Source organism: Actinomycetota bacterium (assembly GCA_016700055.1).
Lineage (GTDB): Bacteria > Actinomycetota > Acidimicrobiia > Acidimicrobiales > Ilumatobacteraceae > Kalu-18.
The window spans coordinates 57,672-287,139 of record CP064997.1 but is presented as its reverse complement, the minus strand read 5'-3'; the positions used below and the strand labels follow the sequence as shown (position 1 = coordinate 287,139).

The following is a 229,468-nucleotide window of genomic DNA, read 5'->3' as shown; positions in this document are numbered from 1 at the left end:
CGTCCACGCGATGCCCAAGCCCGCACAGCCCGGCGGCGTCCCCGTCTGGGTCTCGGGGCGGGCCACCCCCCGGGTCGTCGCGCGGGTGGCGCGCTTCGGCGCCGGCTGGATCCCCTGGGGTGACGACATCGTCGACCCGCGCAACGGTGTGAAAGCGATGCGGCAGGGCTTGGAGGATGCCTCGCGCGATCCGCGTTCGTTGCAAGTGCAAGGAACACTCCCGACAGTTCGCGGCACAGGTGGCGAGGTGGACGTCGACGCGACGATGGCGGGCGTGCCGAATCTGCTCGAGGCCGGGGTGACCGACTTCCGCTTCCATCACCGATGGGTCGATCCGCATCTCGACGGCGAGCTGCTTGCTGCTGTGGTCGGCGCGTTCCGCAAGACGGTGGGGCGGGCATGACCCCGCAAGAGGAGCTGTTCGCTCGCGCCGAGCTGCGTCGCCTGGTGGAGCGCTATGCGCGCTCCGTCGACGATCGCGACGCCGCCGCATTCGCGGACGTGTTCGCCGACGACGCGGTGCTGATCACGGGTCGTGGCGAGGTGCGTGGGCGCGAGCAACTGCTCGCCGTGCCCGAGCGCCTCGAGCGGTATCGAGTGACGATGCACCTCGTGGGGAACCACGACGTGCAGCTTGCCGCCGACGGCGCGGCGGCGAGTGGGTGGACCTACTGCATCGCGCGCCACGTGTACGCCGTGGGCGACGCCGAGCGGGTGAGCGTGATGCACATCCGCTACGACGACAGGTTCCGCCGGCAGCCCGACGGCTGGAGGATCACCGAGCGCCGCCTCGCGGTGCTGTGGGAGGAAGACCACCCTCTGCGCTCCTAGCCGAAGCCGGAGGGTGGTGCCATGGTATGAAGTTTCCCCATGGGCAGCGCCGCGTCAGAACCCCCGTGGGAGCGTCACGTCGCCGATCTCGCCCGTCTGGTGTTCTCGGCCGTAGTGGCCCTGGTGCTGATCGGCATCACCGCCCTCGCGCCGGACACGGTCACCGCGGTGTCGAGCGACATCGTCGCCCTGGTCGAGAACCTGCCCCTCGGGCTGCGTCAGTTCCTGGTCGGGGTGGTCCAGCTGCTCGCCGTCGTCGTCCCGCTCGTCGTGCTGGCGGGGCTCGCCTGGCGCCGGCGATGGCGCCTGCTCGGCCTGATCGTGCTCGCCGGTGGACTGGCCGCGCTGGTCACCGCCGGGCTCACCGCGTGGCGCTCAGACAACGTGCCGCGGGCGGCGCTCGTGTACCAGAGGATCGACTCCTGGTTCACGGGAGGGGCCTTCCCGTCGAGCGCTTACCTCGCTGCTGTCTCCGCGGTGCTCATCGCCGGCTCGCGCTGGATGCGCCGGCCGTGGCGGCGTGCCGGCTGGACCGCTCTCGGGCTGGTGGTGCTCGCTCGCATCCTCACCGCCACCGAAGTTCCGCTGCACCTCGGGTTGGTCCTCGCGGTCGGTTCTGCGGTGGGTTCGATCGCCCTGCTCATCCTCGGCGCCCCCTCGCGATCCACCGACGAGGCCACCGTGCACGACGCGCTCGCCAGGGGGGGAATCGAGGTCACCCACCTCGAACCACTGGCGGCACCACGAGGCGAGCTCGAGTTCGCGTCGACGATGTCCGACGGCGGGGACGTGCTCGTGCAGGTGATCGGTCGTGACGAGCGCGACGCCGACCTGATGCTGCGGACATGGCGCGCGGTCAGCGTCAAGGGCCTCGGCGACACCCGGCCCTCCACGTCGCCGAGGCGTGCCGCCGAGCACGAGGCGCTCACGCTCGCACTGGCGCGTTCGGCAGGTGTCGACGCACCGGCCCCGATCGGTGTGGCGTTCACCGAAGAGGGGGCTGCAGTGCTCGTCGAGGAGCGCGTCGACGGAGCGCGGCTCGTCGATCTCGACGCCGCCGACATCGACGACCAGGTCCTGGCGGAGGTCTGGCGCGAGGTCGATCTGCTGCAGCAGCGCCGGATCGCTCACAGAGACCTCGATGCGCGCCACCTCGTGCGGCACGCGAACGGGGTGAGCATCAACAGCTTCGGGCGCGCGGCGCTGGATGCGAGCGACGAGCTGCTCGCCGCGGACGTCGCCAACCTGTTCGTCTCGCTCGCCTTGGTGGTCGACGAACGACGCGCGGCCCGCGCGGCGGTGGAGGCCATCGGCGCCGAACGGTTCGCGGCCGCGCTGCCGATGGTGCAGCAGGCGGTGCTCACCGGCGCGGTGCGCGCCCAGCTGCGCAGCCGCAAGGGCTTCCTCGACCAGGCTCGTGCCGAGGCCGGCAGAGCGGTGGGCATCGAGACGGTGGAGGTCGCGAAGCTCAAGCGGATCACCCTGAAGGGGGTCGTCTCGCTCGTCGGCGGTCTCGTCCTCGGCAGCTATGCCCTCACAGTCGTCTCCAACTGGGGCGACATCTGGACGGCGCTGACCGATGCCCACCTCAGCTCGCTTCTCTGGCTCGCGCTGTTCAGCTTCCTCGCGTTCGTGGGCGGCGCGATCAGCCTGATGGGCGCGGTGACCGTGGACCTGTCGTTCCTGCGCACACTGCAGGTGAACTACGCCCAGTCGTTCCTCAACCGCTTCACCCCCGCGAACGCGGGCGGCATGGCGATGCGCACTCGGTACCTGCAGCTCGAAGGTTGCGACCTCACCACCGCCGCGGCGGCCGTGGGGATGACCTCGGTGGTCAGTGGGGTCGTGCAGGTGATGCTGATCGTGCTGTTCCTGGTGTGGGGTAACAGCACGTCCGAATTGCGCCACTTCACGTCGGGCGGCGACTTCGGGCTGCTCACCGTGGTGGTCGTCGTCGCGGCAATCGTCGGTGCTGTGCTGCTGTCGGGCTGGGGGCGCCGGGTGGTCGTTCCGGTGGTGCGGCGAACGCTCGGCAAGGCGGTCAGCTCCATCCGTGAGCTGTTCCGCAGCCCGCGGCTGCTCGGCAGGCTGTTCGGCGGGGCCCTGCTCGCCAAGGCCGCGATCGTGTTCGCGTTCGCGGCCAGTGTCGATGCGTTCGGGGTCGACCTGTCCTTCGCTCACGTCGGCGCGATGTACATGCTGGCGAACACGATCGGCTCGGCGGTGCCCACCCCGGGTGGCGTGGGCGGGATCGAGGCGGCGCTGACCGCGGTCCTGCTGAGCGCCGGCGTGGAAGGGGCGACGGCGGCGGCGATCGTGCTGCTGTTCCGCTTCATGACGTTCTGGCTGCCGACCTTGCCCGGCTACGTCATGCTCCGTCGCGTGCAGCGCACCGGGATCGTGTAACCCCGGTGGCCCGGCGAGAAGACTCCACTCCTCTCGCCGAGTACCGCGCGAAGCGCGATGTGCAGCGCACCCCCGAGCCCGGGGGCGATGTCTCGGTCCCGGCGCGCCACGACGGCAAGCTGCGCTTCGTCGTGCAGCGGCACCGGGCCCGCCGACTCCACTACGACCTGCGCCTCGAGCTCGCGGGTGTGTTCGTGAGCTGGGCCGTGCCGAAGGGCCCCAGCCTCGACCCGGCGGTGAGATCGCTCGCCGTCCGCGTCGAGGACCATCCCCTCGACTACGGGTGGTTCGAAGGCGTCATCCCCGAGGGGTACGGCAAGGGCGACGTCGTCGTCTGGGACGACGGGTGGTGGGAGCCCGATCCGACCGAGGAGCGCGCCGCCGATCCGGCCGTTGCGCTGCATGCGGGCGAACTGAAGTTCGCGCTGCACGGCACGAAGCTCGCTGGCCGCTTCGTGATCGTGCGCACCGGCGACGATCAGTGGCTGCTGATCAAGAAGCGTGACGAGGCCGCCGTGCCGGGCTGGCGCGCCGAGGACCACCCGACGTCGGTGTTGAGCGGGCGCACGAACGACGACGTCCGCGCAGGGCGACCAGGGCGCTGGCAGGCGCCGACGGCAGACGAGCTCACCGCGCTCGAAGCACTCGGCGCGAACGGCACATGGGAGGTGGCCGGCCGGTCGATCGCGCTGACGAACCTCGACAAGGTGCTCGTTCCCGCGCGCAGCGGCGGCGAACCGATCTGCAAGCGCGACATCGTTCGCTACTACGCGACCGTCGGGCCGTGGATGACGCCCTACCTCGCCGGTCGCCCGCTCAACCTGCACCGCTTCCCGGATGGCGTCCTCAAGGGCGGGTTCTGGCACAAGGCGGTGCCCGCCCACGCGCCGGCGTGGGTGCGGCGCTGGTCCAACCCGCTCGCCTCGGCCGGCACCACCCGGCACTACCTCGTCGCCGACGGTGTGCCGTCGCTCGTGTGGGCCGCGAACTTCGCCGGTGTGGAGCTGCACCCGTGGACCAGCACCGCCGCCGACCCGGAGCACCCTTCGTACGCGCTGGTCGACATCGATCCCGGTCCTTCGACGAAGTGGGACGAGACCCTCGTGCTCGCCAAGCTCTTCCGCACCGCCGTCGCCCACCTCGGCCTCGTCGCCCAACCGAAGGTGACCGGCCAGCGCGGCATCCAGGTGTGGATCCCGGTGCGCCGGGGCACGACCTTCACGGAGACCAGCGATTTCGTGGAAGCGCTGTCGCGCACGGTCGGGGCGACGGTGCCCGAGCTGGTGAGCTGGCGGTGGGCCAAGCAAGACCGCTCGGGGCGGGCCCGGCTGGACTACACGCAGAACGCGCTGTCGAAGACACTCGTCGCGCCCTACAGCATGCGCCCCGCTCCCGGCGGCCCGGTCTCGGTGCCGATCACGTGGGAAGAGCTCGACGATCCGCAGCTGCGCCCGGATCGCTGGACCATCGCCGACGTGCCGCGGCGGCTGGCCGAGATCGGCGACCCCTTTACGTCACTTGTCGGAATAGAGCAAGATCTACCTGCGCTCTAGAGCCCTCCTGTCGTTTTTCTGTCCTTCCGACGCCGTTTCGATCAAAGAGCGCGAGGGGTAAGCAACGCCATGGCCCGTCCAGCCTGGACCGGCTCGATCTCGTTCGGGATGGTCTCAATCCCGGTGAGACTCGTGCCAGCGGTCCGCCGCAAGAGCATCTCGTTCAATCAGCTCGAGAGAGACACCCTCGCGCGCATCCGCTACCGCAAGGTCAGCGAGGCCACGGGCGAGGAGGTTCCGCCGGAGCGCATCGTGAAGGGGTACGACGTCGGTGGCGACAACTACGTCGTGCTCACCGAGGACGACCTCGAACCGTTGGCCCCCGTGCGCTCCAAGCAGATCGCGCTGGAGACGTTCGTTCCCGCGGCCGACGTGGACCCGACGATGTTCGACTCGTCGTACTTCGTGGTGCCCGACAAGGTCGCGAAGCCGTACGCGCTGCTGGCTGCCGCGCTCGAGGGCTCCGAGCGCGTGGGCATCGGGCGGTTCGTGATGCGCCAGAAGGAGTACCTCGCCGCCGTGCGCTCCGACGGCGAGCACCTCACCTTGTCGACGCTCGTGTTCCCCGACGAGCTTGTCGACGTCGGCAGCGTCGACGAGTTCGACCAACTCGACGGCGTCGAGGTGTCCGCCAAGGAGCTGACCATGGCTCGCTCCCTCGTCGAGGCGCTCAGCGAGGACTTCCAGCCCGACCAGTACGTGGACGAGTACCGAGCAGCCGTGGAGCGCCTGATCGAGAGCAAGGCCTCGGGGCGCAAGGCCGAACCGCTCGTCGAGGCTCCTGCCCGGGCGACGGTGATCGATCTCGCCGCGGCGCTCGAGGCGAGCCTGCGTGAGGCGGAAGCGGCCAAGGGCCGTCACCCCGCCGCTCGTCCGGCCTCCAAGCGCGCAGCGAAGCCGAGTGGGGCCGCCAAGCCCGCCCGGGCGGCCAAGCCCCGGGCGACGAAGGCAGCCGAGAGGCCGAAGAAGGCGGCCAAGACCGCCAGCTCCGCTGCACCAGCTGCAAAGCGGGTGCGCAAGAGCGCGTAGCGCGCTCAGGGCTCTCGCACGACGTCCGCCGGCGAGCGGTCGTCGCGCAACCCGAGGTACACAGGGTGGCGGAGCATGCCGTCGAGCGTCCACTCGCCAAAGGCCACCTGAACGACGAGCTCCGGTCTCACCCAGCGCGCCCGGCCGCGGGCGAGGGCCGGCGGGGGGTCGAACGGACACTCGGGCACCGCGAGCGTGCGTAAGGCGGTCGAGAGCTCGCGCAGCGAGCGGTCGTCGAAGCCGGTGCCCACCGCGCCGGCGAAGCGCAACCGGCCCTCGTCGTCGTGGACGCCGAGCAGCAGCGAGCCGAACGTCGCTGCTCGCGTGCCCTCGCCCACCAACCAGCCACCGACCACCAGCTCCTGCACGCGCCGGTGCTTCACCTTGCGCCACGCGGTGGAGCGCAACCCCGGCTGGTAAGGCGACTGCGCTCGCTTGGCGACGATGCCCTCCATGCCGGCCTCGCGGGTTACGCGAACGATCGCTTCGGCATCGGTGGTGACCGGGGTCAGCGAGACGTGCGATGCCACCGCGGGGCGAACGATCGACTCCAGCAGACTGCGGCGATCGGACCACGGCACCGCGAACAAGTCGGCGCCGACGTGCGTGAGGACGTCGAACACGACGAAGGAGTGGGGGCGGTCACCGCGGCCGACGAGCTGGAAGCGGTGGGCCCCCGACTCGTCGTACGCGACGACCTCTCCGTCGAGCACCGTGTCTTCGGCGTCGATGGCGACGAGCTCGCCGAGCCAGGGCCACCGTTCCAGCGTGCGCGGCTTGCCGGTGGAGCTGATCGCGTCGATGCGATCACCGCGCACTCTGACGAGCAGACGGTGCCCGTCCCATTTCGGCTCGTAGACCCAGTCCTCCCCGAGAGGCAACTGCCCGCTGCGCGCCTTCATCGGCAGCACGGGCCACGTCGTCACCGGGGGGAAAGTAGTCCCGAGCCTTCGTTCAACTGAAGACGCTCACACCGCCGGGGCCGACGAGCAGTCCGACGACGATGAGCACGGCGCCCCACGCGAACTCCTTGCGCACGAGGGCCAAGATGCCCGCGATCACCAGCACCACTGCGATGAGCCAAAGTACGAGTTCCATCTTCCATCTCCTTCGAAAGGTCGAGTTGTGGGCCCTCCGTACCCCACGGTGGAATGCTCCAAACCGCGTCGGCTCGCGCTTCCGCTAGAACAACGCCCGTGCAGTCGGTGAGTTCGCCTCCGGGCCCCCGCGCGGGCCGGATAGACGTGCTCGGGCGGCGGGCCGTCGCCGGCATCGTCACGGCGATCCTGGTGCTCGGCCTCGTGATCTGCGCGATCCTGCTCCAGTACGAGCTCGATGCCGCCAGCAGGCGTGAGCAGACCCTCGCAGCACGGGCCGCCGAGGCGGTGGAGTCCATGGCGACGTCGGTCAACGCCGGTCTCTCCGGCGCTCAGGTGCTCGCCGATCCCAATTCGCCGCTGCAGGAGTCGGCGTTCCGCCGCTTCGCCGCGGGCGTGGTGGTCTCCACCCCCGTCGAACGGATCGCCTACGTCGTGCCCGTCCCCCACGCCGAACGGGCCGAGTTCGAGAGCGACATCGGCGGGCCGATCGTCGAAGTGACGGCGAACGACGAGCTCGTGGTGGCCGGGCGCCACGACGAATACATGGCCGTGCGGTGGGTGGAGCCGGACAACGAGTCGACCGCCAATCTGGTCGGCATGGACGTCAACTCCGATCCGCAGCGCATCGCCGCGGCAAGGGCGTCCGCAGCGGCCGGGGAGCCGCGCTTCTCGCCGCCCGTGGCCATCCAGCCGCTCGGGGAGCAGGGGTTCTTCGTGGCCAACCCGCTGTACGGGCTCGATCCGACGCCGGGCAGCGAGCCGGTCGCCTACTTGGTGACCGCGGTGAGCGCGCAGTTCATCGCCGAGGGCTTGACCAGTCAGCTCCCGCGCGACACTCGGTTCGAGGTGCTCGACGGGGGCTCGCTGCTCGCCGCGTCGACGCCGCCTCCAGATGGCGGTCACTCCGCGGACGTCACCGCCGGCGGTCGACGTTGGACCGTCACGGCGAGCCTCGGCTCGGCGCACTTGATCCCTGTAATGGTGGCTCTCGCGTCCACGATCGCCGTGGCGGCCGCGGTGGGGGTGTTCTTGCGGCGTCTCGGGCGCCGCACCAGGGAGCTGCGCGAGTCGGCGGAGAGCGTGCGGCTGCTCGGTGTGCTGAGCGAGCAGCTGGCCGGGGCCAGCACGCGTTCGGAACTCGCCGAGACCGCCTGCGCGCACGCTGGGCGGGGACTTCGCGCCGACCTGGTAGAGCTGGTGACGACCGACGCCGACACCGAAAGCGCCGAGCTGGCCGACCCGGAGCTCGTCGCCGCGGTGATCACCGCGGGCACGGAGGTCTACATCGCCGACACGACCCGTCGTGGCGATCCGCTGGCGCGGAGCTTGGCCGCACGTGGCTTCCGCACCGTCGCCGCGGCGCCGCTCGAGTCACCGCTCGCGAGCAGGCCAGCGGTCATCGCGTGGGGATGGCGCGCGTCGACTCAGCTCACCGAGTCGGTGCGCAACTCCGTCGCCGCGACTGCGGTGCTCTGCCGGCAGGGCCTCACCCGTGCCGACGTCCAAGAGGCGCGCAGGGCGAGCGCGGCGGCGCTGTCCAACCTCGGGCGAGACCTCTCCGTCGCGTCGACGACGGAGCAGATCACGGCGGCTGTGCTCCGCCACGCCCGGGAGGCGACCGCGGCCGAGGTCGCCGTGTTCGGCCTGCTCGATCCGACGGGCAACGAGCTGGTCGTCAGGCGCGAGAGCGGCGAGGGCGCCCCGACCGACCCCATCCACGTCACGGTCGACCCCGACGGCGCTTTCATGCGGGCGATGCGCGAGGGCAGTCCGATAGTCGTCGGGTCGCAGGCCTGGGTGGGCACCGACTCGGAGCTGAACATGCTGTTCGGCACGGAGACCCAACAGGTCGTCGCCCGCCCACTGCGCGACATCCGCTCCGAAGTGCTCGGGGTCATCGCGTTCGGGTTCGCCGAACGGCACCAGCGCGTCCTGCGCACCGAGCCGGGCCGCATCACCGCCGTGAGCGACCTCGTCGCCCAGACGCTCGACCGGGCCATCTTGTACGAACGCGACCACGAGCTGGTCGTCCACCTCCAGCGGCGCCTGCTTGCCGAGCCACCCGAGATCGCCGGCATAGACGTCGCCGCGCGCTACATCCCAGCCTCCACCACGGTTGGCATCGGAGGCGATTGGTACGACGTGCTCGAGCTGGCCGGCGGATCGACGGCGTTTGTCGTCGGTGATGTCGTCGGGCACGGAGTGGAGGCCGTCGCGGACATGACCGAGATCCGCACCGCCGTCTCCGCGGTGCTGCTCCAGCAGAGCGATCTCGCCGAGGCCGCACGCCGATCGACGAGGATCGTCACCCACAGCCACTCTCCATACCTGCGCATGGCGACCGCGGCGCTGGTCGTCGTCGACCCCGACCGGACAGCCGTGCACTACCTGCATGCCGGGCATCCGCCGACCCTCCTGCGCGCGCCCGGCGGCGGCGTGGCGCGTCTCGACGCGTCGACCGTGCCCCCGATCGGGGTGGACGGTGACGACCCGAGCGCTCGCTCGGCCAGCGCTGCACTCGTCGGAGGGTCGGTGATCGTGCTCTACACCGACGGACTCGTCGAGCGGCGCGGCGAGAGCATCGACGTCGGCATCGACCGGCTCGCCGCAGCGCTCGCCAGCGCGGACAGCGACGACGTCGAGGCGATCGCCGACCACCTGCTCGCGCAGTGCATCGGCGGCCACGCCACCGAGGACGACGTCGCGCTCGTGGTGGTGTCGGTTTGACGGCGAACGGGCCGGGGTAACCCGGGGTTCGACACCGATCGAAAGGAAGTGCCATGGGAGAGAAGTTCGACGATGCCAAGGGTCGCGCCAAAGAGGCCGCAGGTGTAGTGACCGGCGACGAGGATCTGGAGCGTGAAGGCAAGCTCGACCAGATGGGCGCGAAGATCAAAGAAGAGCTCGGCGACGCCCGCGAAAAGGTCGAAGACGCCGTCGACTGGGTGAAGGACAAGGTTTCCGACACCACTCGGCGGGACTGAGCGACCCCGCGTGGAGGCAATGGCGGGCACGTCCGGGGATAACCTCTCGGCCATGCCTGACTCGCCCACGCGTCTGGAGATCACCGTCATCGACGGTGGCCTCGCCCTGTCTGGGGAGGTCGACGCCCACACCGCACCACGCCTGTCCGAGGGGCTCTCCGAGCTGCTCACGGGCGAGTCCGATGTGGTCGTCGACCTCGCCGGGGTCGAGTTCATGGATTCGAGCGGGCTGCGCGTGATGGTCGACGCCGACCAGCGCACGAAGGCCGCCGGCACCCGGCTGTTGCTGCGCAACCCGGCCACCGCCGTGCGGCGGCTGTTCGAGATCAGCGGCCTGGCCAACCACTTGAACATCGACGGGTGAAATCATGCCTGCCACCGCCGCCGGAGCCACAGGATCTGCGACGCTCACCTTGGCGTCGCGAACCGACTCCATCGCTGCTGCGCGGCGGCTGGTCACGAGCTTCCTGCGCAGTCACGCCCCCCTCGGGCATCGACGTCGCGTCGGCCGAGCTCGTCGTCAGTGAGCTGGCCACGAATGCGGTCGAACACGGCCAGGGAGACGAAGTGGTCGTCGCCGTCGCGTACGACGGGGGTGAGCTGTCGATCGCGGTCACCGCAGAAGGCGACGGAGTGGCCGAGCCGGCAGAGTGGAACCTCGCCGGCCCCGATGCCCTGGTCGGGCGGGGGCTCGGCATCGTGAAGGCCCTCGCCAGCGCTGTCGAGGTGGCGCGCACGGGGACCCAGACGACCGTTACTGCATCGTTTACGGGTAGTTGAGATGCCGATCACGACCGGGTTCAACCACGTGGCGACACTCACCACCGATCTCGACCGCCACGCCGAGTTCTACCGCCGAGCGTTCGGCGCCGAGGTCACGTTTCGGATGGACGCCACGTCCGAGCACCCACGCATGTTCATCCTCGACCTCGGCGGTGGGGCGGCGCTGAACGTCTTCGAGGTCGCGAGCGAGGAAGAGATCCTCGGCGAGCGCCGCCGCCAGGGCGGGCGCGGCGCGATCGACCACTTCGCGCTCCAGGTGGGATCCTTCGCCGAGTTGGAGGCGGCCAGGGAGCGCCTCGTCGACGCCGGTGCCGAGGTCGGCGAGATTCAGCGCCTCGGCAACGAGTGGTCGCTGTTCTTCCGCGACGTCGATGGGATGGAGCTCGAGGTCTGCGCTCCGGGAACCAGCTGATCGGCAAGGGCCCGATCGGTCGGGTCAGCGTTCCAAGCCGCGGGCGATGATCTCTTTCATCACCTCGGTCGCCCCGCCGAAGATGCGCGTGACGCGAGCGTCTGCGTATGCCCGCGCGATCGGGTACTCCAGCATGTAGCCGTAGCCGCCGTGGAGCTGGACTCCGGCGTCGACGACCCGTCCCTGCAGCTCGGTGCACCACCACTTGGCCATCGCCGCGGTCTCGGGCTCGAGCTCGCCGGAGTTGAGCGCCTCTACGCAGCGATCGACGAAGGCCTGCGCGACCTCGACCTCGGTGGCCATCTCGGCCAGGGTGAACCGGGTGTTCTGCAGCGCGAGCAGTGGTTGGCCGAACGCGCGGCGCTCTTTCACGTGAGCGACGGTCCACCCCAGCGCGGCCCGCGCGGCGGCCACGCCGGTGACGGCGATCGACAGCCGCTCCTGGGCCAGGTTGCGCATCAGCATCTTGAACCCGTGCCCCTCCTCCCCGAGGCGGTTGGCCACGGGGACGCGCACGTCGGAGAAGTACAGCTCGGCGGTGTCCTGCGAGTGCAGGCCCACCTTCGACAGGTTGCGGCCACGCTCGAAGCCGGGCATGTCGCGCTCGACGACGAGCAGCGAGAGACCGCCATGGCGGTCGGTCGGGTCGGTCCGGACCGCGACCACCACCAGGTCGGCGTTGATCCCGTTGGTGATGAACGTCTTCGACCCGTTCACCACGTACTCGTCCCCGTCGCGGGTGGCGCTCGTGGTGATCGACGCGAGGTCGGATCCCGCTCCCGGTTCGGTCATCGCCACGGCCGTGATCAGCTCGCCGCGACAGATGGCGGGCAGCCAGCGCTGCTGCTGCTCCGAGCTCGTCAGGTGGGTGAAGTACGGCATGCAGATGTCGTTGTGCAGGGTGAGCCCGAGCGCGACGCCTGCTGCGCCGGCGTAGACCAGCTCCTCGCCGAAGACCATGTTGTAGCGGAAGTCGCGAACCCCGCCACCGCCGAGCTCCTCGGGGACGTCGACACCGAAGAAGCCGTGCTTCCCGGCGGTGGCGAAGAGCTGGCGGTCGACTATCCCCGCCTGCTCCCAGCGCTCGACGTTGGGCAGCACCTCTCGCTGGACGAAGGCCGACACGCTCTCCCGGAACAGCTCGTGAGTCTCCTCGAACAGGGTTCGCTTCATTGGGGTGGCGTTCAGTCCTCCAGGGCGGTCACCGCGGGAATCGACCCTAGCCTCACGGCGAGGAGAGAGGGGCGGAGATGGAGCAGGCCGATCGGGTCGAGCAGATCGAGCTGGCGGGCGCCGGGGGATTGCGGCTGGTCGCCGACGTCGCCGGCCCTCCCGAAGGCCCGCAGGTGGTGCTGCTCCACGGCGGCGGGCAGACCCGCCATGCGTGGAGGGGGTCTCTGCTCGCGCTGGCCGCAAGGGGCTGGCGCGCCTACTCGGTCGACCTGCGCGGTCACGGCGACAGCGACTGGGCGCCCGACGGCGACTACACGATCGACGCGTTCGCGAACGACGTCACCGCTGTCGCCCGTGCACTGCGGCGCCCTGCCCTCGTCGGAGCCTCGCTCGGTGGCATCTCCGCACTGATGGCCGCCGGCGAGCACGACCCCCCACCGGCGTCGGCGCTCGTGCTGGTGGACGTCGCTCCCAAGCTCGAACGCGCCGGGACCGACCGGGTGGGCGGGTTCATGCGGGCTCACGCGGAATCCGGCTTCGCGAGCCTCGACGAGGTGGCCGACGCCATCGCTGCTTACAACCCTCACCGCCCGCGGCCGACCGACCTGTCCGGGCTGCGCAAGAACGTCCGCCAGCGTGCCGACGGCCGCTGGGTGTGGCACTGGGACCCGGAGTTCTTGAACGGCCGGCTGGGCTCGATCGACGAATCGCGTACGTCCACGATGCGCGCCTCGCGCCTCGAAGCGGCGGCCAGGGGGCTCACCGTCCCGACGCTGCTGGTGCGGGGGAGGATGAGCGACATCTTGAGCGAGGAGGGAGTCCGCCAGATGCTGGAGCTCGCCCCGCACACCAAGTTCGTCGACGTCGCCGGTGCTGGGCACATGGTGGCCGGAGACCGCAACGACGCCTTCAACGACGTCGTGTTCTCGTTCCTCGAAGACGTCCGGGGCGGCGCGGCCGGCTAGCGGTCGGGGGGCACGAACGACCGGAGCAGGTCGGCCAGCTCCAGCGGCTGGTCGCTCTGCACCGCGTGACCGGCGCCTTCGACCACCTCCACACGCAGGCCCGGGATGCGCTCACGCATCCCCTCCACGTCCTCGTCGCGCACGTACCTGGACAGCCCGCCACGCACGAGCATCGCCGGGATGGTGATCCCTGCGACGTCGTCCCACAGCGCCGTGAAGTCCACCCACTGCCCGTCACCGTCGGTGCCGCCGGCGGCGGGCTCGGGGCGCGGGCCGAACAGGTCGTATCGCCAGGTCCACAGCCCGTCCGCGCGGCGGTACGCGTTGTGGCGGACGCCGCGGCGCACGCCCGACGCCGCGCGGTAGGGGCTCATCGCGATCGCCGCCTCGGCCATCTCCTCCAGCGAGGCGTACGTAGGTGGGCCGCCGATCAGCGCCACCGAGCCGCGTTCGAACGTCGTCATCTCCCGGGTGGGGTCGTTGATCTGCGGGGTGACGTCGATCATCACCACCCTCCTGCACAACTCCCCGCGCGTCGCGGCGAGGCGGATCGCGGTTGCCCCGCCGAGCGACATGCCGACGACCGCCGACAACTGCGGCGCGAGGCGCTCGAGCGCGTGGGCGACTGCCGTGGCGTTGCGCCACGGGCCGTAGTCACGGTCGCCGCGCCGATACGAGTGGCCGTGGCCGGGAAGGTCGAACGCGATCGCCGGGCGTCCGAGCGCCAGGCCGACCGTGTCCCACGTGTGCGCGTTCTGGCCGGCACCGTGCAGGAAGCCGATCTCGGGCTCTGCTGTGCCCCAGCGCAGGTAGGACATCCACTCGCCGGCACCCACCTCGACCACCCCGCGGCTCACGACCGGGGGCGGATCGTCGGGGAGACCCCATTCCTGCGCGTTCTCGTGGTAGAGGCCGAGCTCGTCGTACCCGTCCTCGGCCATCGTCTCGACCAGGCGGTGCTCGGCCATCAGTTGATCAGCGGGTCGCGGGGCAGGCCGAGGATGCGCTCGCCGATCTGGTTCCGCTTGATCTCCGAGGTCCCCCCGGCGATCGACATCGCCCGGTGCATCAGCACGAGGATGCCCGACATCGCGCCGGGACCGTCGAGGAAGGCGCCGTCGGGACCGGTCAGCTCGGCCAGGATCGCCGCTGCCTCGTGGCCCGCCTCGGACAGGACGAGCTTGGTCACGTTGCCCTCCGGGCCGGGCCCGCCGCCGGCCACCGCGCGGTGCGCGCTGCGCAGGTTCATCGCGGTCATCGCCTCGTTGACGGCGACGTACCGTCCCAGCCGGCCGGCACCGCCGGAGAGACGCTCCGGATGGGCGTCGAACGCGGCGACGAACGTCTCTCCGGGCAAGGCCAGGCCGCCCTGGCCGCCGCCGATGCTCACGCTCTCGTTGCCGAGCGTGGCGCGCGCGACCGTCCATCCGCCGTCGATCGGCCCGACGACGTCGTCGTCGGGCACGAACACGTCGGTGAAGAACACCTCGTTGAACTCCGAGTCGCCCGTCGGCATCTTCAACGGGCGTACCTCGACGCCTTCGGCCGACATGTCGATCACCATCGTGGTGATCCCCTCGTGCTTCGGTACGTCTGGGTTCGTGCGCACCGTGGCGAACCCGAAGCTGCTCAGGTGGGCGCCACTCGTCCACACCTTCTGCCCGTTCACCAGCCATCCGCCGTCCACCCGGGTGCCCTTGGTCTTCACCCCCGCGGCGTCCGACCCGGCGTCGGGCTCGCTGAACAGCTGGCACCAGATGACGTCCTGGCGCAGTGCGGGCCTCACCCAGCGGGCGACCTGGTCGTCGGTGGCGTGCTGGATGAGCGTCAGGATCACCCATCCGGTGATGCCGTACGCCGGGCGCTTGACGCCGGCGGCGGCGAACTCCTGCTCGATGACGAGCTGCTCGACGGCGCTCGCGTCGCGACCAAAGGGCTTCGGCCAGTGCGGCATCGCGTAACCGGCCTCGATCAGCGCGTCGCGCTGGGCGGTGCCTTCGAGGCCCGCCACCTGGTTCGCGAAGGCCCGCACCGTGTCGCGGATCGGCTCCGCCTCGGGCGGCAGGTCTACCGAGCGCTTGCGGCGCACGCCGGCGCGCAACAGGTCGGTGGTCTGGCGCGCGGACTCCTCGGCGTCGAGCACGGCGGCCAGCGCCGCCGCCCGGCGCAGGTACAGGTGCGCGTCGTGCTCCCACGTGAACCCGATCCCGCCGTGCACCTGGATGTTGAGCTGGGCGTTCTGGTCGGCGGCGGCGAGGGCGAGCGTGGCGGCGAGCGACGCGGTGTAGCTGAACTGGTCGCCGCCGGTGGCCGCGGCGCGGGCGGCATCCCATACGGCGGCGGTGGCCAGCTCGGTGGAGACGAGCATGTTCGCGCAGTGGTGCTTGACCGCCTGGTACATGGCGATCGGGCGGCCGAACTGCACGCGCACCTTCGCGTACTCGGCGGCTTGCTCGGTGCACTCCCGTGCGATGCCGGTCGCCTCGGCGGCGAGGATCGTGCGGGCCATGTCGATGTACACCTGTCGTGCCCCGGCGATCACGTCGACGGCCACCCCCGACAGCGTCACCCGCGACGAGCGCCGCGTCGGGTCGAGGTTCGCGGGCGTCTCCGCCTGGACGCCCTTGCCGTCGAGAGGAACCACGACCACGTCTTCACCGCTGACCGCGAGCAGCACGTCGGCGAGCCCGCCTCCGAGAGCAGGGGCGACCGAACCGTTCGCCAGTCCGTCGCTCACCACCAGTTCGCCGGCGAGCGCGATCGCCGCTGTCTTCGTCCCCTCGCAGAGGCTCGGCAGCAGTCGGGCGCGCAGCTCGTCCGTGCCTGCTGCAGCGATCGTCGCACTCGCGACGACCGTCGGCACGAACGGTCCGGGGGTCAACGCGCGGCCGAGCTGCTCGACGACGACGACCAGTTCGGGCAGGCCGTAGCCGGAGCCGCCGTACTCGTCGGGAAGATGGAGGCCCAGCCAGCCGAGCTGGCGCAGCTCGGGCCACAGCTCGGGGAGCGCCTCAGAGGGCGCCGTCAGCAGCGTCCTTGCTGCCTCGCGGCTACGGCGCTTGGCGAGGAACTCCGCCGCCGTCTCGGCCAGTGCGCGGTGATCTTCGGTGATCGCGATCGACATGGGGGTGAACGTAGTGGGCCGGGCAGCCGACCTTCGGGCCGGGTGGGCTCTCTGCTCAGCGGTAGACGGGCGGGTCGTTGCGGCGGGGCGCGGCGAACTGGTCGTACTCGTTGCCGATGAACGTGTACGCCATGGCGTTCTGCAGCGCCATCGTGCGGGTCATGTCGAGCGATTCCCAGATCGCCCTGACGGTTCCCTGGATCGGCTTGGGCGATCGAGCGGCGATGGATGCGGCGATGGCGTGGGCGCGGTCCCACAGCTCGGCCCGCGGGGTGACCTCGGTGACGATGCCGAGGCGCAGCGCGGTCTCGGCGGTGATGCGCTCCTCGGTGCCCATCAGCGCCCAGCGCAGCACGTCGCCGAGCGGAACGCCGCGCGCGAGCAGCCCGATCGGCTCCAGCGCGGACGTGATGCCTCCGTTCGCATGCGGATCGAAGAACGACGCGTCGTCGGAGCAGATGACGATGTCGGCCTCGTTGATGAAGTACTGGCCGCCGCCGGCGCAGATCCCGTGGACCGCGGCGACGACCGGCTTCCAGCACCGGTGGTAGAGCTTGGGCCCGAGCGTCGAGCCGGGGTCGTACGAGTTCCACACGTTGTCGCTCATGAACCAACCGGTGCCGGACTTCACGTCGATGCCGGTGGAGAAGGCGCGCTCGCCGGCAGCGCGCAGCACCACGGCATGGATGTCGTGGGTGTCGCGCACCGTCTCCCACGCCCAGCCCATCTCACGGCCCATCTCGTCGTTGAACGAGTTGAGCGCGTCCGGGCGGTTCAGAGTGATCGTGGCGACGTGGTCGTCGCCGACCTCGAACGAGATGGTGCTGGTCTCCAACTGGTCCTCCTGTCTCGGCAGGCGACGACGCTAGACCCAGCACCACTCGATCGAGGTGGTTCAGCCGATGCCCCGTCAACCCTCGGGCCCGGTGAACTCGACCAGCTCGGCGAAGCCGTCACCACCGGCGGTCTTCTCCTCCCGGATCAGCCCGACGCCGCGGGCGTACCACTTCTGCTCGATCGTGTCGGGTTCGAGGGGGTTCCAGTCACGGGTGACGACGACGTCGTCGAAGCTGCCACCGGGGACGACGAGCGAGGAGCTGACCTCGATGAGCTCCATCATGTCCTCGGCCTCCCCGGGGTAGAACTCCTGGCGGTAGGCGTCGCCGACCTTCGGTACGGCCGGCATCACGATGCCTGGCATCGCCCCGTCGACCCCTGCTGTCCACGAGCCGGCGGTGCTCACCAGCTCGCCGTCTTCGTAGTCCGAAACGGCCTCGCCCAGGTACCAGACGTTGCCGGCGGAGTCCTGGGCGAACCAGTCGTACGTGTCCTCGACCAGCTCACCGCCGATGGTGACGGTGTCACGTACGACGGTGGCCGAGATCCCAAGGATCGACTCCCGGTCACCGGTGACCGTCACCTCGACCACCTCGAGCTCGCCGTCCGATTCGCCTTCGTAGCGCCAGCTCGCTCCGACCGGCATCGGCATGAAGGGGTTGTCGATCACGTCGACGAAGTCGTCGGGGTCGAGCACCGGTGCGTAGTCGCCGCCGTCGCCGGGGTCGACGACCGGCGCGGCCGCGGAGTCGTCGCCTCCGCACGCCGCGAGCAGGGCGACGACGGAGCCGGCGAGCGCGGTCGCGACGCGGCGGCGACGGGGTCGGTCGTGGCGAACGTGGTGGCGGCGGTGGTCGGTCCTCATGCCGTGATCGTGCGCCATGTCGGCTGAACGGCTGCTGAACCTCGTGAGGTCGCGTTCAGCTCCGGGTCAGCCGGCTCGGGCACACTTGGCGGCGATGAAGCTGCTGCTCGTCGAGGACGACGTGAAGATCGCGGCCGCGGTCGAGCGCGGTCTCGAGGCAGAGGGGTTCAGCGTGGAAGTCGCGTCGACCGGCGACGAGGGGCTGTGGCGGGCGATGGAGGGCTCCTACGACCTGATCCTGCTCGACATCATGCTGCCGGGGCGCAACGGCTACCGGATCTGCGCGGACCTGCGCGCGGCCGGCGATTGGACCCCGATCCTGATGCTGACGGCGAAGGACGGCGACCTGGACGAGGCCGAGGGGCTCGACACCGGCGCCGACGACTACCTGGTCAAGCCGTTCTCGTTCGCCGTGCTGGTCGCGAGGGTGCGCGCGCTGCTGCGCCGCACGGGTGGCGGCGACCCGGTGCCCCTGACGGTCGGCCAGTTGCGCATCGACCCCCGGGCGCGCCGGGTGTGGATGCAGGACTGCGAGGTGCTCGTCACCACGCGGGAGTTCGAGCTGCTCGAGTTCTTCGTGCGACGGGAGGGCCAGGTGCTCTCCAAGGCGGAGATCTTGAAGGGGGTGTGGAGCGACGACTTCGACGGTGACCAAAACATCGTCGAGGTGTACGTCGGGCGCCTGCGACGCAAGCTCGAAGCGCCGGGCGGTGCTGAAGCGCTGATCACGACCGTGCGCGGTTCGGGCTACCGGTTGGGCGGCTGCTGAGATGTGGCGCGGGGTTCGCGCCCGGACGACCGCTGTGGCGGCGGTGGTCGTGGTCGTCGTGCTCGTCGCCACGGCGGCGGTCCTGCTCGGCGTCCAGCGTCGGATGCTGACCGACAACCTCGACCAGGCGTTGGTCGCGCAGGCCCGCCTTCTGGCGGATGCCGTCGCCGAGGCGAACCCGGCCCATCCGCTGGCGCCGCAGGGCGACGACGACGGGATCGCCCAGGTGACCACGCTCGACGGCGTCGTGCTCGCGTCGACGGCGAACTTCGCGGATCGCCCGGCGCTGACGTCGCCGGCCACCTCGACCGGTGGTGAAGAAGCGCGCTGGACGGCCGAGCTCCTGGAGGGCGAGCCGGACTACCGAGTGGTCTCGATGCGCGTCGAGGACCGCTTCGTGCACGTCGCCGCACCCGTGGACGACATCGACGAGAGCCTGTCCGCGCTGCGCCTCGGCTTCGCCGGGGCGATCCCGGTGGTTGCCGCCGTTCTGGCCGGGCTCACGTGGTGGCTCGTCGGCAGGACGCTGCGCCCAGTCGAGGCGATCCGGCGCGAGGTCACGGAGATGACGGGGGAGAACCTCCACCGGCGCGTGCCGGAGCCCGCCGGTCGTGACGAGATCCACCGCCTCGCGCTCACCATGAACGAGATGCTCGATCGCGTCGAACGCGCGGCCGGCTCTCAGCGCCAGTTCGTCGGCGATGCCTCACACGAGCTGCGCAGCCCGCTCGCCCGCATTCGCTCCGAGCTCGAGGTCGATCTCGCCCATCCCGAGACCGCCGACATGCGCTCCACCCACGAGAGCGTGCTCGAGGAGGCGAAGCAGCTCGAGCGCCTCGTCGACGACCTGTTGGTCCTTGCCCGCTTCGACGACGACCGGGCGAGGCAGGCGCCGGCGGTAAGCGTGGACCTCGACGACGTCGTGCTGCGCGAGGTGCGTCGTATGCGTGCCGGGCTTCGCGCAGGAGTCGTCGTCGACACGGCTGCGGTCTCCGGCGCCCAGGTGCACGGCGATGCAGCCGAACTCGCGCGGCTCGTGCGCAACCTGCTCGACAACGCCGCGCGCCACGCCGTCTCCGTCGTGGAGGTGTCCCTGTCCGAACGCGCCGGGATGGCGACGCTGGCTGTCGCCGACGACGGCCCCGGCATCGCCCCGGATCAGCGCGAGCTGGTCTTCGAGCGCTTCGGTCGCGTGGACGGTGCCCGCAGCCGCGACGCCGGCGGGTCCGGGCTCGGCCTTGCCATCTGTCGCGCGATCGTGGAGCGCCATCGGGGCACGATCGGAATCGACGCCGAGCATCGCCGCGGGGCACGGTTCGTCGTACAGATCCCCGCCGCGCCTTAGAGTCCGGCAGATGACCGATCTGTTCGACCTGAGTGGCAAGGTGGCGCTCGTCACCGGTGGCAGCCGGGGCCTCGGCTACGAGATGGTGAAGGCGTTCGCCGAGCACGGTGCCGACGTCGTCGTCGCCAGCCGCAAGCTCGACGCCTGCGAGCAGGTGGCCGCCGAGGTGCGCGCGCTCGGCCGCAAGGCGCTCGCCGTCGAATGCCATGTCGGCAAGTGGGACGAGGTCGACGCGCTGGTCGAGCGGGTGTATGCGGAGTTCGGCCGGATCGACGTGCTGGTGAACAACGCGGGCATGTCGCCCCTCGCCCCGTCGTCGCACGAGACCAGTGAGGAGCTGTTCGACAAGGTCGTCTCGGTCAACTGGAAAGGCCCGTTCCGGCTGGCGTCCACGGTCGCGGCCCGCATGCGCGACGCGGGCGGTGGGGTGATCATCAACGTCTCCAGTTCCGGTGCGCTCCGCCCGACACCGTCGGCGACGCCCTACTGCGGCGCCAAGGCGGCGCTGAACGTGATGACCGAGTGCTTCGCCCTCGAGTACGGGCCGACGGTGCGCGTCAACACGATCTCCGCCGGACCGTTCCTGACCGACATCTCCAAGGCCTGGCCGGCCGCGGCCCGCGAGCGTTGGTCCAATCCGCTCGGTCGCCCCGGGCGGCCGGAGGAGATCGTCACCACAGCGCTGTACCTGGCCAGCCCGATGTCGTCGTTCACCACAGGCGCCATGGTGCGCTGCGACGGCGGCCTGCCCTGACCCGGCGCGAGGTCACGGCGCTAGTGCGTAGTGTCGCGACAGGCGGCTAGCGGGAGGTGCGGGATTGAGACGCCGTGTCGGCGACGAGATGTACACGGAAGCGCCGCCTCTGGCCGCGTGGATGGCACTCGTCGGCGCCATCTCCGGTCATCCGTCCCTGAAGGTCGAGTCCCAGGTCGAGCAGGAGATGCGCCTCGAGTTCCAGTCCGGCTGGTCGGCCTTCACCACCGGGCAGCGGATGTCGGCGTCGGTGGTGCCCCAGGGTACGGGTTCGCTGATCCGGGTCGGCGGTGTCGGCAAGGTGTCGACGCAGATCGGGAGCGCGAGCAGGATCAAGAAGCTGATCGGTGAGATCTTCGCGTCCACGGCCAACCGGCTCGGCCCTGTCGCACCTCCGCCGCCGTTTTAGGCCCGCTCCGACGCTGAACGAGTCCGGGCCGCCTCGAATCAGTCGGAGCTGTACTTGTCCGAGTGGTGGGCGGTCGCGTCGGGGGCGTCGACGCCGTCGGGGAGAGGCGCGTGGAGGCTGACGATGCGACCGTCGGGATCGCGCACGAGAGCTTCGACCACGCCCCAGTGCTCGGGCGTGAAGGGCTTCGCGAAGTCGGCTGGGGGATCGGGCAAGAACGCGGTCGAGTCCGCCACCCGCAAGATCGGTTGGGTCGTGAGATCGGACTCGTGCTGCTCGCTGACGAACACGTACGGGCCGCCCGCTGGGTGCACCCACTGGCCCGAGCCGTGGTCGGACTCGAACACGCTCACGAAGCCCAGCGACGCCCAGAACGCAGCGGTGGCCGCGTAGTCGCGAGTCTCGACGTAGAAGCCCTCGAACCCCTCGGTCGCCATGGCGGGCGTCCTCCCTCTCTCGAGCGGGTGACGGTGTGTGGTTTCAGGACATAGGAAACGGGTGTCGCGAGACATAGGAAACGCGGGGTCCGCGGCCGGGGTGGGTCCGGCGGTGACCGTTGCCGGTGTCGATAGCCCGTCTGGTCATCACCGCTGTCGTTGTCCAGGGACGCTCCCAGGCTGAGGTCGCCCGCACCTACAAGGTGTCGAAGGGGTGGGTGTCGAAGCTCGTGGCCCGCTACCGCGCCGAAGGCGAGGCGGCGTTCGAGCCACGATCGCGTCGCCCGGCCCGCTCGCCGACCGCGACCCCTGAGACTGTCGTCGAGCTGGTCCTCGAGCACCGCAAGTCTCGTGTCGCCGGCGGGCTCGACGCCGGCCCGGCGACGTTGGTGTGGATCCTCGAACACCATCACCACATCCGGGTGTCAGCAGCGACCATCTGGCGGATCCTGCGCCGCGCCGGGGCCGTGGACCCCCAACCGCACAAGCGTCCCCGCTCGTCGTACATCCGCTTCCAAGCCGACCAACCCAACGAGTGCTGGCAAGCCGACTTCACCCACGTCCGCCTCGCCGACGGCACCGACGTCGAAGTCCTCACCTTCCTCGACGACCACTCCCGCTACCTCATCTCGGTCACCGCCCACCGTCGGGTCACCGGCCCCATCGTCGTGGCCGCCTTCCGCCAAGCGTGCGCCACCCACGGGATCCCCGCATCCACCCTCACCGACAACGGCATGGTGTTCACCACCCGCCTGTCAGGTGGCCGCGGTGGCCGCAACGGCTTCGAGACCGAACTACGCCACCTCGGCGTCACCCAGAAGAACTCCCGACCCAACCACCCCGGCACCTGCGGCAAGGTCGAACGCGTCCAACAAACCATGAAGCTCTGGCTCACCGCCCGACCACCCGCCACCACGATCGACGAGCTCCAACAGCTCTGCGACCGCTTCGTCGACGTCTACAACCACCAGCGCCCCCACCGCTCCCTACCCGGCCACAGCACCCCCGCCGTCGCCTACGCGACACGGCCCAAAGCCACACCCGGCACCCGCGACGACGACCGCCACCACCGCGTCCGACGCGACACCGTCGACCAAGCCGGACGCGTCACCCTGCGCCACCACGGACGCCTCCACCACATCGGCCTCAGCCGAACCCTCGCCCGAACCCGCGTCCTACTCCTCATCGACGACCTCGACATCCGCGTCATCGACGCCGCCACCGGCGAGCTCTACCGCCACCTCACCCTCGACCCCACCCGCGACTACCAACCCTTCAACGACCGAGACCCCCGACCCACCCGAAAAACAACACAGTCCGAACCCCAATGAAGGTTCGGACCGTTTCCTATGTCTCGCGACATCACACTCGAGCGGGTGACGGTGTGTGGTTTCAGGACATAGGAAACGGGTGTCGCGAGACATAGGAAACGCGGGGTCCGCGGCCGGGGTGGGTCCGGCGGTGACCGTTGCCGGTGTCGATAGCCCGTCTGGTCATCACCGCTGTCGTTGTCCAGGGACGCTCCCAGGCTGAGGTCGCCCGCACCTACAAGGTGTCGAAGGGGTGGGTGTCGAAGCTCGTGGCCCGCTACTGCGCCGAAGGCGAGGCGGCGTTCGAGCCACGATCGCGTCGCCCGGCCCGCTCGCCGACCGCGACCCCTGAGACTGTCGTCGAGCTGGTCCTCGAGCACCGCAAGTCTCGTGTCGCCGGCGGGCTCGACGCCGGCCCGGCGACGTTGGTGTGGATCCTCGAACACCATCACCACATCCGGGTGTCAGCAGCGACCATCTGGCGGATCCTGCGCCGCGCCGGGGCCGTGGACCCCCAACCGCACAAGCGTCCCCGCTCGTCGTACATCCGCTTCCAAGCCGACCAACCCAACGAGTGCTGGCAAGCCGACTTCACCCACGTCCGCCTCGCCGACGGCACCGACGTCGAAGTCCTCACCTTCCTCGACGACCACTCCCGCTACCTCATCTCGGTCACCGCCCACCGTCGGGTCACCGGCCCCATCGTCGTGGCCGCCTTCCGCCAAGCGTGCGCCACCCACGGGATCCCCGCATCCACCCTCACCGACAACGGCATGGTGTTCACCACCCGCCTGTCAGGTGGCCGCGGTGGCCGCAACGGCTTCGAGACCGAACTACGCCACCTCGGCGTCACCCAGAAGAACTCCCGACCCAACCACCCCGGCACCTGCGGCAAGGTCGAACGCGTCCAACAAACCATGAAGCTCTGGCTCACCGCCCGACCACCCGCCACCACGATCGACGAGCTCCAACAGCTCTGCGACCGCTTCGTCGACGTCTACAACCACCAGCGCCCCCACCGCTCCCTACCCGGCCACAGCACCCCCGCCGTCGCCTACGCGACACGGCCCAAAGCCACACCCGGCACCCGCGACGACGACCGCCACCACCGCGTCCGACGCGACACCGTCGACCAAGCCGGACGCGTCACCCTGCGCCACCACGGACGCCTCCACCACATCGGCCTCAGCCGAACCCTCGCCCGAACCCGCGTCCTACTCCTCATCGACGACCTCGACATCCGCGTCATCGACGCCGCCACCGGCGAGCTCTACCGCCACCTCACCCTCGACCCCACCCGCGACTACCAACCCTTCAACGACCGAGACCCCCGACCCACCCGAAAAACAACACAGTCCGAACCCCAATGAAGGTTCGGACCGTTTCCTATGTCTCGCGACATCACATCGAGCGGGTGACGGGAATCGAACCCGCATAGCCAGCTTGGAAGGCTGGAACTCTAGCCATTGAGCTACACCCGCGAACGGGCGTGCACTCTACCGGCGCGGGCGGCCATGATTGGGCCGACCTTCGAGGGGAGCACTTCATGGAACGCATCTGGCGCGGGGTGGGTCGATGGCTCGGCAACCGCACCACAGCCGCATTTGCGATCATCGTCGTCGTCACCGCGGTGACGCTCGTCGGGGCTGCCCAGCTCGACTTCGCGACGGGGCAGGACAGCTACCTGCAGCCCGATTCGCAGGAGGCGAAGGACAACCGCGCGTACCAAGAGCTCTTCGGCGGAGAGAACATGGTGGTGCTCTTCACGATGGAAGAGGACCACACGGTGGCCGACCTCTTCACCCCCGCCAACATCGAGCAGATGCGCGCCGTCGAGGACCAGCTGCGCGGCGACCCGTCGATCCAGAACGTCGTCTCGCCGCTGACGGCGCTGCAGTGGACGGGCGATCTCGTGACGAGCGGTACTGCCTCGCAGATCCTCAGCAGGGCGATGGAGCGGGAGACCGACGAGACGGCGATTGCAGCTCGTGAGCAGGACGAGCGCGTCACGTTGGCGCGCGTCGCGGCGGCCGGAGTGCCCGGGATGGAGAACCCGGAGTGGATCAAGTTTCTGCTGTTCGAGAACGTCGGCTTCGAGCTCGCCGACGACGGCACCCTGACGGCGCCACCCGACCCCGAGCTCGTCGTGCGCAAGGCCCTGCGCGCGTTCATCCCGGACACCACCCATGCCCTGCTCGCGGCGATCCTCGTCGGCAACGCCCCCCTTGACCAGCTTGCCGACGGTTCCGAGGCGGTCTTCGCCTCGCTGGAGGGACGCGGCTTCGAGAACTCCGCCGTGATCGTCACCGGCACGCCTACGTTCCTGACCGAGATCAACGAGTACCTACAAGGCGGGATGCTGTTGCTTGGCGGGATCGCGGTGCTGGTGATGATCGTCGTGCTGATCGTCGCGTTCAACGTCCGCTGGCGACTGCTGCCGCTGCTCGGGATGATCGTCGGGGTGATCTGGGGGTTCGGCATCTTCGGGTTCACCGGCTCTGACCTGTCACTCGTCACGATCGCGGGGCTGCCGATTCTCATCGGGATGGGCATCGAGTTCTCGATCCAGCTCCACAACCGCGTGGAGGAGGAGTGCGTCATCGACCACGAGGCGGGCCCGTTCGCCGAGACCGCTCGGGCTCTCGGGCCGCCGTTGCTGCTCGCCACGATCGCCGCCGCTCTTGCGTTCCTGGCGATGCTCATCTCCCGGGTGCCGATGGTTCAGGACTTCGGCGTGCTGCTCGCGATCGGCATCGTCGCCCTCCTCTTGTCGGGGATCGTGACGATGCTCAGCGTGCTCGGTCTGCGTGAGCGGCGGAAGCCGACCACCAGCACGGCCGGGAGGGGCTGGGTGGAAAAGACCGTCGACTGGCTCGGTTCGCTGCCGAGGGGGGCGGTCGTCCCGCTCATCTTGATCTCGATCGTCATCCCTCTCGTCGGCCTCGCGCTGGAAGACAGGGCCAAGATCGAGAGCGACCCGGTCAACTGGGCCAACCAGTCCAGCACCGCCATCCGCAACGTGCGCACCCTCACCGAGGAGACCGGCTTCGCGTCGACGCTCGGCATCTTCATCGAGGCCGACGAGGAGGGTGGCAACGGCATCTTCACCGACGAGATGGGTGCGTTCGTGCACGACCTCGTCTTCGCGTCGACCGACATGCACCCCGAGGTGCTGCCCGAGGCGTCGAGCCTGCCGACGACGGTCTCGTACCTGCTCGCGGTGCCGGGAGCGACGGCAATGCCGCCTACGGGCCTCGACATGTTGCAGGCGTACGAGGTGGCTCCGCCCGACATCCAGCGACTTCTGGTCGGGCCGGAGGGTAACTCGACGCAGGTGATGTACCAGGTGGGGGACTCCTCGCTCGAGACGCGCAGTGCCGTCGTGGACGACATCCACGCGCTCATCGCCGATCCCGGCGACGCGGCGCGGTTGCCCGCCAACGCGAGTGCCACCACTGGCGGGCTGGCGATCGTTGGGGTTGGCCTGCTCGACAACATCACGGCCAACAAGGCCCAGCTCACCCTGCTGGCCCTCGCCCTGGTGGCGGCCCTCGTCGTGCTGCGCCATCGCAGCGTGGCGAGGGCGCTGCTCACGATGATCCCCGTGCTGCTCGCGACCGGGGCGTCGGCGACGCTCGTCTCGCTGCTCGGCATCACGCTCAGCCCGCTCACCACGGTCGGTGGCCCGCTCGTCGTCGCCACCTGCGCGGAGTTCGCGATCCTGCTGGTGGACCGATACGCGGAGGAGCGCCAACGTGGGCTGACGCCCGCAGAGTCCCAGCGCGTCGCGGCCGACCGCACGGGTAGGGCGTTCCTGACCTCGGCGCTCACCACCATCGGCGGGTTTGCCGTGCTGATGTTCTCCTCGCTGCCGCTGCTGCGCGACTTCGGCGCGGCAGTCACCTTGAACATCGCCGTAGCCGTCATCAGCGCGCTCGTCGTCGTGCCGCCGCTGCTCGCCTGGGCCGACGACCGGGGTTACCTCCGCCTTCCCGGGACGCAGCGCGCGCCGGACACCGCTCCCGAGCGGCCCCGCCTCGTGCCCCAGCTCGTCGCTGCCGGCGTCGGTGCGTTGCTCGTCGCCGCCGCGGTGCTGACGGTGGTCACCGCCACCGACGAAGGTGATGCGCAGGCGGCCTCGGTGCAAACCGTGCCTGCCGGGGTGCCGGCGACGCTGCCGCCGCCGACCACCGCGCCGCCGCCGACGACCTCCCTCGCCCCCGACGCCACCTTGCCCCCAGGAGAGCCGGTCGAACCGGAGGGCCTCGTCGCCAGCACCTTCTACACGGCGCTCGTCGGCGCCGGGGTCGATCCCGGGGTGGCGCGTTGCGCAGCCGACAACCTGATCGCGAAGAAGAGCGAGGAAGAGCTGCTCGCGATGGGTGTAGCCACCAGTCCTCGCCCGCCCGAGGTCGACGCGATCCTCACCGAGGCCGCCACGCAATGTGGCGTCACCGAGGAGCAGCTCGCCGCGGCGGCCGGCTGATCAGGCTGATCAAGTTGGCAGGTTCGCCTCGATGTCGGCCACCAGGCCGGCGTCTTCGGGGGCGACCATCGGGCTGTAGCGCCTGACCACATCGCCGCTCGGCGACACCAGGAACTTCTCGAAGTTCCAGCGGATGTCGCCGGTGTGGCCCTCCGCGTCGGCCGTCTCCGTGAGCTCGGTGTAGATCGGGTGGCGGTCGTCGCCGTTGACGTCGATCTTCTCCATCATCGGGAACGTGACCCCGTAGGTGGTGCTGCAGAACGTCTCGATCTCTTCGGCCGAACCGGGCTCTTGGGCGCCGAACTGGTTGCACGGGAATCCGACGACGGTGAACCCCCTCGCGCCGTAGGTCTGCTGGAGCTGCTCGAGACCGGTGTACTGCGGGGTCAACCCGCAGCGGGAGGCGACGTTGACGATGAGCATCGCCTTGCCGTCGAGGTCGGCGAGCGAAGTGGGCTCGCCGCGCAGGGTGTTGATGGAGGCATCGAGGATCGACATCGCGAAAGCATGCCCGATCGGAGAGCCCGTTACGCCTGCGCACCCCCATGCGTCGACGCGTCCGCGGACGCGTCCGGGGGGTCTGTGGCGTACGGGTCGGCGCGTCCGCGGACGCGTCGGGGGGTCGGTGTCACACCGGCTTCGTAGGCTGGTCGTAGCGCAGCTCGACCAGCCCTGCGGTTCCGGTGTGCCGGGACAAGTGCCCCGACTGGGGTGCTGATCGGTGGTCCTTCATCCGGTGATTCGTGTTGCATGGAGGTCCCCCGATGGCTGCCCATGGTTGTTTGCTGCTCGATCGTTTGCGTGCGGTCGCCCACGCTTGGGCTCGTCACCAGAGCGAGCTGGTGATGTTGGCCGCCGAGCTCGCCGATGGCAGCGAGTGGATCGCGGACGGTTCGCCGACCGCGGCGCATTGGCTGGCCGCGGTCGCCGATGTCGAGACGTGCACCGCGCGCGAGTGGATCCGCATCGGACGCCAACTCGCCCGCTTGCCCGCGTCCGCGGACGCGTTCACCACCGGGCGGATCTCGTACTCCAAGGTCCGCACCCTGACCCGCATCGCCACCCCCGACAACGAGACCGACCTGGTCGCGATCGCCGAACACACCCCGGCGAGCGACCTCGCTCGGGAGCTCGCCCGGTGGATGCACCGCACCCACAGCGCAACTGAGATCGCCGGTCATCAACACCGCCAGCGGGGGCTGCGCTGGCGCCACGAACCCGACGGCACCGTCGCGTTCAGCGCCCGGTTGGAGCCCTTGGCCGCTGGCAGGCTGATCGCCGCCTTGCAGGCCAAGGTGATGATCCGCACCCGACCCACCAGCCGACCCGGTGTCTGTGATGGTGGCTGGCCGAGCGTCGCGCAGCAGTACGCCGACGCGCTCGATGCGCTGGTCACCAACGGCACCGGGGGCATCTTGACCGAGGTGATCGTGCACGTACGCGGTGACGGCGTCACCCTCGACGACGGCACCCCGATCGCGGGTTCGATCGTCGAGCGGATCGCACCGGGGGCGTTCCTGCGGGTCCTCACCCACGACGCGAACCGGCGCCCGATCAATGCCTCGGGGCGCCACCGCCACCCCAGCACCCGTCAGAAACGAGTGGTCAAAGAACGCGACCGGTGCTGCGTCGACTGCGGACGCAACGAGCTCCTCGAATACGACCACGTACCCGACTACGACACCACCCACCACACCCTCGTCGAAGAACTACAACTCCGCTGCGCACCCTGCCACCAGGCCCGCCATAAGCAGCCGACAGCACGGTCCTCGGAACGCACGGGCACGCCTGCGTAGCCTCTGCGGCGATGGACCGTCCGGGCGGGCTCGTGTGCCTCACCACCTGGAACATGCAGGGCTCGCAGGACTTCGACGTCGCCGAGGCGGCCGCCCGGCTGCGTGAGCTGGCCTCGCCCTACGAGATCGACGTCGCCGTCTTTCAAGAGGTCCAGCGCAAGCAGGCTGCCCGCCTCGGCACAGAGCTGGGGATGGCGTCGAGGCGGTGGGCCTTCAAGCACTGGCCCATCCGCTGTCCCTCCGAGGGCCTGGCGGTGGTCACCTCGCACCGCTTGGCCAGGACGCGTTCGGTGACCGTGCGCAGGGCTCGCTGGTGGAATTGGCGACGAAGGGTGGTGCTGCTCGCCGAGGTACGCCTGCCCTCGGACACGATCGTCGTCGCCGACGTGCACCTCTCCGCCGAACACGCGGCCGAGCAGCGCGACGTCGAAGTCGTTCGGCTACAGAATGCACTGAAGCGGTTCGATGCCGAGCGCGCGGCGGTCGTGGCGGGCGACTTCAACGACTGGCCCGGCTCGGCGGTGGTCACCGCGATGTCGGCGGCAGGTTGGCGCGACGCGTGGGCCGAGTGTCACGACGACGCACCCGGAGCCCAGGGAGCCACCAACTGGTCACCTGGAGACCGCACCGGGCGCTCACCCGACCAGCGCATCGACTTCGTGTTCGTGCCGTTGGGGTGGGAGGTGGTGGACATCCGTATCGGCGCACCAGGCGGCGCCGATGGCAGCTACCAGCAGTGGGCCGAGACCTCCGATCACCTTCCCTTGTGCTGCGTCTTGCGCCCTTCCTGAGGGCCGCCCTTCACAGAGAGGTGTCGAATGCCGGCTCCAGCACGGCCCGGCCCTCGTCGTCGGAGTGAGCGGCGGAGAGAGTGAGGTGAGCTCGCTTGCCGTCGATGTCGATCGTTGCCACCGCGTTCGCGAACAGCGGTCCCTCTTCGATCGACCAGCTCGCGTCGGGCACCCCGGCGCCGATGGAGCGGCGCAGGGCGCGCCCGAGCAGCCGCCCCGCGCGTGAGGTGGCGAAGCGCAGCACTCGCCGCTCGCGCCGGCGCAGCACGTTGCGCGTCGGCGAGCAGACGATCTGGTTCACCCTGGTGACCGGTATGCCGTCGGCTCGCGTCGGCGCGCCGCGCAGCGTCACGGGCGCGCGGTAGCTGAAGTGGACGTCACCGGACAGCACCGACACCGTGGCCGGAGCGTCACCGCGGCCGGCAAGCGCGGCGAACAGCCGGACGAGCTGGTTGAACGATGTGTCGAACGCCGGCCAGTGGTCCAAGTCGACGCCCCGGCGGAGCTTCTCGCCCAGTCGGCTCGCGCGGCGGCCCCAGCGCCCGTCGCACACCGCCTCGCTCCAGCGCTCGAAGTCGCTCAGGCCGCCGACCATGAAGACGGGGACGCTCGTCGCGATGAGCAGATGGTCGACGTCGGCCTCCACCTGCTGGCAGAGCCATGCCCACTCGCCGTCGTCGAGGATCCGCCGTGCCGAGGGGTCGAGCAGGCGGCCGTTGCGGCAGTCGACGACGATGAGGCGCGTACGTCCGAGATCACGGGAGAAGCTGAACTGGTAGCCGCCGAACACAGGAGTGTGGGCCTCGGACTCGCGTGCCCACTCCCACAGCTCGTTCGTCGCGTCACCGGCCTCGACGAAGCGCGCCAGCATGCCTTCGGCAGCGATCTCGCTGGGGGAGAGGTTGCCGAGGTGCTGGTACACCCAGTACGACACCAGCCCGCCGACGACGTGATCGTCCCACCACGGCAGCGACCGGATGTCGTCCACCCACCCGGCGGAGATGTTCCAGTCGTCGATCATGTCGTGGTCGTCGAACACCATCGCGCTCGGGATCACGGACAGCATCCAGCGCTCGACGTCGGGCTCCCACGACTCGTGGTACAGCCAGGTGTACTCCTCGAATCCGGCGACCATGCCCACCGGTGGCGCGTCGGGGCCCGAGTCGTCGCCCCGCGCGGCGCGGATCCGCTCCTGCGCGGCCGGGGAGGGGTCGTCGGCGTACACCTGGTCGCCGACGAACACCATCAGGTCGGGCCACTCGGTCGGCGCCTTGTCGAGCAGGTCGAGCCCGTAGGCACGCAGCGCGTCTACGCCGCGGCCGCGCTCGTCGGCGTCCAGTGACAGCGTGTACGGAGCGACGTGGGGTGCCGCCGACCGGCAGGAGCAGAACAGCACCTGCAGCGGGGCGTCCGCCGTGCGCGTCCGGATCACCGGGTGGGGGAGCCCCCAACCCGGCGGTGGCCAGGCGAGCGCGCCGTCGAGGCGCACGTCGTAGGGCGTGGCCGTCGCGGGGGCGAGGCCGGACACGACGACGAGCGCGTAGTGGTGTCCGGCGACGGCGAACGTGGGGGTGCAGTGGCCGAGCACCGCGACGGTGCAGGCCCTGTCGGTCTCGACCCAGATCGTGGCCGAACTGCCGTCGACGTAGCGCAGGATCGGGCCGAGAACGAGCCGCGGGCATCCGCTGGGGGCGCGCTCAGGCGGCATCGCCGAGGGGCACCGTCGAGCCGGGGAAGTCACGTCGGCGGGAGGTGGCCAGGATCACCCGCACCACACCGACGAGTGGGGTGAGCACGACCGCGCCGACGACGCCGGCCGCAGCACCTCCGGCGAGTGCCGCGAGCAGGGTCACCCATGCGGGCACGTCGATCGCTTCGCCGATCACCGTCGGTTGGATCAGGTGGTTCTCGACGAACTGGTAGGCGACGAACAGCGTGCCGGCGACCACCGCGGCGAGTGGGCCGGCCGCAAGAGCGAGCACCACCAGGGGGAATCCGCCCATGAACCCGCCGATCTGGGGAACGAAGTTCCACACGAACGCCCACACCGCGAGCACTGGGGCGAGCGCGATGCCAAGAGCGATGGCGATCGTGAACACCACTCCCGCGTTGAGCGCGGCGACGAGAGCAGCACCGGCGAGGTAGCCGCCGATCGAGCGCTGGGACACGTCGACGAGCCTCGTGAACTGCCGTCGCTTGGCTGCCGGGACGCGGCGTTGGACGGCAGCGAGCAGGCGGGGGCCGTCGAGCAGGAGCGCAAACGCGATGAGCACGGTCCAGAAGAGGTCGAGCACCCTCGCGCCGATGGTCGGCAACCACGACGACATGTCGCGGGCCTCCTGCAGCCGCTGGGGGAGATCGTTCATCTGATCCTCGACCCATGCCGCGGCTTCGCGGTCACGCAGCCATTCCCCGATCAACGGCAGGGACTCGAGCTCGGTGACCACCGTCGGCAGCTCCTCGCCGAGCTCGGTCGTGGTGTCGACACCTCCGGCGACGCCGGCGACGGTGGCTGCCCCGGCGACGGTTGCGATCAGCACGAACAACGCTGCCGCACCGGCGGCGCGGGGCAGATGCGCGCGGCGGCCGAGCCAACCGAGCGGGCGGCTGAGCGCCACCGCGACCAGTCCCCCGACGACAACCCAGACCATGGCCGCGCCGAGGTGCCCGGCGAGCATCCACGCGAGGACGCCCGCGACGACGGCTCCGGCCAGGGTGAGCAGGCCGCGCCGGCCGGGCGCGACCAGAACCGCGCCGGTGTCGACGCGCAGCAGGGCGCGGGATCCGGCGCGGTCGGGATCGGGAACGAGAGCGGGATCGACCGGCTCTCCGGGCGGTGCCGGGGTGGCGCCCGGCATGGTCAGCGGCGCGGCGGTGGTCAGCGCCGCAGCCGCGACAGAGGCGGCGACCAGGCACACGAAGAGGCCGCCGAACCCGGCCACCGTGACTCCCACGGCGAACGCGATGACGGAGAGCGCAGACCCGAGGCGCAGCCCGACGCGCGTGACCAGGCGTCTGCGGGCTAGGCCGGTGCCGAGCGCGATCACCAGTGCCGCGGCAAGCAGCAGAAGGCCCTCGGTGGGCCCGGCGGCGAAACCGGCGATGACCGCCGGCGCGATGCCGACGAGCCAACCGATCGTCGGCACCACGGCCCATGCGCCGGCCCAGCAGCCGAGCACGAACGCGCCCGAGATGTCGAGCGACCAGGCGGCGCCGGAAACGGCAGCCGTCACCGCGACTGCGAGCAACACCGTGCGGCGCACGTACGAGCCGCCGCGACGCTCGACGTCCGCGAGCATCGCCCGGACCTCTTCGCGCTGGTGCCGGGGCCAACGGCTGGCGAGCCAGTCCACCATGCGCGGAGCACCGCCCTGGAAGAACGCGGCGAGGATCACGACGAGCAGCAGGTCGATCGCCTGGCGACCGACCCCGGCGGCGTCGTCCTCTCCGGCGACGACGAGGGTGGGCAGCCGCTCGAGCACGTCACGCACCCCGTCGGCGGCGTCGAGCGACCCGGCCACCTCTGCCGGCACGCTTCCCGGCTGCCACGACTCGATCCGTTCGACGAGGTCGTCGGCAAGCCGCTCGGACTGACCGGCGAGGTCGTTCAACAGCAATGTGCCGAGGGCGACGGCGGCGACGAGCGTGGCCACCGCGGTCAAGGCCGCCGCCACGCCGGAGGGGACGGCGCGCGCGAGTCGGCGCCGGAACGGGTCGGTGACGAGCGCGAGCGAGCCGGCGAGCAGCACCAGACCGACGACGTCCGTCAACCGGAAGACCATCCGCGCCAGCACGACGGCACCCAGCGCGATCACGACGATGCGCGCCAGATCCCACCAGGGTCTGCTGGAGACGACCCCGGGAGCACCGGCTGGATGGCCGGGCTCGGCGAGGGGTTCGATCATGCGCACCGGCTCACGCTCGACGGCGCGCGAGAGCGCGCTCGTTCGTCGTGCGCATCGCGTACCAGACGACGAGCAGCGAGGCGGCTCCGAGGGCGATCCCGGCGAGAGCGTCGGTGGGGTAGTGCATGCCGCGGTACAGGCGCGAGACGGTGACGGCGAGGGGAGCGACGACGGCGAGGACGATGAACGGAATACGCACCGCGAGCGAGCGAGTGTGCCAGCAGACGACGATCGCCAGGCCTACGTAGAACGCCACCGAGGCCGCGATGTGCCCGCTCGGAAAGCTCGCCGTAGGAGCGGAGTCGATCTGTTCCACCGGCGGGCGCTCGCGACCGACGAGGGTGGCCGATGACACGAACGTCGTCACCTCGAGCAGCAGGGCGGCGACGATGAAGGCCCAGTCGTGCCACCGCCGGAAGAGCGCCAGGAAGATCGGTAGCAGTACCAGGCAGAGCACGACCTTCGTCATGGTGTCGGAGAGCATCGAGCCGTAGTCGCTCAGCGTGTCCCAGCGCTCGGTGCGGCGGTCGGCGAACCAACCGTTCACGTCGCCGTCGCTGCGCCCAAGGCGGGTGTCCTCCCACAGGTGAACGATCAGCAGTCCCACCCCGGTGAAAAGGGCGGTCATGACGACGTAGGCGCCGAGAACGACGCCGATCCCGCGCCGGTCGAAGGGAGAGACCTTCCACCACGGCCGGCCGTCGCGGACGTCGACCAGCGGATCGGGGTCGGCAGTGGGGGAATCGACGGGGGTGAGTTCTTCTTCGATGAGCACGGAGGGTCCTTTGCGGATCAGCAGGGAGGCCGGAGGCTGGCGATGATGGCGTCGGTGTCGAGGCCGGGGTCGGGGTACTGCTGGTCGAGGGCCGCCAACGTGTCGACGAGCATCGAGGCCACCGCCCAGTTGCGGTACCAGCGGTGGTCTGCCGGCAGCACGTGCCAGGGCGCTTCCTCGGTGGAAGTGCGTCCGATGACGGCGCCGCACGCGGCCTGGTACGCGGGCCACTGGGCGCGGGTCTCGATGTCGCTCGGCGAGAACTTCCACTGCTTGTCCGGCCGTTGCAGGCGGCGCAGGAACCGTTCGCGCTGCTCGTCGTAGGAGATGTGCAAGAACACCTTCAGCACGACCACATCGCGCTTGCGGAGCTGGCGCTCGAAGCGCAGGATCTCGCGCACCCGCTCGTCGACGGTCGGCGAGGCGCACCCCTCGGCCGCGGCGGGAACGATCGCGTCCTCGTAGTGGGAGCGGTCGAAGACGGTGACGTGGCCGCGCTCGGGCAGCTCACGGCGGATGCGTTCCAGGAACGGCTCACGCTGCTCCTTCGCTGTCGGCTCGACGAAGTTCGCCACACGCACGCCGACGGGGTTCAGCGCCGAGACCACGTGCTTGATCGTCCCGCTCTTGCCGCTTGCATCCAGCCCCTGCAACACCAGCAGCAGGGACTGATCGGCGTTGGCGATCAACCGCTCGTGCAGCTCGGCCAGCTCGGCGCGCAGCTCGACCAGTTCGCGCTCGGCCGCGCGCCGTGAGCCGATCCCGGGCGTGGCGCCCGTCGGGTGCCCGTCCAGGGTGACCCCGTCGCGCTGCAGCTCCACCCTCAACAGGTCGGTGACGCGCTCAGACATCTCGCACCGGCGCGTCGTCGACAGCGGTGTGCACCGACAGCGCACCCGGGCGAATGCCGAAGCTCAGCTCGTCGGCCGGCGGGCGGTCCTCGCCGTCGAGCTGGTAGGGGCGCGGCTTGGCCGTTCGCACCTCTACTGCCCGACCGGTTGCGCGATGGACGAGCTCGGGTCGCTGGGCGACGCCGCGGACCAGCCGCCACAGCACCGACGCCCACTCACGCGCGGTGCGGGCAGCGAGCACGGCGACGTCGAGTCGGCCGTCGTCGGGTTGCGCGTCCGGGAACACCTGAAGTCCGCCGGTCACCATTCCGCAGTTGCCGACCAGCACCATCGCCGTACGTCCGGTCCACACCTGCACTCCGTCGACGACCACGCTGGTCGTCACGAGTCGCGCAGGCAGGTGGCGGATGGCGGCGACCACGTAGGCGATGCTGCCGAAGCGCCGCTTCACCGATGGGTTCGCGTCGCGGATCATCAACGCGTCGAAGCCCGACCCGGCCATCACCGCGAACAGCTCGCCGTTCACTTCGCCGAGGTCGATCCGCCTGAGCGGGCCGCGCACGGCGTCCGGCACCGCGTCGAGTTCGTTGGCCAGCCCGAGGTTCGTGGCGAGCAGGTTCCCGGTGCCGAGCGGCACGATGCCAAGTGCCGTGTCGGTGCCCGACAGCGCTTCGAGGCATGCGCGCACGGTCCCGTCGCCGCCGCAGGCGATGACCGTCGTCGCCCCCGCCTCGACGGCGTCACGGCAGGCGCCTGCACCGGGGTCGTCCGCGGAGGTCTCGCTCCACTTGGCGCCGCCGACATGGTCCAGCGCCTCGCGCAGGTCGAGAGGTTCGATCGCGCTTCCGCTCGCCGGGTTGACGATCGCGACGACGAGGCCGGTTCCTGTGCTCATGACTCCTCCACCGCGGCGTGGCTCGGCTCCAACCGGTGCTCGGTGACGCGCTCGGCGGGCTCCCCGAGGCGTACCAGGCGGCCACCGAAGGCGAGCGAGGACACGAAGAACCAGGTCCAGCCGACGACGAGGCCGGCGATCACGTCGGTCAGCCAGTGGACGCCGAGCAGCACCCGACTCGCCGCCACGGCGACGGCGACGACACCGGCGACGACCGCGCCGGCGATGCGCTGACTGCGGCTGCCATGACGGGTGACGACCAGCGCGACGGCGGCCCAGCAGGCTGCCGCAGCGGCGGAGTGGCCGCTCGGGAACGAGGCGCCCCAGTGCTCGACGAACTGGCCCACGTCGGGACGTTCCCTGTCGACGAGCAGCTTCAGACCGTTGTTCAGCAGCACCACCCCGACGCCGACGGTGGCCAGGTAGCCGACGACCCCGAGATTCCGCCGGCGCCACCAGTCGGCGGCGGCCACGAGGCAGAGCATGACGGTGACGAACGCCGTGCCCCCCGCCTGGGTGATGGCGTCGAGGATGCGGATCGAGGTGTCGGTCGCATTCGTCGCACCCCACTCGGCGGCCCGCTCGTCGAACTGCGCGAAGCCACGCGCGCTGTCGATGGTCTCGAAGATCCAGCCGACGACGAGCGCCGCAACGAGCACGACCACGAACCCGACGGCAACGGTCGCCCCGCCCGCGACGCGCCGGTCGAGGTGTTCGAGAAGCGACCGCAGGCGCCGAGGAGCATGGCGCACCAGCCATCGCTCGGCCGCCTCGGGGTCGGTAGGGGCGCGGCCCGACCTGCGTGCGGCTGACCACCCGACGAGCAGCAGCGCGACGGCGAGGCCGACGAGCAAGACGGCGAGAACGGTCGGCATGTCAGCTCCGCAACCTCATGTGCCGGGCGACCACGAAGCAGTGCAGCCCGTACACGAGCAAACCGATACCGGCGAGGAGCACCACCCATCCCCCGACCCCGTTGGAGGCGACCTCGCGCAACGAGCGGTCGAATCCCCGGGCGTCGCTCGGGTCGGCCTTGACCGCGGCGACGACGAGGAACAGGCCGACGAGGAAGGTGACCGTCGCCCGGCCGAGCCAGCCGATGACACCAGAGGTCTCGATCAGGCGGTGCTCCACTTCGCCGCGCGGGAGGTCGAGGTCGTCGAGGAAGCTGCGCCGCAGGCCGGTGGAGGCGAAGTAGGCGGCGACGCCGACCACGACCAGACCGGCCAGGGCGACGAGCATTCGCCCGAAGGTGGACTCGAGCAGGGGTCGGGAGAGGTCCTCGACCATCGTCGAGCGGTCCAAGTCGTCGCCGGCGGCCGCCGCGCGGACCGCGGCCCACGCCAGCAGCAGGTAGAACGCGGCGCTGAATCCGTAGCCGATCCGTTCCAGCCAATCGTGCAGGCTGTTGCCTTGCTTGATGAGCACGGACAAGATCCTCCACGTGGAGTACAGCACGAGCCCCGCGGCCACGGCTAGTAGCAGCACCCGCCCAAACGGGCGTTCGAGCACGATCGACAGCGCGCCCTCGGGTGAAGCGTCCTCGTCGGTCGGCTCGTGGCGGGCGATCGTCACGGCGAGGAAGCCCATCAGCGTGTAGACGACGCCCTTCGCGAGCCAGCCCCAGCGTGTGAGACGCTCCACCCAGGGGTGTTCGCGGTGAAGCTCCGCTGCTTGATCGGCGACCGTGCTCGACATCGGCTGCGTCGTATCCAGCGCCGTCGCGCCACAAACATCGCGTGCGCGGTCGCTACCGACTACAACGTGACATGTGAAGCAGCACCGGACTCCAGATGTCGACGGCGAGGGACGTGACGGCGACGTATCCGCGACCCCGGAGAAGCCGAAAAAGGCGGGGCGCAAGTCCAAGGACAAGGACCGCGCGGAGGACGACTCGGACGCCGTCTTGCCCGAATCCATCCGTGACATGGAATCCGCCTCGGCGTACGCCCAAAGGATGAAGCGCGCCAGTTACGAAACCGAGCTGGAGCTGTTGCAGATCGAGATGCTGAAGATGCAGCGCTGGGTGAAGGAGACGAACCAGCGGGTGGTCATCTTGTTCGAGGGCCGAGACGCGGCGGGCAAGGGCGGTTCGATCCGGCGCTTCACCGAGAACCTGAACCCCCGCGGTGCCCGCACGGTGGCGCTCGCCAAGCCGAGCGAGATCGAGACGACGCAGTGGTACTTCCAGCGTTACGTCGCGAACCTGCCGTCGGGCGGGGAGATCGTGTTCTTCGACCGGTCCTGGTACAACCGCGCCGGGGTCGAGATCGTGATGGGGTTCTGCACCCCGCACGAGCACGCCGAGTTCTTCCGGCAGGCGCCGATGTTCGAAGAGAGCCTCGTGCAGTCGGGCATTCGGCTGTTCAAGCTGTGGTTCACCGTGTCCGAGGTGGAGCAGCGCAAGCGCTTCGAGGATCGCCTGACGGACCCGCTCCGCCAATGGAAGATCTCACCGATCGACGAGGCGTCGATGGGCAGGTACGGCGAGTACAGCCGCGCCCGTGACGAGATGCTCTTCTACACCGACCGCCCGGTGTCGCCGTGGGTGCTCGTCAACTCGAACGAGAAGCGCCGCTCGCGCCTCGAGTCGATGCGCCACGTGCTCCACTCGTTGCCCTACCTGTACAAGGACCCCGAGGTGGCCAGGGTGGCGGACCCGTACGTGGTCCAGCCGGCGAGCTCGATGGCCCTGGTGCCCGAGATCCACCGACCCTTCGAGAGCGGCTGACGGCGGCCGGCCGCATGGAATCCGACGACGCAGAGGTCGGCGGGCCGCCCTTGACGGCGCTCGGCAGCGCCATCGGGGGGCGAGCGCGAGGCGCAGGCGGCTGGGCACGCTCCTGGATCACGCGCGAGCCGACGGCGGAGCAGTTCGAGGCCGTCGAAGAGCTGTTCCCCGTGGGCGCGGCCGCCAGGGACTACCTCTTCCGCTTCGCCGCGCTGATCGTGCTGTCGGCCTCCATCGCCGCGTTCGGCCTGATCGCCGACTCGGCAGCGGTAGTGATCGGAGCGATGCTCGTGGCGCCGCTGATGACCCCGATCACGGCGGCGGCTGCCGCCACGGCGACGGCGCGCAACGATCGTCTGGTGCGCTCGATCCTCGTGATCGCACTCGGAGTCGTGCTCGCGGTCGCCGTCGGCTGGGCGGTGGGGAAGATCGCCGCCGGCGGCACGGTCGGACCCACCCAGATGCCGAGGGAGATCCGCTCGCGGACGTATCCCAACCTGCTCGACCTGGGCATCGCCATCTCCGCCGGGGCAGCGGCCGGCTACATCTTGCCGCGGCGATCGGCGACGTCCGCGTTGCCCGGCGTCGGCATCGCCGTCGCCCTCGTACCGCCGCTCGCGACGGTCGGGATCACCGCGGAAGCCGGCCTGCGGACCGAGGCCCGCAACGCGATGCTGCTGTTTCTCACGAACCTCGCCGCGATCGTGTTCGCGGCGACGGTGGCCCTGCTGCTGACCGGCTTTCGCCCCGGGCGCGACGCGGGCAAGCGCGCGCTGTCGCTGCGCATCGCGCTGACCGTTCTGGCGGTGATCGCGGTCACCGTCCCCCTGGCGGTCCACACCGCCTCGATCCTGCGCGAGAACAGCCTGCGCAGCGCGGTGACCGCCGCCGTCAGCAGTTGGGACCCGACGGTGAGGATCCTCGATCTCGACGTGTCCATCTCCGGTGACGTCGGCAACATCGACCTGCTCGTCGCCGGCCAGGACCCGACGCAACGGGCCTGGCGGCTGGCGGAGGAGATCCGCGACCGCTTCGGCCAACCGGTCGAGCTGCGCATGCAGTACCAGGAGGACCAGCTGTTCATCGTGAGCGTCCGATGAGGCGGGCCGTCGCTGTGGGCTGCGTGCTCGGGGCACTCGCCGCCGCGTCGTGTTCGGGCGACGACGGCGCGCAGCGTGAGCAGGTGGAGATCTTCGGGTCGTACAGGGGCCGCGATGCCGACCTGTTCGTGGAGTCGTTGCGTGCGGTCCCGACGTTGCGCGACGTCGAGATCCGGTACACGGGCAGCCGCGACTTCGTCGCCGATCTGCGGTCGAGGGTGCTCGACGACGCCGATCTGCCGGACATCGCGATGGTCGCCCAGCCCGGAGTGGTCCGCGAGCTCGTCGACGCCGGCACGGTGGAGCCGCTCGGAACGTCGACGATCGCGGCGCTCGACGAGCACTACACCGAGGAGGCCCGCGCCCTCGGCCAGGTGGAGGGTGAGCAGCTCGGCGTGCCTTACCGGCTGACGGCGAAGAGCCTGGTGTGGTACCGCCCGAGCGTGTTCGCCGCCCACGGTTGGACGGTCCCGACCACTTGGGCGGAGCTGGTCACGCTCGTCGAGGACATCGACGCCACCGAGGACATCGCCCCCTGGTGCTTCGCGATCCAGGCCGGCACCGCCACCGGCTGGGCGGCGACCGACTGGGTCGAAGACATCGTGCTCGTCCGGGAAGGCCCCGAGGTGTACGACCGGTGGGTGGACGGCGAGGTGCCCTTTGCCGATGCCGACATCGAAGATGCCTTCGACACGTTCCAAGCGCTGGTGCTGTCGAGCGGCCGGTCGGCGGGCGGGCGGGAGACGATCCTGCAGACCCCGGTCGACAAGGTCGCGAAGTGGCTCGTCGAAGATCCGCCCACCTGCGCGCTGTACAAGCAGGCCGACTTCGCCCTCGGCTGGTTCCCCGACGGCACCTCGATCGGCCCGGAAGCCGACGTGGCCTGGTTCGTCCTGCCCGGCGTCGAGCCCGACCACACGTCGGTCGTGGTCGGCGGAGACGTCGCGGTGGCCTTCGATGGTCGCGCCGCGGTCGAGGCGGTGATGACGGTGCTCGCCTCGCCCGAGGGTTCAGCCGCCTGGCGGCGCTCCAGCCCCTTCGTCAGCCCGCTCGAGTCGGTGTTGGCCGAGCAGACGCCGGGCCCGATTGCAGAGATCGCTGCCGCCGTGGCCGCGGCCGACGTGGTGCGGTTCGACGCGTCGGACTCGATGCCGGCCGCGGTCGGCACGACGCCCTACTGGGAGGCGATCACGCGCTGGATCGCGGGCTCGATCGACTTCCAGCGCCTCGCCGAAGACCTCGACACCCGCCGCTCGTCGATCCCCACCCTCGATTCTCGGTCGGATCCGTGACACATAGCGCGACGGATCCGACCGAGAATGAAGGGAATACGTCGGGGAGGGGGGATTTGAACCCCCGACCTCCTGCACCCAAAGCAGGTGCGCTTCCGCTGCGCCACTCCCCGTAGGCGTCGAGGCTAGCGCCGGGCCGCGGCGGGAGCCCTCGGTGGCCGCGTCGCCTTCGTCGCCCGGGTCGACTTGGTGGCCCTTGCCGGCGCCTTCTTCGCCGGCGCCTTCTTTGCCGCCGCCTTCTTCACCGCTGGCTTCGCCGGCTTGGCACGAGGTGGCGCGGTCGGCGCAGCCGAGCCTGCTGCTGCTGCTGCGGCGGCGGCGGCGAGCAGTTCGGCCATTCCGGCGGTGATGCCGTCGGCGAGCACGTCGACGTCGGGCATCGTGTCCCAGTCGCCGGTGATGCCGAAGGCCAGCTTGCGGTTGTAGGAGAGGATGGCCACCCCGACGCGGATGCTGGCCGCGATCGGTACGAAGGGGTAGTACTCGAGCATCTCGCGCCCGCACGCGTAGATCGGGTACTGCGGCCCGGGCACGTTGGTGGTGACGGTGTTGACGCTGCGCTGGGGTGCTCGATGCAGCACCACGGCTGCGGTGCGCAGGCCGAGGTTCAAGAGCACGGGGGGCGCGAACTCGGCGAGGTCGGTGAGCGCGGAGGCGGCGACGGCCTGGTGGGATTCCTTCAACCCCTGCATCTGCGAGCGGATCGAGGCCAGCGCCTCGACGGGATCGACGATCCCGACGGGAAGCTCGGCGATGAGCCCCGAGACCTGGTTGTTCAAGGAGCGGTCGCCACGCGCCCGTACGGACACCGGGACGAGGGTGCGCACGACCTGATCGTCGACGGGATCGCCGCGTTCGAGGAGGAGCTGACGAAAGCCGTGGGTGATCGCGGCCAGCACGACGTCGTTGACGGTGCCGCCGAACACCGACTTCACGGCGCGCACCTCGTCGAGCGTGGTGTTTGCCCAGGCCCACCGGCGATGCGGCCCGATCGGGCCGTCGATCGAGAGCGGCGTGTTCGGGCGCAGGCGCGAACCCATCGCCCGCGCACCCTGCAACAGCTCGGACAGCTCGCCGGCGATGCGCCGCGGGTGCCGTGTCGCCGAGCGGACCCATCGCCCCACCTCGGCCGGGCTGACCATGGTCTCGCGCATCGCGTCGCGCACGAGATCGCCGCCGGTGGGCATCGGGTCCGGCGACCAGCTCTGCGGCTCGAGCAGGGCCGCGTCGCGGTCGGCGTCGAGGATCAGCGCCATCAGGTCGGTGCCGGACACACCGTCGACCATGCAGTGGTGCACCTTGGAGATGAGCGCCCACGTGCCGTCGGCGAGGCCCTCCACCATCCACGCCTCCCAGAGAGGGCGGTTGCGGTCGAGCTGCTGGGACATCAGGCGGCCCATCAGGTTGCGCAGCGCCTCGGCGTCACCGGGCGGGGGGAGCGCGCTGTGGCGGACGTGGTAGTCGATCCGGAAGTGAGGATCGTCCACCCACACGGGCCGCCCGAGGCTGCCCGGCACGGTGCGCACCACCTGGCGGTAGCGGGGGACGAGATGCAGCTTGCCCTCGAACAGCTCGACGAGGTCCTCGTACGGCGGCGGCGGGCCCTCCATGATCGCGCAGGACGCGATGTGCATGTGGACCACGCCGTCCTCCAGGTGGAGGAAGGTGGCGTCGAGCGGGCTCATCCGTTCCATTGCAGACCCCCTGAGTCGCCGACCATCCTCGCACCCCCGAGGGGGTGACCGTTAAGGCGTGACGACGAGTGCTGTGGCCATGCCGAAGATGCCGTCTGGCCCTTCGGCGTGGCTGAGGATGTGACAGTGCCAGGCCCATACACCCTGGTCGACCGCCTTGTAGAGCACGGTGTAGCGCTCGCCCGGGCCGACCCAGATGGTGTCGGCCGGCATCGGGTCGATCAGCGGCTCGCCGTCCTTCGCGATGATCCAACCCATCGGCTGGTGCAGGTGCATCGGGTGACCCTGCAGGCCCTCGTTCTGATAGTGGACCATCATCACCTCGCCGAGGCGCATCGTGTACGGCTGGGTGGCGGGGAAGCTCTTGCCGTTCAGCGAGAGGCCGATGGCGCCGGAGTCGTTCAGCACCATCTGAATTTCCTTCGTCACGTTGTCGTAGCCGTCGGCCTTCAGCACGTCCTGGATGGGCATCTCACCGACCATGAACGCCCCGAACAGGCCGTCGGGGATCTGGATCTGCGCGTCGTGGTGCGGGTGGTAGATGCCGACGGCCGGCTCGAGCAGCTCGAACTCGTAGACGTGAGTCTCGCCGGGCCTCGTCGGATCCTCGGTGTACGGGTCGACGCCGTCCATGTTGTTCGGCACGCGGATGCCGTGGAAGTGGATGTTCGTCGATTCGTTCAGGTTGTTGACGAGCTCGATCTTCACCTTGTCGCCGACGTCGACGCGGATCTCCGGGCCGGGGATCATGCCGTTGTAAGCCTTGGCGGTGACGATCTTGCCCGGCTCGACCTCCCACTCGACCTCTTCGGCGACGAGGCGGAACACCTTGGTGCCGTCAGCTTCGATCTCGGGCTCCATCGGCTGGTTGCCCGGTCCGCCGATCGTCTCCGCGGGGAAGGCCTTGCCGCGGGCCTCCATCGCGTAGTCCATCTCCTGCCAGTTGTCGTAGCCGTCGTGCAGCGCGCCCTCTTCGTCGTCTTCACCCGCGCTTGCGCCCTCGGAGACCGACAAGGTGCCGGTCATGCCCGCGCCGGCATGGCCCGCGATCTCACAGAGCATCGACCATTCGCCGACGGCGACGGTGCCGAGGTCGAGGGTCTCGACGTCGCCCGGCTGCATGTCGGCGGTGATCTTGCCGAGGTCGGGGAACGACACGTTGTGCACCGCAGTGCCGACGTTCGAGATCCGCAACTGGATCGGCCCGGGTGGAGCCACGAGTGTGGAGGGGCTGATCGCGAACTCGGACAGCTCGACGTCGATGACCGTCGGGACGCCGCCGCCGCCCTCGGGTGCCGCCGCTTCGGAGTCGTCGCTTTGGATCAGGCCGAAGATGGCAACGAGCAGTGCGGCGATCGCGACGCCGAACGCGCCCCAGCCCAAGACAGATCGGTCCTCACGGTTCATGGCAGGGACGCTGCCCGGTAAGCGGTGCCGCCCGTAGGGTCGCTTCGACACTCAGACACGGGACTTTGGTCCTGTCGCGCGGCCGGCTCGGCAGCGGTCAGCGGGAGATCAACGGGAGAGAGGCACGTGCCAGTGCATCTCCGTGCCGCCACCCGTCGCCCGCCCGATGCGGCACGTGCCGTCCAGCAGCTCGGCGCGCGCCGCCAGGTTGCGCAGGCCGTTGCCGGCGCTCATCTGGAAGCTCTCCGGTAGGCCGACGCCGTTGTCGCGCACGGACAGCTCGAGCAGTTCGTCGGTGGCCAGGAGCTCGACGAGGGTCTCGGAGGCGTGGGCATGGCGGGCGACGTTGCCGAGCGCCTCGCGCAGGCTGGCCACCAGCTCGATGCGGATCTCGGGCGAGGCCATGGACTCGACCGGGCCGTTGATCACGAGGCGCGGGGTGAACCCGAGCACTCGCGCGGCCTGGGCGATGACCGCCCCGATCTCGTGGCCGAGGGACCCCTCGCGCTGGGCGGAGCCGAGCGTGAACACCGTGGTGCGGATCTCGCGGATGATGCGGTCGATCTCGTCGACGGCGCCCTCCAGGCGGTGGCCGACCTCGGGCGAGGCGCGCATGCCGAGCGCCTGCAACTCGAGGCCGAGGCCGAACAGGCGCTGGAGCACGGTGTCGTGCAGGTCACGGGCGATGCGCTCGCGCTCGCCGGCCATGGCCAGCATCTCGCCGGCGCTGCGCAGCCGGTCGGCAGCTTCGAGGCGCTCGGTGATGTCACGCACGGAGGCGAGCGTGAGCGTGCCTTCCGGGCTCGCCACCGGGGACAGGCTGATCTCCACGGCCACGCTGGTGCCGTCCTTGCGCCGCGCCGACAGCCGGATGCCGCGACCCATCGGGCGCGTCCTCGGCGACCTGGCGAACTGCTCGCGGTGGCTCACGTGGTCGATCTGGTGGCCGTCGGGCACGAGGACCTCGACGAACTGGCCGACCAGCTCACGGTCGGAATAGCCGGTGATCTCGCACAGCGCGCTGTTGACGTAGAGGATGTGGCCGGCGTCGTCGGAGATCAGCAATCCGTCCGGAGTGCCCTGCACGACCTCGCGCAGGACGCGGTCGTCGATGCTCGGAGTCGACGACGGCGATGCCACGCGGCCAGTGTACGGACGAAGGTCCCGTGACAGCGGACGCGGCGCAGGGCACACTGTTCGCCATGTCCGACGCGCCCACCGACGCCAACGAGGCCCGCGCCGACGGTCCGATCACTGTTTTCCTCGTAGACGACCACGAGGTCGTCCGCCAGGGGGTGCGCGCGCTGCTCGAGTCGACGGGGCAGATCCAGGTGGTGGGCGAAGCAGGATCGGCCGAGGAGGCGGTGGGCAGGATCCGGGCGGTACGCCCCCACGTCGCCGTGCTCGACGTCCGCCTGCCCGACGGCAACGGGGTGGAGGTCTGCCGCGAGGTGCGCAGCTCGATGCCCGAGGTCGCCTGCTTGATGCTCACGTCGTACAGCGACGACGAGGCGCTGTTCGAGGCGATCATGGCCGGCGCCGCGGGATACGTGTTGAAGCAGATCCGGGGCAACGAGCTGGTCCGGGCGGTGCAGCGCGTCGCGTCGGGTGAATCGCTGCTCGACCCGGCCGTCACCGGACGGGTGCTGAAGCGCCTGCGCGAGCCCTCGGCCGAGGACGAGCGCCTCGCCCGCCTGACCGAGCAGGAACGACGGATCCTCGACCTCATCGCCGAGGGCTGCACCAACCGCCAGATCGGCCAGCAGCTCCACCTCGCGGAGAAGACGGTCAAGAACTACGTCAGCAACATGCTGACCAAGCTCGGCATGGAGCGCCGCACCGAAGCGGCGGTCTTCGCGACCAAGCTCGAAGCGGCGAAGGCGGCCAAGCGCGCGGAGTGATCTCCGCGGCCGCTACCGGCTGGAGCGCCGAGCTGCCTTGCGGAGGCGCTTGGCGGCGCGCCCGGTCGGGCGGAGCTGGCGTCCGTCGAGGTCGCCGATCTCGGCGCCGTTCGCGAACAGCACCCGGTAACGCTGCCAGTTGAAGCCGTTGGCCAAGATGACCTTGCCCTCGGTGCCCTCCGGCACGCCGTCGAGCTCCACCGTGGTAGCCACCTTGTCGCCGAGGCGCAGGTCGAGCTGGTCGGGGTGCGGCCGGGCCAGCGAGTGCGGCTTCCACATCGGCATGGTCGCCATTGTGGCCGATCCGGCGCGCCGCGAGCACGTCCGCGTGGCCCGCGCGGGCGCGCCGATACACTCCCCGGCCTGTGAAGAGCACGATCGAGCCCCTCGAGGGGAACAAGGTGAAGCTGTCCGTCGAGGTGGACGAGTCGGAGTTCGATCGCGACATCGACGCCGCGTTCCGGGCCATCGCGCGTGAGGTCCGCCTGCCCGGCTTCCGGGCCGGGAAGGCGCCGCGCAAGGTGCTCGAGGCCCGCATCGGCCTCGGAGCGGCCCGCGAGCAAGCGTTGCGAGAGGCGATCCCGCAGTACCTGGCGAAGGCAGTACGTGAGCACGATGTCGACCTCGTCGCCCGTCCCGACGTCGAGATCACCGAAGGGGAGGCAGAGGGTGCCGTCGCCTTCGACGCCACTTGTGAGGTGCGCCCCGAGGTCACCGTGGCCGGCTACGGAGGCCTGCGGGTCGAGCTGACCTCGCCGGTGCCGACCGACGAAGAGGTGCAAGAGGCCGTCGACGCCGAGCGTCGCCGCCACGGCAAGCTCACCGACGTCGAGCGCCCCGCGGCGAGCGGGGACTTCCTCACCCTCGACCTGTCCGGCACTCGCGACGGTGAGCCGGTGGTCGGGCTGGAGACGCAGGACTGGCTGTACGAGATCGGCCGCGGTTGGGTGGCCGCTGGTTTCGACGACGAGCTGACCGGCGCCGGCGCCGGTGACGAGCTGTCGTTCACGCTGACGCCGAACGGCACCGACGACCCGGCCGACTTCGAGGTGACGGTGCAGTCGGTGCAAGAGCTCGTGCTGGCCGACGTCGACGACGCCTGGGTGGGCGAGAACATCGGCGAGTTCGAAACCGTCGAGCAGTGGACGGCGGCGCTGCGTGAGCGCATCGCCCAGATGAAGCTCGGCAGGACGCGCAACGAACTGCTCGAGCGCACCACCGACGAGTTGAGCAAGCTCGTCGACATCGAACCCCCGGAGTCGATGGTGCAGTCCGATCTGCAGGACCGGGTGCAGAACACCGTGCAGCGCCTGCAGGCGCAGGGGATCGCGATCGACGACTGGCTGGGCGCGATGGGCCAGGACTCGGCCGGGTTCGTCGAGAGCCTGAAGGCCGACAGCGTGAAGGCGGTGAAGGTCGATCTCGCCCTGCGGGCGGTGGCCACCGCAGAGAACCTCGACGCGAACGACGACGACCTCGACGCCGAGTTCGCCCGGATCGCGGTGCGGGTGCGCCAGAAGCCGGCGCAGGTGCGCAAGGCTTACGAACGCAACGACGCGGTCAACGACCTCGTCGCCCAGCTGCGCAAGTCCAAGGCGCTCGACTGGCTGCTGCACAACGTCGAGCTGGTCGACGCCGACGGCAACGAGCTCGACCGAGACCTGGTGCTCGGCCACGACCACGACGATCACGACCATCACGACCACGACCACGATCACGACCACGATCACCACCACGATCACGACCACGACCACCACGACTCGGAGCCCGGAGCATGAGCAACCTCGACGCCGTCAACTACCTGGTCCCGAACGTGGTCGAGCAGACCAGCAGGGGAGAGCGCGCCTACGACCTGTACAGCCGGCTGCTCAAGGAGAACATCATCTTCTTGCAGACCCCGATCGACGACCAGATCGCGAGCCTCATCTGCGCCCAGCTCATCCACCTGGAGAGCGAGAACCCGGACAAGGACATCAACATCTACATCAACAGCCCCGGTGGTGACATCACCGCGCTGTTCGCGATCTACGACACGATGCAGTTCATCCGCAACGACATCGCCACCATCTGCCTCGGCCAGGCGGCCTCGGCGGCAGCGGTGCTGCTCGCCGCGGGCACCAAGGGCAAGCGTCTCGCCCTGCCTCACAGCCGGGTGCTGCTGCACCAGCCGTACGGCCAGGTGGGCTACGGGCAGGTGACCGATCTCGAGCTCGCCGCCAAGGAGATCCTGCGGATGCGCGACATCCTGGAAGAGATCATGGCCTTCCACACGGGTCAGCCGATCGAGCGGATCCACGCCGACACCGACCGCGACTTCGTGATGGAAGCAGGAGAGGCCCTCGCGTATGGCATCATCGACGATGTGATCGAATCCCGGACAGCGGTAGACCGCACCGGGCCGATTCGCTGAGACGATCCAGGGGGTCGGAGTGGCCAAGTTCGGGGAAACCGGCGAGCTGTTGAAGTGCTCCTTCTGCGGCAAGTCGCAAAAGCAGGTCAAGAAGCTGATCGCGGGTCCCGGTGTGTACATCTGCGACGAGTGCATCGACCTCTGCAACGAGATCATCGAAGAGGAGCTCGCCGAGAGCTCGGAGCTGCGCTTCGAGGAGCTGCCCAACCCGCGTGAGATCTGCGAGTTCCTCGACGACTACGTGGTCGGCCAGGAGCAGGCGAAGAAGGTGCTCGCGGTGGCGGTGTACAACCACTACCGGCGCATCCAGTACCAGCAGCAGACCGGCCTCACCCGGCGCGACGAGGTCGAGCTGCAGAAGAGCAACATCTTGTTGCTCGGGCCGACCGGCTGCGGCAAGACGCACCTCGCCCAGACGCTCGCCCGCATGCTGAACGTGCCCTTCGCCATCGCCGACGCGACGGCGCTCACCGAGGCCGGATACGTCGGCGAAGACGTCGAGAACATCCTGCTGAAGCTCATCCAGGCCGCCGACTTCGACGTGAAGAAGGCCGAGACCGGGATCATCTACATCGACGAGATCGACAAGATCGCCCGCAAGAGCGAGAACCCCTCGATCACCCGCGACGTGTCCGGTGAGGGTGTGCAGCAGGCGCTGCTCAAGATCTTGGAGGGCACGGTGGCGTCGGTGCCGCCCCAGGGCGGGCGCAAGCACCCCCACCAGGAGTTCATCCAGATCGACACCACGAACGTGCTGTTCATCTGCGGTGGCGCGTTCGCCGGGCTGGAGCAGATCATCGAGAGCCGCATCGGCCACAAGGGCGTCGGCTTCCACGCGACGGTCCTCTCCCGACTCGAGAAGGACGCGGGCGAGCTCTTCGCCCAGGTGCTGCCCGAGGACCTGCTCTCGTTCGGCCTGATCCCCGAGTTCGTCGGGCGCCTGCCGATGGTCGGCGCGGTGCACAGCCTCGACGCCGAGGCTCTCGTGCAGATCCTCACCGAGCCGAAGAACGCGCTCGTCAAGCAGTACCGCAAGTTCTTCGAGTTCGAAGACGTCGAGCTCGAGTTCACCACCGACGCCCTCGACTCGATCGCCCAGCAGGCGCTGCGCCGGGGCACCGGCGCCCGCGGGCTGCGCGCGATCCTCGAAGAGGTGCTGCTGAACACGATGTACGACCTGCCCGGCCGCGGCGACGTGTCCAGGGTGGTCATCGACGCCGACACGGTGCAGCAGAAGGTGAACCCGACGCTCGTCCCGCGGGAGGCGGCGCGCACCACCCGGCCCCGGCGCGCGGCCAGCTGAGCCAGCGCGTCTCGGATGCGGTACGACGAGGCGCTCGCCTACCTCGACGAGCACGCCACGTACGACAAGACGGGCCGGATCGACTCTCCGTCGCTCGAGCGCATCGAGCGCATCTGCTCGGTGCTCGGGGACCCCCAGCGCACCGCCCCGGTGATCCACATCACCGGTACCAACGGCAAGGGCTCCACCGCCCAGATGGTCACCCGGCTGCTGATGGCGAAGGGACTGCGGGTGGGCACGTACACCAGTCCCCACCTCGAACGCGTCAACGAGCGCTTCATGGTCGACAGCGAGCCGATCTCCGACGACGAGCTGGCCGAGCAGGTGGCCGCGATCGCCGACATGTCGGTGGTCGCGGGGGTGCAGCCGAGCTACTTCGAGATCTGCACCGCCGCCGCCTTCCGCTGGTTCGCCGACGTGGCCGTCGACGCGATGGTGATCGAGGTCGGCCTGCTCGGTCGTTGGGATGCGACGAACGTGGTCGAGGCCCAGGTGGCGGTGATCACGAACATCGGCGTCGACCACACCGAGTTCGCCGGGCCGACGAAGGCCCACATCGCCCGCGAGAAGGCGGGGATCATCGATCCCGCCAGCATCGTCGTCGTCGGTGAGACCGAGCCCGAGCTGGTCGAGATCTTCCGCGCCGAAGGCGGCGCGAGCCACCTCGTGCGCGGCCTCGACTTCGACGTCGACGGGAATCAGCTCGCCCTCGGCGGCCGGATGGTCGACCTGCGCACCCCGACCACGATCTACCAGGACGTGTTCGTCCCGCTCCACGGCCGCCACCAGGCAGACAACGCGATCGTCGCGCTCACCGCCGTCGAAGCGCTGTTCGCCGGCCCGCTGAGCGCCGAGGTGGTGGCGGAGGGCTTCGCCTCGGTCGTCATGCCCGGCCGGTTCGAGGTGCTCGACTACCAGCCGCTCGTGATCGTCGACGGGGCGCACAACCCTGCCGGCGCCGACGTGTGCGCGGCGGTGTTCTTCGAGGACTTCGATCCCGCGGGCCGCCGGCTGCTCGTGATCGGCTGCCTGCGCGGGCGCGATCCGCTCGAGATGTTGGCCGCGGTCCGTGCCGACGAGTTCCACGCCGTCGTCTGCGTCACCCCTCCCTCGCCGCGGGGCATGCCTGCCGCCGACATGGCCGCCGCGGCGCGCACCCTCGGTTGTGACGACGTGCGTACGGCGTCGACGGTGCCCGCCGGAATCGACGTCGCGCTACGCGACGCCGGCAGCGACGACGCCGTACTCGTCACGGGTTCGTTGTACGTCGCGGGAGCCGCGCGTGCGCACCTGCGCGAGGTCCTCACGTAGCGAGGTGCTCCTTCCGACCCGGTCGAGCGGTAGCCTCGCCGGCCATGCCCGGATCGCCTGATCGCACCCTCGTCCTGTTGAAGCCAGATGCCGTCGAGCGAGGGCTCGTCGGCCAGATCGTCGCCAGGTTCGAGGCGAAGGGCCTGTCCGTCGCGGCGATGGAGCTGCGCACGCTCGACGCCGACACGTTGGCCCGGCACTACGAAGAGCACGTCGGCAAGGGCTTCTACGCCGAGCTGGTCGCGTTCATGAGCCGCGGCCCGGTGGTGGCGATGGTGCTCGAGGGCCCTGAAGACACATGGGAGGTCGTGCGCGCCATGATGGGGGCGACGAACCCACGCACGGCAGCTCCCGGCACGATCCGCGGCGACCTCGGCATCTTGTTCACCGAGAACCTCGTCCACGGCAGCGACTCGCTGGCCTCGGCCGAGCGTGAGATCGGCATCTTCTTCCCGAATCTGTAACATTTCGCCGAAACCGCCCGGGCCGCATTCCGGGCGGAGACTTGGATCTCGCAGGAGGCCCCCGGCCATGGCCCGCAACAACCCGCTGGCCCTAGGGCGTGACATCGCCATCGATCTCGGCACAGCCAACACCCTCATCTACGTGCGGGGTCAAGGTGTCGTCCTGAACGAGCCCTCCGTGGTGGCCCTCGACGTGAACGACGGCCGCCCGGTGGCGGTCGGGCTCGAGGCGAAGCGGATGATGGGGCGTACCCCCGGTCACATCCGCGCCGTGCGCCCGTTGAAAGACGGGGTCATCGCCGACTTCGAAGTGTGCGAGAAGATGCTGCGCTTCTTCATCCAGAAGGTGCACAGCAGCCGCTGGTCGAAGCCCCGGATGGTGATCTGTGTCCCCTCGGGGATCACCGGCGTCGAGCAGCGCGCCGTACAAGACGCCGCCGAGTACGCCGGTGCACGCAAGCCCGTGCACATCATCGAAGAGCCGATGGCGGCCGCGATCGGAGCCGACCTGCCGGTGCACGAGCCGAGCGGCAACATGATCGTCGACATCGGCGGCGGCACCACCGAGGTGGCCGTGATCTCGCTCGGGGGGATCGTCACCGCGCAGTCGGTGCGGGTCGCCGGCGACGAGCTCGACGAAGCCGTCATGCAGTACGTGAAGAAGGAGTTCTCGCTCGCCATCGGCGAGCGCACCTCCGAAGAGATCAAGATCCAGATGGGCTCCGCCTGGCCGCTGGAAGAGGAGCTCACCGCCGACATCCGCGGCCGCGACCTCATCTCCGGGCTGCCGCGCACCGTCGCCATCACCACCGAGCAGATCCGTGAGGCCATCGCCGAGCCCGTGGCGGCGATCGTCGACACCGTGCGCACGACGCTCGACCGCACCCCGCCCGAGCTCGCCGCCGACATCATGCACCAGGGCATCACGATCACCGGCGGGGGGTCGCTGCTCGCCGGCCTCGACCGGCGCCTTGCTCACGAGACGGGCATGCCGATCAACCTCGCCGCCGAACCGCTGTACTCGGTGGTGATCGGCTCTGGCCGCGCGCTCGAGAACATCGAGGCCATGCGGGGCCTGCTGTCGCAGTCCGGCGACGACTGAGCACCCGGCAGGCCGCTCTCGGATGGCACGTCTCTCCCTAGGTCGGCGGCGCGCGGTCGCGCTGCTCGCGCTCACGTCGGTGCTGCTGATCACGCTCGACCTGCAGGGCAGCCCGGTGATCGACGGTGCCAGACGGACCTTCGGTGCGGTGTTCGCCCCCCTCGAGGATGCGGCCCGCGTGGTGACGCGCCCGATCGGGAACGCTTGGCGAGGGATCTCCGACTACGACGACGTGCGCCGCGAGAACGAGGCGCTGCGCGAGCAGCTCGACCAGCAGCAGGGCGCGTTCATCGCCGCCCTGGCGAGCGTGCGCGACGCCCAGGAACTGCTCGCCCTGAACGGCATCGCGAACCTGGCGAACATCGAGTCCTGCACCGCCCAGGTGATCGGCCAGTCGCCGACGAACTTCTCCCAGACGGTGGAGCTGAACCGCGGCGAGGACTGCGGTCTGAAGATCGGCATGCCGGTGGTGAACGCGGCCGGCCTGGTCGGCAAGGTGACGAGGGTCTTCCCGAACCGCTCGGTGGTGATGCTCGCCACCGACCCCGAATACGCCGTGACGGTGAAGATCGTCAACCCCCCTGCCGTGAGCCCGACCACGACGACCACGACTCTGCCATCCACCGACCCGGGTTCGACGCCGCTCACCTCCAACCCGGGGACCACCACGACCACGCCGACCACCACCACCCCGCCCGGGCCGCCGGTGCTGCAGCCCGACCCCACCCCGGCGCCGCTGCCGGCGCTGCCCGGTGACCCACTCGCCCCGGCGCAGTTGCAGACGACGACCACGATCGACCTCGACCAACTCCCTGCTCGTGAGACCGGCGCGTTCCGTGGCCGGGGGCCCGGCGTGCCTCCCGTGGTCGAGTTCATCGACCCGAGCGCGCGCTTCGGGCCGATCGACGTCGGCGCTCTGGTGCTCACCGCGGGCGGGTCGACGAGCCTCTCCCCGGCCGACATCGTCGTCGGCACCGTCGTGCGCAAGGTGGAGCGCGCGGGTTCCGCCGGGCCCTTGCTCGAGGTTCGCCTCTCCGCGTCGCTGTCCAATCTCAACTTCGTGCGCGTGCTGCGCTTCCAGCCGACGTCGGAGCTGGGCGGATGATCGAGATCATCAACCGACCCTTCATCAGGCTGCTGATGGTCGGCCTGCCCGTCCTCGCGCTGCAGACGACGTTCTTCGCCGAGGTGAAGGTGGCCGGCGTCGTCGCGCAGGTGTTGCTCCTGCTCGCCGTCGCCGCGGGAGTGGCCGCCGGCTCCGAGCAGGGGGCGCTCGCCGGGTTCGTGCTCGGCTTCTTGTTCGACCTGGTGCTCACCAGCCCGCTCGGGCTGACCGCGCTCGTCTACGGCCTGGCCGGGTTTCTCGCCGGCTACATCAACTCGCTCACCGTCGACCACCCTCGCTGGCTCGTCGCGATCGTCGTCGGGGCCGCGAGCGCCCTTGCCACGCTCGCGCACCCGGTGCTCGCGCATCTCGTCGGCGTCGAGGGCTGGTTGAGCGTGCATCTGTTGCGCGTGACGATCGTCGTCGCGTTGGTGAACGCCCTGCTCGGGCCGCTCGCGGTCCCGGTCATGCGCTGGGCTCTGCGGGTGCCGAAGGGCGAGGGTGTGCGCATCCGCCCGGAGCCCGCGTGAGCCGACCCCCGCGCCCCGCAAAGGCGTGCTGTCGGCGAGACTGGCGCCATGGCGAGTGACCGACGTTCTGCGCGCCTGTCGGTGCTGGCCCTCGTCGCCGTGCTGCTCTTCGGCGCCCTCGGCACACGGATGTGGTTCCTGCAGGTGGTCGACGCACCGGCACTCGAGCAGCGCGTGGTGGCGAACAAGACCCGCACCGTGAAGCTGCTGCCCGAACGCGGCCGCATCTTCGACCGCGACGGGCGCATCGTCGCCGACAACGAACGGATCCTGACCGTCACCATCGACTGGGACGTCATCGGGAAAGAGGATGCCCGCGAGGTGCTCTTTTCCAGGCTGTCCGGCATCGTCGGCATGCCCGTCGACGCGATGGAGGATCGGTTCGACAGCGGCCGCTACAGCCCGTTCCTCCCGCTACCCCTTGCCGAGGACGTGAGCGAGCAGACGGCGCTGTACCTGACCGAGCGGATCGAGGACTTCCCCGGCGTCGACGTCACCCCGCAGTGGCGGCGCGAGTACCCGTTCGCCCCGCTTGCCGCCCACGTCGTCGGTTACATGGGGGCGATCACCGAGGACGACCAAGACCAGTACCGCGAGCGCGGATACGAGCTGAGCGAGCGGGTGGGTCGCTTCGGGGTGGAGCGCAGCTACGAGAGCGCGCTGCGCGGTGTTCCCGGCTTCGTCGTGTACGAGGTGGACGCAGCCGGCAGGGTGCTGCGCGAGGTCGAGCGGGTGGAGCCCGTGGCCGGCAACGACTTGCTGCTCGCGATCGACCTCGACCTGCAGCAGTACGCCGAACAGACCCTCGAGACCCAGCTCCGCGCGCGGCGGTCGGCCGTGGCGTGCCAGAACAAGGACCTGGAGGGCAAGCTCGTCAAGCCCCAGTTCCCCGAGTGCCAGTCGTTCAAGGCGCCCGCCGGGTCGATCGTGGTGTTGGACCACAGCAACGGCCAGGTGCTCGCGCTGGCCAGCTACCCGACCTTCGACAACCGCTGGTTCAACGCCGGCATCTCCGGAGCCAAGTTCACGGAGATCTTCCCGACGACGAACCCCGACGGCACGCCGATCGACCCCGACCAGTCGATCCTCGTCAACCGCGCGATCCAGGGCCAGTACAACATGGGCTCGACGTTCAAGCCGTTCGTCGCCTATTCCGCGCTCAACACCGGGATGCTGCCCGGCGGGGTCAACTACTACTACGAGGACCAGGGCAGCTACATCCTCACCAGCATCGCGCCAGAGGTCTGCGCCACCGGCGTGAAGTGCGAGTTCCGCAACGCCACCTGCAAGAGCACGGGCCGACCGTGCCAGTACGGCAACGTCAACGTCGAGGACGCGCTGGCGGTATCCAGCGACGCGTTCTTCTACAAGATCGGCGAGGAGAGCTTCGTCCTGAGCGGTGGGGCGCCGATCCTGCAGGAGCAGGTGCGCCTGTTCTCGTTCGGGGAGAAGACCGGGATCGACCTGCCGTACGAGTTCTCCGGCCGGGTGCCGGACAAGGACCTGAAGCGTGAACTGTTCGATAAGGGCGTGCTGCACCCGTCGGAGAGCGCGAACTACCTGGTCGGCGACAACGTCCAGCTCGCCATCGGTCAGGGCCTGCTCGCGGCCACGCCTCTGCAGCTCGCGGTGGGCTACTCGATGTTCGCGAACGGTGGCTTCCGGGTGGTGCCCGGGGTGGCGCTGGCGCTCTTGGCGCCGGGCACCCCCGACGGCGTTCAGGCCGGCTTCGCCGACCTCTCCAAGTCCGAGATCGTCGAGGGCTTCAACGGCATCGAGGGCGCCGAACAGATCAACATGCCCCCCGAGATCCAGTGGCCGATCGTGCGTGGCCTGTCACGCGTCGTCGCCGGGCCGGGCGTGTCGTCGGACTTCTACCACTCCACCACCGGTGAGAAGCTGTTCCGCGACTATCCCCTCGCCGAGCTGCCGATCGCCGGCAAGACGGGCACCGCGCAGGGGGCGGCGAGCCTGCCGTGGAACGACTCGTCGGCCTTCGCCGCGTTCAGCCTGGACCCGGACCGTCCCTACACCGTCGTCACCTACCTGGAAAAGAGCGGCTACGGCTCGCAGGCCGCAGCACCGGTGACGAAGTGCATGTTCCTCGCGCTCGACGGCAGGGCCCTGCTGGAACCGGTGTTGCTGTCGGACCCGCTCGACCTGCAGAGCACCGTCGCCGCGCCTTCCCGCTCGATGCCCGACTCGACCTGCCTCGGCACGACCACGGCCGAGGTGCGCGACTAGTGGGGCTGCCGCTCCTCACCCGCCGTCCGGACTCCGGTCTCGGCAACATCCGTTCGAGCCCTGGCGACCCGAGCCGCAACATCGACTGGGTGTTGATGCTGACCGTTGCCGTGCTGTGCACGATCGGCGTTGTGGCGATCTACAGCGCCACCTATTGGCGGGTGGAGGGCGATCCCTACTGGTACACGCTGCGTCAGGTGGTCTTCTTGATCGTCGCCGCGGTGGCGATGGTGGCGACGATGGCCTTCGACTACGAGGCGCTGAAGGAGCGCGCCTACTTCTTGTACGGCTCCGTGGTGGTGGCGCTGGTGCTAGTGCTCGCCGTCGGCGCGCTGCGCGGCGGCGCCAGGCTCTCGTTCGACCTCGGACAGATCTCGATGCAGCCCGCGGAGTTCGCGAAGGTCGGAGTCGTGCTCGCGTTGGCCGCCTATCTGTCCACCGAGCGAGCCGATGCCGTCTCCTACGCCCGCTTCGTCGGCGGGCTGCTGATCGTCGGCGTCCCGGTCGGGCTGATCGTCCTGCAGCCCGACCTCGGGTCGGCCTCCGTGCTCGTCGTCGGCGCGATGGGGATCCTCCTCGTCGCCGGCGCCAAGGTGCGCTACATCGTGTTGGTGACCGGCCTGTCCGTGGCCACCGTTGCCGCGGCCGTGATCAGCGGGGTCGTCGATCGCTACCAGCTCCGGAGGATCGAGGCGCTGCTCAACCAGAACAGCACCGACGAAGACCTGCAGAACCTGGTGCTCCAGGTGCGCTACGCGAAGCGCGCCGTCGCCACTGGCGGCTGGTTCGGAGAGGGCTACCTCGAGGCACCGCTCACCACGGGGCGGTTCATCCCCGTTCAGCACAGCGACTTCATCTTCTCCGCCGTGGCCGAGCAGTTCGGCATGTTCGGCGGGGGTGTGCTGCTCGCCCTGTTCGGGCTGATGCTGTTCCGGATCTGGCGCATCGCGCACCTGTCGAAGGACATGCTCGGCACCTACGTCTGCGCCGGGATCTTCGCGATGTTGCTCTGGCACATCTTCCAGAACGTCGGGATGACGATGGGGATCATGCCGGTGACGGGCATCCCGCTGCCCTTCATCAGCTACGGCGGGTCGTCGCTCGTCGCTTTCGCGATCATGATCGGGCTCGTCCAGAGCGTGCACATGCGCCGCATGCGCTGATCGGCGCCGGCCGGTAGAATCCGCCCACCATGACATCTCTCTGGTCGCGGCTCGATCCGCTCCTGGCCAGGGTGCAGAAGCCGGCGCGGTACATCGGCTGCGAGGACGGTGCAATCGTCCCCCAGCACGCTCCCGGGAAGGTGAGCTGGCTGTTCGCCTATCCCGACACCTACGAGATCGGCCTGCCCAACCAGGGACTGCAGATCCTGTTCGAGGTCGTGAACGAGCGCGACGACGCCGTCGCGGAGCGCACCTATGCGCCCTGGGTCGACCTCGAGCGCCTGATGCGTGAGCGTGGGGTGCCGCTGTTCTCCGTCGACACCCACCGCGCGGCCGGCGAGTTCGACCTGCTCGCGTTCAACCTCTCCGCCGAGCTCGTCTACACGAATCTGCTGAACATGGTCGACCTCGCCGGGGTGCCGGTGCGCAGCGAGCACCGCCGTCCCGAACATCCCCTGGTGCTCGTCGGCGGTCACGCCGCCTTCAACCCGGAGCCCTTCGCCGACTTCATCGACGCGGCGGTGCTCGGTGAAGGCGAGGAGGTGGTCGGCGAGATCACCGAAGTGGTGCGCGAATGGAAGGCGAGCGGGCGCACCGAGGGTTCGCGCGAGGCGGTGCTGCGTGCTCTCGCCCGGATCCCCGGGGTGTACGTGCCGTCGCTCTACGACGTCGAGTACGACGGGCAGCGCATCGCGGCGATCACGCCGCGCTTCTCCGACGTGCCGGATCGGGTCGACAAGCGCACCGTCGCCGACCTCGGGGCGTGGCCCTACCCGCGGCGTCCCCTCGCGCCGCTCACCGAGGTCGTGCACGACCGGTTGACCGTCGAGGTGTTCCGTGGCTGCACCCGCGGCTGCCGGTTCTGTCAGGCGGGGATGATCACCAGGCCGGTGCGGGAACGCCCTGCCGAGCAGGTGCGCACCTTGATCGCCGACGGCCTGCGCCGCACCGGCCACGACCAGGTGAGCCTCAGCTCGCTGTCGACGGCCGACTACAGCGGCATCGAGCCGCTGATCGCCGAGACGGTGCTCGACCCCACCGTCTGCGGGACGACGTCGGTCAGCCTGCCGAGCCTGCGCGTCGACGCGTTCACGGTCGGTCTCGCCGCGCAGGTGGCCGGAGGGCGTCGCAGCGGGCTCACCTTCGCTCCCGAGGCCGGAACGTGGAGGATGCGCAGCGTGATCAACAAGTTGATCACCGACGACGATCTCTACGGCGCGGTCGAGTCCGCCTTCGCGAACGGCTGGACGAGGATGAAGCTCTACTTCCTCACCGGCCTGCCGACGGAGACCGACGACGACACGCTCGGCATCGCCGAGCTCGCTCGCCGCTGCGTGCAGATCGGCAAGGGATACACGAACCGGGCCAGCGTCACCGCGAGCATCGGCGGCTTCGTGCCGAAGGCGCACACCCCGTTCCAGTGGTTCGGCCAGTTCACCGAGGCCGAGCTCGGCCGCAGAATCCGCATGCTGCGTGACGCCACCCATCGCGCCGGCGGGGTGAAGCTCAAGTGGCACGACCCGGCGGCGACCCTGGCAGAAGGCATCGTCAGCCGCGGCGACCGCCGCATCGGCGCCGTGATCGAGCGGGTGTGGCGCGCAGGGGGGACGTTCCAGGAGTGGACCGAGTTCTTCGACGTGCGCCGCTGGACCGACGCGATGGCGGCCGAGGGTCTCTCACTCGACTGGTACGTGTTCCGCCACCGCGCCGAGGACGAGATCTTCGCCTGGCATCACCTGTCTGCGGGGCTGCACCCCGACTTCTTGTGGCAGGACTGGCAGGCGGCACTCGCCGGCTCCGGTGTGGAGGACTGCCGCTGGACGCCGTGCTACGACTGCGGGGTCTGCACCGGCTACGGGCTCGAGCACGTGGTCGCCTCCACCGTTGCGCCCGCCGGCGGCAGCCAGGGCACCGGCCAGGATCTCGCCCTCGCCGGCGCGGTGCCGGTGACGGTAGGAGTGGCGCGGTGAAGGTGCGCGTGCGTTACACCAAGCTCGGCAAGGTGCGCTTCACCAGCCACCGAGACACGGCGCGCATCTGGGAGCGGGCACTGCGCAAGGCGGGACAACCGGTCGCGCTGTCGGGCGGGTTCTCGCCCCGGGCGCGGATCTCGTTCGGGCTGGCGCTGCCGACCGGGGCGGAGTCGCTCGGTGAATACCTCGACGTGGAGCTCACCGACGAGGCGGGGGAGTTGCTCGATCCCGACCTGGCTCTCCGCCTCAGCGATGCGCTGCCCACCGGTTTCGAGGTGACGGCCGTGGCGCTGCGGCCCGTCGGTGCGTCGCTACAGGAGGACGTCGTCTCCTGCACGTGGTCGATCACCCTGCGCGGCGTGTCGCCGTCCACGGTGGCCGCGGCGGTCTCCGACGCCCTCGGCGCCGACCAGCTCCACCTCGAGCGTGAACGCAAGGGCGAGCTGCGCACGGACGACGTGCGTCCGGCGATCGTCGACCTGGCCGTAGCCTCGACGGATTCGGACGAGGTCAACCTCACCGCGGAGTTGACGAGCGACGGTCGCGCCCTGCGACCCTACGAGCTGGTCAAGGTGCTGTTCCCCGGCGTCGATCCCTACGACGTCGTGTACCGGGTGCTACGCACCCACCAATGGATCGAACGTGACGGCGGGCGCCACGAGCTGATGCCCGTCGATCACGAGGCGCACCCCCGCGGGGCGGGCGCCGGAAAGGACGAGATAGATGACCGAGCAACACTCAGCGTCGCCCGACGCTGAACCGGTCGGCCACACGGCCGACGACACGATGAACGACACCGTGGACGACACGATGAACCACGCGATGGACGACGCGGCGGACGACACGATGAACGACGCGGCGGACGGCGATATCGGCGATCCGAGCGTGCGCAAGAAGCGCCGTCGCGGGTCGCGTGGGGGTCGTAACCGCAAGCCGGCGCGCTCGGGCGGTGGCCAGCCGGCACTCGCCGACGATGACCAGGCGGCGGCGCCCGAGTCGGCCGATGTGGCCGGCGAGTTGGCCGAGGACCAGCCCGAGCTGCCCGACCGACCGATCGAGGGCAAGGTGCTCTCCCCGCAGGTCGCGGCCGAGGCGCTCGTGCCGCGCCGACCCCAGATCGGCGACACCCGGCCCGCACCCCCCGTCGCCCGGCCCGCGCCCGCCGGCGGCGGGCGTGGCGACGACGGTTCCAAGGGCGGTGGAGCCCGGAACAAGTCGCGGGGTTCGGCGAAAGGCGCGAGCAGCGCCGCGCTCACGAAGGGCGCGCCGGGCGATCCCTCACGCAAGCGGCGTACCCGGGGAGGGCGCGGTAAGGAGCGCGCCGGCGAGGCCGAGTTGCTCGCTCCGGAGGAGGCGATCGAGCGGCGTCGCGGCCGGGAGCGCAACGGGCGCCCGATCGGGCGCTACTTGATGTGCGTCCAGGTGCGGGAGAACCTCACCCAGGTGGCGGTGCTCGAGGGGCGCAGCCTGATCGAGCACTACGTCAGCCGGCCTTCAGACGACATCTCCCAGATCCACGGCAGCATCTACCTCGGCCGGGTGCAGAACGTGCTGCCGGGCATGGAGGCTGCGTTCGTCGACATCGCCACCCCCAAGAACGCCGTGCTCTACCGCGGCGACGTGCAGTACGACGCCGAAGACATCGTCGAGGGCACCGGCGAACCGCGCATCGAGCAGATCCTGCGTGCCCGGCAGATGATCGTCTGCCAGGTCACGAAGAACCCGATCGGCGCGAAGGGCGCGCGCCTCACCCAGGAGATCTCCCTGCCGGGGCGCTTCGTGGTGCTGATCCCCAACTCGCGGACGTACGGCATCTCCAAGCGCCTTCCCGACGACGAGCGCAAGCGCCTCCGCGCCATCCTCGACCGGGTCAAGCCGGCCGAGCACGGGCTGATCGTGCGCACGGCCGCCGAGGACGCCTCCGAGCACGAGCTGCGCGCCGACATCACGCGCCTGCTCGACGAGTGGACCCAGATCGAGAAGTCGGCCACCTCGGCCAGGGTGCCGACGCTGCTCTACCGCGAGCCCGAGCTCGCGGTGCGGGTGATCCGCGAGGAGTTCAACGCCGACTACCGCGGCATCGTCATCGACGACCCCCGCCTGCACCAAGAGGTCGAGAGCTACGTCCGCGACTTCAATCCCGAGCTCGCGGACCGAGTCGAGCTCTACGACGCCGACGCCGAGGGGCTGCCGCTCTTCGAGCGGTTCCACATCCACGAGCAGATCCACAAGGCGCTCGACCGCAAGGTGTGGCTGCCCTCGGGAGGGTCGTTGATCATCGAGCACACAGAGGCGCTCACGGTGATCGACGTGAACACGGGCAAGAACGTCGGCACCTCGAACCTCGAGGCCACCGTGTTCCACAACAACTTGGAGGCCGCCGAAGAGGTCGCCCGCCAGCTGCGCCTGCGTGACATCGGCGGGATCATCGTGATCGACTTCATCGACATGGAGGTGAAGGAGAACCGGCGCAGGGTGGTCGACGCCTTCCGTGACGCGCTGGCCAGGGACAAGACCCGCACGCAGGTGTTCGACATCTCCGACCTCGGCCTCGTCGAGATGACCCGCAAGCGCATCGGCGAGGGGTTGTTGACCAACTTCTCCGAGGTCTGCCCGGAGTGCGAGGGCAGAGGCGTCACTGTGGACCACCGCCTGCTCGAGTGAGACCCGGGGAGTGGAAGGCGCCGGCCCGACGGGTAGGATCGATCCGCTATGTACGCAGTGATCGCAACCGGTGGTAAGCAGGTGCGCGTGGCCGAAGGCCAGCAGGTGCACGTCGAGCTGCTCGGCGCCGACGAGGGCTCAGACGTCTCGTTCTCGCCCGTGCTCGTGGTCGATGGGTCGAGTGTCCTCGCCACCCCCTCCGAGCTCGCCGGAGCGTCGGTGAAGGGTCGTATCGTCGGTGCCGCCAAGGGCCCGAAGATCAACGGCTTCACCTACAAGCGGCGCACCAACCAGCGCCGTCGCTACGGTCACCGCCAGCACTACCACGTCGTCGAGATCACCTCGATCGCGAAAGGCTGAGCACCGGACATGTCGAAGACCAAAGGTGGCGGTTCCACCCGCAACGGCCGTGACTCCAACGCCCAGCGCCTCGGCGTGAAGGCGTTCGACGGCACGAAGATCACCGCCGGCACCATCTTGGTGCGCCAGCGGGGCACCAAGTTCCACCCCGGCCGCAACGTCGGCATCGGTGGCGACGACACGCTGTTCTCGCTCGTCGACGGCAGCGTCAAGTTCGGTGAGCGGCGTGGACGCCGCGTCATCGACGTGCTCCCGCTCGACTGATCTCTTCCCTTCCATTCTCGGTCGGATTTGTGACGTATAGCGCGCCTGATCCGACCGAGAACGCTTAGACGTCGATGCCGGCGGGTAGGCGGTCGTGGGTCCAGCCGAGCAGGGCGATGCCCTCCCGGCAGGCGAAGCGGTCGGTCATCCCCGCCACCCATGCCACGGCTGAGCGCAGCGCCTCGGGGCTGCCGGCGTCGAGCCCACCGTCGGGGCCGTGGCGGTGCGCGACGGGGATCAGGTTCGGCCGGTCCGCGTAGTGCTCGACGAGCGCCTGCAGCAGGTCGATCACCTGCGACGCCTGCTGGCGTGAGGCCGGGCGCAGGTACACGTGGTCGTAGTTGAACCGGCGGAACTCGGCGAGTGCCTCGGCAAACGGCGCGAGCATGCCGATGCGACCCGTCTCCGCGGTGGCCGCCAGCATCGCCCCGATGAACGTGCCGAGTTGACGCGAGCGCGCGGTGCCACAGCGTTCGCTGACCAGCTCGGGCAACATCTCGGCGGTGACGATGCCGGCGGCGACGGCATCTTCGAAGTCGTGGCAGACGTACGCCACCCGGTCTGCCCAGCTGACCACCTCGCCCTCGGGGGTGGACGGCGCCGGCCGGCTCCAGGAGTGGTTGCGGATGCCGTCGAGCGTCTCGACGCACAAGTTGAGCGGCACCAGGGTCTCGTCGGCACCCCACACGGCGTGGTCGTAGCCGCCGGCCACGTAGGGGCTCAGCGCGTCTTCGCTGGCGTGGCCGCCGGGGCCGTGCCCGCAGTCGTGGCCGAGCGCGATCGCCTCGGTGAGGGCCACGTTCAACCCCAGACCACGGGCGACCGACGTGGCCACCTGGGCCACCTCGAGCGCATGGGTGAGCCGGGTGCGCTGGTGGTCCTCGGGGAAGATGAACACCTGTGTCTTGCCGGCCAGCCGGCGGAAGGCCGCGGCGTGCAGGATGCGGTCGCGGTCGCGTTCGAAGCATGTGCGGAAGGGATCCGGTTCTTCTTCGACCGCGCGCTCGCCCGGGCCGAACGCGCGGGTGGCGAGGGGGGCGAGGCCGGCGTGCTCGGCGTCTTCGCGCGCCGTGCGCGGCACCGTCGCCGAGGAGCCGGGACCCGCCCACGAGTCGGCGTGCGCCAGCCGCAGGCCATCGGTGCCCGTCGACGCGGCGCCGTGACCTTCCATGGTGGCCGCCCAGCGTGCGGACCGCTGCTGCGCGTCTTCGCTCACGGTGGTCGAGGATAGGCAACGGGTAGCCTCGACCGTCACGCTATGAGTGGGTTCGTCGACGAGTGCCAGCTGAACGTACGTGGGGGAGACGGCGGAGCCGGCTGCGTGTCGTTCCGGCGTGAGGGCCCCGTGGTGCTCGGCGGGCCGAACGGCGGCGACGGTGGCAAGGGTGGCGACGTCTGGCTGGTGGCCAGCCACAACGTCGCCTCGCTGCTCGCGTTCCGCGACCATCCCCATCGGCGGGCGACCAACGGGGTGCACGGCAAGGGCAAGGACCTCCACGGCAAGCGTGGGGCCAGCCTCGAGATCCACGTGCCGGAAGGGACCACCGCCCGCGATCTGTACACCGGCGAGGTGCTCGCCGATCTCGTCCACCACGGCGACCGCTGGCTGGCCGCTCACGGGGGCCGCGGCGGGCGGGGCAATGCGCGGTTCTTGTCCAACCGGCGGCGGGCGCCGAGCTTCGCCGAGCAGGGCGAGCACGGCGAGGATCGCTGGCTGAAGCTCGACCTGCGCCTGATGGCAGACGTCGCCCTCGTCGGCTTCCCGAACGCCGGCAAGAGCACGCTGATCAGCGTCGTCTCCGCCGCGAAGCCGAAGATCGCCGACTACCCGTTCACCACCTTGGAGCCGAACCTCGGCGTGGTGCGTCTCGACGACGAGACCGAGTTCGTGGTTGCCGACATCCCCGGGCTGATCGAAGGTGCCGCGCAGGGCCGCGGGCTCGGGCACCAGTTCCTGAGACACGTCGAGCGGGCGCGGGTGTTGTGCGTGATGATCGACCTCGCCTCTGTCGACGGGGCCTCGCCCGAGCACCAGCTCGAGGTGCTGCTCGCCGAGCTCGGCGACTACGAGCCCGAGTTGCTCGAGCGTCCGCGGGTGGTCGTCGGCACCAGGGCCGACGTCGCCACCGACGAGGTGCTGACCGCGTGGGATGGACTCGCGATCTCGGCCGTCACGCGACGCGGGCTGCGTGAGCTCGTCGGGCAGCTCGCCGCGCTGGTGCACGAAGCCCGCCAGGAGGGTCCCCGCCACGAGGGGGTGGTGGTGCTGCGCCCCGAGGCCGACGGCGCGTGGGTGGAACGCCTCGACGAGCACCAGTTCCGGGTGCACGGTCGCCGGGCCGAGCGCACGGTGGCGCTGAACGACGTCACCACGGCCGAAGCGCTCTCCTACATCGACGAGCGGTTGAAGCGCCAAGGAGTCGCCAAGCTGCTCGCCCGCGCCGGGGCGCGCGAGGGTGACGTGGTGTGGATCGGCGGGTTCAGCTTCGACTACGTGCCGGAGCCCTGATGCGCGTCGTCGTCAAGATCGGCACCTCCTCGCTCACCGACGCGCTCGGTGTGATCGACAGATCGGTGATCACGCGCCTGAGCGGCGAGGTCGCCGAGCTGCGCGCCCGCGGTCACGAGGTGCTCGTGGTCACGAGCGGAGCGGTCTCGGCAGGCGTTTCCGCCCTGGGCCTGCCCGAACGCCCGAACGACGTGCCCACGCTACAGGCGCTGTCGGCGGCCGGCCAGGCGAGGCTGATGCAGGTCTACAACTCGACGCTCGGTGACCACGGCCTGGTCGCCGCGCAGGTGCTGCTCGTGCCCCACGACTTCGTCGACCGCCAGCAGTACCTGCACGCTCGCCGAACCCTCACCAGGCTGCTCGAGCTCGGCTGCATCCCGGTGATCAACGAGAACGACGCGATCGCGTCCGACGAGATCCGCTACGGCGACAACGACCGGCTGGCCGCGCTCGTGGCGCACCTGGTGAACGCCGACCTGCTGGTGCTGCTCACCGACACTCCCGGGCTGTTCACCGCCGACCCGCGCCAGGATCCCACCGCGCAGCTGGTCGCCGAGGTGGCCGCCGACGACCCGTTGCTGGCCGTCACCGCTGGCACCACCGGCTCGAACCGCGGCAGCGGGGGCATGGCCTCCAAGCTCGGCGCGGCGCGCATCGCGTCGTGGTCGGGGGTGCGCGCCGTCATCGCCGACTCCGGCGCCGCCGGTGTGCTCGCGGGCGCGGTCGCCGGCGAGCGGGGGCTCGGCACCACGTTCCAGCCGCACGCGCGGAGGCTCGCCGCGCGCAAGCTGTGGATCGCGTTCGCGTCGCAGGTGAACGGTGCCCTGCTGGTCGACCGCGGCGCTCGCGAAGCGATGGTCGAGCGCCACACGTCGCTGCTACCGGCGGGAGTGGTGGAGGTGGAGGGTGACTTCGCGGAGGGAGACACCGTCGAGGTGCGCGGCCCCGACGGTGTGCCGTTCGCCAGGGGGATGGTGTTCGTCGACGCGACCGAGCTGCGCCGCGTCACCGGTCGCCACACGCGTGACCTGCCAGACGGCATGGTGCACGAGGTGATCCACCGCGACGACCTCGTGCTGCTGCCCTGATCCGGGGCGGCGGGTCGCTCAGCCGTCGGTGGGCTTTGGCTGCTCCACCGCCGCAGGCGCGGCCGCGCTGTCGAGGCCGAGTTCGGCGCGCAACTGGCTGAGGCGGTCCTGCGCCTCGACGTTCGCGGTGGCCTGCTCGATCTCGAGGACGCGGGTCTCCACGGAGGTCTCCTGCAGCTCGGTCGTCGCCTTCGCCTTCGCGTAGCGGGCCTCGATCTTCTCGCGCACCTCGTTGAGCGTGGGCACGTCGTCGCCGACGGTCTCTTGGAGCTGCGACATCGCCTTGCCCATCTGCTCTTGCATCTTGGCCTGCTCGAGCTGGGACAGCAGCTTCTGCTTCTCGGCGAGCTTCTCTTGCAGCATGCGGCTGTTCTGCTGCACCGCCGCCTTGGCCTGATCGGCGGCGCTCGTGGCGTCGAGGACCGTCTGCTTCAGGCCGTCGACGTCGCGTTCGACCTGGATCAGCTGGGTGGCGATGGTCTCGGCGGCGGTGGTGTACTGCTGCGCCTTCGCGGCGTCACCGCCCTTTTCGGCGTCGGAGGCCATGATCAGTGCCTGGCGGGCGTTCGCGTTTAGCTTCTCCAGCTCGGCGAGCTTGCCGTTCAGGCGCATCTCGGACTGCTTCTGGCTGGCGATGACGTTCGCCGCCTGCTCCTTCAGCCGCCGGTGCTGGTCCTGCGCCTCGGTGAGCGCCTGCTCTAGCTGCACCTTCGGGTCGGCGGACTCGTCGAACTTGCCGGTCAGCTTTGCCGTCAGGTACTTCCACCACTTGCGCGCGAGCTTGAACATGGGCGCGAGCTTAATCGTGGGTCGCGGACCGTGGCCGCAGCCGGGCGCGCAGCTCGGCCAGCTCCGGGGCGCGGATCGCGACGAGCAACCCCAGGTAGACGAGTGCGCCGACCACGGTCCCGACGCCCACCCGCAGCCACGACCCGGCGCCGCTGTCGCCACCGATCGGGCGGGTGGCCAGCCACACGACGCCGCCCATCACCGCCGAGGCGGCGAGCATGCGGGCGAAACCACCGTAGAGCGACTGCACCGGGAACCCGGGCACCTTGTAGCTGAGGACGAGGATCGCCCACGCCGCCGAGACGACGTACGACACGGCGAGAGCTGCGCCGAGGCCGAGCACGTCGAAGCGACCGACGAGCACGAACGCGAGCGCGATGTTGAGGCCGTTCTGGAACAGGTTCACCACGAAGGGCGTGCGGGTGTCCTGGTGCGCGTAGAAGCCGCGCAGGACGAACAGGTACACCGAGTAGCCGGCGAGGCCGAGCGCCACCCCGGCGAGCGCTCGTGTCGTCGTCGTCGCCGCCACCTCGTCGAACTGCCCGTGTTGCAGGAGCGCCCCGATTATCGGGCGGGACAGCACGAGCAGCCCGAACGCCGCCGGGAAGGTCGCGAGCGCCACGATCCGCACGCCGAGCGAGGTGCGCTCGATGAACGCTGCCTTGTCGCGGCGGGTGACGGCCCGTGCCATCTCGGGCACGAACGTGGTCGCGATGCTCATCGCGAGGAGCCCGTGCGGGAAGTAGAAGAGGGTGAGTGCCTTGGTGTAGGCGTCCTGGCCCCCGGAACCGGGCTCGGCCAGGTTCTTCACCACGATCACGGCCACCTGGTTCGCCAGCACGTAGCCGAACGTCCAGCCCGACAGCACGAGCAGGCGCCTCACCGCGGGGTGGCGGGGACGGAACCGGAAGCGCAGGTCGAGCCCGGCGCGTTTCATCGCCGGCAGCAGGATGAGGGCTTGCAGGGCGATGCCACCGGTGGCGCCGAGGCCGAGCAGCCAGCGCAGCGCCGGGTGGTCGACGACGTCGCCGATCACCGGCGCCTCGTGTCCGAGCAGGGTCGGCACGTACAGCAGGGTGACGATCACCGAAAGGTTCGCGAGCACCGGAGCCCAGGCGACGGCGAAGAACCGGCGGCGGGAGTTGAGCACCGCGCCGAACAGCGCGGACAGCCCGTAGAAGAAGATCTGGATCAGGAAGATCCGGGCGAGGGCGGTGCCGACGCTGCGGTACTGGCCGACGTCGACGCCGTCGGCGGGGTTCAACGAGAACAGCCGGAAGATCCACGGCGCCGCGAGCACGGCCACGCCGGTGAGCGCGGCCAGTACGACGATGCCGACGCTGACGACCACCTCGGTGGACTCCTCGTCGTCCTCGGCGAGCCACCGGGTGAAGAGCGGGACGAGGGTGGCCGACAACACCCCGCCGAGCAGCAGCTCGTAGACGGCGTTCGGCGAGTTGTTGGCTCCGTCGTAGGCATCGGCCAGCGCCGTTTGGCCGATGACGATGCCGAACACGATCACCTTCAGCATCCCCGTCAGGCGTGACGTGGCGGTGCCGAGGGCGACGACGACGTTCGATCGGAGCAGTGCGGGTGGCGCGTCGTCGAGAACGTTGATGCTCCCCGACGCGGGCGAGGGCTCGGCCACGGCTCAGCCGGTTGCCGGCCGCGCGGGGCCGGTCTCCTCCACGGCGAGGCGCAGGGCTTCCAGCTCGGTTACCACCTCGGCCACACCCGTGTCGAGCTCGGCCGGGTCGAGGGTGGCCGCGGCGACCTCGGCGGCGGTGGTGACCAGCTGGTCGAGGCGGGTCTGGGTGAGGCGCAGCTGTGAAGCGGTATTGGTGGAGATCTGCCGCAGTCGCTCGGCGGCGTCGACCTGTGCTTGCAGCGACTCGATGGTGGCGGCGAGCTCGGCGTCTTCTCCGGCTGCCTGCCCGGGCGCGGCGCGGGCACGCAAGGTGGCGAGGCGGGCACGGGTCTCGGTGACCTTCAGCCGGGCGAGAGACTCGTCGATCTCGTCTCCACGCCGGGCGATCCGCCAGCACTCGTCCAGGCCGTGGTCGAGCTGTCCGGCCAGCTCGACCAGCCGTTCGCGCAGGGGTCCCTCCCGTGCCGCCCGTACCGTCGCGTCGAAGCGCCGTGTCGCCGACTGGGCCGCCGACACGTACCGGCGCCACGGCTCCGAGAGCGTGAAGGGGTCGATGCGGGCCTGCGGTGCCGGTGCAGTGGCGCGCGCGCCGGCGATGGCGACGAGGCCGCCGTATACGCCGGCACCGACGACGACAGCGAGGAGCGCACCTCCTCCGGCGACGGCGACGGCGACCGCGGCGGCCACGCCGAGCGCGATGCGCCAAGGGGACATCAGCGCGCGGGCCACCTTGCGGGTGGTGAGGCGATCCCGGAGCGAGCCCATCTCCGCAGGGTAATTCCGCTAGGTCGGCCGGGTCGGTTCATCGACGTCGGCGACGGTGAGGGTGACGAGCTGTCGCGCGTCGGGGTGGGCGACGCTACCGAGGCGCAGCGCGTGGCGCCCGACGGCCTCCTCGAACAGGTTGCGCACGAACCGGGCGTTGCCGAAGCCCCGCCCGCGCGGCTCGGCGTGGATCCGTCGCCGGACCGCGGCGGCGACCGCGGCGTCGGCACCGCCGTCGAGCTCGTAGCGGTGCTTGGCGGCGATCTGGGCGAAGATCGCCATCAGCTCGTCGTCGGTGTAGTCGGGGAAGTCGAGGGTGCGGGTGAAGCGGCTGGCCAGGCCGGGGTTCGCGGACACGAGCTCGCCCATCTCGTCGGGGTAGCCGGCCGCGATCAGCGCCAGGTCGTCGCGGTGGTCCTCCATGAACTTGACGATCGTGTCGATCGCCTCGCGCCCGAAGTCGGCCTCGCCGCCGCGGGCGAGCGCGTAAGCCTCGTCGATCAGCACCGTGCCGCCGAGCCCCGATTCGAGCAGCTCCCTCGTGCGGATCGCGGTCTGGCCGACGAATCCGGCGACCAGGTGGCTGCGGTCGGTCTCCACCAGGTGTCCCTTCGACACCACGCCGACCGCGCGCAGGATCTGGCTGTACAGGCGAGCGACGGTGGTCTTGCCGGTGCCCGGGTTGCCGGTGAACACGAGGTGCGCGCTCACCTCGACCACCGGCAGGTCCAGCTCCGCCCGCAGGCGCTGCACCCGCAGCAGGCTGGTCAGCGTGCGGACCTCTGTCTTGACCGCGCCGAGGCCGACGAGCGCGTCGAGCTCGGCGAGCAGCTCTTCGAGCGTGCGCTCCGGGGGAGCGGGCTCTTCGAGGGCGGCCGGGCCGGGGTCGGCGCCGGCCGAGGCTGGCGTCGCGGCGCGGGGCTGACCGGGCCGGGCCACGTCGGCGCCGTCGAGGGCGTGCAGCAGCAGGCTGCGGTAGGCGTCGATCGCGGCGATCTCGGCGGGGGAGGGCACGAGGTCGGCGGCGGCGACGGCGTGGGCGAGGCGCAGCGCCCGGTCGTAGTAGTCGTGGCTGCGGCGGCTGCCGTCACGCGCGTCGGCGCGTACGAGCAGGTCGTAGAGGGTGGAGACCGTGTCGATCCATGCCCTCCGGCCGTCGATCAACCCACTGGCCTGCAACTCGGCGGCCGTCGCGACGAGCGGCGGGTCGAGCCACGGACCGATGTCGTCGAGGTACGCGTCGAGCTCGTCGCTCGTGTGGCGCGCGTCGGCGTCGATCAGCGCGGCGACGAGGTTCGCCGCCTCCCTCCGCACGTCGCCGTCGTGGGCGTCGGGCGCCTTGCCGGACAGCTCGGCGAGGTGCCGACAGACCGTGGTGACGAACTCGTCGACGTATGGTGCGAGGCGTCCCACGGCGCTGAATCGTACGCAGATCTCGATTGACCCCCTGGTCAAGGCGGCCGGTAGGGTGCCCGCCATGGGGCAGCGCTTCGAGTCCGTACAGCAGGTCCGTGAGGGGCTGCGCAGCGTCAACTACCTGGCCGACGAAGGTATTGCCGGTGTCGCCTTCCTCGCCGATCGGCTGGACAAGCCCGTGCTCGTCGAGGGTCCCGCCGGTACCGGCAAGACCCAGCTCGCGAAGAGCGTCGCCGAGATGAACGGTGCCCGGCTGATCCGCCTGCAGTGCTACGAGGGCCTCGACGAGTCCAAGGCCCTCTACGAGTGGAACTACAAGAAGCAGCTGCTGCGCATCCAGGCCGACCGGGCGTCGGACTCGTGGGGCGAGCTGCACGACGACATCTTCTCCGAGGAGTTCTTGCTGACCCGGCCGCTCCTCGAAGCGATCAGCGCCGAACAGCCGGTGGTGCTGCTGATCGACGAGGTCGACCGGGTAGAGGTCGAGACCGAGGCGCTGCTGCTCGAGATCCTCTCCGACTACCAGGTGTCGATCCCCGAGTTCGGCACGATCACGGCGAGGCAGATCCCGCTCGTGTTCCTCACCTCGAACAACACCCGAGAGCTGTCCGAGGCGTTGAAGCGCCGCTGTCTCTACCTGCACGTCGACTACCCCGACCTAGAGCGCGAGAAAGAGATCGTGCTGGCCAAGGTCGAAGGCATCACCGAACACCTGGCCGACCAGGTGGCGCGCATCGTGCGCAGCATCCGCCAGCTCGACCTGAAGAAGGCGCCGAGCGTCTCGGAGACGCTCGACTGGGCGCGCACGCTGCTGCTGCTCAACATCGAGTCGATCGACGCGGCGACGGCGAAGGAGACGCTGAACATCCTGCTCAAGTACCAGACCGACATCGTGAAGGCCGCGAAGGAGCTGTCGGTCGAGAAGTGACCGGCTGACCTCGCCGTGCTCGACCTCCTCTCCGGCTTCGTCCAAGAGCTCCGCAACGCGGGGTTGCCGGTCTCGCTGACCGAGAACCTCGACGCGATGGAGGCGGTGCAGCACATCCCGATCGAGGACCGCGACGCGTTCAAGTACGCGCTCGGGGCGACGCTCGTCAAGAACAACGCCCACTGGCGGGCCTTCGAGACGGTGTTCGAGGTGTACTTCAGCCTGCGCGGCCCGGAGTACCGCATCGCCGAAGGTGACGAGACCGACGTCGAGCAGATGTGGCGGGAGATGCAGGAGCAGTTGCGTCAGGGTGAAGGGCGCGGTGGCGCCGGCGGCAGCATGGACAACCTCACGCCGGAGGAGATCGCGCAGCTCCTGATGCAGGCTCTGCTGCACGGCGACCAGGCGATGATGCGTGCCCTCGCCCGCCAGTCGGTGCAGCGCTTCGCCGGGATGGAGCCGGGGCGCCCGGTCGGGGGCACGTACTACCTGTACCGCACGCTGCGCAACCTCGACCTCGAGGCGATGCTCGACAAGCTGATGCAGGCCTCGCGCGAAGAGGTCGGCGGGGAGCTGACCGCGCTCGAGGAGCGGCTCGAGCAAGACGAGTACGAGCACCGGATCGAGCAGTTCAAGCAAGAGATCGAGGCCGAGATCCGGCGTCGGCTGGTGGCCGACCGCGGTGCGGAGGCGATGGCGAAGACCCTGCGCAAGCCGCTGCCCGAAGACGTCGAGTTCATGCACGCGTCACGCGACGAGATGCAGAGCCTGCGCAAGGCGCTGTACCCGCTCACCCGCAAGCTCGCCGCCCGCCTCGCGCGAAAGCGCAGGCACGGGCGCAAGGGGCCGCTCGACTTCCGCAACACGGTGCGCCACTCGCTGAGCTACGGCGGCGTGCCGGCCGAGCCGAAGTTCAAGTACCCGCGCCCGTCCAAGCCCGAGCTGATGGTGGTCGCCGACATCTCCGGCAGCGTCGCCGCCTTCGCCAGGTTCACCCTGATGCTCGTCTACGCGATCCAGAACCAGTTCTCCAAGGTGCGCTCGTTCGTGTTCATCGACGGCATCGACGAGGTCACCGAGTACTTCCGCGCTACCGAGGACATCACCGAAGCGATCCACCGGGTGAACACCGAGGCCGACGTGGTGTGGGTGGACGGCCACAGCGACTACGGGCACGCGTTCGAGGTCTTCTGGGAGCGGTACGGCAAAGACGTCGGTCCGAAGACGACGGTGCTGCTGCTCGGCGACGCCCGGAACAACTACCACGCCAGCCAGTCCTGGGTGGTGAAGGAGATCCGCCACAAGGCGCGTCACGTGTACTGGCTCAACCCCGAGCCACGCTCGTACTGGAACACCGGCGACTCGATCGTCGGCGAGTACGGCACGCACACCGACGGCGTGTACGAGTGCCGCAACCTGCGCCAGCTGGAGGGCTTCGTCGAGAAGCTCGCGTGAGCGGCGCTGCCGGCTGTGCCCGGCGGCGTCAGCTGCGCTGGTAGTTCGGGGCTTCCTTGGTGATCGTCACGTCGTGGGGGTGGCTCTCCTCACGCCCGGCGGCGGTCACCTTCATGAATCGTGCGGAGCACCGCAGCGCCTCGAGCGTCGGCGCACCCGCGTACCCCATGCCGCTGCGCAGCCCGCCGACCAGCTGGTAGACGACGTCACCGAGGGTGCCGGCGTAGGCGACGCGGCCCTCGATGCCCTCGGGGACGAGCTTGCGGCTCTGCCCGGCGACCTCGCTCTGGGCGCTCGCGTAGCGGTCGGCGCCGAGGCCCTGCATCGCCCCGAGCGAGCCCATCCCGCGGTAGCTCTTGTAGCGGCGGCCCTCGAACAGCTCTAGCTCGCCGGGGCTCTCGTCGGTGCCGGCCAGCAACGAGCCGAGCATCACCGCCTCGGCGCCGGCGGCGATCGCCTTCACGATGTCGCCGGAGTAGGTGATCCCACCGTCGGCGATCACCGGGATGCCCCGTCGGCGTGCCCGCCGGGTGGTGTGCCAGATGGCCGAGAGCTGGGGCATGCCGGCACCGCTGATCACCCTGGTGGTGCAGATCGACCCGGCACCGACGCCCACCTTCACCGCGTCGGCGCCCGCGTCGGCGAGCGCGTCGATCGCCTCTTCGGTGACGACGTTGCCGGCGACGACGGGCAGATCGGCCCAGTTCGCCTTGATCCGCTCGACCGCCTTCAGTACCCCCGCGGAGTGGCCGTGGGCGGTGTCGATCGCGATCGCGTCGACGCCCATCGTGTACAGCGCGTCGACGCGCTCTTCGAGGTCGGGACCCACACCGACCGCGGCGGCGCAGCGCAGGCGACCGAAGGAGTCGCGGGTGGCGTTGGGGAAGTCCTGGCGCTTCTGGATGTCCTTCACCGTGATCAGCCCGGCCAAGCGGCCCTCGTGGTCGACCAGGGGGAGCTTCTCGATGCGGTACTGCTGCAGCACGGCCTTGGCCTCGTCGAGCGTGGTGCCGACGCGCGCGGTGATCAGCCGCTCGGAGGTCATGAAGTCGCTGATCGGGCGCTCGAAGTCGGCTCCCTGGCAGAAGCGGATGTCGCGGTTGGTGAGGATGCCGACGAGGCGCCCGGTGTCGTCGGTGATCGGTACTCCGGAGAACTTGAAGCGGTGCATCAGCGCCTCGGCGTCGTTCAAGGAGGCCGTGGGCGGCAGGGTGACCGGATCGGTGATCATCCCGCTCTGGCTGCGCTTCACCTTCTGCACCTCGGCCGCCTGCTCGGCGACGGTCATGTTGCGGTGGATCACCCCGATCCCACCCTCCCGCGCCATCGCGACGGCCATCTTGCCCTCGGTCACCTTGTCCATCGCGGCGGACACGAGCGGCACGGCGAGCACGATGTCGGCAGCGAACGTGGCCGTCGTGTCGGCGGTGTCGGGCAGCACCTCGCTGTACCCGGGGACGACGACGACGTCGTTGAAGGTGAGGGCCTCGAAGCGGTCGAAGAGCTGCTCACGTGGGTCGTGGGTCATGCGTTGGCCTCCGTCTTGGTGCACAGGGTACGCAGCGTCTCGACCAGCAGCACGTGCTCGGCGGCGTGGATCCGCCCGGCCAGCGAGTCGAGATCGTCGTCGGCGTGGATGGCGACGTCGACCACACCGAGCACCGGGCCGTCGTCGACGCCTTCGTCGGGGACGAGGTGCACCATCACCCCCGTCGACGTGCGCAGGCCGCGCCGGGCCTCGTCGAGCGCGCGGTCGATGGCGTGGGTGCCGGGCAGCTCGCCGGGCCGCGCCGGGTGCAGGTTGACCACACGGTTCGGGAACCAGCCGACAAAGCTCATCGTGAGGATGCGCATCCACCCGGCGAGCACCACCCAGTCCGGCCCGAAGCCGGCCACCACATCGGCCAGCCGGGCGTCGTAGTCGGCCCGGGCCTCGCCGGAGACTGCCGGAACGTGCACCGCCGGCACTCCTGCGCGTGCGGCGCGCTGCATGGCCCCGGCATCGGCGCGGTTGGACACCACCGCCACGACCTCGGCCCGCAGGGTTCCGCTCGCGCAGGCGTCGAGGACGGCCTGCAGGTTGGTCCCGTCGCCGGACACGAGCACCACGATGCGCGGCTTCACGTTGGGTCGGCTCCCCGTGATCGATGCAATTGCACAGATCGGCTTCCGGGCACGAGCCGGCCGATCTGCCAAGAGCTTTCGGGGATCGCCGCCTGGACGGCCGCCGCGTCGGCGGCCGCGCACACCACGACCATGCCGACGCCCATGTTGAGCGTGCGGTGCAGCTCATGGTCGTCGAGCGCGGTGGCGAGCTCGCGCACCAGGCGGAAGAGCGGTGGCTCCGGCCACGAGCCCAGCTCGACCAAGGCGTCGACGCCGTCGGGCAGCACGCGGGGGATGTTCTCTACCAGGCCGCCGCCGGTGATGTGGGCGAGCGCCTTCACCAGGCCGGTCGCGAGCACCGGGCGAAGCACGTCGAGGTACGAGCGGTGGGGTTCGAGCAGCGCCTCGCCGAGCGGTCGGTCCATGCCGGCGGGGGTGACCTCCATCGGCATCCACTGGAAGAGCCGGCGCAGCAGGCTGTAGCCGTTGGTGTGCGGGCCGCTGGAGGCGATCCCGACGAGCACGTCACCGACGCCGAGGTCGTCGCGGGGTAGCAACGCAGACCGCTCGACCACCCCGACGATGGTGCCGGCGATGTCGAACGCGCCGGGGGCGTAGACGCCGGGCATCTCGGCGGTCTCGCCGCCGAGCAGCGCGCAGCCTGCGTCGGCACAGGCCTGCGCGATGCCGCCGACGATCTCGACCACCATGTCGGCGTCGAGCGTGCTCGCGGCGATGTAGTCGAGGAAGAACAGCGGCGTCGCGGCCTGCACCAGCACGTCGTCGATGCAGTGGTTGACGATGTCGGCTCCGACGCCGCGGACCCGCCCGAGCCGAGCGGCGAGCTCGACCTTCGTGCCGACGCCGTCGGTGGAGGCGACGAGCACCGGTTCGACCATGCCGGCCAGCGCTGCTGCGCTGAACGCGCCGCCGAAGCTGCCGACGCCGCGCAGCACGGCCGGCCCGTGGGTGGCCTCGACCGCGGCCTTCATCTGCTCGACCGCCCGCGCGCCCTCGGCGATGTCGACGCCGGCCGCCGAGTAGGAGCCGAGCACCGCCCCCGGCGCACGCCAGGCGATGTCGCGGCGCACCTGCATGCCGTCGAAGTGGACACCCGCGAGGGCCGCGTAAGCGCGCTCGCGCGCCGTCGCCAGATCGGCGCCGAGGCCGGTGACCGAGAGCACCCTGCCCCCGGTGACGCGGGCGGGCTCACCGCCGGGGCCGGGGGCACTCATGCCCGCCGGGAACAGCACCGCGTCGCCGTCGTCGAGGCCGGTCGGGACGGTGATCGGCGATCCGAGGGCGCCCCGGGGATCTTCCGGATAGCCGGGCGCGGCGGCGACGACGGTGACCGCGGCGCCTTCGCGGAAGTGCAGTTCCAGACCGGCCAGCTCGCCGCGGGTGCAGGCGAGCGCCACCTGCGCGAGGTCGCTCTCCAGCAGCGCCAGCACCGCCTGGGCCTCTGGGTCGCCGAAGCGGCAGTTGAACTCGATCAGGCGCGGTCCGCCGGCGGTGAGCATCAGCCCGGCGAAGAGCACACCGACGTAGGGGGTGCCGGCGGCGGCGAGGTGGTCGAGGACGGGTTGGACGAACGTGGCCACCAGGTCGGCGGGCGACACGCCGACGGGCGCGGGGGCGTACGCGCCCATCCCACCGGTGTTCAAACCGGTGTCTCCCTCGCCGATGCGCTTGTGGTCTTGCGCGAGGGGCAGCGCCCGCGCCGTGCGGCCGTCGCACAGGGCGAGCAGCGAGCACTCCGGGCCGTGGAGCCGCTCTTCGAGCACGATCGGGCCGTCGGCGACGAGCGCTCGGATCGCGGCCTCGGTCTCGGGCGCGCCCTCGGGCACCACGACGCCCTTGCCGGCGGCCAGGCCGTCGAGCTTGACGACCACGTCAAGCCCGGAGCCCTGCCACCATTCGAGCGCCTTGTCGGCGTCGTCGAAGGTGGCGAACGCGGGTGAGGGGATGCCGAGTTGCGCCGTGAGCGCACGGGTGAACCCCTTCGACGATTCGAGCCGGGCCAGCTCGGCCGTCGGGCCGAAGCACGCCAGGCCCCGCCGGGCGCACTCGTTGGCGACGCCTGCGGCGAGCGCGGCCTCCGGGCCGGGGATGACGAGATCGAACACCGCCGGGCCGGCGTCGCCGGGCAGATCGGGAGCCATCGTCACGCTGTGGCCGTGGCGCCGGCACGCCCAGGCGATGGCGTGCTCACGTCCCCCCGTGCCGACGACGAGCACGCGCATCAGGCGAGCACCCCCTCGAAGCCGAGCTTGGCGCCGGCGTCACCGACGTCGATCGGGTATCGCCCGGTGAAGCAGGCGTTGCAGTAGCCGCCGTCTGGACCGGCGTCGCTGCCGACGGCGCGCATCATGCCTTCGAGCGACAAGAACCCGAGGCTGTCGGCGCCGATGTGCTGGCGCATCTCGTCGACGGTCAGGCGCGCGGCCATGAGGTCTCCGTCGTGGCCCATGTCGACGCCGAAGTGGCAGGCATGGGTGATCGGAGGGCACGTGATCAGCAGGTGAACCTCGGTGGCGCCGGCCTCACGCACGAGGCGCACCAGCGGGCCGGCCGTGGTGCCACGCACCAGCGAGTCGTCGATCATCACCACGCGCTTGCCGGCCAGGTTCTCGCCGAGGGCGTTGAACTTCATCGCCACGCCCCGCTCACGCATGTCCTGGGTGGGTTCGATGAAGGTGCGCCCGATGTAGCGGTTCTTGATCAGCCCGTCGTTGTGCGGGATCCCGCTCGCCCGGCTGTAACCGATCGCGGCCGGGATCGAGGAGTCGGGCACGGGGATGACGACGTCGGCGTCGACGGGCCATTCACCGGCCAGCTCCTCGCCGAGGCGCTGGCGGACGTGGTGCACGTTGCGCCCGTCCCACACGCTGTCGGGGCGGGAGAAGTAGACGAACTCGAACGTGCAGCGCGCCCGGTTGGCCCCCGGGGTGAGGCTGTGGCGCCGGTGCAGTTCGGCCCCCTGGAGCGTGACGATCTGACCCGGTTCGATCTCGGTGATGTCGACGCACCCGAGCGTGGTCAACGCGCACGTCTCACTGGCCACTGCATGGCCGCCGTGGGGGAGACGGCCGACGGACAGAGGCCGGAAGCCCCACGGGTCACGGGCGGCGATCACCCGGTCGCCGGCGAGCATCACCAAGCTGTAAGCGCCCTTCCAGGCGGGCACGGTGCGCTCCAGGCGTTCCTCCCACGTGCGTCCGCCCGCGGCGGCGAGCATCAGCGTGAGCACCTCGGTGTCGCTCGTCGCGGTGAGCCCGAACCCACGGGAGAGAAGCTCGTCGCGCAACGCGACGGCGTTCACGATGTTGCCGTTGTGGGCGAGCGCGAGCGGGCCGTGCATCGTCTCGACGAGGAACGGCTGCACGTTGCGGGCGGCGCTCGACCCGGTGGTGCTGTAGCGGGTGTGGCCGATCGCGTGGTAGCCGGACAGCGGTGCCAGCGCCTCGGGGGTGAAGACGTTCGCGACGAGGCCGGCGTCTTTGTGGATGCGCACCCTCTGGCCGTCGCTCACCGCCAGCCCGGCGGCCTCTTGGCCGCGGTGCTGCAGCGCGAACAGACCGAAGAACGCGAGCTGGGCGACGCCCTCGCCGTGCGGGGTGGAGATGCCGACGACGCCGCACTCCTCGTGCGGGTGATCGGCGATCGGGGAGTGGTCGGCGGTCAAAGCAGATCGTGCTCCTGCAGGTTGGCGACGAGGCGGGGCAGCACCGGGTAAGCCCCGGGGACGAACGGCGTGGCGGTGAGGCGCTCGTACGCCTCGACGTAGCGGCGCGATGTGGCGGTCCACACCTCGTCGTCGAGGGGCGGCGGGGCGCCGTCGCCCGTGTAGCCGGCATCGGCGAGCGCGCGGCGCACCGGCTCCTTGTCGAGGCTCTCGGGCTCACGGCCGGCGGAGAGGCGCTCTGCGTAGTCGGCGGCGATCCAGTAGCGGCTGGAATCCGGCGTGTGCATCTCGTCGATCAGCAGCACCTGGCCGTCGGCACCGATGCCGAACTCGTACTTGGTGTCGGCCAGGATCAACCCCGCCTGCGCGGCCACGGTGCGGCCACGGTCGAACAGGGCGAGCGCCGCGGCCTGCACCTCGTCCCACACGTGAGCGGCGACGAGGTTGCGCTCGGCGACCTCGGCGCAGGTGATCGGGGTGTCGTGTCCTGTCCCGGCTTCGGCCTTGGTGGTGGGGGTGACGAGCGGACGGGGGAGCGGCTCGTTCTTGCGCATCCCGTCGGGCAGGGTGTGGCCGTAGAGCACCCTGGCTCCGTCGGCGTACAGGCGCCAGAGCGAGGTGGAGGTGACCCCGGTGATGTGGCCGCGCACGACCACCTCGACCGGCAGCGTCTGCGCCGCGAGGGCGACCGTCGCGTTCGGGTCGGGGGTTTCGACGAAGTGGTTGGCGACGATGTCGGCGGTGTTGCAGAACCACCACGCCGCGAGCTGGTTGAGCGCCTGGCCCTTGTACGGCACCCCGGCGAGCACGCGGTCGAAAGCCGACAGCCGATCGGTGGTGACGAACAGCCGCCGGCCGCCGGCGAGCGCGTACGACACGCGCACCTTGCCCTCGCGGCGGTCGGGCAGCGCGAGCTCGCACTCGGTGAACGCTTCGTGCGGCCAAGCTGCGGTGGGTGTCTCCGCCATCGCCCTCAGAGCTCCTTCGCATGGGAGACGCCGTTGTGGAAGAGCGCCAGCCCCGAGCCCCGACCCTGGCCGCGCTGCGCGAGCGGGTGCTGGCGGGGCAGGACGTGGTTCTCGGGGTGCGGCATCAGCCCGAGCACCAACCCCGTCGGGTCGCAGATGCCGGCGATGTCGGCGAGCGAGCCGTTCGGGTTCGCGCTGGCGTACGTGAGCGCGACTTGGTCGTTGGCGCGCAGCGCGTCGAGCGTCGTGGCGTCACACGCGAACCGCCCCTCGCCGTGGGCGATCGGGCAGTGGATCTCGGCGTCGGCGCCGGCACCGCCGCCTGGGCCGTCGAGCAGCGGGGCGGTCCAGATGCAGCGCCGCGACGCTGGTGCCAAGCGCACCCAGCGACAGTCGAAGTGTCCACCGGAGTTCGGCCCGAGCGCGGCGTGCAGCCCGTGGCCCGGCAGCAGGCCGGTGCGCACGAGCACCTGGAAGCCGTTGCAGATGCCGATCACCGGGCGACCGTCGGCGACGAACCCGTGCAGCAGCTCGCCGAGGCCGAGCGAAAGGCGCAGCCCGAACATCCGCCCCGCGCCGAGCGAGTCGGCGTGGGAGAAGCCACCGGGCAGCACCAGCATGCGGGCGGCACGGAGCAGCTTCGGGTCAGCGAGCAGCTCGGCGAGCAGCACCACCCGCGGCTCGGCGCCGGCCAGGTCGAGCGCGAGCGACACATCTGCGTCGCGGTTCGTCCCCGGGGCCGCCACGACGAGCGCCAGCGGCCGGCTCACGGGATCACCTCCGGCTCGGTGGCGCCGAACGCGCCGGCGATCACGTCGATAGCGAGCGGGCGAACCCCGGGCAGAGCCACGACTTGCTCGGCGGTGACCGAGCCGAGGACGAGCACCGGCTCGCCGACGGTGGCGGTGAACCGGGCGAGGTGCTCCGGCGCGACCTCGCACACGAGCCGGCCGCTGCTCTCCGCGAACCAGGCGACGAGCGGATCGGGGTGCGGTGTCGCGGTCACGTCCAGGCCGAGGCGCCCGCCGAGCGCCATCTCGGCCAGGGCCACCGCCAACCCACCCTCGCTGACGTCGTGGCAGGCGGCCACGAGACCGTCGCGCATCGCGCGGTGCAGTGCCCTGTACCGCTCCGGTGCACCAGGGTCCGGAGCCGGCACCACGCAAGCCGCCGGTTCCAGGCTGTCGTGGATGCCGAGCACACGGTCGAGGTGGCTGCCGCCGAGCTCGGCTCGGGTGCTGCCGAGAAGCACGACCAGGTTGCCCGGTGCGACGAGCGCCGTGGAGACGGTGCCGGCGGCGTCGGGCAGGTGAGCGACCGCGGTGACGACGAGCGTCGGAGGCACCGCATGGCGCTCGCCGTCGGTGCCGACGTACTCGTTGTTCAGCGAGTCCTTGCCGCTCACGAACGGCGCCCGGTAGGTGAGGGCAGCCGCGCAGCAGCCTTCGACGGCGGCGACGAGCTGGCCGAACGTGGCCGGCCGGCGGGGGTCGCCCCAGGAGAAGTTGTCGAGCAGCGCCACCCGGTCGGGATCGGCGCCGACGGCGACGACGTTGCGGATAGCCTCGTCGACCACCGCCCACGCCATGTGCTGCGCGTCGAGCTCGCCGAACCACGGGTTCACGCCGACGCCGACGGCGAGGCCGTGGCCGAGCTCGGGGTCGGCGAGCACCACCGCGTCCGACGGCCCGTCGAAGCCCGGACCGCACCACGGGCGGACCACCGTGCGCCCCAGGATCTCGTGGTCGTAGCGATGCACGATCGCGCCCTTCGACGCGATGTTCGGGTGGGCGAGCAGGGCGACCAGCACGTCGGCGGCGCCGTCGGCGTCGGGAACGGCGTGCCGGCGGCGATCGCCAGCGCCCTCGGGCTCGACCCGGTGCGGGCGGGGCATCTCGGCGGTGAGCGAGCGCTGCGGACGCCCGTCGTGCAAGAACTTGGTGTCGAGATCGAGCACCACCTCGCCCTGGTGACGCACGACGAGGCGCCCGTCGCCGGTGAACCGGCCGAGCTCGGTCAGCTCCACGCCGTGGGCCGCGCAGCGCTCGTTCAGCATGGCGAGGCGCTCCGGGGGCACGGCGAGCACCATCCGCTCCTGGGCCTCGGACAGCCAGATCTCCCACGGCGCGAGGCCGGGGTACTTGAGCGGCACGACGTCGAGGTGCACTTCGGCACCGACGCCCTCGGCCATCTCACCGACCGCCGACGACAAGCCGCCGGCGCCACAGTCGGTGATCGCCGAGTACAGGTGGCGAGCACCGGCGAGCACGTCGATCAGCAGCTTCTCGGTGATCGGGTCGCCGATCTGCACGCTCGCCCCCGCGACCTCGCCGGTGGTCGCGTCCATCGTCGCGCTGGAGAACGTCGCGCCGCGGATGCCGTCGCGCCCGGTGCGCCCGCCGAGCACCACCACGTGGTCTCCCGGATGCGGGCCGGTGAGCGCCGGCTCGTCGTCGCCCGCTTCGCCGATGCAGCCGCAGAAGACGAGCGGGTTGGCGGTGTAGGCGGGGTCGTACCACACCGCCCCGGCCACGGTCGGCAGCCCGATCTTGTTGCCGTAGTCGGCGACACCGTCGACCACACCCTCGCGGATGCGCAGCGGGTGCAGCACGCCTTCGGGCAGCGAGTCGGGAGGTGTGTCGGCAGGCCCGAAGCAGAGGATGTCGGTGCACGCGATCGGGCGGTGCGCGGCGCCGAGCACGTCGCGGATCACGCCGCCGACCCCGGTGTTCGCGCCGCCGAAGGGCTCGACCGCCGACGGGTGGTTGTGCGTCTCGCACTTCAGGGCGATGGTGCGCCCGGGCTCGAACTGCACGATGCCGGCGTTGCCGTCGAAGGCGCTGACCACGAACGGTGCGGCGAGCAGCTCGGTCGTCTCCCGCAGCCGGCGCAGCAGCGGCTCGTGCTCGGCGCCGTCGGTGGTGGTGATCGCCGCCCGGAAGCTCTTGTGGGCGCAGTGCTCGCTCCAGGTCTGGGCCAGCGCCTCCAACTCGACGTCGGTGGCCGGGCGCCCCTCTCGGGCGAAGTGCTCGCCGATCGCCTCGAGCTCGGCCTGGTCGAGGTACATCGAGCGCTCGACGTTGGCCGCCGCCAAGGCGGAAGCATCGGTGGCATAGCGCTCCACCGCCGGTGTGGGGGCGAGCTCGGGCGCATGGTGGGGCTCGATCGGGGAATCGACGGTCCAGCGCTCGATCACCGGGTTCGCGAGCAATCGCCGCACGAGGCGCTCGAGCCCCGCGTCGTCGACGGAGCCCTCGATTTCGTAGCTGCGTCCCGTGGCTACGTGGCGTACAGGCACTCCGAGCAGCGTCGCCGCCTCGCCGACCGCCGCCGCGTCGGCATCGGTGACGCCGGGGTGCAGCGCCACCTCTACCAGGCGGCCCACAGGTGCGGGAACCGCCCAGCTCCCCGACTCGAGCTCGGGGTCGACGAGCACGGAGTGGAGGCGGTCGAGGCCGCCAGGCCCGAGCGAGCCGTCGACGAACACGACGTCGGCGACGTGGACGGCGTCGATGCCGTCGATGCCGAGCTGGCGGGCGGTCTCTGCCAGGCGGGCGGAGCGACGGTCGGGCGGCGCCGGGCGGATGGTGAGGCGGTGCTGCTCGCCCATGGCTGCGACCATAGGGACCCCCGGCCCGGGGCGGTTCGTCGCTGTACGAAAAGTCAGTCGGCGCGGCCGTAATGTCGCCCCGGTGGGAGGTCACGGCCGAGCAGACGTGGTCGTCGTCGGCGCGGGTTCGGCCGGCTGCGTGCTGGCCGCCCGCCTCTCCGAGGACACCGAGCGCACAGTGCTGCTGCTCGAGGCCGGCTCGGCCGACCCACCGACCTACCGCGGGCCGTCGTTCTTCGACGCGATCGAGGAGCCTGGGCGCACCTGGCCGGGGCTCCTCGCCCGGCGCGTGGTCGGACAAGAGCCGCGCCCCTACGTGCGCGGCCGTGGCCTCGGCGGGTCCTCCGCCGTCAACGCGATGATCGGCTTGTGGGGGCTGCCCGCCGACTACGACCGGTGGCAGTCCGAACACGGCTGCCACGGCTGGGGGTGGGCCGACATCGGTCCCGTGCTACAAGCGCTGCCGGTGCCGATGCGCCGCACGGACCGCGCGGCGTGGGGCCCGGTGGACACCGCCCTCGTCGACGCTGCGGCCGAGATCGGCTGGCCGAGCTGCGCCGACCACCACCGGCCTGGCGCCTGGGGAGCCGGGCCGGCGTGGTTGACGATCGGCGCCGACGGCCGGCGGGCTTCGGCGGCCGACGTGTACCTGGGGGCAGCGCAGGGCCGGCGCAACCTCGCGGTGAGGGGCGAGGCGCTGGTCGGCGAGTTGTTGCTCGACGGGCGGATCTGCCGCGGTGTGCGCCTGGCAGGCGGCGAAGAGGTGGAGGCAGGTGAGGTCGTGCTCGCCGCCGGTGCCATCCACTCACCAGCCGTGCTGGCCCGCAGCGGCGTCGACCGCCCCGGCATCGGGCGCGGCCTGGAAGACCACCCGTCGGCGGCCGTCGCCCTCGTCCTTCGCGATCGGGTCGATCCCCACGGCCTGGCACTCGCCACGCTCGGGCGCTTCTCGTCGGGCGTCGCCGACGCCGACCTGCAGCTGCTGCCGATGAACCACCTCGGGCCGGCGGCGCCGTCGCTCGGCCTGCTCGCCCTGGCGCTGATGCGCGCCCACTCCCGCGGGCGCGTCGTGGTCGCCGACCCCGACCCCCGCGTCGAGCCCGTGGTGGAGCTGGACATGCTGTCCGACGAGCGCGATGTCGAGGCGCTCACCGCCGGCGTCGCCGTCGTGCGCCGCCTGCTCGACACGGCACCGTTCCGGGCGGCGGTGAGCGAGGCGTACCTCGACGACGTCGGGACGCCGCTGGACAGCCTGGGCAGCTCCGCCGACGACGTCGCCGCCTGGCTGCGCGCCCGCACCGGCGACTACGTGCACGGGTCGGGCACGTGCAGGATGGGTGGCCGTGACGACGACGCGGCGGTCGTCGACACCGGCTGCCGGGTGATCGGCTACGAAGGCCTGCGCGTGTGCGACGCGTCGGTGCTGCCCGAGCTGCCCCGCGCCAACACCCACCTCACCGTCGTCGCCGTGGCCGAGCTGGCTTCCCGGCGCTGGCGCGCGGGGTGACCGCGGCGAGCATCTCCTGCATCGCCTCTTGCAGCAGGACGGTCATCAGCCACAGGTCGGGCACCAGCTCCCGGCACGAGACGAACCCGAAGTCGAGGCTGCCGTTGTAGCTCTGCACGGTCATGTTCAGGCCCTGGCCGTCGGCGACGGCGGACACGGGGTAGAAGTGCTTCAGCTCGGCCCCGGCGGAGTAGAGCGGGTACCCGGGGCCGGGGACGTTCGAGATGATCAGGTTGAACGGCGGGTTCATCCGGTCGGCGATGCGCAGCTGGCTCGCCATGCGCATCGCGCGGGCGGCGATGGCCGGGGGAGCGAACTGGGAGAAGTCCTGCAGCGCCTCCGCGGGAATCGTCGCGAAGCCTGCCTTGGCGGCGTCCATCGACTCCTGCACCCGCCGCAGCCGGCGTGCCGGGTCGGCTTCGTTCGTGGCGAGGTCGGCGAGCAGGCCGCTGACCCGGTTCTGGTAGGTGTCGCCCTCGTCGCCGCTGCGCACGCTGACCGGGACCATCGCGATCAGCGATTCCTCCGGCAGGCAGTCGTGGTGCAGCAGGTACTTGCGCAGCGTGGTGCTGCACAGCGCCATCACCACGTCGTTGAACGTGCAGCCGACGGCGCGACGCACCTGCTTCGCGTCTTCCAACGGGATCGACGTGTACGCGAAGCGCCGGTGAGCGCTGATCGCGTGGTTCCACGGCGTGCGCGGCGCTTGCGTGGGTGGGAGTGCGGGCGGGTGGTCGGTCTCGGTGCCCCGGTCGGCGCGCAGGCGGCGGCGCATGGCACTGCCGACCGGTCCCGGGATCGGCTGGGCGGCGAGGTCGGCCAGCGCCCGCAGCCCACCGTTCTGCGTGGACGCGGCCAGCTCGCGCAGGGTCCGCACCGACAGCCTGACGACCTTTTCCGGACGGCGCAGGTACTCGCGGGCGGTGATCCGGAGCATCTCGGAGTCGGAGGGCACCGGCTCTGGCACCCACGGCGCCGTCTCACCCGACGGCCGGTACGCCGCGTCGGGAGCCAGCATCGCGGCGAGCATCATCGCCCCCGATGCACCGTCGATCGTCGCGTGGTGCACCTTCGTGAGCTGGGCGATCAGGCGTCCTTCGTCGACGCCCTCGATGACGTAGAGCTCCCACAACGGTCGGCCGCGGTCGAGGGGGCGGGCGACGATGCGGCTGACCACCTCGGAGAGCTGCTGGGGCGTGCCCGGCGGAGGTACGGCGTGGTGGCGGACGTGGAAGTCGATGTCGAACGCCGGATCCTCGATCCAGTACGGCAGGTCGAGCCCGAGCGGCACCCCGACCAGGCGACGGCGGAACGGCGCGAGCTCGTCGATGCGCTCCAAGATGAGTGCCTTGGTGGCCTCGAGCCCGGCGCCCCCGGGGACGCCGCTCGGGTCGTACAGGTTCAGCGACGAGACGTGGCCGTAGGTGGTCGGCGTCTCCATGTTGAGGAAGCTGACGTCCATCCCGTTGAGCTGGCGCATGGGATCCCCCCGATCGTGCGTGCGGCGCAGCGTATGGCATGCCCGAGCGGTGTGCGGAGGGGGTGGCGGCCACGCCGATGCCACACAGGAAATTCAGCTCTTCGGGGTTGACGGGGCGAACATATGTTCGTATACTAGGTCTATGGAACCCTCAGTCGGGGTTGTAGGGGTCGAGGACGAGGCGCTGGCGGCTTTGAACGCCGGGGTCGATGCCCTGTCTCGGCTCGACCTCGACGGTCTGTCTGACGACAGGCTGCACGCGTTGACGATCGCCGTGCAGCGCTGCACCGCCCGGTTGGGGGTGGCCCGCGCCGCTGTCGTTCGCCGCTGGGATACGCGTGGGGTGTGGGCCGCAGACGGGTCGCGCAGCCCCGCTCACCGCCTGGCCCGGGAGACGAACACCTCCACGCACTCCGCCAGGGTGGAGCTCGCCCGGGCGCGGGACCTTGCCGTGATGACGAAGACCGCAGCGGCGATCACCGCCGGTCAGCTGTCGTTGGATCACGTCTACCTGTTCGCCAAGGCGCGCAAGGAGCCCTGCCGAGCGGCGTTCGCCGACAGCGAGCAATGGCTCGTCGATCAATGCGCCCGGTTGCCGTTCCCCGACGCCGAACGGCTGGTCAAGTACTGGCGCCAACGCGCCGACGCCGCCGCGGCGGAGGACGAAGCCGAACGCAACGAGAGCGCCAACTCGTTGCACGCGTCGGCGACCTTGGATGGCACGGTGGTGATCAACGGTCAGCTCGACGCGGTGTCGGGGGCGGTGTTCACCAACGAACTCAACCGCCTGGAACGCCAACTGCTGCTCGCCGACAAGGCACAACTGGTGGTGAGAACCGCGACGCAGCGGCGGGCGGCGGCGTTGGTGGAGATGGCCAAACGCTCAGCCGCGTCCAAGACCGGCCGCCAGCGGCCACTTGTCACCGTGCTCGTCGGCGACGAGACGCTGCGGCACATGTGTGAGTTGTCCAACGGCACCGTGATCACCCCCGGCCAAGCAGCCGGACTGGTCAACGACGCACTAGTGGAATCGGTGATCTTCGACAACAAGACCACCGTCATCGCCGTCACCCACAAACGCCGCTTCACCGGCGCCCTACGCCGGGCGATCGAAGTCCGTGATCGCCGCTGCCAACACAGCTCGGGTTGCTATGAGACCGTGGAGCGTTGCGACGTCGACCACATCACCGCCTGGCGTGACGGCGGGCAGACCAGCCAGTTCAACGGGAGGCTGCTGTGCGCCTTCCACAACCGCCACCCCGACGTCAGCGACCACCACCAGGTCAAACCCCAACCCGTGAGACCGATCGGCGACCTCGACCGCCTCCGCGCCCTCATCCGCTGGCGCAACCAACAAGCACAGGCCGCCGAAGACAAAGCAGCCGCCGAAGAAGCGATCGACAACGACGACGACAGCAACGAGGGCGATGAGGAAGGGCGGGCCCGGTGAATACGCTTCGTAGCCGTGAGGCCGGCTGAGCGCACCCTGGTGAGGCCGGTCGACGATGGGTATCTGAGCGAGCTGGTCGAGCTCGGCCGTGAGCATGGCCTCGATCACGTCGGGGTGACCACCGCCGACGTGCTCGACCGGGCGCTGACCGCGTTGCACGATCGTGGTGCGGCCGGGCTGGCCGACACGATGCAGTTCACCTACCGCAATCCGCAGCGCTCGACCGACCCGCGCCGGGCGGTGCCCGGGGCGCGCTCGGTGCTGGTCGGCGCCCGCAGCTACCGGCTGGCCGACGAGCCTGCGGCCGAGTCCTCCGCCGAGCAGCAAGCGGTGGCGGGGAGCGGGCGCGTCGCCCGCTACGCCTGGGTCGACCACTACCAGCCGTTGCGCGTGGCGCTGCGGGCGGTCGCCGATCGGCTGCGGGCCGACGGTCATCGCGCGGTCGCGTACGCGGACGACAATTCGATCGTCGACCGTGAGGTCGCGTGGCGTGCCGGCCTCGGCTGGTTCGGGAAGAACGCGAACCTGCTCATCCCCGGTGCAGGGAGCTGGTTCGTCCTCGGCTGCGTGGTGACCACGGCCGAGCTGGCACCGTCGGAGGGTCCCGTGGACGACGCCTGCGGCACCTGCGTGCGTTGCCTCGACGCCTGCCCGACGCAGGCCATCGTCGCGCCGGGAGTGGTCGACGCCCGGCGCTGCCTGGCCTGGCTGGTGCAGAAGCCGGGCGTGTTCCCCAGCGACCATCGCGTCGCCCTCGGCGACAGGTTCTACGGCTGCGACGACTGCCAAGAGGTGTGCCCGCCGACGGTGCGCCTCGGCGCCCGCCACACCCACACCACCCCGGCGGCCGCCGGTGAGGTGCAGAACCGGGTCGACACGGCGTGGGTGCTGCGCGCCACCGACGACGAGCTGGTCGAACGCTACGGCCGGTGGTACCTGGCCGGGCGTGATCCGCGCTGGTGGCGGCGCAACGCGCTGGTCGTGCTCGCCAACACCGCGAACGGCTCCGACGACGTCGTCGCCGAGCTGTTGTGCCGCTACCTTGGCCACGCCGACCCGCTGCTGCGTGCCCATGCAGTGTGGGCCGCGGCCCGGCTCGGCCGTCGCGACCTGCTCCCGTCGGCCGGCGCCGACACCGACCCGCTCGTCGCCGACGAGCTCGCCAACCTGCCCGAGACCAGACCGACTTGAAGCACCTGCTCGTCACGAACGACTTCCCGCCGAAGATCGGTGGCATCCAGTCATTGCTCTGGGAGTGGTGGCGCAGGCTGCCTCCCGACTCGTTCGCGGTGCTGACCAGCCCCTACAGGGGCGCGGCGGAGTTTGACGCGCAGCAGCCGTTCCGCGTGGAACGCACCCGCGAGGCCGTGCTGCTGCCGCATCCGTGGATGGCGCGCCGGATCAACGAGCTGGCCGCCGAGATCGGGGCCGACTTCGTCGTGCTCGACCCAGGGGTGCCCCTCGGCATGGTCGGCCCGGCCCTCGATCTGCCGTTCTACGTGGTGCTCCACGGGGCAGAGGTCACCGTTCCCGGCCGCCTGCCCGGTTCGAAGCAGCTCCTGGCGCGCGTGCTGCGCCGCGCCGAGCACGTGATCGCCGCCGGCGGCTACCCGGCGGCCGAGGCAGAGCGCGCCGCAGGTGGCGTGCTACCGCTCACGATCGTGCCGCCCGGGGTCGACGTAGAGCGCTTCCGCCCGTTCGACGACGCCGAACGGTTGGCTGCGCGCCGGCACCTCGGGTTGCCTGTCGACGCGGAGCTGATCGTGGCGGTCAGCCGGCTGGTGCCGCGCAAGGGCTTCGACACCGCGATCCGCGCCGTCGCCGAGCTGGCCCCGAAGCGTCCCGATCTGCTCCTCGCGATCGCCGGCGCGGGCCGCGACCGTTCACGCCTGGAGCAGCTCGCGCAGAGCCTGGGGGCGCCGGTGCGGTTCCTCGGTCGGGTGCCCCACGACGACCTTCCCCCGCTGTACGCCTGCGCCGACCTGTGCACGATGCTGTGCCGCAACCGGTGGGGAGGGCTCGAGCAGGAGGGCTTCGGCATCGTCTTCGTCGAGGCTGCGGCCAGCGGCGTGGCCCAGGTCGCGGGCGACAGCGGGGGAGCGGCCGAGGCCGTGACCGACGGCGTCACCGGAGTGGTCGTGCGCCAACCGAACGACGTTGCGCTCGTCGCCGACACCATCGCCGAGCTGCTCGACGACGACGACCGTCGCCGGGCGATGGGTGTCGCCGCGCGCGAGCGGGCGGTCAGCGAGTTCTCCTACGACGTGCTCGCCGCCCGCCTCGGCACGGCCCTGGGTGTGGAGCGATGAGCGCGCCGGAGACATCGTTCCCGGGAGGCCGCGGTGCGGGCCTCGTGTGGTTCGACCTCGCCGGCACCGCCGTCTTCACCGTGTCGGCGGTGTGGGCGGCCGCGGCGACCGGCGGCTTCGCCCGGACCCAAGGCGTGGCAGTGGCCCTCGGTCTTTTCGCGTTCGGCGTGGTCGCCTTCCTGGCCGGCTACTGGACAGCGGTGCAGCGCAGCCGCCATGACGAGCTGAGCGTGGCCGAGCTGTACTTCCACACCGGCGCGGCAATTCCCCGCAGCGTCAAGCGCCCGATGCTGACCGCGCTCGCGCTGCAGTGCGCCGTCGGGCTCGGCACGGCACTCTCCCGGCCGACCACCGACGGCCGGCCCGGGTCGTCGCTCGCCTTCGGGGTGCTGGTGCCGATGTTCGGGCTGGGGCTGAACGGGCTCTGGGCCGCGCGTCACGGCGCGTTCGGGCCGCGCCGGGCGGCATCGATCGACTAGAAACAATCCCTATGGCCGACACCGCGTCACTCACGATCTCGATCGACGCGCCGCTCGACAGGTGCTACGCGATCGCGATCGACTTCGAGCGCTACCCCGACTGGGCTCGTGACGTGAAGGAGGCCATCGTGCGGGCGCGCGACGACGACGGCCGGGTGACGCAGGTCGAGTTCCGCACGTCCGCCCTCGGGCGCAGCACGCACTACGTGCTGGCCTACGACTACGCCAGTGCCCCCGAGCGGTTGGCATGGACGATCGTGCGCGGCGACATCATGCGGGCGATCGACGGATCGTTCAGCTTCCACCCGACCGACGTCGGGGGCACCGAGCTCACCTACGACCTGGCCATCGAGCTCGTCGTGCCCCTGCCCGGTTTCGTGAAACGCCGTGCGGAGCAGCGCATCTTGAACACCGTGCGCGAGCTCAAGGTTCGCGCCGAGGCGAGCTCTCCGTGGCAGAAGCCAGTCACGCCGGCATAGACGTCGGCGGCACGAAGTGCCTCGGCGTGGCGCTCGACAGCCGGGGAGAGGTCGTCGACGAGCACCGCGTGGCCACACCAAGCGTTGCCGACCGGCTGCTCGACGTCCTCACCGAGCTGGCGGAGCGGTTCGCGCCGATCGCGTCGCTCGGCGTCGGTGTGCCCGGCCTCGTCGACAGGGCGGGGGTGCTGCACGCGGCGCCGAACCTCGGTGCGGCGGCAGGCCTTGCCGTAGGGCCGATGCTCGGCGAACGGCTGGGCATGGCGGTGCGGGTCGACAACGACGCCACCTGCGCCGCGGTGGCCGAATGGCGTGCCGGTGCCGGCCGCGGCCACGACGACGTGGTGATGGTGACGCTCGGCACCGGCATCGGCGGCGGGGTGATCGCCGGGGGCGAGCTGCAGCGGGGCACCAACGGCTTCGCCGGTGAGATCGGGCACATGGTGGTCGATCCCGCCGGGCCGCCTTGCCCCTGCGGGAGGCGGGGGTGTTGGGAGCGCTACGCCTCCGGCAGCGGCCTCGGGTGGCTCGCCGGGGCGAGGCGCGGCGAAGAGGTGGTCGACGAGGCCCGCATGGGCAGCGCGGAGGCGTTGGAGGTGATCGAGCGCTACGCCTGGTGGATCGCTCTCGGCCTCGCCAACCTGACCAACATGCTCGACCCGGCGGTGATCGTCATCGGCGGCGGCCTCGTCTCCGCGGCCGACGTGCTCGACGAGCCCCTCCGGCGGGCGTTCGCCGAGCTGCTGTACGCGCCCTCGCGCCGTCCGCACCCCGAGCTGCACTTTGCCGAGCTCGGCGAGCACGCCGGGGCGATCGGCGCCGCCTACCTCGGCTGGGGTTGACCCGCGCTCAGCCGGTGGCGGGTGCGTGGCCGGCGCTGTGGTTCGCGCGTGCGGCCTCGATCTCGCGCCACGCCGCCTTGCGACCCTCGAATCCGGCGGTGGCGGAGTACTTGCCGGGCTCCAACGCCTTATACACGTCGAAGAAGTGCTTGATCTCCTCGAGCAGCTCGTCGGGCAGGTCCTTCAGGTCTTCCACACCCTTCCAGCGGGGCTCACCAGGAGGTACGCAGATGAGCTTGGCGTCGGGACCGGCCTCGTCCTGCATCCACATCAACCCGACCGGTCTCGCCTCCACCCACACGCCGGGAAACGTCGGGTCTTCCAGCAGGACGAGCGCGTCGAGCGGGTCGCCGTCGCCGGCGAGGGTGTCGGGGACGAACCCGTAGTCGGCCGGGTACGTGGTGGCGGTGAACAGCCGCCTGTCGAGGAAGATCCGACCCGTGTCGTGGTCGATCTCGTACTTGTTGCGGCTGCCCCGCGGGATCTCGATGACGACGTGGATGCATCCTTCGCGGGGCGTCACAGACATGGGCGCATCGTGACACACCGAACCGCCTGCTCGGCTGCCGCAAGGAGCCACTAGCGTCGAGGCCCTATGGATTTCCGGCGAATCACGAACCTGCCGCCCTACGTGTTCACGATCATCAACAACCTGAAGATCGAGGCGCGCCGGGCAGGCGTCGACGTGATCGACCTCGGCTTTGGCAACCCGGACATACCCTCACCGGCGATCGCCGTCGACAAGCTGGGCGAGGCCGCGCGCATCTCCCGCAACCACCGCTATTCGCTCAGCCGCGGTCTGCCCAAGCTGCGTGAGGCCGTCGCCGACCTGTACCTGCGCAACTGGGGCGTCCAGCTCGACCCCGAGCTCGAGATCACGAACACGATCGGCTCGAAGGAGGGCTTCAGCCACCTGATGTGGGTGCTGCTCGACCGCGGCGACGCGGCGATCGTGCCGAGCCCCAGCTACCCGATCCACATCTACGGGCCGCTGTTCGCGGGCGCCGACCTGCGCCAGGTGCCGATGCGCGGCCTCGCCGACCCCCGCGTGCAGTCCGACTTCGCCGGCGACTTCCTCGACAGCCTCACCACCGCCTACGACATCGGCTGGCCCAAGCCGAGGGTGCTCGTCATCTCGTTCCCGCACAACCCGACGGGCTCGGTCGTCGACCTCGCGTTCATGCAGCGCGTCGTCGACTTCTGTCGCGAGCGGGAGATGGTCGTCGTCCACGACTTCGCCTACGCCGACATGGGCTTCGACGGCTACAAGCCGCCTTCCATCCTGCAGGCCGAGGGCGCGAAGGAATGCGCGGTCGAGCTTTACTCGCTGACGAAGAGCTTCTCCATGGCCGGCTGGCGCTGCGCGTTCATGGTCGGCAACGCCGAGGTCGTGCAGGCGCTCGTGAAGCTGAAGAGCTACCTCGACTACGGCGCCTTCCAGCCGATCCAGATCGCGGCGACGGTCACGATGAACGAAGCCCCCGAGTACCCCGCCGAGGTGTGCGCCATCTACGAGGCCCGTCGTGACGCGCTCATCGACGGGCTGACCCGGATCGGGTGGGAGATCCCGAAGCCCCAGGGGTCGATGTTCGTGTGGGCCTCCATCCCCGAGCCCTACGCCGAGATGGATTCGGTCGAGTTCTGCTCGACGGTGGTCCGCGAGTGCGAGGTCGCCCTCTCTCCGGGCGTGGGCTTCGGCCCCGGCGGCGAGGGCTTCGTGCGGTTCGCGCTGATCGAGAACGAGCAGCGCATCGCCCAGGGCGTGCGCAACCTGAAGCGCGGCCTGCCCAAGCTCGCCTGAGGCGCCCGCAGCGCACTTCACACGGACTTCACGCGCAGGTGACCCCTGCGGCAACGAGGCGGCGGTAGGTTCGCCGCCGTGCCGGTCTACGTCGTGCGAGTGTGGTTGCCGGACCGTCCGGGCGCGCTCGGGCAGGTGGCCAGCCGCATCGGGGGGGTGCGCGGCGACGTGGTGGGTATCGAGATCCTCGAGCGCGGTGCCGGCCGGGCAGTCGATGACCTCGTCGTCGCGCTGCCGTCGGAAGACCTGCTCGACCTGCTCGTGGCCGAGATCGGCCAGGTCGACGACGTGGCCGTGGAGAACGTCCGCCTGGTGACGGCAGAACCCGCCGAGCACGGGGTGATGGCGCTCGGCATCGCCGCTCAGCTCGTCGGCGAGCACCCCGATCGCCGCCTCGAGCTGCTGTGCCGCGAGATCGTCGAGCTGCTCGAGGCCGAGTGGGCGATTGCGGTCGGGTTCGATCCGTGCACGGTGGTGTCCCACTTCGGCGAAGCACCCGACCTCGGGTGGTTGCTCGCCTTCCTCGACGGCATCGCCCACCTGTCGCCCGGCGACGTCGGTGCCCACACCCCGCCCGACGTCGTGTGGACGCACATGCCGCGCCGTGGTGCCGCCGTGGCCGCCGGACGGCCCCAGCGCGCGTTCCGGGGCAAGGAGCGCCAGCAGGTGGAGCTGCTCGGTCGGATCACCGACGGCCTGGCCGGCTGAGTCGCGCCGGGGTTCAGCCGGCGTCGGGCGGGACCCAGGCGCGCGAGCGCCCCACCGCCCGCAACCACTCGGCGTGGAGGGAGTCGGCGGCACTGCGGTCGTCGGCTGGGAAGCACTCGACGTCGAGCTGCCACCGAGCGCCGACCGCGTCGAGCGACGGCCAGACACCTTCGGCGAGTCCGGCCAGGAACGCCGCGCCGAGCGCGGTGGTCTCGTGGTCGGCGGGGCGGCGAACGACGACGCCGAGCTGGTCGGCCTGGAGCTGGAGCAGCAGGTCCATCGCCGAGGCGCCACCGTCGACGCGCAGCTCGTTCAGCCGGGTGCCCGATGCCGCCACCATCGCGTCGACGGCGTCTCGGGTCTGATACGCCATCGCCTCGATGACGGCTCGCGCGAGGTGGGCGCGTGTGGTGCCGCGGGTGATGCCGACGATGGTGCCGCGCGCGTACGGGTCCCACCAGGGGCTGCCGAGGCCGGTGAACGCCGGCACGAGGTACACCCCGCCGGTGTCGGGGACCGTCGCCGCCAGGGGGCCGATCTCGTTCGCGGTCGCGATCAGCCCGAGGCCGTCACGCAGCCACTGCACCGCGGCACCCGTGACGAAGATCGCGCCTTCGAGCGCGTACGCGGTGGTTCCGTCGGCGAGGGTCCACGCGACCGTGGTGAGCATCCCCTCACTCGGGCGCGGGCATGTCGCACCGACGTTCATCAGCACGAAGCTGCCCGTGCCGTACGTGTTCTTCGCCGTCCCCGGCTGGAAGCACGCCTGGCCGAAGAGCGCCGCCTGCTGGTCGCCGGCGATGCCCGACACCGGGATGCCGGCGGGCGCCCCGCAGCGATCGGAGGTGATGCCGAAGCGCCCGCTCGACGGGCGCACCTCGGGCAGGGCGTCGAGGGGGACATCGAGCAGGTCGGCCAGCTCCGCGCTCCAATCGAGCGCGCCGATGTCGTAGAGCATCGTCCGGCTGGCGTTGCTCGGGTCGGTGGCGAAGACCTCGCCGCCGGTCAGGTTCCAGAGCACCCACGAGTCGATCGTCCCGAGCGCGAGTTGGGGCCCGGCCGGGACACCTTCGGACAGCAGCCAGGCCATCTTCGTGCCCGAGAAGTACGGGTCGAGCACCAGCCCCGTCCGCTCGCGCACGAGCTCGAGATGCCCCCCGGCGCGAAGCGCGTCGCACATGCCCGCCGTGCGACGGTCCTGCCAGACGATCGCCCTGCCGTACGGCCGACCGGTGGCGCGGTCCCACGCGACGACGGTCTCGCGCTGGTTGGTGATGCCGATCGCGCTCGGCGTGCCCACCTGGGCGACCACCTCGTCGAGCGTGGCGCGCACCGCCTGCCAGATCTCGTCGGCGTCGTGCTCCACCCGCCCGGGCTCGGGGAAGTACTGGGGAAACTCGCGGTACGAGGCCACCGGCGGACGGTCGTCGGTGAACACCGCCCGGCTGCGCACTCCCGTGGTGCCGGCATCGATGGCGACGACGAACGGTTCCGAACCCACGCGACCCTCCGGTCAGTAGAGGAACATCGGCTTGCCGAGCGCTTGGTGCACCCGGGGACGGTACTCGTCGGCGTCGTACAGCTCGTCGACGTCTACGCGCTTGACGCCGGACACGCACGTCTCGATCGGCACGGTGGTGTACGTGCCCTTCTGCAGCGCGACCATCACGCCCGTCTGCTGGCGCTTCAACTGCTGGATGGCCAGGCTGCCGTAGGAGGTGGCGACCATCCGGTCGAGCGAGTCGGGTGCTCCGGAGCGCATCAGGTAGGCGAGCTGCTGGTTGACGATGTCGATGCCGGTGAGGTCTTTCAATGCCTGGCCGACGGTCTGACCGATGCCGCCGAGCTTGCGATGCCCGAACGCGTCCTCCTGGCCGTACTCGTGGATCTGGCCGCCGATCATCGATGCTCCCTCGGAGACCGCGACGACCGCGTAGTTGCTCGGATTGGCGCGACGGTCCTCGACGACCATCTTCGCCAAGCGCTCGATGTCGAAGGGCACCTCGCTGATCAGCGCGCGGTCCGCGTCGGCGAGGTACGCGGCGATCAGCGCCGTCTCGCCGCTGTTGCGGCCGAACAGCTCGACGACGGCGATGCGCTCGTGGCTTCCGGCCGGGGTGCGCAGCGCGTTGATGTAGTCGACGCTGCGGGTGACCGCGGTGCTAAAGCCGATGCAGTAGTCGGTGCCGTGCACGTCGTTGTCCATCGTCTTCGGCACGCCGACGACGGGGACGCCTTCTTCGTGGAGGCGCACCGCGAACGACAACGTGTCGTCGCCGCCGATCGGGATCACCGCGTCGACGCCGAGGTCGGTGAGCACTTCGAGCACGTGCGCGGTGCAGTCGACCTTCGGCTCGTCGCCGGCCGGGAAGCGGTCGACCAAGAACGCCGGGATGTCGCCGACGCGCACCTTCTGGGGGTTCGTGCGCGAGGTGTGCAGGTGGGTGCCGCCGTAGCGGTCGATGGTGCGCACGCTCGCCGGCGTCAGCGGCTCGACCCACTCCTTGCGCGACGCCTCGTCCTGCGCCTTGTCGTAGTGCAGCAGCCCGGCCCACCCCTTGCGGATGCCGAGCACGTCCCAGCCCTGGTCGGCGGCGTGCTCGACGACGGCCTTGATGCAGGGGTTCAGCCCGGGGACGTCGCCTCCTCCGGTGAGGATGCCGATGCGCATCATTGCTCCTTTGTCCGACCCGTGTTCGGGTTCGTGGTCGTGTTGGTCGTAATCGTCGTGGTCGTGTTGGTCGTGGTCGTGGACGTGACGTCGCCGAGGTCGCGGCGCGCCATCGTCAAGGCGACGGGGCGCAGGTCCATCCACCATTGCTCCGTCGGGCGCTGGAAGCGCTCGTCGGTGACCCGATCGATGTCGGCGAGGGCGCTGAACGTGAGCTGCCCACCGGCCAGGCCGATGCATGCCGCGTCCGGAGACCCGCCCTCGACGACGTGGTCGATGGCGTGCATCGCGAGGCGGGTGGCGAGCATGCGGTCGAACGGCGAGGGGTCACCGCCTTGTTGCTGGTGACCGAGCACCGCCTGGCGGACGTCGAAGAGGTGTCCGCCCTCCTCCTCGAACAACGAGCTGATGAACGCAGTCGTGTAGATCGGGTTCGCGGCCTCGCTGCGGATCACCAGGTTCAGACGCTTGCCGGCACCGAACTCGGCGATCATGTGGTCCAGCTCGTCGCGCAGGGTGTCGAGGGTGATCCCCTCCTCGTGCATGTACACCCGCTCGGCGCCGGTGGCGAGCCCGCTCATCAACGCCAGGTAGCCGCAGTAGCGGCCCATCACCTCGACCACGAAGCACCTGCCCGCGGCGACCGCTGACTGTTTGATCTTGTCGACGGCGCCGACGATCGAGTTCAGCGCGGTGTCCGAGCCGACGCTGATCTCGGTGCCGGGCAGGTTGTTGTCGATGGAGGCCGGAATGGCGACGATCGGCATCTCGAACGCCGGGAAGTTGGCGCGTTCGCCGACGATGCGGTGCAGCGCCTGGTATCCCGACCAGCCCCCGATCATCACCAGCGCGTCGATGCGCTCGCGCTCAATCGTGCGCGCGATCGCGTACAGGTCCTTGCCGCTCAGCTCACGCCGGCTGACGCCGAGGTTCGCCCCACCTTGGGTGGCCCACGAGCTGACGCTGCGCCACTCCATCTCGCGGACCTCGCCGTCGACGAGACCGTTGAAGCCGTCGTGGATGCCGAGCATCGTGTGCCCGCGGTCGAGGCCGAAGCGCACCGCCACCCGGGTGGCGGTGTTCATCCCCGGGGCCAGCCCGCCGGCATGGAGCACGGCGATGCGCAGCTGGCGGCTCGGCAAGACGCGTTCGGCCGGGGGCACCTTGACGAGCGTGTCGAGGGCGTCGAGGGATTCGCGAAAGCTCGCTCCGCGCCCGGACAGGGCGGTGGCGTAGTCACCGCGCTTCAGGGCGTCGTTGACGGCGACGGTGGCCTCGACCGCCGCCGTGAGCGGGGTGCGCGTGATCCGGTTGCTGCGCAGGCCGATGACGAGCGGCTCGCTGTCGTCGTGAGCGGTGAGCAGTTCGTCTACCGCGGCGTGACCGAGCACGGTGCTCATGTACCTGTCGAAGGCCGATGGTGCACCGCCGCGCTGGACGTGGCCGAGCACGGTGACGCGGGTGTCCTCGCCGAGGCGTTCGGTGAGCAGATCGCGCACGTAGTCGCTGGTGATCGGCGCTCCCGCGCGATCGATGGCGCCCTCGGCGATGACGACGATGCTGTCGCGCCGGCCCGCGTCGCGGCCTTCCCGGAGAGACGCGCAGAGGCGATCCTCCCATCCCGGCTCGGGCGGGTCCTCGGGGATGAACAGCCAGTCGGCGCCACCGGCGATGGCCCCGCGCAGGGCAAGGTACCCGCAGCGGCGCCCCATGACCTCGACGACGAACGTTCGCTGGTGGCTGGCGGCCGTGCTGGAGATGGCGTCGATCGCCTCGACGATGCGGTGCAGGGCGGTGTCGGCGCCGATGGTCATGTCGACACCGACCATGTCGTTGTCGATCGAACCGACGAGCCCGACGACGTGGAGGCGGGGGTGCCGCTTGCCGGCGTCGGAGTCGAGCTCGCCGCCGGCGATCAGCTCGTCGATCAGGCCGGACCACTCCTGGTGCAGCAGGTTCGCCCCGGTAAGGCTGCCGTCACCGCCGATGACCACGAGCCGGTCGATGCCGTGGTCGATCAGGTTGCGCACCGCGGCCAGGCGACCCTTCCGGGTGCGGAACTCGTCGGAGCGGGCGGTTCCGATCATCGTGCCGCCGGCGTGAAGGATGCCGCCGACGTCGGCCCAGTCCATTCGACGGATCTCGTCGCCTCCGTCGACCATGCCCTGGAAGCCTTCGAAGATGGCGAAGACCTCGGCCCTGCGGTTGACGGCGGTGCGCACGACGGCGCGGAGCGCGGCGTTCATCCCAGGGGCATCGCCACCGCTCGTCAGCACCCCGATGCGCTCGCCCATGGACCCCCCGAGGCTAGCGAGGTCAGTCCGAATTGCCCGGGAGAACCGCGGGGAAGTCGGGTTGGGTCGACGCCGCCCGGCCGGGGAAGTCGAACACCGTCAGCGGCTCGCCGACGAGGGTGCCGTCGCCGCGTGGCCACTCGTTGCGCTTGCCCTCGACCAGCAGCTCCACCCGTTCGACGTCTTCGAGCTCACTCGCGGTGAACACCACCTGGGCGACGGCGTCGACCAACACGTCGCCCGTCGCCTCGAAGATGCGCTCGGAGAGGTCGACGACGAGGGTGGGGCGGGGGGAGAACCTGGCCGAGTGGAGCACGGTGCCCTCGGGGATCGCCGTGCTCAGCCGCTGTTCCTGCTCGCCGTCGCTCGGCCCGTCGAGCAACGCCAGCAGCGCTTCCGTCGGCGTCGGCCTCACGTCGCGGCCGACGGCGCGCAGCACCGCCGCTTGCCCGGGAGCGCCGGCGTCGATCAGGTAGACGCGCGTGCCCGAACCCTCTTGCGCGTCGCCGTCGGCTCCGCCGAGGTCGCCCGAGCCGTCCTGCTCGTCGGGGGTGAGGTCGCGGGGGGCGGAGTCGGGCTCGATGCCGCAACCGGCGAGGAGTAACGCGAGCGCCACGACCGCGGCAACGCCGCGCCGCCCGGGCACTAGAGCTCCTCCGTGGGCAGCTCGATCACGAATCGCGCTCCGGGCTCTCCGTCGGCTCGGTCCTCGACCCACGCCCTGCCACCGTGCAGGCGGACGTGCTCGGCGACGAGGGCGAGCCCGAGCCCGACTCCCTCGGATCCCGCCCTGCGCCCGGCCACCCCACCTCTGGCGAAGCGCTCGAACACCAGCGAGCGATCCTCGGGGGCGACGCCTTGGCCGTGGTCTTCGACGACGATCTGCACCTGGCCGATCGGCTCGTCGTCGGCTTCGATCGAAGGGGCGACGGTGACCTCGAGCTCGCCGCCGCCGTGGATCCGGCCGTTGTCGATCAGGTTCGCCACCACCCGGGCGAGGCGCCGCCGGTCGCCCCTGATCATCAGCGAGCTGGCCCGCTCGTCGATCGACACCGGTGTGTTCGGCAGGCTGCTGACGGCGACCGCCTGGCGCACGAACTCGCCGACCAGCAACTCGTCGAGGTTGAGGCGCACCGCGCCGGCGTCGAAGCGGGAGATCTCGAGCAGGTCCTCGACGAGACCCTGAAAGCGCGAGACGTCGCCGACGAGCAGGTCGAGGGCCGCCTGCGCGCGCTCGGGCATCTCCTCGCGCCGTGCCTGCATCACCTCGACCGAGGCGGAGAGCGTCATGAGCGGTGAGCGCAGCTCGTGGCTGACGTCGGAGGCGAAGCGGGCGTCGCGCTCGACCCGCTCCTGCAGCGCGGCGGCCATCTCGTTGAACGAGTCGGTCAGCACTCGCAGGTCGGGATCGTCGCTCGGTTCGAGGCGCGTGTCGAGGCGACCGCCGGCCATCGCCTTGGCGGCCTGGGAGGCGACGCTGAGGGGGCGCACCGCGCGGCTGGCAGACACGGCTCCGAGGACGACCCCGAGCAGGGTGCTGATCGCAGACGCGATCAGCAGCGCGATCCACACGCTGCCGAGCGTGTCGCGCACGTCGGCGTAGGACGCGAACTCGAAGTAGGCGGCGTCCACCTCGGGCAGGGGGATGCCGACGACGAGCATCGGTTCGCCCTCGATCGTCACGAGCTGCTTGGCCGAGACGCGGTCGAGGACCACACGGTCGTGCAGCGCTTGGGGCAGCTCGGTTCGCCCGAAGCGTGCGTCACCGGCGGTCCACGTGTCGCGGTAGTTCACCAGCGGGCGTTCGGCTGCCAGGCGATCGAGCAGCGTCTGCACGCTCGCCGGATCCGACCGCAGGTCGGCGAGCATGCGCCGCGCGTTGCTCGTCGCCTGCTCGACGCTCGCCGACTCGCGCTGGTCGAGCAGGCTCGACTTGGTGAAGTTGTAGGTGGCCACCGTCAAGAACGCGGAGAGCGCGAGCGCCCCGAGCCCGAAGGCGGAAAGGATGCGAGTCCGCAGCGACCACGGGCCGGGGCGCAGCTTCGCCAGGCCAGCCTGGATGCGCCCCCGCCACCCGGTGGCCGCCAGCGGCTCCGGCGGGGCAGTGGCGGCGGTCACGCCTGGAGCCGGTACCCGAGCCCTCGGACCGTCACCACGTGACGCGGGTTGGCCGGATCGGCCTCGACCTTGGTGCGCAGTCGCCGCACGTGCACGTCGACCAGGCGGCCGTCGCCGAAGTAGCCGTAGCCCCACACCTTGTCGAGCAGCATCTCCCGGCTGAACACCCGCCCGGGCTGCTGAGCCAGCTCGACGAGCAGGCGGAACTCGGTCTTCGTGAGGTGCACCTCGGTGCCACCGAGCATCACCTTGCCCTCGTCGGGCACGATCTCGAGGTCGCCGAACACGAGACGCGGGTGCAGCGGGTGCGAGGGGCGCACGCGGCGCAGCAGCGCCCTGATGCGGGCCGACAGCTCCTTCGGGGCGAACGGTTTGGTGAGGTAGTCGTCGGCGCCCGCTTCGAGGCCGGCGACGACGTCGTGGGTGTCGGCGCGCGCGGTGACCATCACGACGGGGACGTCGCTCGTGCGCCGCAGCGACCGGCAGAGCTCGAAACCGTCGATGCCGGGCAGCATGATGTCGATCAGCACGACGTCGGCCGGATGCATGTTGAAGGTGGCGATCGCCTCTTCGCCACTCGCCGCTTCGTCGACCGTCCATCCCTCGTCTTCGAGGGCGAGCTTCACGGCTGTGCGAATGCGCTCGTCGTCCTCGACGGTCAAGATGCGGGTACCCACGGACGCAATGATGCCCCAACCGGGGGTGACCTGTCGTGCAGAGCCCCACGGAGGGCGCGCGGGGTCAGCCAGAGGGTGCGGTCTCGGCCAGTAGGGCAACCATCGGTTCGAAGAGCTGAGGCGCCGTCACGAGCACTTCTTCGGGCCGGGCGACACCACCGGCGAAGTTGCCCGTACGGCAGCCGGCCTCACGGGCGATCAGCTCGCCGGCTGCCATGTCCCACGGGTTCAGGTACTCCTCGAAGTAGACGTCGAGGCGCCCCGCGGCGACGTAGCAGAGGTCGGCGGCGGCGGCGCCGAAGCGGCGCACGTCGCGCACCCGGCCGATGAGGTCGGCCAGGCGGCGGGCCTGGCGGACGCGACGTTCGGGGACGTAGCTGAAGCCGGTGCCGACGAGTGCGCCGGCAAGGGTCGGTGTCGGCGAGGGGTGCAGCGTGTTTCCGTCGAGACGGGCGCCGTGGCCGCGCCGGGCCGTGAACAGCTCGTCGGTCGCGGGTAGGTGGACTGCCCCGACGAGCGCTCCCAGCTCGTCGACGGCGGCGATCGACACCGCGTACCCGGCGAGTCCGTACCAGTAGTTCGTCGTCCCGTCGATCGGGTCGACGAGCCAGCGGATGCCGCTCGTGCCGTGGCGGTCGGTGCCCTCTTCGCCGATCACACCGTCGGCCGGGCGCCGGGCGAGGATGCCGGTGACGATGAGCCGCTCGGCACGGACGTCGAACTCGGTGACCATGTCGGTCACGCTCGACTTCGTCTGGGGCTCCACCAGACCGTGCGCCCGTCCCTCGCGCACGAGGGTGCCGGCCTCGCGGGCCAGGCGCGCGGCCAGCTGGAGCAACTCGGAGGCCTCGTCGCCACGCTCGTCCGCCCCGCTCGAGGGGCTCTCCGTCGTCGTCATCTGGGGTCCTGGATCTCACGCCACTCGCCGAGGGCCCGCAGCACGAGCACGGCGACGACGGCTGTCCCGCCGGCCGCGGCGACCGCCCCGGCGAGGGTGCCGAGCCCGAGTGCGACGGCGCAGTCGCCGCTGCATTGCAGGTCGACCAAGGCGTACCCGATCACGCCCCCGGCCAGACCGGCGACGCAGATGGCCACGAAGGCGAGTGCCCGCGCGGCAGGGGAGGGCAGCGCCGACAGCGGTCGCTCGGAAGCGGATGCGGAGCTGGTCTGGGGCATCGGGCGAGATCGTAGGCTCCCGGCGGTGCGCACGACTGTGGTGATCCCCACCTTCGACGAGGCGGCGAACGTCGAGTCCGTGCTGCGCGGGGTGCGGGAGCGGCTCCCCGAAGCCGACGTGCTGGTGGTCGACGACGACAGCCCCGACGGCACCGGGGACATCGCCCGCAAGACGGCCGAGGCGCTCGGTCGGATCGAGGTCCTCACCCGGCGGGGTAAGCGCGGGCTCGGCGCGGCCTACCGCGACGGCTTCGCCCACGCGCTCCGCAACGGCGCCGAGATCTGCGTGCAGATGGACGCGGACCTGTCCCACGACCCGGGCATGCTCCACGCGCTGGTGGCCGCCGTCGAACACGGCGCCGACGCCGCCCTCGGCAGCCGATATGTGCCCGGCGGCGAGATCGTCGACTGGCCGCCGCTGCGGCGCTGGCTGTCGCGCTGGGGTAACCGGTACGCGGCCGCGATGCTCGGACTCGCGGTCAACGACGCCACATCGGGGTTCAGGGCCTACTCCGCCGATGCACTCGCCCGCCTCGGGTACGGCACCGTCACCGCGGAGGGCTACGGCTTCCAGGTGGAGATGACCCATCGGCTGGTGAGAGCGGGAGGCAGGATCGTCGAGATCCCGATCACGTTCCGCGACCGCACGCTCGGGCAATCGAAGCTGACGCATCACATCATCAGCGAGGCGTTCATGCTCGTCGTCGCGCTGTGGTGGCGCGACCGGGCCTTTCACCGGTTGCGCGCCAAGTCGCGGGGCGTGTCGTGACGGACGCCGTCGTGTCGGGCGCGCGCACCATCTGCCACGTCGACATGGACGCCTTCTACGTGTCGGTCGAGCTGCGCCGGCGCCCCGAGTTGGTCGGGCGTCCGGTGGTGGTCGGCGGCACCGGGCGCAGGGGCGTGGTGGCCGCCTCCAGCTACGAGGCCCGCCGGTACGGGGTGCACTCGGCTATGCCGTCGGTGCAGGCGCGCCGTCTCTGCCCGGAGGCGGTGTTCCTGCCCGGCGACCACCGCCTGTACGCCGAGGTCAGCGGGCAGGTCCACCGCATCTTCCACGAGGTGACCCCGCTCGTCGAGCCGATCGCGCTGGACGAGGCGTTCCTGGACGTCACCGGTGCGGTGCGCCTCTTCGGCGACGGCGTCGAGATCGGGCACCGGCTGCGGACGCGGATCCACGACGAGCTCGAGCTCACCTGCTCGGTCGGCGTCGCCGCCACGAAGTTCGTCGCCAAGCTCGCCTCCGAGGCGGCCAAGCCGAAGGCAGATCCGTCGGGGGTGCGCGTTGGGCGCGGTGTGGTGGAGGTGCGCCCGGGCGAGGAGCTCGCGTTCTTGCACCCTCATCCCGTGCAGGCGTTGTGGGGCGTCGGGCCGGCGACGCTCGTGAAGCTGGAGCGGCTCGGGGTGCGCACGGTGGGCGACGTCGCGGCGCTGGGGGAGAGACCACTCGTGCTCGCGCTCGGTGCCGCTCACGGACGGCACCTGTTCGCCCTGGCGAACGGCGTCGACCCGCGCCGCGTCGAGCCCGACCGTGCGGTCAAGTCGATCGGACACGAGGAGACGTTCTCCGCGGATCTGTGCACCGCAGCCGAGGTCCACGCCGAGATGGTGCGCCTCGCCGACGCCGTCGCCGCCCGGTTGCGCCACCACGGGGTGGGGTGCCGCACGGCGACGCTGAAGGTGCGCTTCGCGGGCTTTCGCACGATCACCCGCTCGGTGACGATGCCGGTGCCGCTGACCACGGGACCGGGCCTGGTGAGGGCGCTCGAGCCGCTGCTCGCGCAGGTCGACCCGACGCCGGGGGTGCGCCTGCTCGGTGTCTCCGGCTCGCATCTCGTCGCCCCGACCGAACAGCTCACCTTCGATGCCGTCGTCGGCGACGCTCCCGGCAGCGCCCCCGACGTCGATCTCGCCTGGAGCCCGGCGAGCGATGCCTTGGACGGCATCCGGGAGCGCTTCGGCTCGGGTGCGATCGGCCCGACGAGCGCCCTCGCCGCCCGCCGCCCGCAGGATCGTCCCGGGTCCGCGCCGTGGGGCCCGGCCTGAGGGTCTCCCGCGTTGTCGTTCGCGTTGTCGTTCGCGTTGTCGTTCGCGTTGTAGGGGGCCGGCATCCGTGAGAGGATGGACCCTGCAACACCCACCCCGGCAGCACACGGAGGCGCTCGGCATGCCGCTCTCGGAAGACGAACAGCGCATCCTCCGCCAGATCGAAGAACAGCTGCAGAGCGACCCCAAGTTCGCGAGCGCGGTGTCCTCGTCGGGTCTCTACTCGCACGGGGCGAAGACCCTGCGGTGGGCCGTCGTCGGGCTGGTGGTGTCGCTCGCGCTGTTGCTGGTGCTGCTCCAGGTGCACTTCCTCGCCGCGTTCGCGGCGTTCGTCGCCATGCTGTCCTGCCTCGTGGTGATCGAGCGCACCGCGCGGGCGATGGGCAAGGCCGGCCTGCAAGACGTCACCGGTGCGTTGCGCAACGCCAGGTTCGCCGCCCGCCGCCGCGGCGACTGAGCGCCGCCGCAGGCGTCACGTGCCGGCGAGGCGCCAGGCCAGCCGTGGGTCGAGCCGGGTCATCAGCCGGCGGCGGAAGGGGAGCATCGCGCGGGCGCTGGCCAGCAGATGTCGTCCGACGAGGCGGAGGCGCCGCAGCGTCTTGTCGTCGAACTGGTGCTCGCTGTAGAGCGAAACCGTCGCCGCGCTGGCGAGCTCACGCAGCTCGTTGCGATCGAGCCCCGACGATCGGGCGATGCGGCCGGCATGCTCCACGAGGGTGTCGCCGCGGCGGGGGTGGATGCCGCAGAGGTCGAGGGTGTTGGCCGTCGCCCGCCACAGGGCGAGCACCTCGTCGTTCGCCGTGCGCCGTGCGGCGAGGTGGGCGAGTACCAGTGGCATCGAGATCATCCAGGCGAGCACGAGCGCGAGCGCGACCAGCACCCACGTGACCCATGCCGGAAGTCCGCCGCGAGTGTTGCCTGCATCGTCGGCCGACCCCCCGGAGGGGTCCGCCTCGTCGGGGACGTTGAGCGGCACCGTCGTCGGCCCGCTCGCGTTCGGGTTCGTCGAGGTGGTCGACGTGGGCGGCGGTTCCGGGGCGGGCGGTTCGGCCTGGGCCGGAGGCACACCGGTGTAGCCCTCTGCCCCGGGCGCCCCGCGTGACGGGGTCGGCTCGAACAGCACCCAGCCGATGCCGTCGAACCACACCTCCGGCCACGCGTGCGCGTTGAGGCTGCGCACCCGATACCGGCCGTCGCCGCCGCGCTCGCCCTGCGTGAAGCCGACCGCGACCCGCGACGGCAGCCCGAGCGAGCGGGCGAACGCAGCGAACGTGCCCGCGAACTGCTCGCAGTAGCCGGACCGCCGTTCGAGGAAGTCCTTGATCGCCGAGGTGCTGTGGCCGGCGGGGACCTCGAGGTCGTACTCGAACCCGCGGAAGTACTCCTGCAGGGCGAGGGCCTGCTCGTAGGGGGTGACCGCGCCGGCGGCCACCTGCTGCGCGACGGCGGCGAGGTCGGGGGTGAACGACTCGGGCAGTTCGAGGTAGATCTCGTCCGGCGGAGCGATCGCCGTGCCGGCGAGCAGGATCTCGGCAGAGGGCTGGGGCAGCGCCGACACGATCTCGTACGAGTCGCCGCGCTCCAGCCCGTCGCCGGTCACCACGAGCGTGGCGGTGTCGAGCACGAAGTAGAGGTCGCGGCTCGTCCGGCGCAGTTCGGTAGGCGCATACGCGACGGGCGCCAGCTTGCCGCCGAGCGCCTCGATCTCGAAGCGCTGGAGCACCGCGGCGGAGAACGGGGGCGGGGTGGCGAGCAGGCCCGCCGCCTCGTCGAGGGTGCTGTCGGGCAACCCCCACCGCGTGCCGTCGAAGCTCGGCAGCCCGGTGACCCGCCAGTAAGCGGGCTGATCCGTGATGACCGTGAACAGCACCGTCGTGCCCTGGTCGGTCAGCCGGCCGCGGATGTCGACGAGAGGGCTCAACACCTCGGTCCTGCCGCCGCCGGAGGGGTCGGGGTCGAACCAGGCCTCTTTGCCGGCTCCCGGCACGTGCGGACCGACGGTGGCCGCGACCAACCCGGCCAGCGCGGCGAGGGTGATCCCGCCCGCGCTCCGGCGGAACCAGGCCGCCCCGGCGCGCGGGCCGATCCACACCGCACTCTCGGCGGCACGCACGGCGCGGAGCACGGCGACCACGGCGAGCGCGGCGACGAGCCAGAGCACGGTGGACGAGACGCGGTTGCGATCGATTCCGACGGCCGACACGGCGATGAACACGACACCCGAGGGGACCACGGCCTCGACCCGCCCGTCGGCCCGGAAGGCGAGTGCGTCGGACAGCACGGCGCTCGTCCCGAGCGCGAGGCCGGCGATGACCCCGAACCCGCCGAGGTGGGGCACCGGTGGGATCGCCTCGCCGAGCTGGCGCCAAGCGTCGGCGAGCTCGGTGCTCGCCAGCCTCCAGGTGTCGGCAGTGGGCAGGATCGCCCACATCGTGTCGCGGTACTGCACCCACGAGACCGCGGCCACCACCGCGGCGAGCGCGAGCGGCACGGCGAGCCAGGCCGGCACCCGCCACCAGCGAAGCAGCGTCGGCACGCCGTGGCCGACGGCGACGACCAGAATCGCGGCGCTGAAGAAGGCCCATCCGTCGAAGATCCGCGAGAAGGAGACGGCGGTGGCGAGCGTCAGCGCGGCCAGGGTGAGCGTGGCGGCGAGCCGCGCTGCGCGGCGCCCCTGCAGCGACCGGTCGTCGGCGACGGCGCTCACACCACCACCTCCCCGGGCACCTCCGTCGCGAGAACGGCTGTCGACGTGGCTGGCGGAGCACCGGCGCGCCGTCCGACGAGGCCGGCCCACGACCGGGCGAAGTCGTCGGCGACGACGGCGTCCACCCGGAACCAGCCCTGGGGGATCTCACCCCCGACGTCGCAGCAGACGGCCACGCCGGCGTCGGGAATCCCTGCCGCCCGGGAGAGCGCGCTGAGCCGTGTCGGGTCGGCGACCCCGCACGCGACGATCACGACGTGCAGCCCCTCCGCGTCGTGGCGGACCCGCGGCGGCACCCTTCCGGAGGAGACCTGGACCAGTGCCAGGTGCTCCATCACCGGACCGAGGTGGTGGTCGTCGATCAGGTGCTCGTCGCTGTCGGTGGTGAGCAGCCGCAGCCGGCGCCGCCCGTGGGCGGCGCTCGCGACCAGGCTGGCCACCGCCGACACCGCTCGCTCGAAACCACCGGCGGTGTACTTCGACGCGTGGAGGTCGAGGACGACGGTCAGCGCGAGGTGCGCCGAAGGATCGGTCTGGCGCACGACGAGGTCGTCGCGCCGGGCGGACTGGCGCCAATGGACGCGGCGCAGATCGTCGCCCACGGCGTAGTCGCGCAGGGCGTGGAACTCGTCGGCGTCGACGTGGGCGAGCGAGCGCCTGCGCAGCGCGCGGCTGAGCGGGCCCGATCCGCCCCCCAGGACGGGCAGGTCGACGAGCTCCCAGCGCGGGTAGACGAGCACTTCGCCGGCGGGGGCCACGAAGCGGGTCAGGCGAGCGAGGCCGAACGCGTCGCGCAGCTCGATCGACGTCGGGCCGAGACTCACCAACCCACGCCGGTCGGTCGGCAGGCGATAGACGGCGCTGGCGCGCTCACCCGAGCGCAGCGCCGAGACGTTCAGCGACGCGCCGCCGAGATCACCCACGGGTTCCCACAGCTCCAGCGACGGCGTCGCGGACCCGGCGCGCAGCGAGAGCTCCACGCGGGCGTGCTCTCCGACGCTCGGGTTCGGCGGATGGACGAGACGGGTCACCTCGAGGCGCGGGCGGCGTGAAGCGGTGCGCAAGACGGCGACGACGACGAGCCCGACGCAGCCGGCGGCCAGCAGGAACAGCTCATACACCCCGAACACGCGCCCGGCGAGGCCCGTCGCAGCAGCGGCGGCAACGAGCAGCCACGCCTGCCTCGTCGGCATCGGAGTTAGCGACCGCTCGGGACGGAGACCGAGGCGAGGATCTCCTCGATCGCACCTTCGGGGGTGAGGCCCCGCACCGTCGCGTCGTGGCGGAGAGAGATGCGGTGCGCGAGCACGGGCACGGCAAGTGCCTTCACGTCGTCGGGAATGCCGTAGTCGCGACCACGGGCGGCGGCCAGCGCCCGTGTGGCGCGGGCGAGCTGCACGGTCGCGCGAGGCGACAGCCCGAGCGAGAGCCCGGGATGGCGGCGGCTGGCGTGGGCGAGGTCGACCAGATAGCCGCGCAGCACCGGGGCGAGGTGCACGCGTGTCGCCGCCGCCGCCATCGCCAAGACGTCGTCGTGGGAGACCACCGCCTCGAGCGCGTCGGCGGCCTCCGAGCCGGCGCCGGGTTCGATGATCGCGAGCTCGCTCTCTCGGTCGGGGTAGCCGAGCGACAGCCGCACGAGGAACCGGTCGAGCTGGCTCTCCGGCAGGCGATAGGTGCCCTCCTGCTCCACCGGGTTCTGGGTGGCGATGACGAGGAACGGCCGCGGCAGTGCGTACGTACGGCCGTCGACGGAGACCTGGCGCTCCTCCATCGACTCGAGCAGGGCCGATTGGGTCTTCGGCGAGGCGCGGTTGATCTCGTCGGCGAGCACGATGTTCGCGAACACCGGTCCCGGCTGGAACTCGAACGTCTCGGTGCCCTTGCGCCACACGGTGACGCCGACGAGGTCGGTCGGCAGCAGGTCGGGAGTGAACTGCACCCTGCGCCAGGTGCAGTCGATCGACGCCGACAGCGCCTTCGCGAGGCTGGTCTTGCCCACCCCGGGGACGTCTTCGATGAGCAGGTGACCGTCTGCGAGCAGGCAGATGAGCGCCAGTTCGATCGCTTCGTCCTTGCCCTTGATCACCTTGCCGACGTTGCGAACGACAGCGTCGACGAGGTGCACGAACGAGGCGTGCGGAGGGAGGGGCTCTGCCGTCACAGAGGCACAAGCTAGACCTGCTCGCGGCACCACCGGACAGCGGCTCGTGCACTACCGTCGGTTCGCCATGGAGCGCGAGCACGCCTATCTCGCCTTCGACGTCGGCGGCACCAAGCTCGCTGCGGGAGTGGTCACCGTCGAAGGCCGGGTGCTCGTGCGCGATCGCGTGCCCACGCCGTCGCGAGAACCCTGGCGGGCGTCCGCCGCGCTGCTGCGCCGCGTGCTTGCGGCAGTGCACGGCGTCGACGTCGTCGCGTGTGGTGTGGCCTGCGGCGGGCCGATGTCGCCCGGGGGCGAGCAGGTCTCGCCGCTGCACATCCCGGCGTGGCGCGGCTTCGAGCTCAAGCGGAACATCATCGAGCTCACCGGTCTGCCGACCTTCGTCGACAACGACGCGAAGGCGCTGGTGCTCGCCGAGCGGTGGCTCGGAGCCGCGCGGGGAGCAGAGAACTGCATGGCGGTGGTCGTCGGCACCGGCGTCGGTGGCGGGATCGTGCTCGACGGGCGGCTCCTCGGGGGCCGCCTCGGCAACGCCGGCCACATCGGCCACGTCGTGGTCGAGCCCGACGGGCTGCCCTGCGCGTGCGGTGGGCGCGGCTGCCTGGAGGCCTACATCTGCGGGCCGGCGGTCAGGGCGGAGACGGGCCGGCCCCCGTCACGGGCTCCGCTCGCCATCATGGAGCGCAACGGCCGCCTGCTCGGCCGCGCGGTGGCGAGCGTCGTCGCGTTGTTGGACCTGCCACTCACGGTGGTCGGCGGATCCGTTGCCCTCGGCTTCGGCGCGCCGTTCTTCGACGCCGCCCAGCAGGAGCTGTCCGAGCGCGCCCGGCTGGCCTTCGCCGCGGGCTCGCTCATCCGCCCGGTCGGGCTGGGCGCCGACGGCTCGCTCGTCGGTGCCGCCGCGCTCGTCCACGAGGCGGTGGGCTGAAGGTGCACTGGCTGGCCGTGCTCGCCGCCGTCGCCCGGCATCCGGGCCTGTGGCCGACGGCGCTGCGTCAGGCGGCCCGCACCGCGCCCCGCGGCTGGTGGCGCCGGCGCCCGTTCCTGCCGGTGCCTGCCGGCGACTACCTGCGGTTCAGGTTGACCACCCAGTACGGCGACGCGATGCATCGACCCGAGCCGGACGATGTGCTGAACTACCTGAGGTGGGTCCGGCAATGGGATGCCCAACGCCGGTGAGGCGGTAAGGCGATGCGGAGCGCGCTCGTCCTGAACGCCACCTACGAGCCGCTCAGCGTCGTGCCGAGCAGGCGGGCCGCCTGCCTCGTGCTCGCCGACAAGGCCGATCTCGTCGAGCACGACGGGCACGTGATGCGCTCGGCGTCGCTCAGCGTCCCGAGCCCGCTCGTCATCCGCCTGCGGTATCTGGTGAAGGTGCCGTACCACCGCCGAACGGCGCTGTCGCGCCGGGCGGTGTTCGCCCGCGACGAGCACCGCTGCCAGTACTGCGGCGCGCATGCGGACTCGATCGACCACGTCACGCCGCGCTCGCGCGGAGGAGAGCACGTGTGGGACAACGTCGCCGCCGCGTGCAGGCCCTGCAACCTGCGCAAGCGCGACCGCACGCCCGACGAGGCCGGCATGCGGCTCGCGCGGGTGCCGCGGGCGCCGCGGGAGCTCACCTGGGTGGCGGTGGCCGTCGCGCGCGTGCCCGAGGCCTGGGTGCCCTACCTCGCCGGGGCTCGCTGACGGGTGTGGCCGACCGGGGAGGTCCGACGCGGCGCGGCGGGGGACTTCCACGCACGGTCGCTGCCGGCCACGCTCGAGCGCGCGCTCTGGTGGTTCGAGGTCGCGGAGTGCCCGGCACTCGTGCTCGGGTCGTCACAGCGGGAAGCGGCCGCCGACCTCGACGCGTGCTCGCGCGCGGGCGTCGACATCGTGCGCCGGCGCAGCGGCGGGGGAGCGGTGCTGCTGTGGCCCGGCGAATCCGTATGGCTCGACGTGCTGTTGCCCCACGGCGACCCGCTCTGGCTCGACGACGTCGGCCGCGCGGTTTGGTGGCTGGGCGAGGTGTGGGCGGCAACGCTCGGCGCCCTCGGCGCCGACGCGGTGTCGGTGCACCGGGGCCCGATGCTGCCTTCGCCGTGGACGCCCGAGGTCTGCTTCGCCGGGACCGGTCCGGGCGAGGTGCTCGATCGAGCCGGGCGCAAGCTCGTCGGGATCAGCCAGCGCCGCACACGCGCCGGAGCCCGGTTCCAGTGCCTGCTGCACCTGTCTTGGCAACCCGAGCGCTACGAGCGCCTGCTGTCGTCCCGTCCGCCGGCCGCACACCTCGCCGACGTGGCTGCGTGCGCGCCGGCGGGTGTCTCGGCACCCGCGGTGCGGGAGGCGTTCCTCGCCGTGCTCAGGGCTGAGGCAGCGCCTCGGTGACGTCACACGCGTCGACGGCCTTCACGTACCGATAGGGGTTCACAGGCCCGCCGCCGCCGGGGTGCACCTCGAGATGCAGGTGGGGGATGGGCGCGTTGCCGGTCTCGCCGTTCGTACCGAGGATCTGGCCGGCCTGCACCTTCGACCCGACCTTGATCCCGTCGGCGAACCCGGAGAGGTGGGCGTAGTAGAAGTAGGTGTTCGATCCGTCGTCCATCGTGAGCCGCAGGTTGTTGCCGCCGCGTGATCCGGGGACGTCGTAGACGAGCTTGGTGATCGTGCCGTCGGTGACGGCGTAGATCAGCTTGCCCGCGTCGGCGATGATGTCGACTCCCTCGTGGGTGCGCCCACCAGAGCGCGGCGCGCCGAAGGTGTCGCCGAAGGCGCAGAGCCCCTGCATCGGGAACTCCTCCAAGGTGAGCGAGGGCGCCGGTGTGCTCGGGCCCGGGTCGGGGGTGCTGCCGTCGAGGAGGCCGAGCGCGAGCGCGGTGCGGACGTCGACCACTCCGGTGGCGGGGAGCCCCTTCGCGCGCTGGAAGGCCTCGACGGCGGCGGCGGTGCCGCTGCCGAAGACGCCGTCGACTCCGCCGCGCACTTCGATGCCGGCGTCGACGAGGGCCTGTTGCAGGGCGCGCACGGCGTCGCCGCGTTGGCCGCGGGCGGGCAGGTCGGGGGAGGCGGTGAGCCCGAGGAGTTGAGCGGTGACGGTGTCGACGACGCCGGTGGAGGGCAGGCCGTTGCGCTGCTGGTAGTCGGCGACTGCTTCCGCGGTCTTCGGCCCGAACACCCCGTCGGCTCCGCCGTAGACGGCGATGCCGTTGCGGATCAGCGCCGATTGCAGGGCGCGCACCGCATCGCTGCGCTGACCGAGGCGGGGCAGGTCGGTGCCGGGGGCGAGGGTGGCCGGCGGGGCTTCCGTATCGGGTGTGCTCGCGCCGGGGTCGGGGGTGCTGCCGTCGAGGAGGCCGAGCGCGAGCGCGGTGCGGATGTCGACCACTCCGGTGGCGGGGAGCCCCTTCGCGCGCTGGAAGGCCTCGACGGCGGCGGCGGTGCCGCTGCCGAAGACGCCGTCGACTCCGCCGCGCACTTCGATGCCGGCGTCGACGAGGGCCTGTTGCAGGGCGCGCACGGCGTCGCCGCGTTGGCCGCGGGCGGGCAGGTCGGGGGAGGCGGTGAGCCCGAGGAGTTGAGCGGTGACGGTGTCGACGACGCCGGTGGAGGGCAGGCCGTTGCGCTGCTGGTAGTCGGCGACTGCTTCGGCGGTCTTCGGCCCGTACACCCCGTCGGCTCCGCCGTAGACGGCGATGCCGTTGCGGATCAGCGCCGATTGCAGGGCGCGCACCGCGTCGCTGCGGTCGCCCTGCTGGAGCACGACACCGGACGGGGAAGCACCCGGGTGACTGCTGGCCGCCGAGGCGGGCATCGCGGCGAGCGACGACACCGCGATCACGGTGACGAGGGCGGCTGCGGCGACCGCTCGCACGGTGATCGACGGCGGGCGATGGTTGCGACGGTTCACGCTCGTTGTCCTCCTGCGCACAGAAGTGGCATCGGCGCCCGCTCCGACGGACCTTAGGCGAATTCGCGGAATCATCAAGAAAGACCACGCTGCGTGGTCGGGGCGAGCGGAAATGCTGGGGCAGCGCACGGCCCGCGCGGGGGCTCACAGGTGGCCTCGGGGGGCGTTGTGGGGTGAATAAGTTGACATGTGGGGGGTAGTGGGGCAAAGTGGCGCCACCCAGGCAGGGCTTAGAGGCGGTTTGGAACCCGGCTCTTCACGGAAGGCAGGCAGCTCCCGATGCAGATGTTCACCGGCTCGGACGAGCGACAGCTCGACCCCAAGGGTCGGGTGGCGCTGCCGGTCAGCTACCGGGAACGCCTGAAGCCGCGCTGCTTCGTCACCTTCGGCCAGGACATGTGCCTCGAAGTGCTGACCGAGCAGGCGTCGAAAGACGTGCTGGAAGAGATGGCGGAGGCGGTCAAGCGCGGTGAGCGCCACAAAGCCGAGCTCCGCGTCGTCTCCGCCAACATGGCCGAGACCGTGCTCGACGCGCAGGGTCGGATCACCCTCAACGAAACCCTGCGCTCCTACGCGGGGCTCACCCCCGGCCAGCAGCTGATCGTCGCCGGCGCCTACGACCGGATCGAGCTCTGGGACCCGGAGCGATTCGCGCGGATGAGTGCGATCGGCACCGGCCAGATCGCGGGAGAAGGCAACCGATGACGCCCGATCGACGACCGGATCCACGACCCGATCCACGACCGAATCCACGACAGACCATCCACAGAAGGGGGGTGTGAGGCACGTCGCGATGGAAACGCATCGGTTCGAGCACGAGCCGGTGATGGCAGCCGAGATCGTCGCGGTGTTCGCCGCCGTCCCCCCGGGGCTGGTGGTGGACGCCACCGTCGGCGGGGGAGGCCATGCCAGCGCCCTGCTCGCGGCACACCCCCACCTCGAGGTGCTCGGCCTCGACCGGGACCCGGCAGCACTGTCGGCCGCCCGGGAGACCCTGGCTCCCTTCGGTGGGCGCGCCCGGCTCGTCCATGCCCGATTCGACCGCCTCACCAGCATCATGACCGACTTCGGCCTTCGCTCCATCTCCGGCGCCCTCTTCGACCTCGGCGTCTCCTCCCATCAGCTCGACTCGGCCGGGCGCGGCTTCGCGTACCGCCACGACGCGCCGCTCGACATGCGCATGGACCCGACCGAGCCGTGGTCTGCCGGCGACGTGGTCAACGGCTACACCGAGGCCGAACTGGCTCACGTGTTGCGAGAGCACGCCGACGAGCGCTGGGCCACCCGCATCGCCAAGGCGATCGTGGCCGCGCGCCCGATCCAGAGCACGTCGGAGCTGGCGCGCGTCGTCGTGGAGGCGATCCCCGCACCGGCGCGTCGCCGGGGTGGGCATCCTGCCAAGCGCACCTTCCAGGCGATCCGGATCGAGGTCAACCGTGAGCTCGAACTGCTCCCCGGCGCGCTCGACGCCGCGGTGTCGGCCACACACGCCGGGGGGCGGGTGGCCGTGCTCTCCTACCACTCCGGCGAGGACCGGATCGTGAAGGACCGCTTCCGCTTCCACGAGACCGGTGGCTGCCACTGCCCGAACGATCTTCCCTGCGTGTGCGGCGCGGTGCGCACCGTGCGCCTGGTACGGGCGCCGCGGCGCCCGAGCGCGGCCGAGGTCGAGCACAACCCCCGGTCCTCGTCGGCTCGTCTACGGGTGGTGGAGCGTCTTCCCGACGGCGGAGCCGCCGAGAGCGAGCGTTGATGGCCCTCCCCGCCAGCGCCCCCGCTACGCGCCGACGTCCGGTGCGTACCGTCGACGCGCCGCGCCCCGCCCCGACCCGCCTTTCGGTGGTGCCGCGGCGTCGGCCCGCGGTCGGCTGGTTCGTCGTGCTCGGCGGGCTCGTCTTCGCGCTGCTGCTCGGGGTGACCGTGTTCCAGACACGCCTCGCCCAGAATCAGCTCGAGCTCGACCGGGTCGAGCGCGCGGTCGACGCGGAGCGTGAGCGGTTCGACGAGTTGCGCCTTCAGCGCGCGGAGCTGCGCTCTCCCGCGTACCTCGCCGCCGCCGCCGCGTCGATCGGGATGATCCCCGGCTCCGACACGGCGTTCGTCGCGGTCGGCCCCGGCGTGGTCGAAGCGATCCTCGTGTCCACCGGTGGCGCCGATCCGTCGGTGGGGATCTCCGCGGACGATCCCTTCTCGGCGTACGGCGAGGTCAAGGCGCTCGTGAGCTCCAGCCCGTGACGACGCGCCGCCCGACGAATGGGCGGCCGGCGCCCGCAGAGCGCCACGGCCAACCCCCGGCCCGCGGCTCGCGCAGCCACGGCTCCGCGCCGCGCCCCAAGCTCGCTTCCTCTCCCGGCTCTCCCGGGTCGATCACGTCCGCGGCGGGCAGGCGCACCCCGCCGCACGGCAGGCGCCGACCGGCACCGGCGGCCAAGCCCCGCCCCCCTCGCACCGCGCCCCCGCGTGAGCTCGTCAGCGCTCCTCGCGTCCCCAAGCCCCTTCGCGCCCCCAAGACTCCTCGCGTCCCCAAACCCCCCCGCTTCCGGGCCGGGAACACGCGTCGGCGACTGGTGTCGGTGTTCGTATGCGCGGCGGTGGTGTTCGGGCTGCTCATCGGGCGCGTCGTGATCCTCCAGACGGTGAAGGCTGCCGACTACCGCGAGGCCGGACTGGCCCAGCGCGAGACGAGCGTCACCCTGAGCGCCGATCGGGGGACGATCTTCGACCGCGACGGCACCGAGCTCGCCATCTCGGTGCCGTCGACGTCGATCTACGCCAACCCGATGGCGGTGGGTGATCCGCTGGCCACCGCCCACGTGCTCGCGACCGTCCTGCGTCTCACGCCGGAGCGGGAGTCGCGCCTCGCCGCGGAGCTGGCCGCCAGGGACAAGTCGTTCGTGTACGTGGCCCGCCAGCTCGACCAGGAGGTCGCGAGCTCGGTGCTCGCCCTCGACCTCGCCGGCGTCGACGCGGTGGAGGAGCCCAAGCGCGTCCGCGCGGCAGGAGATCTCGGGCTGGGGGTGATCGGGCGCACCGACCCGTTCGGGGCGGGCGCGACCGGGCTCGAGTTGCAGTACGAGTCGATCCTGCACGGTGTCGACGGCCAGATGGTGAAGGAGCGGGATTCGAACGGGCGCTCGATGCCGGGAGGATCGAGGGTGCTCGAGGCCGCGCGGCCGGGCACCGACTTGGTGCTGACGCTGGACCGCAGCGTGCAGTACCAGGTGGAGAACGCCCTGGTCGCGCGCGTGGAGCAACTGCTCGCCCGAGGCGGCCATGCGGTCGTGATGGACGTCGACTCCGGCGAGCTGTACGCGGTGGCGAGCGTGCAGCGCGGTGAAGACGGCGTCGTGCGGGCCACGTCGGGCAACCTCGCGGCGGTCGAGGCCCACGAACCGGGGTCGGTGGCCAAGGTGTTCAGCATCGCCGCCGCGATCGACCAGGGGGCGGTCACCCCCGAGACCCAGCTGTCCGTCCCGGGGTCGATGATCTTCGGCGAGGACACCGAGTACGAGTTCACGATCGCCGACGCGTACTCGCACGTGGAGATGCCGATGACGGTGCGCGAGATCGTGGTCGACTCCTCCAACATCGGCACGTTGATGACGGCGGCACGCGTCGGCAGCGAGACGCTCGGCACCTACCTGGAGGGCTTCGGCTTCGGCCAGCCGACCGGGCTCGCGTTCCCGAACGAGTCCGACGGGATCCTCGCTCCGGCCGCGCAGTGGCAGGGGACCGAGCGCGAGACGATGTCCTACGGCTACGGGTTCGCGGCCACCCCGCTGCAGCTCGCGGCGGCGGTCAACACCGTCGCCAACGACGGCGTCTACGTCGCCCCCCAGCTCGTCACCGGGACCATCGACGCCGAGGGCGAGGTGGTGCCGACCGCCGAGCCGACGACGCGGCGGGTGCTGCAGACGCAGACCGCCGAGCAGATGCGCGACATCATGACCGACGTCGTCTGCCGGGGCACGGCCGAGCTGGCCCAGCTGCCGGGCATCTCCATCGCCGGCAAGACCGGAACCGGGTACAAGGTGCAGGACAACGGCACCTACGAAGGAGACGAAGGCCAGCGCGCCTACTTCGCGACCTTCGTCGGCTTCTTCCCCGCCGACGACCCCCAGGTGACGATCCTCGTGTCGATCGACGAGCCGGACCCGACCACGCAGGACCGCTTCGGCGGAACCGCCGCGGCCCCGCTCTTCGCCGATCTGGCCCAGGTCGCGATCCACGAACTGCAGGTCGAGCCGAGTCCCGGCGACGCCGGCTGCCCCGCGGAGTAGGGCGATGACCCGTCACACCGCCTCGCTCGGCGCGCTGCTCCCGACCGTGCGCGGCGGCTTCGGCCCTCGCCGAGTCTTCGGGGACACCGACGTCGCCATCTCGGGCATCACCCACGACAGCCGCCGGGTGGGACCCGGCTCGATCTTCTGCTGCGTCCCGGGTACCACGACCGACGGCCACGACCACGCCGGCGCGGCGGTCCAGGCGGGAGCAGTGGCGCTGCTCTGCGAGAGACCGCTCGGGCTGGCGGTGGCGGAGGTGATCGTCGACGACGTCCGCCAGGCGATGGGGCCGTTCTCGGCCGCGGTGTACGGCCACCCCACCGATCGGCTGACCGTGGTCGGCGTCACGGGGACGAACGGCAAGACCACCACCGCCCACGTGCTGGGAGACCTGCTCGCGCAGTCCGGTCGGCGCACCGCCGTGCTCGGGACGCTCACCGGCGTGTTCACCACCCCGGAGGCGACCGACCTGCAGGCCCGCTTCGCGGAGCTCGTCGACGAGGAGACCGACTCGGTCGTGATGGAGGTGTCGTCGCACGCCCTCGCGCTGCATCGGGTGCTCGGCACACGCTTTCGGGTGGCCGTGTTCACGAACCTCGGGCGTGACCACCTGGACTTCCATGGCACGGAGGAGAGGTACTTCGCGGCGAAGGCACTGCTGTTCGCGTCGGGCTTGAGCGAGACCGGCGTGGTCAACGTCGACGACGTGCACGGGCGGCTGCTGGCCGACTCCTCCGACATCGAGATCGTCGGGTTCGGCCTCGACGACGTCACGGACGTGGAGATCGGACCCCGCCATCACGCATACACCTGGCGTGGCCTGCGGGTCCGCGTCGGGCTCGGTGGGCGGTTCAACGTGACGAACTCGCTCGCCGCGGCCACCGCCGCCTCCGTGCTCGGCCTGTCCGACGACGACATCGTCGAGGCCCTCGCTCACGTGCCACCCGTACCGGGTCGCTTCGAGGCCGTCGACGCCGGCCAGCCGTTCGCCGTGATCGTGGACTACGCCCACACCCCCGACGGGCTGCGTGAGGCGCTCGGCGCCGCGGCGGCGTCGGCGCCGGGCGGCCGGGTGATCCTCGTGTTCGGCTGCGGTGGCGACCGGGACCGGGACAAGCGCCCGGAGATGGGCGCGGTCGGGGCATCGCTTGCCGACGAGGTCGTGATCACCTCCGACAACCCGCGCTCGGAGGATCCCGACGAGATCATCGCCGCCGTGCTCTCGGGAGTGTCGGCCGAACTGCGGCGCAAGGTCGCCGTGAACCCCGACCGGCGGGCGGCCATCGCGTCGGCCCTCGATGCCGCTCGGCCCGGCGACGTGGTGCTGCTCGCCGGCAAGGGCCACGAGACCACTCAGACCACGGGCAGCCGGGTGGTTCCCTTCGACGACCGGGCCGTCGCCCGAGAGCTGCTCGGAGGTGCCGCGTGATCGCGATCATGATCGCGGCGACGATCGGACTCTTCGTCTCGTTGTTCGGGACCCGCTTCCTGATCTCGTTCTTCCGCGCCCGGGGCATGGGCCAGCCGATCCTCGGCAAGGAGGACCGCGGCCCGGATCACCATCAGCAGAAGTCGGGCACGCCGACCATGGGCGGCCTGGCGATCATCGGGGCGGCGTTCGTCGGATGGCTCGCCGCGCACGCCCGCGAGGGCCTCGCGTTCTCCAACCAGGCGATGATCGTGTGGATCGGCATCGCCGCGATGGCCTTCATGGGCCTGCTCGACGACTGGATCAAGGTGCGCCGCTCCCACAACCGGGGCATCTTCTGGAAGCAGAAGGGATGGCTGACGTTCGCCCTCGCCTGTGGCATCACCGCCTGGCTGGTGGCCGCCACCGACGTCAGCGAGACCATCTCGCTGACCCGCTTCGACTATCCGGGGTGGGAGGTGCCGTGGTGGGTCTGGGTGGCCTGGACCGGGCTGATGACGTGGGCGACGACGAACGCGGTCAACGTCACCGACGGTCTCGACGGTCTCGCCGCGGGCTCCGGGCTGTTCGGGTTCCTCGCGTTCACGGTCATCGGCTACTGGTCGTTCCGCAACCCCGACATCTACGGCGTGCTGCAAGGGGGCACGGTCAACCCGCTCGACCTCGCCGTGCTCGCCTCCGGATTCACGGGTGCTTGCGCAGGCTTCCTGTGGTGGAACGCGGCACCGGCGCGGATCATCATGGGTGACGTGGGCGCGCTCGGCATGGGCGCCGCGCTCGGCTTGCTCGCCGTCACCACCAACACCCACCTGCTGCTACCGCTGATCTGTGGCATCAACGTGATGGAGGCAGGTTCGGTGGCGTTGCAGATGGGTGTGTTCAAGGCCTCCGGGCGCACCCGGCGGCTGTTCCGGATGTCTCCGGTGCACCACCACTTCGAGCTGGTCGGGTGGCCGGAGACGACGGTCATCATCCGCTTCTGGATCATCGGTGGCGTCTGTGTTGCCGGCGCGCTGGGTCTCTTCATCGCGGACTTCACCCGCATGTCGGACATGGCGGGAGGGCTTCCTTGAGCGGGCCGGTCCTGGTGTACGGGCTGGCCGTCGCGGGGCTGGCGGCGGCGCGGGCCTTGCGCGCCCGGGGTTACGACGTGGTGGCTGTCGACGACGCTGTGGACGACGCGTTGCGCGAGCAGGCCGCCACGGTCGGACTCGATCTGATCGGCGGACCGCTCGACGACGTCGAGCTCGACCGTCTGGTGCGGCGCTCGGCGAGCGTCGTGCCGGCACCAGGCGTGCCGGAGGTGCACCGCGTGATCGGCTTCGCCCGCGCCGCCGGGGTGGCGGTGCGTTCCGAGATCGACCTCGCCTACGGCTGGGAGCAGGAGCGCTCCGGCGGCCCGCGGCCGATGCTCGCTGTGACCGGTACCGACGGCAAGACCACCACCACCTTGCTCACCGTGGCGATGCTCGAGGCGGCGGGCGTGGCTGCGGTGGACGCCGGCAACACCGACGTCCCGCTCGTGAGCGCGCTCGACCTCGGCGTAGACGCGTTCGTCGTGGAGTGCACGAGCTTCCGTCTGGCGTGGACGCCGGCCTTCCGGGCCGAGGCCGCTACCTGGCTGAACCTGGCGGAGGACCACCTCGACTGGCACGTGTCGATGGCCTCTTACGAAGCCGCGAAGGCGCGCATCTGGGCGAACGCGCGCAACTCCGACGTGGCGATCGGGTTCGCCGGTGACGCGGTCGTGATGCGCAAGCTGCGCTCGGCGCCGTGCCGGCAGGTGACGTTCGGGGGAGCGGACTCGCCGTACCGCCTCGACAAGGACGTGCTCACCACCCCCCACGGGCCGCTGTGCACGGTCTCCGAGCTGCGCCGTGGCCTCCCCCATGACGTGACGAACGGCCTCGCGGCCGCCGCGCTCGTGCTCGAGGCGGGGCTCGCCGATGTCGCTGCTGCAGGCGCCGCGCTGCGCAACTTCGCCGGGCCGCCCCACCGCATCGAGCTGGTCGCCGAGGCGCACGGTGTGCGCTGGTACGACGACTCGAAGGCCACGACGCCCCATGCGGTGGCGACCGCGATCCGCGCATTCGACTCGGTCGTGCTCGTCGCCGGCGGTCGCAACAAGGGCCTCGACCTGACACCGATGGCTGCTGGCGCCGACCGGGTGCGCGCCGTCGTCGCGATCGGCGAGCACGCCGACGTGGTCGCCGCGGTCTTCGACGGCGTCGCCCCGGTGGTGCGCGCCGCCACGATGGCCGCGGCCGTGCAATCCGCCGGCGAGCTGGCCGTCCCCGGCGACGTGGTGCTGCTGTCGCCGGGGTGCGCGAGCTTCGACTGGTACGGGGGTTACGCCGAGCGCGGCGACGACTTCGCCCGGCTCGCTCGGGAACTGGTGGCCGGCGACGGTGGAGCAGAGGGGGAAGAGGGATGAGCGCGACGACGACAGTGATCGGGGATCGCCGCCGGCAGGCCTACGAACGGGCAGCGGCGCGCCGGCACCACCCCGCGAGGAGGGCGAAGAGGCAGGCCGCCTTCGGCCCGCCGCCCGCGGCGTTCTACTGGATCGCCGGGGTGGTGTTCGCGCTGGTGATGATCGGCCTCGTGATGGTGCTCTCCGCGTCGTCGATCACCTCGTTCCACGTCGGCGCCTCACCGTGGCGCTTCTTCACCAAGCAGCTCTGCTGGGCGGGGCTCGGCCTCGTCGCCCTCGGCGTCGCCTTCCGCACGCCGATCCACTGGTGGCGCCACCTCGCCACGCCCCTGCTCGTCGCCTCCCTCGGGCTGATGGCGCTGCCGTTCGTGCCCGGTGTCGGGGTCGAGGTGAACAGCACCAAGGCGTGGGTGGCCTTCGGCCCGGTCGGCTTCCAGCCGTCGGAGGTGCTGAAGCTCTCCCTGCTCCTTTGGTGCGCCGACCGTCTCGTGCGGCGATCGACCCAGCTCGAAGACCTGCGCGCCGCCTACTGGCCGTGCACGTGGGTGCTCGTGCTCGGCGCCGGCATGGCCGCGCTGCAGGGGGACCTCGGTTCGGCGGTGGTCATCGCCGCGATCGTGATCACGGTGATGTTCATCGGCGGAGTTCCTCTCGCCCCGCTCGCGTTCGGCTCGGCGGGTCTCGCGACGGCCGCCCTCGGGTTCATCGTCAGCTCTCCGCGGCGGCTGTCCCGATGGACGGCGTTCATGGACCTGGAGGGGACGCGTGACTACGAGGGCTACCAGGTGTACCAGGCGATCGTCAGCATCGCGAACGGCGGCCCGACCGGCGTCGGCGTGGGCGCGGGCACTGGCAAATGGGGCTACGTGCCCCTCGCCCACAGCGACTTCATCTTCGCGATCATCGCCGAGGAGCTGGGCATGGTCGGGGTGGTGGCGGTGCTCGGTGGGTTCGCCCTGCTCACGTTCTACGGTGTGCAGGTGGCACTCGCCGCGAAGGACCAGTTCGGGACATTGCTCGCCGGCGGCATCGTCGCCTGGCTGTTCGTGCAGACCGTGATCAACGTCGGCGGGGTCACCGGCAGCCTGCCGGTGACCGGGCTGACGCTGCCGTTCATCTCCTTCGGCGGCACGTCACTGCTCGTCAGCATGGCGGCTGCCGGGCTGCTGCTGAACGTCGCTCGGTACCAGCGCTGAGCCCGCCTTCGGAGATGGCCCGCTGCTTCGCAGTCGTCACCGGCGGAGGTACGGCAGGTCATGTGCTGCCCGCCCTCGCCGTGGCCGAGGCGCTGGTCGCGCGGGGGCGCTCGCCCGACGAGTTGTACTACGTGGGCGCGGTGCGCGGCATCGAGACCCGGCTGCTGCCCACAACCCCCTTCCCGCACACGTTCTACGACGTGGTCGGGGTGCAGCGCCGCCTGGATCGCGCCAACTTGCAGTTCGTCCCGAAGCTGGTCCGGGGGCGGACGGCGGCGATCGAGCTGCTGAAGCGCCTCGCCCCCCGCGTCGTGGTCTCGGTCGGCGGTTACGCCAGCCTCCCCGTGGTGCTGGCGGCGCGCCGGCTCGGCATCCCGATCGTCGTCGTCAGCTACGACCGCCGTCCCGGGCAGGCGAGCAGGCTGGCCGCGAGGTGGGCCACGGCCTGCGCGGTCGCCTTTGCCGATTCACCTCTGCCGCACGCCACGCTGACCGGTGCTCCCGTGCGCCAGGTCGTGCTCGACGTCGACCGGGCGAGGGATCGGTCCCTCGCGAGGGAGGCGCTCGGCCTGCCCGAGGAGCGCTTCGTGGTCGTCGTCGCCGGTGGTTCGCAGGGGTCGGGGGCGTTGAACGCGGCCGTGAGGGAGCTGGTGGAGGCGTCTGCGGGCGATCGCGGGTTGGCCGTGCGCCACGTCGCCGGAGAGCGCAACCTGTCCGAGGTGATGCCCTCTCGGAGTGGAGAAGAAGGCATCCTTTACGACGTGGTCGGCTACGACGAGAAGCTGCCGCTCGCCTATGCGGGCGCGGACCTGTTCGTCGGCCGCGGCGGCGCAGGGACGGTCGCCGAGGTGGCCGTCACGGGTACACCGGCAGTGCTCGTGCCCTGGGCGGCGGCCGCGGACGACCACCAGAGCGCGAACGTCCGCTGGTTGAGCGAGCACGGCGCGGCGGTGTTCGTCGCCGAGGCCGAGCTCGCGAACGGCCAGCTGCAGAGCGAGATCGCGCGCCTGCGAGCGGCGCCCGAAGAGCTCGCCGCGCTCGGCGAGAACGCGCACCGTCTGGGCGAGGTGCACCGCAGCGGCAGGTTGGCCGCCCTCGTCGAAGAGGTCGGGTCCAGGTGACCGACACGACCGCGGCCTCCGCCGCCGCGCCTCCGGTACCGCCGATCGACCTCACCGATCCCGGCCGGTACCACGTGGTCGGGGTAGGGGGACCGGGCATGAGCGCGGTCGCCATCGCGCTCGCCGAGATGGGGCACCAGGTGTCGGGGAGCGACCTGCGTGACCTGCCGGTGCTCGATCGCGTGCGCGCCGCGGGCATCGAGGTGCACGTCGGACACGCCGCGAGCCACGTCGTCGGCGTGGACGCGGTGACGGCATCGACGGCGGTGCCGGAGACGAACCTCGAGCTACAGGCAGCGCGTGAGCGAGGTGTCACCGTGCTGCGCCGTGCCGGGATGCTCGCCGCCATCTGCGCGCAGGCCCGATCGATCGGCGTGGCCGGCACGCACGGCAAGACGACGACGTCGTCGATGCTGATGCTGATGCTCGCCGAAGCCGGTCTGAAGCCCGGTTTCGTGATCGGCGGCGACGTCGCCGACGTCGGGGCCGGCGCGCAGTGGACGGGGTCGGAGTGGTTCGTCGTCGAGGCCGACGAGAGCGACGGCACCCACCTCGAGCTGCCGCTCCACGCCACCGTGCTCACGAACGTAGAAGCCGATCACCTCGACCACTACGGCAGCTTCGACGCCATCGTCGCCGGGTTCGAGCGCTATCTGCGCCAGATCCCCGGACCGAAGGCGCTCTGCTTCGACGACCCCGTCTGCGTGGAGCTGGCCGACCGTCTGGGCAGCGACGCCGGGATCGTCGGCTACGGGACGTCGGCGCGCGCCGACGTGCGAGCTGTCGAGCTGCGCGCTGAGCGAGGGTCGTTCCGCTTCGGCGTCGAACGCCATGGCGAGAGCATCGGCGAGGTGCGCCTGCCGCTGCGCGGCGTGCACAACGTCTTGAACGCTTGCGGCGCCCTTGCCCTGGCGCTCGATCTCGGCGTGCCGGCGCAAGCGGCGATCGCCGCCCTGGAGCGCTTCGGTGGGGTGGCCCGGCGATTCGACCTGCGCGGTGAGCACGGTGGGGCGACCTTCATCGACGACTACGCGCACCTGCCGAGCGAGATCGGTGCCGTCCTCACCGCGGCGCGCGACTCCGGCGACGGCTGGCGCCGCCTCGTCGCCGTCTTCCAGCCGAACCGCTTCAACCGCATGGCGGTGTTGTGGCCCGAGTACGCGGACGCGTTCGAGGCCGCCGACCTCGTGGTGCTCACCGACATCTACTCGTCGGGCACCCAGGTGCTGCCGGGCGTGACCGGCAAGCTCGTCGTGAACGCGGTGCTCGACAAGCATCCCGAGACACACGTCGTCTGGCTGCCCCACCGCGCCGACCTGGTCGAGTACCTCGCCCGAAGCGTGGGTGCCGGCGACGCGTGCATATCGATGGGCTGCGGCGACGTCGCCAGCCTGCCCGACGAGGTCATCGCCCGCCGCCTCGAGCTGGAGGCCCGCGGGTGAGCACGGCCGCCCCCGATCGCGCCGTCCAGGCTGCGCTCGCCGAGCTCGCGGTGCTCGGCGATCGTGTTCGCGAGAACGTGGCGCTCGCTCCGCTGACCACGTACCGCGTCGGGGGGCCGGCACGGATCTTCGTGCGCGTCGTCTCCGCCGACGACCTCGGCGCCCTCGCCCGCGCCGTGCGGGCCAGCGGTCTGCCCGTTCTGGTCGTCGGCCGCGGGTCGAACCTGCTCGTCGCCGACTCGGGCTTTCCGGGCATCGCCGTTCAGCTCGGCGAGCTCGGTGAACCTGGTGAACCTGGTGAGGGCGGGCTCATCGGCGGCATCAGCGTGGACGGGACCGTCGTCGCCGCGGGTGGCGGTGTGCCGTTGCCGGTGCTCGCCCGACGCACCGCGGCCGGCGGGCTGTCCGGCTTCGAGTGGGCGGTCGGCGTGCCCGGCACCCTCGGCGGCGCGGTGCGCATGAACGCCGGCGGCCACGGGTCCGACATCGCGGCCTCGTTGATCGACGCGCACGTGTATGACCTGCGTCTCGGCAGAGGCCGGGCCGTAGCCGCCGCGGAGCTCGGGCTCGGGTTCCGGTCGTCGGCCCTCGCCGCTCACCAACTGGTGCTGTCGGCGCGACTGCAGCTGCGCCGCGGTGACCGCGCCGCGTCCGAGCGGGAGATCGCCGAGATCGTGCGGTGGCGCCGCGAGCACCAACCCGGAGGCCAGAACGCAGGCTCGGTCTTCGTCAATCCGGTACCCGGGCGCGTCGCCGCGGCCCAGCTCATCGACGGACTCGGTCTCCGCGGGATGCGCATCGGCTCGGCAGAGGTGAGCCTGAAGCACGCCAACTTCGTCCAGGCCGACGAGGGGGGCCGGGCCGACGACGTGCTCGCGCTGATCGAGGCGGTCCGCGCGAAGGTGGCCGAGGCGCACGGGATCGCGTTGCGCAGCGAGGTGCGCCTCGTCGGTTTCCCCGGCGCCAAGGACGTCGACGAGGCGGGGGTGGTGCTGTGATCAGGCGCAACCGCCGCGACGCCACCACCGAGCCTGCCGACGCGGACGCGCCCGGCTTCGAGCCCGCCCACGACGTGCCCGACAAGGTGCGCCACGAGCTGCTGCACGCCTTCTCCGACGATCCCGAGGCCGCGGCGGCCGCTCGCGCAGCGGCCGCCGCGGCACCGCCGGAGCGCAAGACGGTGGTGATCGAGTCCGACGACCTGCCCGATGCGGTCTCCCTCGGCGAAGGCGAAGTGTCACCGCCGACCGATCCCAGCCCGCCGCGAATCGTCATCGACGGCGGCGACGACGTCGTGTTCTTCGACGGCTCCGCCGACGGGTCCGGCGACGTCGCCACGCCGGACGGCACGTCGCCCGACCCGCGGCTGCGTGCCCGGCGGATCGCGGTGCGGCGCGCCGAGAGCCGCCGCAAGCTCAAGTGGCTGGCGGCGATCCTTGCCCTCGTGCTGCTCGGCGTCGGAGTGCTCGTCCTGCTCGCGTCGCCGCTGTTCGCGATCGACACCGTCGACGTCGAGGGTGCGGTCTACGCCGACCCGGACATGGTCGACGCGGTCGTCTCCGACCTGAAAGGTGAACCGATCCTCGTCGCCGACCTCGCCGGCGCGGAGCGGCGCCTGGAGGAGATCCCCTGGGTGCGCGACGCCCGGGTGTCGATGCACTTCCCGAACAGGGTGTCGATCCAGATCGCCGAGCGCGTCCCGGTCGCCTACTTCGTCGGTGCCGACGCCCTGCACCGGGTGATCGACGTCGACGGCCGCGTGCTCGACGTGATCGAGGGCCAGCCGGTCGACTACATGCCGATCGACGGAGCGGGGCCGAACGTCGCCGCGGGCGACTACGCCGGCACCACCTGGCGCGCCGCGGCACAGCTCGCGAACGCCCTGCCCCCGCTGCTCACACCGCTCGTGCAACGGCTCGGGGTCACCGCGGCGGGGGAGCTGACGATGGTGCTCAGCGACCCTCCCAGCCAGAGCACGATCGAGGTGCTGTTCGGGTTCCCCGACGACTTCCAGAGCAAGCTCGTCGCCCTCGTAAACGTGCTGCCCGGTCACGAGCCGGGTACGATCTCGACGATCGACGTGTCGAGCGGGGAGCCCGCGATCCGCTGATCGGCCCATATCCCGGTCTGACGACGTTCGACGTGCGAGGATGGGGCGCTACGCCACGCACCGCGGAAGGAATGCCGAACATGGCAGGTGGACCACAGAACTATCTCGCCGTCATCAAGGTGCTCGGCGTCGGTGGTGGCGGGGTGAACGCCGTCAACCGGATGATCGACGCCGGGCTCCGAGGTGTCGAGTTCATCGCCATCAACACCGACGCGCAGGCGCTGCTCATGAGCGACGCCGACGTCAAGCTCGACATCGGTCGTGATCTCACCCGGGGCCTCGGCGCGGGCAGCGATCCCGAGGTCGGCCGGGCAGCCTCTGAGGGGCACCGCGACGAGATCGAAGAGATCATGAAGGGCGCCGACATGGTGTTCATCACCGCGGGCGAAGGTGGCGGTACCGGCACCGGCGGGGCGCCGGTGATCGCCGAGATCGCGAAGAGCATGGGCGCGCTCACCATCGGCGTGGTGACCAGGCCGTTCTCGTTCGAGGGCCGCCGGCGGGCGGTGCAGGCCGACACCGGTGTGCAGCGGCTGAAGGAGAAGGTCGACACGCTGATCGTCATCCCCAACGACCGCCTGCTCTCGGTGGCGAACGAAAAGACGAGCGTGCTCAACGCGTTCAAGATGGCCGACGAGGTGTTGCTGCAGGGTGTGTCGGGGATCACGAACCTGATCACCACCCCCGGCCTGATCAACACCGACTTCGCCGACGTGAAGATGATCCTGTCGAACGCCGGCTCGGCGCTGATGGGCATCGGCCAGGCGAGCGGCGACAACCGGGCGGTGACCGCCGCCCAGGCCGCCATCGCGAGCCCGTTGCTCGAAGCCGCCATCGACGGCGCGCGCGGGATCCTGCTGAACATCACCGGGCCGTCGGGGATGGGGCTGTTCGAGATGAACTCGGCTGCCGAGATCATCCACGGCGTCGCGCACCAGGACGCGAACATCATCTTCGGCACGGTGATCGACGACGAGATGGGCGACGAGGTGAAGGTCACCGTCATCGCCGCCGGGTTCGAGCGCTGGGACGGCTCGCCGGCCTCGGGGCGCGCTGAGCTGCGACCGGTCGAGTCCAAGTCGGCCGGCAACCTGAAGGACATCTTCGGCGACGAGTCCGGCGGTGACCCGCTCACCGACGACGGCGACGACGACTTCGACGTGCCCTCGTTCTTGAAGTGAGCGCCGCGGCGCGATGGCCGGGCTCGACCCGGGACTCGTAGCCGTTCGCCTCGCCGAGGTGCGCGCCCGCATCGCGGCGGCAGGGGGCGTCGACGTGGCCGTGGTGGCGGTGACGAAGACCTTCGGCCCCGACGCGATCGCCGCCGCGATGGACGCCGGGTGCCGAGACATCGGCGAGAACTACGCGCAGGAGCTCGTCTCCAAGCTGTCCGCGCTCGCCACGACCGCACCCCTCTGCCAACCCGAGGTGCACTTCATCGGCCATCTCCAGTCGAACAAGGTGCGCGCCCTCGTGCCCTACGTGCACCTGTGGCAGACGGTCGACCGGCCCTCCCTCGTCGACGAGCTCGCGAAGCGCGTTCCCGGGGCACGCGTGCTGCTCCAGGTGAACACCACCGGGGAGGCGGCGAAGAGCGGCTGTCACCCTGATGCGCTGGCCGCGCTGCTCGATCGGGCGCGGGCGTCGGGACTCGCCGTGGAGGGCCTGATGACGATCGGGCCGCTGGAGGGCGGCGAGCGCGCCACGCGGTCGGCCTTCAGGCGTCTGCGGGCCCTCGCCGACGGAGCCGGGTTGACGACGGTGTCGATGGGCATGACCCACGACTTGGAGATCGCCGTCGAGGAGGGAGCCACCATGGTCCGCGTCGGCACGGCGCTCTTCGGCCCGCGTCCACCTATCGCCTGACCAGGTCGACTAGCCTGACCAGGCGATGTCGATCTTCAAGCGTGCCATGGACTACCTCGGCCTCGGCGCCGACGAGGCGTACGACGACTACGACGCGCCCGAGGAGACCGATCGCCCGATGCGAGGACAGCGGCGCGACGAGGGGCCGCGGCGCACGGTCGACCCGCACGCCGACTACTACGAAGACCTCGGTGCGCGCCCGCCGCGCCAGACGCTGCCGTCGCGTGACATCGAGCCGGTGCCCGTGCGGCGCTCGCCAGGCAACGACGACTCCAGCGTGCAGCCTCGGCCCTCCAATCCGCGGCAGGGCTCCAACGTGCGGGCGATCCCGCCCGCGGTCTCGGCCACCGAGCCCCACACCGTGCGCCCGCGCCGCTTCGACCAGGCCCAAGAGGTGGCCGATCGCTTCAAGGACGGCATGGCGGTGATCATGAACCTCGAGTCGACCGAGCGCGACGTGTCGCGCCGCCTGATCGACTTCGCGAGCGGTCTCTGCTACGCCTTGAACGGTTCGATGGAGAAGGTCGCCACCGGCGTCTACCTGCTGAAGCCACCGTCGCGCGCCAGCTACGACAACGGTGGCGAGCGCGGCGACTACGGCGTCTAGCAGCGCTCCGCTCCCGGTGACATCGCCCAGATGATCGAGGTCCTCTGCTTCGCGGTGCTGCTCTACACCATCGCGATCGTGGTGCGGATGGTGCTGTCCTGGTTCCCGCCCTCCGACGGGGTCGTCGAGCAGGTCGGGCTGTTTCTGAGGCGGATCACCGAACCGGTCCTCGCCCCCGCGCGCAGGCTGATCCCGCCGCTCGGAGCGATCGACATCTCGCCGCTCGTCGTGCTCTTGGTGCTGCAGGTCGTGGTGCGCGGGCTGATCCTCGGATGCGGCTCGGGCTGACCACACGGCGTTCACTGCGGGAGCGACGGACCGTTTAGCATTCGGCTTCATGGAGCTCAGTCCTCAGGCCGTCGCTGCGGCCACCTTCCGGACCGCGAAGCGGGGCTACGACCCCGAAGAGGTACGGGCCTTCCTCGCCGAGGTGTCGAAGACGCTCGAGTCGTCTCAGCAGCATGCGACCTCGATGGAGGCACGCGCGAGGGCGGCGGTTTCGCGGCTGCAGGAGATCGCCCAGGCACCGAAGGAGCCAGAGGGCGCGACTGTGCCGAGCGGCGACGCCGAGACGATCAGCCGCACGCTCCTCCTGGCGCAGCGGACCGCCGACGCGACGGTCGCCGACGCCAAGTCCGAGGCCGATGGGATCGTCTCGGGGGCCCGGGTAGAGGCTGCGGCGGTGCTCGGCGAAGCGCGCCGTACGGCATCGGCAGAGATCGACGATGCACGCAACGAAGCGCGCCGCACGATGGAGTCCGAGCGGCTGAAGGCCGAGAACGAGGTCCAGTCGCTCGTCGCCCGGCGTGAGTTCTTGCTCTCCGACGTCGAGCACCTCGAGGACTTCGCCGCGTCGCAGCGCCGGCGCCTCGAGGACACCGCAGCCCTCTTGCGGGAGGTCGCCGAACGGGTGCCCGATGGCCTCGGCGAGCTGCGCCGGCCGCTCCTGTCGGCGGCCGCCGAGCCGCACAGCCCCGATCCGGCTCTCGCGATCTCGCCGGAGCCGTCGCCGATGCCCGAAACGGGAACGCTCGGCGAGCCCGCGTTGCCCGACGTGGCCGACGTGGCCGAAGCACCGCTCGATTCGGTTGCCGAGCCCGCTACCGAAGAGCTCGACCAGACCGAGGTCTTGGAGCGCCCGCAGAACGCGCCGCCGAGCATCTGGTCGCCGAATGCCTCCACCGGCACGCCGGAGGTGTTCGCCGACTCCAGCCCGACACCGCCCGAGTCCGCGCTCTTGGATTTCGGCAGCGTCGCGAAGACCAGCTCCGACGAGATCGGCGGCGAGGACGGGTTGCGCTTCCGCGACGACATTTGACCGGCGTTTGGCGAGAGGCCTTCCGGTAGCCTCGGCTGGCCCGAGGAGCCTTACCCCCATGTCCAACCGCCGGTACCCGACCGTCGACGCCCAGCCGTCGTTCCCCCAGCTAGAAGCAGACGTCTTGGCGTTCTGGGAGGCCGATCGAACGTTCGCAGCATCGGTAGCTGCACGTCCGGCGGGCATCGACGGCGCCAACGAGTACGTCTTCTACGACGGCCCGCCGTTCGCCAACGGCCTACCGCACTACGGCCACCTGCTCACCGGGTTCGTGAAGGACGCCGTCCCGCGCTACCAGACGATGCGCGGCCACCGGGTGGAGCGCCGCTTCGGCTGGGACTGCCACGGCCTGCCCGCCGAGGTGCAGACCGAGAAGGAGCTCGGCATCTCCGGGCACCGTGAGATCGCGGCCTTCGGCATCGACCGGTTCAACGACGCGTGCCGCACGAGCGTGCTGCGCTACACCGCCGAGTGGCAGCGCTACGTCACCCGCCAGGCGCGCTGGGTGGACTTCGACGACGACTACAAGACGCTCGACCTGTCCTACATGGAGAGCGTGATGTGGGCGTTCAAGACGTTGTGGGACAAGGGCCTCGTGTACGAGGGGTTCCGCGTCCTCGCCTACTGCTGGCGGTGTGAGACGCCGCTGTCCAACACCGAGACGCGCATGGACGACACGTACCGCGACCGGCAGGACCCCGCGCTCACCGTCTGGTTCCAGCTCGACACCGGCGAGCGGATCCTCGCCTGGACGACCACTCCCTGGACGCTGCCGTCGAACCTGGCGCTCGCGGTGGCCCCGGGAGTCGACTACGCGGTGATGGAGGAACCCGGCGCTGACGGCGTGCCGCAGCGCTACGTGCTCGCCGAGGCGAGCCTTCCCTCCTACGAGCGCGAGCTCGCCGCGGCGACGCGCGTCGGCACGATCCGCGGCGCGGACCTCGTCGGACGCACTTACCGGCCGATGTTCCCGTTCTTCGCCGAGACGCCGGGTGCGTTCCGCGTGCTCGGCGCCGACTTCGTCACCACCGACGACGGCAGCGGAGTCGTCCACCTGGCGCCGGGCTTCGGCGAGGACGACCAGCTCGTCTGCAATGCGGCAGGCATCCCCACCATCTGCCCGATGGACGAGCACGGCCGGTTCACCGCCGAGGTCGACACCTGGGCCGGCGAGCACGTCTTCGATGCCAATCCCGCTGTCATCCGTCACCTGAAGGACCGCGGTGTGGTGGTGCGCCACGACACGTACGAGCACCCGTACCCGCACTGCTGGCGGTGTGCGCAACCGCTCGTCTACCGGGCCGTCTCGTCGTGGTTCGTCCAGGTCACCGCGTTCCGTGACCGCATGGTCGAGCTCAACCAGCAGATCCGCTGGGTACCCGAACACGTGAAGGACGGCAGCTTCGGCAAGTGGCTCGCCAACGCCCGTGACTGGTCGATCAGCCGCAACCGCTTCTGGGGCTCGCCGATCCCGGTGTGGAGGAGCGACGACCCCGCCCACCCGCGCCTCGACGTGTACGGCAGCATCGCCGAACTGGAGGCCGACTTCGGTACGGCCGTCGTCGACCTCCACCGCCCCGCGGTCGACCTGCTCGTACGCCCGAACCCCGACGACCCGACCGGGCGCTCCACGATGCGGCGCGTGCCCGAGGTGCTCGACTGCTGGTTCGAGTCGGGCTCGATGCCGTTCGCCCAGGTGCACTTCCCGTTCGAGAACGCCGAGTGGTTCGAGCATCACCACCCCGGCGACTTCATCGTCGAGTACCTCGCCCAGACGAGGGGCTGGTTCTACACGTTGCACGTGCTCGCGACGGCCCTCTTCGACCGCCCCGCGTTCTCCACCTGTGTCAGCCACGGCATCGTGCTCGGCGACGACGGGCTGAAGATGTCGAAGAGCCTGCGCAACTACCCCGACCCGATGTTCGTGTTCGACACCTACGGCTCCGACGCGATGCGCTGGCACCTGCTCAGCTCGACGATCCTTCGCGGAGCCGACTTCTCGGTCACCGAGCAGGGCATCCGCGACACCGTGCGCCACGTGCTGCTGCCGCTGTGGAACGCCTGGTACTTCTTGACCCTCTACGCGAACTCGGCCAACACAGGTGGCGAGGTGCGCACCGACTCGTCCAACGAGCTCGACCGCTACGTGCTCGCGAAGGCCCACGAGCTGGTGGCGCAGGTGACGGCCGAGATGGACGACTACGACCTGTTCGGCGCCTGCGCTCACGTACGGGCGTTCCTCGACGTGTTGACCAACTGGTACATCCGCCGCAGCCGGGAGCGCTTCTGGGCCGGTGAGCAAGACGCGATCGACACGCTGCACACGGTGCTCACCATGGTGTGCCGGCTGAGCGCGCCGCTGCTACCGCTCACCGCCGAGGTGGTCTACCGCGGTCTCACCGGTGAGCGCTCGGTACACCTCACCGACTGGCCGGCACTCGACGAGCTGCCCGCCGACGACGAGCTGGTCACGGCGATGGACCGGGTGCGCGACGTGTGCTCGGCCACCCTCAGCGTGCGCAAGGCGAACAACCGCCGCGTCCGGCTGCCGCTGGCCGAGCTGACAGTTGCTGCGCCGGGGGTCGACACGTTGGCCCGCTTCCGCGAGATCATCGCCGACGAGGTGAACGTGAAGCAGGTGAACTTCACCGACGACGTGGCGAGCGTCGCCGAGGAGGTGCTGCAGGTGGTGCCGGCGGCCATCGGACCGCGCCTCGGTGCGCAGACGCAGCAGGTGATCGCCGCGGTCCGCTCCGGCGACTGGCACCGCGACGGCGACTCGATCGTGGCCGGCGGAATCCGGCTGGAGCCGGGGGAGTTCTCGTTGCGCCTGCAGGCCACCTCCGACGCCGCCGCGGCGAGCCTTGCCGACGGCGTCGTGGTGCTCGACACCACCGTCACCCCCGAGCTCGAGGCCGAAGGCACCGCGCGTGACCTCATCCGCCTCGTCCAGCAGGCCCGCCGCGAGGCGGGGCTCGACGTCAGCGACCGGATCGTGCTCCAGCTCGGCCTGCCCGACGAGCTGCGGGAGCGCCTCGTCGGCCAAGGCGGGCTGGTCGAGATGGTCGCCCGGGAGACCCTGGCCACCGACGTTCGGTTCGCGCCGGGCGAACCGACTGCCGAGCTGGACGGGCAGTCCGTCCACATCGGCGTCGCCACCGCGTAGGCAGCCGGGTCCGGTATCGCGTCGTGGACGTCCGCCCCGTCGACGGCGGCGTCGAGCTCGCGGTGTACGTCCAGCCGGGTGCACGCCGCGCCGGGGTGGCCATCCACGGCGACGCGTTGAAGGTGTCCGTGACCGCACGCGCCGTCGAGGGTCGCGCCAACGCGGCAGTCGTCGCCGCGGTCGCGGAGCTGTTCGGCGTGCGGGCCTCCGCGGTGCAGCTCACGCGCGGGCCGCGCAGTCGCGCGAAGGTGCTGCGCGTCGCGGGGATCGACCTCGACGAGGTGTCGGCCGTGCTCCAGCAGGTGAACGACCGCTGCTGATCGGCGGGTCGCGCGACAGGCTCACCTCGCGCTGTCCCCCGAAGAGCGTCCTTGCCCGGTACGATCCGGCGTTCCATCCGGGAGAGACGTGAAAGAGCGGAGGTCCCGAGCCGATGGCGAGCTCGACCAAGCCCAGCAAGCAGGCAACTTCCAAGGCGAAGCCGGCGAAGACGCCGACGAACAAGGCTGCACCGGCGCGCAAGGCCGCCCCCGTGAAGAAGGCTGCACCGGCGAAGAAGGCTGCACCGGCGAAGAAGGCCGCCCCGGCGAAGAAGGCCGCCCCCGCGAAGAAGGCCGCTCCGGCGAAGAAGGCCGCTCCGGCGAAGAAGGCCGCCCCCGCGAAGAAGGCCGCCCCCGTGAAGCAGGCTGCTCCGGCGAAGAAGGCTGCACCGGCGAAGAAGGTCGCTCCGGCCAAGAAGGTTGCGCCGGCGAAGAAGGCTGCTCCGGCGACCAAAGCTGCTCCGGCGCGCAAGGCTGCTCCGGCGCCGGCCAGCAAAGCGCCCGCACCGGCGAAGCCGGCGCCTGCCGCGGCGAAGCAGGCTGCGCCGGTCGCTCCGGCTGCCAAGCGGGCGCCGTCCAAGGACGGCATCGTCACGACGAAGGACTTCGACCTCACGTTCCTGCGGGCGCAGCGCCAGGCCCTCCAGACCGAGCGCGCTCGACTCGTCGGGCAGGCGGAGAACCTGGAGAGCGAGGCCGCGGCCCTCATCGAGGAGGCCGAGATGGGCGACGTGCAGTTCGACGACGAGTCCGGCGAGGGTGACACGATGGTCGTCGAACGCGAGCGCGACCTGACGCTCAGCGCCCAGGCACGCCAGATCGTCGAAGAGATCGATGCCGCGCTCGCCAGGTTCGCCGAGGGTACGTACGGCTATTCGGTCGTCTCCGGGCGCCCGATCTCCCGTGAGCGCTTGGACGCGATCCCCTGGGCGACCGAGCTCGTCGACGAGAAGGTCGGCTGGATCGGACGGCGATGAACGAGGCGGGTGTCGAGGTGGAGCGCAGTACGCCGCCGAGACACCTGCTCGGCCTCTCCGCTGCGGTCGCCGCGGTGGTGTTGACCCTCGACCAGCTGACCAAGCACTGGGCGGTCAACGCCCTCGCCGACGACCACGTCGTCCACGTCTTCTGGACGCTGCAGTTCAACCTCGCGTTCAACAGCGGGATGGCGTTCAGCCAGGCCGAGGGGATCGGCCCGATCATCGGCGTGCTCGCCCTCGTCATCGTGGTGGTGCTGCTCGTGTCCTTGCGCAAGCACGACAGCCGTCTCTCGGCCGTCGCGGTCGGGATGATCATCGGCGGCGCGCTGGGCAACATCGCCGACCGTCTGCTGCGCGGCGACGGCTGGCTGCGGGGGAGCGTCGTCGACTTCATCGACGTCCAGTGGTGGCCGATCTTCAACGTCGCCGACATCGGTGTGACCCTCGGCGGGGTGATGCTCTTGATCGGCGCCCTGCGAGCCCCCGCCCGTTGACGGCGATGCCCGATCGCGCGATCACCGAGGAGGTCCCGGCGGCGCTCGACGGCGTGCGCGTAGACCGCCTCGTCGCGCTCGTGGCCTCTGTCGCCCGGGCCGACGCGGCCGCGGTGGTCGCCGCGGGTGGTGTCCGCCTCGACGGCGCAGTGGTGGTGTCGGGCAAGCAGCGCGTCCGCGCAGGGCAGGTGGTCGAGGTCGACGCGGCCCAACTGCCGAAGCGCTCGCTACCCGCGGCCGACCCCGACGTCTCGTTCCGCGTCGTCTACGCGGACGACGACGTGATCGTGGTCGACAAACCGGCCGGCCTCGTCGTGCACCCGGGGGCGGGGAACCCCGAGGGGACGCTCGTCAACGGGCTGCTAGCGCAGTTCCCGGAGTTGGCCACCGTCGGCGACGTCGCCCGTCCCGGGATCGTCCACCGGCTCGACGCCGGGACCTCCGGGCTGCTCGTCGTCGCTCGCACCGCGGCCGCCTACCACGCGCTCGTCGCCGCGATGTCCGCCCGCAGGGTGCAGCGCAGCTACGACGTCTTGGTGTGGGGCCGGCCCGAGGCGGCGACGGGCATCATCGAGGCTCCGATCGGTCGCGACCAGCGTGACCCGATGCGGATGGCCGTCGTCGTCGGTGGTCGCCCGGCGCGGACGCGCTACCAGGTGGTCCGCCACTTCGCCGATCCCGGGGTGACGCTGTTGCGCTGCGAGCTGGAGACCGGGCGCACGCACCAGATCCGGGTCCACCTCACGGCCACGGGGCATCCGGTGGTCGGCGATGCGACGTACGGGGGCAACCGTCGCGGGGTCACCTCCGATCGCCCCTTCCTCCACGCCGCTCATCTCGCGTTCGACCACCCCCGCACAGGCGAGGAGCTGCACTTCGATGCCGCCCTGCCTGCCGACCTGGCCGAGATCCTCTCCGGTCTGGCCGATCGCGGGGGCGCCGACGGCACCGGCGAGGCGTGATGGTCTGCGTCGGCCGGCCGCTAAAGGCCGTCGCGCTCACCTGGCCACGGCGCCTCGCCGCGGGCGGCCTCGGCGATGCCGGCCAGCGTGAACCCCTCCAGGTGGCGGCGCATGTGGTCGCCGGCCTGCTTCCAGATCGCGAGCAGCACGCACTGGCCTTCGTGGTCGCAGGACCCGTCGGCGTGCGGCTCGCCGAAGTCGCCGAGCGCGATCGGGCCGTCCACCGCGGAGATGATCTCCGACAGGCGGATCTCCTCGGCGCGGCGGGCGAGGACGTAGCCGCCGCCGACGCCGCGCTTGGACCGCACGAGCCCGGCGCCCTTCAGCGCGAGCAGGATCTGCTCGAGGTAGGGCTGGGGCAGGCCCGTTCGCTCGGCGATGTCGCGCACCGACGTCGGGCCCCCCTCGTCGGAGTGGAGTGCGAGCGACAACAGGGCACGACAGGCATAGTCACCCCTCGTCGACACGCGCACGGGGGCCATCGTAGGAGGTGTCGGCGCCTTACTCGCGGCCGGCGGCGGCCGCGGCTGGCGACCGGGAGCCCGTGGGTGATGGACTGGCGGACGCCGTGAACGAACCAGTGCTTCCCGACTATGCAGGCGCCAACGTGCGCGCGATCGTGCCCGCCCTGCTCGGCCCCACCCGGGAGCTGCCCCGATGGATGCCCGAGGCGCTGGCCGACGCGCGCCAGGTGGTGCTGCTCGTCCTCGACGGCCTCGGGTGGCACCAGCTCCAAGAGCACCGTGACATCGCCCCGACGCTCGCCGCGATGTCCGGGCGCGCGATCACCACGGTGTGCCCGACGACGACCGCGACCGCGCTGACCTCGATCACCACCGGGCTCACCCCCGGCGAGCACGGGGTGATCGGCTACCGGATCGAGCTCGCCGGCGACATCGTCAACACGCTGCGCTGGAGCTCGGAGCGAGGCGACATGCGGCGCAAGCATCCGCCGTCGGAGGTGCAGCCGTTCACCCCGTTCCTCGGCCACCGCGTGCCTGTGGTCAGCCGGACGGAGCTGGAGAGCTCGGGGTTCAGCGAGGCCCACCTGCGCGGCTGCAAGCCGGTCGGCTGGCGCTCGACGTCGAGCATCGCGGTCGAGATCCACCAACAGCTCGTCGCCGGCGAGCCGTTCGTCTACGCGTACTACGACGGCGTCGACAAGATCGCCCACGAGCGCGGCTTCGGTGCCTACTACGAGGCCGAGCTGCGCACCGCCGACCGTCTCGTCGGCGACGTGATCACGGCGCTCCCCACCGGAAGCGCGCTCGTTGTGGTGGCCGATCACGGCCAGGTGCAGGTGGGGGGCCAGACGATGCCTCCCGCGGCCGAGGTGCTCGCCCTGACCGATCACCAGTCGGGAGAGGGCCGCTTCCGCTGGCTCCACGCGAAACCGGGTGCGGCCGGTGAGCTCCTCGCCGCGGCGAGCGCGGCGCACGGGTCGGTGGCCTGGGTCGTCAACCGGGAACAGGTGCTGGAGGAGGGATGGCTCGGCCAGGTCGTATCCCCGCCGGTGGCGAGGCGCCTCGGCGACGTGGCCCTCGTCGCCCATGCCCCGATCAGCTTCCACGACCCACTCGACACCGGGCCGTTCCAGCTCGTCTGCCGTCACGGGTCGTTGACCCCTGCCGAGATCGACGTTCCGTTCCTCGTCGCCACGGCGGGCTGATGTCCGATTCAGTTGTCTGGTAAGGATGAGAGATCATGGAGATTGACGACACGAGCGACGGCCTGCGGATCGAGCGGGGAGAGGTGATCCCGCCCGGTCCGGCCGGCCCGGCCGGCGAGGACGGGACCGAACCCGCGGGGGAGAGCGCGCGCGGAGAGACCGTGAGCGAGCCCGCGAAGGTGATGCGCATCGGCTCGATGGTGCGCCAGTTGCTCGACGAGGTGCGCGGCTCAGCCGGTCTCGACGTGCCGAGCCGCGAGCGCCTCGCCGAGATCTACGAGCGTTCGATCGTCGAGCTGGCCTCGGCGCTGTCGGAGGACCTCCAAGAGGAGCTGCGCTCGTTGGCGCTTCCGTTCCGCGACGGCGAGGTCCCTTCCGAAGGCGAGCTGCGCGTCGCCCAGGCCCAGCTCGTCGGCTGGCTGGAGGGCCTCTTCCACGGGATCCAGGCCACCCTCTTCGCCCAACAGCTCGCCGCTCGCCAGCAGTTCGACCAGCTCCGCCAGCTGCCTCCCGGTGCCGTGCCCGGGAGAGGACCCGAGACCGGTGAGCGCCCCGGCACGTACCTCTGACGCCCGGGCGTCCTGCTACTGTCCCCTAATCACACCGGTGTCGTTTGGTCGCCGGTCGGCATCGAAATCGCATCTGCGCCAGCTCCTTCCCTGACAGGAGGCCCCGCCCGATGGGCGACTCGTTCACCCACCTCCACGTCCACACCGAGTTCTCGATGCTGGACGGGGCGGCGCGGCTGGACCAGCTCGTCGCGACGGCGCTCGCCGACGGCCAGCCGGCGATCGGTATGACCGACCACGGCAACATGTACGGCGTCCTCGACTTCTACAAGGAGTGCAACCGGCACGGGATCAAGCCGGTGATCGGGACCGAGGCCTACATGGCCTACGAGTCGCGCACGGAGCGCCCGGCCAGGCGAGGCCGGATCGACGACTCGGGCGGCGACACCGAGGGCGGCAAGAAGCTCTACTACCACCTCACGCTGCTCGCGGAGTCCGACCAGGGGTACCGCAACCTGCTCCAGCTCGCCAGCCTCGCGTTCTTGGAGGGCTACTACTACAAGCCGCGCATGGACTGGGAGCTGCTCGAGCGGTACCACGAGGGCCTGATCGCGACCACCGGCTGCCTCGGGGGCCACGTGCTGCAGGCGCTCCTCCAGGGCGACGAGCGCGGCGCGCTGGCGAAGGCCGGGCGGCTGCAGGAGATCTTCGGCAAGGACAACCTGTTCGTCGAGCTGCAGGACCACGGTCTGGCCGCTCAGCGCGAGACGAACCCGAAGCTGGTCGAGATCGCGAAGCGCATCGGTGCCCCGCTGCTCGCGACGAACGACTCGCACTACGTGAACCGCGAAGACCACGAGGCCCACGACGCGCTCCTCTGCGTGCAGACCGGGGCGATGCTGTCCGATCCGAAGCGGTTCAAGTTCGAAGGGCACGAGCACTACCTGAAGTCGGCCACCGAGATGCGCCACCTGTTCCGCGAGCTGCCCGAGGCCTGTGACAACACGTTGTGGATCGCGGAGCGCGCCGACGTCACCATCGACTTCCACCGGGCCGTGCTGCCCACCTTCCCGTTGCCCGACGAGTTCGCCTCCGACGGCGACTACCTGCGCCACATCACGTTCGAGGGCGCCAAGCAGCGCTGGGGCGACCAGCTCTCGCCGGCGGTGCTGGAGCGCATCTCCTTTGAGCTACGGGTCATCGCCGACATGGGCTTCAGCTCTTACTTCTTGATCGTCTGGGATCTCATCCGCCACGCCCGCGAGCAGGGCATCCGGGTCGGGCCGGGACGCGGCTCGGCCGCCGGCTGCGCGGTCGCGTACTGCCTGCGAATCACCGATCTCGACCCGATCAAGTACGACCTGCTGTTCGAGCGCTTCTTGAACCCGAGCCGCTCCTCGATGCCCGACATCGACATGGACTTCGACTCGCGCTACCGCGACGAGATGATCCGCTACGCGGCCGAGCGCTACGGGCGCGACCACGTCGCCCAGATCATCACCTTCGGCACGATCAAGGCGCGCAACGCGGTGCGCGACGCCGCGCGTGTGCTCGGTTACCCGTACGGCACGGGAGACCGGATCGCGAAGGCGATGCCACCTCTCGTGATGGGGCGCGACACCTCGCTCGGCCACTGCTTCGAGGAGCACCCGAGGTACGCCGACGGGTACAAGGCTGCCGCGGAGCTACGCGCGATGTACGCCACCGACGACGACGTGAAGCGCGTCGTCGACGTGGCGCGGGGCCTGGAGGGGTTGAAGCGTTCCGACGGCATCCACGCCGCGGCGGTGGTGATCACGAAGGAGCCGCTCACCACCTACATGCCCATCCAGCGCAAGCCCGAGGCCGGACAGGACCCCGACTCGGCGCCGGTCGTCACCCAGTTCGAAATGCACGGCGTCGAGGCACTCGGGCTGCTGAAGATGGACTTCCTCGGGCTGCGCAACCTCGACGTCATCTCCGACACGGTGGCGATGATCCGCGCCACGCACGACGCCGAGTTCGACATCGACGCGGTCACCCTCGACGACCCGGCCACGTTCGACCTGCTCTCGCGCGGCGACACGATCGGGGTGTTCCAGCTCGAGTCGCCACCGATGAGGGCCCTCCTGCGCTCGCTCGCGCCGAACTGCTTCGAAGACGTGTCGGCCGTCATCGCGCTGTACCGGCCGGGGCCGATGGGCGTCAACATGCACTACGACTTCGCCGACCGCAAGAACGGCCGGCAGGAGGTGTCCTACTTCCACGAGGACGCCCGCGAGGTGCTCGGCGACACGTTCGGGCTGATGATCTACCAAGAGAGCATGATGCGGGTGGCCCAGAAGTTCGCCGGCTACACGCTCGCCCAGGCCGACAACTTGCGCAAGGCGTGCGGCAAGAAGGTGCGTGAGCTGATGGCCGCCGAGCGCGAGAGCTTCGAGACCGGCTGCGAGCAGACCGGTTACAGCCGCGATCTCGGCCGCCAGCTCTTCGACGTGATCGAGAAGTTCGCCGACTACGCGTTCAACAAGAGCCACGCGTTCGGCTACGGCCTGATCACCTATCAGACCGCTTACCTGAAGGCTCACTACCCGGTCGAGTACCTGGCCTGCCTGCTGACGAGCGTGAAGGGCAACCTCGACAAGGCTGCGGTGTACCTGGCCGACGCTCGCTCGATGGGCATCCAAGTGCGCAACCCCGACGTGAACCGATCCCACGTCGACTTCGCACCGGTGCAGGACGAGCGCGCGGTCACGTTCGGGCTGTCGGCGGTGCGCAACGTCGGCGAGGGCCTCGTCGAGCAACTCGTGCGTGAGCGTGCGGCGAACGGCCCGTACACGAGCTTCTACGACTTCGCCGAACGGGTGCCCGAGCAGGTGCTCAACAAGCGCACCGTCGAATCGCTGGTCAAGGCAGGCGCGTTCGACCAGCTCGGCTGCCCGCGGCGCGGCCTGCTGATCGCGTTCGAGCAGATCATCGACAGCACGCTCGCCCGCCGTCGCGAGCGCGACCAGGGCGTGATGAGCCTCTTCGGCGACCTCGGTGCGAGCGACGACACGGCCTTCAGCGAGAAGGTCGAGATCCCCGACGTCGAGTTCGACAAGACCGAGCGGCTGCGTTTCGAGAAGGAGATGCTCGGGCTCTACGTCAGCGATCATCCCTTGCTCGGCGTCGAAGGTGCTCTGCGCCGCAAGGTGGACTGCTCGATCGCCGAGGCGCTGGAGCGCGACGACGGCAGCCAGCTCGTGCTCGGAGGGGTGATCACCAACCTCGCCCGCAAGTTCACGAAGAAGGGCGACCAGATGGCGGTGTGCGTGCTCGAAGACCTGCAGTCCACCATCGAGGTCACCGTGTTTCCGAGGCTGCTCGTCGACCAGGGCCACAAGCTGGCCGACGACGTCATCGTCACCCTGCGCGGGCGCCTCGACCGGCGCGACGAACGGGTGGGCTTCATGTGCCAGGACATCCAGGTGCTCGATGGCCTGCGCGCGGCGATGCCGCTGAACCTGCGGCTGACCACCGCGTCGCTCGACGCCGGGGCGATCGACCGCCTGAAGCGGATCCTGTCCGACCATCCCGGGGATTCGTCGGTGTACCTGCACCTCGGGACCGGCAAGGTGCTGCGTCTGTCCGACTCCTACTCGGTCGACTTGGACCGCGCCGTGGCCGAGTTGCGGATGGCCTTCGGCCACGACGCCCTCATGCTCTGAGGCGACGAGGGGCGGTGTTTCCCGCTTTCCGCCAAGCGATGGCAGAATAGACGCTCCCGAGACGTCCGCCCGCGGGGGCGGGGCCCTATCCGGAGAAGCGAACATCCATGTCGATCCAGATCGAGACCAGGGATTCAACGGCGCTCACCGATGCCGATCTCGATGAAATGGCGTCGATGGGCGGCGCCTTCGACATCGGGCTGATGTCGAAGGCGAAAGAGGACTGGGTGCTCTGCACCACGGCGCGAGACGGCGAGCGCCTGCACGGTTTCACGTTCTCCACGCTCGAGCGCATCGGCGGCACCCCGTGCGTGCTGCTCGGCCTGATGAGCGTCAAGCGGACGTCCAAGCGCGACCAGGTCTTGAAGGGCCTGATGGGCGAGGCCTACCACCGGGCGTTGATGGCGTTCCCCGACGAGGACGTCGTCATCGGGTCACGGTTCGCGCGTGCCGACGGGCTGGAGGCGTTCAAGCTGCTCGACGACATCATCCCCCGCCCCGGCCACCGCGCGGTGGGCGAGGAGCGGGCCTGGGGCCGCCGGCTCGCGAAGCGCTTCGGCGTCGAGGCGAGCTACGACGAGAAGACGTTCGTCGTCGCGAAGAACGGTCAGGGCTTCCTCGACCACGAGTCGCTGCGCCCGGAGAAGATCGACGCTGCCGTCGCCACCCAGTTCGATCCCGTGCGCTCGGGTGCCGGTGGGGCGATCGTCATCTACGGCTGGTCGATGGCGGAGGACCTGGAGAAGCTCGGTTCGCGGTGAGCCCGCGCGGCTCGTCGATCGACTCGCTCATCCGCCGCCGGAGGATGACGCGCCGGTTCGCGCACGACGCGCTGGACGACGGCGTCCTCGCCGAGATGCTCGAGCTCGCGCGGCGTGCGCCTTCGGCCGGGTTCAGCCAGGGGCTCACCCTGCTCGTGCTGAAGGGGCCTTCCCGGACGAGGTTCTTCGAGATCACCGGCGCCGCCGAGTGGTTCGCGAAGACGAGCCCGGGGGTGCTCGCCGCCCCGGTCGTGGTGCTCGTGCTCGCCGACCCGAACGCCTACACCGCCCGCTACGCGGAGGGGGACAAGGCGGGGCACGGCCTGGAGGACGCCGCCATGTGGCCGGTGCCGTTCTGGTTGACCGATGCCGCGATGGCGGCACAGAACCTGCTGCTCCTCGCGGAGGACCGCGGGCTCGGTGCGCTGCTGTTCGGGATCTTCCAGAACGCGCGTGAGGCGCTGGCCGAGCTCGGCGTCCCGGAGGGGATCGTCGGCGTCGCCGCCGTCGCGATCGGTCACCGGGCCCCCGACGACGCCCCGTCCGGATCGGCGCTGACGCGTCCGCGGCGCTCGCCCGGCGACGTCGTGCGCTACGACCACTGGTAGGGCCGGTTCTTCGCTCGGCCGCGAGCGCGGTTACCTTGGGAGCGCCCGTCGATCACCAACCCTGGGGGGAGCCGCATGGCCGATCGCATCCCGCTCGTCGACTACCTGGTGCTCGGCGACCAGCCACATCTGGTCGCCAACGAGTGCACGGCCTGCGGCGCTCGCTTCTTCGACCGCCGTAACGCCTGTGCTGGCTGCTTTGGCACCGAGTTCGTGAAGGTCGACATCCCGACCGAGGGCGAGGTGAAGGCGTTCACGATCGTCACCTTCGCCGCACCCGGCGTGCCGGTGCCCTTCGTCGCCGGCGTCGTCGACTGCGGCGGCACGAGCGTGCGCGGCAACATCATCAACACCGAGGCCGATCCCGAGCACGTCTCGCTCGGGATGAAGGTGCGCTTGGCCACCTACGTGCTCGGCACAGACGACAACGGCACCGAGGCCATCGGCTTCGGCTTCGAACCTTTGAGCTGAACGGAGTTCCGATCACCATGGCGAACACGGCGTCCGACGACATCTGGATCCTCGGGATCACGATGACCAAGTTCGGCAAGTACCCAGACCGAGACACCGTCGATCTCGCGGCCGAGGCCGTGATGAACGCGCTCGCCGACGGTGGGGTGACGATGAAGGAGATGGGCGTGATGGCCGCCGGGTGCCTGATGGGCGGCGGCGGGATTGCGCAGCAGATCCAGAAGCAGGTGGGCCAGACGGGCATCCCCGCGTACAACGTGTCCAACGCGTGTGCGACGGGAGCCACCGCCCTGCGCACGGCGATCATGGCCGTGAAGGCCGGCGAGTGCGACATGGGCCTCGCGGTCGGTGTCGAAAAGCTCGCCGGGGCGGGTCTGCTCGGCGGCGGGGGACGGGCGAAGAGCGACTCCAACACCTGGTCGCCGAGCGGGCGCTACGGAGCCGTGGCGCCGACCGACGGGCGCATCGGCACCGACACCATGCCGGGCACGTTCGCGCAGATCGGCATGGAATACGGCCACAAGTACGGTGGCGTCGATTTCGAGCTGTTCGCGCGCATCTCCGAGAAGAACCACGCCCATTCGACGCTGAACCCGCTCGCCGCGTACCAGAAGCGGTTCACGCTCGAAGAGATCATGAACGACATGATGATCGCCTACCCCAACACGCGCCCGATGTGCTCGGCCAACTGCGACGGCGCTGCTGCCGCGGTGGTGGTCTCCGGCTCGAAGCTGAAGACCCTCTCCCTGGAGCAGCAGCGCCGGGCGGTGAAGGTGTCGGCCTCGGTGCTCACCTCCGACCCGTGGGAGGAGGGCTGCCAGGTGCTGCCGAACGTGAACACGCTCACCCGCAACGCCGCGCGCACGGCCTACGACCAGGCCGGGGTCGGTCCCGAGGATCTCGACCTGGTCGAGCTGCACGACTGCTTTGCTACGGCCGAGCTGGTGCACTACGACAACTTGGTGTTGTGCGCCGAAGGTGGCGCCGGCGACTTCTTCCGCTCCGGGGCGACCTGGCGCGACGGCTCGACGCCGGTCAACGTCTCCGGCGGGCTGCAGTCGAAGGGCCATCCGATCGCGGCCACCGGCATCGCCAACATCTGGGAGGTCTGCCACCACCTGCGCGGCGAGGCCGGCGACCGTCAGATCGAGGGCGCGAAGGTCGGCCTCGCCCACGTCATCGGCCTCGGCTCGGCCTGTGGGGTGCACATCTTGGAGAAGTCGGCCGCCTGAGGGCTCACTCGCCCGTCGGGCACTGCTCCTGGAACCAGGTGTTCAGCCGCGTCGACGCCTCGGCGATGCTGCCGTCCGCGTCGGCGAACGCCTCGCTGATCGCTGCCTGTGCCTCGGGGTCGGTGAACGCCTGCGTGAAGTCGTAGTCGAACTCGGCGAGGACGTCGTCGATCTTCGAGTAGGCCTCCGAGAGCACGTCGACATCGGGCTTCAGGTCGTCGGGCACGACCTCGCGCAGCCGGTCGTAGGCGTCGGACAGGCCGGCGAACATGTCGCTGTCGGTGCCCGTGCCGATGCCGGAGAACGCGCCCTCGACGGCCTCGGCCAACTCGCTGCACTCCTCGCTGAGCGGCAGCGGGATGTCCTCGTCGAGGAACGACTCCGGGGGCGGGCCGCCGGTGTCGTCGCTCGCGGTGTCACCCGTGCTGTCAGCGCCGGTGGTATCGGGAGCGTCGGTGATGACGCTCGCATCGGAGCCGCCGTCGTTCGATCCCGTGAGTCCGTCGTCGCCGCCGCAGCCCGCAAGTGCCAACGCCGCCACAGTGGTCGCGGCGAGCCATCGATGTCGCATCAGTTCCCCGAATCTCTCTCTGCGTCACCACACGGCGACGTAGCGGGAAGTTAATCGCCCCCGGACCGTTGCACAACGGACCCCGGGCTCAGTTGGTGAGCTGGCGCTCGAGCTCGGCGGCGTCGTCGGTAGGGGCGAGGCAGGCGAAGTCACGGCAGACGTAGGCGAAGCCGTCTCGACGCTCGTGCCAGAGCGGGCTGTCGAAGCGCTCCCCCCAGGCCAGCACCACGCCCGGGCGCCAGCGGGCGCGCACGACGTCGACCAGATCGGGGCGGTGTCCGGCGACGACGACTTCGGTGACGCCGCTGCCGCGCAGTTCGGCGGCCGACAGGGCGTTGGCGAACGCGCTGGGGGCCTGCCCGACGAGGGGGGCGAGCAGGCGCAGGATCTGGTCGGCGTGGTGCGCGTAGCGAGCCTCACCCGTGAGCGCGGCGAGCCGGGTCAGCGCCGCAGCAGCGCTCGAGTTGGCCGACGGTGTCGCCGAGTCCGTCACGTCCTTCTGGCGCACGACCAGTCGTTCACCGTCGTCGGGGGTGGTGAAGAGGCCGCCGTTGACGGGATCCCAGAAGTGGTCGAGCAGCACGTCGGCGCACTCCACGGCGGCAGCGGTCCAGCGCGCCTCGCCGGAGGCTTCGCCCAACCGGGTGAAGGCGTCTACGAGACAGGCGTGGTCGGCGGCGAGCGCGGCGTGTCTCGCCCGGGGCACGCCGTCGGCCTGCCAGGAGCGGTGCCAACGACCGTCGGGCCGGCGCAGCTCACGCAGCAGGAACTCGCCGCAGTCGATCGCAGCCTGCAACCAGTCGGCACGGCCGAACGCGCCGGCGGCTTCGGCGAGCGCCGACAGCATGAGGGCGTTCCACTCGGTGAGCACCTTGTCGTCTAGGCCGGGCCGGGGCCGGCGTTCCCGGGCCGCGAGGAGGCGTGCTCGGGCCTGCTCCACAGGTGCCGTCCGGGCCAGCTCTCCCCGGTGGTGCATGCGGTTCAAGATGTTGCGGCCCTCGAAGTTGCCCTGCTCCGTGACGCCGAACCAGTCGCCGGTGACGGCGGCCGCCTCGGGGCCGAGCACATCGACCAGCTCGGCCGGGGTCCACGTGTAGAAGAGCCCCTCGTGGGAGTGTCCGTGCTCGTCCAAGCTGTCGGCGTCCTCCGCCGACGAGAACCCGCCAGCGCTCTGGCCGAGGTCGCCGAGCACGTAGCCGACGGTCTCCTCCACCACCTGACGCCAGCGATCGTGGCCGAACACCTGCCATCCGTGGACGTAGGCGCGAACGAGCAGGGCCTGGTCGTAGAGCATCTTCTCGAAGTGGGGGACCAGCCACGCGGCGTCGACCGAGTAGCGGGCAAACCCCCCGCGGAGATGGTCGTAGATCCCGCCGGAGGCCATCGCGTCGAGAGACGTGGTGACGACGGCCTCCGCGCCGGGAACCTCACCGCCGCGGCGCAGGTGAGCGCCGAGGACGAGGTCGAGGCTCATCGTCGAAGGGAACTTCGGCGCCGAGCCGAAGCCGCCCCAGTCCGGGTCGAAGCTCGCCCCGAGACTGGCGACGGCCCGCTCGAGGTGGCCGAGCCCAGGCCCCTCGTTCGCCGGTCGCAGTGTTGCCGTACGCCCGATCACCTCGACCAGCGCGGCCACGTTCTGGCGCACGTCGTCGCCGCGGTTGCGCCACACGTCGTCGATCGCGGACATGAGCTGCAGGAACGAGGGCTTGGGGAAGTACGTGCCGCCGTAGAACGGCTCGCCGGCGGGCGTGAGGAACACCGTCATCGGCCAACCGCCGCGCCCGGTCATCGCCTGGACGGCATCCATGTACACGGCGTCGACGTCGGGGCGCTCCTCCCGATCCACCTTCACGTTCACGAACAGCTCGTTCATCGTGGCCGCGACATCGACGTCCTCGAAGCACTCGTGGGCCATCACGTGGCACCAGTGGCACGCCGAGTAGCCGACGGAGAGCAGCACCGGGACCCCACGCGCCTTCGCCGCGTCGAACGCGTCGTTCCCCCAGGGATACCAGTCGACCGGGTTGTCGCGGTGCTGGCGCAGGTAGGGGGAGGTCTCGCCGGCGAGCCGGTTCACCCGGGCGACCCTACCGGGACGTGTCGGGGTCAGGCCCCGACGGCGTGGTACCCGCCGTCGACGTGCACCATCGACCCGGTCGTGGCCGGGAACCAGTCCGACAGCAGGGCCACGCAAGCCTTGGCCACGGGGGTGGAGTCGGTCACGTCCCAGCCGAGCGGCGCCCGCTCGTCCCAGACGTCTTCGAACTTCGCGAACCCGGGGATCGACTTCGCGGCCATCGTCTTCACCGGGCCGGCGGCGACGAGGTTGCAGCGGATGCCGCGGGGGCCGAGCTCTTTCGCCAGGTACCGGTTGACGCTTTCCAAGGCGGACTTGGCCACGCCCATCCAGTTGTACGCCGGCCAGGCAACGGTGTTGTCGAAGTCGAGCCCGACGATCGATCCGCCGGCCGTCATCAGCGGCACGAAGGCATCGGCCAGTGCCTTCAACGAGTAGGCACTGACGTGCATGGCGACGGCGACGTCGTCCCATCCGGCCGCCATGAAGTCGTCGCCGAGGCAGGCTTCCGGGGCGAACCCGATCGAGTGCAGCACTCCGTCCACTCGACCCCATCGCGCGTCGAGCGCCTCGCGCACGGCAACCCCGTGCTCGGGTCTCGTCACGTCGAGCTCGAACACCTCGACCGGGCCGGAGAGCTTGCGGGCCGTGCGCTCGGTCAGCGACAGTGCTCGCCCGGCGCCGGTGAGCACGATCTCGGCGCCCTCCTCCAGCGCGAGACGGGCCACGCCGTAGGCGAGGGAGGCGTCGGTGAGGACGCCGGTGACCACGATGCGCTTGCCCTCGAGCAGACCACTCATCGGCGCAACCTAGGGAGCATGTAGGCCGGTGTGCAAGGCTGCACCGATGCGCATCGGCATCCTCGGCGGCACCGGACCGGCTGGCAGCGCGTTGGCCGCGCGACTCGCATCGATCGGTTACAAGGTGGTCATCGGGTCCCGGTCCAAGTACCGGGCGATGGAGGCGCGGGACAGCCTGGTCGAGCAGTGGCCCGAGCTCTCCGACAAGCTCGCCTACGGAGACAACGCGGGTGCCTCCGACTGCGACATCGTGGTCCTCGCCACTCCGTGGGACTCGGCGGCGACCACGGCGCAGGAGCACAGCGACGCCCTCGCCGGCAAGGTGGTGATCAGCATGGCGAACGCGCTGGTGCGGGTGGGCCACGAGTTCCAGCCGCTCGTGCCGCCCCGCGGCAGCGTCGCCGGGCATGTCCACGCCGCTGTGCCGCGCTGTCGCGTCGTCGCCGCGTTCCATCACCTGCCCGCGAAGGAGCTCGGCCATCTCGGCGAGCCGATCGACTCCGACGTGCTCATCTGCTCCGACGACCAGGACGCGATCGCCGTGGTCAGCGAGATCGTGTCGAAGATCCCCGGTTGTCGACCCCTCGATGCCGGCGAGCTGTCGAACGCGACCGCGATCGAGGCCTTCACGGCGGTGCTGCTGCAGCTGAACGTCCGCTATCGGACACGGGTGGCGCCCAAGCTCACGGGGATCAAGGGCGACCCGCGCGCGACGCGCAAGGCGGCTGCCCCCCAGCCCGCGCCCGCCACCCCAGCCGAGCCCGCCGCAACGGCGTGACCATGCGGCTCTACGACACGGCTCGCCGTGCCGTGGTCACCTTCGAGCCCGGCCCGCGGGTGCTCATGTACACCTGCGGGATCACGCCCTACGACGCCACCCACCTCGGGCATGCATCCACGTTCGTCTGCTACGACGTGTTGCAGCGCCGCCTCGTCGATCTCGGCCACGAGGTGCGCTGCGTGCGCAACGTCACCGACGTCGACGATCCGCTCTTCGCGCGGGCCCGCCTGCTCGGCGTCCACTACCTCGACCTCGCCGCCGGCGAGGAGGCGCGCTTCGAGCGCGACCTCGCCGCGCTCAACCTGCTTCCCGTGTACAGCACTCCGCGGGCCTCCTCCGCGATCCCCGACATCCGCGGCTTCATCGGCATGGTGCTCGAACGGGGCTACGCGTACGAAGCCGGTGGTTCGGTGTACTTCGACGTGTCGCGGTTCCCGGCGTTCGGGTCGATCGGCAACTACACCGAGGAGGAGATGCTGGCGATGGCCGCCGAACGCGGCGGCCGGGTGGACGACCCCCACAAGCGGCATCCGCTGGACTTCGTCCTCTGGCACCCCTCCGCCTCTGACGAGCCGTCGTGGGACACGATGTGGGGGCGTGGCCGCCCCGGTTGGCACATCGAGTGCAGCGCGCTGGCTCTGCGTGAGCTCGGTACCACCATCGACCTGCACGGCGGCGGGTCCGACCTGATCTTCCCGCACCACGAGTGCGAGCGTGCTCAGTCCGAGGCGGCCACGGGCGAGCCGTTCGTGCGCCACTGGATGCACGTGGCGATGGTGTTCAAAGACGGCCAGAAGATGTCGAAGAGCCTCGGCAACCTGGTGTTCGTGGACGCGCTGCGTGAGGTGTGGGACGCGCGGGCGATCCGTCTCGCGATCATCGCGAACCACTACCGCCGCGAGTGGGAGTGGTCCGACGACCTGATGCCGCTCGCCGCGGCACGCCTGGCGAAGTGGGTGGATGCAGCCTCGACCGGGCGAGGCGACGGCGCAGCGGTGCTCGCCGAGGTTCGCGCCGCGCTCGACGACGACCTCGACACACCAAGCGCGCTCGGCGCCATCGACCACGCTGCAGCTCGCGGCGACGACGTCGGCGAGGCCGCCGCGCTGCTCGGCGTCGCCCTCTGAGCCGGTTGCAGGCGCCGTTAACCGAGTGGTCACACGATGTTCTCGGCGAATCCGGGGACATCGAGCCGATGCTCGCGTAGTCTCCTGGCGTGCATGAAGGTCGGAGGGTGCGATGAAGGCGAGCGGAGCGGGCAAGGCTCAGACGCGCCTTCGTTCCGTCGCCGGGCCGTTGTCGCGCAAGCTGTGGAAGCTCGATCTCGTCGGGTTCGAGCGCCTGCCGAGCGAGGGCCCGGCGATCTTGTGCCCGAACCACATCAGCTTCTTGGACTCGGCGCTCTTGATGCTGAGCGTGCCCCGCAACATCAGCTTCGTCGGCAAGGCGGAGTACATGGACTCGTGGAAGACCAAGCACCTCTTCCCCCTGCTCGGCATGATCCCGATCGATCGCTCCGGCGGGGAGCGGTCCCAGGGCGCGCTCGACGCCGCCGAAGCGGTGCTGCGCCGCGGCGAGCTGTTCGGGATGTTCCCCGAGGGCACGCGCAGCCGTGACGGCTTCCTGTACAAGGGCCGCACCGGCGCCGCCCGGTTGGCGATGAAGGTCGGCTGCCCGATCTTCCCCGTCGGCATCGTCGGCACCGATCTCATCCAGCCTCCCGACGCGAAGGCCCCCAAGCTCGGGAAAGAGGCGAAGATCACCATCGGTCGCCCCGTGCGCCCGGAGCGCTACCAAGGGCGCGGCGACGAGCACCTCGGGTGGAGAGCGATGACCGACGAGGTGATGTTCGAGATCCGTGAGCTCACCGGCCAGGAGTACCGCAACGTGTACGCCGGCAAGCAGGCCGAGTCCGAGCCCGCGGTGCCGGCCAAGATCGGCAAGGTCACCGATCCGGAGCCACGCGTCGACTACTCCCGTGAGCTGGCCACCGCATCCTCCTGATCCACGGTCACCCGCCTAAACGGCGGGCCGGCTGCGCAGGCCGCCTCGTAGACTCGGGTCTGTCATGGCCGAGATCACGATCATCCTCCCCGACGGCAGTTCGCGCTCTTATCCGGCGGGGACCACCGCGGCCGATGTCGCCGCCGGGATAGGCCCGCGGCTGGCCAAGGCCGCTGTTGCCGCCGTCGTCGACGGCGAGGAACGTGACCTCGGGTCGCCGCTCGGCGACGGCGACCACGTGGCGATCGTCACCGCCGACACCGATGCCGGCAGGCACGTGCTGCGTCATTCGACGGCGCACGTGCTCGCCCAGGCGGTCACCCAGCTGATCCCCGGGGCCAAGTTCACGATCGGACCGGCGATCGAGAACGGCTTCTACTACGACTTCGACCTGCCGGGGGGCCAGACGTTCTCCGACGACGACCTCGCCGCGATCGAGGCGCGGATGCACGAGCTGGTCGCGGCCGACCAGCCGTTCGTGCGTTCGGAGGTGTCCGCCGACGAGGCCCTCGAGCTGTTCGCCGACCAGCCCTACAAGCGAGAGATCATCCAGCGTGTGCGCGCCGGCGGCGCCGACGGCGACGACGCCGGTGAGGTCGTCGGCGGCGACACGATCAGCGTCTACCGCAACTCGGCCGAGTTCGTAGACCTGTGCCGCGGACCCCACGTGCCCTCGACGGGCCGTCTCGGCCACTTCGCCCTGCAGAAGGTGGCCGGCGCCTACTGGCGAGGCAGCGAGCAGGGCCCGATGCTGCAGCGCATCTACGGCACGGCATGGGAGTCCAAGGCCGCGCTCGCCGAACACCTGCACCAGCTCGAAGAGGCGGCAAAGCGCGATCACCGCCGGCTCGCGGTGGAGCTCGACCTGCTCAGCTTCCCGAGCGAGCTCGGCGGGGGCCTCGCCGTATGGCACCCGAAGGGCGCCATCGTGCGCACGCTGATGGAGGACTACAGCCGCCTGCGCCACCAGACGGGCGGCTACCAATCTGTCTTCACCCCGCACCTGTCGAACGCCGAGTTGTTCGAGACGTCGGGCCACCTCGACTTCTACGCCGATGGCATGTACCCGCCGATGGAGATGGACAACGGCACGTACTACCCCAAGCCGATGAACTGCCCGATGCACTGCCTCGTGTACCGCGCGCGCCAGCGCAGCTACCGCGAGCTGCCGTTGCGGCTGTTCGAGCTGGGCACCGTGTACCGCTATGAGCGCGCCGGCACCCTGCACGGGCTGATGCGCATCCGCGGCTTCACCCAGGACGACAGCCACATCTTCTGTGCCGAGGACCAGCTGCGCGACGAGATCGTCTCGCTGCTCGACTTCGTGATGAGCGTGCTGCGCGCGTTCGGGTTCGAGGAGTTCACTTTCCACCTGTCGACGAAGGATCCTGCGAAGTACGTAGGCAGCGACGAGATCTGGGAAGCCGCAACGGCGGCCCTCGCCTCCGCGCTCGAGGCCCATGAGGTGCCGTACAGCGTGAAGGAGGGTGACGCCGCCTTCTACGGGCCGAAGATCGACATCCACGTGCGCGACGCCATCGGGCGAACATGGCAGCTCTCGACGATCCAGTGCGACTTCAACACCCCGGAGCGCTTCCAGCTGGAGTACGTCGCGTCGGACAACACCCGCCGGCGCCCGATCATGTTGCACAGGGCCCTCTTCGGTTCGGTCGAACGGTTCTTCGGCGTGCTCGTCGAGCACTACGCCGGCGCGTTCCCGACGTGGCTCGCGCCTTTGCAGGCGCGCGTGCTGCCGGTGGCGTCCGCGCACGAGAAGTACGCCGGCGCGGTGGCCGAGCGCCTGCGCGACGGGGGCTATCGGGTAGACGTCGTCGACGCCGACGACCAGCTCGGCAAGCGGATCCGCGCGGCCAAGCTCGACAAGATCCCCTACGTGCTCGTCGTCGGTGACGACGACGTGGCGCACGGCACCCTCGGGGTCAACCCGCGTGGCGGGCAGGTGCAGCGTGGGGTGCCGCTCGAGGACTTCGCGCGGCTGCTGGCCGACGAAGTGGCCCCACCGGCCGTCGACGGTACCGACCGGTGATGCTCGAGCGCCTGTGGAACGGCTGGCGAGCGGAGTACGTGCAGTCGGGTGGGGCCGCGGGCGGTGTCGGCTCCGACGACGGGCGCAGCGTGTTCTCACGCATCCTCGGCTCCGGTCTGCCCGACGAAGAGACCCATGTCTTGCACAGGGGCCAGCACACGTTCGTCATCTTGAACGCCTTCCCGTACTCGGTCGGGCACCTGCTGGTGCTTCCGTACCGCGAGGTCTCGAGCCTCGAGGACCTCGCTCCCGAAGAGGCCGCCGAGCTCTGGGCGAGCGTCACCGACGCGGTCGTGGCGATCAGGGCCGCGTATCACCCGGACGGGCTGAACGTAGGCGTCAACCTCGGCCGGCCGGCAGGGGGCAGCGTCGCCGGCCACCTCCACGTGCACGTCGTCCCTCGCTGGACCGGTGACGCGAACTTCATGACCGCCACGGCCAACACCCGCACGCTGCCGGAGGCCTTGCCGGTGACGGCCGCCAGGCTCCGTGCGGCGTGGCCGCGCCCGGCGTCGACCCCGTAGCCTCGTCGACGATGAGTGACGAGCTGCGCGACGAGCTACCCGCCGACCTGAACGCGGCAGAGCACGTCGGGCCGTACCGCTTCCCCGACAACAGCAGGAGACGCATCCCGGGGGTGCTGTACGCGGTCGTCGGACTCGCATGCATCGTGGTCTTCGCGGTCGCCGGCGACGACGCCGTGCTGGTGAACGCCGGCATCCTCGGTGCGGGCATCCTCCTTGTGGCGATCGGCGTCGTGTCGATCACGTCGGGCTGGCGGATGCGTGTAGACGAGACCGAGGCCCTGCAAGCCGCCGGCGAGGCGGTCGCGTTCCCGATCGGTCACGCCTCGGCGCAGCAGGTGTGGCGAGGGCTGCGCAGCCGACCCACCTGGCGGGTGCTCTGCTACTCGGCCGAGGATCCGCCGCGAACGCGCGGCCTCGTGCTGGTCGACGCGGTGGACGGACGGGTCGTCGAGCACATGGTGCAGGACAACCCCGAGGGCCTCGACTAGCCCGGCCTGCGCGCTAGTGGTTCTCCTCGCCGAGGTGCTCGAGGTCACGTAGCCCGCGCCCGAGCTGGAGCGCCTCTCCACGCAACGCGTCGAGGACCTCGTCGGACCACTGGTCGGCCGGTATCGCTTCGATCGCCTCGGCCACGGCGAGCGGGTCTGCCGAACTGCCGACGAGTGATGCCGCCGCAGCGACGAGTGAGTCGATGCGCTCGACGATCCCCGCGGCGCCTTCGCTGCCCTCGGCCGCGGCTGCCGCCTCGCGCTGGCGTCGGGGAAGGCCGCGGAACATGACCGCCAGGTCGAGTGGGCTCGAACCGGTCACGATTCGCCCTCGGCGAGCTTGGCCTTCGCCCGGTCGACGAGGTGCGCGGGCAAGACGTCGTAGTGGTCGTGCTGCACCGAGAACCGTCCCCGCCCGCCGGTCATCGACCGCAGGTCGATCGCGTAGCGCTGCAGCTCGCTCGTCGGTACGAGGGCGGTGATCTGCTGCTCGCCGTGGCCCACCGAGTCGGTCCCTTGCACTCGTCCGCGCCGCGAGTTGACGTCGCCCATCACGTCGCCCTGGCTCGAAGCGGGCACCGTCACCATCAAGAGCGAAACCGGCTCCAGCACCACCACGCCGGCGGCGGCCATCGCGTCCTTGAAGCCCTGCGCGGCCGCGGTCTTGAACGCCATCTCGCTCGAGTCGACGGCGTGGTACTTGCCGTCGTAGCACTCGACGCGCACGTCGACGACCGGGAAGCCGTGCACGCCGCCGAGCGACATCGTCTCCTCGATGCCCTTCTGCACGGCGGGGATGTAGTTGCGCGGGATCGCTCCGCCGACGACGGCGTCCTTGAACTCGAACCCGGCGCCGCGCTCCAGGGGGGCGACGCGCAGGTTGGCCACCGCGTACTGGCCGTGGCCCCCGGTCTGCTTCTTCACCTTGCCCTCCGCCTCGGCGGTACCCGAGATCGTCTCGCGGTAGGGCACCTTCACCTCGGTGGTGCGCACGCTCACGCCGAACTTGCGCTGCAGGCGTTCCAGCGTCACCGCGACGTGGGTGTCGCCGAGCCCGCGCAGCACGGTCTGGTGCGTCTCGTCGACGCGGTCGACGAGGATCACCGGGTCTTCGGCCTGCAGTCGGGCGAGCGCCCCACCCAACTTGTCGTCGTCGCTCTGGGTCACCGGGGCGATCGCGACGGCGTAGAGCGCGGTCGGCGCCGGTGGGGCGACGACGCGCACCGGCGAGCCCTTCGGCGCCAGCGTGTCACCGGTGCGGGTGTGAGCCAGCTTGGCCACGGCAGCGATGTCACCGGCGACGAGGCGGCTCGCCGGCACCTGCTCCTTGCCGCGCAGCGTGAACAACCCGTGCAGTCGCTCGTCGGCGCCGTTCGAGGAGTTCACCAGGTGATCGTCGGCCGTGATCGTGCCCGAGAGCACCTTGAACACCGAGAGCTGGCCGACGAAGGGGTCGGCGATGGTCTTGAACACGTGGATGAGCGGTTGGCCGGCAGCGTCGGGGGAGACCTCGACCACTTCGGTCCCGGCCGACACCTGGGCTGGGCGAGGTGCGGGGCCGAGCTCGCAGATGAAGTCGGCGAGTCTGTCGACGCCGATCCCGGTGGTCGCCGAGCCGAGCAGCACGGGGAACTCGACCAGCTCCAGCACCTCGTGGGCGAGGGTGCGCTCGAGGTCGGCGACGGAGGGCACGTCACCGGACAGGTAGCGCTCGAGCTGGTCGTCGTCGCCGGAGACGATCTCCTCGACGAGCGCGTCGTGCAGCTTGTGCTCCTCTTCGGCCACCTCGTTCGGCATCGGCTCGCTGTGGTGGGTGCCGTCCGGCGCGTACTCGTACGCCTCTTCGCTCAACACGTCGGCGATGCCGTGCAGTGTGGTCGCCTCGCCGAGGGGCAGCTCGAGCGGCGTGACGCCGGAGCCGAACAGCGACTTCATCTGCGCGAGCACGGCGTGGAAGTCGGCGCGCTCCTTGTCCTCCTTTGTTCACGAAGACCATGCGGGGCAGACCGAGCTCGTCGGCTCGGCGCCACAGAGCCTCGGTCTGCACCTCGACCCCCTCGACCGCGCTGACCACGAAGACGGCCAGGTCGGCAACCGAGAACGCCGCTTCGACCTCGCCGACGAAGTCGGCGTAACCGGGGGTGTCGATCAGGTTCACCCGGTACGTCTCGCCGTCGGTCGCCTTCCAATCGAACGGCGCGAGCGCGAGCGAGAGGGAGATGCGCCGCTTCTGGGACTCGGGCTCGGTATCGAGAAGGCTGGACCCGTCGTCGACGCGCCCACCACGGGCGACGGCTCCGCTGCGGGCGAGGAGGGCCTCGGCGAGGGTCGTCTTGCCCGACCCGCCGTGTCCGACCAGCACCACGTTGCGAATCCTGTCGGTCTGCACGCTCACTGCTCTACCCCTCTCGCCGACGCACGCGCCGGGTGTTCTCGTACGTGCCGGTTAACGCGCCGACCGTATCGCGGAGCTGCGCGTCGGGTCACAGGCGGTGTGGCGTTCGCCGAGTTAGCCTGTCGTCCCATGTTCGACGGTCACCTTCGGGCCCCGGTGGAGAAGGCGGTGAAGCCCATCGGCGACTCGTTGCGCAAGACCGGGCTCACGCCCGACCATCTCACCGTGGCCGGCCTGCTCATCGCGGTCGGCGCGGCAATCGCGATCGGCGCCGGCGCGCTCAACCTCGGGTTGCTGCTCGTCATCCTGGCCGCACTGCCCGATCTGCTCGACGGGGCGCTGGCCAAGGCCTCCGACGCCTCCAGCCAGCGCGGGGCCTTCTTCGACTCGGTGATCGACCGCATCACCGACTCCTTGCTGTTCGGCGGTGTCGCCTGGTACTTGGCCTCGGAGCACTCGGCGCACATGGCGATGTTGCCGTTCGCGGTGATGGCGGTCTCGTCGGTGATCTCCTACCAGCGGGCCAAGGCCGAATCGCTCGGCCTGTACGCGAAGGGCGGGCTGATGGAGCGCGCCGAGCGCGTGATCCTGCTCTGCATCGGGTTGCTGTTCGACGTTTTGCTGGTGCCGATCCTGTGGTTGATGCTGGCGCTGACCGTGATCACCGCTGTACAGCGGTTCGTGAAGGTGTGGAAGCAGGCGGCCGTCGCTCCCGTCACCGCGGCACGCATCGAGATGCGCCGCTCGCGCCGCCAGAGCAGGCGGACGGCCAGGGCCAGCCGGCGCGTGCGCATCCAGCGGCACCGGCGGGGCACCCCCTGACCGACCCGTCCACACCGAAGACGCCGCGCGAAGAGCTCGGCGACACGCTCGCCGTCACCGGGTACAAGCTCGGCTCGCTCGCGGCGCGGGTCACCCCGGGGCCGCTGGCATCGGCGGCGGCCACCGCGATCGGGGCCACGCTCGCCACGAGCATGCGCTCACGACGGGCGATCATCGAACGTCACCTGCGGCGCGTGAACCCCAGCCTCCACGGGTTCGCCCTGCGACGGGCGGTGCAAGAGTCGTTCGACAGCTACTCCCGCTACTACGTCGAGAGCTTCCGGCTGCCTTCGCTTTCGGCACGCGCCGTCGCTGCCGGGTTCAGCACCGTCGGCTACCGCGAGCACATCCTGCCCGCGCTGGCGAACGGCACCGGGGTGATCCTCGCCCTGCCCCATCTCGGCGGATGGGAGTGGGCCGGGCGCTGGATGACCGATCGCGGCCACCGGCTGACGGTGGTCGTCGAGCCGCTCGATCCGCCGGAGCTGTTCGAGTGGTTCGCGGAGCTGCGCCGCGATCTCGGCATGTCCGTCGTCCCGCTCGGGCCGGGCGCGGCCGCCGCGGTGCTGCGCGCCTTGAAGGACAACGAGGTGGTGTGCCTGCTCTGCGACCGCGACCTGCAGGGTGGGGGAGTAGACGTGGAGTTCTTCGGCGAGCGGACCACGCTGCCGGCAGGCCCGGCGACCCTGTCACTGCGCACCGGGGCACCGATATTGCCGACCGCGGTCTACTTCACGCGCAAGTACAACGGCCACCACGCGATCGTGCGCCCACCGGTGCCGGCGCAGCGTCGAGGCGGGCTGCGCGACGACGTGGCTCGCGTCACCCAGTACCTCGCGCGCGAACTCGAGGTGTTGATCGGGCGGGCGCCCGAGCAATGGCACATGTTCCAACCGAACTGGCCGAGTGACCCCGGCTACGCGGAGTCGAGGTGACTCGGCCGGTCGGCGGCCGCGAGCGTGGTCAGGCGATGCGGACCAGCTGGCTGACGTTGGCGGAGCCGTGGATGAACAGCTCGCCCGTGCCCTTCATGCGCTCGAGGTAGTCGGCGTTCCCAGCTAGCTTCGCCCCAGCGCTCTCCGCGGCGGCGATGTCGGGCTGGATGCCGATCCAGGTGATCCGGCCCATCGTGCCGAACAGGTCGCGCAGCACGACGACCGGAGATCCGAGAACTTCGCTCGCGAACTGGGCGACCTCCACCCCCCAGCCGAGTGCATCGGCGAAGCGGTCGACGAATGCCGTTGCCGTCGTGATCTGGGCGACGGCGCCGATCGGTGGTGCCTCGCCCGTGCCACCCTCACCTCCGGCGATGAGCTCGCGCAGGTGGTCCTCTCCACCCGTGGAGATCATGTCGGCCGCCGAATCGATCATGTCTAGATACCCGCTGTCGCCGAGGAGCTTCGCCGATGCGTCGGCGAGCGTCGCCTGGCTGTCGACGATCGCCGACCAAGCCAGTGTGCCGAGCGGGTAGCCGAAGCCGGCGTTCCAGCAGGTGACGTCGAGCGTGCTGTGGCCCCGGACGTAGCCGGTGATGTCGTTGGCGTAGGCCATGGTCCGTCGCGGACTGCCTGTGAGCGTGATGACACGTGAAAAGAGCAACATTTCCTGAACCCCCCGGTTCCCCCTTGGTGTCCGCTCACATTCACCCCAAGGCCCTGGCAGGACTGTCGCACGCGCGCCAGTTGACATGTGACCTTTGACACTCCATGGTTCTGCGTGTGGGCGCCGCTCTGCTCGAAGTGCTCGACCAGCTCGGCGAACCCGAGCGCGGGGCTGTGGTGGCGCGACTGCGGCCGCGCCACTACCGACGGAGCCAGGTGGTGTTCAACGAGGGCGACGCGGCGGACCGCCTCTACCTGTTGCAGTCCGGGCGCATGCAGGTAAGCGCGACGACGCTGCAGGGCAGCACGATCATCCTGCGGGTGGTGCAGCCGGGCGAGATGTTCGGCGCGCTCGCCCTGGTGCAACCCGACCATCGCCGCACGGCCCGCGTCTGCGCGCTCGAGGACTGCGCGGCGCTCACGCTGGAGCGGCGCGACTTCGACGAGCTGCGCCTGCTGCATCCGGGGGTCGACCGCCTTCTCGTGACCGTGCTCACCGAGCAGCTCGTGCGCTCGAACGCCCTTGCCGCCGAGCTGCTGCTGCCACCTGAGATCAGGGTCTGGCGAAGGCTCCACGTGTTGGCGCAGGCATACGGCGACGATCCGATCCGCATGTCCCAGGACGACCTCGCCCATGCGGCGGGCACCGTGCGTCAGACGGCGAATCGGGTGCTGCAGATCGGGGTCCGTGAGCGATCGCTCGCCGTCGAGCGCGGCGTGGTGCGCATCCTCGACAGCGTGGCGATCGAGGCGCACTCGAGCGCCGACTGAGCGGTCAGGTCCGCGGCCAGTCGCCGGCGAACCCGCGCGGCGGCGGTCGGATCCCGGCGTCGTCGAGCGCGGCCTTGACCCCCTCACGCAGCGCTCTCTGCAAGGCCCACTGCTCGCCCGGCTCGGTCTTCACCGTCAGGCGGATGGTGACACCGTCGGGCCCCACCGACTCGACGCCGAGGATCGTCGGAGCCTCCAGCACCTGGTCCTTGTACTCGTCGGCCTCGCAGACCGTGCGCGCGGCGTCGAGGATCACCTGCTGCGCGCGGTCGACGTCGTTGTCGTAGGCGATCGCGAGGTCGAGCAACGCCATCGACCAGAGTTGGCTGCGGTTCCCCACCCGCACGATGGCGCCGTTCGGCACGTGCCAAACGGTTCCGTCCGGGGCGCGCAGCGTCGTCAGGCGAAGGGTCACCTTCTCGACGGTGCCGCTCGCCTCGCCGAGGTCGACCACGTCGCTCACTCCGTACTGGTCTTCGATCAACATGAAGACCCCGGTGATGCAGTCACGCACCAGGCTCTGCGCGCCGAAGCCGAGCGCGATGCCGGCGATGCCGGCGCTCGCCAGCAGCGGAGCGAGGCTGAGGCCGAACTCGCCGATCACGAGCAGCCCCGCCACCGTCCAGATGATCGCCGTCGCCAGGCCCATCAGCACGGCGCTCAACGTCCGCGCCCGCTCCGTCGAACGCGCACTCGTCGAGTCGAGCACCTCCGGGGCCTTCATCCCGAGGCGTTCGATGCCGGCTGCGGCGAGCTGCTGAGGCGCCGTCAGCCGCCCGACCATGCCGGCGACGACGCGCCGCACGAACCTGTTGAGCAGGAATGCCACGATCACGATCAGCAGCACCCGCAGAGGAGTGGCCACGAACCAGTCCGCGGCCCGGCTCGCGGCCTCGGACCCGGTCAACTCCCACATCTGCTCGCAGATCCAGCCGGGGGTTTCGGTGCACGCGTCGATCAGGCCTTGATCCGCGGGGTCGACCGGTGGCACCGCGGTGAGCATCGTCACTCGTACGCGGCGAAGAGCTCGCGGACGGCCTTCAGCTGGCCGCCGTCCACCGATGACATGACCGCGACCGGCTGCACCCCGATGTCCGCCCAGGCGGCGAGCCCGGCACGGACCTCGTCGACGGTGCCGGCGAGCGTGCAGTCACGCAACCAGGCGTCGCTCATCAACGACGGCAAGCGATCGCGTTCCCCGGCGCCGATCGCAGCTTCGATCGCGTCCATCTCCTCGACGTAGCCGCAGGCCCGCCAGTAGTTGCGGTAGTTCGGCAACCCGACGTAGACCGTCATCGTCTTGCGGTGCACGGCGGCTGCCGCGCGAGCGTCGTCGGAGATCACCGTCGGGATCATGTTGGCCAGGTGGAACGAGCCGCGCCGCGCGGCCGGCACGCGGGCCACCTGGGTGGTCGTGTGCAGCAGGCTGGCGTTGGCCCAGATCGCGCCTTCGGCGATCTCGACCGCGAGATCGAGCATTCGGTCGCGCAGCGCGGCGAGGTACACCGGTGGCAGCTCGCCTCCGAAGCGCTCGTTGGCCCGCAGGCCGGAGACGAAGGCGCGCATGTCGGCGAGCGGCTTGCCCATCGCGACGCCGAGGCGTCTCACCATCGGTTCGTGGCTGACGCCGAGCCCTAGGGCGAACCGGCCGCCGGACAGCTCGTGGACGTGGGAGGCGAGCCCGCCGACCTCGGCGGGCACGCTGCCGTAGATCCCCTGGATCGAGGTGAAGAAGCCGATCTCGTGGGTGACGTGGGCGAGGCTCGCGCAGAGCCCGAGCGCGCCGCCGAGGCTGGGGCAGGCGATCGCCGGGAACCCCCTGCGCTCCGCCTCGACCGCGGCCTCGACGACCGCCGCGCGCTTGCCGGGGGAGGCGACGAGGGAGAGGGCAGGCTTGTCGCTCATCGGGGTGAACGTAGTGGAACGGCCTCGCGCGGCTCTACCGTGGCCGGCCGTGCCGGGACCGCCATTGCGCATCGGGCTCGTCAGCCCGTACAGCCTGACCATTCCCGGAGGGGTGCAGGGCCAGGTGATGGGCCTCGCTCGCGAGCTGCGCGCGCGCGGGATCGAGGCCCGGGTGCTCGGGCCGTGCGACGGTGCCCCTCCAGCCACGTTCGTCACCCCCCTCGGCGACAGCTTGCCCACCGCCGCCAACGGTTCGATCGCCCCGATCGCGCCGGACGCATCGGCTGCGTTGCGCACCATCCGGGCGCTGCGCGACGAGCAGTTCGACGTGCTCCACATCCACGAGCCGCTCACGCCGGGTCCGAGCCTGACCGCGCTCGTCATGAACACCGCACCGGCGCTCGGCACGTTCCACGCGGCGGGCGACAGCGCCAGCTACCGATACCTGAACGCTCCCTTGCGTTGGCTGGTGGACGAGCTCGACCACCGCGTCGCGGTGTCGAAGGACGCGCGAGAGCTTGCCGAGCGCTACTTCGGCGGCGACTACGAGGTGCTCTACAACGGGGTGGAGCTGGAGCGCTACCGGCGCGTCGCTCCTCACCCCGGGGGAGAGCAGGCGATCTTCTTCTGCGGGCGCCACGAGCCGCGCAAGGGATTGGACGTGCTGCTGCGCGCCCACGCGTCGCTCGGCCCGGAAGTGCGGCTGTGGATCGCGAGCGACGGGCCCGACACCGAGCGGCTGCATCAGCAGTACGCCGGTGACAACCGGATCGAATGGATCGGCCGCATCTCCGACGAGGACAAGGTGGCCCGCCTGCGCGGCGCGGCCATCTTCTGCGCCCCGTCGTTGCACGGGGAGAGCTTCGGGGTGGTGCTGATCGAGGCCATGGCTGCTGGTACCGCCGTGGTGGCGAGCTCACTCGACGGGTACCGCAACGTCGCCACCGATGGTGTCGACGCCGTGCTCGTCCCGCCCGGCGACGAGCACGCGCTCCTGGCTGCGCTGCAACGGGTGCTGAGCGACAGGGCCTTCGCCGCGCGATTGGTCGACGGCGCCAGCGCGCGTGCGGCCGAGTTCTCGATGCGGGACCTCGCCGAGAAGTACGTCGAACGCTACGAGGAGCTGCGCCTGCGGCCGCCGCGGGTGGAGCCCTCGGCGGGTTCACGAGCCGTCCAACGCCTGCGGCGTATGATGTCGGGGTGATCTGGCTCCTAGTCATCCTCGGCATAGTCGTGCTCGTCCTGCTCGCGGGTGTCTTCGCCTACAACTCGCTCATCCGGCGACGCAACCAGGTGGAGAACTCGTGGGCTCAGATCGACGTGCAGTTGAAGCGTCGCCTCGACCTCATCCCGAACCTGGTCGAGACGGTGAAGGCGTACGCGGCGCACGAGCGCGAGACGCTCGATGCCGTCATCCGCGCCCGCAACGCGGCGATGGCCGCGCCCTCCACCCCGCACGCGCAGGCCGAGGCCGACAACGTCCTCACCGGCGCGTTGCGCCAGCTCTTCGCGCTGTCCGAGGCCTATCCCGACCTGAAGGCCAACCAGAACTTCCTCGCCCTGCAAGAAGAGCTCACCGCCACCGAGGGGCGAGTCGCCTACGCGCGGCAGTTCTACAACGACAGCGTGATGACGTACAACAACAAGCTCGACCAGTTCCCGACGGTGTTCCTCGCCCGCATGATGCGATTCGAGCGCCGCGAGTACTTCGAGGCCGACGAAGACGCGCGCACCGCGCCCCGCGTCCAGTTCTGAGCCCGGGTACACGTAACGCCACATGCACGACCTGATCAGCGCGAACAAGCGCAAGAGCGTTCTGCTGATCGTCGCGTTCGTCGGCCTGGTCGCCCTCGTCGGAGCGGCGGTCGGCGTGCTCGTCGGGTATGGCCTCACCGGCACGATCGCGGCCCTCGTCATCGCGGGGACCATGGCGTTCGCCTCCTACTGGAAGGCCGATGCCATCGCGCTGGCGGTCAGCCGTGCCCGACCCGCCGACCCCGACACCTACCGGCGGCTGCACAACCTGGTCGAGGGGCTGTGCATCGCGAGTGGCCTGCCCAAGCCGCGCATCTACATCGTCGACGACCCCGCGCCGAACGCCTTCGCCACCGGCCGCAACCCCCGTCACGCGGCGATCGCGGTGACCACCGGGTTGCTGGAGAAGCTCAACAGGGTGGAGCTGGAAGGCGTCGTGGCCCACGAGCTGTCGCACATCCGCAACTACGACATCTTGCTGTCGACGCTCGCGGTGACCCTCGTCGGCTCCATCGCGGTGCTCACCGACATGACGATCAGGATGATGTGGTGGAACGGCGGGCGAATCCAGCGCGAGGGCGACAGGGATTCGACGAACAACCCGTTGGCGCTGTTCGGCTTCGCGCTCTTGATCTTCGCTCCGATCATCGCGCGGGGGATGCAGGCCGCGGTCAGCCGGCGCCGGGAGACCCTGGCCGACGTTTCCGCCTGCCAGATGACGAGGTACCCGCCGGGGCTGATATCGGCCCTCGAGAAGCTCCGCGACGACGTCACCGTCACCCATTCGGCATCGACGGCCACCGCCCACCTCTGGATCGAGCAGCCCATGGCCGGTGTGGGTGACGCCGGCCACCTGGGTCGATTCCATAAGATGTTCGACACCCACCCCCCGCTCGAAGAGCGGATCGCCCTGCTAAGGGAGCTGTGAGTCGTCGAATGCCCAACAAATCGCTGTTTCGCGCCCGGCCCCGCCGTCGCGCCCGCCTGCTGACTACGTCGATCGTGGTCGCCGCCCTCGGCGCTCTCGCGCTCGGCGCGTGCAGCGGGGGTGACGACGGCTCCGAACCGGAGTCGACGACGACGCAGGCCGAGACGACGAGCACCGCCACCACCGTGGCGCCGACCACCACCAGGGTCACGTCGACGACCGCGGCGCCGACCACCAGCACCACATCCACCACCGAGCCGCTGCCGACGACGCCCCTGAACGGCTTGCCCGTGTACGACCCCGGCGCGCCGACCCGGCCGGCGCTTGTCGTGAAGATCGACAACAGGCAGGCCGCGCGCCCGCAGAGCGGGCTCAACCTGGCCGACATCGTCTACGAGGAGAACGTCGAGGGGTGGACCCGCTTCGCGGCGGTGTTCCACAGCCTCGTCCCCGACCCGGTCGGCCCGGTGCGCTCCGGACGCACCCAGGACATCGACTTGCTCAGCTCGCTCGACCGCCCGCTCTTCGTGTGGAGCGGCGGCAACGCGCGGGTCACCGACGCCATCCGCGCCAGCACGCTCGTCGACATGGGCCCCTACGGGCTGGCCGGCATCGACTACTACCGCAGCAGCGACCGCCGCATGCCCCACAACTTCTATGCCCGCCCCGCCGGTGGGTGGGCGGCGAACCCCGCCGGCAGCCCCCCGCCACGCCCGCAGCTCACGTTCCGCGCCGCCGGCGAAGAGGCCGACGGCGACGTGGAGATCGCCGGGGTGAAGTTGCAGATGGACGGCGGCATGCGCGCTCGCTGGGAGTGGGATCCCGCTGCCGGCGTCTTCTGGCGGTTCCACGAGAACTCGCCCCATACCGTTGCCGACGGCACGCAGATCGACGCCTCGAACGTCGTCGTGCTGACGGTGCAGTACCGCCCGAGCCCCGCCGACGCGCGCAGCCCGGAAGCGGTGACGACCGGCGAGGGCGACGCGCTGGTGCTGACCGACGGGCAGGCATACCTCGCCCGGTGGCACCGTGCCGACCAATTCTCGCCGTGGACGTTCACGAATGCCGACGGAGACGAGATCCGGTTGACCCCGGGCAGGACGTGGATCGAGCTGACCCGCGGCGACCAGGCGGCGATCGTGCCTGCCGGCGTCGATGCGGCGAGCGTTCCCTGGCCCTGATCCGGGGAGTGTCGGTACCACGCAACGGTAGGGCGCCGCGCTGGCGGCGCCCGGTACGATTGCACCCATGACCGTCGCCGGTTCGCACCCCGAACGCGCCACAGGAACCTTCCCGGTCAAGCGTGGGCTGGCCGAGATGCTGAAGGGTGGCGTCATCATGGACGTCGTCACCGCGGAGCAGGCGAAGATCGCCGAGGACTCCGGTGCATGTGCGGTGATGGCCCTCGAGCGCGTGCCCGCCGACATCCGCCGCGACGGCGGTGTGGCCCGGATGAGCGACCCCGAGATGATCGAGGGGATCAAGGCCGCGGTGTCCATCCCGGTGATGGCCAAGGCCCGCATCGGCCACTTCGTCGAGGCTCAGATCCTCGAGGCGCTCGGCGTCGACTTCGTCGACGAGAGCGAGGTGCTCACTCCCGCCGACGAGAGCCACCACATCGACAAGTGGGCGTTCACCGTGCCCTTCGTCTGCGGGGCGACCAATCTCGGCGAGGCGTTGCGCCGGATCAGCGAGGGCGCTTGCCTGATCCGCTCCAAGGGCGAGGCCGGCACCGGCAACATCGTCGAGGCCGTGCGCCACCTGCGCTCGATCACCGGTGACATCCGCAAGATCACCCAGGCCGACCCCGCCGAGCTGTTCGACTGGGCCAAGCGGCTGCAGGCGCCGCTGCCGCTCGTGCAAGAGGTGGCCGAGACCGGCTGGCTGCCCGTTCCGGTGTTCTGCGCCGGGGGCATCGCCACCCCCGCCGACGCCGGGCTCGCCATGCAGCTCGGCGCCGAAGCGGTGTTCGTCGGGTCGGGGATCTTCAAGAGCGAAGATCCGCTGCCGCGCGCGAAGGCAATCGTCGAGGCCACCGCGCACTTCAAGGACCCCCACATCCTCGCGAAGGTCAGCCGCGGCCTCGGCGCCCCGATGACCGGCATCGCGATGGACGAGGTCACCGAGCGCTACGCCGAGCGCGGGTGGTGACGCCGCCGTGAACGCGGCTACGAGGCCTCCAGGTGGACCGGTGCTCGATGCGCGTCGGCGTGCTCGCGCTGCAGGGCGCGTTCGCCGTCCACGAGCAGCGACTCGCTGAGCTCGGCGCGCGCACCAGCCAGGTCAGGCAACCAAAGGATCTGGAGGCCGTCGACGCACTCGTCCTCCCGGGTGGGGAGAGCACGACGATGTCGCGCCTGCTCACCACGTCGGGGTTGTTCGACGCGCTGAAGGCGAGGCTCGCCGACGGCATGCCCGTCTTCGGCACCTGCGCGGGGATGATCCTGCTCGCTACGGACGTCGTCGACGGCCGCCCCGACCAGCGCTCCCTCGGCGCCGTCGATCTGAGCGTGCGCCGCAACGCGTACGGTCGCCAGGTGGACAGCTTCGAGACGGATCTCGCCGTGTCCGGGCTCGACGAGCCCTTCCACGCGGTGTTCGTCCGCGCCCCGCAGGTTCAGTCCCACGGGCCGACGGTCGAGGTGCTCGCCACCCACGCCGGCACTCCCGTGCTGTTGCGCGAGGGCGCGGTGATGGTCGCCGCCTTCCACCCCGAGCTGACGCCCGATGCCCGGCTCCATGCCATGTTCATGCAACTCGCGACGTCGTCGTCGCCGATCACCGAGGTCTGAAGATGTCCGGTCACTCCAAATGGGCCACGATCAAGCACAAGAAGGGGGCAGCCGACAAAGCGCGCGGCAAGCTGTTCGCGAAGGTCGCCCGCCAGATCGAGGTCGCTGCCCGCGCCGGGGGAGGCGACGTGCAGAGCAACGCCACCTTGCGCACGATGGTGCAGAAGGCCAAGGCAGCCCAGATGACGAACGATGCCATCGACCGGGCGATCAAGCGGGGTACGGGTGAGGACAGCGGCGAGTCGTACGAGGCGATCACCTACGAGGGCTACGCGCCGGGCGGGGTGGCCTTGCTGATCGACGTGCTGACCGACAATCGCAACCGCACCGGCGCGGAGATCCGCAACGTCTTCGCGAAGCTCGGCGGGTCGATGGCCGAGCCCGGCGCCGTCGGTTGGCAGTTCAGCCGGAGGGGGGTGTTGTTGGTGCCCGAAGCCGTCGGTGAGGACGAGCTGATGCTGGCCGCGCTGGAAGCCGGAGCCGACGACGTCTCCCGCGACGGCGACAGCTGGCGGGTCACGAGCGAGCCCTCCGACGTGTACGACGTGAAGTCGTCGCTCGAAGCCGCGGGCATCGAGGTGCTGTCGGCCGAGTCGACGATGGTGCCGTCGACCACGATCGAGGTGACCGACGCCGGCGATGCCCGCAAGATCCTGCGCATCATGGACGCGTTGGAGGACAATGACGACGTGCAGGACGTGTTCGCGAATTTCGACATTGCCGAATCCCTGATGGACGAGGTGGTGGAGACATGAGCGTCGGGCCCGGCGACCCCGCACCGGACTTCGCGCTGCCGGGAACCGAAGGACGTGAGTACTCGTTGGCGGACTATGCCGGCCAGCCCGTCGTGCTCGTCTTCTACCCCGGCGACGACACGCCGGTGTGCACCAAGCAGCTCAACAGCTACAACGACGGTCTCGGCGAGTTCGAGCAGGTAGGCGCGCAGGTGCTCGCCATCTCTGCCCAGGACGTTCCCAGTCACGACAAGTTCTCCGGCAAGCACGGTTTCGCCTTCCCCCTCCTCGCCGACGTCGACAAGCGTGTCGCCGCCGCGTACGGCACGCTCGGCCCGCTCGGCTTCCCTCGCCGCAGCGTGTTCGTCGTCGACGCCGCGGGGGTCGTCCGCTATGCGCACCGCGCCATCGCGGGTCTCACCTACCGCCCGGTGAGCGAGCTCGTCGAAGCCGTCAAGGCAGCCGAGACCGGCTCCTGAACGGCAAGGATCCACCGGCGGGCCGCTCGGGCCCGCTAGCGTCGTACGCGTGTTCGTGCCAGCCCTGAACCGGGTACTCGGCGTCGACCCCGGCCTCACCCGGTGCGGTTACGCCGTCGTCGAGACCCTTGGTCCCTCGTCGGCGCGTGCGGTGGCCCTCGGCGTCATCCGCACCCCGCCCGGCGACGAACTCGCGTGGCGCCTGGCGGCGCTGCGGACCGAGGTGGAAGCGTTGCTCGTCGAGTTCACGCCCGGTGCCGTGGCCGTGGAGCAGGTGTTCTTCCAAGTGAACGTCCGCACCGCGATGAGTGTCGGCCAGGCGAGCGGCATCGTTCTCGCCTCGGCTGCCGCTGCGGGTTGCGAGGTGGTCCAGTACACGCCGAGCCAGGTGAAAGACGCCGTGGCCGGGTGGGGGAGTGCGACGAAGGAGCAGGTGCAGAAGATGGTGCAGGCCCGCCTCGGCCTGCCCACGCTGCCCCAACCCGCCGATGCCGCCGACGCGGCCGCGCTCGCCCTCTGCCACCTAGCGATCAGTCCGCTGCGCGCCCGAGTCCGCGCCGCCACGACAGGTCGGGCCCGATGATCGGGTCGCTGCGGGGCGCGGTGCTCGAGCGCGGCCTCGACGGCACGGTGCTGATCGAGGTCGGCGGGATCGGCTACGTGGTCACCGTCACCCCGCGCACACTGGCCGAACTGGAACCGACGAGCACGGTGTTCCTCCACGTCCACCATCACATCCGCGAAGACGCGCAGACGCTCTACGGCTTCGCCGGTCGCGACGAGCGCACCGCGTTCGGAGTGCTCATCGCGACCCACGGTGTCGGTCCGGCGCTCGCTCTCGCCATCCTGGGCACGCACCAGCCCGCGGCGCTCGTCGACATCGTCGCCAGCGCGGACGTGGCCGCCTTGACCCTCGTCCCCGGTGTCGGCAAGAAGACGGCTGAGCGGCTGCTCGTCGAGCTGAAGAACCGGCTCTCGGTACCCGTCCTCGACCCCGTCGGCGGCGGCGGCACCTCGGCCGTCGGCGACGTGCGTGAGGCGCTCGCCGGGCTCGGATACGCCGACACCGAGATCCGCGACGTGCTGCGGGAGCTGCCCGCCGACGGCGAGCCGGCCGAGATGCTGCGCGACGCGCTGAAGGCCCTGGGGGCCCGACGTGCGTGACGAGTTTCTCGAGCCGCTGGCCGCAGACGACGTCGAGGCCGCCGATGAGGCCGGTCTGCGCCCACGTGCGCTCGCCGAGTTCGTCGGCCAGCGCGAGCTGAAAGAGCACCTGACGATCGTTCTCGAAGCTGCCCGGCGGCGCGGGCAGGCTGCCGATCACCTGCTGTTCGCCGGCCCGCCGGGGCTCGGCAAGACCACGCTCGCCGGCATCGTCGCCACCGAGATGGGGGTGCACCTGCACATCACGAGCGGGCCGGCGCTGGAGCGCGCGGGCGACCTCGCCGCGATCCTCACCAAGCTCGACGACGGCGACGTGCTGTTCATCGACGAGATCCACCGGTTGAGCCGGTCGGTGGAAGAGATCCTCTACCCGGCGATGGAGGACTTCCAGCTCGACATCGTCGTCGGCAAGGGCCCCGCCGCGTCGAGCATCCGCCTGACCCTGCCGCGGTTCACGCTCGTCGGCGCCACCACCCGCACGGGGATGATCACCGGGCCGCTGCGTGATCGGTTCGGGCTCGTCGCCCGGCTCGACTACTACGACGACGCGGAGCTCGAGTCCATCGTCGGGCGCGCCGCGGGGATCCTCGGCGTATCCATCGACGTCGCCGGCTCGCGCGAGATCGCGCGCCGCAGCCGCGGCACACCGCGCATCGCCAACCGGCTGCTGCGCCGCGTACGCGACTTCGCCGAGGTGCGCGGCGACGGATCGATCGACGAGACGACCGCGCACGAGGGACTCGCCCTGTTCGGCGTCGACGAGCGCGGCCTCGACAAGGTCGACCGCGCCATCCTCGGTGCGGTGTGCCGCCAGTTCCGCGGCGGTCCGGTGGGGCTGTCGACGCTAGCGATCGCCGTCGGCGAGCAGCCCGAGACCGTCGAGGACGTGTACGAACCGTTCCTCATCCAGCAGGGCCTCATCGTGCGCACCCCACGCGGTCGTGTGGCGATGCCGGCCGCGTGGGCTCACATCGGCCTCGGCGTACCGCCGGCGGGTACGTCCGTCCCGCCGCCGGCGCTCTTCGACTAGCGGTTAGCTAACCGGTCGGGAGGTGCGTGGCGAGGAACGCCATCGTCTTCGTCCACGCCGCCTTCGCCGCGTTCTCGTCGTAGAAGATCGCCGACTCGTGGTTGTCGAACGCGTGGCCGGCGTGTTCGACGTTCAGCACGAACCCGTCGCGGCCGGCGATCATCGCGCTGACGGCGTCGACGCCCTCGTTCGCGATGTACGCGTCGGCGTTGCCGAAGTGGAAGAGCGTCGGGCAGCTCACCTGCCCGGCGAGGTCGAGCATCGCGGGCACCATCGAGCCGTAGTAGCTGACGCAGCACTCCGGCTCGCCTGCCGCGGCCACGCCCCACGCGAGCGTGCCGCCGAGGCAGAAGCCCATCACGCCTGCCAAGCCGCCGGTGGCCGGCATCGCGCGCAGGTGCTCCAACGCGGCCACGCAGTCGGCGATTGCCTTCGCCGCGTCGAGCTGCGCGACGACCTCGATCGACGCGGTGAGGCCGGCCTCGTCGTGTTCGGCCGCCCAGCCGGGGGCGAAGCGCCAGAAGACGTCCGGCGCGCCCACCACGTAACCCGCATCGGCGAGGCGTTCGGCGACGGCGCTGATGTAGGCCCCGACGCCGAAGATCTCCTGGATCAACACGATGCCAGGGCCACGGCCCTCGCTCGGCGTCCACACGTGCAGGTCGAACGAGCCGTCGTTGACCGCGACGGAATCGGTGCGGCGGGTGTTGCTCATCGCCGCCCATGCTGGCACAGCGTCGGTGCGGGCACGCCCGTAGGGTGTCGGTGCCGTGCGTCTCGCCGACTTCGACTACGACCTGCCCGCCGACCAGATCGCGCAGACCCCGATCGAGCCCCGCGACGCGGCGCGTCTGCTGGTGGACCGAGGAGCGGCGGCTCCCGAGCATCGCCACGTGCGCGACCTGCCCGAACTGCTGGGCGACGGCGACCTGCTCGTGGTCAACGAGACGCGGGTGATCCCAGCCCGGCTCCGGCTGCACCGGGCCACCGGCGGCGCGGCCGAGGTGCTGCTGCTCGAGCCGGTCGACGGGGAGCAGCACGCGTGGGAAGCGCTCGTGCGCCCGGCACGCAAGCTGCGCGTCGGCGAGCAGCTGTTCGGCGCGGACGGCGTTGCCGTGGTCGAGGTGGGCCGCCGCCGGCCGTCGGGCGACACGTTCACCGTCGCTCTGCTGGGGGGCCCCGATCCACTCCAGGCGCTGGCCCGCTACGGCGAGATGCCGTTGCCGCCCTACATCACGACGGCGCTGGAGCACCCGGAGCGGTACCAGACCGTGTACGCGTCGCCGCCGGGCTCGGCCGCGGCGCCGACCGCGGGGCTGCACCTCACCCCCCAGGTCCTCCGCATGCTCGACGATCGAGGTATCGAGACGGCGAGGGTCGAGCTCGTCGTCGGGCTCGACACGTTCCAGCCGGTCAGCGAGCCAGATCCGCGCGAGCACCTGATCCACACCGAGCGCTTCCGCGTCCCTGCCGACGTGCTGCATCGGGCGCGTGAAGCCCGCCGGGTGGTGGCGGTCGGGACGACAGCCGTGCGAGCGCTCGAGACGGCGGCCTCCACCGGCAAGCTCGAAGGGCGCACCGACCTGTTCGTGCACCGGGGATACGAGTGGCAGCTCGTCGACTTGCTGATGACGAACTTCCACCTGCCCCGCACGACGCTGCTGATGATGGTCGACGCCTTCGTCGGCCCGCGCTGGCGGCGGCTCTACGCCGACGCGCTCGCGGCCGGCTACCGGATGCTGTCGTTCGGCGACGCGATGCTGCTCGACCGCCACTTGGAGAGCGAGCACTGATGCATCCGGTGTCGCTGGTGGTGCGTGCCACCGACGGGACGGCGCGCACGGGCACCGCATACACCGCCCGCGGCAGCTACCAGACGCCGTGCTTCATGCCGGTGGGCACGCGCGGTGCGGTCAAGTACCTGAGCGCCTCCGACTACGAGCGCCTCGGTGCCGAGATCGTCCTCGGCAACACCTACCACCTGATGCTGCGACCGGGGGCAGATACCGTCGCCCGCTTCGGCGGACTCGGGCGCTTCGCGGGCTGGGATGGCCTGACGCTCACCGATTCCGGGGGATACCAGGTGTTCTCTCTCGAACCGAAGGTCGACGACGACGGCGTGACGTTCCGCAGCACGTACGACGGCTCGACCCATCGGCTGACGCCGGAGTCGGCCGTGCGCGTGCAGGAGCAACTCGGCGCGGACATCCAGATGGTGCTCGACGTGTGCCCGCCGCTGCCGTCGCCTCCCGCGACCATCCGCCTCGCGCTGGCGCGGACCTCGGCATGGGCTGCTCGGGCTCGGGCCACCCACGAGCGGGAGGGCCAAGCCCTGTTCGGCATCGTGCAAGGTGGCATCGACGCGTCGCTGCGAGCAGAGAGCGCGCAGCACACCGCGGCGCTCGAGTTCGACGGCTACGGCATCGGCGGGTTGAGCGTCGGGGAGAGCCGCGAGGACATGCTGGTCGCCCTGGCGGCGGCGCTGGCCCATCTGCCCGCCGACCGGCCGCGATACCTGATGGGCGTCGGCGACCCGGCCTCGCTCGTCGAGGCGGTGGCTCTCGGCGTCGACCAGTTCGACTGCGTGCTGCAGACCCGCCTCGGACGCCACGGCACCGCGCTCACCTCGACCGGAAAGCTGCACGTGAAGAACGCCCGCCATGCCTTGTCCGACGAGCCGCTCGACCCGGAGTGCCCGTGCGAGGTGTGTGCGAGACACTCGCGGGGTTACCTGCGCCACCTGTTCCAGGTGGGCGAACCGTCGGTATCGAGGCTGGTCAGCATCCACAACCTGGCCTGGACGCTGCACCTGATGAAGCAGATGAGGGACGCGATCGAGTCCGGCTCGTTCGGCGCGTTGCGGCGCGCCGTGCTCGAAGTATGGGGATGACCGGGCTCTACCGGCCGGACCTCGCTAGGATTCCCGGTCGGCCCGGCGCCGGACGCGCTCGTGGCGACGCGACTATTTCACTGAACGGTTGACCCCAACATGATCCAAGTCCTACTTGCCAGCTCATCGTCCGACGACGGCGGTGGCGGTGGCAGCTTCATCTTCACGCTCGCGTTCATGGGCCTCATCTTCGGGGCGATGTACTTCCTCATGATCCGCCCCCAACGGCGCCGGATGCGTGAGCAGGCCGACCTGCAGCGCCAGGTCGGCGAGGGCGACGAGGTGATGACCACGTCTGGCCTCTACGGCTTCGTCAGCGGCATCGACGGCGACGTGATCTGGCTGGAGATCGCCGAGGGTGTCGAGATCCGTGTCGCCCGCGCAGCGGTGAACCGCATCGTGAGCCCGACAGAGGAAGCCGCCGCTGGGCCGGCGAAGGGCGTGACGGCTGAAGACGACGCCGCCGCCGACGACGACACCACCTCGTGATGCGCCGCCGCCTCCTCGCATCGCTGCTGGCGATCGTGCTCATCTCGTTCGTCGGCGTGATCGTCAACGTCGCGCTCGGCAACAACCCCACCCTCGGCCTCGACCTGCAGGGCGGTGCCTCGGTCACGCTCGAGCCGGCAGCAGGACAAGACGTCGACAGCGGCGCGATCGACGTCGCGGTCGACGTCATCCGCCAGCGCATCGACGCGCTCGGCGTATCCGAGCCCGAGATCTACCGCCAGGGCGACGCCGTGGTGGTGAACCTGCCCGGCGTGAAAGACCAGAACGAGGCGCTCGCGCTCGTGTCGGCCACCGGCAACGTGTTGCTGCGCCCGGTGCTGAACATCGTCGGCAGCGTCGAAGACGGGGTGCAGGCGACCACGACGACGATCGGCGGAGGGGGCGGGCCGACGATCGTCACGACGACCGTCGCTGCCGGGCCCACGACTCCCGCCACGACCACGCCCGGTACGACCACGCCGGGTGCGACCACGCCGGGTACGACGGCGCCGGCGGCGGGGACCACCGCCCCGCCCGGGCCGCCGCGGGCCACACCCACCACGGTGCCGGCCACCGTCGCGCCCACGACCGCGCCCACGACCGTCGCGCCGACCGACACCACGTCTGCACCGCTCGACGATCCGACGATCCAGGCGGTGGTACCCGGACGAGACGGGCTGCTGTACATGGTCGGGCCTGCCGCCGCCACCGGCGAGGTGTTGCAGAACGACGCCGACGCGCAGGTGCTGAACGGCGAGTGGGTGGTGGTCGTCGGTCTTCGCTCGGGGGCCAGCGGGCAGGACCAGTGGAACGCCATCGCCGCCGAGTGCTACAGCAAGACGCAGGTGTGCCCGACGGGCATGCTCGCCATCCAGCTCGACCAAGAGATCGTTTCGGCCCCGACGGTGCAGACCCCCACGTTCTCGTCCGAGGTCCAGATCACCGGTCAGTTCACCGAGAGCGAGGCCAACGAGCTCGCCCGCATCTTGAAGTTCGGTGCGGTGCCGGTGAAGCTCGAACCCCAGGCGGTGCAGACCGTGTCGGCCACCTTGGGCAAGGACTCGCTGCGCTCGGCCGTGATCGCGGGTGCCGTCGGACTGCTGCTCGTCGTGGCGATGCTGTTCTTGTACTACCGCTCCCTGGTGATCGTCGTCGTCGGCGGCCTGGTGGTGTTCCTCGCCCTCAACTGGGCGGTGATCTCCACGCTCAGTGCCACGAGCGGCCTCGCCCTCACGTTGGCCGGTGCGGCAGGGATCATCGTCTCGCTCGGCATCACCGTCGACTCGTACGTGGTGTACTTCGAGCGATTGAAAGACGAGCTCCGTAGCGGCAAGACGTTGCGCAACTCGGCCGAACGCGGGTTCAAGGGGGCGTGGCGCACGATCCTGGCCGCCGACACTGTGTCGCTGCTCGCTGCCGCGGTGCTGTGGTACCTGACGGTCGGGTCGGTGCGCGGCTTCGCGTTCTTCCTCGGCCTGGCGACGATCTGCGACATGATCGTGGCCTACTTCTTCACCAGGCCGGCGGTGCTGCTGCTGGCCCGGTCGCGTTGGTTCCAGGGCCAACACCTGCTCGGCGTCACCGGGGCCGAGGTGGCCCCCTCACTAGTGGGCGGTATCTCATGACGGCGCCGGAGCACGGCGTGGGGAAGGCGAGCCTGTGGCACCGCCTGTACCACGGCGAGACCACCTTCGACTTCTACGGCAAGAGGTGGCGCGGCTTCACGATCTCCATCGTGTTGCTCCTGATCTCGGCCGGTTCGTTGCTCCTCAACGGGCTCAACCTCGGCATCGACTTCGAAGGTGGCGTCGCGTGGGAGGTCCCCGCGGACGACATCACCGTCGAGACGGCACGACAGGTGCTCGACGCGAACGGTGTCGACAGCTCCGAAGCGAAGGTGCAGACCCTGTCCTCCTCGGAGGGCGAGCGGATCCGCCTGCAGGTCGGGACGCATTCCGCCGAGACGGTCGAGCAGGTGCAGCGGGCACTTGCCGAAGAGGCCGGGGTCGAAGTCGGCGACGTCAGCACCGCTGCGGTCAGCGCCTCGTGGGGTGAGACGATCACCGCGAAGGCCGTCCGAGCACTCCTCGTGTTCTTCGTGCTCGTGTCGATCTTCATCGCCTGGCGGTTCGAGTGGAAGATGGCCCTCGCCGCGTTCCTCGCGATGGTCCACGACATCTTGATCAGCGTCGGCATCTACTCGCTGTTCCAGTTCGAGGTCACGCCGGCGACGGTCATCGCGTTCCTCACCATCCTCGGCTACTCGCTGTACGACACGATCGTCGTCTTCGACCGTGTCGAAGAGAACATCGCCCGCTTCAAGGGCAGCCGCGTGCCGATGGCAGACATCGTCAACGTGTCGATGAACCAGGTGCTGATGCGCTCGCTGAACACCTCCATCGCGTCGGTGCTGCCGGTGCTGTCGCTGCTGGTGGTCGGCTCGAAGATGCTCGGCGCTGTCGCCCTCGAAGAGTTCGCACTGGCGCTGGCCGTCGGGCTGTTCGTCGGCGCGTACTCGTCGATCTTCCTCGCCACGCCGCTGCTCGCGATGATGAAAGAGCGCGAGCCCCGATACCGCTCGCTGCGCGGTGCCCACGCCACCGGCGAGGCGATGCACGCGCTGTCCACGAGCGGAGCGGCCGCGCTGCGCAAGGAACAGGTGCGGGTGCCTGCTGGCGCGTCTGCCGACGGCTCGGCCACGGTGCCGGCGGTGCTCGACCCGACGACCGTGCTGACGCACCCTCCCCGCCCGCGCAAGAAGCGGCGGCGGTAGCCTTCGGACATGCCGGCCACCTGGGCGAAGGAGCTGATCAGGGAGATCCCCGACTACCCCCAGCCCGGGGTCACGTTCCGCGACATCACGCCTCTGCTCGGCGATGCTGCGGGCTTCCAGCGGGCGGTGGACGAGATGCTCGCGAGCTTCGCCGGCGTCGCCGTCGACCGGGTGATCGGCATCGAAGCCCGCGGTTTCATCCTCGCCGCTCCCATTGCGCTCGGTCTCGGCGCCGGCTTCGCACCGGTGCGCAAGGCGGGCAAGCTGCCTTGGGCGGTAGCTCGTGAGGAGTACTCGCTCGAGTACGGCACCGACAAGCTCGAGATCCACCGCGACGCGATCCACCCCGACGACAAGGTGTTGATCATCGACGACGTGCTCGCCACGGGCGGTACGGCCTCGGCCACCTCACGCCTGGTCGAGGCGCTCGGCGGGATCGTCGTCGGGCTCGGGTTCTTGATCGAGCTCACCGATCTCGGCGGGCGCTCCCTGCTGGGCGAACGCCTCGTCGAGAGCCTGGTGGCGTACTAGGGCGATGGGCGGTCAGCGGCGATGACCACCGTCAACCGGTTGCTGCCATGGCGACGCCAGCAGGAGTCGATCGACGACGAGCTGGCCCCGGTGCTGAACGCCTACCGGCGCCGGCATCCACGGGCGTCGACGTCGGTGGTGAGGCGCGCCTACGAGATGGCCCGCGAAGCGCACCGGCACCAGAGCCGGGCGAGCGGAGAGAGCTACATCAACCATCCCGTCGCGGTCGCCCAGATCGTGGCCGACATCGGCCTCGACGAGATCACCCTCGCCGCCGCGTTGTTGCACGACGCGGTCGAGGACACCGAGATCACCGTCGTCGACGTGGAGCGCGAGTTCGGCGCCGAGGTCGCGGGCATCGTCGACGGCGTCACCAAGCTCGAACGGCTGCAGTTCGACTCGAAGGAGGCCCAGCAGGCGGCGACCATGCGCAAGATGCTGGTGGCGATGGCCCGCGACCTGCGTGTGCTCATCATCAAGCTCGCCGATCGGCTGCACAACATGCGCACCATCGCCGCGATGCCGATCGAGAAGCAGCGCCGCATCGCCAACGAGACGCTCGACATCTACGCGCCGCTCGCGCATCGCCTCGGCATGCAGGAGATGAAGCAGCAGCTGGAAGACCTCGCCTTCGCGTCGCTGTACCCGAAGCGCTACGCGGAGCTCGACCACCTCGTCGGCAGCCGCACCCCCGAGCGCGAGGTGTTCCTCGCGAAGGCTCTCGCCGAGGTGAGGGCGCGCCTCACCGAGCTGAACATCGAGGCCGAGGTCACCGGGCGCGGCAAGCACCTGTGGAGCATCTACGAAAAGATGGTCCAGAAGGGCAAGGAGTTCGACGACATCTTCGACCTGGTCGCCATCCGCGTGATCGTCGAATCGGTGAAGGACTGCTACGCCGCCCTCGGCTGCATCCACGGCAAGTGGAAGCCGGTGGTCGGGCGGTTCAAGGACTACGTCGCGATGCCCAAGTTCAACCTGTACCAGAGTCTGCACACCACCGTGATCGGGCCAGGTGGCAAGCCGCTCGAGGTGCAGATCCGCACCCGCGAGATGCACCAACGCGCCGAGTGGGGCGTCGCCGCGCACTGGGCGTACAAGGACGGTTCGGGCCCTCACGACATCGACTGGCTCAACCGCATCATCGACTGGCAGAGCGAGGTGTCGGACCCGGCGTTCTTCATGGAAGGGTTGAAGACCGACCTCGAGCAGGACGAGGTGTTCGCGTTCACACCGAAGGGCAGGGTGATGAGCCTGCCGGTGAAGTCGACCCCGGTCGACTTCGCCTATTCCGTGCACACCGAGGTCGGGCACCGCTGCATCGGAGCCCGGGTGAACGGCAGGCTCGTGCCGCTGAACCACGAACTGCACTCCGGGGACACGTGCGAGATCTTCACCTCCAAGGTCGAGAACGCCGGGCCGTCGCGCGACTGGCTGGTGTTCGTCGCCTCGCCGAGGGCGCGCAACAAGATCCGCCAGTGGTTCTCGCGCGAGCGCCGCGGCGACATGATCGAGGCCGGTCGTGAAGAGCTGGTGAAGGAGATGCGCCGCGAGCGCCTGCCGGTGCAGCGGGTCTTCGACACCGAGCAGTTCCTCGACGAGATGCACGCGATGAACTACACCGATCTCGAGGCGCTGTTCGCCGCCATCGGTGAGCGCCACGTGTCGGCGCGCAGCGTCGCGCAGCGCGTCGCGAAGGCCTTCAGCGGGGCCGCCGGCGGCGAGGAGCAGCTCTCGGTCTCCGTGCTCCGGCCCCGCCAGCTGCGTCGCGGCGCAGACACGGTGGGCATCCACGTCGAGGGCCTCGAAGACGTCCTCGTGCGCCTCTCGAAGTGCTGTACGCCCGTGCCCGGCGACGAGATCATCGGCTTCGTCACCAGGGGCCGGGGGGTCAGCGTGCACCGCGCCGACTGCGCCAACGCCGAATCGTTCAGCGCCGATCAGTCGGCCCGCCTCGTCGAAGTGGAATGGGACGGCTCCACGGCGGGCGCGGTGTTCCGCGCCGGCGTCGAGGTCGTCGCCTTCGACCGCTCCAAGCTGCTGCGCGACGTGGCCAACGCGCTGTCCGACCACCACGTCAACATCGTCTCCTGCAGCACTCACACCGGCAACGACCGGGTGGCCAAGATGCGCTTCGAGTTCGAGCTCGCCGATCCCGGCCACCTCGACGCCGTGCTGCGGCGCATCAAGCTGATCGACGGCGTCTACGACGCCTACCGCCTCGTCCCCGGCAAGGCCGGTTAGAGGCCGCCCGGGCGCGGGCCGGGCGCCGAGGCGGGTCTCCGGTAGCCTGGCGAGCCGTGCCCGAGTTCCAGACCAGCCCCGGGATGCGTGACATCCTGCCGCCGGAGTCGGGGCGTTGGCGCAGCTTCGTCGGGACGTTCGCGGACCTCGTCGAGCCCGCCGGGTACGGGCAGGTGATCCCGCCGCTGCTCGAGGACATCGGTGTCTTCAGCCGCATCGGCGAGGCCACCGAGATCGTCCAGAAGGAGATGTACGACTTCGTCGACAAGGGTGGGCGTCACGTCGCCCTGCGTCCGGAGCAGACAGCCAGCGTGTGCAGGGCGTTCACCCAGAATCGCCCCCCGACACCGTGGAAGGTCTGGTACGCGGGGCCCAACTTCCGGTACGAGCGTCCCCAACGAGGGCGATACCGCCAGTTCGACCAGGTCGGCATCGAGGTGCTCGGCGCCGACGACCCGTACCTCGACGTCGAGGTGATCGCGCTCGGGTGGCAGTTCTTCACCGCGCTGGGGCTCACCAAGGTGAAGTTGCTGCTCAACTCGCTCGGCGAGCCCGACGACCGGGCGCGCTACGTCGCGGCGCTGCGCGGCCACTTCGAGGCGCGGATCGACTCGCTGAGCCCCGAGTCACGCCAGACGCTCGCTACCAACCCCCTACGCGTGCTCGACTCCAAGCGGGCGCAGGACGCCCCGGCGATCGCCGACGCCCCGCGCATTGCGGACTTCTACGGCGCCGAGGCGGCGGCTCACTTCGCAGCCGTGCAGGACGGCCTCCGTGCGCTCGGCATCCCCTTCGTGATCGAGCCGAGCCTGGTGCGCGGGCTGGACTACTACCGCCGCACGACGTTCGAGTACCAGGGGGGCACGCTCGACTCGGCGCAGAACGCCCTCGGCGGGGGTGGTCGCTACGACGGCCTCGTGGAAGATCTCGGCGGGCCGCCGACGCCTGGAATCGGCTTCGCGATCGGGCTCGACCGCACTCTCTTGGCCTGCGACGACGAGGGTGTTTTCGCCGTCGCGGCGGGCGAGCTCGACGTGTTCGTCGTCGATACCACCGGCGGGCGCGAGGCGCTCGTGCTGGCCGACGAGCTGCGCGCCGCCGGTTTGCGCGCCGACCGCGCTTACGAGAACCGCAGCATGAAAGCGCAGATGAAGGCCGCCGGCCGCAGCGGCGCCGCGGTCGCGGTGATCGTCGGCACCGACGAGCTCGCTGCGGGTGTCGCCGTGCTGCGCCCGCTCCGCGGCGAATCCCGCGAGCAGGTCTCAGTCGCCCGCGGCGACCTAGCCGAATCCGTGAAGAAGGCAATCAGATGAAGGTCCTCACATGAGCGTTTCCCCGTCCAGAACCGCGCTGCGCAGCCACCTGTGCGGCGAGCTCCGCCCCGAACACATCGGGCAGACCGTCAGCATCTGCGGATGGGTGGGCCGCCGGCGTGAGCACGGTGAGAAGCTGGCGTTCGTCGACCTGCGCGACTACTCCGGCATCGTGCAGTGCGTGGTCGACAACGCCGTCGACGTGCGCAGCGAGTACGTGGTGCGCATCACCGGCGTGGTGCGGGAGCGGCCCGAGGGCACGGTCAACGCCAACCTGCCGACGGGCCAGGTCGAGGTGGGCGAGTGCGAGGTCGAGGTGCTGCGCAGCGCCGAAGTGCCTCCATTCCCGATCGACGCTCGCGCCGACGACGTCGACGAGGTGGTCCGCCTGCAGTACCGCTACCTCGACCTGCGCCGCGAGCGCATGCAGCGCAACCTGCGCATCCGGGCCAAGGTCAACTCGGCGGTGCGCGCGGCGATGGAGCGCCAGGGGTTCATCGAGGTGGAGACGCCGATGCTCGTGCCGTCCACCCCGGAGGGTGCCCGTGAGTTCCTCGTGCCGTCGCGCAAGGAGCCCGGCTCGTTCTACGCCCTGCCGCAGAGCCCGCAGCTGTTCAAGCAGCTGCTGATGGTGGCCGGTGTCGACCGCTACTTCCAGATCGCCCGCTGCCTGCGCGACGAGGACCTGCGCGCTGACCGCCAGTACGAGTTCATGCAGCTCGACGCGGAGATGAGCTTCGTCGAGCAGGACGACGTGCTGGAGGCGATCGGCGAGGCGGTGCTGGCCGCGGCCGAGGCGGTGACGGGCGAGCGTCCGGCGCAGATCGCGCGGATGACCTGGCACGAGGCGATGGACCGCTACGGCGTCGACAAGCCCGACCTGCGGTTCGGGATGGAGCTAGTCGAGCTCACCGACGTGTTCGGCTCGACCGAGTTCAAGGCCTTTGCCGGCGCGGCCTCGGTGAAGGGGATCCGCGCCGCTGGCCGGGCGGAGGAGTACGGGCGCAACAAGCTCGACGGGCTGACCGATCGGGCGAAGGCGATCGGGGCCAAGGGCCTCGTGTGGATGAAGGTCTCGGCGGACGGCGCGCTGGAGTCGCCGGTGGCCAAGTTCCTCTCCGAGACCGAGCTGGCCGCTGTGGCCGAGCGTATGGCGGTCGAACCAGGGGACCTTGTGCTGATCGTCGCCGACGAGTGGATGACCACGTGCGAGGCACTCGGCCAGCTGCGCAACGATCTCGGCCGCCCTCCCGTCTACGAGGGCGAGCCGGCGTACGTGTGGGTCACCGAGTTCCCGCTGTTCGTCGGCATCGACGCCGAGAGCGGGCGGCCCAAGCCCGGCCACCATCCGTTCTGCATGCCGCACCCCGACGACCTCGACAAGTTCGAGAGCGATCCGCTGTCGGTGCGCGCTCTCGCGTACGACCTGGTGCTGAACGGGTGGGAGCTCGGATCGGGGTCCATCCGGATCCACGAGCCCGACCTGCAGCGGCGGGTCTTCCAATCGCTTGGGATCGCCGACGAGGAGGCCGACCGCAAGTTCGGCTTCTTCCTGCGTCCGTTCGTCTACGGCGCCCCACCCCACGGCGGATTCGCGTTCGGGCTCGATCGCCTGGTGGCGATCCTGGCCGGCGAGGAGAACATCCGCGAGGTGATCGCGTTCCCGAAGACCCAGTCGGGATCCGATCCGATGACGAGCGCACCCACCCCCGCCGACCCCCGCCAGCTCGACGAACTCGGCCTGCGCCTGCTCCCCCCACGTTCTCGGTCGGATTTGTGACGCATAGCGCGACGGATCCGACCGAGAACTTGGGGGAGTGACGGGGGTTCGGGGGCGCTACGGTCGCTGGCCGATGGGGTCACAGCACTTCCGGGCCGGGGTGGTCGTAGTCGTGCGGCATCCGGACCTGCGCAGAGTGCTCGCGTTCGAGCGTGCCGACGAACGCGGTCAGTGGCAGCTGCCCCAGGGCGGCCTGCTGCTCGGCGAGGAGCCGATCGAGGGCGCCTGGCGGGAACTGGGGGAAGAAACCGGTCTCGGGCCGAACGAGGTCGAACAACGCGCTGAGTACCCGGAATGGGTGGCCTACGAGTGGCCCGCCGAGGTCCGGGCCGCCGATCGCCGCGATGGCAAGCGCAGGGGCCAGGTGCAGCGCTGGTTCCTGTTCGACGCGAGGTCTGCCGAGGTGGCGCCCCGCCCGGACGGCAAGGAGTTCGTCGACGTCCGCTGGGTCGAGCCGGCGTGGCTGGTCGACCACGTGCCCGAGTTCCGCCGCGCGGCCTACGACCGAGTGCTCGGGACGCTCTAGGCCCGATGGCAGACGACCTGTTCTCGGCCGCCGCCGAGCAGCGGCTCCGCTCCCAGGCTCCTCTCGCCGCGCGGTTGCGCCCACGCACGATCGACGAGGTCGTCGGCCAGGACCACCTCGTCGGCCCCGGCCGGCCCCTGCGCCGCCTGGTGGAGCAGGATCGCTTGACCTCGGCGATCTTCTGGGGCCCGCCCGGCACCGGCAAGACGACGCTGGCGCTCGCCGTCGCCGGCACCACCCACCGGGCGTTCGAGCAGCTCTCGGCGGTCACGGCCGGGGTGAAGGACGTGCGTGAGGTGATCGAGCGTGCCCGCCAACGCCTCGGCGAACACGGTCGGGGCACGATCCTCTTCCTCGACGAGATCCATCGCTTCTCGAAGGCCCAGCAAGACGCGCTGCTGCCCGCGGTGGAGGACGGCACCTTGACGCTGATCGGGGCCACCACGGAGAACCCGTTCTTCGAGGTGAACCCGCCGCTGCGCAGCCGCAGCACCTTGTTCCGCCTGGAGCCACTCGACGCGGCCGCCATCGCCGAGCTGGTCGAGCGCGGGCTCGCCGCCGAGGCGATGGACGCCACGGCGCAGGCCAAGGCGCTGCTCGTCGAGCGATCCAACGGCGACGGTCGCCAGGTGCTCACCTCGCTCGAGGTGGCGGGCGCGCTCGCCCGTCCCGCGCCGACCGTCGAGGTCGATCACGTCGAGGCCGCCCTCGGCACGAGCGCGCTGCGCTACGGGCGCGACGACCACTACGACGTCGTCAGCGCGTTCATCAAGAGCATGCGCGGCAGCGACGCCGACGCGGCCGTCTACTGGCTGGCCCGAATGCTCGAAGCCGGGGAGGACGCCCGCTTCATCGCCCGGCGGATGGTGATCCTGGCCAGCGAGGACGTCGGCATGGCCGATCCGGAGGCTCTGCTCGTCGCCGTCGCCGCGGCCCACGCGGTGGAGCACGTCGGGCTCCCCGAGGCGCAGCTCAACCTGGCCCAGGCGGCCATCCACCTGGCGTCAGCGCCGAAGAGCAACCGGGTGGCGCTGGCCATCTGGAACGCCCGCGCCGAGGTGCGCGAGGGGGCCGCCGGCGAGGTGCCGGCGCATCTGCGCGACGCGCACTACCAGGGGGCGCGCACGCTCGGCCACGGAGCGGGTTACGAGTACCCTCATGACGACCCGCGAGGCTGGGTGCCCCAGCAGTACCTGCCCGACAACCTCGTCGGGCGGCGCTGGTACGAGCCGAGCGAGCACGGCAACGAGCAGGAGGTGCGCTCACGCATGGACGAGCAGAAGCGATGACGGCGGGAGAGCTGGCGGTGCTGCTCGCCGCGGTGCTGTGCAGCGTCGGCTTCGCCGCGTTGATCGTGGTGCTGATGCGGGTGCTCGACACGTTGGGCTCCTTGCGCGAAGAGGTGCGTGACCTGCGCGCCGAGACCCGCCCGCTGCTGGCCGACATGCGCTCGACCACCGACGAGGCCCGTTCGGTGGTGCTCGAGGCCCGTGACGACCTCGAGCGCTTCGACCGGGTGCTCGGCTCAGCCGAGGCCATCTCCGACGCCGTCGCCGGCGGTGGCCGGGTGGCGCGGGTGGCGTTCTCGGTCCCGGTGATCAAGGCGACGGCGCTCGCCACCGGCACCGGCCGGGCGGCACGCCGGCTGCGCCGCTCGCAGCAGCGCGAGCAGCGCCGAGCGCTCCGGCCGGGCTCGTACGAGCTCGACACCGACCACCGGTCGAGCCGCAGGGCGCGCCGGCGATGAGGCGCGTGACGTGGTTCGTGTCCGGCGCCGTCGCCGGAGCCGCCGGTGTGGGGTACGCGAAGCGCAAGGTCAGGGCCACCGCTGCCCACCTCGCGCCGTCGAACGTGGCTGCGTCGGTCGTCGGACGGGCGAAGGACCGCATCGGTGACCTCGCCGACGCCGTGCGCGAGGGACGTGACGCGGCCCGCGAGAAGGAGGCCGACCTGCGCGCAGTGCGCGACGGGACCGAGACCCTCGCCCCGGAGCTGCTGCCCGGAGATCGCTTGATGTTCGACGGCCGTCCTGTGGAACCGGGGCGGGTGGTGGTGCTGCGCCAGGCGAACGGCGAGCGTCCCAGCACACGCCGGCGCCGCCACGTCCGCTGAGGAGCAACGGTGCCGGTCGACGCTCTGGTCGCCGAGCTGCGCCGCGAGCTGACACCGCAGCGGGTCCGCACCGGGCCGTCCGAGCTCGGCCTGTACCGCCGCGATGCCTCGAACATCGAGGGTTCGGCGTCCGTCGTCGCGCTCCCCGAGACCACCGCCGAGGTGCAGGCCTGCGTGCGGGCAGCGGTGCGCCACGGCGTGGCGTTCGTCCCCCGAGGTTCGGGCACCGGGCTGGCCGGCGGCGCCACCCCGCTCGACGGCGCCCTCGTGATCTCGCTCACCAAGATGGACCGCGTGCTCTCGGTCGACGTCGAGAACCGGCTGGCATGGGTCGAGCCGGGGGTGCTCAACCTCGACCTCACCCGGGCGGTTGCTGCGCACGGGCTGCACTTCGCGCCCGACCCGTCGAGCCAGCAGAGCTGCTCGATCGGTGGCAACGTCGCCAACAACTCCGGCGGGCCGCACTGCCTCGCCGACGGCGTCACCTCGGCGCACGTGCTCGGGGTGGAGGTGGTGCTGCCCGACGGCAGCCTGGCGTTGCTCGCCGGCGAGGCGCCCGAGCCCGACGGGCTCGACCTGCGTGGCGCGTTCGTCGGCAGCGAGGGGATGTTCGGCGTGGCGACGAAGATCTGCGTACGCCTCACCCCGAACCCGCCGGCGGTGAACACGATGCTGATGGACTTCGACTCCGTCGATGCCGGGGCGTCGACCGTCAGCGCCGTGATCGCGGCCGGCATCCTCCCGGCAGCGCTCGAGATGATGGACGCCCTCTGCATCAGGGCTGTCGAGGAGTTCGTCCACGCCGGCCTGCCCGTCGATGCCGCCACGGTGCTGCTGGTCGAGGTGACCGGCCAACCCCACGGCGTGGACGCGGAGTCGGCGAGGGTGGTGGAGATCGCGCGCGCCCACGGAGCGCGCAGCGTTCGCGTGGCGGCAGACGAGGCCGAGCGGGCACTCCTGTGGAAGGGCCGCAAGTCGGCGTTCGGCGCCATCGCCAGGTTGCAGCCGAACTACTACCTGCACGACACGGTGGTGCCGCGGCACAAGCTGCCCGAGGTGCTCGCGCAGGTGTACGAGATCGCCGCCCGGCACCTGCTGATGGTGATGAACGTGTTCCACGCCGGCGACGGGAACCTGCACCCGTTGCTGCTCTACGACAAGCGCGAACCGGGGGTGATGGAGCGCGTGTACGCCGCCGGGGACGAGATCGTGAGGGTGAGCGTCGCCGCCGGTGGGGTGCTGTCGGGGGAGCACGGCATCGGGCTGGAGAAGCGCGACTACATGCCGCTGATGTTCGGCCCCGCCGACCTCGCGGCGCAGGCCGCGCTGCGCCGCGCGTTCGATCCGGCGGGGCTCGCGAACCCGCACAAGGTGCTGCCCAGCCCGGCGTCGTGCAGCGACATCCAGCACGTCCCGCACGGGGCCTGGGTGTGACGGAGGGTGGTGACGTGGACGGTATGGACGTGGACGGTGTGAGCGCCGGCCAGATCGACCTGGAACGGTTCGCTGCCGAGGTCGGCGGGCGCGACGCCGGTGAGGTGGCGATCGCCGGAGCCGGGACCCGAGGTGGCGCTCCGCCGGGGGTGCGCACGGTGCACGCGCCGGGCGGCATCGCCTGGTTCGAGCCGGCGGAGATGACCGTGTGCTGTGGGGCGGGCACCCCGGTGGACGTGCTCGCCGCAACGCTGGCCGAGCGGGGCCAGCGGGTGGGTGCGCTGCCCGCGGGCGGCACCGTCGGCGGAGCACTCGCCGCCGGCAGCTCGGCGCTCACCCGCCTCGGCCACGGGCCCCTGCGCGACGCGCTGCTGCAGGCCCGCTACGTGAGTGCCGCCGGCGAGGTGGTGAAGGCCGGGGGACCGACGGTGAAGAACGTCAGCGGCTTCGACCTGTGCCGGGTGCTCGTCGGCTCCTGGGGGACGCTCGGCTTCATTGGCGAGGTGATCCTGCGCACCCGCCCGCTGCCGCCGGTGGCGAAGTGGTACTCGACACCCTCGGAGACGCCGTCCGACCTGCTCGCGCGCCTGCACCGCCCGGCGTCGGTGCTGTGGGACGGTTCCACGGCGTGGGTGCTGCTCGAGGGTCACGCCGATGACATCGCCGCGCTCGCCCGCGGCAGCGGCCTCGTCGAGTGCGACGGCCCACCACCGCTGCCCGCCGGTGGCCGTTGGTCGATCCCGCCGAGACAGATCGGCACCCTCGCCGGCACGGGGCGCTATGTGGCCGAGGTGGGGGTCGGCATCGTCCATCACGAGCACCCCGCGCCGCCCCGAGAGGTAGACCCCGTCGTACGCACGCTGAACGAGAGGATCAAGGACGAGCTCGACCCGTGGCACCGCCTGAACCCGGGCATCGATCTGTTCGCTGCCGGACCCGTGCCGTCTCGGCGATGACCTCGCCTCGGGAGGTGCTGCCGCTCGTCGTCGAACCACCCGACGCGGAGCTCGCCGTGGTCGCGGCCACGCTCGGCGCCGCGCGTTGGGGGCTACCCGAGCCTGAGCTCGTGCGGGTGGGGATGAACGGCGTGTTCGTGGCCGGCGACGTGGTGCTCCGCGTGAGCCGACCGACCGCCGACCCGTCGTGCACCATCGCCCTTGCCGACCTGCTCGCCACCGAGGGCGTGCGCGTCGCCCGGCCCGCTCGCCGCGAGGTGGTGCACGCCGAAGGGGGGCTGACGATCACCGCGTGGGAGCGGATCGACCACGACCCGACCCGCTCCGTCGACTACGAACGGGTAGGCGCGATGGTGCGCGCCGTGCACCGCATCGACGTGAATCGGGTGGGCAAGCTGCACCCGTTGCCGTGGTGCGGCTCGTTTCCGTGGTGGGACCACACCCGACTGCTGGCCGAGGTGGACGACCTGCTCGACGACTCCTCCCGCCGCGCGATCACGGCCTGCATCGAGCGCCACGCCGGGTGGCCCGAGCGCGCTCGCCGGGCCGGGCTCGTCGTCTGTCACGGGGACGTGCACCCGGGCAACGTCTTGACCGACGACGCCGGGCCGGTGCTCGGCGACTGGGATCTGCTGTGCCTCGGCCCGCCCGGGTGGGATCACGCGCCTCTCCTGATGTGGCACGAGCGATGGGGTGGAGAGCCGGGCGCCTACGAGGCGTTCGCCACCGGGTACGGCGAGACACTGCGCGACGACGACGTGGCTGTGGCGCTGGCCGAGCTGCGCCTGGTCGCCGCGACCTCCATGCGTCTGCGCGCGGCGCGGCTCGACCCGGCCGATGCGGTAGAGGCCGAACGCCGCCTGCAATGGTGGCGGGGAGACCCCGCCGCGCCCGTCTGGCGGGCGCGCTGAGCCGCAGCCGCTACCGGCTCACATGAAGCGCCGGAGCAGCTTCTCCTTGAACGAGGTGTAGGGCGGGTACAGCACCGGCGGGTCGGGACGGAGCCGCTTCGCGAGCACAGGCTTGGCGTGGCTGAGCGTGTCGAATCCGGCCCGGCCGTGGTACGCGCCCATCCCGCTCGGGCCCACCCCGCCGAAGGGCAGCTCGGGCACCGCGAGATGGAGCATGACGTGGTTGACGCACACCCCGCCCGAGGACGTGAGCTCCACGACCCGCTCGGCGGTGGCCTCGGCGGAGGTGAACACGTAGAGCGCGAGCGGCTTGTCGCGGTCGTTGACGAAGCGGATCGCTTCGCCGATGTCGGATACCGGGAGCACCGCCAGCACCGGGCCGAAGATCTCCTCCTGCATGATCGCCGCGTCGGGCTTGACGCCGGCGAGCACGGTGGGGGAGATGTAGCGCGAAGCGACATCGCGGTCGCCTCCGACGACGGTGACGTCGTATCCACCGGCGTCGAGCAGCCCGGAGAGGCGCTGGTACTGCTTCTGGCTGACGATCCGGGCGAAGTCGGGCGACGACTTCGGGTCGGAGCCGAAGAAGCTGCCGATGGCCTTCGCGAGCGCGTCGAGCAGACGCTGCTCGGCGGACTCCTCCACCAGCACGTAGTCGGGCGCCACGCACGTCTGACCGGCGTTCAAGAACTTGCCCCACGCGATGCGCCGCGCCGCGGTCTCGATGTCGGCGTCGGCCGCGACGATCACCGGGCTCTTGCCGCCGAGCTCGAGCGTCACCGGGGTGAGATGCTCGGCGGCAGCCTTCATCACCACTCGGGCCACCGCACCGTTGCCGGTGTAGAAGACGTGGTCGAACCGCTGCTTGAGCAGCTCGGTGGTCTCTGCCACCGCGCCGGTGACCACCTGCACCACCCGCTCGTCGAGGTAGCGCGGGGTCAGCTCGGCGATCAACGCCGAGGTGCGCTCGGTGACCTCGCTCGGCTTCACCACCACGGTGTTGCCGGCGGCGATCGCGGGGACGAGCGGCGCGTAGGTGAGCTGCACGGGGTAGTTCCACGGGGCGATGACGAGCACCGTGCCGAGCGGCTCGGGCACCACCTTCGCCTTGCCCGGCTGGATGGTGAGCGGCACCCGCACCTTGCGTGGGCGCAGCCAGGAGTCGAGGTGCTTCAGCGCGTGGTCGATCTCGCCGACGGTGAACGCGATCTCGGTGGCGTACGTCTCGACGGGCGGCTTGGCGAAGTCCGCGGCCAGCGCCTCGACGAAGCGGTCTTCGTTCTCGACGAGCAGCCGGCGGAGCTGACGGAGCTGGGTGCGACGGAACGCGATGTCACGCATCAGGGCGCTCTCGGCGCCGATGCGCACGCGCTCGACGATGCCGGCGATGTCTTCGATGGGCGTCATGTGGCCACGCTAGTTGTCGCTTGCCCCGGCCCGCACCGGCTCGCACCGGCTCGCTCCCCGGGTACCGTGGGCGCCCGATGCCGGGGCTCCGCCTGCACCTCACCGACGCCGAGCTGGCGTCGTGCGTGAGCTGTGGGCTGTGCCTTCCCCACTGCCCGACGTTTCGGGCCACTGGTGAGGAGGCGCTATCTCCGCGGGGACGGATCGCGGCGATGCGGGCCGTGCAGTGGGAGGGCGCGCCGGCCGACGACGACTTCCTCCGCTTCGTCGAGACGTGCGTGCAGTGCCGCGGATGCGAGCCGGCATGCCCGAGCGGGGTGCAGTTCGGCCGCCTGATGGAGGGCACCCGTGCCGCGCTCGCCACCGACCACCGGATCACGCCGCGCTGGCAGCGGCTCGGCCTCCGCCTGCTCGGGCGACACCGCCTGCTGCTCGCCGGTTCGTCGGTGCTCGCCGCCGCGCAGCGCGCGCGGTTGGTGCCTGGCCGGCTCGGGCTCGCCGGTCTGAGGGTGCGGCGGCCACCGGCGCTGACGCCGACCGGTGGAGACGTGTGGCTGTTCACCGGATGCGTGATGGACGCGTGGATGCGCGACGTGCACCACGCCACCGCGGCGATCGTGACCGCCGCCGGCGTGACCTACGCGCTGCCCGGCCCCGGCGGGGCGTGCTGCGGGGCGCTGCACGTGCACGCCGGGCTCGAGCGCGAGGCTCGACGGCTGGCCCGCCGGGTGATCGACTCGATGCCCGGCAGCGCGCCGATCGTGGTCAACTCCGCCGGGTGCGGAGCGATGCTGAAGGACTACGACCACCTGCTCGGCTCACCGGAGGCAGCGGCCTTCAGCAAACGGGTGGTCGACGTCCACGAGTGGCTGGTGCCCCACCTCGACGAGTTGCCGCCGGCGAAGGTGCACCTCGGCCCGGTCGTCGTCCAAGACCCGTGCCACCTCCGCCATGTGCAGAAGGCCCACCTCGCGGTGCGTAGCGTGCTCACGCGCGTCGCCGACGTGGTCGAGCTCGACGACGACGGGCTGTGCTGCGGTGCCGGCGGCGCGTACTCGGTGCTCCAACCCGAGCTCGCGGGCGAGATCAGGCAGCGCAAGCTGGCCTCCATCGCCCGCGCGGCGGCCTTCGCTGGCTCCGGCGACGAGGCCCTCGTGGTGGCCAGCGCGAACCCGGGGTGTGCGATGCACCTCGCCGCGGCGGGCGTCACCGTCGTCCACCCGATCGAGCTGCTCGCCGCCGGCGTGCTCGCCGGTCACACCGTCGAGGTACGGAGGTCCCCGTGAACGAACGCTGGAACGAACTGGCCGAGCGCCTCGACGCGATCTCCGCGGAGCTCGACGACCTCGCCTACGACGTGCTGCGTGAGGCGGCACGACGGGGTGCAGCGCGCCGTCCGGAGGCCGACAAGCGGCTCACGTCGGCGCGCCGGGCCGTCGAGAAGGCGGCGCGGCTGCTGCGCACCGAAGGACCCGCCGACGAGGACTGAGGGGCTCACTCCCACCGAAAGAAGCGGAACGCGGCGAGACCCGCCAGCGCCGCAGTGGCGACCATGACGAGCGCGGAGACGTGGTTCCAGCCGAGGCCCAGCCACGGGTCCTGCAAGACCTCGATGCCATAGGTGAGCGGTAGGACGTTGCCGATCGCGTGCATCCCCGGACTCATCACGTCGCGCGGCGGCCCGGCGCCGCTCAGGAACATCATCACGAAGAAGAGCATCAGCCCTAGGCCCTGCGCGGCGCGCGCCGACGGCATCAACGCGCCGAGGAGCAACCCGATCGCGGCGAACGCCGCGGCGACGAGCACGAACCCGGCCGCGACGAGGACGGGAGCGTGGGGTGCGGCGATGTCGTACGCAACGAACCCCAGGGCCACGAGGAGGATCGAACCGACGGCGGTGAGCACCAGCATGACGAGGAGCTGCGCGCCGAGCACGCTGCGCAGCGGTGCAGACGATGCCCGGTAGCGGCGCAGCACGCCGAGCTCACGGTAGGACGCGATCCGCACCGGGAGCGCGATCAGCCCCACCGACGCGATCGTGAGGGCGATGTAGGCCGGGATGTAGTAGTCCGTCGGACCGACGCCACGGAAGGCGATTACCCCGTCCTCAGCGGTCTCCGGAGTGTTGCCGAACACCCCCGCGAGCACGACGAGAACGACCAGCGGGAACACGAACGTGAACACCATCGTCATCGGATCACGCACGAACAGCTTCAACTCGACGGCTGTCATGGTTCGCAGAGTTCGCATCAGGAGTCTGCCAGCGGTCGTTCGGCGCCGGCGTGCCCCTCTGTCAGCCCGAGGTAGACGTCTTCGAGGGAGGGGCGCTCGACGTCGAGGTCCTCCGGTTCGATCCCTCGTGCGGACAGCGCGGCCGCCGTGCGCACCAGCACCGGCCCGGTGCCCTTGACGAGCACCCTGTCGCCCTCACGGCGCACCTCGCTGACGCCCTGCAGGTGGCCGAGCCAGCCGAGGTCGGTCTCCCGGCACGAAAAGGTGACGGTCATCCCCGATGCGAACCTGGAGACGAGCGCAGCGGGTGAGTCGCAGGCGACGACGCGGCCAGCTCGCACCACCGCGACGCGGTCACAGAGATGCTCGGCCTCGTCCATGAAGTGGGTGACGAGCACGACGGTGGAGCCGCGGCTGCGTACCTCGCGGATCAGCTCCCAGGCGACGCGACGGGCGGCAGGATCGAGGCCGGTCGTCATCTCGTCGAGGAAGACCAGCTCCGGCCGGTTCACGAGTGCGAGGGCGACGAACAGCCGCTGGCGCTGCCCGCCGGAGAGCTCGGCAAACGCCGCGCTCCGCTTCTGCTTCAACCCCCAGTCCTCGAGGAGCAGATCGGTGTCGGCCGGGTCCGGAACGAGAGAAGCAAAGAGGTCGAGCGCTTCCCACACCTTGATCCTCTCCGGCAGGGCCGAGTCCTGGAGCTGGCAGCCGACGCGGGTGCGCAATTGCGATCGATCCCGCACCGGGTCGTACCCCAGCACGTTGAGGATGCCCTCGTCCGGCGTGCGCAGGCCCTGAATGCACTCCACGGTCGTCGTCTTCCCGGAGCCGTTGGGGCCGACGATCCCGAAGATCTCGCCGCGACGGACGGCGAGGTCGACACCGTCTACGGCCAACGTGGCCCCGTACGACTTGCGCAGTCCCGCAACGCTGATCGTGAGATCTGCGTCGTCGAGGAACCGCGCCATCGAGGCTCAGATCCAATGCAGGCGGTCGTCGACCCCGACTCGGCCCGGCGCCACCACCGAGGCGTAGGCGCCGACGTTCTGATCGAGCTCGCGCACGACGTGACGCAGCACGCCGGTGTCGGCGGGGATCTCCGGGCTGATCTCGCGCGTCACCATCACGCATCGCGGGCAGCCGCCGAGCAGCTCGATCTCGGCCGTGCCGATCCTAGCCCGGCGACCCGCCCAGCCGAGCTCGGGATGGCCTGCAGGCGTCCCCTCGCCGACCTCGTCGTGGTCGTCCACCTCGAGCACGATCGAGGGCCGGAAGCGGCGCACGTCGACCACCGAGCCGGCGAGCGCGGCCTGCATCGAAGCGAGCGCGGATGTGGTCATCACGAGCAACGGGAAGGCGTCGTAGTAGGTGCCCGGCGGTGATTCGTACTCGACGATCACGGGTGGGAACTGGCCGAGATCCGGCAGCGGCTCGTCCCCGACGCGTCCGAAGATTCCGCGCAGCTCGGCGATGATGTCGTCGCTGTCACCCGGGCCGCGGCGGTAGTGGTCGAGGTCGTCGGCCGGTTGCAGGGCTTCCAAGCGGACACGGTGTCCGACCGCGGCGCTGATCTTCTCGTCGGCGTCGTCGTCGTCGCTGCGCACCTCGGTGCCGTCGGGCAGGGTGATCACCACGGGGCGCCGTTCACGTGTGGAGCCTTCGGCGGGCGCCTGCGCGTACCGGGCGGCCAGACGCATCAGACCCCCGATCTTCTTCGCGCCGCGGATGCCCCCGCGCTCGAGGTCACGCACCGCCCAGGTACGGTCGCCGACGATCCCGAGGTCGTCCAGGTCGACCTCGCCGACCTGGACTCCGATCATCGACTTGACGGGGTACTGCCAGAGCTGAGCGACGTGCATCGCAGCCCATGATCGCGCGATGTCTCGGCGTGCCTGCACCCGCGACAGGTTGGGGGCAGGACCATCACCGCGACGGGCTGGTCGTCGGCGTGCCGGGCCGCCGAGCCCGCGGGTGCGTCGACAGGAGTCGTCAGCCAGGCGGCGTCACGCGCGAGGTCGGCCACGACGGCGTCGTGGACGGTCGGGGCCATTCGCGCCCACGCGGTTGCGTCGACGGCGCGTACGTGCAGGTTGCCGTCGACCACCCGCAGGCCGACGAGGGTGCCGTCGTCGACCAGTGCGGCCAGGTGGCTCTTGGCGTCGGGTCGGCGCCGGCCGCCGGGCGAGGCGGCGAGTCCGCCGTGGTTGCACACCCAGCGCAGCTCGCACGGATCACCGGTGCGCTCGACATGAGCGGGCCACACCGCGGGTGGGGCACTAGGCGAGGGCATACACCACCTGCCTGGCGACGAACGCACCGACGTAGGCGAGCAGGAACATCGAGCCGAGCGCGACGAGTGGCCACTTCCACGAGTTCGACTCGCGGCGCAGCACCGCGACGGTGGCCAGGCACTGCAGCGCGTACACGAAGAACACGAGCACGGCCGCGACGGTGGCCGAGTCGTACACGAGCGAGCCGTCCTCGTGCTGAAGGCCGCGGAGGCGTTCGGGCAGGGCCTCCTCGGACTCGGCCGCAGTGGTGAGCGCAAGCGTGCTGACGAACACCTCGCGGGCGGCGAAGCTGGAGATGATCGCGACGTTCGTGCGCCACTCGAAGCCGAGCGGTTCGAAGACAGGCTCCAAAGCCGTGCCGATCCGACCGGCCAGGCTGTGCTCCATCTCGTAGCTCGCCGCTTCGGCCTCGTTCAGGCCCTCCGGAGCCGACACCCTCGGCAGGCTGAGCAGCACCCACAGCACGAGCGACGTGGCGAGGATGATCGTGCCCGCCTTGCGCAGGAACGACCACGCGCCGTCCCACGTGTAGAGCAGGACGGAACGGATCGTCGGACGCCGGTAGGGGGGCAGCTCCATCAGGAACGGTGCCGTTGCACCGGTCAGCATCGTGCGATTGAGCACGCCGGCGTAGACGAGGCCGGACAGCGCGCCGAGCACGTACAGGCCGAACAGCACCAGGCCCTGGCTGCGCAGCGGCCCGAACACGGCCCGGTCGGAGACGAACGCGGAGATCATCAGCGTGTACACCGGCAGCCGCGCCGAGCACGTCATCAACGGGGCGGCGAGCATCGTCGCCAGACGGCGTCGCTCGCTCGGGATGGTACGGGTGGACATGATCCCAGGCACGGCGCACGCGAACGACGACAGCATCGCGACGAAGCTGCGCCCCTCCAGCCCGAAGCGGCCCATCACCCGGTCGGCGAGGAATGCGGCTCTGGCCAGATACCCGGTCTTCTCCATCACGGCGAGGATCGTGAACAGCAACACGATCTGGGGCAGGAACACCACCACACCCCCGACACCGGCGATCGCACCGTCGGCGACGAAGTCGCCGAGCACGCCCGGGAAGAGCTCACGCGCCTGGTCGCCGAGCCAGCTGATGGCGCGCTCCAGCAGGTCGACGACCGGTGCCGCCCAGGCGAAGATGGCCTGGAAGAAGAGCACCATCGCGAGCAGGAACACGACGAAGCCGGAGACGGGGTGCAACAGCACCGCGTCGATGCGCCGCGAGCGCTTGTCCGGACCAGGCGTCTTGACGCTCGAGGCGACCACCGAGGCCACCCACGCCGCGCGGTGCTCACGCTCCGCAGGGGGTCGCATCACCGGGCGCTCCCATGTGTCGGTGTCGGCGAGCAGCGCGCGCAGGCGGTCGAGGCCGATGCCGCGATGGCCGACCACCGGCACCACCGGAACGCCGAGCGCGCGGGCGAGCCCGGCGACATCGACCGAGCCGCCGCGGGCGGTCACCTCGTCGACCATCGTCAGCACCACGCAGGTCGGCAGGTCGAGGTGCAGCACCTCGGCGACGAACAGCAACGAACGCTCCAGTGCCGTCGCGTCGACGACCATCACGAGTGCCCGGGGCCGCTCGTCGCCGTGGCCGGCGAGGGTGTCGACGACGACCTGCTCGTCGGGGCTGACGGGGGACAGGCCGTAGGACCCGGGCAGGTCGACGAGCAGCACCGAGTCGCCCGCGGTGCCTTGCCCCTCCGGTAGGCGCGCGATCCCCTCGTGGCGGCTGACGGTGACCCCGGGGTAGTTGGCGGTCTTCGCCCGCAGGCCGGTCAACGCGTTGAAGATCGTCGTCTTACCGCTGTTCGGGCTGCCGAGGAGGGCGATGTGGCCGTCGCGCAGGGCATGGCGGGTCTGGCCGCGGTGTTGACCCGGCGCGTCGTGACAGGACGCGTCGGACCGCGGTTGGTCAGCGCGGGCCATCGCCGTCGACCGCCTCGACCACGTGGTCCGTCTCGACCACCTCGACCAGCGCCGCGTCGGCGCGCCGCATCGCCAGGCGTACGCCGCGCAGCTCGTAGACGACCGGGTCACCGAGAGGAGCGCGCCGCTCCACCCGCACCAACGTTCCCGGCCAGAAGCCGAGGTCCTCCAGCCGGCGGGAGCGCACGCCGTCGACCACCGCAGTGACCACCGCCGAGGCTCCCACCTTCACGTCCGACAGCTTCAACCGGTGCCCTCCATTCGGCGCGTCGATCCACACCGGGGCAAAGGTGTGTTAGGGATACCTAACCTGATCGGGCGAGCGACCCATAGAGGCTTTGGTCCCCTCGCCCCTGACGGCGCGCCTTCGGGTCAGGGATCGGCGTGCAGCTCGCCGGCCTTGGTGCCGAGCGCGTCGAGCAGCTCGTCGAAGCTCTTCTGGAACGCGGAGACGCCTTCTCGCTCGAGCCGGGCGGCGACGTCGGCCATGTCTACGCCCGCGGCGGAAAGGGCGCTCCAGGTGGCCTCTGCGGCGTCGACTTCGTCGTCTACGCGCCGGGCCAGCAAGCCGTGGTCGGCGAAGGCGGCGAGCGTGTCGTCGGGCAACGTGTTCACCGTGTCCGGGCCGATGAGCTCGTCGACGTAGAGCGTGTCGCGGTAGGCGGGGTTCTTGGTCGAGGTCGAGGCCCAGAGCGGCCGCTGCACGCGGGCCCCGCGGGCGGCGAGGGCCTGCCATCGCGGCCCGTCGAACACGGAGCGGAACTGCTGGTACGCCAGCTTGCCCTGGGCCACCGCCGCCTTCCCTCGCAACGCGAGCGCCTCGGGGGATCCGAGCGTGTCGAGGCGCCGGTCGACCTCGGTGTCGACCCGGCTGATGAAGAAGCTGGCCACGCTCGCCACCCGTGACAGGTCGGCGCCCGGTGTGGCCGCGAACGCCTCGAGGCCGTCGAGGTAGGCCTCCATCACCTGGCGGTGCCGCTCGAGGCTGAAGATCAACGTGACGTTGACGTTGCGTCCCTCGGCGATCATCTGGCGGATCGCCGGCAGGCCGGCCTCGGTGGCGGGGATCTTCACCATCAGGTTCGCCCGGGCGATGCGCAGGTGCAGGTCACGGGCAGCGGCCTCGGTGCCGGCGGCGTCGTGCGCGAGGCCGGGGTCGACCTCGACGCTCACGAACCCGTCGCCACCCTCGCTCGAGTCGTACACCGGGGCGAAGACGTCGAGTGCGCCCAAGATGTCGTGCAGCACGAGCGCCCAGTAGTCGTCGATCACGGGGTTCGCGTCGGCGGCGAGGCGCCCGAACTGCTCGTCGTAGTCGGCCGATCCCTGGATCGCCTTCTGGAAGATGGTCGGGTTGGAGGTGAGCCCGCGCACGCCGCGGTCACGCAGCCCGGCGAGCTCACCACTCGTCAGGTAGCCGCGCCGCAAGTTGTCGAGCCACGGACTCTGCCCGTGCTCGGTGTACAGCCGCCCGATGCGGTCGCCGCTCATTGGCTCACCTGCCTTCTCACCAGGTCGGACGCCTGGTTCACGATGTTGTCGACGTTGATACCGAGGCGTTCGAGCGCCTGTGCTCCCGGAGCGCTCACCCCGAAGCGATCGATGCCGATGCAGACGTCGGCGAAGCGGTGCCACCCGAACGTCGTCGCCGCTTCGACCGACACCACCGGCACCCCGGGCGTCAGCACGGACTCGCGCCAAGCATTCGCTTGCGCGAGGAATCGGTCCCACGACGGCATCGACACCACTGTGGCGGCGACTCCCCGACCGTCAAGCACCGCCGCCGCCGCAAGGCACGGAGCCACCTCGCTGCCGGTGGCGACGAGGATCACGTCGGGGCGGCCCGGGCCGGGTGCCGCGCGGACGACGGCCGCACCCGTTTCCACCGCGGAACCGTCGGTGACCGTCGGCACCGCCTGGCGGGACAGCACGAGCGCGGTCGGCCCCTCGAAGCCGACCGCGGCGCGCAGCGCGGCGGCGGTCTCGTTGCCGTCGGCGGGGCGGATCACCTGCAGCCCGGGGATCGCGCGCAGCGCGGCGAGGTGCTCGACGGGCTGGTGGGTGGGGCCGTCCTCGCCGACGCCAACCGAGTCGTGGCTGAACACGAAGAGACACTTCGCGCGGCTGAGCGCAGCGAGGCGGATCGCGGGCTTCATGTAGTCGAAGAAGACGAAGAACGTGCCGCCGACGGGGTACACGCCGCCGTGCAGCGCCATGCCGACCAGTGCCGCGCCCATCGCGTGTTCACGGACGCCGAAGTGGATCTGGCGCCCTTCCGGATCGGTTGCCGACTGAGCCACCTGTCCGGCCAGCTTGACCCCGGTGTTGCCAGTGAGGTCGGCCGCGCCGACGAGCAGCCCGGGCAGGCCGGGCAGAACGGCGTCGAACGCCTTCTGGATCGCCTGGCGGGTGGCGAGCTGGTCGGAGCTGTCGAACACCGGCAACGAGTGGTCCCAGCCGGCGAGCGCGCCGCCGTGCCAGCAAGCGTTCCACGCGTCGTGCTCGCCGACGAGGTCGGCAGCACGGCGCGCCCACGCCGCGCGGGCGGTGGCGCCGCGCTCTGCTGCAGCGGCACGCGCCGCGGCGACGAGCTCGGGCGGTGCCCAGAACGCCTCGTCGGGGATGCCCATCACGGCCTTCGTCCGGGTGACGTCCTCGGCGGTGAACGGGTTGCCGTGGGCCTCGTGGCGGTCGGTGTGGTCGGGGGAGGGGAACGCGATGTGCGTGCGCAGGACGAGCAGCTTGGGTCGGTCGTCCTCGCTGTCGCGAGCGGCCAGCAGCGCGGCTTCCAGCGCGTCGCAGTCGTCGGCGATCTCGCCGAGCTCGGTGACCGCCCAGCCGTAGGCCGCGAAGCGTTCGGCGACGTCGTCGCTGCAGGTCAGGTTGATGTCGCCGTCGATCGTGATCCTGTTGTCGTCGAAGACGGCGATCAACCGCCCGAGGCGCAGATGGCCGGCGAGCGAAGCGGCCTCGTGGCTGATGCCTTCCATCAGGCAGCCGTCGCCGACGGACACCCAGGTGTGGTGGTCGATCAGCTCCTCGCCGAAGCGGGCACGCAAGAAGCGCTCGGCGATGGCCATTCCGACCGCATTCGCGAAGCCCTGCCCGAGCGGGCCCGTCGTCACCTCGACCCCGGGGGTGTGGCGGGCTTCTGGATGACCGGGGGTGGCCGACTCCCACTGGCGGAAGGCCAACAGGTCGTCCATCTCGAGACCGGTACCGCTCAGGTACAGCAACGCGTACTGCAAGATGGAGGCGTGGCCGTTGGAGAGCACGAACCGGTCGCGGTCGGGCCAATGCGGGTCTGCCGGGTCGTGCTTCAGCACCCTGCTGAAGAGCACGTGTCCGAGGGGTGCGAGGGCCATCGCCGTGCCCTGGTGCCCGCTCTTGGCCGCGAGGGGGGCGTCCATCGCGAGGCCGCGGATGAGGCTGATCAGCGCGCGGTCCTGCTCTGGGGTAAGTCGCGAGGGCATCGAGCCGATGGTATCCGCGGGGGCTGGCGGCAGGTGGTGGCGATCGCGTGCGCTCAAGTGGCAGGAGCGAGCAGGGTGAGCGGCACCAGCAGCCACGGTCCACGGTCGACGCGGCAGTGGGCGAACACCTGCCCGTATTCGGTGAACTCGACCTCGCCGCGCACCAGGCGATACGTGAACTTGCCCGGTTCGACGCTGAACGGGCTGACGTTGCGGGCGAGCTGCTCGTCGTCCTCGCCGCGGCCGCGTCTGTAGACCACTTCGAACACACCCTCGCCTCTCTCGTCGGGATCGCACGAGATGAGCGCCAGGAGGTGGGGAGCGACGGTGACCGGCACCGGCGAAGGTGCAGCCATCGAGAAGAACGCTCCGGTGATGTCGATCCGGGTGCTCGGACCCGGCGCCGCACGTAGCTCGAAGTTCTCGACGAAGAGGGCGCTCAGGATCTGCATCGCATCAGAGGGTAACGACTCAGCGAACTCGGTCTCCGGCCACCCAGACCCCGGCGACCTGCAGATCGGGGGTGAGCGCGACGAGGTCGCCGCGCTGGCCCGGGGCGATCTCGCCCCGGTCGCTCAGCCCGATCAGGCGTGCCGGCGTGGTGGATGCTGCGACGAGCGCCTCGGCGAGGCCGACGCCCGCCCGCTCGACGCACGTCCGTATCGCGGCGTCCATGGTCAGCACGCTTCCGGCGAGGGTGCCGTCCGCAAGCCGGGGGGCGCCGTCGCGCACCGCGACGGCGACCGTGGCGACGGCGTCGGTGACGAGCGCGACCTGCCCCGGCTTGGCGGCGAACGCGAGTCGGATCATCGTCGGGTCGACGTGGACGCCGTCGGCGATGAGACCGACGGTGAGCCGCTCCTCGGTGAGCGCCAGCGCGGCCAGACCGGGTTCGCGGTGGTGGAGACCGCTCATCGCGTTGTAGAGGTGGGTGACCATCGTCGCTCCGGCGTCCACGCACGCCTCGACGTCGGCGGGTGCGGGGGTGGAGTGCCCGAGCGAGACGGTGACCCCGCGCTCGCGCAGCAGTCGGCACGCGTCGGCCGCGCCGGCGAGCTCGGGAGCGAGGGTGACGATGCGCACGATCGCGGCCAGCGAGGCGAGCCAGCCGGTGTCGATCGGCCGCAGCAGGTGGCGTGGGTGCGCCCCGGGGGCACCGCCGAGGAACGGGCCTTCGAGGTGCGCTCCGGCGATGGTCGGGCGACCCCTTGCCGGGCGCGCCGCCGCCTGCGCGATCCGCTCGAGCGCGCCGGCGTAGTGCTCGAGCGGTGCCGTGACGAGCGTCGGGCACCAGGTGGTGACGCCTTGGTCGCCCAGCAACCCGTCGAGGCGGTCCCACTGCCCGCCGGCGGCGGTGGCCACGTTCACGTCGTCGATGCCGTTGACCTGAAGGTCGACGAAGCCAGGGGCAAGGACGATGTCGGGCAACCCCGTCGCGGGCGCCGGCCGCACGGCGCGGATCCGACCGGCGGCGTCGACCTCGACCACGCCGGCTGCGAAACGGGGTCCCGGGCACAAGATGCGCGCAGCGGCGATCTCGCTCGGTCGGGTCTGCTCCATCGGCTCTCGCGTCGGCCGCGCGGTCCTAGCGCGACCCGGTGGTCACTCTGCGGGGGGCGGCCGGGTTGAGACGCACCTCGGACAGCCGCACCCGGGCGAGGCGGAGCCAGGTGAGCACCTTGATCACCCACCAGCCCGGATCGACCTCGAACCAGCGATGCGCGAGGCGGGCCGAGGTCGGTGCGGCGTGGTGGTTGTTGTGCAGCCCCTCGCCGGCGGTGACGAACGCCAGCCACTGCAGGTTGCCGGCCGAGTTCGCGTACGGCCGGCGTCCGAAGTGGTGGCCGATCGCGTTCACCGCGGCCGAGCCGCCCAGGTAGAGGTTGAGGTGCACGAATGCGCCGAGCAGACCGACCGTCCAGCCGAAGGTGAGCACCAGCAGTCCGAGCCCGAGGCCGAGCCCGAGCAAGGCGTGGTCGAACAACACCTTGTCCCAGCGGTCGCCGGGCATGTCCTTCGCGTAGCGCGCCACGGTCTCGGGGCGGCGCGCTTCTCGCCGGTAGAGGGCGACGTTCGTCATCTGCACCCGCTTCCATCCGAGCAGCACGGGGGAGTGCGGGTCGCCGGCGACGTCGGTGAACGCGTGGTGCTTGCGGTGCACGGCCACCCATTGCCGGGGACGGATGCCGGTCGTGATCCACGTCAGCACCCGGAAGACGAACACCACCGGTGGGGCGAGGCTGAGCGCTCGGTGCGTCGCTGCTCGGTGCAAGTAGACGGTGGTGGCGATGTTGGCGAGGGTCGACACCCCGAAGCCGACGAGCAGGGAGCGAATGGCGATGGCGACGACGGTGGGCATCGAGTGACATTCTAACATGCCTACCTACTGGTCGGTAGGCAGATCGGCCCGAGGCTGTACGCTGGTCGGGTGACGCAAGCGACCGCAGCGCCCTCGACCCGCGAGACGATCCTCGCCGAGGCGACCCGCTGCTTCGCCGACGCCGGGTACGAAGGCACCTCGTTGAACGACATCGCCGCAGCGGTCGGCATTCGGCGGCCGAGCCTGCTGCACCACTTCAGCTCGAAGGACGCGCTGTACGGCGAGGTGTTCGAGCGCCTGCTCTCCGACTGGTTCGACCGGGTGGCAGAAGCGATCGGGGCGGCCGAGCACGGCTGGGCCAAGGTCGAGCTGGTGCTCACCGGGGGATTCCGCTTCTTCGCCGAAAACCCCGACTACGTGAAGCTCGTTCGCCGTGAGGCCCTCGACGCCCAGTCCCATCTCGGCGTCGATCTCGCCGCCGTCCTGCGCCCGATGTTCGACGGTGCGGCCGACTTCTTCCGCCGCGAGATGAACGCCGGCTCGTTCCGCAAGCACGATCCCGAGCAGCTGTTGCTGTCGGGATACGGCGCGCTGCTCAGCTACTTCAGCGATGCCCCGTTCCTGGAAGGCATGCTCGACGCCGACCCGATGTCGCCGGCCATGCTGCGCCAACGCCTCGACCACGTCGTCGGGCTGTTTCGCGCCGCACTTGTGCCCTAGCACGGGTCGTGTGCCAGTTTGGGTCGATGAGCACGGTGCTGCCCGGTCGGGCGGGTGAGTTCGAGCCCCTCGCCGAGGCCGAAGCCGAGCGGTGGCGCCGGTTCGGGCAGTGGGAGCGGGTGCACTTCTTCCAACTGGTCGGGATGCGGGTGGAAGAGGTACGCCGCGACTACTGCCGGATGCTGCTGCCGTACCGACCCGAGCTCGAACAAGGTGCCGGGCTGGTGCACGGAGGAGCCATCGCTTCGCTGCTCGACACCGTCGTCGTGCCGGCGATCGGATCCGCCTACGGCCCCGATGCCGAGTTCGCCACCGTCGACCTGCACGTGCAGTACCTGGCGCCACTGCTCGCCGAGGATGCGCGCGCAGAGGGTTGGGTGGTCAAGCGCGGGCGCTCGGTGGTGTTCTGCGAGGCAGAGGCGCGCGGCGCCGCGAGCGCCAAGCTCGTCGCCCGTGCTCTGCTCACCTACAGCGTGCGCAACGTCTGACCGCGGCGGCGGCCTCGTCGCTACGGTACGGGACCGATGCCACCTCAACCGTTGCCCCCGCGCACGCTGTCCGAAGCCGCGTCGAAGGACCTGCTGCGCGGATTCGGCGTACCGATCGGGCAGGAGCGTCAGGTGGCATCGCCCGACGACGCCGTGGCCGCGGCTGAACAGCTGGGCTTCCCCGTCGTAGCGAAGCTGTGCGGCGATGCGATCGCTCACAAGACCGAGCGCGGCCTGGTCCGCCTGCGACTCACCGACGGCGACATGGTCAGGGCGGCGGCCGGCGAGCTCCTCGCCGCGGCGACGCCCGACGACGGCGAGGTGTCGGTGCTCGTCGCGCCGATGGTGTCGGGTAACCGCGAGCTGATCGCCGGGATGATCCGCGACCCCCAGTTCGGCCCGTGCGTGATGCTCGGGGTCGGAGGCGTTCTTGCCGAGGCGGTGGCCGACGTCGTCTTCCGCCCGGCTCCGGTAGACCGCGTCACCGCCCACGAGATGATCGAGGATCTCGCGACACAGCGCTTGCTCGGCGAGTTCCGCGGCGAGGCCGCCGTAGACCGCGAGCAGCTCGCCGAGGCGCTGATCGGCCTGGGCAGGCTCGCGATCGACCGCCCCGACGTGACGAGCGTCGACCTGAACCCGCTGATCGTGCGCTCCGACGGTGCTCCGGTGGCCGTGGACGCCCTCGTCGAGCTGGACGCCGGCGGCGACAGCCGGTCGCCGATCGCCGCGGCACGCCCCCGCCCGAGCGACGAGCACTTCCGCGCGCTGTTCGAACCGCGCGCGGTGCTCGTCGCCGGCGCGTCCACCCACCCGGGCAAGTTCGGGTTCGTGTCGCTGCACAACATCCTCGCCGCCGGCTTCGCAGGGGCCGTGTACGGCACGAACCTGCAGGGCGAAGAGGTGCTCGGGGTGCGCACCGTCGCCGACGTCGCCGAGCTCCCCGACGGTGAGATCGACCTCGTGTTCGTGTGCACCCCGGCCTCGGCGAACCCCGAGCTGCTCCGGGCGTGCGCCAGCAAGGGCGTCCGGGCCGCGTTCTTGACCTCGGCCGGTTACGGCGAGGCAGGCGACGACGGCCGCCGGGCCGAGGCCGAGCTCGTCGCGCTCGCCGACCGGCTCGGCATCTTGCTGGCCGGCCCGAACGGCCAGGGTGTGGTGTCCACCCCGGCCCGGCTGTGTGCCCAGATCGTGGCGCCGTACCCCCCGCCGGGCAGCATCGGCGTCGCCAGCCAGAGCGGCAACTTCGTCTCCAGCTTCCTCAACTGGTCGAGGGCCACCGGGGTGGGCATCAGCCGGGCGGTGTCGGCCGGCAACGCGGCAGCGGTGAGCGTGGCCGACTACCTCGACTTCTACGCCACCGACCCGGCAACCGCGGTCGGGCTCGCTTATGTGGAAGGCATCGTCGACGGCCGCGCGCTGATGCAGCGCCTCGCCGGCGCCGCGGCTCGCAAGCCGCTCGTGCTGGTGAAGGGCGGGGCCACCGAGGGTGGGGCGCGAGCAGCGGCCAGCCACACCGGCGCCCTCGCCGCCGACGACAAGATCTTCGACGGGTTCTGCCGCGCCGCGGGGATCACCCGCGCGGCGACGGTGGAAGAGGCGTTCGAGGCGGCGGCGACCTTCGCCACACAGCCACTGCCCGCCGGACCGAACGTCGTCGTCTTGACCACCGCCGGCGGCTGGGGGGTGGTCACCGCCGATGCCATCACCCGCGACGGCCGGCTGCGGCTGCTCGAACTTCCCGACGACCTGCGCGCCGCGGTCGACGCGCTCCTGCCGCCGAGGTGGAGCCGCGCCAACCCGGTCGACTGCGCGGGAGGCGAGACGCGCGACACGATCCCGCAGGTGATGGAGCTGATCGCGACGCACCCCGACGTGCACGCGATCGTCTACTTGGGCCTCGGCATCCAGTCGAACCAGGCCCGCCTGATGCGCGAGGGGCCCTTCTATCCCGACCACGGCCTGGAGCGGATCGTCGCCTACCACGAGCGTCAGGACGCCCGCTTCGCCGAGGCGGCCGACGAGCTGTCGCAGCGCACCGGCAAGCCGATCCTCACCGCCACCGAGCTCGCCGTGGCCGACCCGGACAACCCCGGCCCGGCCACCGTTCGGGCCGCTGGCCGGCTGTGCTACGGCTCGGCGAACAGGGCGGTGACGGCGCTCGGGCACCTCTACCGCTACGGCGAGCACCGTCGTCGAAGAGGGCTTTCGTGACGACCCCTCGTCCGCACCCTGTGGTGGTGCTCACGGCGATCGCTCTCGTGCCCCTGGCCGCCCTCGTCGGGCTGTGGGCCTGGGCCGACGCCAAGGCCGGCAGTGACACGCCGACCCCCAACGCGCTGACCCCGCCGCCCACGGTCGACGCGCCGACGCCCGTGCTGTCGATGCGCCGGGTTCCCGCGGTGGTCTCGCGCGACGTCAACCTCGACGAGCTCGAAGTTGCCCTCGTGCCGCTCACCGACGTCGTCGGCGAGGGCTCGTGCACGTCGGTCGCGGTCGACGGATTGCGCGTCGTCGAGGACAACGCGGCTTCTACGGTGCTGCCGGCCAGCACCCAGAAGCTGCTCACCGCCGCCATCGCGCTGGAGGTGCTCGGCAGCGACTTCCGCTACGTCACCGAGGTGCGGGGAGTGCTCGACGCCGCCGGCACGGTGAACGGCGACCTGTACCTGGTCGGCGGCGGCGACCCGATGCTCGCCGCGGACTGGTACCCCGAGTCTGGTCTCGCCCGTTACCCGCAGTTGCCGGCTACGAGCCTCGACGCCTTGGCCGACTCCGTCGTCGCCGCCGGCGTCACGACGGTGAACGGCAGCATCGTCGGTGACGGCAGCCGATACGACGACGAGCGCTTCCCCCCGACGTGGTCCGACGAGGTCCGCGTGGTTGAGGGCGGTCCGCTCGGCGGCCTCATGGCAAACGACGCGGCGGTCCTCGACGACCCGTTGAAGGCCTCCGACCCGGCCGAGGGTGCTGCGCGAGAGCTGCTGCGCCTGCTGCGCGAACGCGGTGTAACGGTGAGCGGCGCCTCGACCGTCGCCGCGGCGCCGGCCGGCCTCGCTGTCGTGGCGTCGGTCCAGTCCGCGCCGCTCGGCGAGATCGTCGGCGAGATGCTCTCGACGAGCGACAACAACACCGCCGAGCTGGTGGTGAAGGAGGTCGCCGTGGCGGAGACCGGGCTCGGCACGCGCGAGGCCGGCCTGCAGGTGATGCGTGACCAGCTCGCCGCGTGGCAGGTGCCCCTCGTCGGGGTGGTCCTCGCCGACGGCTCCGGGCTGTCGCGCGACAACAGGGTCACCTGTGCGGCATTGATGGCGGTCCTCGAGCGCCACGATCCCGCCGACCCGATCGGCAGCGGCCTGGCCGTCGCCGGTGAGACGGGCACTCTCGCCGAGGTGTTCGTCGACGATCCGATGCAGGGCCGCCTGCTCGGCAAGACGGGCACCCTCACCGACGTGAAGGCACTGGCTGGCTTCGTGCCCGAACCGGTCGGGGCCGGCCCGAGCGTGATCCAGTTCGCCCTGCTGCTCAACGCGCCCGGCGTCGACCAGCAGGCCGGCTACCGACCGATCTGGGAGGGCGTTCTCTCTGACGCCTTGGCCTCGTTCCCCGCCGGCGCGACGGCCGCGCAGCTGGCACCTCCCGACGCCGTTCCCCGATGACGGCGATGCCGATGTTCCCGCTCGGCTCGCCCCTCTACCCGGGGGCCGCGCTGGCGCTTCACGTGTTCGAGCCTCGCTACCGCGAGCTCGTGCGCGACTGCCTCGCGGCCGACGTGCCCGAGTTCGGTGTCGTCATGATCGAGCGGGGGAGCGAGGTGGGTGGCGGCGACCAGCGCTCCACGTGGGGCACGGTCGCCCGCATGGTGCAGGTCGGCGCGCTGCCCGACGGCAGGTACTCGGTCGTGGCCGTCGGAGGGCGGCGGCTGAAGGTGAGCACCTGGCTGCCCGACGATCCGTACCCCCGCGCCGACGTGGAGGACTGGCCAGAAGACGGTGGCGACGCCGCCGACGAGGATCGCCTGATCGCCGCGGTCTCGGCACGTGTGCGGCGTGCCCTCGCGCTGTCGGTGGAGCTCGGAGACCTGACCGAAGTGCCCGAGATGTCCGTCTCGGCCGATCCGGTCTCGGCGTCCTACCGGCTGGGTGCCCTGGCGCCGATCGGGCCGGCCGACCGCCACAAGCTGCTCGGCGCGCCTGGCCCGCGTGCCCGCCTGGAGATGCTCGAAGGTGTGCTCGACGACGTCGAGGCCCTGCTGCGGTTCCGCCTCGGGGGAGCCGCACCCTGAGCCCGGATCAACGGTGTCTGCTAGAAACTGGCCCGTGAGCGACCGCCAGGCGAGTCCTGCGACATCGACGGACAGCACGAACGTCGGCGAGCTCTTCGAGTTCGTCAAGACCTACGCCCGCCAGGAGACCCTCGGCCCGATCAAGGGAGCCGGGCGTTGGCTGGGGTACGGCGCGATTGGCGCGCTGCTGCTCGGCGTCGGGTTGATGATGCTGTTGCTCGGCCTGCTGCGGGTGCTGCAGACCGAGACCGATGCGTTCGACGGTTCGTGGAGCTGGGTGCCGTACGCGATCGTGCTGGTCGCGGCAGGGGCGATCGTCGCCCTCAGCTTTTCGAGGATCAACCGAGCCACCCTCGCGAAGGAGCGCCGCTGATGGCCACGCCAGCGACCAAGATCACCCGTGACGACCTCGAAGCCAGGCTCCAGACCTTCCAGGACGGGCTGCAGGGCAAGGTGGAGGATCGCAAGCAGACGCTGCTCACTGCCGGCGCGGCCGTGGCCGCGCTGATCGTGCTGGTGGTGTTCGTGCTCGGCCGGCGGGCGGGCAAGAAGAAGACCACCATCGTCGAGATCCGCCGGGTCTGAAAGACCGTGCGCCGCCGTCCCAGCCTCCTGTCGCCGATCGCGTACGTCCGCCGGCGCGCCATCTACGACGGCCTGCTCGGCGGCCAGCGCGGCTGGTTGGCGGTCGGCGGGGTCCTCTGGGGGGCGCGTTTGCTGCGCAATGCCGTCGGGCGTTCCGAGCAGGTCGTCGCCACAGAGGTGCTGCGTCCCGGCGAGACCGTGACGGTGGTGGCCATCAAGGCGCCGTCGCGAAGCGAACGCAAGGCTGCGAAGCGCTCCAACTGACCGGCTGAAGCGTGTTCGGCCCACACGCCGGGCGAGAATGGTCCCCGCGATGAAGGTGATGCTGCGCAATCCGCCGAGAGAGCTCGACCTGCCCGGAGGGCGACGGGTCCACGCGCTGTTGGCCGAGCTCGGTCTGAACCGTGAGTCACACCTCGTCATTCGCAACGGAACGCTCGTGCCGAGTGACGAGCTGCTCGCGCCAGACGACGTCGTCGAGATCCGTCCCGTCATCTCGGGAGGTGCCTGAGTGAAGTGCCGCACGTGCCGTGGACCGGCAGTGATCGACCTACCCCGGCACAACGCGAACTTCTGCGCCGAGCACTTCTTCGAGCTGTGCCGGCGCCAGGTGGCCAAGGCCGTGCACGACCACGACATGCTGCGCCCCGGCGATCGGATCCTCGTCGCGGTGTCCGGCGGCAAGGACAGCCTCGCCGTGTGGGACATGCTCGTCGATCTCGGCCACGATGCCGACGGCCTCTACGTCGGGCTCGGCATCGGCGACTACAGCGACGTGTCGGCCCGGTACGCGAGGGCGTTCGCTGCCGAGCGAGGGCTCACCTTGCACGAGGTGTCGCTGCGGGCCGACCACGGCTACGACGTACCGACCGCCGCGCGCGCCACCCGGCGTGTGCCGTGCAGTGCCTGCGGGATCAGCAAGCGTCACGTGTTCGACCGCGCCGCGCTGGACGGCGGCTACGACGTGGTGGTGACCGGCCACAACCTCGACGACGAGGCGGCGGTGCTGTTCGGCAACACCTTGCGATGGGACCTCGAGTACCTCGCGCGCCAGCTTCCCGTGCTACCCGCAGCCGACGGCTTCCCCCGCAAGGTGAAGCCGCTCGTGCGCCTGAGCGAACGGGAGACCGCGGCGTGGTGCGTGCTGCGCGGCATCGACTACATGGTCGAGGAGTGCCCGATGGCGATCGGCAACCGCCATCTCGGGTACAAGGAGACGCTCAACGCCGTCGAAGCGCGTTCGCCGGGCTCGAAGGCGGCGTTCTACCTCGGCTTTCTGGAGCGGATGGCCCCGCTGCTCGCGAGCGTCGACGCCTCCGGGCGCGAGAGCCTGCAAGCCTGCACCCGCTGCGGTTCGCCGACGGGCGTGAAGGGCGAGGCCCCGTTGTGCGCGTTCTGCCGCCTGGTCGAGGCAGGTGCGGCTCACGAGCCGGTGCCGGTCGAGATGCTGCTCGGCCGCAAAGGACGCCAGCCGTGAGCGCCGCCGCGGGCCGCCTGTTCGAGTTCGGCGACAAGGTGCTGTTGCTCGACGCCAAGCGGCGGCGGTACCTGGTGACGCTCGTCGAGGGGGGCGAGTTCCACACTCACGCCGGGTTCGTTCCCCACGGCGAGATCGCCGGCCGGCCCGAGGGCACTCGCGCGGTTTCCACGCGAGGAGCCAAGTACCTCGCCCTGCGCCCGACGCTCGAGGACTTCGTGGTGCAGATGCCGCGTGGGGCACAGGTGATCTACCCGAAGGACCTCGCGCCGATCTGCATGATCGCCGATATCGGACCGGGCGTCCGGGTGCTGGAGAGCGGGGTGGGCTCGGGGGCGCTGTCGATGACGATGCTGCGCTGGGGGGCCGAGATCGTCGGCTACGAGCTGCGCGAGGACTTCGCGAACCGGGCGCGCACGAACGTGCGTGAGTTCGTCGGCGCCGCGGCGTTGGAGCACTACCGGGTGGAGCTACGCGACTGCTACGAGGGCATCGACGAGCGCGACCTCGACCGCGTCGTGCTCGACCTGCCCGAGCCGTGGCGCGTCGTGCCTCACGCCGCGGGCGGGGCGCTCCGCGCGGGCGGGATCCTGATCGCGTACACCCCTTCGATCATGCAGGTGTCGCGCGTGAGAGAGGCTCTCGACACGGCGGCGTGGTCGGAGCAACGCACCTTGGAGGTGCTCCACCGCACGTGGCACGTCGAAGGACAAGCGGTGCGACCCGACCACCGCATGGTCGCGCACACCGGTTTTCTCACCGCCGCCCGGTACCTCGGCTGAATCAGCCGGTGATCCTCGGGCGCTGGTCAGGGCTCGATGAAGATGCACTCGCCGGGGCACTCCTCGGCGCTCTCGATGACGGCGTCGAGCTGACCGTCGGGGATCTCGGCCATGCCTTCGGCCCCCTGGGGGTTGCCCTTGGCGGTGGCGAAGACCTTGTCGCCTTCTTTTACGTACGCGAGCCCGTCGTCCAGCAGGGTGAACACGTCGGGTGCGATCTCTTCGCAGAGGCCGTCGCCGGTGCAGAGATCCTGGTCGATCCAGACCTTCATGTCGCTCGTTTGCTCCTTGGCATCGCGGGGGTGATGGGCGTCGACGTGACGGGAGGCCGTCGTGCTTGCCGACACTTTACACGGCCGAACCGGTGGAAACATGTTGGCAGCAAAGGCATCACCGGTCCGTAACACCGGTGCGTGTAGGTTCGCAAACACGTAGCCGTTGCGCTGCGGAAGGAGGAGCACGTGACCTCTCGGGACGACGGTGACGAGAACGAGGTCGGTCTGCGGTCCCAGGTAGTGCTGCTCGAAGAAGAGATCGGCCACCTCCGCCGCAAGCTCGCCGACTCGCCCAAGCGCCTTCGCCAACTGGAGGAGCGCCTGCTCGAGACGAAGGGTCAGCTGGCGCAGGCCTCGGCGCAGAACGAAAAGCTCAGCTACACCCTGCGTGAGGCGCGCGAGCACATCTCCGCCCTGCGCGACGAGGTCGACAAGCTCACCCAGCCTCCGTCGGCGTACGGGATCGTGGTCGGGCGCAACTACGACGACGAAACCGTCGACGTGCTGACGAGCGGGCGCAAGATGCGCGTGAACCTGCACCCCGACATCGAAGCCGACGCCCTCGAGCTCGGTGCCGAGGTGGTGCTGAACGAGAGCTTCAACGTGGTCCTCGCCCGCCGGCCGGAACTGGTCGGCGAGGTGGTCACGGTGAAGGACCTGCTCGACGACGGCGTGCGGGCGATCGTCGTCGGTCGCGCCGACGAGGAGCTGGTTTGTGAGCTCGCCGACGCGGTCCGCGGGATGCACCTGCGCCCGGGCGACACGATGCGCCTCGACGTGCACTCCAACTTGTTGCTCGAGCGGCTGCCCCGCCCCGAGGTGGAAGACCTGCTGCTCGAAGAGGTGCCGGACATCTCCTACGACGACATCGGCGGGCTCGACGAGCAGATCGAGCAGATCGCCGATGCCGTCGAGCTGCCGTTCCTGCACCAGGAGCTGTTCGCCGAGCATCGCTTGCCGGCGCCGAAGGGGATCTTGCTCTACGGCCCGCCCGGCTGTGGCAAGACCCTCATCGCGAAGGCGGTCGCGAACAGCCTCGCGAAGAAGGTGGCCGCGGCCACGGGCGGCGAGAAGGGGCGCAGCTACTTCATCAACATCAAGGGCCCCGAGCTGCTCAACAAGTACGTCGGCGAGACCGAGCGCCAGATCCGCATGGTGTTCCAGCGGGCCCGGGAAAAGAGCGAGGAGGGGTGGCCGGTCATCGTGTTCTTCGACGAGATGGACTCGATGTTCCGCACCCGCGGCTCGGGCATCTCCTCGGACATGGAGTCCACCATCGTGCCCCAGCTACTCGCCGAGATCGACGGCGTCGAGGGGCTGCGCAACGTGATCGTGATCGGCGCGACGAACCGTGAAGACCTGATCGATCCGGCGATCCTGCGCCCCGGCCGCCTCGACGTGAAGATCAAGATCGAACGGCCGGCCGAGAACGCGGCGGCGCAGATCTTCGCCCGCTACCTCACCACCGACATACCTCTGTCCGCGGACGAGGTGGCCTCGCTCGGCAGCGGCGACCCCGAGGCCGCCGTCCAGCGGATGATCCGCTCCACCGTGGCCGAGATGTACCGCGACGACCACGACAACCGCTTCCTCGAGGTCACGTACCAGAACGGCGACAAGGAGATCCTCTACTTCAAGGACTTCGCCTCAGGGGCGATGATCGAGAACATCGTGCGCCGGGCGAAGAAGCTCGCCATCAAGCGGTTCATCGCCGGAGGGGTGAAGGGCGTTTGCACCCAGGACCTGCTCGACTCGATCAGGCGCGAATACCGCGAGCACGAGGACCTGCCGAACACGACGAACCCCGACGACTGGGCGAAGATCTCCGGCAAGAAGGGTGAGCGGATCGTGTTCATCCGCACTCTCGTCAACGAGGGCCGCGACCGCGCCGACCTCACCGGTGGCAGGGCGATCGAGCGGGTCGCCACCGGCCAGTACCTGTAGGCAGAGCGGCCCCGGCGGCGCTGCCGCGCTCGCCACGAGACGTGGCGATATGGTGCTGCATGGCCATCCCCAAGGTCTGCGGCATCGAGACCGAGTACGGGATCCAGGTTCGCGGCGCCGACACGAACCCGGTGGCTGCGTCGAGCGTGCTCATCAACTCCTACGTCAGCGGCACCAGCCGCAAGGTCAGCTGGGACTTCGAGGACGAGCACCCGGGCAACGACGCCCGCGGCTTCACCTACGAAGACGTCTTCCCGCCCGAGGTCGACACCCACCTGGTCAACGCGGTGCTCACGAACGGTGCCCGCTACTACGTCGACCATGCTCATCCGGAGCTGTCGACGCCCGAGTGCCGTACTGCGCTCGAGGTGGTGCGCTACGACCGAGCCGCGGAAGAGATCGTGCGGCGCTCGATGGACTTCGCCAGGTCGGCGTTGCCCGACGGAGCCGAGCTCGTCGTCTACAAGAACAACAGCGACGGCAAGGGAAACAGCTACGGGTGCCACGAGAACTACCTGCTCGCGCGGGAGCTGCCGTTCGCGCGGGTCGTCGCCCAGGTGACGCCGCACTTCGTCACCCGCCAGGTGTTCGCCGGAGCCGGCAAGGTCGGCTGCGAGCTGCCCGGAACCGACGCGGTCGAGGTGCCGTTCCAGCTCAGCCAGCGCGCCGACTTCTTCGAAGAAGAGGTCGGGCTGGAGACCACGTTGAAGCGCCCGATCGTCAACACCCGTGACGAGCCGCACTGCGACCCGCAGAAGTACCGCCGGCTGCACGTGATCGTCGGCGACGCCAACATGAGCGAGGTGGCCACCTACTTGAAGGTGGGCACGACGGCGATCGTGCTGGCGATGATCGAAGACGACGTCGTCGGCCAGGACCTCGCGCTCGGCAATCCTGTCGCCGCGATTCGCCAGGTCAGCCACGACCCGAGTCTGCGGCGCACGATCATGCTGCGTGACGGCTCACGCGCCACTGCGCTCGAGGTGCAATGGGCGTTGCTCGAACGGGCCCAGAAGTACGAGCGCTCCCACGGTCTCGAATGCGTCGACGAAGCGGTGGGGGCCGACCTGCTGCGGCATTGGGAGCTCGTCCTCGCCGGGCTGGAGCACGATCCGTCGACCGTGGCCGACGTCGTCGACTGGGTCGCGAAGCAGCGCCTCGTCGTCGGCTACGCCGAGCGCCACGATCTCGGGCCGAGCGACTCGCGGCTGAAGGCGATCGATCTGCAGTACCACGACCTGCGCGCCGGGCGAGGGCTGTCCGAGCGAGTTGGTCTGCGACAGATCGTCGACGCCGACGAGGTCGCGCGGGCGGTCACCGAGCCGCCCTCCAGCACCAGAGCGTTCTTCCGTGGTCGGTGCCTGCAGAAATGGCCCGACGACATCGTCGCGGCCAACTGGGATTCGATGGTGTTCGACGTCGGCAGGGAACCGCTGCGGCGGGTTCCGATGATGGAACCGCTGCGCGGGACCGCCGACATGGTGGGTAGGTTGATCGACGAGTGCGACACCGCGGCCGAGCTGCTCGCTCGGCTCGAGGCTTAGCCCGAGTACGAAGATCGAGGGAGGCGGCTGGATGGCAGAGCGAATCCAGAAGCAGAAGTCGGCCCCGAGCCGTGAGGCCGAGGTCGCCGAAGAAGTAGCCGCGCCTGGCGAGCAGGGCGAGAAGCTGAAGGCCGAGCTCGACGACCTGCTCGACGAGATCGACGAGGTGCTCGAGGCCAATGCGGAGGACTTCGTCAAGTCCTACATCCAAAAGGGCGGTCAGTAGCCCCGATGTCGATGCCGATCTTCGCCCCGGGTGACGACCCCGGGTCGAGCTTTCCAGAGCTCGTGCGCCGCATCGGCCTGCCGGCGACGCCTGCCGCGGGTGCGGTCGAGGGTCTCGACATCCCTCACGCGACGACCTGTGTGGCGCTGCGCTTCGCCGACGGCGTGGTGATGGGTGGTGACCGGCGCGCGACCAGTGGCAACCTGATCAGCCATCGCAGCATGGAAAAGGTGGTGCAGGCCGACCGCCACAGCGGTGTCGCGATCGCCGGCGCCGCGGGCCCGGCGATGGAGATGATCAAGATCTTCCAGCTCCAGCTCGAGCACTACGAAAAGGTCGAGGGCCGTTCGCTCAGCCTGGAGGGCAAGGCCAACCAGCTCTCGATGATGGTTCGCGGCAATCTCCCGGCAGCGATGCAGGGGATGGTCGTGGTGCCGCTCTTCGCCGGCTTCGACGTGTTGCGCCAAGTCGGGCGGCTGTGGGCCTACGACGTCACCGGCGGCCGGTACGAAGAGCGCGAGTACGTGGCCACGGGCTCGGGCAGCTTGCACGCCGGCACCGTGTTGAAGGTCGGCTACCAGCGGGAGATGTCCGGCGACGCGGCGATCGAGCTCGTCGCCCGAGCGCTGTGGGAGGCCGCCGACGCCGACTCCGCGACGGGCGGGCCCGACGCGCTGCGCGGCATCTACCCCGTGGTGGCCACGATCACTGCCGACGGCTGGCGGCGTCTCGACGACGCCGACCTCGCCGAGCGCTACCAGCAGATCGCCGCCGGGTTCCGGGAGGTGCACGGCCCGTGAACATGCCGTTCTACGTCGCCCCCGAGCAGGTGATGAAGGACCGCGCCGACTATGCGCGCAAGGGCATCGCCCGTGGGCGGGCAATGGTCGCGGTGCGCTACGACGACGGCATCGCGCTGGTCGCCGAGAACCCTTCGAACACCTTGCGCAAGGTGAGCGAGATCTACGACCGGATCGCGTTCGCCGGCGTCGGCAAGTACAACGAGTTCGACCAGCTCCGCGTCGCCGGCGTACGAGCGGCCGACCTGAAGGGCTATCAGTACTCGCGCGACGACGTCGACGCGCGCAGCCTCGCCAACCAGTACGCGCAGATCCTCGGCCAGATCTTCACGCACGAGATGAAGCCGATGGAGGTCGAGATCCTCGTCGCCGAGGTGGGCCTCGCCGGCCCCGACGATCAGCTGTTCCACATCCTCTACGACGGCACGGTGATGGACGAGGAGCGCTTCAGCGTGCTCGGCGGCGACGCCGACTCCATCTCGGAGCGCCTGACTGCGGCGTGGCATGCCGACCTGACGCTCGTCGAAGCGGTACAGGTGGGACGCGGGGCACTTGCCGGTGACCGTCAGCTCGGCCCCGACGAGCTGGAGGTGGCCGTGCTGGCTCGCTCCAACGGGCGACGCTGCTTCCGCCGTCTCGAGCTGGCCGAGGTCGCCGACGCGCTCGGAGAGGAATTCGTCGAGTCGCCGACCGACGCCGCGGCTCCGCCCGACGGGCCTCACGCGGGCGACGCGCCGGAGGCGCCGTTGACCCCGCTCACCCCTCCGGAGTGACGAAGGTCCCGAACAGGGATCGCCCCTGACCCTGCCTCTAGTGCACCGCCTTCCGCAGGCTGGTCACATGCGAGTACTGCTGGTCGACGGAGATCACAAGGAAGGCGACCTGGTCGCCGCTCAGCTCGCGGAGCGCGGCCACGACGTGGTGCGGTGCTTCGACGAGACCGACAAGCACCTGTGCCGCGGCGTCCACGACCTCGACGCGTGCCCGCTCGAGGGCGACGGTGTCGACGTGACGGTCCTCATCCGCGACCAGAACCGTCCACCTCAGCTCCGTGAGATGGGTGCGGTGTGCTCCATTCGTCACCGGGTTCCGGTGGTCGAGGCATACGCCCACGACGAAGCGCCGTTCGTGGGCTACGTGACGCAAGGGGGTACGGCCGTGGTGGAGGCAGTCGAGGAAGCGGGTGTTCCGGACCGACCGGGCCACGAGGCCGCGATCGAAGCTCGCCTCGCGACCGTCCCCGCAGTCGCGCGGCTCGGCAAGATGCCCGGCGTCGACGTGACGAAAGACTTGAAGCGCCTCGTCGTGACGCTCGACCTGCCGACCGAGGTGAGCGAGGCCGACGTGCAGAGCGTGGTCACCTGGGCAGTGCAGGCCGTGCGTGACTACGACCCGTACACCCCGGTGGTCGACGTCGTCGTGCGTCGCATCTGAGAGGTGCAGCGCTTCGTAGTGTGAGGCGCGATGGGTGCTGGCGTCGACCTGAACAGCGATCTCGGCGAGGGTTTCGGGGTCTGGCGCCTCGGTGACGACGACGCCCTGCTCCAGGTGGTCACCAGCGCGAACGTCGCCTGCGGCTTCCATGCCGGAGATCCGTCGATCATGCGTCGCGTCTGCGTGCGCGCCGCGGCCGCCGGCGTGGCCCTCGGCGCCCAGGTGTCCTACCCCGACCTGGTCGGGTTCGGCCGGCGGTTCCTCGACATCGAACCCGCGGCGCTGCGTGACGCGGTGCTGTACCAGCTCGGTGCGCTCGACTCGTTCGCCCGCGCGGCAGGAACGTCGGTGCGCTACGTCAAGCCCCACGGCGCGTTGTACCACGCCACCGTGCACGATCCCTTGCAGGCGGCGGCCGTCGTCGACGCGGCAGCCGAGTACTCGGCGCACCTGGCGGTGCTCGGCCTGCCGGGCTCGCTGCTGCTGCGACGAGCGGAGGAGGTCGGTCTACGACCCGTGGGCGAGGCCTTCGCCGACCGTGGGTACCAGGCGAACGGCGAGCTGGTACCCCGTGGCATGGCGAACGACGTCGTCGCCGACGCAGACACGGTGGCGCGCCGGGTGGTGCAGCTCGCCCTCGATCGCACCGTGGTCGCCGTCGACGGCAGCATCGTGCGGGTGGAGGCGGAGTCGATCTGCGTGCACGGTGATTCGCCCGGCGCGGTCGAGCTGGCCCGATCGGCGCGCCGCGCGCTCGAGGCCGCCGGCGTCGAGCTGTCGCCGTTCGCCCCGCGATGAGCTGGCAGCTGCTGCCGTACGGCCCCGACGCCGTGCTGGTCGAGCTCGACTCGGCCGCCGGGGTGGTGGCCGTGGCGTCGGCGGTGAGGGCGAGCGGCCCCGCGTGGGTGATCGACGTGGTGCCGGCGGCCCGCACCGTGCTGGTGCGCGCCGCACGCGGCGCGCTCGTCGAGGCGGAGATCGCCGCGCTGGTCGCGGTCGCGGCCGAGCAAAGGTCTGCGCCGCCCATGGGGCGGGGCGAGACGGTGGAGCTGCCGGTCAGCTACGCCGGCGAGGATCTCGATCACGTCGCCTCGTTGGTGGGCTGTGACGCCCGCGAGGTGGTCGCGATGCACAGCGGCGCCGAGTACGTCGTCGCGTTCTGCGGCTTCTCGCCCGGCTTCGCCTACCTGAGCGGGCTCGTCCCGGCGCTGCACCTGCCCCGGCGCGCCGAGCCGCGGGCGCGGGTGCCTGCTGGCTCGGTAGCGATCGCCGCCGAGTACACCGCCGTCTACCCGACGTCCTCCCCGGGAGGGTGGCACCTGCTCGGGCGCACCACGGCCGACCTGTGGCAGCCCTCCCGTCACCCTCCGGCGCTGCTCGTGCCCGGCACGGTCGTGTACTTCGTCGAAACGCGGTCAGCGAAGGGCCCGCGGTGAGCCCGCGGGGATCGGTCGAGGTGGTCCGAGCTGGATTGGCCACATCCGTGCAGGACCTCGGCCGGCCCGGCCTGGCCGAGATAGGGGTGACCCGCTCGGGCGCGGTCGACGCCGGAGCGCTGGCGATCGCCAACCGCCTCGTCGGCAACCCTGCCGGCGCGCCGGGGTTCGAGACCTGCGGCGGGCTGGCCCTTCGCGCGACGGTGGCGATGCTCGTGGCGGTGTCCGGCGCCGAGGTGGACGCGATCGGCGTCGACGGCGCATCCGTGTCGCGGCACACCCCCGTGTCGGTGCCCGCCGGAGCGCTGCTCACCGTCGGCGCCGCCGTGTCGGGGCTGCGCTGCTACGTGGCCGTGCGCGGGGGAGTGCGCCCCGAGCCTGTGCTCGGGTCGTGCTCGTGGGACTCGCTCGGGCGGATCGGACCGCCTCCGCCCCAGCCCGGCGAGCTGCTGGCGATCGGCGCCGACCCGCGCACCACGATCGCCGCGGACACCGCGCCGGAGCGTCCACGTCGTGAGCGGGTACGGCTGTGGCCAGGCCCGCGGCTCGACTGGTTCGATCCCGACGATGTCGCCGCCATCGTGGTGGTCGACTGGAGGGTCAGGCCCGACAGCGACCGCGTCGGCGCCCGCCTCACCGGACGCGCGCTGCGCCGCGTCGTCGATGCCGAACTGCCGAGCGAGCCCCTCGTTCCCGGGGCGATCCAGGTGCCGAGTGGCGGGCTGCCGATCGTGATGCTCGCCGACCACCCGACGACTGGCGGCTACCCGGTGATCGCCGTCGTCGATCCCGACGACCTCGGCATCGTCGCCCAGGCAGCCCCCGGTTCCGTGCTGCGCTTCGAATGGGCCCGACGCTCGCCGTCGCGCCGCTAGGTTGACGCGATGGAGCGCCGGATATTCGGCCTCGAGAACGAATACGGCGTCACCTGCACGCTGCGCGGCCAGCGTCGCCTGAGCCCCGACGAGGTCGCCCGTTACCTGTTCCGGCGCGTCGTCTCCTGGGGGCGCAGCTCCAACGTCTTCTTGCAGAACGGGGCGCGGCTCTACCTCGACGTCGGGTCCCACCCCGAGTACGCGACCCCGGAGTGCGATTCGCTGTACGACGTGGTCGTGCACGACAAGGCCGGCGAGCGCATCCTCGAGTCGCTGCTCAACTCGGCCGAGCAGCGACTGCGCGAGGAGGGGATCCGGGGAACGATCTACCTGTTCAAGAACAACACCGACTCGGCCGGCAACTCCTACGGCTGTCACGAGAACTACTCGACGAGCCGCGACGACGACCTCGGCCACTACGCCGAGGTGCTCATCCCGTTCCTCGTCTCCCGCCAGATCTACACCGGGGCCGGCAAGGTGCTGCAGACGGCGAGGGGCCCGGTGTACTCCATCTCGCAGCGTGCCGAGCACATCTGGGAAGGGGTCAGCTCGGCCACCACCCGCAGCCGCCCGATCATCAACACGCGTGATGAGCCCCACGCCGACGCCGAGCGCTACCGCCGCCTCCACGTGATCGTCGGCGACTCGAACATGAGCGAGTACACCACCTTCTTGAAGGTCGGCGCGGCTGCCTGCATGCTGAGGATGATCGAGGATCCGGCGGTCGTGCTGCGCGACATGACGCTCGAGAACCCCATCCGCGCCATCCGCGAGATCAGCCACGACATGACTTGCCGGCGCACGGTACGCCTCGCCAACGGGCGCGAGGTGAGTGCGCTCGACATCCAGCGGGAGTACCTCGACCGGGCCCTGCGCTATTCCGCCGCAAAGGGCTTCCCGCCGCTCGAGCAGCGGGCACTCGAGATGTGGGAGCACTGTGTGACCACGCTGGAGAACGACCCGCTGAAGCTCGACCGCGAGGTCGACTGGGTGATCAAGTACCGCCTGATCGAGGCATTCCGCGCGAAGCACGGCCTGGCGCTCGGCCACGCGCGCGTGCAGCTCGTCGACCTGCAGTACCACGACCTCTGTCGTGACCGCGGCCTCTACTACAAGCTGCAAGACCACGGGCTGGTCGAGCGGGTGTGCAGCGACGCCGACATCACCGACGCCATCGACATCCCGCCACAGACGACGAGGGCCAGGTTGCGCGGTGAGTTCATCAAGCGCGCCAAGGAGCGCAAGCGCGACTACACGGTCGACTGGGTGCACCTCAAGCTGAACGACCAGGCCCAGCGCACGGTGCTGTGCAAGGACCCGTTCAAGAGCCGCGACGAGCGCGTCGAGAAGTTGATCGCCTCGCTGTGAACGCCGCTCGCTAGCGCACCCTCGCGGATACGGTGTCGCCAGCATGACCGACGACGCCGTCCCTTCCGAGGAGCTGCCCGAGCTGGCTCCGCTCGCCGCTCGCTCGGCGGGAGGCACCGCCGGCGGAGCCATGCGCAGTGACAACGGGGGATTGGTCGACATCAGCACCGCCGCCGCCGACAGCGCGGCCGAGGTGGGCAGCGCCCAACGCCGCCGCCGGCAGACCCGGTTCATCCTCGACTGGGTGATCGTGCTCGTGATCGCGCTCGGCGCCGCGCTGCTCATCCGCACGTTCGTCTTCCAGCAGTACTACATCGACGGGCCGAGCATGGAGAGCACCCTCGCGCCGAGCGACCGGGTGCTGGTGAACAAGCTCTCCTACAAGCTGCACGACGTCAACCGCGGCGACGTGGTGGTGTTCGACAAGGTCTCCCAGAACGGTCAAGAGGTGGCCCACGACGACCTGATCAAGCGGGTCATCGGGCTACCCGGCGAGACCGTCACCATCCGCAACTGCGTCGTGTTCGTGAACGAGAGCGAACTGGTCGAGCCGTATCTGGACGACGAGTTGATGGCCCAACCCGACCCCGCCAGCCGCTGTGGGCGCTGGACCGACCGCGCGGCAGAACTGGTCCGCGAGGGCGAGGTGTTCGTGATGGGTGACAACCGGCCCTCCAGCTTCGACAGCCGTGACTTCGGTCCGATCGAGATCGAGGCGATCCGCGGCCGGGCGTTCGTCGTGATCTGGCCGATCGGTTCGTGGGCCTGGCTGTAGGAAGCCCCGCTCAGCCCGTTACAAGCGCCTGGATCTCGTCGACGCGGATGTCGTAGCTGGACCGCGTGGTGTAGCCCGCCAGCGACCCACCGGCGGCCGCGTTCGACGTCCACGAGATCGCCCATTCGATGCCGAGCTCGGCTGCGTATGTGCCGCCGCCGCGGGTCGCAGAGGCATGGCGGTACGTGTGCATGCACGGCGACGGCGTCTCGTCACCCACGGCGTCCGACCACACCGGGCCGGGCCCGGTACAGCGATCGACGCCCGAACCGTCGCCGGGGCGATAGACGAGCCGAGTCGGCGTGGCGGTGGTCTCGGCCCACACCACCCCGGTCGGGGTTGCTATCCAGGCCGTCACCGAGACGGGTTGCCAGGTGCTCGGCTCGGTCCAGAACCACATCCCGACGTGCACCACGCCGCGCTCGGCCGGTGGCGCGAAGCGCGCTTGCGGCGCCGGCAGGCGGTCGTAGACGGCGTCGGCAGCCCGCTGCGCGAGCTCTGCGGGGGTGAGCTGGGCCACCCACACGAGGTCGTCTCCGGTCGGGCAACTGCGGTAGTAGAGGTGGTAGCGCACCCCGTTCACCACCCTGTCGATGTCTCCGAAGCTGCCGATTCCCGAGTCGTAGACCTCCGCCGGCTGCCAGGTGCACTCGCTCGCGCCACCTCCACCACCACCGCCGCTACCGGGCGGCGGCGAGAACTGCACCCCCGCCCAGATCACGCCGTCCTGGGAGCCGCCACTAGGACCATAGAAGTCGGCATGAGCGCTCGCCGGCCACGAGCCGAACAGGGCGAGGAACGCAATCGTCAACCGGCGCATGAGTCCTGCCCCCTGAAGGTCGCGATCGGAGTGACAGCATCACGCAGCCAGCGCTCATCGGCCATGCGCATCACCCAACTGGTGCGGTACGAGCTCAGCGCGTCGTTGACGACCACGTCGTCGGTCGGGTCGGCTGGATCGCGGATGTCCATCAACACGCCACCGTCTACCTGGCAGGTCACGACGGTCGCCACGCGCCCATCGGGCGCGAGATCGATGCTCTCCACAGTGAGCTCGGCCGAACCGGACCCCCGAACGCCGCGCAAACCCTCGGCCACCCGCTGCGCCATCTCCGCCCGGAGGATCTCGTCGATCGCGCTTCCCGGCACGGCAATGGCCCCGAAGTCACAGCTGGCGGGGTCGTAGATGCACTCGTAGTAGGCGAGCCAGGTCGACTCGAAGTCGGTGCTGATCTGGGCCTCGAGATCTTCCATCGAGGTGGTCGTCGAGGTCGGGAGCACGGTGGACGTGGTGGTCGTGGTGGACGTGGTCGCTGCAGTTGTGGACGTCGTCGCGGCCGTGGTGCTGCTGGCGGGTGTGGTGGTGGTCGCCGGAGCGGAGTCGTCGCCGCCGCACGCGGGCGCGACCAGGCCGAGCGCCGTCGTCAGTGCCGCCACTGCTCTACGCATCCCCGCCTCCCGGTTCGACTTCTTCCGTATGTGTGCCCCGACCCACGGAAACCGGCAACCGCCTGACGCCGTAAAGCATGTCACGCTCAGAAACGCGTGTCACCCTCCGCGCGTAAGGCGTCCATCATCGTGTCGACGTGGTCGGAGAAGACGCCGTCGAGCCCCATCCTCAGGCCCGCGCGCAGCTCGTGCTCGTGCTGCATGTCCCAGCCGAGGGCGAAGCGGTCGAAGCGGTGAAACAGCGTCGTCAGCCCGCCGGTCCAGTCCGTGCGGTGCAGGTTGATCGCGTCGATGCCGCGCTCGCGCAGCGTCGCCGCGCGGCGCTCGGGGCCCTCCTTCACCCGTTCCAGCCGGGTCGAATCGACGAGTTTGGCCCCCTCGGTGTGCGCACGGAGGGCGACGAGCACGTCGAGGCGTGGATGGCAGAGCCACAGCCGTTCCTCGAGGGTCGGGTCGGTGCCACGCACGGCGGCGAGCACGGCCGGGCCGGCTCCGTCGTGCTTCAGGTCGAGGGAGAGGTGGAAGTCGGTACCGACGGCGTCGAGTACCTCGGCCAGCGTCGGCATGTGCGAGGGCAGCGCGACGCGCGCCAGCTCGACGATCGCCCGCTTGCGCCGGCCGGTCTTCACCACACCGTCGTGGTCGAGCACCGCTTCGCCATCCGCGGAGAGCCACACGTCGCTCTCCAGGCCCGTCGCGCCGAGGCGCAGCGCCAACGCGAACGCCTCGATCGTGTTCTCCGGAGCATGCGCCCGCGCCCCTCGATGCGCGAACGCCACCGGAGGGTCGAGCAGCGAGGGTAGGCGTTGCTGCATCACCTCGATGATGCCATTCGCCCGCGTGCGCGTCGGGTGCCGTACCTAGACTCGCCGCCGTGTTCAACATCTCGGGCAGCGAGATCGTCATCATCTTGCTGCTCGCGCTGATCGTCCTCGGGCCGGAGAAGCTGCCCGACGCGCTACGGCGCTTCGGGCGCGTGTACGGCGAGCTACGGCGCATGAGCCAGGGCTTCCAGAGCGAGGTGCGCACGGCGTTCGAAGAGCCGATCAGGGAGATGCGGGAAACGGCCGATCTCACCAAGAAGGCGGTGGTCAAGCCCCTCGGTGACGACGCGCCGGGTCTCGAGGCGCTCGATCCGTCACAGATCGGCCAGCGGATGAAGCGTGCGTTCGAATCGGCCCGCCCCGAGCAGTCGCCGGCCGAGCCGCCGGCCGAGTCGCCGGCCGAGCAGCCCGCGCCAGATTCGCCCGCGCCAGACGATGGTGAGGGCGCCGAGACATGAAGCTGCCCTGGCCGCGACGCCGGCCACGCCCCATCGCCAAGAGCCCCGACGACCAGCTCACGCTCACCGAACATCTCGGCGAGCTGCGCACACGGCTGATCCGCGCCCTGCTCGCGGTGTCGCTCGGTGTGATCCTGGTGCTCGCCTTCTACGACCCGGTGCTGCGCTTCCTGCGCCAGCCGTACGACCGGCTGTGCGAACGCCGCCCAGACCTGGTGCAGCAGTGCGACCTCTTCTCGCTCGGCCCGCTCGACGGCTTCAATGCCCGCCTGCGCGTCGCCATCTACGGCGGGATCCTGCTCGCCCTGCCGGTGATCCTGTGGCAGGTGTGGCGCTTCGTCGTGCCCGCCTTGCACGCCAACGAGAAGAAGTACGCGATCCCGTTCATCGCCTCTTCGGTCCTGCTGTTCGGCATCGGCGGTGCGCTGGCCTATCTGACGCTCGACCGCGGCCTCGAGTTCTTGGTCGCGTGGTCCGGCGAAGACGTGCAGCAGGCGTTCCAGATCACCAAGTACCTGAGCCTCGTGGCGTTGATGGTGGCCGCCTTCGGGGTGGGTTTCGAGTTCCCGGTGCTGCTCGTGTTCCTCCAGCTCGTCGGGGTGCTGAACCCGCGCCAGCTGCTGGAGGGGTGGCGCGTGGCGATCGTCGCGATCTTCGTGCTCGCGGCGGTGATCACGCCCTCGGGCGACCCGATCACCTTGATCGTGCTCACCATCCCGTTGGTGCTGATGTACTTCATCGCGATCCTCATCGGTCACCTGGTGACACGCCGCCGCCGGGTTGCAGCCGCTGCTTGAGCAGCGGTCGTTTCGCCTGGCGCGCCCTCGGGGCAGACTGGCGCCGTGCGCCCGGACCGCCAGCTCCTCATCGCGCATCACCCGTTCCCTCTCGACGCGTTCCAGCTGAGAGCGCTCGACGCGCTGGACGACGGGCGGTCGGTGCTCGTTGCGGCGCCTACGGGTAGCGGCAAGACCGTCGTCGCCGAGTACGCGATCGCCGCTGCGCTGGCCGACGGGCGAAGGGCGTTCTACACGGCACCGATCAAGGCGCTGTCGAACCAGAAGTTCCACGACCTCGGCCGCATCCACGGCCGTGACCGGGTGGGCCTGCTCACCGGTGACAACTCGATCAACGGCGACGCCCCGGCCGTGGTGATGACCACCGAGGTGCTGCGCAACATGATCTACGGACGCAGCGTCGCCCTGGAAGATCTAGCGTACGTGGTGCTCGACGAGGTGCACTTCATCCAGGACGCGTATCGGGGACCCGTGTGGGAGGAGGTGATCATCCACCTGCCCCCGCAGGTGCTGCTGGTGTGCTTGTCGGCGACGGTGTCCAACGCCGAGGAGGTCGCCGACTGGATCACCACGGTCAGGGGCCCGACGACGGCGATCGTCGAAGACCGCCGGCCGGTGGAGCTCGTCAACTTGTTCATGGTCGGCGACAAGACGAGCGACCGCCAGCACCTGCTGCCCACGCTCGTCGGCGGCAGGCCGAACCACGAGGCGCAGCGCATCGACGAGCAGGCAGTGCGCGGCTGGAAGGGCAACCGCGACGGGGGAGGGCGCCACCGGGCGCGCCGCGTGCTCTACACGCCTTCGCGGGTGGACGTGGTCGAGCGGCTCGACCAGGAAGGGATGCTGCCGGCGATCTACTTCATCTTCAGCCGCAACGCCTGCGAAGAGGCCGCCCGCGGTGCCCTTGCCGCCGGGCTGAGGCTGACCACGGGCGAGGAGCGCGAGCGGATCCGCGAGATCGTCGAGGGCCGCCTCGGGCAGATGGATCACCGCGACCTGTCGGTGCTCGGCTACGCGCAGTTCCTCGCGCAGCTCGAAGCGGGAGTCGCCGCCCACCACGCGGGCATGGTGCCCCCGTTCAAGGAGACGGTCGAGGCGTGCTTCGTCGAAGGCTTGGTGAAGGCGGTCTTTGCCACCGAGACCCTCGCGGTCGGGATCAACATGCCGGCGAGATCGGTGGTCATCGAAAAGCTGACGAAGTTCACCGGCGACCGCCACGAGTTCCTGACGCCCGGTGAGTACACCCAGCTCACCGGGCGAGCCGGGCGACGCGGCATCGACGATCTCGGCCATGCCGTGGTGCTGTGGAGCCCGTTCGTGCCCTTCGACCAGGTGGCCGGATTGGCGTCGAGCCGCTCGTTCCGGCTGACGAGCGCCTTCCGACCCACCTACAACATGGCTGCCAACCTGGTGCGCTCCTACTCGAGCGAGGAGGCTCACCACCTGCTGAACCTGTCGTTCGCGCAGTACCAGGCCGACCGTGACGTGGTTCGGCTGGAGGCCCGCTTGGAGCGGCGCCAGAGCCAGCTCGCCGAGGTACGCCTCGCCGCGCACAGCCCCTTCGGCGACATCCATGCGTACCGCGCGCGTCGAGCCGCGGAGCG

Annotated in this window: 219 protein-coding genes, 2 tRNA genes and 3 pseudogenes (2 of these 224 only partly in view); 150 read left to right on the top strand and 74 right to left on the bottom strand. The window is 70.6% G+C overall.

From position 1 onward, the window contains the following. The 5 genes from IPM43_01410 to IPM43_01390 all read left to right on the top strand — a co-directional run. Positions 1-403, top strand: the end of a protein-coding gene (locus IPM43_01410; protein ID QQS25077.1) for a TIGR03619 family F420-dependent LLM class oxidoreductase. It extends 548 nt beyond the left edge of the window; only the last 403 of its 951 coding nucleotides appear in the window; its start codon lies off the left edge, out of view; it ends in the stop codon at positions 401-403. After that, complete coding sequence (locus IPM43_01405) at positions 400-831, top strand: nuclear transport factor 2 family protein (protein ID QQS25076.1); 432 nt, start codon at positions 400-402, stop codon at positions 829-831. Before IPM43_01410 ends, IPM43_01405 begins: the two co-directional genes overlap by 4 nt. 39 nt (positions 832-870) lie before the next feature. Next, positions 871-3,237, top strand: a complete 2,367-nt coding sequence (locus IPM43_01400; GenBank protein ID QQS25075.1) for a flippase-like domain-containing protein — start codon at positions 871-873, stop codon at positions 3,235-3,237. 5 nt (positions 3,238-3,242) lie between these two features. After that, positions 3,243-4,790, top strand: coding sequence for an ATP-dependent DNA ligase (locus IPM43_01395; protein ID QQS25074.1), 1,548 nt, complete (start codon positions 3,243-3,245; stop codon positions 4,788-4,790). Between the two features lie 69 nt (positions 4,791-4,859). Further along, positions 4,860-5,819 (top strand): Ku protein, encoded by a 960-nt coding sequence (locus IPM43_01390; protein ID QQS25073.1) that lies wholly within the window; start codon positions 4,860-4,862, stop codon positions 5,817-5,819. 5 nt (positions 5,820-5,824) lie between these two features. Here IPM43_01390 and ligD read toward each other — a convergent pair whose 3' ends face one another. Together ligD and IPM43_01380 are read right to left on the bottom strand one after the other, a co-directional pair. Beyond that, entirely contained in the window at positions 5,825-6,745 is a 921-nt protein-coding gene (gene ligD / locus IPM43_01385) for a non-homologous end-joining DNA ligase (GenBank protein QQS25072.1), read from the bottom strand. 28 nt (positions 6,746-6,773) lie between these two features. Further along, a complete protein-coding gene (locus IPM43_01380) occupies positions 6,774-6,917 on the bottom strand; it encodes a hypothetical protein (protein ID QQS25071.1) in 144 nt (47 codons plus the stop codon). 107 nt (positions 6,918-7,024) lie between these two features. Here IPM43_01380 and IPM43_01375 point away from each other — a divergent pair, with 107 nt between their 5' ends. From IPM43_01375 to IPM43_01355, 5 genes are read left to right on the top strand one after another with little or no spacing between them, the layout of a single operon-like run. Beyond that, positions 7,025-9,646: a SpoIIE family protein phosphatase gene (locus tag IPM43_01375; GenBank protein QQS25070.1), complete on the top strand. Its 2,622-nt coding sequence runs from the start codon at positions 7,025-7,027 to the stop codon at positions 9,644-9,646. Positions 9,647-9,699: 53 nt separating this feature from the next. After that, a complete protein-coding gene (locus IPM43_01370) occupies positions 9,700-9,903 on the top strand; it encodes a CsbD family protein (GenBank protein QQS25069.1) in 204 nt (67 codons plus the stop codon). A 52-nt stretch (positions 9,904-9,955) separates the two neighbouring features. Next, the gene (locus IPM43_01365; protein ID QQS25068.1) at positions 9,956-10,267 is read left to right on the top strand and encodes an STAS domain-containing protein; all 312 of its coding nucleotides are present in this window, start codon (positions 9,956-9,958) and stop codon (positions 10,265-10,267) included. Further along, on the top strand, positions 10,264-10,683 hold the full coding sequence (locus IPM43_01360) for an ATP-binding protein (protein ID QQS25067.1): 420 nt from the start codon (positions 10,264-10,266) through the stop codon (positions 10,681-10,683). Before IPM43_01365 ends, IPM43_01360 begins: the two co-directional genes overlap by 4 nt. 1 nt (position 10,684) lies before the next feature. Further along, positions 10,685-11,098: a VOC family protein gene (locus tag IPM43_01355; GenBank protein QQS25066.1), complete on the top strand. Its 414-nt coding sequence runs from the start codon at positions 10,685-10,687 to the stop codon at positions 11,096-11,098. Between the two features lie 24 nt (positions 11,099-11,122). Here the strand turns inward: IPM43_01355 and IPM43_01350 are convergent, their stop codons facing one another. Next, on the bottom strand, positions 11,123-12,286 hold the full coding sequence (locus IPM43_01350) for an acyl-CoA dehydrogenase family protein (protein ID QQS26288.1): 1,164 nt from the start codon (positions 12,284-12,286) through the stop codon (positions 11,123-11,125). Between the two features lie 62 nt (positions 12,287-12,348). Between IPM43_01350 and IPM43_01345 the strand changes: the two genes are divergently transcribed. Further along, complete coding sequence (locus IPM43_01345) at positions 12,349-13,236, top strand: alpha/beta hydrolase (protein ID QQS25065.1); 888 nt, start codon at positions 12,349-12,351, stop codon at positions 13,234-13,236. Here IPM43_01345 and IPM43_01340 read toward each other — a convergent pair. Genes IPM43_01340 through IPM43_01325 form a run of 4 tightly spaced genes read right to left on the bottom strand, consistent with a single transcriptional unit; the run spans position 13,233 to position 18,062 of the window. Beyond that, entirely contained in the window at positions 13,233-14,204 is a 972-nt protein-coding gene (locus IPM43_01340) for an alpha/beta hydrolase (GenBank protein ID QQS25064.1), read from the bottom strand. The genes IPM43_01345 and IPM43_01340 overlap by 4 nt on opposite strands. Continuing rightward, positions 14,204-16,360 carry an acyl-CoA dehydrogenase gene (locus tag IPM43_01335; protein QQS25063.1) on the bottom strand — a complete coding sequence of 719 codons (2,157 nt, stop codon included), beginning with the start codon at positions 16,358-16,360 and terminating at the stop codon, positions 14,204-14,206. The genes IPM43_01340 and IPM43_01335 overlap by 1 nt, the downstream gene beginning before the upstream one ends. A gap of 55 nt (positions 16,361-16,415) precedes the next feature. Next, positions 16,416-17,216, bottom strand: coding sequence for an enoyl-CoA hydratase/isomerase family protein (locus IPM43_01330; GenBank protein QQS26287.1), 801 nt, complete (start codon positions 17,214-17,216; stop codon positions 16,416-16,418). A 54-nt stretch (positions 17,217-17,270) separates the two neighbouring features. Continuing rightward, positions 17,271-18,062, bottom strand: coding sequence for a hypothetical protein (locus tag IPM43_01325; GenBank protein ID QQS25062.1), 792 nt, complete (start codon positions 18,060-18,062; stop codon positions 17,271-17,273). Between the two features lie 94 nt (positions 18,063-18,156). Between IPM43_01325 and IPM43_01320 the strand changes: the two genes are divergently transcribed. The 4 genes from IPM43_01320 to IPM43_01305 all read left to right on the top strand — a co-directional run bounded on the left by IPM43_01320 (position 18,157) and on the right by IPM43_01305 (position 21,339). Continuing rightward, on the top strand, positions 18,157-18,831 hold the full coding sequence (locus IPM43_01320) for a response regulator transcription factor (protein ID QQS25061.1): 675 nt from the start codon (positions 18,157-18,159) through the stop codon (positions 18,829-18,831). A gap of 1 nt (position 18,832) precedes the next feature. Next, on the top strand, positions 18,833-20,176 hold the full coding sequence (locus IPM43_01315) for a HAMP domain-containing histidine kinase (GenBank protein ID QQS25060.1): 1,344 nt from the start codon (positions 18,833-18,835) through the stop codon (positions 20,174-20,176). A gap of 10 nt (positions 20,177-20,186) precedes the next feature. Beyond that, positions 20,187-20,930: an SDR family oxidoreductase gene (locus IPM43_01310; protein QQS25059.1), complete on the top strand. Its 744-nt coding sequence runs from the start codon at positions 20,187-20,189 to the stop codon at positions 20,928-20,930. 64 nt (positions 20,931-20,994) lie between these two features. Further along, positions 20,995-21,339, top strand: coding sequence for a hypothetical protein (locus IPM43_01305; protein QQS25058.1), 345 nt, complete (start codon positions 20,995-20,997; stop codon positions 21,337-21,339). Between the two features lie 38 nt (positions 21,340-21,377). Here IPM43_01305 and IPM43_01300 read toward each other — a convergent pair whose 3' ends face one another. Next, positions 21,378-21,776 (bottom strand): VOC family protein, encoded by a 399-nt coding sequence (locus IPM43_01300; protein ID QQS25057.1) that lies wholly within the window; start codon positions 21,774-21,776, stop codon positions 21,378-21,380. A gap of 125 nt (positions 21,777-21,901) precedes the next feature. On the opposite strand from IPM43_01300, the gene IPM43_01295 reads away from it, so the two are divergent. Together IPM43_01295 and IPM43_01290 are read left to right on the top strand one after the other, a co-directional pair. After that, on the top strand, positions 21,902-23,107 hold the full coding sequence (locus tag IPM43_01295; protein ID QQS25056.1) for an IS481 family transposase: 1,206 nt from the start codon (positions 21,902-21,904) through the stop codon (positions 23,105-23,107). A 143-nt stretch (positions 23,108-23,250) separates the two neighbouring features. After that, entirely contained in the window at positions 23,251-24,456 is a 1,206-nt protein-coding gene (locus IPM43_01290; protein ID QQS25055.1) for an IS481 family transposase, read from the top strand. A gap of 39 nt (positions 24,457-24,495) precedes the next feature. On the opposite strand, the gene IPM43_01285 is transcribed toward IPM43_01290, so the two are convergent. After that, positions 24,496-24,567: transfer RNA gene (locus IPM43_01285), tRNA-Gly, on the bottom strand. A gap of 65 nt (positions 24,568-24,632) precedes the next feature. Here IPM43_01285 and IPM43_01280 point away from each other — a divergent pair. Next, entirely contained in the window at positions 24,633-27,572 is a 2,940-nt protein-coding gene (locus tag IPM43_01280) for an MMPL family transporter (protein QQS25054.1), read from the top strand. Between the two features lie 9 nt (positions 27,573-27,581). On the opposite strand, the gene IPM43_01275 is transcribed toward IPM43_01280, so the two are convergent. Next, positions 27,582-28,070, bottom strand: a complete 489-nt coding sequence (locus IPM43_01275) for a glutathione peroxidase (GenBank protein ID QQS25053.1) — start codon at positions 28,068-28,070, stop codon at positions 27,582-27,584. 266 nt (positions 28,071-28,336) lie between these two features. Here IPM43_01275 and IPM43_01270 point away from each other — a divergent pair, with 266 nt between their 5' ends. Both IPM43_01270 and IPM43_01265 read left to right on the top strand, forming a co-directional pair. Further along, a complete protein-coding gene (locus IPM43_01270) occupies positions 28,337-29,368 on the top strand; it encodes a DUF222 domain-containing protein (protein QQS25052.1) in 1,032 nt (343 codons plus the stop codon). A gap of 11 nt (positions 29,369-29,379) precedes the next feature. After that, entirely contained in the window at positions 29,380-30,159 is a 780-nt protein-coding gene (locus IPM43_01265; GenBank protein QQS25051.1) for an endonuclease/exonuclease/phosphatase family protein, read from the top strand. A 10-nt stretch (positions 30,160-30,169) separates the two neighbouring features. Here IPM43_01265 and IPM43_01260 read toward each other — a convergent pair whose 3' ends face one another. Genes IPM43_01260 through IPM43_01230 form a run of 7 tightly spaced genes read right to left on the bottom strand, consistent with a single transcriptional unit; the run spans position 30,170 to position 38,283 of the window. Beyond that, on the bottom strand, positions 30,170-31,867 hold the full coding sequence (locus IPM43_01260) for an alkaline phosphatase family protein (protein QQS25050.1): 1,698 nt from the start codon (positions 31,865-31,867) through the stop codon (positions 30,170-30,172). Continuing rightward, positions 31,857-34,064 (bottom strand): AI-2E family transporter, encoded by a 2,208-nt coding sequence (locus IPM43_01255; GenBank protein ID QQS25049.1) that lies wholly within the window; start codon positions 34,062-34,064, stop codon positions 31,857-31,859. Before IPM43_01255 ends, IPM43_01260 begins: the two co-directional genes overlap by 11 nt. A 10-nt stretch (positions 34,065-34,074) precedes the next feature. Beyond that, positions 34,075-34,839, bottom strand: coding sequence for a phosphatase PAP2 family protein (locus IPM43_01250; GenBank protein QQS25048.1), 765 nt, complete (start codon positions 34,837-34,839; stop codon positions 34,075-34,077). A gap of 17 nt (positions 34,840-34,856) precedes the next feature. Next, positions 34,857-35,690 carry a polyphosphate kinase 2 family protein gene (locus IPM43_01245; protein ID QQS25047.1) on the bottom strand — a complete coding sequence of 278 codons (834 nt, stop codon included), beginning with the start codon at positions 35,688-35,690 and terminating at the stop codon, positions 34,857-34,859. After that, positions 35,683-36,585 carry a diacylglycerol kinase family lipid kinase gene (locus IPM43_01240; GenBank protein ID QQS25046.1) on the bottom strand — a complete coding sequence of 301 codons (903 nt, stop codon included), beginning with the start codon at positions 36,583-36,585 and terminating at the stop codon, positions 35,683-35,685. Before IPM43_01240 ends, IPM43_01245 begins: the two co-directional genes overlap by 8 nt. Next, a complete protein-coding gene (locus tag IPM43_01235; GenBank protein QQS25045.1) occupies positions 36,582-37,460 on the bottom strand; it encodes a phosphatase PAP2 family protein in 879 nt (292 codons plus the stop codon). Before IPM43_01235 ends, IPM43_01240 begins: the two co-directional genes overlap by 4 nt. A gap of 1 nt (position 37,461) precedes the next feature. Beyond that, positions 37,462-38,283 carry a DUF1206 domain-containing protein gene (locus tag IPM43_01230; GenBank protein QQS25044.1) on the bottom strand — a complete coding sequence of 274 codons (822 nt, stop codon included), beginning with the start codon at positions 38,281-38,283 and terminating at the stop codon, positions 37,462-37,464. A 229-nt stretch (positions 38,284-38,512) separates the two neighbouring features. Here IPM43_01230 and ppk2 point away from each other — a divergent pair, with 229 nt between their 5' ends. The 3 genes from ppk2 to IPM43_01215 are packed head-to-tail and all read left to right on the top strand — an operon-like array spanning position 38,513 to position 41,708. Beyond that, positions 38,513-39,316 (top strand): polyphosphate kinase 2, encoded by an 804-nt coding sequence (gene ppk2, locus IPM43_01225; protein QQS26286.1) that lies wholly within the window; start codon positions 38,513-38,515, stop codon positions 39,314-39,316. A gap of 14 nt (positions 39,317-39,330) precedes the next feature. Further along, entirely contained in the window at positions 39,331-40,416 is a 1,086-nt protein-coding gene (locus IPM43_01220) for a DUF389 domain-containing protein (GenBank protein ID QQS25043.1), read from the top strand. After that, a complete protein-coding gene (locus tag IPM43_01215; GenBank protein QQS25042.1) occupies positions 40,413-41,708 on the top strand; it encodes an extracellular solute-binding protein in 1,296 nt (431 codons plus the stop codon). The genes IPM43_01220 and IPM43_01215 overlap by 4 nt, the downstream gene beginning before the upstream one ends. Positions 41,709-41,749: 41 nt before the next feature. Here IPM43_01215 and IPM43_01210 read toward each other — a convergent pair. The 4 genes from IPM43_01210 to IPM43_01195 all read right to left on the bottom strand — a co-directional run bounded on the left by IPM43_01210 (position 41,750) and on the right by IPM43_01195 (position 45,949). Continuing rightward, positions 41,750-41,821 (bottom strand) — tRNA-Pro (locus tag IPM43_01210). A 12-nt stretch (positions 41,822-41,833) separates the two neighbouring features. Next, positions 41,834-43,402 carry a wax ester/triacylglycerol synthase family O-acyltransferase gene (locus IPM43_01205; protein ID QQS25041.1) on the bottom strand — a complete coding sequence of 523 codons (1,569 nt, stop codon included), beginning with the start codon at positions 43,400-43,402 and terminating at the stop codon, positions 41,834-41,836. 51 nt (positions 43,403-43,453) lie between these two features. Continuing rightward, on the bottom strand, positions 43,454-44,809 hold the full coding sequence (locus tag IPM43_01200) for a multicopper oxidase domain-containing protein (protein QQS25040.1): 1,356 nt from the start codon (positions 44,807-44,809) through the stop codon (positions 43,454-43,456). Positions 44,810-44,917: 108 nt separating this feature from the next. Then, positions 44,918-45,949 carry a PAS domain S-box protein gene (locus IPM43_01195; protein ID QQS25039.1) on the bottom strand — a complete coding sequence of 344 codons (1,032 nt, stop codon included), beginning with the start codon at positions 45,947-45,949 and terminating at the stop codon, positions 44,918-44,920. A gap of 62 nt (positions 45,950-46,011) precedes the next feature. Between IPM43_01195 and IPM43_01190 the strand changes: the two genes are divergently transcribed. Beyond that, entirely contained in the window at positions 46,012-46,710 is a 699-nt protein-coding gene (locus IPM43_01190) for a response regulator transcription factor (protein QQS25038.1), read from the top strand. A 12-nt stretch (positions 46,711-46,722) separates the two neighbouring features. On the opposite strand, the gene IPM43_01185 is transcribed toward IPM43_01190, so the two are convergent. Then, positions 46,723-46,995: a hypothetical protein gene (locus tag IPM43_01185; GenBank protein QQS25037.1), complete on the bottom strand. Its 273-nt coding sequence runs from the start codon at positions 46,993-46,995 to the stop codon at positions 46,723-46,725. Between the two features lie 80 nt (positions 46,996-47,075). Between IPM43_01185 and tig the strand changes: the two genes are divergently transcribed. The 15 genes from tig to rpmA all read left to right on the top strand — a co-directional run bounded on the left by tig (position 47,076) and on the right by rpmA (position 63,603). After that, positions 47,076-48,488, top strand: coding sequence for a trigger factor (tig, locus tag IPM43_01180; GenBank protein QQS25036.1), 1,413 nt, complete (start codon positions 47,076-47,078; stop codon positions 48,486-48,488). Next, the gene (locus IPM43_01175; protein QQS25035.1) at positions 48,485-49,120 is read left to right on the top strand and encodes an ATP-dependent Clp protease proteolytic subunit; all 636 of its coding nucleotides are present in this window, start codon (positions 48,485-48,487) and stop codon (positions 49,118-49,120) included. Before tig ends, IPM43_01175 begins: the two co-directional genes overlap by 4 nt. Positions 49,121-49,139: 19 nt before the next feature. Next, positions 49,140-50,423, top strand: a complete 1,284-nt coding sequence (gene clpX, locus IPM43_01170; GenBank protein QQS25034.1) for an ATP-dependent Clp protease ATP-binding subunit ClpX — start codon at positions 49,140-49,142, stop codon at positions 50,421-50,423. A 15-nt stretch (positions 50,424-50,438) separates the two neighbouring features. Further along, the gene (locus tag IPM43_01165) at positions 50,439-51,734 is read left to right on the top strand and encodes a bifunctional folylpolyglutamate synthase/dihydrofolate synthase (protein QQS25033.1); all 1,296 of its coding nucleotides are present in this window, start codon (positions 50,439-50,441) and stop codon (positions 51,732-51,734) included. Positions 51,735-51,778: 44 nt separating this feature from the next. After that, positions 51,779-52,198, top strand: a complete 420-nt coding sequence (gene ndk / locus IPM43_01160) for a nucleoside-diphosphate kinase (protein QQS25032.1) — start codon at positions 51,779-51,781, stop codon at positions 52,196-52,198. 67 nt (positions 52,199-52,265) lie between these two features. Continuing rightward, positions 52,266-53,300 (top strand): rod shape-determining protein, encoded by a 1,035-nt coding sequence (locus IPM43_01155; GenBank protein ID QQS25031.1) that lies wholly within the window; start codon positions 52,266-52,268, stop codon positions 53,298-53,300. Positions 53,301-53,322: 22 nt separating this feature from the next. Next, on the top strand, positions 53,323-54,405 hold the full coding sequence (locus IPM43_01150) for a rod shape-determining protein MreC (GenBank protein QQS25030.1): 1,083 nt from the start codon (positions 53,323-53,325) through the stop codon (positions 54,403-54,405). Continuing rightward, positions 54,402-54,935, top strand: a complete 534-nt coding sequence (gene mreD, locus IPM43_01145; GenBank protein ID QQS25029.1) for a rod shape-determining protein MreD — start codon at positions 54,402-54,404, stop codon at positions 54,933-54,935. Before IPM43_01150 ends, mreD begins: the two co-directional genes overlap by 4 nt. Positions 54,936-54,983: 48 nt before the next feature. Continuing rightward, entirely contained in the window at positions 54,984-57,179 is a 2,196-nt protein-coding gene (locus IPM43_01140; GenBank protein ID QQS25028.1) for a hypothetical protein, read from the top strand. Then, positions 57,179-58,342 carry a rod shape-determining protein RodA gene (locus IPM43_01135; protein ID QQS25027.1) on the top strand — a complete coding sequence of 388 codons (1,164 nt, stop codon included), beginning with the start codon at positions 57,179-57,181 and terminating at the stop codon, positions 58,340-58,342. The genes IPM43_01140 and IPM43_01135 overlap by 1 nt, the downstream gene beginning before the upstream one ends. Positions 58,343-58,371: 29 nt before the next feature. Next, entirely contained in the window at positions 58,372-60,312 is a 1,941-nt protein-coding gene (locus IPM43_01130) for a TIGR03960 family B12-binding radical SAM protein (GenBank protein QQS25026.1), read from the top strand. Further along, positions 60,309-61,073 carry a DUF2344 domain-containing protein gene (locus IPM43_01125; protein QQS25025.1) on the top strand — a complete coding sequence of 255 codons (765 nt, stop codon included), beginning with the start codon at positions 60,309-60,311 and terminating at the stop codon, positions 61,071-61,073. The genes IPM43_01130 and IPM43_01125 overlap by 4 nt, the downstream gene beginning before the upstream one ends. Positions 61,074-61,101: 28 nt before the next feature. Further along, entirely contained in the window at positions 61,102-62,979 is a 1,878-nt protein-coding gene (locus tag IPM43_01120; protein QQS26285.1) for an Rne/Rng family ribonuclease, read from the top strand. Between the two features lie 48 nt (positions 62,980-63,027). Then, positions 63,028-63,339 carry a 50S ribosomal protein L21 gene (rplU, locus tag IPM43_01115; protein QQS25024.1) on the top strand — a complete coding sequence of 104 codons (312 nt, stop codon included), beginning with the start codon at positions 63,028-63,030 and terminating at the stop codon, positions 63,337-63,339. Between the two features lie 9 nt (positions 63,340-63,348). Continuing rightward, positions 63,349-63,603 carry a 50S ribosomal protein L27 gene (rpmA, locus tag IPM43_01110; protein QQS25023.1) on the top strand — a complete coding sequence of 85 codons (255 nt, stop codon included), beginning with the start codon at positions 63,349-63,351 and terminating at the stop codon, positions 63,601-63,603. 64 nt (positions 63,604-63,667) lie between these two features. Here rpmA and IPM43_01105 read toward each other — a convergent pair whose 3' ends face one another. Continuing rightward, positions 63,668-64,774 (bottom strand): HD domain-containing protein, encoded by a 1,107-nt coding sequence (locus IPM43_01105; GenBank protein QQS26284.1) that lies wholly within the window; start codon positions 64,772-64,774, stop codon positions 63,668-63,670. An 87-nt stretch (positions 64,775-64,861) separates the two neighbouring features. On the opposite strand from IPM43_01105, the gene obgE reads away from it, so the two are divergent. Both obgE and proB read left to right on the top strand, forming a co-directional pair. After that, positions 64,862-66,112 carry a GTPase ObgE gene (gene obgE, locus IPM43_01100; protein QQS25022.1) on the top strand — a complete coding sequence of 417 codons (1,251 nt, stop codon included), beginning with the start codon at positions 64,862-64,864 and terminating at the stop codon, positions 66,110-66,112. Next, positions 66,112-67,200, top strand: coding sequence for a glutamate 5-kinase (gene proB, locus IPM43_01095; protein ID QQS25021.1), 1,089 nt, complete (start codon positions 66,112-66,114; stop codon positions 67,198-67,200). The genes obgE and proB overlap by 1 nt, the downstream gene beginning before the upstream one ends. Positions 67,201-67,218: 18 nt before the next feature. Here the strand turns inward: proB and IPM43_01090 are convergent, their stop codons facing one another. Genes IPM43_01090 through IPM43_01075 form a run of 4 tightly spaced genes read right to left on the bottom strand, consistent with a single transcriptional unit; the run spans position 67,219 to position 71,815 of the window. Then, positions 67,219-67,989 (bottom strand): PspA/IM30 family protein, encoded by a 771-nt coding sequence (locus IPM43_01090; GenBank protein ID QQS25020.1) that lies wholly within the window; start codon positions 67,987-67,989, stop codon positions 67,219-67,221. Between the two features lie 10 nt (positions 67,990-67,999). Then, positions 68,000-69,637, bottom strand: a complete 1,638-nt coding sequence (gene murJ / locus IPM43_01085) for a murein biosynthesis integral membrane protein MurJ (GenBank protein QQS25019.1) — start codon at positions 69,635-69,637, stop codon at positions 68,000-68,002. Between the two features lie 3 nt (positions 69,638-69,640). Next, the gene (locus IPM43_01080; protein ID QQS25018.1) at positions 69,641-70,402 is read right to left on the bottom strand and encodes a hypothetical protein; all 762 of its coding nucleotides are present in this window, start codon (positions 70,400-70,402) and stop codon (positions 69,641-69,643) included. Positions 70,403-70,420: 18 nt separating this feature from the next. Next, entirely contained in the window at positions 70,421-71,815 is a 1,395-nt protein-coding gene (locus IPM43_01075) for an AAA family ATPase (protein QQS25017.1), read from the bottom strand. Positions 71,816-71,879: 64 nt separating this feature from the next. Between IPM43_01075 and IPM43_01070 the strand changes: the two genes are divergently transcribed. Together IPM43_01070 and IPM43_01065 are read left to right on the top strand one after the other, a co-directional pair. Continuing rightward, positions 71,880-72,746 carry a MoxR family ATPase gene (locus IPM43_01070; GenBank protein QQS25016.1) on the top strand — a complete coding sequence of 289 codons (867 nt, stop codon included), beginning with the start codon at positions 71,880-71,882 and terminating at the stop codon, positions 72,744-72,746. Between the two features lie 15 nt (positions 72,747-72,761). Then, on the top strand, positions 72,762-74,201 hold the full coding sequence (locus IPM43_01065; GenBank protein ID QQS25015.1) for a VWA domain-containing protein: 1,440 nt from the start codon (positions 72,762-72,764) through the stop codon (positions 74,199-74,201). Between the two features lie 28 nt (positions 74,202-74,229). Here IPM43_01065 and guaB read toward each other — a convergent pair whose 3' ends face one another. The 7 genes and pseudogenes from guaB to purL all read right to left on the bottom strand — a co-directional run bounded on the left by guaB (position 74,230) and on the right by purL (position 84,570). Then, entirely contained in the window at positions 74,230-75,729 is a 1,500-nt protein-coding gene (gene guaB / locus IPM43_01060; GenBank protein ID QQS25014.1) for an IMP dehydrogenase, read from the bottom strand. Next, a complete protein-coding gene (gene purN, locus IPM43_01055; protein ID QQS25013.1) occupies positions 75,726-76,325 on the bottom strand; it encodes a phosphoribosylglycinamide formyltransferase in 600 nt (199 codons plus the stop codon). The genes guaB and purN overlap by 4 nt, the downstream gene beginning before the upstream one ends. Before the next feature lie 1,046 nt (positions 76,326-77,371). Further along, positions 77,372-78,550: pseudogene (gene purD, locus IPM43_01050) on the bottom strand (phosphoribosylamine--glycine ligase). Then, on the bottom strand, positions 78,550-79,971 hold the full coding sequence (locus tag IPM43_01045; GenBank protein QQS26283.1) for an amidophosphoribosyltransferase: 1,422 nt from the start codon (positions 79,969-79,971) through the stop codon (positions 78,550-78,552). Before IPM43_01045 ends, purD begins: the two are co-directional and overlap by 1 nt. A 17-nt stretch (positions 79,972-79,988) precedes the next feature. Further along, positions 79,989-80,960 carry a phosphoribosylaminoimidazolesuccinocarboxamide synthase gene (locus IPM43_01040; protein QQS25012.1) on the bottom strand — a complete coding sequence of 324 codons (972 nt, stop codon included), beginning with the start codon at positions 80,958-80,960 and terminating at the stop codon, positions 79,989-79,991. 5 nt (positions 80,961-80,965) lie between these two features. After that, complete coding sequence (locus IPM43_01035; protein ID QQS26282.1) at positions 80,966-81,718, bottom strand: phosphoribosylformylglycinamidine synthase subunit PurQ; 753 nt, start codon at positions 81,716-81,718, stop codon at positions 80,966-80,968. Positions 81,719-81,726: 8 nt separating this feature from the next. After that, positions 81,727-84,570, bottom strand: coding sequence for a phosphoribosylformylglycinamidine synthase subunit PurL (gene purL / locus IPM43_01030; protein ID QQS25011.1), 2,844 nt, complete (start codon positions 84,568-84,570; stop codon positions 81,727-81,729). Between the two features lie 82 nt (positions 84,571-84,652). Here purL and IPM43_01025 point away from each other — a divergent pair, with 82 nt between their 5' ends. After that, a complete protein-coding gene (locus tag IPM43_01025) occupies positions 84,653-86,077 on the top strand; it encodes a GMC family oxidoreductase N-terminal domain-containing protein (protein QQS25010.1) in 1,425 nt (474 codons plus the stop codon). Here the strand turns inward: IPM43_01025 and IPM43_01020 are convergent. Next, positions 86,025-87,557 (bottom strand): wax ester/triacylglycerol synthase family O-acyltransferase, encoded by a 1,533-nt coding sequence (locus tag IPM43_01020; GenBank protein ID QQS25009.1) that lies wholly within the window; start codon positions 87,555-87,557, stop codon positions 86,025-86,027. The genes IPM43_01025 and IPM43_01020 overlap by 53 nt on opposite strands. Before the next feature lie 142 nt (positions 87,558-87,699). Between IPM43_01020 and IPM43_01015 the strand changes: the two genes are divergently transcribed. The 6 genes from IPM43_01015 to IPM43_00990 are packed head-to-tail and all read left to right on the top strand — an operon-like array spanning position 87,700 to position 93,116. Continuing rightward, positions 87,700-89,007, top strand: coding sequence for a DUF222 domain-containing protein (locus IPM43_01015; protein QQS25008.1), 1,308 nt, complete (start codon positions 87,700-87,702; stop codon positions 89,005-89,007). Between the two features lie 15 nt (positions 89,008-89,022). Then, positions 89,023-90,198, top strand: coding sequence for a tRNA epoxyqueuosine(34) reductase QueG (gene queG / locus IPM43_01010; protein QQS25007.1), 1,176 nt, complete (start codon positions 89,023-89,025; stop codon positions 90,196-90,198). Further along, complete coding sequence (locus IPM43_01005) at positions 90,195-91,316, top strand: glycosyltransferase family 4 protein (GenBank protein QQS25006.1); 1,122 nt, start codon at positions 90,195-90,197, stop codon at positions 91,314-91,316. The genes queG and IPM43_01005 overlap by 4 nt, the downstream gene beginning before the upstream one ends. Further along, positions 91,313-91,795, top strand: a complete 483-nt coding sequence (locus IPM43_01000; protein QQS25005.1) for a hypothetical protein — start codon at positions 91,313-91,315, stop codon at positions 91,793-91,795. Before IPM43_01005 ends, IPM43_01000 begins: the two co-directional genes overlap by 4 nt. A gap of 11 nt (positions 91,796-91,806) precedes the next feature. Further along, entirely contained in the window at positions 91,807-92,274 is a 468-nt protein-coding gene (locus IPM43_00995) for an SRPBCC family protein (protein QQS25004.1), read from the top strand. Further along, positions 92,247-93,116 (top strand): ROK family protein, encoded by an 870-nt coding sequence (locus IPM43_00990; GenBank protein ID QQS25003.1) that lies wholly within the window; start codon positions 92,247-92,249, stop codon positions 93,114-93,116. Before IPM43_00995 ends, IPM43_00990 begins: the two co-directional genes overlap by 28 nt. Before the next feature lie 7 nt (positions 93,117-93,123). On the opposite strand, the gene IPM43_00985 is transcribed toward IPM43_00990, so the two are convergent. Beyond that, entirely contained in the window at positions 93,124-93,645 is a 522-nt protein-coding gene (locus tag IPM43_00985) for an inorganic diphosphatase (GenBank protein ID QQS25002.1), read from the bottom strand. A gap of 66 nt (positions 93,646-93,711) precedes the next feature. Between IPM43_00985 and IPM43_00980 the strand changes: the two genes are divergently transcribed. Continuing rightward, positions 93,712-94,917, top strand: a complete 1,206-nt coding sequence (locus IPM43_00980) for an aminotransferase class I/II-fold pyridoxal phosphate-dependent enzyme (GenBank protein QQS25001.1) — start codon at positions 93,712-93,714, stop codon at positions 94,915-94,917. A gap of 78 nt (positions 94,918-94,995) precedes the next feature. Further along, positions 94,996-95,625, top strand: a complete 630-nt coding sequence (locus tag IPM43_00975) for a hypothetical protein (GenBank protein QQS25000.1) — start codon at positions 94,996-94,998, stop codon at positions 95,623-95,625. A gap of 13 nt (positions 95,626-95,638) precedes the next feature. Here IPM43_00975 and glpK read toward each other — a convergent pair whose 3' ends face one another. From glpK to IPM43_00935, 8 genes are read right to left on the bottom strand one after another with little or no spacing between them, the layout of a single operon-like run. Beyond that, positions 95,639-97,126, bottom strand: coding sequence for a glycerol kinase GlpK (gene glpK, locus IPM43_00970; protein QQS24999.1), 1,488 nt, complete (start codon positions 97,124-97,126; stop codon positions 95,639-95,641). A gap of 12 nt (positions 97,127-97,138) precedes the next feature. Then, complete coding sequence (locus IPM43_00965; GenBank protein ID QQS24998.1) at positions 97,139-98,296, bottom strand: ATP-dependent 6-phosphofructokinase; 1,158 nt, start codon at positions 98,294-98,296, stop codon at positions 97,139-97,141. Next, the gene (locus IPM43_00960; protein QQS24997.1) at positions 98,296-100,590 is read right to left on the bottom strand and encodes a 6-phosphofructokinase; all 2,295 of its coding nucleotides are present in this window, start codon (positions 100,588-100,590) and stop codon (positions 98,296-98,298) included. Before IPM43_00960 ends, IPM43_00965 begins: the two co-directional genes overlap by 1 nt. A gap of 22 nt (positions 100,591-100,612) precedes the next feature. Beyond that, the gene (locus IPM43_00955; GenBank protein QQS24996.1) at positions 100,613-101,236 is read right to left on the bottom strand and encodes a GerMN domain-containing protein; all 624 of its coding nucleotides are present in this window, start codon (positions 101,234-101,236) and stop codon (positions 100,613-100,615) included. Continuing rightward, on the bottom strand, positions 101,236-102,708 hold the full coding sequence (locus IPM43_00950; GenBank protein ID QQS24995.1) for a HAMP domain-containing histidine kinase: 1,473 nt from the start codon (positions 102,706-102,708) through the stop codon (positions 101,236-101,238). Before IPM43_00950 ends, IPM43_00955 begins: the two co-directional genes overlap by 1 nt. Next, complete coding sequence (locus tag IPM43_00945) at positions 102,705-103,397, bottom strand: response regulator transcription factor (GenBank protein ID QQS26281.1); 693 nt, start codon at positions 103,395-103,397, stop codon at positions 102,705-102,707. Before IPM43_00945 ends, IPM43_00950 begins: the two co-directional genes overlap by 4 nt. 52 nt (positions 103,398-103,449) lie before the next feature. After that, on the bottom strand, positions 103,450-104,283 hold the full coding sequence (locus IPM43_00940) for an inositol monophosphatase (GenBank protein QQS24994.1): 834 nt from the start codon (positions 104,281-104,283) through the stop codon (positions 103,450-103,452). Further along, positions 104,280-104,561, bottom strand: coding sequence for a hypothetical protein (locus IPM43_00935; GenBank protein ID QQS26509.1), 282 nt, complete (start codon positions 104,559-104,561; stop codon positions 104,280-104,282). Before IPM43_00935 ends, IPM43_00940 begins: the two co-directional genes overlap by 4 nt. On the opposite strand from IPM43_00935, the gene IPM43_00930 reads away from it, so the two are divergent. From IPM43_00930 to IPM43_00920, 3 genes are all read left to right on the top strand, one after another. Further along, entirely contained in the window at positions 104,473-105,330 is an 858-nt protein-coding gene (locus IPM43_00930; GenBank protein QQS24993.1) for a polyprenol monophosphomannose synthase, read from the top strand. The two genes, IPM43_00935 and IPM43_00930, sit on opposite strands and share 89 nt — an antisense overlap. A gap of 29 nt (positions 105,331-105,359) precedes the next feature. After that, a complete protein-coding gene (gene dinB / locus IPM43_00925) occupies positions 105,360-106,607 on the top strand; it encodes a DNA polymerase IV (protein ID QQS26280.1) in 1,248 nt (415 codons plus the stop codon). A 121-nt stretch (positions 106,608-106,728) separates the two neighbouring features. Then, positions 106,729-107,064 carry a DUF3040 domain-containing protein gene (locus tag IPM43_00920; protein QQS24992.1) on the top strand — a complete coding sequence of 112 codons (336 nt, stop codon included), beginning with the start codon at positions 106,729-106,731 and terminating at the stop codon, positions 107,062-107,064. A gap of 15 nt (positions 107,065-107,079) precedes the next feature. Here the strand turns inward: IPM43_00920 and IPM43_00915 are convergent, their stop codons facing one another. From IPM43_00915 to IPM43_00905, 3 genes are read right to left on the bottom strand one after another with little or no spacing between them, the layout of a single operon-like run. Beyond that, positions 107,080-109,314 carry a transglutaminase domain-containing protein gene (locus IPM43_00915; GenBank protein QQS24991.1) on the bottom strand — a complete coding sequence of 745 codons (2,235 nt, stop codon included), beginning with the start codon at positions 109,312-109,314 and terminating at the stop codon, positions 107,080-107,082. Beyond that, positions 109,311-110,507, bottom strand: coding sequence for a DUF58 domain-containing protein (locus tag IPM43_00910; protein QQS24990.1), 1,197 nt, complete (start codon positions 110,505-110,507; stop codon positions 109,311-109,313). Before IPM43_00910 ends, IPM43_00915 begins: the two co-directional genes overlap by 4 nt. 5 nt (positions 110,508-110,512) lie before the next feature. Further along, positions 110,513-111,508, bottom strand: coding sequence for a MoxR family ATPase (locus IPM43_00905; protein QQS26279.1), 996 nt, complete (start codon positions 111,506-111,508; stop codon positions 110,513-110,515). Positions 111,509-111,545: 37 nt separating this feature from the next. Between IPM43_00905 and IPM43_00900 the strand changes: the two genes are divergently transcribed. The 4 genes from IPM43_00900 to IPM43_00885 are packed head-to-tail and all read left to right on the top strand — an operon-like array spanning position 111,546 to position 113,848. Next, complete coding sequence (locus IPM43_00900; protein QQS24989.1) at positions 111,546-112,406, top strand: ROK family protein; 861 nt, start codon at positions 111,546-111,548, stop codon at positions 112,404-112,406. 2 nt (positions 112,407-112,408) lie between these two features. Then, complete coding sequence (locus IPM43_00895) at positions 112,409-112,657, top strand: hypothetical protein (protein QQS24988.1); 249 nt, start codon at positions 112,409-112,411, stop codon at positions 112,655-112,657. A gap of 12 nt (positions 112,658-112,669) precedes the next feature. Beyond that, positions 112,670-113,167, top strand: a complete 498-nt coding sequence (locus tag IPM43_00890; protein ID QQS24987.1) for an HNH endonuclease — start codon at positions 112,670-112,672, stop codon at positions 113,165-113,167. A 3-nt stretch (positions 113,168-113,170) separates the two neighbouring features. Next, positions 113,171-113,848: a hypothetical protein gene (locus IPM43_00885; GenBank protein ID QQS24986.1), complete on the top strand. Its 678-nt coding sequence runs from the start codon at positions 113,171-113,173 to the stop codon at positions 113,846-113,848. Here the strand turns inward: IPM43_00885 and IPM43_00880 are convergent. After that, a complete protein-coding gene (locus IPM43_00880; protein ID QQS24985.1) occupies positions 113,823-115,367 on the bottom strand; it encodes a peptidoglycan-binding protein in 1,545 nt (514 codons plus the stop codon). The two genes, IPM43_00885 and IPM43_00880, sit on opposite strands and share 26 nt — an antisense overlap. Before the next feature lie 279 nt (positions 115,368-115,646). On the opposite strand from IPM43_00880, the gene IPM43_00875 reads away from it, so the two are divergent. The 22 genes from IPM43_00875 to IPM43_00770 all read left to right on the top strand — a co-directional run bounded on the left by IPM43_00875 (position 115,647) and on the right by IPM43_00770 (position 139,095). Beyond that, on the top strand, positions 115,647-116,072 hold the full coding sequence (locus IPM43_00875) for a cell division/cell wall cluster transcriptional repressor MraZ (protein ID QQS24984.1): 426 nt from the start codon (positions 115,647-115,649) through the stop codon (positions 116,070-116,072). Positions 116,073-116,160: 88 nt separating this feature from the next. Beyond that, positions 116,161-117,120 (top strand): 16S rRNA (cytosine(1402)-N(4))-methyltransferase RsmH, encoded by a 960-nt coding sequence (rsmH, locus tag IPM43_00870; GenBank protein QQS24983.1) that lies wholly within the window; start codon positions 116,161-116,163, stop codon positions 117,118-117,120. 41 nt (positions 117,121-117,161) lie between these two features. Further along, on the top strand, positions 117,162-117,602 hold the full coding sequence (locus IPM43_00865) for a hypothetical protein (protein ID QQS24982.1): 441 nt from the start codon (positions 117,162-117,164) through the stop codon (positions 117,600-117,602). A 332-nt stretch (positions 117,603-117,934) separates the two neighbouring features. Next, positions 117,935-119,647, top strand: coding sequence for a penicillin-binding protein 2 (locus IPM43_00860; GenBank protein QQS24981.1), 1,713 nt, complete (start codon positions 117,935-117,937; stop codon positions 119,645-119,647). A gap of 4 nt (positions 119,648-119,651) precedes the next feature. Continuing rightward, positions 119,652-121,079, top strand: a complete 1,428-nt coding sequence (locus IPM43_00855; protein QQS24980.1) for a UDP-N-acetylmuramoyl-L-alanyl-D-glutamate--2,6-diaminopimelate ligase — start codon at positions 119,652-119,654, stop codon at positions 121,077-121,079. After that, positions 121,076-122,152, top strand: coding sequence for a phospho-N-acetylmuramoyl-pentapeptide-transferase (mraY, locus tag IPM43_00850; protein ID QQS24979.1), 1,077 nt, complete (start codon positions 121,076-121,078; stop codon positions 122,150-122,152). The genes IPM43_00855 and mraY overlap by 4 nt, the downstream gene beginning before the upstream one ends. Further along, the gene (murD, locus tag IPM43_00845; GenBank protein ID QQS24978.1) at positions 122,149-123,513 is read left to right on the top strand and encodes a UDP-N-acetylmuramoyl-L-alanine--D-glutamate ligase; all 1,365 of its coding nucleotides are present in this window, start codon (positions 122,149-122,151) and stop codon (positions 123,511-123,513) included. Before mraY ends, murD begins: the two co-directional genes overlap by 4 nt. Then, complete coding sequence (locus IPM43_00840) at positions 123,510-124,709, top strand: cell division protein FtsW (protein ID QQS24977.1); 1,200 nt, start codon at positions 123,510-123,512, stop codon at positions 124,707-124,709. The genes murD and IPM43_00840 overlap by 4 nt, the downstream gene beginning before the upstream one ends. A gap of 14 nt (positions 124,710-124,723) precedes the next feature. Continuing rightward, entirely contained in the window at positions 124,724-125,830 is a 1,107-nt protein-coding gene (locus IPM43_00835) for a UDP-N-acetylglucosamine--N-acetylmuramyl-(pentapeptide) pyrophosphoryl-undecaprenol N-acetylglucosamine transferase (protein ID QQS24976.1), read from the top strand. Then, the gene (gene murC / locus IPM43_00830) at positions 125,827-127,272 is read left to right on the top strand and encodes a UDP-N-acetylmuramate--L-alanine ligase (GenBank protein ID QQS24975.1); all 1,446 of its coding nucleotides are present in this window, start codon (positions 125,827-125,829) and stop codon (positions 127,270-127,272) included. Before IPM43_00835 ends, murC begins: the two co-directional genes overlap by 4 nt. After that, positions 127,269-128,270: a UDP-N-acetylmuramate dehydrogenase gene (murB, locus tag IPM43_00825; protein ID QQS24974.1), complete on the top strand. Its 1,002-nt coding sequence runs from the start codon at positions 127,269-127,271 to the stop codon at positions 128,268-128,270. The genes murC and murB overlap by 4 nt, the downstream gene beginning before the upstream one ends. Beyond that, positions 128,267-129,382, top strand: coding sequence for an FtsQ-type POTRA domain-containing protein (locus tag IPM43_00820; GenBank protein ID QQS24973.1), 1,116 nt, complete (start codon positions 128,267-128,269; stop codon positions 129,380-129,382). The genes murB and IPM43_00820 overlap by 4 nt, the downstream gene beginning before the upstream one ends. 80 nt (positions 129,383-129,462) lie before the next feature. Further along, the gene (ftsZ, locus tag IPM43_00815; protein ID QQS24972.1) at positions 129,463-130,563 is read left to right on the top strand and encodes a cell division protein FtsZ; all 1,101 of its coding nucleotides are present in this window, start codon (positions 129,463-129,465) and stop codon (positions 130,561-130,563) included. Between the two features lie 13 nt (positions 130,564-130,576). After that, the gene (locus tag IPM43_00810; protein QQS24971.1) at positions 130,577-131,248 is read left to right on the top strand and encodes a YggS family pyridoxal phosphate-dependent enzyme; all 672 of its coding nucleotides are present in this window, start codon (positions 130,577-130,579) and stop codon (positions 131,246-131,248) included. Positions 131,249-131,273: 25 nt separating this feature from the next. Continuing rightward, entirely contained in the window at positions 131,274-131,855 is a 582-nt protein-coding gene (locus IPM43_00805; GenBank protein ID QQS24970.1) for a cell division protein SepF, read from the top strand. A 30-nt stretch (positions 131,856-131,885) separates the two neighbouring features. Continuing rightward, on the top strand, positions 131,886-132,143 hold the full coding sequence (locus IPM43_00800; protein ID QQS24969.1) for a YggT family protein: 258 nt from the start codon (positions 131,886-131,888) through the stop codon (positions 132,141-132,143). A 49-nt stretch (positions 132,144-132,192) separates the two neighbouring features. Further along, positions 132,193-133,173 carry a DivIVA domain-containing protein gene (locus tag IPM43_00795; protein ID QQS24968.1) on the top strand — a complete coding sequence of 327 codons (981 nt, stop codon included), beginning with the start codon at positions 132,193-132,195 and terminating at the stop codon, positions 133,171-133,173. Between the two features lie 58 nt (positions 133,174-133,231). After that, a complete protein-coding gene (locus IPM43_00790; GenBank protein ID QQS24967.1) occupies positions 133,232-136,339 on the top strand; it encodes an isoleucine--tRNA ligase in 3,108 nt (1,035 codons plus the stop codon). A gap of 23 nt (positions 136,340-136,362) precedes the next feature. After that, positions 136,363-136,659, top strand: coding sequence for a DUF167 domain-containing protein (locus tag IPM43_00785; GenBank protein ID QQS24966.1), 297 nt, complete (start codon positions 136,363-136,365; stop codon positions 136,657-136,659). A gap of 212 nt (positions 136,660-136,871) precedes the next feature. Further along, positions 136,872-137,636 (top strand): DNA-binding protein, encoded by a 765-nt coding sequence (locus IPM43_00780; protein ID QQS26278.1) that lies wholly within the window; start codon positions 136,872-136,874, stop codon positions 137,634-137,636. Next, the gene (lspA, locus tag IPM43_00775; protein QQS24965.1) at positions 137,633-138,133 is read left to right on the top strand and encodes a signal peptidase II; all 501 of its coding nucleotides are present in this window, start codon (positions 137,633-137,635) and stop codon (positions 138,131-138,133) included. Before IPM43_00780 ends, lspA begins: the two co-directional genes overlap by 4 nt. A 5-nt stretch (positions 138,134-138,138) precedes the next feature. Continuing rightward, entirely contained in the window at positions 138,139-139,095 is a 957-nt protein-coding gene (locus IPM43_00770) for an RluA family pseudouridine synthase (protein ID QQS24964.1), read from the top strand. Between the two features lie 20 nt (positions 139,096-139,115). On the opposite strand, the gene IPM43_00765 is transcribed toward IPM43_00770, so the two are convergent. Then, complete coding sequence (locus IPM43_00765; protein QQS24963.1) at positions 139,116-139,568, bottom strand: Rrf2 family transcriptional regulator; 453 nt, start codon at positions 139,566-139,568, stop codon at positions 139,116-139,118. Between the two features lie 134 nt (positions 139,569-139,702). Between IPM43_00765 and IPM43_00760 the strand changes: the two genes are divergently transcribed. The 7 genes from IPM43_00760 (at position 139,703) to IPM43_00730 (ending at position 148,034) form a co-directional block, all read left to right on the top strand. Beyond that, positions 139,703-140,764, top strand: a complete 1,062-nt coding sequence (locus IPM43_00760) for an alkaline phosphatase family protein (protein ID QQS26277.1) — start codon at positions 139,703-139,705, stop codon at positions 140,762-140,764. A 35-nt stretch (positions 140,765-140,799) separates the two neighbouring features. After that, complete coding sequence (locus IPM43_00755; protein ID QQS24962.1) at positions 140,800-141,333, top strand: bacterial proteasome activator family protein; 534 nt, start codon at positions 140,800-140,802, stop codon at positions 141,331-141,333. Positions 141,334-141,443: 110 nt separating this feature from the next. Beyond that, entirely contained in the window at positions 141,444-144,962 is a 3,519-nt protein-coding gene (gene dnaE, locus IPM43_00750) for a DNA polymerase III subunit alpha (protein ID QQS24961.1), read from the top strand. 107 nt (positions 144,963-145,069) lie between these two features. Further along, entirely contained in the window at positions 145,070-145,723 is a 654-nt protein-coding gene (locus IPM43_00745) for a hypothetical protein (GenBank protein ID QQS24960.1), read from the top strand. Continuing rightward, a complete protein-coding gene (locus IPM43_00740) occupies positions 145,720-146,331 on the top strand; it encodes a nitroreductase family protein (protein ID QQS24959.1) in 612 nt (203 codons plus the stop codon). The genes IPM43_00745 and IPM43_00740 overlap by 4 nt, the downstream gene beginning before the upstream one ends. 75 nt (positions 146,332-146,406) lie before the next feature. Continuing rightward, the gene (locus tag IPM43_00735) at positions 146,407-146,802 is read left to right on the top strand and encodes an OB-fold domain-containing protein (GenBank protein ID QQS24958.1); all 396 of its coding nucleotides are present in this window, start codon (positions 146,407-146,409) and stop codon (positions 146,800-146,802) included. Between the two features lie 17 nt (positions 146,803-146,819). Next, positions 146,820-148,034 (top strand): thiolase family protein, encoded by a 1,215-nt coding sequence (locus IPM43_00730; GenBank protein ID QQS24957.1) that lies wholly within the window; start codon positions 146,820-146,822, stop codon positions 148,032-148,034. A gap of 4 nt (positions 148,035-148,038) precedes the next feature. On the opposite strand, the gene IPM43_00725 is transcribed toward IPM43_00730, so the two are convergent. The 3 genes from IPM43_00725 to fabI form a co-directional block, all read right to left on the bottom strand. Further along, entirely contained in the window at positions 148,039-148,605 is a 567-nt protein-coding gene (locus tag IPM43_00725; protein QQS24956.1) for a hypothetical protein, read from the bottom strand. Between the two features lie 88 nt (positions 148,606-148,693). Beyond that, a complete protein-coding gene (locus IPM43_00720) occupies positions 148,694-150,682 on the bottom strand; it encodes a thioredoxin domain-containing protein (GenBank protein QQS24955.1) in 1,989 nt (662 codons plus the stop codon). Positions 150,683-150,711: 29 nt separating this feature from the next. Further along, positions 150,712-151,482, bottom strand: coding sequence for an enoyl-ACP reductase FabI (gene fabI / locus IPM43_00715; GenBank protein ID QQS24954.1), 771 nt, complete (start codon positions 151,480-151,482; stop codon positions 150,712-150,714). Positions 151,483-151,528: 46 nt separating this feature from the next. Here fabI and npdG point away from each other — a divergent pair, with 46 nt between their 5' ends. From npdG to IPM43_00685, 6 genes are all read left to right on the top strand, one after another. Further along, on the top strand, positions 151,529-152,260 hold the full coding sequence (npdG, locus tag IPM43_00710; GenBank protein ID QQS24953.1) for an NADPH-dependent F420 reductase: 732 nt from the start codon (positions 151,529-151,531) through the stop codon (positions 152,258-152,260). Between the two features lie 2 nt (positions 152,261-152,262). After that, positions 152,263-153,390 carry a cysteine--tRNA ligase gene (locus IPM43_00705; protein QQS24952.1) on the top strand — a complete coding sequence of 376 codons (1,128 nt, stop codon included), beginning with the start codon at positions 152,263-152,265 and terminating at the stop codon, positions 153,388-153,390. 112 nt (positions 153,391-153,502) lie between these two features. Further along, positions 153,503-154,267 (top strand): 1-acyl-sn-glycerol-3-phosphate acyltransferase, encoded by a 765-nt coding sequence (locus IPM43_00700; GenBank protein ID QQS24951.1) that lies wholly within the window; start codon positions 153,503-153,505, stop codon positions 154,265-154,267. A 64-nt stretch (positions 154,268-154,331) separates the two neighbouring features. Further along, complete coding sequence (gene thrS, locus IPM43_00695; GenBank protein QQS24950.1) at positions 154,332-156,314, top strand: threonine--tRNA ligase; 1,983 nt, start codon at positions 154,332-154,334, stop codon at positions 156,312-156,314. After that, positions 156,314-156,838, top strand: a complete 525-nt coding sequence (locus tag IPM43_00690) for an HIT domain-containing protein (GenBank protein QQS24949.1) — start codon at positions 156,314-156,316, stop codon at positions 156,836-156,838. The genes thrS and IPM43_00690 overlap by 1 nt, the downstream gene beginning before the upstream one ends. Before the next feature lie 11 nt (positions 156,839-156,849). Next, entirely contained in the window at positions 156,850-157,329 is a 480-nt protein-coding gene (locus IPM43_00685; GenBank protein ID QQS24948.1) for a hypothetical protein, read from the top strand. Positions 157,330-157,342: 13 nt separating this feature from the next. Here IPM43_00685 and IPM43_00680 read toward each other — a convergent pair whose 3' ends face one another. After that, positions 157,343-157,651 carry a hypothetical protein gene (locus tag IPM43_00680; protein QQS24947.1) on the bottom strand — a complete coding sequence of 103 codons (309 nt, stop codon included), beginning with the start codon at positions 157,649-157,651 and terminating at the stop codon, positions 157,343-157,345. Further along, positions 157,648-159,724 (bottom strand): annotated as a pseudogene (locus IPM43_00675) (elongation factor G). The gene IPM43_00680 and the pseudogene IPM43_00675 overlap by 4 nt, the downstream one beginning before the upstream one ends. Positions 159,725-160,413: 689 nt before the next feature. Between IPM43_00675 and IPM43_00670 the strand changes: the two are divergent. Then, positions 160,414-161,481: a phosphatidylinositol mannoside acyltransferase gene (locus IPM43_00670; GenBank protein QQS24946.1), complete on the top strand. Its 1,068-nt coding sequence runs from the start codon at positions 160,414-160,416 to the stop codon at positions 161,479-161,481. Between the two features lie 28 nt (positions 161,482-161,509). Here the strand turns inward: IPM43_00670 and IPM43_00665 are convergent, their stop codons facing one another. Continuing rightward, positions 161,510-162,097: a hypothetical protein gene (locus tag IPM43_00665; protein ID QQS24945.1), complete on the bottom strand. Its 588-nt coding sequence runs from the start codon at positions 162,095-162,097 to the stop codon at positions 161,510-161,512. A 155-nt stretch (positions 162,098-162,252) separates the two neighbouring features. On the opposite strand from IPM43_00665, the gene IPM43_00660 reads away from it, so the two are divergent. Continuing rightward, positions 162,253-162,918 (top strand): Crp/Fnr family transcriptional regulator, encoded by a 666-nt coding sequence (locus IPM43_00660; GenBank protein ID QQS24944.1) that lies wholly within the window; start codon positions 162,253-162,255, stop codon positions 162,916-162,918. A gap of 4 nt (positions 162,919-162,922) precedes the next feature. Here the strand turns inward: IPM43_00660 and IPM43_00655 are convergent, their stop codons facing one another. Together IPM43_00655 and IPM43_00650 are read right to left on the bottom strand one after the other, a co-directional pair. Further along, on the bottom strand, positions 162,923-163,921 hold the full coding sequence (locus tag IPM43_00655; GenBank protein QQS24943.1) for a mechanosensitive ion channel family protein: 999 nt from the start codon (positions 163,919-163,921) through the stop codon (positions 162,923-162,925). 2 nt (positions 163,922-163,923) lie between these two features. After that, complete coding sequence (locus IPM43_00650; GenBank protein QQS24942.1) at positions 163,924-164,823, bottom strand: LLM class flavin-dependent oxidoreductase; 900 nt, start codon at positions 164,821-164,823, stop codon at positions 163,924-163,926. Positions 164,824-164,887: 64 nt separating this feature from the next. Here IPM43_00650 and IPM43_00645 point away from each other — a divergent pair, with 64 nt between their 5' ends. From IPM43_00645 to ruvB, 11 genes are all read left to right on the top strand, one after another. Then, on the top strand, positions 164,888-166,027 hold the full coding sequence (locus IPM43_00645) for a glycosyltransferase family 4 protein (protein QQS26276.1): 1,140 nt from the start codon (positions 164,888-164,890) through the stop codon (positions 166,025-166,027). Continuing rightward, positions 166,024-166,578: a LemA family protein gene (locus IPM43_00640; protein QQS24941.1), complete on the top strand. Its 555-nt coding sequence runs from the start codon at positions 166,024-166,026 to the stop codon at positions 166,576-166,578. Before IPM43_00645 ends, IPM43_00640 begins: the two co-directional genes overlap by 4 nt. Before the next feature lie 22 nt (positions 166,579-166,600). Beyond that, positions 166,601-167,506, top strand: a complete 906-nt coding sequence (locus IPM43_00635; GenBank protein ID QQS24940.1) for a M48 family metalloprotease — start codon at positions 166,601-166,603, stop codon at positions 167,504-167,506. Positions 167,507-167,514: 8 nt separating this feature from the next. After that, positions 167,515-168,687, top strand: a complete 1,173-nt coding sequence (locus IPM43_00630; GenBank protein ID QQS24939.1) for a DUF3048 domain-containing protein — start codon at positions 167,515-167,517, stop codon at positions 168,685-168,687. A 67-nt stretch (positions 168,688-168,754) separates the two neighbouring features. Next, the gene (pdxS, locus tag IPM43_00625) at positions 168,755-169,657 is read left to right on the top strand and encodes a pyridoxal 5'-phosphate synthase lyase subunit PdxS (protein QQS24938.1); all 903 of its coding nucleotides are present in this window, start codon (positions 168,755-168,757) and stop codon (positions 169,655-169,657) included. A gap of 47 nt (positions 169,658-169,704) precedes the next feature. Further along, a complete protein-coding gene (gene pdxT / locus IPM43_00620) occupies positions 169,705-170,298 on the top strand; it encodes a pyridoxal 5'-phosphate synthase glutaminase subunit PdxT (GenBank protein QQS26275.1) in 594 nt (197 codons plus the stop codon). Between the two features lie 2 nt (positions 170,299-170,300). Further along, complete coding sequence (locus IPM43_00615; GenBank protein QQS24937.1) at positions 170,301-171,053, top strand: YebC/PmpR family DNA-binding transcriptional regulator; 753 nt, start codon at positions 170,301-170,303, stop codon at positions 171,051-171,053. After that, positions 171,050-171,511 (top strand): peroxiredoxin, encoded by a 462-nt coding sequence (locus IPM43_00610; protein QQS24936.1) that lies wholly within the window; start codon positions 171,050-171,052, stop codon positions 171,509-171,511. The genes IPM43_00615 and IPM43_00610 overlap by 4 nt, the downstream gene beginning before the upstream one ends. 64 nt (positions 171,512-171,575) lie before the next feature. Beyond that, positions 171,576-172,094, top strand: a complete 519-nt coding sequence (gene ruvC, locus IPM43_00605) for a crossover junction endodeoxyribonuclease RuvC (protein ID QQS26274.1) — start codon at positions 171,576-171,578, stop codon at positions 172,092-172,094. Beyond that, positions 172,091-172,675 (top strand): Holliday junction branch migration protein RuvA, encoded by a 585-nt coding sequence (ruvA, locus tag IPM43_00600; protein QQS24935.1) that lies wholly within the window; start codon positions 172,091-172,093, stop codon positions 172,673-172,675. Before ruvC ends, ruvA begins: the two co-directional genes overlap by 4 nt. Then, positions 172,668-173,705 carry a Holliday junction branch migration DNA helicase RuvB gene (ruvB, locus tag IPM43_00595; GenBank protein ID QQS24934.1) on the top strand — a complete coding sequence of 346 codons (1,038 nt, stop codon included), beginning with the start codon at positions 172,668-172,670 and terminating at the stop codon, positions 173,703-173,705. The genes ruvA and ruvB overlap by 8 nt, the downstream gene beginning before the upstream one ends. Positions 173,706-173,712: 7 nt before the next feature. Here the strand turns inward: ruvB and IPM43_00590 are convergent, their stop codons facing one another. Continuing rightward, positions 173,713-174,420, bottom strand: a complete 708-nt coding sequence (locus IPM43_00590; protein QQS24933.1) for a dienelactone hydrolase family protein — start codon at positions 174,418-174,420, stop codon at positions 173,713-173,715. 55 nt (positions 174,421-174,475) lie between these two features. Between IPM43_00590 and queA the strand changes: the two genes are divergently transcribed. The 16 genes from queA (at position 174,476) to IPM43_00510 (ending at position 191,661) form a co-directional block, all read left to right on the top strand. Next, positions 174,476-175,498, top strand: coding sequence for a tRNA preQ1(34) S-adenosylmethionine ribosyltransferase-isomerase QueA (gene queA / locus IPM43_00585; GenBank protein QQS24932.1), 1,023 nt, complete (start codon positions 174,476-174,478; stop codon positions 175,496-175,498). Further along, positions 175,498-176,595 carry a tRNA guanosine(34) transglycosylase Tgt gene (gene tgt, locus IPM43_00580; protein QQS24931.1) on the top strand — a complete coding sequence of 366 codons (1,098 nt, stop codon included), beginning with the start codon at positions 175,498-175,500 and terminating at the stop codon, positions 176,593-176,595. Before queA ends, tgt begins: the two co-directional genes overlap by 1 nt. 99 nt (positions 176,596-176,694) lie before the next feature. Further along, positions 176,695-177,084, top strand: coding sequence for a preprotein translocase subunit YajC (gene yajC, locus IPM43_00575; protein ID QQS24930.1), 390 nt, complete (start codon positions 176,695-176,697; stop codon positions 177,082-177,084). Next, positions 177,084-178,709: a protein translocase subunit SecD gene (gene secD / locus IPM43_00570; protein ID QQS24929.1), complete on the top strand. Its 1,626-nt coding sequence runs from the start codon at positions 177,084-177,086 to the stop codon at positions 178,707-178,709. The genes yajC and secD overlap by 1 nt, the downstream gene beginning before the upstream one ends. Then, the gene (gene secF / locus IPM43_00565; GenBank protein ID QQS24928.1) at positions 178,706-179,857 is read left to right on the top strand and encodes a protein translocase subunit SecF; all 1,152 of its coding nucleotides are present in this window, start codon (positions 178,706-178,708) and stop codon (positions 179,855-179,857) included. The genes secD and secF overlap by 4 nt, the downstream gene beginning before the upstream one ends. Positions 179,858-179,866: 9 nt before the next feature. Beyond that, the gene (locus tag IPM43_00560; protein ID QQS24927.1) at positions 179,867-180,388 is read left to right on the top strand and encodes an adenine phosphoribosyltransferase; all 522 of its coding nucleotides are present in this window, start codon (positions 179,867-179,869) and stop codon (positions 180,386-180,388) included. Between the two features lie 21 nt (positions 180,389-180,409). After that, positions 180,410-182,629, top strand: a complete 2,220-nt coding sequence (locus IPM43_00555; GenBank protein ID QQS24926.1) for a bifunctional (p)ppGpp synthetase/guanosine-3',5'-bis(diphosphate) 3'-pyrophosphohydrolase — start codon at positions 180,410-180,412, stop codon at positions 182,627-182,629. Positions 182,630-182,685: 56 nt separating this feature from the next. After that, positions 182,686-183,942 (top strand): histidine--tRNA ligase, encoded by a 1,257-nt coding sequence (locus tag IPM43_00550; GenBank protein QQS24925.1) that lies wholly within the window; start codon positions 182,686-182,688, stop codon positions 183,940-183,942. A gap of 10 nt (positions 183,943-183,952) precedes the next feature. Next, positions 183,953-185,722 (top strand): aspartate--tRNA ligase, encoded by a 1,770-nt coding sequence (gene aspS, locus IPM43_00545; GenBank protein ID QQS24924.1) that lies wholly within the window; start codon positions 183,953-183,955, stop codon positions 185,720-185,722. A 73-nt stretch (positions 185,723-185,795) separates the two neighbouring features. Then, entirely contained in the window at positions 185,796-186,248 is a 453-nt protein-coding gene (locus IPM43_00540) for an NUDIX domain-containing protein (protein QQS24923.1), read from the top strand. Between the two features lie 5 nt (positions 186,249-186,253). Continuing rightward, complete coding sequence (locus IPM43_00535; GenBank protein QQS24922.1) at positions 186,254-187,537, top strand: replication-associated recombination protein A; 1,284 nt, start codon at positions 186,254-186,256, stop codon at positions 187,535-187,537. Continuing rightward, positions 187,534-187,995, top strand: a complete 462-nt coding sequence (locus IPM43_00530) for a DUF948 domain-containing protein (GenBank protein ID QQS24921.1) — start codon at positions 187,534-187,536, stop codon at positions 187,993-187,995. The genes IPM43_00535 and IPM43_00530 overlap by 4 nt, the downstream gene beginning before the upstream one ends. Before the next feature lie 5 nt (positions 187,996-188,000). After that, entirely contained in the window at positions 188,001-188,360 is a 360-nt protein-coding gene (locus IPM43_00525; protein QQS24920.1) for a hypothetical protein, read from the top strand. A 9-nt stretch (positions 188,361-188,369) separates the two neighbouring features. After that, on the top strand, positions 188,370-189,794 hold the full coding sequence (locus IPM43_00520) for an FAD-binding protein (protein QQS24919.1): 1,425 nt from the start codon (positions 188,370-188,372) through the stop codon (positions 189,792-189,794). Positions 189,795-189,808: 14 nt separating this feature from the next. Then, complete coding sequence (locus IPM43_00515) at positions 189,809-190,750, top strand: FAD-binding protein (GenBank protein ID QQS24918.1); 942 nt, start codon at positions 189,809-189,811, stop codon at positions 190,748-190,750. Beyond that, positions 190,747-191,661 carry an aminoglycoside phosphotransferase family protein gene (locus IPM43_00510; protein QQS24917.1) on the top strand — a complete coding sequence of 305 codons (915 nt, stop codon included), beginning with the start codon at positions 190,747-190,749 and terminating at the stop codon, positions 191,659-191,661. The genes IPM43_00515 and IPM43_00510 overlap by 4 nt, the downstream gene beginning before the upstream one ends. 18 nt (positions 191,662-191,679) lie before the next feature. Here the strand turns inward: IPM43_00510 and IPM43_00505 are convergent, their stop codons facing one another. Then, positions 191,680-193,068, bottom strand: coding sequence for an aldehyde dehydrogenase family protein (locus IPM43_00505; protein ID QQS24916.1), 1,389 nt, complete (start codon positions 193,066-193,068; stop codon positions 191,680-191,682). Positions 193,069-193,145: 77 nt separating this feature from the next. Here IPM43_00505 and IPM43_00500 point away from each other — a divergent pair, with 77 nt between their 5' ends. Both IPM43_00500 and IPM43_00495 read left to right on the top strand, forming a co-directional pair. After that, positions 193,146-194,354, top strand: a complete 1,209-nt coding sequence (locus tag IPM43_00500) for a (Fe-S)-binding protein (GenBank protein ID QQS24915.1) — start codon at positions 193,146-193,148, stop codon at positions 194,352-194,354. Continuing rightward, positions 194,351-194,557, top strand: a complete 207-nt coding sequence (locus tag IPM43_00495) for a hypothetical protein (GenBank protein ID QQS24914.1) — start codon at positions 194,351-194,353, stop codon at positions 194,555-194,557. Before IPM43_00500 ends, IPM43_00495 begins: the two co-directional genes overlap by 4 nt. Before the next feature lie 5 nt (positions 194,558-194,562). On the opposite strand, the gene IPM43_00490 is transcribed toward IPM43_00495, so the two are convergent. The 11 genes from IPM43_00490 to IPM43_00440 all read right to left on the bottom strand — a co-directional run bounded on the left by IPM43_00490 (position 194,563) and on the right by IPM43_00440 (position 205,361). Then, entirely contained in the window at positions 194,563-195,300 is a 738-nt protein-coding gene (locus IPM43_00490) for an ABC transporter permease (GenBank protein QQS24913.1), read from the bottom strand. Positions 195,301-195,317: 17 nt separating this feature from the next. Continuing rightward, a complete protein-coding gene (locus IPM43_00485) occupies positions 195,318-196,268 on the bottom strand; it encodes an ABC transporter ATP-binding protein (GenBank protein QQS24912.1) in 951 nt (316 codons plus the stop codon). Between the two features lie 6 nt (positions 196,269-196,274). Continuing rightward, positions 196,275-197,159, bottom strand: a complete 885-nt coding sequence (locus tag IPM43_00480) for an MOSC N-terminal beta barrel domain-containing protein (protein ID QQS24911.1) — start codon at positions 197,157-197,159, stop codon at positions 196,275-196,277. Continuing rightward, complete coding sequence (locus IPM43_00475) at positions 197,117-197,563, bottom strand: hypothetical protein (GenBank protein QQS24910.1); 447 nt, start codon at positions 197,561-197,563, stop codon at positions 197,117-197,119. Before IPM43_00475 ends, IPM43_00480 begins: the two co-directional genes overlap by 43 nt. 13 nt (positions 197,564-197,576) lie before the next feature. Continuing rightward, the gene (locus tag IPM43_00470) at positions 197,577-199,529 is read right to left on the bottom strand and encodes a ferrous iron transporter B (protein ID QQS24909.1); all 1,953 of its coding nucleotides are present in this window, start codon (positions 199,527-199,529) and stop codon (positions 197,577-197,579) included. Beyond that, complete coding sequence (locus tag IPM43_00465; protein QQS26273.1) at positions 199,516-199,761, bottom strand: ferrous iron transport protein A; 246 nt, start codon at positions 199,759-199,761, stop codon at positions 199,516-199,518. Before IPM43_00465 ends, IPM43_00470 begins: the two co-directional genes overlap by 14 nt. Positions 199,762-199,901: 140 nt before the next feature. Beyond that, complete coding sequence (tal, locus tag IPM43_00460) at positions 199,902-201,020, bottom strand: transaldolase (protein QQS24908.1); 1,119 nt, start codon at positions 201,018-201,020, stop codon at positions 199,902-199,904. After that, positions 201,017-203,002 carry a transketolase gene (gene tkt, locus IPM43_00455; protein QQS24907.1) on the bottom strand — a complete coding sequence of 662 codons (1,986 nt, stop codon included), beginning with the start codon at positions 203,000-203,002 and terminating at the stop codon, positions 201,017-201,019. The genes tal and tkt overlap by 4 nt, the downstream gene beginning before the upstream one ends. 53 nt (positions 203,003-203,055) lie before the next feature. Continuing rightward, positions 203,056-203,454: a hypothetical protein gene (locus IPM43_00450; protein ID QQS24906.1), complete on the bottom strand. Its 399-nt coding sequence runs from the start codon at positions 203,452-203,454 to the stop codon at positions 203,056-203,058. A 19-nt stretch (positions 203,455-203,473) separates the two neighbouring features. Beyond that, positions 203,474-204,562, bottom strand: coding sequence for an amidohydrolase family protein (locus tag IPM43_00445; GenBank protein ID QQS24905.1), 1,089 nt, complete (start codon positions 204,560-204,562; stop codon positions 203,474-203,476). 25 nt (positions 204,563-204,587) lie between these two features. Further along, positions 204,588-205,361, bottom strand: a complete 774-nt coding sequence (locus IPM43_00440) for a fatty acid desaturase (GenBank protein ID QQS24904.1) — start codon at positions 205,359-205,361, stop codon at positions 204,588-204,590. Positions 205,362-205,388: 27 nt separating this feature from the next. Here IPM43_00440 and IPM43_00435 point away from each other — a divergent pair. The 11 genes and pseudogenes from IPM43_00435 (at position 205,389) to IPM43_00385 (ending at position 213,659) form a co-directional block, all read left to right on the top strand. After that, positions 205,389-205,622, top strand: a pseudogene (locus IPM43_00435) (helix-turn-helix transcriptional regulator). Between the two features lie 446 nt (positions 205,623-206,068). Further along, positions 206,069-206,530 (top strand): PaaI family thioesterase, encoded by a 462-nt coding sequence (locus IPM43_00430; protein QQS24903.1) that lies wholly within the window; start codon positions 206,069-206,071, stop codon positions 206,528-206,530. Between the two features lie 36 nt (positions 206,531-206,566). After that, positions 206,567-208,744 carry an acetate--CoA ligase family protein gene (locus IPM43_00425; protein ID QQS24902.1) on the top strand — a complete coding sequence of 726 codons (2,178 nt, stop codon included), beginning with the start codon at positions 206,567-206,569 and terminating at the stop codon, positions 208,742-208,744. Beyond that, positions 208,741-210,189, top strand: a complete 1,449-nt coding sequence (dacB, locus tag IPM43_00420; GenBank protein QQS24901.1) for a D-alanyl-D-alanine carboxypeptidase/D-alanyl-D-alanine-endopeptidase — start codon at positions 208,741-208,743, stop codon at positions 210,187-210,189. Before IPM43_00425 ends, dacB begins: the two co-directional genes overlap by 4 nt. A 5-nt stretch (positions 210,190-210,194) precedes the next feature. Then, the gene (locus IPM43_00415) at positions 210,195-210,815 is read left to right on the top strand and encodes an LON peptidase substrate-binding domain-containing protein (GenBank protein ID QQS26272.1); all 621 of its coding nucleotides are present in this window, start codon (positions 210,195-210,197) and stop codon (positions 210,813-210,815) included. 34 nt (positions 210,816-210,849) lie between these two features. After that, positions 210,850-211,188: a hypothetical protein gene (locus IPM43_00410; protein ID QQS24900.1), complete on the top strand. Its 339-nt coding sequence runs from the start codon at positions 210,850-210,852 to the stop codon at positions 211,186-211,188. Continuing rightward, on the top strand, positions 211,188-211,400 hold the full coding sequence (locus tag IPM43_00405; GenBank protein QQS24899.1) for a hypothetical protein: 213 nt from the start codon (positions 211,188-211,190) through the stop codon (positions 211,398-211,400). The genes IPM43_00410 and IPM43_00405 overlap by 1 nt, the downstream gene beginning before the upstream one ends. Positions 211,401-211,406: 6 nt before the next feature. Next, positions 211,407-211,664 (top strand): hypothetical protein, encoded by a 258-nt coding sequence (locus IPM43_00400; GenBank protein ID QQS24898.1) that lies wholly within the window; start codon positions 211,407-211,409, stop codon positions 211,662-211,664. Between the two features lie 49 nt (positions 211,665-211,713). Continuing rightward, positions 211,714-211,911, top strand: coding sequence for a MoaD/ThiS family protein (locus tag IPM43_00395; protein QQS24897.1), 198 nt, complete (start codon positions 211,714-211,716; stop codon positions 211,909-211,911). Continuing rightward, positions 211,912-212,877: an adenine nucleotide alpha hydrolase family protein gene (locus IPM43_00390; protein QQS24896.1), complete on the top strand. Its 966-nt coding sequence runs from the start codon at positions 211,912-211,914 to the stop codon at positions 212,875-212,877. It begins immediately after the preceding gene. Beyond that, positions 212,874-213,659, top strand: coding sequence for a tRNA (adenine-N1)-methyltransferase (locus IPM43_00385; protein ID QQS24895.1), 786 nt, complete (start codon positions 212,874-212,876; stop codon positions 213,657-213,659). Before IPM43_00390 ends, IPM43_00385 begins: the two co-directional genes overlap by 4 nt. Positions 213,660-213,685: 26 nt before the next feature. On the opposite strand, the gene IPM43_00380 is transcribed toward IPM43_00385, so the two are convergent. Then, complete coding sequence (locus IPM43_00380; protein ID QQS24894.1) at positions 213,686-213,931, bottom strand: ferredoxin; 246 nt, start codon at positions 213,929-213,931, stop codon at positions 213,686-213,688. A gap of 189 nt (positions 213,932-214,120) precedes the next feature. Here IPM43_00380 and arc point away from each other — a divergent pair, with 189 nt between their 5' ends. From arc to lepB, 11 genes are all read left to right on the top strand, one after another. After that, positions 214,121-215,878: a proteasome ATPase gene (gene arc, locus IPM43_00375; GenBank protein QQS24893.1), complete on the top strand. Its 1,758-nt coding sequence runs from the start codon at positions 214,121-214,123 to the stop codon at positions 215,876-215,878. A gap of 59 nt (positions 215,879-215,937) precedes the next feature. Then, positions 215,938-217,422, top strand: a complete 1,485-nt coding sequence (locus IPM43_00370) for a proteasome accessory factor PafA2 (GenBank protein ID QQS24892.1) — start codon at positions 215,938-215,940, stop codon at positions 217,420-217,422. Between the two features lie 31 nt (positions 217,423-217,453). Then, positions 217,454-217,648, top strand: coding sequence for a ubiquitin-like protein Pup (locus IPM43_00365; protein ID QQS24891.1), 195 nt, complete (start codon positions 217,454-217,456; stop codon positions 217,646-217,648). A gap of 5 nt (positions 217,649-217,653) precedes the next feature. Continuing rightward, positions 217,654-218,448 (top strand): proteasome subunit beta, encoded by a 795-nt coding sequence (prcB, locus tag IPM43_00360; GenBank protein QQS24890.1) that lies wholly within the window; start codon positions 217,654-217,656, stop codon positions 218,446-218,448. After that, entirely contained in the window at positions 218,445-219,221 is a 777-nt protein-coding gene (prcA, locus tag IPM43_00355) for a proteasome subunit alpha (GenBank protein QQS24889.1), read from the top strand. The genes prcB and prcA overlap by 4 nt, the downstream gene beginning before the upstream one ends. A 67-nt stretch (positions 219,222-219,288) precedes the next feature. After that, the gene (locus tag IPM43_00350) at positions 219,289-219,882 is read left to right on the top strand and encodes a response regulator transcription factor (protein ID QQS24888.1); all 594 of its coding nucleotides are present in this window, start codon (positions 219,289-219,291) and stop codon (positions 219,880-219,882) included. A gap of 30 nt (positions 219,883-219,912) precedes the next feature. Next, positions 219,913-220,680 carry a LamB/YcsF family protein gene (locus IPM43_00345; protein QQS24887.1) on the top strand — a complete coding sequence of 256 codons (768 nt, stop codon included), beginning with the start codon at positions 219,913-219,915 and terminating at the stop codon, positions 220,678-220,680. Beyond that, the gene (locus tag IPM43_00340; GenBank protein QQS24886.1) at positions 220,677-221,318 is read left to right on the top strand and encodes an allophanate hydrolase subunit 1; all 642 of its coding nucleotides are present in this window, start codon (positions 220,677-220,679) and stop codon (positions 221,316-221,318) included. The genes IPM43_00345 and IPM43_00340 overlap by 4 nt, the downstream gene beginning before the upstream one ends. Continuing rightward, the gene (locus IPM43_00335) at positions 221,315-222,193 is read left to right on the top strand and encodes a biotin-dependent carboxyltransferase family protein (GenBank protein QQS24885.1); all 879 of its coding nucleotides are present in this window, start codon (positions 221,315-221,317) and stop codon (positions 222,191-222,193) included. The genes IPM43_00340 and IPM43_00335 overlap by 4 nt, the downstream gene beginning before the upstream one ends. A 9-nt stretch (positions 222,194-222,202) precedes the next feature. Continuing rightward, on the top strand, positions 222,203-223,561 hold the full coding sequence (gene pafA / locus IPM43_00330; GenBank protein QQS24884.1) for a Pup--protein ligase: 1,359 nt from the start codon (positions 222,203-222,205) through the stop codon (positions 223,559-223,561). Positions 223,562-223,604: 43 nt separating this feature from the next. Further along, complete coding sequence (gene lepB, locus IPM43_00325) at positions 223,605-224,336, top strand: signal peptidase I (GenBank protein QQS24883.1); 732 nt, start codon at positions 223,605-223,607, stop codon at positions 224,334-224,336. Between the two features lie 10 nt (positions 224,337-224,346). On the opposite strand, the gene IPM43_00320 is transcribed toward lepB, so the two are convergent. The 3 genes from IPM43_00320 to IPM43_00310 all read right to left on the bottom strand — a co-directional run bounded on the left by IPM43_00320 (position 224,347) and on the right by IPM43_00310 (position 226,600). After that, positions 224,347-225,156 carry a hypothetical protein gene (locus IPM43_00320; protein ID QQS24882.1) on the bottom strand — a complete coding sequence of 270 codons (810 nt, stop codon included), beginning with the start codon at positions 225,154-225,156 and terminating at the stop codon, positions 224,347-224,349. Next, positions 225,144-225,785, bottom strand: coding sequence for a hypothetical protein (locus IPM43_00315; protein ID QQS24881.1), 642 nt, complete (start codon positions 225,783-225,785; stop codon positions 225,144-225,146). Before IPM43_00315 ends, IPM43_00320 begins: the two co-directional genes overlap by 13 nt. A gap of 86 nt (positions 225,786-225,871) precedes the next feature. Further along, complete coding sequence (locus tag IPM43_00310) at positions 225,872-226,600, bottom strand: glycerophosphodiester phosphodiesterase (protein QQS24880.1); 729 nt, start codon at positions 226,598-226,600, stop codon at positions 225,872-225,874. 59 nt (positions 226,601-226,659) lie between these two features. Between IPM43_00310 and IPM43_00305 the strand changes: the two genes are divergently transcribed. The 3 genes in view from IPM43_00305 to IPM43_00295 are tightly spaced (at most 45 nt apart) and all read left to right on the top strand, a layout consistent with a single transcriptional unit that may run on beyond the window. Next, entirely contained in the window at positions 226,660-227,067 is a 408-nt protein-coding gene (locus IPM43_00305) for a twin-arginine translocase TatA/TatE family subunit (GenBank protein QQS24879.1), read from the top strand. Further along, on the top strand, positions 227,064-227,864 hold the full coding sequence (tatC, locus tag IPM43_00300) for a twin-arginine translocase subunit TatC (GenBank protein QQS24878.1): 801 nt from the start codon (positions 227,064-227,066) through the stop codon (positions 227,862-227,864). The genes IPM43_00305 and tatC overlap by 4 nt, the downstream gene beginning before the upstream one ends. Positions 227,865-227,909: 45 nt before the next feature. After that, positions 227,910-229,468: the 5' portion of a DEAD/DEAH box helicase gene (locus IPM43_00295; GenBank protein QQS24877.1), read on the top strand. 1,072 nt of this gene lie beyond the right edge of the window; 1,559 of the gene's 2,631 nt are visible here — the first part of the coding sequence; its start codon is at positions 227,910-227,912; its stop codon lies beyond the right edge, outside the window.

Excerpts from the sequence above, each read along its gene's own strand:
- IPM43_00890 (QQS24987.1), top strand. The coding sequence starts at position 112,670 with ATGCGGAGCGCGCTCGTCCTGAACGCCACCTACGAGCCGCTCAGCGTC.
- IPM43_00985 (QQS25002.1), bottom strand. The coding sequence starts at position 93,645 with ATGTCTGTGACGCCCCGCGAAGGATGCATCCACGTCGTCATCGAGATC.
- IPM43_00350 (QQS24888.1), top strand. The coding sequence starts at position 219,289 with ATGCGAGTACTGCTGGTCGACGGAGATCACAAGGAAGGCGACCTGGTC.
- IPM43_01355 (QQS25066.1), top strand. The coding sequence starts at position 10,685 with ATGCCGATCACGACCGGGTTCAACCACGTGGCGACACTCACCACCGAT.
- IPM43_01185 (QQS25037.1), bottom strand. The coding sequence starts at position 46,995 with ATGCCGATGTGGAAGCCGCACTCGCTGGCCCGGCCGCACCCCGACCAG.
- IPM43_00480 (QQS24911.1), bottom strand. The coding sequence starts at position 197,159 with ATGCACGTCGCTCAGCTCTGGCAGTACCCCGTCAAGTCGATGATCGGA.
- IPM43_01015 (QQS25008.1), top strand. The coding sequence starts at position 87,700 with ATGGAACCCTCAGTCGGGGTTGTAGGGGTCGAGGACGAGGCGCTGGCG.
- IPM43_00615 (QQS24937.1), top strand. The coding sequence starts at position 170,301 with ATGTCCGGTCACTCCAAATGGGCCACGATCAAGCACAAGAAGGGGGCA.
- IPM43_00365 (QQS24891.1), top strand. The coding sequence starts at position 217,454 with ATGGCAGAGCGAATCCAGAAGCAGAAGTCGGCCCCGAGCCGTGAGGCC.
- IPM43_01240 (QQS25046.1), bottom strand. The coding sequence starts at position 36,585 with ATGAGCACAGGAACCGGCCTCGTCGTCGCGATCGTCAACCCGGCGAGC.
- IPM43_00810 (QQS24971.1), top strand. The coding sequence starts at position 130,577 with ATGGCCGGGCTCGACCCGGGACTCGTAGCCGTTCGCCTCGCCGAGGTG.
- IPM43_00315 (QQS24881.1), bottom strand. The coding sequence starts at position 225,785 with ATGCGTAGAGCAGTGGCGGCACTGACGACGGCGCTCGGCCTGGTCGCG.
- aspS (QQS24924.1), top strand. The coding sequence starts at position 183,953 with ATGAGCGTTTCCCCGTCCAGAACCGCGCTGCGCAGCCACCTGTGCGGC.
- IPM43_01300 (QQS25057.1), bottom strand. The coding sequence starts at position 21,776 with ATGGCGACCGAGGGGTTCGAGGGCTTCTACGTCGAGACTCGCGACTAC.
- IPM43_00555 (QQS24926.1), top strand. The coding sequence starts at position 180,410 with ATGACCACCGTCAACCGGTTGCTGCCATGGCGACGCCAGCAGGAGTCG.
- IPM43_00345 (QQS24887.1), top strand. The coding sequence starts at position 219,913 with ATGGGTGCTGGCGTCGACCTGAACAGCGATCTCGGCGAGGGTTTCGGG.
- IPM43_01340 (QQS25064.1), bottom strand. The coding sequence starts at position 14,204 with ATGGCCGAGCACCGCCTGGTCGAGACGATGGCCGAGGACGGGTACGAC.
- IPM43_01235 (QQS25045.1), bottom strand. The coding sequence starts at position 37,460 with ATGCCGACCGTTCTCGCCGTCTTGCTCGTCGGCCTCGCCGTCGCGCTG.
- IPM43_01040 (QQS25012.1), bottom strand. The coding sequence starts at position 80,960 with ATGGCGGAGACACCCACCGCAGCTTGGCCGCACGAAGCGTTCACCGAG.
- tatC (QQS24878.1), top strand. The coding sequence starts at position 227,064 with ATGAAGCTGCCCTGGCCGCGACGCCGGCCACGCCCCATCGCCAAGAGC.
- IPM43_01405 (QQS25076.1), top strand. The coding sequence starts at position 400 with ATGACCCCGCAAGAGGAGCTGTTCGCTCGCGCCGAGCTGCGTCGCCTG.
- IPM43_00935 (QQS26509.1), bottom strand. The coding sequence starts at position 104,561 with ATGCCCCAGACCAGCTCCGCATCCGCTTCCGAGCGACCGCTGTCGGCG.
- IPM43_01150 (QQS25030.1), top strand. The coding sequence starts at position 53,323 with ATGGCACGTCTCTCCCTAGGTCGGCGGCGCGCGGTCGCGCTGCTCGCG.
- IPM43_00770 (QQS24964.1), top strand. The coding sequence starts at position 138,139 with ATGCCCGATCGCGCGATCACCGAGGAGGTCCCGGCGGCGCTCGACGGC.
- secD (QQS24929.1), top strand. The coding sequence starts at position 177,084 with ATGCGCCGCCGCCTCCTCGCATCGCTGCTGGCGATCGTGCTCATCTCG.
- IPM43_01130 (QQS25026.1), top strand. The coding sequence starts at position 58,372 with ATGACATCTCTCTGGTCGCGGCTCGATCCGCTCCTGGCCAGGGTGCAG.
- IPM43_00340 (QQS24886.1), top strand. The coding sequence starts at position 220,677 with ATGAGCTGGCAGCTGCTGCCGTACGGCCCCGACGCCGTGCTGGTCGAG.
- IPM43_01090 (QQS25020.1), bottom strand. The coding sequence starts at position 67,989 with ATGTTCAAGCTCGCGCGCAAGTGGTGGAAGTACCTGACGGCAAAGCTG.
- npdG (QQS24953.1), top strand. The coding sequence starts at position 151,529 with ATGCGCATCGGCATCCTCGGCGGCACCGGACCGGCTGGCAGCGCGTTG.
- IPM43_01140 (QQS25028.1), top strand. The coding sequence starts at position 54,984 with ATGGCGAGTGACCGACGTTCTGCGCGCCTGTCGGTGCTGGCCCTCGTC.
- IPM43_01335 (QQS25063.1), bottom strand. The coding sequence starts at position 16,360 with ATGTCGATCGCGATCACCGAAGATCACCGCGCACTGGCCGAGACGGCG.
- obgE (QQS25022.1), top strand. The coding sequence starts at position 64,862 with ATGAGTGGGTTCGTCGACGAGTGCCAGCTGAACGTACGTGGGGGAGAC.
- IPM43_01400 (QQS25075.1), top strand. The coding sequence starts at position 871 with ATGGGCAGCGCCGCGTCAGAACCCCCGTGGGAGCGTCACGTCGCCGAT.
- rsmH (QQS24983.1), top strand. The coding sequence starts at position 116,161 with ATGGAAACGCATCGGTTCGAGCACGAGCCGGTGATGGCAGCCGAGATC.
- ndk (QQS25032.1), top strand. The coding sequence starts at position 51,779 with ATGCCCGGATCGCCTGATCGCACCCTCGTCCTGTTGAAGCCAGATGCC.
- IPM43_00425 (QQS24902.1), top strand. The coding sequence starts at position 206,567 with ATGCCACCTCAACCGTTGCCCCCGCGCACGCTGTCCGAAGCCGCGTCG.
- IPM43_00920 (QQS24992.1), top strand. The coding sequence starts at position 106,729 with ATGCCGCTCTCGGAAGACGAACAGCGCATCCTCCGCCAGATCGAAGAA.
- IPM43_00405 (QQS24899.1), top strand. The coding sequence starts at position 211,188 with ATGGCCACGCCAGCGACCAAGATCACCCGTGACGACCTCGAAGCCAGG.
- IPM43_00840 (QQS24977.1), top strand. The coding sequence starts at position 123,510 with ATGAGCGCGACGACGACAGTGATCGGGGATCGCCGCCGGCAGGCCTAC.
- IPM43_00940 (QQS24994.1), bottom strand. The coding sequence starts at position 104,283 with ATGACGACGACGGAGAGCCCCTCGAGCGGGGCGGACGAGCGTGGCGAC.
- guaB (QQS25014.1), bottom strand. The coding sequence starts at position 75,729 with ATGACCCACGACCCACGTGAGCAGCTCTTCGACCGCTTCGAGGCCCTC.
- prcB (QQS24890.1), top strand. The coding sequence starts at position 217,654 with ATGTCGATGCCGATCTTCGCCCCGGGTGACGACCCCGGGTCGAGCTTT.
- IPM43_00725 (QQS24956.1), bottom strand. The coding sequence starts at position 148,605 with ATGCGACATCGATGGCTCGCCGCGACCACTGTGGCGGCGTTGGCACTT.
- IPM43_00665 (QQS24945.1), bottom strand. The coding sequence starts at position 162,097 with ATGGCCTACGCCAACGACATCACCGGCTACGTCCGGGGCCACAGCACG.
- IPM43_00960 (QQS24997.1), bottom strand. The coding sequence starts at position 100,590 with ATGGGCGAGCGCATCGGGGTGCTGACGAGCGGTGGCGATGCCCCTGGG.
- IPM43_00980 (QQS25001.1), top strand. The coding sequence starts at position 93,712 with ATGGATTTCCGGCGAATCACGAACCTGCCGCCCTACGTGTTCACGATC.
- IPM43_00805 (QQS24970.1), top strand. The coding sequence starts at position 131,274 with ATGTCGATCTTCAAGCGTGCCATGGACTACCTCGGCCTCGGCGCCGAC.
- IPM43_01265 (QQS25051.1), top strand. The coding sequence starts at position 29,380 with ATGGACCGTCCGGGCGGGCTCGTGTGCCTCACCACCTGGAACATGCAG.
- IPM43_00755 (QQS24962.1), top strand. The coding sequence starts at position 140,800 with ATGGAGATTGACGACACGAGCGACGGCCTGCGGATCGAGCGGGGAGAG.
- IPM43_00685 (QQS24948.1), top strand. The coding sequence starts at position 156,850 with ATGAGTGACGAGCTGCGCGACGAGCTACCCGCCGACCTGAACGCGGCA.
- IPM43_00445 (QQS24905.1), bottom strand. The coding sequence starts at position 204,562 with ATGGAGCAGACCCGACCGAGCGAGATCGCCGCTGCGCGCATCTTGTGC.
- IPM43_01390 (QQS25073.1), top strand. The coding sequence starts at position 4,860 with ATGGCCCGTCCAGCCTGGACCGGCTCGATCTCGTTCGGGATGGTCTCA.
- IPM43_00505 (QQS24916.1), bottom strand. The coding sequence starts at position 193,068 with ATGACGCCCATCGAAGACATCGCCGGCATCGTCGAGCGCGTGCGCATC.
- IPM43_00855 (QQS24980.1), top strand. The coding sequence starts at position 119,652 with ATGACCCGTCACACCGCCTCGCTCGGCGCGCTGCTCCCGACCGTGCGC.
- IPM43_01320 (QQS25061.1), top strand. The coding sequence starts at position 18,157 with ATGAAGCTGCTGCTCGTCGAGGACGACGTGAAGATCGCGGCCGCGGTC.
- IPM43_00730 (QQS24957.1), top strand. The coding sequence starts at position 146,820 with ATGGCGAACACGGCGTCCGACGACATCTGGATCCTCGGGATCACGATG.
- IPM43_01080 (QQS25018.1), bottom strand. The coding sequence starts at position 70,402 with ATGGGCTCGCTCCGGGATCGCCTCACCACCCGCAAGGTGGCCCGCGCG.
- IPM43_01315 (QQS25060.1), top strand. The coding sequence starts at position 18,833 with ATGTGGCGCGGGGTTCGCGCCCGGACGACCGCTGTGGCGGCGGTGGTC.
- IPM43_00800 (QQS24969.1), top strand. The coding sequence starts at position 131,886 with ATGATCGAGGTCCTCTGCTTCGCGGTGCTGCTCTACACCATCGCGATC.
- IPM43_01190 (QQS25038.1), top strand. The coding sequence starts at position 46,012 with ATGTCCGACGCGCCCACCGACGCCAACGAGGCCCGCGCCGACGGTCCG.
- IPM43_00795 (QQS24968.1), top strand. The coding sequence starts at position 132,193 with ATGGAGCTCAGTCCTCAGGCCGTCGCTGCGGCCACCTTCCGGACCGCG.
- IPM43_00535 (QQS24922.1), top strand. The coding sequence starts at position 186,254 with ATGGCAGACGACCTGTTCTCGGCCGCCGCCGAGCAGCGGCTCCGCTCC.
- IPM43_01000 (QQS25005.1), top strand. The coding sequence starts at position 91,313 with ATGAGCGCGCCGGAGACATCGTTCCCGGGAGGCCGCGGTGCGGGCCTC.
- yajC (QQS24930.1), top strand. The coding sequence starts at position 176,695 with ATGATCCAAGTCCTACTTGCCAGCTCATCGTCCGACGACGGCGGTGGC.
- IPM43_00790 (QQS24967.1), top strand. The coding sequence starts at position 133,232 with ATGTCCAACCGCCGGTACCCGACCGTCGACGCCCAGCCGTCGTTCCCC.
- IPM43_00835 (QQS24976.1), top strand. The coding sequence starts at position 124,724 with ATGGCCCGCTGCTTCGCAGTCGTCACCGGCGGAGGTACGGCAGGTCAT.
- IPM43_00930 (QQS24993.1), top strand. The coding sequence starts at position 104,473 with ATGGCCACGAAGGCGAGTGCCCGCGCGGCAGGGGAGGGCAGCGCCGAC.
- IPM43_01310 (QQS25059.1), top strand. The coding sequence starts at position 20,187 with ATGACCGATCTGTTCGACCTGAGTGGCAAGGTGGCGCTCGTCACCGGT.
- IPM43_00635 (QQS24940.1), top strand. The coding sequence starts at position 166,601 with ATGCACGACCTGATCAGCGCGAACAAGCGCAAGAGCGTTCTGCTGATC.
- IPM43_00440 (QQS24904.1), bottom strand. The coding sequence starts at position 205,361 with ATGCCCACCGTCGTCGCCATCGCCATTCGCTCCCTGCTCGTCGGCTTC.
- IPM43_00700 (QQS24951.1), top strand. The coding sequence starts at position 153,503 with ATGAAGGCGAGCGGAGCGGGCAAGGCTCAGACGCGCCTTCGTTCCGTC.
- IPM43_00500 (QQS24915.1), top strand. The coding sequence starts at position 193,146 with ATGCCGGGGCTCCGCCTGCACCTCACCGACGCCGAGCTGGCGTCGTGC.
- IPM43_01275 (QQS25053.1), bottom strand. The coding sequence starts at position 28,070 with ATGTCGATCCTCGATGCCTCCATCAACACCCTGCGCGGCGAGCCCACT.
- IPM43_00660 (QQS24944.1), top strand. The coding sequence starts at position 162,253 with ATGGTTCTGCGTGTGGGCGCCGCTCTGCTCGAAGTGCTCGACCAGCTC.
- IPM43_00380 (QQS24894.1), bottom strand. The coding sequence starts at position 213,931 with ATGAAGGTCTGGATCGACCAGGATCTCTGCACCGGCGACGGCCTCTGC.
- IPM43_01105 (QQS26284.1), bottom strand. The coding sequence starts at position 64,774 with ATGGAAGGTCACGGCGCCGCGTCGACGGGCACCGATGGCCTGCGGCTG.
- tgt (QQS24931.1), top strand. The coding sequence starts at position 175,498 with ATGCATCCGGTGTCGCTGGTGGTGCGTGCCACCGACGGGACGGCGCGC.
- tal (QQS24908.1), bottom strand. The coding sequence starts at position 201,020 with ATGAGCGGCGACCGCATCGGGCGGCTGTACACCGAGCACGGGCAGAGT.
- IPM43_00415 (QQS26272.1), top strand. The coding sequence starts at position 210,195 with ATGCCGATGTTCCCGCTCGGCTCGCCCCTCTACCCGGGGGCCGCGCTG.
- ruvA (QQS24935.1), top strand. The coding sequence starts at position 172,091 with ATGATCGGGTCGCTGCGGGGCGCGGTGCTCGAGCGCGGCCTCGACGGC.
- IPM43_00320 (QQS24882.1), bottom strand. The coding sequence starts at position 225,156 with ATGCGCCGGTTGACGATTGCGTTCCTCGCCCTGTTCGGCTCGTGGCCG.
- IPM43_01205 (QQS25041.1), bottom strand. The coding sequence starts at position 43,402 with ATGGAACGGATGAGCCCGCTCGACGCCACCTTCCTCCACCTGGAGGAC.
- IPM43_00745 (QQS24960.1), top strand. The coding sequence starts at position 145,070 with ATGTCGATCCAGATCGAGACCAGGGATTCAACGGCGCTCACCGATGCC.
- IPM43_00875 (QQS24984.1), top strand. The coding sequence starts at position 115,647 with ATGCAGATGTTCACCGGCTCGGACGAGCGACAGCTCGACCCCAAGGGT.
- IPM43_00430 (QQS24903.1), top strand. The coding sequence starts at position 206,069 with ATGAGCACGGTGCTGCCCGGTCGGGCGGGTGAGTTCGAGCCCCTCGCC.
- IPM43_00630 (QQS24939.1), top strand. The coding sequence starts at position 167,515 with ATGCCCAACAAATCGCTGTTTCGCGCCCGGCCCCGCCGTCGCGCCCGC.
- thrS (QQS24950.1), top strand. The coding sequence starts at position 154,332 with ATGGCCGAGATCACGATCATCCTCCCCGACGGCAGTTCGCGCTCTTAT.
- IPM43_00450 (QQS24906.1), bottom strand. The coding sequence starts at position 203,454 with ATGCAGATCCTGAGCGCCCTCTTCGTCGAGAACTTCGAGCTACGTGCG.
- IPM43_00610 (QQS24936.1), top strand. The coding sequence starts at position 171,050 with ATGAGCGTCGGGCCCGGCGACCCCGCACCGGACTTCGCGCTGCCGGGA.
- IPM43_00530 (QQS24921.1), top strand. The coding sequence starts at position 187,534 with ATGACGGCGGGAGAGCTGGCGGTGCTGCTCGCCGCGGTGCTGTGCAGC.
- IPM43_01165 (QQS25033.1), top strand. The coding sequence starts at position 50,439 with ATGCGGTACGACGAGGCGCTCGCCTACCTCGACGAGCACGCCACGTAC.
- IPM43_00470 (QQS24909.1), bottom strand. The coding sequence starts at position 199,529 with ATGGCCCGCGCTGACCAACCGCGGTCCGACGCGTCCTGTCACGACGCG.
- mreD (QQS25029.1), top strand. The coding sequence starts at position 54,402 with ATGATCGAGATCATCAACCGACCCTTCATCAGGCTGCTGATGGTCGGC.
- IPM43_01230 (QQS25044.1), bottom strand. The coding sequence starts at position 38,283 with ATGTCGAGCACGGTCGCCGATCAAGCAGCGGAGCTTCACCGCGAACAC.
- rplU (QQS25024.1), top strand. The coding sequence starts at position 63,028 with ATGTACGCAGTGATCGCAACCGGTGGTAAGCAGGTGCGCGTGGCCGAA.
- IPM43_01260 (QQS25050.1), bottom strand. The coding sequence starts at position 31,867 with ATGCCGCCTGAGCGCGCCCCCAGCGGATGCCCGCGGCTCGTTCTCGGC.
- IPM43_00310 (QQS24880.1), bottom strand. The coding sequence starts at position 226,600 with ATGCAGCAACGCCTACCCTCGCTGCTCGACCCTCCGGTGGCGTTCGCG.
- IPM43_00490 (QQS24913.1), bottom strand. The coding sequence starts at position 195,300 with ATGACAGCCGTCGAGTTGAAGCTGTTCGTGCGTGATCCGATGACGATG.
- IPM43_00690 (QQS24949.1), top strand. The coding sequence starts at position 156,314 with ATGCTCGAGCGCCTGTGGAACGGCTGGCGAGCGGAGTACGTGCAGTCG.
- proB (QQS25021.1), top strand. The coding sequence starts at position 66,112 with ATGCGCGTCGTCGTCAAGATCGGCACCTCCTCGCTCACCGACGCGCTC.
- IPM43_00650 (QQS24942.1), bottom strand. The coding sequence starts at position 164,823 with ATGAGCGACAAGCCTGCCCTCTCCCTCGTCGCCTCCCCCGGCAAGCGC.
- IPM43_01380 (QQS25071.1), bottom strand. The coding sequence starts at position 6,917 with ATGGAACTCGTACTTTGGCTCATCGCAGTGGTGCTGGTGATCGCGGGC.
- IPM43_00900 (QQS24989.1), top strand. The coding sequence starts at position 111,546 with ATGGAGCGCGAGCACGCCTATCTCGCCTTCGACGTCGGCGGCACCAAG.
- IPM43_00395 (QQS24897.1), top strand. The coding sequence starts at position 211,714 with ATGAAGGTGATGCTGCGCAATCCGCCGAGAGAGCTCGACCTGCCCGGA.
- IPM43_01270 (QQS25052.1), top strand. The coding sequence starts at position 28,337 with ATGGCTGCCCATGGTTGTTTGCTGCTCGATCGTTTGCGTGCGGTCGCC.
- IPM43_01245 (QQS25047.1), bottom strand. The coding sequence starts at position 35,690 with ATGTCTGAGCGCGTCACCGACCTGTTGAGGGTGGAGCTGCAGCGCGAC.
- IPM43_01175 (QQS25035.1), top strand. The coding sequence starts at position 48,485 with ATGAGCAACCTCGACGCCGTCAACTACCTGGTCCCGAACGTGGTCGAG.
- ftsZ (QQS24972.1), top strand. The coding sequence starts at position 129,463 with ATGGCAGGTGGACCACAGAACTATCTCGCCGTCATCAAGGTGCTCGGC.
- IPM43_00655 (QQS24943.1), bottom strand. The coding sequence starts at position 163,921 with ATGCTCACCGCGGTGCCACCGGTCGACCCCGCGGATCAAGGCCTGATC.
- pdxT (QQS26275.1), top strand. The coding sequence starts at position 169,705 with ATGCGCGTCGGCGTGCTCGCGCTGCAGGGCGCGTTCGCCGTCCACGAG.
- dnaE (QQS24961.1), top strand. The coding sequence starts at position 141,444 with ATGGGCGACTCGTTCACCCACCTCCACGTCCACACCGAGTTCTCGATG.
- pafA (QQS24884.1), top strand. The coding sequence starts at position 222,203 with ATGGAGCGCCGGATATTCGGCCTCGAGAACGAATACGGCGTCACCTGC.
- IPM43_01365 (QQS25068.1), top strand. The coding sequence starts at position 9,956 with ATGCCTGACTCGCCCACGCGTCTGGAGATCACCGTCATCGACGGTGGC.
- ppk2 (QQS26286.1), top strand. The coding sequence starts at position 38,513 with ATGGAATCCGCCTCGGCGTACGCCCAAAGGATGAAGCGCGCCAGTTAC.
- IPM43_00370 (QQS24892.1), top strand. The coding sequence starts at position 215,938 with ATGGCCATCCCCAAGGTCTGCGGCATCGAGACCGAGTACGGGATCCAG.
- IPM43_00485 (QQS24912.1), bottom strand. The coding sequence starts at position 196,268 with ATGGCGCGGTTCCTCGACGACGCAGATCTCACGATCAGCGTTGCGGGA.
- IPM43_00705 (QQS24952.1), top strand. The coding sequence starts at position 152,263 with ATGCGGCTCTACGACACGGCTCGCCGTGCCGTGGTCACCTTCGAGCCC.
- IPM43_01155 (QQS25031.1), top strand. The coding sequence starts at position 52,266 with ATGGCCCGCAACAACCCGCTGGCCCTAGGGCGTGACATCGCCATCGAT.
- IPM43_00540 (QQS24923.1), top strand. The coding sequence starts at position 185,796 with ATGGGGTCACAGCACTTCCGGGCCGGGGTGGTCGTAGTCGTGCGGCAT.
- tkt (QQS24907.1), bottom strand. The coding sequence starts at position 203,002 with ATGCCCTCGCGACTTACCCCAGAGCAGGACCGCGCGCTGATCAGCCTC.
- IPM43_00995 (QQS25004.1), top strand. The coding sequence starts at position 91,807 with ATGGCCGACACCGCGTCACTCACGATCTCGATCGACGCGCCGCTCGAC.
- lepB (QQS24883.1), top strand. The coding sequence starts at position 223,605 with ATGACCGACGACGCCGTCCCTTCCGAGGAGCTGCCCGAGCTGGCTCCG.
- purL (QQS25011.1), bottom strand. The coding sequence starts at position 84,570 with ATGGGCGAGCAGCACCGCCTCACCATCCGCCCGGCGCCGCCCGACCGT.
- IPM43_01120 (QQS26285.1), top strand. The coding sequence starts at position 61,102 with ATGAACGACACCGTGGACGACACGATGAACCACGCGATGGACGACGCG.
- IPM43_00510 (QQS24917.1), top strand. The coding sequence starts at position 190,747 with ATGACCTCGCCTCGGGAGGTGCTGCCGCTCGTCGTCGAACCACCCGAC.
- IPM43_00910 (QQS24990.1), bottom strand. The coding sequence starts at position 110,507 with ATGCCGACGAGGCAGGCGTGGCTGCTCGTTGCCGCCGCTGCTGCGACG.
- fabI (QQS24954.1), bottom strand. The coding sequence starts at position 151,482 with ATGAGTGGTCTGCTCGAGGGCAAGCGCATCGTGGTCACCGGCGTCCTC.
- lspA (QQS24965.1), top strand. The coding sequence starts at position 137,633 with ATGAACGAGGCGGGTGTCGAGGTGGAGCGCAGTACGCCGCCGAGACAC.
- IPM43_01280 (QQS25054.1), top strand. The coding sequence starts at position 24,633 with ATGGAACGCATCTGGCGCGGGGTGGGTCGATGGCTCGGCAACCGCACC.
- IPM43_01070 (QQS25016.1), top strand. The coding sequence starts at position 71,880 with ATGGGGCAGCGCTTCGAGTCCGTACAGCAGGTCCGTGAGGGGCTGCGC.
- secF (QQS24928.1), top strand. The coding sequence starts at position 178,706 with ATGACGGCGCCGGAGCACGGCGTGGGGAAGGCGAGCCTGTGGCACCGC.
- IPM43_01200 (QQS25040.1), bottom strand. The coding sequence starts at position 44,809 with ATGAACCGTGAGGACCGATCTGTCTTGGGCTGGGGCGCGTTCGGCGTC.
- pdxS (QQS24938.1), top strand. The coding sequence starts at position 168,755 with ATGACCGTCGCCGGTTCGCACCCCGAACGCGCCACAGGAACCTTCCCG.
- IPM43_01220 (QQS25043.1), top strand. The coding sequence starts at position 39,331 with ATGGAATCCGACGACGCAGAGGTCGGCGGGCCGCCCTTGACGGCGCTC.
- IPM43_01325 (QQS25062.1), bottom strand. The coding sequence starts at position 18,062 with ATGAGGACCGACCACCGCCGCCACCACGTTCGCCACGACCGACCCCGT.
- IPM43_00560 (QQS24927.1), top strand. The coding sequence starts at position 179,867 with ATGCCGGCCACCTGGGCGAAGGAGCTGATCAGGGAGATCCCCGACTAC.
- IPM43_00590 (QQS24933.1), bottom strand. The coding sequence starts at position 174,420 with ATGAGCAACACCCGCCGCACCGATTCCGTCGCGGTCAACGACGGCTCG.
- IPM43_01345 (QQS25065.1), top strand. The coding sequence starts at position 12,349 with ATGGAGCAGGCCGATCGGGTCGAGCAGATCGAGCTGGCGGGCGCCGGG.
- IPM43_01255 (QQS25049.1), bottom strand. The coding sequence starts at position 34,064 with ATGATCGAACCCCTCGCCGAGCCCGGCCATCCAGCCGGTGCTCCCGGG.
- IPM43_01370 (QQS25069.1), top strand. The coding sequence starts at position 9,700 with ATGGGAGAGAAGTTCGACGATGCCAAGGGTCGCGCCAAAGAGGCCGCA.
- IPM43_00735 (QQS24958.1), top strand. The coding sequence starts at position 146,407 with ATGGCCGATCGCATCCCGCTCGTCGACTACCTGGTGCTCGGCGACCAG.
- IPM43_00965 (QQS24998.1), bottom strand. The coding sequence starts at position 98,296 with ATGCGCATCGGCATCCTCACCGGAGGAGGCGACGTCCCCGGGCTGAAC.
- rpmA (QQS25023.1), top strand. The coding sequence starts at position 63,349 with ATGTCGAAGACCAAAGGTGGCGGTTCCACCCGCAACGGCCGTGACTCC.
- IPM43_01215 (QQS25042.1), top strand. The coding sequence starts at position 40,413 with ATGAGGCGGGCCGTCGCTGTGGGCTGCGTGCTCGGGGCACTCGCCGCC.
- IPM43_01020 (QQS25009.1), bottom strand. The coding sequence starts at position 87,557 with ATGCGCCAGCTCAACGGGATGGACGTCAGCTTCCTCAACATGGAGACG.